Annotated in this window: 219 protein-coding genes and 1 tRNA gene; 116 read left to right on the forward strand and 104 right to left on the reverse strand. The window is 66.8% G+C overall.

Annotation, left to right across the window (positions count from 1 at the left end):
- The first annotated feature begins 35 nt into the window (after positions 1–35).
- Entirely contained in the window at positions 36–359 is a 324-nt protein-coding gene (locus AC3A3G_RS12125; RefSeq protein WP_368924732.1) for an ArsR/SmtB family transcription factor, read from the forward strand.
- 67 nt (positions 360–426) lie between these two features.
- Here AC3A3G_RS12125 and AC3A3G_RS12130 read toward each other — a convergent pair whose 3' ends face one another.
- A complete protein-coding gene (locus AC3A3G_RS12130) occupies positions 427–2,220 on the reverse strand; it encodes an ABC transporter ATP-binding protein (protein WP_487488290.1) in 1,794 nt (597 codons plus the stop codon).
- Positions 2,221–2,533: 313 nt separating this feature from the next.
- On the opposite strand from AC3A3G_RS12130, the gene AC3A3G_RS12135 reads away from it, so the two are divergent.
- From AC3A3G_RS12135 to AC3A3G_RS12145, 3 genes are all read left to right on the forward strand, one after another.
- Positions 2,534–3,904 carry an FAD-containing oxidoreductase gene (locus AC3A3G_RS12135; protein WP_487488291.1) on the forward strand — a complete coding sequence of 457 codons (1,371 nt, stop codon included), beginning with the start codon at positions 2,534–2,536 and terminating at the stop codon, positions 3,902–3,904.
- A 257-nt stretch (positions 3,905–4,161) separates the two neighbouring features.
- Complete coding sequence (locus tag AC3A3G_RS12140; RefSeq protein ID WP_487488292.1) at positions 4,162–4,545, forward strand: pirin family protein; 384 nt, start codon at positions 4,162–4,164, stop codon at positions 4,543–4,545.
- Complete coding sequence (locus AC3A3G_RS12145; RefSeq protein WP_487488293.1) at positions 4,515–5,015, forward strand: pirin family protein; 501 nt, start codon at positions 4,515–4,517, stop codon at positions 5,013–5,015. Before AC3A3G_RS12140 ends, AC3A3G_RS12145 begins: the two co-directional genes overlap by 31 nt.
- 128 nt (positions 5,016–5,143) lie before the next feature.
- On the opposite strand, the gene AC3A3G_RS12150 is transcribed toward AC3A3G_RS12145, so the two are convergent.
- Together AC3A3G_RS12150 and AC3A3G_RS12155 are read right to left on the reverse strand one after the other, a co-directional pair.
- Positions 5,144–6,772 carry a class I adenylate-forming enzyme family protein gene (locus AC3A3G_RS12150; protein ID WP_487488294.1) on the reverse strand — a complete coding sequence of 543 codons (1,629 nt, stop codon included), beginning with the start codon at positions 6,770–6,772 and terminating at the stop codon, positions 5,144–5,146.
- Entirely contained in the window at positions 6,769–7,419 is a 651-nt protein-coding gene (locus AC3A3G_RS12155; RefSeq protein WP_487488295.1) for a TetR/AcrR family transcriptional regulator, read from the reverse strand. The genes AC3A3G_RS12150 and AC3A3G_RS12155 overlap by 4 nt, the downstream gene beginning before the upstream one ends.
- Positions 7,420–7,499: 80 nt before the next feature.
- Between AC3A3G_RS12155 and AC3A3G_RS12160 the strand changes: the two genes are divergently transcribed.
- Genes AC3A3G_RS12160 through AC3A3G_RS12180 form a run of 5 tightly spaced genes read left to right on the forward strand, consistent with a single transcriptional unit; the run spans position 7,500 to position 12,246 of the window.
- Positions 7,500–8,408, forward strand: coding sequence for a crotonase/enoyl-CoA hydratase family protein (locus AC3A3G_RS12160; RefSeq protein ID WP_200167831.1), 909 nt, complete (start codon positions 7,500–7,502; stop codon positions 8,406–8,408).
- Positions 8,409–8,421: 13 nt separating this feature from the next.
- Positions 8,422–9,672, forward strand: coding sequence for an acyl-CoA dehydrogenase family protein (locus tag AC3A3G_RS12165; RefSeq protein WP_487488296.1), 1,251 nt, complete (start codon positions 8,422–8,424; stop codon positions 9,670–9,672).
- A complete protein-coding gene (locus tag AC3A3G_RS12170) occupies positions 9,669–10,691 on the forward strand; it encodes a phosphotransferase family protein (RefSeq protein WP_487488297.1) in 1,023 nt (340 codons plus the stop codon). Before AC3A3G_RS12165 ends, AC3A3G_RS12170 begins: the two co-directional genes overlap by 4 nt.
- A gap of 14 nt (positions 10,692–10,705) precedes the next feature.
- Positions 10,706–11,482 (forward strand): SDR family oxidoreductase, encoded by a 777-nt coding sequence (locus AC3A3G_RS12175; RefSeq protein WP_487488298.1) that lies wholly within the window; start codon positions 10,706–10,708, stop codon positions 11,480–11,482.
- A gap of 29 nt (positions 11,483–11,511) precedes the next feature.
- A complete protein-coding gene (locus tag AC3A3G_RS12180; protein ID WP_368924739.1) occupies positions 11,512–12,246 on the forward strand; it encodes an SDR family NAD(P)-dependent oxidoreductase in 735 nt (244 codons plus the stop codon).
- 21 nt (positions 12,247–12,267) lie between these two features.
- Here the strand turns inward: AC3A3G_RS12180 and AC3A3G_RS12185 are convergent, their stop codons facing one another.
- Complete coding sequence (locus AC3A3G_RS12185) at positions 12,268–13,035, reverse strand: type IV toxin-antitoxin system AbiEi family antitoxin domain-containing protein (RefSeq protein WP_487488299.1); 768 nt, start codon at positions 13,033–13,035, stop codon at positions 12,268–12,270.
- 123 nt (positions 13,036–13,158) lie between these two features.
- Between AC3A3G_RS12185 and AC3A3G_RS12190 the strand changes: the two genes are divergently transcribed.
- From AC3A3G_RS12190 to AC3A3G_RS12230, 9 genes are all read left to right on the forward strand, one after another.
- On the forward strand, positions 13,159–13,959 hold the full coding sequence (locus AC3A3G_RS12190) for a crotonase/enoyl-CoA hydratase family protein (protein WP_487488300.1): 801 nt from the start codon (positions 13,159–13,161) through the stop codon (positions 13,957–13,959).
- Positions 13,956–15,497 (forward strand): class I adenylate-forming enzyme family protein, encoded by a 1,542-nt coding sequence (locus AC3A3G_RS12195; RefSeq protein ID WP_487488301.1) that lies wholly within the window; start codon positions 13,956–13,958, stop codon positions 15,495–15,497. The genes AC3A3G_RS12190 and AC3A3G_RS12195 overlap by 4 nt, the downstream gene beginning before the upstream one ends.
- Positions 15,498–15,698: 201 nt before the next feature.
- Positions 15,699–16,259 carry an RNA polymerase sigma factor gene (locus tag AC3A3G_RS12200; protein WP_200167823.1) on the forward strand — a complete coding sequence of 187 codons (561 nt, stop codon included), beginning with the start codon at positions 15,699–15,701 and terminating at the stop codon, positions 16,257–16,259.
- Complete coding sequence (locus tag AC3A3G_RS12205) at positions 16,256–17,257, forward strand: FecR family protein (protein WP_368924741.1); 1,002 nt, start codon at positions 16,256–16,258, stop codon at positions 17,255–17,257. Before AC3A3G_RS12200 ends, AC3A3G_RS12205 begins: the two co-directional genes overlap by 4 nt.
- Before the next feature lie 95 nt (positions 17,258–17,352).
- A complete protein-coding gene (locus tag AC3A3G_RS12210; protein WP_487488302.1) occupies positions 17,353–20,763 on the forward strand; it encodes a TonB-dependent receptor in 3,411 nt (1,136 codons plus the stop codon).
- A 133-nt stretch (positions 20,764–20,896) separates the two neighbouring features.
- A complete protein-coding gene (locus AC3A3G_RS12215; protein ID WP_200167821.1) occupies positions 20,897–21,370 on the forward strand; it encodes a hypothetical protein in 474 nt (157 codons plus the stop codon).
- Positions 21,371–21,444: 74 nt separating this feature from the next.
- Positions 21,445–21,783 (forward strand): hypothetical protein, encoded by a 339-nt coding sequence (locus AC3A3G_RS12220; protein ID WP_200167820.1) that lies wholly within the window; start codon positions 21,445–21,447, stop codon positions 21,781–21,783.
- A 171-nt stretch (positions 21,784–21,954) separates the two neighbouring features.
- Positions 21,955–23,166, forward strand: coding sequence for a patatin-like phospholipase family protein (locus tag AC3A3G_RS12225; RefSeq protein WP_200167819.1), 1,212 nt, complete (start codon positions 21,955–21,957; stop codon positions 23,164–23,166).
- 44 nt (positions 23,167–23,210) lie between these two features.
- Entirely contained in the window at positions 23,211–24,719 is a 1,509-nt protein-coding gene (locus tag AC3A3G_RS12230; protein ID WP_200167818.1) for an amidase family protein, read from the forward strand.
- Between the two features lie 87 nt (positions 24,720–24,806).
- On the opposite strand, the gene AC3A3G_RS12235 is transcribed toward AC3A3G_RS12230, so the two are convergent.
- Positions 24,807–25,421, reverse strand: a complete 615-nt coding sequence (locus AC3A3G_RS12235) for a glutathione S-transferase family protein (protein ID WP_487488303.1) — start codon at positions 25,419–25,421, stop codon at positions 24,807–24,809.
- Positions 25,422–25,693: 272 nt separating this feature from the next.
- Here AC3A3G_RS12235 and AC3A3G_RS12240 point away from each other — a divergent pair, with 272 nt between their 5' ends.
- From AC3A3G_RS12240 to AC3A3G_RS12260, 5 genes are all read left to right on the forward strand, one after another.
- Positions 25,694–26,488 (forward strand): hypothetical protein, encoded by a 795-nt coding sequence (locus AC3A3G_RS12240; protein ID WP_200167816.1) that lies wholly within the window; start codon positions 25,694–25,696, stop codon positions 26,486–26,488.
- Positions 26,489–26,565: 77 nt separating this feature from the next.
- A complete protein-coding gene (locus tag AC3A3G_RS12245) occupies positions 26,566–27,054 on the forward strand; it encodes a hypothetical protein (protein WP_200216395.1) in 489 nt (162 codons plus the stop codon).
- A gap of 34 nt (positions 27,055–27,088) precedes the next feature.
- A complete protein-coding gene (locus AC3A3G_RS12250) occupies positions 27,089–27,673 on the forward strand; it encodes a hypothetical protein (RefSeq protein WP_200167814.1) in 585 nt (194 codons plus the stop codon).
- A 154-nt stretch (positions 27,674–27,827) separates the two neighbouring features.
- The gene (locus tag AC3A3G_RS12255; protein ID WP_200167884.1) at positions 27,828–28,376 is read left to right on the forward strand and encodes a TetR/AcrR family transcriptional regulator; all 549 of its coding nucleotides are present in this window, start codon (positions 27,828–27,830) and stop codon (positions 28,374–28,376) included.
- Positions 28,339–28,953, forward strand: a complete 615-nt coding sequence (locus tag AC3A3G_RS12260) for a hypothetical protein (protein WP_200167813.1) — start codon at positions 28,339–28,341, stop codon at positions 28,951–28,953. The genes AC3A3G_RS12255 and AC3A3G_RS12260 overlap by 38 nt, the downstream gene beginning before the upstream one ends.
- Before the next feature lie 7 nt (positions 28,954–28,960).
- Here the strand turns inward: AC3A3G_RS12260 and AC3A3G_RS12265 are convergent, their stop codons facing one another.
- The 8 genes from AC3A3G_RS12265 to AC3A3G_RS12300 form a co-directional block, all read right to left on the reverse strand.
- Positions 28,961–29,797, reverse strand: coding sequence for an ankyrin repeat domain-containing protein (locus tag AC3A3G_RS12265; protein WP_368924750.1), 837 nt, complete (start codon positions 29,795–29,797; stop codon positions 28,961–28,963).
- An 81-nt stretch (positions 29,798–29,878) separates the two neighbouring features.
- Positions 29,879–30,784 (reverse strand): Tle-like phospholipase domain-containing protein, encoded by a 906-nt coding sequence (locus AC3A3G_RS12270; protein ID WP_487488304.1) that lies wholly within the window; start codon positions 30,782–30,784, stop codon positions 29,879–29,881.
- Between the two features lie 93 nt (positions 30,785–30,877).
- Positions 30,878–32,101, reverse strand: a complete 1,224-nt coding sequence (locus AC3A3G_RS12275) for an ABC transporter permease (RefSeq protein ID WP_200167810.1) — start codon at positions 32,099–32,101, stop codon at positions 30,878–30,880.
- A complete protein-coding gene (locus AC3A3G_RS12280) occupies positions 32,098–32,787 on the reverse strand; it encodes an ABC transporter ATP-binding protein (RefSeq protein ID WP_487488305.1) in 690 nt (229 codons plus the stop codon). Before AC3A3G_RS12280 ends, AC3A3G_RS12275 begins: the two co-directional genes overlap by 4 nt.
- Positions 32,784–34,004: an efflux RND transporter periplasmic adaptor subunit gene (locus AC3A3G_RS12285; RefSeq protein ID WP_487488306.1), complete on the reverse strand. Its 1,221-nt coding sequence runs from the start codon at positions 34,002–34,004 to the stop codon at positions 32,784–32,786. The genes AC3A3G_RS12280 and AC3A3G_RS12285 overlap by 4 nt, the downstream gene beginning before the upstream one ends.
- Positions 34,005–34,008: 4 nt before the next feature.
- Positions 34,009–34,737 carry a hypothetical protein gene (locus tag AC3A3G_RS12290; protein WP_368924756.1) on the reverse strand — a complete coding sequence of 243 codons (729 nt, stop codon included), beginning with the start codon at positions 34,735–34,737 and terminating at the stop codon, positions 34,009–34,011.
- Positions 34,738–35,225: 488 nt separating this feature from the next.
- A complete protein-coding gene (locus AC3A3G_RS12295) occupies positions 35,226–35,795 on the reverse strand; it encodes a hypothetical protein (protein ID WP_368924757.1) in 570 nt (189 codons plus the stop codon).
- A 41-nt stretch (positions 35,796–35,836) separates the two neighbouring features.
- Positions 35,837–37,288, reverse strand: a complete 1,452-nt coding sequence (locus AC3A3G_RS12300; RefSeq protein WP_200167805.1) for a hypothetical protein — start codon at positions 37,286–37,288, stop codon at positions 35,837–35,839.
- Positions 37,289–37,494: 206 nt separating this feature from the next.
- Between AC3A3G_RS12300 and AC3A3G_RS12305 the strand changes: the two genes are divergently transcribed.
- Both AC3A3G_RS12305 and AC3A3G_RS12310 read left to right on the forward strand, forming a co-directional pair.
- Positions 37,495–38,589, forward strand: a complete 1,095-nt coding sequence (locus AC3A3G_RS12305; RefSeq protein WP_487488307.1) for a LysM peptidoglycan-binding domain-containing protein — start codon at positions 37,495–37,497, stop codon at positions 38,587–38,589.
- Between the two features lie 4 nt (positions 38,590–38,593).
- Positions 38,594–39,112: a hypothetical protein gene (locus AC3A3G_RS12310; RefSeq protein WP_487488308.1), complete on the forward strand. Its 519-nt coding sequence runs from the start codon at positions 38,594–38,596 to the stop codon at positions 39,110–39,112.
- Between the two features lie 78 nt (positions 39,113–39,190).
- Here the strand turns inward: AC3A3G_RS12310 and AC3A3G_RS12315 are convergent, their stop codons facing one another.
- From AC3A3G_RS12315 to AC3A3G_RS12345, 7 genes are all read right to left on the reverse strand, one after another.
- Complete coding sequence (locus AC3A3G_RS12315) at positions 39,191–40,009, reverse strand: DUF1521 domain-containing protein (protein ID WP_200167802.1); 819 nt, start codon at positions 40,007–40,009, stop codon at positions 39,191–39,193.
- A 98-nt stretch (positions 40,010–40,107) separates the two neighbouring features.
- Positions 40,108–40,905, reverse strand: a complete 798-nt coding sequence (sctT, locus tag AC3A3G_RS12320) for a type III secretion system export apparatus subunit SctT (protein ID WP_487488309.1) — start codon at positions 40,903–40,905, stop codon at positions 40,108–40,110.
- Positions 40,906–41,178 carry a type III secretion system export apparatus subunit SctS gene (gene sctS, locus AC3A3G_RS12325; RefSeq protein WP_003164547.1) on the reverse strand — a complete coding sequence of 91 codons (273 nt, stop codon included), beginning with the start codon at positions 41,176–41,178 and terminating at the stop codon, positions 40,906–40,908.
- An 11-nt stretch (positions 41,179–41,189) separates the two neighbouring features.
- Entirely contained in the window at positions 41,190–41,849 is a 660-nt protein-coding gene (sctR, locus tag AC3A3G_RS12330; protein WP_003164548.1) for a type III secretion system export apparatus subunit SctR, read from the reverse strand.
- 1 nt (position 41,850) lies between these two features.
- Complete coding sequence (locus AC3A3G_RS12335; protein WP_487488310.1) at positions 41,851–42,828, reverse strand: FliM/FliN family flagellar motor switch protein; 978 nt, start codon at positions 42,826–42,828, stop codon at positions 41,851–41,853.
- Positions 42,825–43,484 carry a response regulator transcription factor gene (locus AC3A3G_RS12340; protein ID WP_200167799.1) on the reverse strand — a complete coding sequence of 220 codons (660 nt, stop codon included), beginning with the start codon at positions 43,482–43,484 and terminating at the stop codon, positions 42,825–42,827. The genes AC3A3G_RS12335 and AC3A3G_RS12340 overlap by 4 nt, the downstream gene beginning before the upstream one ends.
- Entirely contained in the window at positions 43,481–44,581 is a 1,101-nt protein-coding gene (locus AC3A3G_RS12345; RefSeq protein ID WP_487488311.1) for a sensor histidine kinase, read from the reverse strand. Before AC3A3G_RS12345 ends, AC3A3G_RS12340 begins: the two co-directional genes overlap by 4 nt.
- Before the next feature lie 110 nt (positions 44,582–44,691).
- Between AC3A3G_RS12345 and AC3A3G_RS12350 the strand changes: the two genes are divergently transcribed.
- Together AC3A3G_RS12350 and AC3A3G_RS12355 are read left to right on the forward strand one after the other, a co-directional pair.
- On the forward strand, positions 44,692–44,934 hold the full coding sequence (locus AC3A3G_RS12350) for a hypothetical protein (protein WP_125901643.1): 243 nt from the start codon (positions 44,692–44,694) through the stop codon (positions 44,932–44,934).
- An 18-nt stretch (positions 44,935–44,952) separates the two neighbouring features.
- On the forward strand, positions 44,953–45,615 hold the full coding sequence (locus tag AC3A3G_RS12355) for a hypothetical protein (protein WP_487488312.1): 663 nt from the start codon (positions 44,953–44,955) through the stop codon (positions 45,613–45,615).
- A 9-nt stretch (positions 45,616–45,624) separates the two neighbouring features.
- Here the strand turns inward: AC3A3G_RS12355 and AC3A3G_RS12360 are convergent, their stop codons facing one another.
- Genes AC3A3G_RS12360 through AC3A3G_RS12415 form a run of 12 tightly spaced genes read right to left on the reverse strand, consistent with a single transcriptional unit; the run spans position 45,625 to position 56,386 of the window.
- On the reverse strand, positions 45,625–46,272 hold the full coding sequence (locus tag AC3A3G_RS12360) for a hypothetical protein (protein ID WP_487488313.1): 648 nt from the start codon (positions 46,270–46,272) through the stop codon (positions 45,625–45,627).
- Positions 46,272–46,769, reverse strand: coding sequence for a hypothetical protein (locus AC3A3G_RS12365; protein WP_487488314.1), 498 nt, complete (start codon positions 46,767–46,769; stop codon positions 46,272–46,274). The genes AC3A3G_RS12360 and AC3A3G_RS12365 overlap by 1 nt, the downstream gene beginning before the upstream one ends.
- Positions 46,766–48,085, reverse strand: a complete 1,320-nt coding sequence (locus AC3A3G_RS12370; protein ID WP_487488315.1) for a FliI/YscN family ATPase — start codon at positions 48,083–48,085, stop codon at positions 46,766–46,768. Before AC3A3G_RS12370 ends, AC3A3G_RS12365 begins: the two co-directional genes overlap by 4 nt.
- Positions 48,082–48,693, reverse strand: a complete 612-nt coding sequence (locus tag AC3A3G_RS12375) for a FliH/SctL family protein (RefSeq protein ID WP_487488316.1) — start codon at positions 48,691–48,693, stop codon at positions 48,082–48,084. The genes AC3A3G_RS12370 and AC3A3G_RS12375 overlap by 4 nt, the downstream gene beginning before the upstream one ends.
- Positions 48,690–49,226: a hypothetical protein gene (locus AC3A3G_RS12380; protein WP_200167792.1), complete on the reverse strand. Its 537-nt coding sequence runs from the start codon at positions 49,224–49,226 to the stop codon at positions 48,690–48,692. Before AC3A3G_RS12380 ends, AC3A3G_RS12375 begins: the two co-directional genes overlap by 4 nt.
- Entirely contained in the window at positions 49,223–49,945 is a 723-nt protein-coding gene (sctJ, locus tag AC3A3G_RS12385; protein WP_003164555.1) for a type III secretion system inner membrane ring lipoprotein SctJ, read from the reverse strand. The genes AC3A3G_RS12380 and sctJ overlap by 4 nt, the downstream gene beginning before the upstream one ends.
- Positions 49,946–49,956: 11 nt before the next feature.
- Positions 49,957–50,355 carry a hypothetical protein gene (locus tag AC3A3G_RS12390; protein ID WP_200167791.1) on the reverse strand — a complete coding sequence of 133 codons (399 nt, stop codon included), beginning with the start codon at positions 50,353–50,355 and terminating at the stop codon, positions 49,957–49,959.
- 26 nt (positions 50,356–50,381) lie between these two features.
- Complete coding sequence (locus AC3A3G_RS12395) at positions 50,382–50,690, reverse strand: hypothetical protein (RefSeq protein ID WP_112999251.1); 309 nt, start codon at positions 50,688–50,690, stop codon at positions 50,382–50,384.
- 24 nt (positions 50,691–50,714) lie between these two features.
- Positions 50,715–51,872, reverse strand: a complete 1,158-nt coding sequence (locus AC3A3G_RS12400; RefSeq protein WP_487488317.1) for a SctD/MshK family protein — start codon at positions 51,870–51,872, stop codon at positions 50,715–50,717.
- Between the two features lie 6 nt (positions 51,873–51,878).
- Positions 51,879–53,798, reverse strand: a complete 1,920-nt coding sequence (sctC, locus tag AC3A3G_RS12405) for a type III secretion system outer membrane ring subunit SctC (protein ID WP_487488318.1) — start codon at positions 53,796–53,798, stop codon at positions 51,879–51,881.
- A gap of 15 nt (positions 53,799–53,813) precedes the next feature.
- Positions 53,814–55,838, reverse strand: coding sequence for an FHIPEP family type III secretion protein (locus AC3A3G_RS12410; RefSeq protein WP_487488319.1), 2,025 nt, complete (start codon positions 55,836–55,838; stop codon positions 53,814–53,816).
- A 53-nt stretch (positions 55,839–55,891) separates the two neighbouring features.
- Entirely contained in the window at positions 55,892–56,386 is a 495-nt protein-coding gene (locus AC3A3G_RS12415; RefSeq protein WP_487488320.1) for a lytic transglycosylase domain-containing protein, read from the reverse strand.
- 491 nt (positions 56,387–56,877) lie between these two features.
- Between AC3A3G_RS12415 and AC3A3G_RS12420 the strand changes: the two genes are divergently transcribed.
- The 6 genes from AC3A3G_RS12420 to AC3A3G_RS12445 all read left to right on the forward strand — a co-directional run bounded on the left by AC3A3G_RS12420 (position 56,878) and on the right by AC3A3G_RS12445 (position 62,258).
- Positions 56,878–58,089, forward strand: a complete 1,212-nt coding sequence (locus AC3A3G_RS12420) for an EscU/YscU/HrcU family type III secretion system export apparatus switch protein (protein WP_487488321.1) — start codon at positions 56,878–56,880, stop codon at positions 58,087–58,089.
- Positions 58,086–58,484, forward strand: a complete 399-nt coding sequence (locus AC3A3G_RS12425) for a flagellar biosynthetic protein FliO (protein WP_200216105.1) — start codon at positions 58,086–58,088, stop codon at positions 58,482–58,484. The genes AC3A3G_RS12420 and AC3A3G_RS12425 overlap by 4 nt, the downstream gene beginning before the upstream one ends.
- A gap of 89 nt (positions 58,485–58,573) precedes the next feature.
- Positions 58,574–59,236: a hypothetical protein gene (locus AC3A3G_RS12430; protein WP_200166505.1), complete on the forward strand. Its 663-nt coding sequence runs from the start codon at positions 58,574–58,576 to the stop codon at positions 59,234–59,236.
- Between the two features lie 93 nt (positions 59,237–59,329).
- A complete protein-coding gene (locus AC3A3G_RS12435) occupies positions 59,330–60,088 on the forward strand; it encodes a DUF6683 family protein (RefSeq protein ID WP_200216103.1) in 759 nt (252 codons plus the stop codon).
- Between the two features lie 169 nt (positions 60,089–60,257).
- The gene (locus AC3A3G_RS12440; RefSeq protein ID WP_325135752.1) at positions 60,258–61,007 is read left to right on the forward strand and encodes a DUF6683 family protein; all 750 of its coding nucleotides are present in this window, start codon (positions 60,258–60,260) and stop codon (positions 61,005–61,007) included.
- Between the two features lie 318 nt (positions 61,008–61,325).
- Positions 61,326–62,258 carry a DUF7847 domain-containing protein gene (locus tag AC3A3G_RS12445; protein WP_200166511.1) on the forward strand — a complete coding sequence of 311 codons (933 nt, stop codon included), beginning with the start codon at positions 61,326–61,328 and terminating at the stop codon, positions 62,256–62,258.
- A gap of 20 nt (positions 62,259–62,278) precedes the next feature.
- Here the strand turns inward: AC3A3G_RS12445 and AC3A3G_RS12450 are convergent, their stop codons facing one another.
- The 6 genes from AC3A3G_RS12450 to AC3A3G_RS12475 are packed head-to-tail and all read right to left on the reverse strand — an operon-like array spanning position 62,279 to position 68,256.
- Positions 62,279–63,160, reverse strand: a complete 882-nt coding sequence (locus AC3A3G_RS12450) for an RDD family protein (protein WP_243637672.1) — start codon at positions 63,158–63,160, stop codon at positions 62,279–62,281.
- Positions 63,150–64,154: a stage II sporulation protein M gene (locus tag AC3A3G_RS12455; RefSeq protein WP_289648039.1), complete on the reverse strand. Its 1,005-nt coding sequence runs from the start codon at positions 64,152–64,154 to the stop codon at positions 63,150–63,152. Before AC3A3G_RS12455 ends, AC3A3G_RS12450 begins: the two co-directional genes overlap by 11 nt.
- On the reverse strand, positions 64,151–65,467 hold the full coding sequence (locus AC3A3G_RS12460) for a DUF58 domain-containing protein (RefSeq protein WP_368924773.1): 1,317 nt from the start codon (positions 65,465–65,467) through the stop codon (positions 64,151–64,153). Before AC3A3G_RS12460 ends, AC3A3G_RS12455 begins: the two co-directional genes overlap by 4 nt.
- Entirely contained in the window at positions 65,464–66,420 is a 957-nt protein-coding gene (locus AC3A3G_RS12465; protein WP_487488322.1) for an AAA family ATPase, read from the reverse strand. Before AC3A3G_RS12465 ends, AC3A3G_RS12460 begins: the two co-directional genes overlap by 4 nt.
- On the reverse strand, positions 66,407–67,633 hold the full coding sequence (locus AC3A3G_RS12470) for a DUF4350 domain-containing protein (RefSeq protein ID WP_368924774.1): 1,227 nt from the start codon (positions 67,631–67,633) through the stop codon (positions 66,407–66,409). The genes AC3A3G_RS12465 and AC3A3G_RS12470 overlap by 14 nt, the downstream gene beginning before the upstream one ends.
- Positions 67,630–68,256: a DUF4129 domain-containing protein gene (locus AC3A3G_RS12475; protein ID WP_200166517.1), complete on the reverse strand. Its 627-nt coding sequence runs from the start codon at positions 68,254–68,256 to the stop codon at positions 67,630–67,632. Before AC3A3G_RS12475 ends, AC3A3G_RS12470 begins: the two co-directional genes overlap by 4 nt.
- Positions 68,257–68,653: 397 nt before the next feature.
- Between AC3A3G_RS12475 and AC3A3G_RS12480 the strand changes: the two genes are divergently transcribed.
- The 11 genes from AC3A3G_RS12480 to AC3A3G_RS12530 all read left to right on the forward strand — a co-directional run bounded on the left by AC3A3G_RS12480 (position 68,654) and on the right by AC3A3G_RS12530 (position 83,436).
- Complete coding sequence (locus AC3A3G_RS12480) at positions 68,654–68,746, forward strand: potassium-transporting ATPase subunit F (RefSeq protein ID WP_157677928.1); 93 nt, start codon at positions 68,654–68,656, stop codon at positions 68,744–68,746.
- Between the two features lie 16 nt (positions 68,747–68,762).
- Entirely contained in the window at positions 68,763–70,475 is a 1,713-nt protein-coding gene (gene kdpA / locus AC3A3G_RS12485) for a potassium-transporting ATPase subunit KdpA (RefSeq protein ID WP_487488323.1), read from the forward strand.
- A gap of 100 nt (positions 70,476–70,575) precedes the next feature.
- Positions 70,576–72,570 carry a potassium-transporting ATPase subunit KdpB gene (gene kdpB / locus AC3A3G_RS12490; protein ID WP_487488392.1) on the forward strand — a complete coding sequence of 665 codons (1,995 nt, stop codon included), beginning with the start codon at positions 70,576–70,578 and terminating at the stop codon, positions 72,568–72,570.
- Positions 72,571–72,600: 30 nt separating this feature from the next.
- Positions 72,601–73,335, forward strand: coding sequence for a TorF family putative porin (locus AC3A3G_RS12495; protein WP_487488324.1), 735 nt, complete (start codon positions 72,601–72,603; stop codon positions 73,333–73,335).
- On the forward strand, positions 73,335–73,925 hold the full coding sequence (gene kdpC / locus AC3A3G_RS12500) for a potassium-transporting ATPase subunit KdpC (RefSeq protein ID WP_200166525.1): 591 nt from the start codon (positions 73,335–73,337) through the stop codon (positions 73,923–73,925). The genes AC3A3G_RS12495 and kdpC overlap by 1 nt, the downstream gene beginning before the upstream one ends.
- Entirely contained in the window at positions 73,922–76,591 is a 2,670-nt protein-coding gene (locus AC3A3G_RS12505; RefSeq protein WP_487488325.1) for a DUF4118 domain-containing protein, read from the forward strand. Before kdpC ends, AC3A3G_RS12505 begins: the two co-directional genes overlap by 4 nt.
- A gap of 10 nt (positions 76,592–76,601) precedes the next feature.
- Positions 76,602–77,291 carry a winged helix-turn-helix domain-containing protein gene (locus AC3A3G_RS12510; RefSeq protein WP_125901616.1) on the forward strand — a complete coding sequence of 230 codons (690 nt, stop codon included), beginning with the start codon at positions 76,602–76,604 and terminating at the stop codon, positions 77,289–77,291.
- A gap of 73 nt (positions 77,292–77,364) precedes the next feature.
- Entirely contained in the window at positions 77,365–77,874 is a 510-nt protein-coding gene (locus tag AC3A3G_RS12515) for an RNA polymerase sigma factor (RefSeq protein WP_200166529.1), read from the forward strand.
- Positions 77,864–78,835 carry a FecR family protein gene (locus AC3A3G_RS12520; protein WP_487488326.1) on the forward strand — a complete coding sequence of 324 codons (972 nt, stop codon included), beginning with the start codon at positions 77,864–77,866 and terminating at the stop codon, positions 78,833–78,835. Before AC3A3G_RS12515 ends, AC3A3G_RS12520 begins: the two co-directional genes overlap by 11 nt.
- 97 nt (positions 78,836–78,932) lie before the next feature.
- Entirely contained in the window at positions 78,933–82,085 is a 3,153-nt protein-coding gene (locus AC3A3G_RS12525; RefSeq protein ID WP_487488327.1) for a TonB-dependent receptor, read from the forward strand.
- Positions 82,086–82,098: 13 nt separating this feature from the next.
- Complete coding sequence (locus tag AC3A3G_RS12530) at positions 82,099–83,436, forward strand: purple acid phosphatase family protein (RefSeq protein ID WP_368924780.1); 1,338 nt, start codon at positions 82,099–82,101, stop codon at positions 83,434–83,436.
- A gap of 73 nt (positions 83,437–83,509) precedes the next feature.
- Here the strand turns inward: AC3A3G_RS12530 and AC3A3G_RS12535 are convergent, their stop codons facing one another.
- The 3 genes from AC3A3G_RS12535 to AC3A3G_RS12545 all read right to left on the reverse strand — a co-directional run bounded on the left by AC3A3G_RS12535 (position 83,510) and on the right by AC3A3G_RS12545 (position 88,651).
- Positions 83,510–86,557, reverse strand: coding sequence for a TonB-dependent receptor plug domain-containing protein (locus AC3A3G_RS12535; RefSeq protein WP_289648040.1), 3,048 nt, complete (start codon positions 86,555–86,557; stop codon positions 83,510–83,512).
- Positions 86,558–86,753: 196 nt separating this feature from the next.
- Positions 86,754–87,548 (reverse strand): LytR/AlgR family response regulator transcription factor, encoded by a 795-nt coding sequence (locus AC3A3G_RS12540; RefSeq protein ID WP_487488328.1) that lies wholly within the window; start codon positions 87,546–87,548, stop codon positions 86,754–86,756.
- Entirely contained in the window at positions 87,545–88,651 is a 1,107-nt protein-coding gene (locus AC3A3G_RS12545) for a sensor histidine kinase (RefSeq protein WP_487488329.1), read from the reverse strand. The genes AC3A3G_RS12540 and AC3A3G_RS12545 overlap by 4 nt, the downstream gene beginning before the upstream one ends.
- A gap of 197 nt (positions 88,652–88,848) precedes the next feature.
- Between AC3A3G_RS12545 and AC3A3G_RS12550 the strand changes: the two genes are divergently transcribed.
- Positions 88,849–89,265, forward strand: coding sequence for a hypothetical protein (locus AC3A3G_RS12550; RefSeq protein WP_487488330.1), 417 nt, complete (start codon positions 88,849–88,851; stop codon positions 89,263–89,265).
- On the opposite strand, the gene AC3A3G_RS12555 is transcribed toward AC3A3G_RS12550, so the two are convergent.
- From AC3A3G_RS12555 to AC3A3G_RS12570, 4 genes are all read right to left on the reverse strand, one after another.
- Entirely contained in the window at positions 89,262–89,516 is a 255-nt protein-coding gene (locus tag AC3A3G_RS12555; protein WP_200166542.1) for a hypothetical protein, read from the reverse strand. The genes AC3A3G_RS12550 and AC3A3G_RS12555 overlap by 4 nt on opposite strands.
- Positions 89,513–90,256, reverse strand: coding sequence for a response regulator transcription factor family protein (locus AC3A3G_RS12560; RefSeq protein ID WP_487488331.1), 744 nt, complete (start codon positions 90,254–90,256; stop codon positions 89,513–89,515). The genes AC3A3G_RS12555 and AC3A3G_RS12560 overlap by 4 nt, the downstream gene beginning before the upstream one ends.
- A 276-nt stretch (positions 90,257–90,532) precedes the next feature.
- The gene (locus AC3A3G_RS12565) at positions 90,533–91,963 is read right to left on the reverse strand and encodes a YncE family protein (RefSeq protein WP_487488332.1); all 1,431 of its coding nucleotides are present in this window, start codon (positions 91,961–91,963) and stop codon (positions 90,533–90,535) included.
- An 18-nt stretch (positions 91,964–91,981) separates the two neighbouring features.
- Positions 91,982–94,090, reverse strand: a complete 2,109-nt coding sequence (locus AC3A3G_RS12570) for a TonB-dependent receptor domain-containing protein (protein ID WP_487488333.1) — start codon at positions 94,088–94,090, stop codon at positions 91,982–91,984.
- A 269-nt stretch (positions 94,091–94,359) separates the two neighbouring features.
- On the opposite strand from AC3A3G_RS12570, the gene AC3A3G_RS12575 reads away from it, so the two are divergent.
- Complete coding sequence (locus AC3A3G_RS12575) at positions 94,360–95,277, forward strand: LysR family transcriptional regulator (RefSeq protein ID WP_487488334.1); 918 nt, start codon at positions 94,360–94,362, stop codon at positions 95,275–95,277.
- On the opposite strand, the gene AC3A3G_RS12580 is transcribed toward AC3A3G_RS12575, so the two are convergent.
- Genes AC3A3G_RS12580 through AC3A3G_RS12590 form a run of 3 tightly spaced genes read right to left on the reverse strand, consistent with a single transcriptional unit; the run spans position 95,274 to position 98,595 of the window.
- Complete coding sequence (locus tag AC3A3G_RS12580; protein WP_487488335.1) at positions 95,274–96,476, reverse strand: MFS transporter; 1,203 nt, start codon at positions 96,474–96,476, stop codon at positions 95,274–95,276. The genes AC3A3G_RS12575 and AC3A3G_RS12580 overlap by 4 nt on opposite strands.
- A gap of 57 nt (positions 96,477–96,533) precedes the next feature.
- A complete protein-coding gene (locus AC3A3G_RS12585) occupies positions 96,534–97,940 on the reverse strand; it encodes a HAMP domain-containing sensor histidine kinase (RefSeq protein ID WP_200166554.1) in 1,407 nt (468 codons plus the stop codon).
- A complete protein-coding gene (locus AC3A3G_RS12590) occupies positions 97,918–98,595 on the reverse strand; it encodes a response regulator (protein ID WP_487488336.1) in 678 nt (225 codons plus the stop codon). Before AC3A3G_RS12590 ends, AC3A3G_RS12585 begins: the two co-directional genes overlap by 23 nt.
- Positions 98,596–98,735: 140 nt before the next feature.
- Between AC3A3G_RS12590 and AC3A3G_RS12595 the strand changes: the two genes are divergently transcribed.
- Genes AC3A3G_RS12595 through AC3A3G_RS12620 form a run of 6 tightly spaced genes read left to right on the forward strand, consistent with a single transcriptional unit; the run spans position 98,736 to position 107,197 of the window.
- Complete coding sequence (locus AC3A3G_RS12595; protein ID WP_487488337.1) at positions 98,736–99,986, forward strand: isochorismate synthase; 1,251 nt, start codon at positions 98,736–98,738, stop codon at positions 99,984–99,986.
- Complete coding sequence (locus tag AC3A3G_RS12600) at positions 99,983–101,611, forward strand: (2,3-dihydroxybenzoyl)adenylate synthase (RefSeq protein ID WP_487488338.1); 1,629 nt, start codon at positions 99,983–99,985, stop codon at positions 101,609–101,611. The genes AC3A3G_RS12595 and AC3A3G_RS12600 overlap by 4 nt, the downstream gene beginning before the upstream one ends.
- Positions 101,608–102,255 carry an isochorismatase family protein gene (locus tag AC3A3G_RS12605; protein WP_487488339.1) on the forward strand — a complete coding sequence of 216 codons (648 nt, stop codon included), beginning with the start codon at positions 101,608–101,610 and terminating at the stop codon, positions 102,253–102,255. The genes AC3A3G_RS12600 and AC3A3G_RS12605 overlap by 4 nt, the downstream gene beginning before the upstream one ends.
- Positions 102,252–102,515 carry a phosphopantetheine-binding protein gene (locus AC3A3G_RS12610; RefSeq protein WP_024353927.1) on the forward strand — a complete coding sequence of 88 codons (264 nt, stop codon included), beginning with the start codon at positions 102,252–102,254 and terminating at the stop codon, positions 102,513–102,515. The genes AC3A3G_RS12605 and AC3A3G_RS12610 overlap by 4 nt, the downstream gene beginning before the upstream one ends.
- A gap of 9 nt (positions 102,516–102,524) precedes the next feature.
- The gene (locus AC3A3G_RS12615; RefSeq protein ID WP_487488340.1) at positions 102,525–106,430 is read left to right on the forward strand and encodes an amino acid adenylation domain-containing protein; all 3,906 of its coding nucleotides are present in this window, start codon (positions 102,525–102,527) and stop codon (positions 106,428–106,430) included.
- The gene (locus AC3A3G_RS12620) at positions 106,427–107,197 is read left to right on the forward strand and encodes a 2,3-dihydro-2,3-dihydroxybenzoate dehydrogenase (RefSeq protein WP_487488341.1); all 771 of its coding nucleotides are present in this window, start codon (positions 106,427–106,429) and stop codon (positions 107,195–107,197) included. Before AC3A3G_RS12615 ends, AC3A3G_RS12620 begins: the two co-directional genes overlap by 4 nt.
- Before the next feature lie 10 nt (positions 107,198–107,207).
- On the opposite strand, the gene AC3A3G_RS12625 is transcribed toward AC3A3G_RS12620, so the two are convergent.
- Complete coding sequence (locus AC3A3G_RS12625; protein WP_487488342.1) at positions 107,208–109,814, reverse strand: M14 family zinc carboxypeptidase; 2,607 nt, start codon at positions 109,812–109,814, stop codon at positions 107,208–107,210.
- A gap of 24 nt (positions 109,815–109,838) precedes the next feature.
- Positions 109,839–112,418, reverse strand: coding sequence for a TonB-dependent receptor (locus AC3A3G_RS12630; protein WP_487488343.1), 2,580 nt, complete (start codon positions 112,416–112,418; stop codon positions 109,839–109,841).
- A 280-nt stretch (positions 112,419–112,698) separates the two neighbouring features.
- Here AC3A3G_RS12630 and AC3A3G_RS12635 point away from each other — a divergent pair, with 280 nt between their 5' ends.
- Entirely contained in the window at positions 112,699–114,714 is a 2,016-nt protein-coding gene (locus tag AC3A3G_RS12635) for a TonB-dependent receptor (RefSeq protein ID WP_487488344.1), read from the forward strand.
- A 28-nt stretch (positions 114,715–114,742) separates the two neighbouring features.
- Here the strand turns inward: AC3A3G_RS12635 and AC3A3G_RS12640 are convergent, their stop codons facing one another.
- The 8 genes from AC3A3G_RS12640 to AC3A3G_RS12675 all read right to left on the reverse strand — a co-directional run bounded on the left by AC3A3G_RS12640 (position 114,743) and on the right by AC3A3G_RS12675 (position 119,933).
- The gene (locus tag AC3A3G_RS12640; protein ID WP_200166571.1) at positions 114,743–115,138 is read right to left on the reverse strand and encodes an OsmC family protein; all 396 of its coding nucleotides are present in this window, start codon (positions 115,136–115,138) and stop codon (positions 114,743–114,745) included.
- Between the two features lie 14 nt (positions 115,139–115,152).
- Entirely contained in the window at positions 115,153–116,049 is an 897-nt protein-coding gene (locus tag AC3A3G_RS12645; RefSeq protein ID WP_125901597.1) for a pirin family protein, read from the reverse strand.
- Positions 116,050–116,097: 48 nt separating this feature from the next.
- Complete coding sequence (locus AC3A3G_RS12650; RefSeq protein ID WP_125901596.1) at positions 116,098–116,478, reverse strand: DoxX family protein; 381 nt, start codon at positions 116,476–116,478, stop codon at positions 116,098–116,100.
- Complete coding sequence (locus AC3A3G_RS12655) at positions 116,475–117,146, reverse strand: YceI family protein (RefSeq protein WP_125901595.1); 672 nt, start codon at positions 117,144–117,146, stop codon at positions 116,475–116,477. Before AC3A3G_RS12655 ends, AC3A3G_RS12650 begins: the two co-directional genes overlap by 4 nt.
- Before the next feature lie 16 nt (positions 117,147–117,162).
- The gene (locus AC3A3G_RS12660) at positions 117,163–117,459 is read right to left on the reverse strand and encodes a putative quinol monooxygenase (RefSeq protein ID WP_125901594.1); all 297 of its coding nucleotides are present in this window, start codon (positions 117,457–117,459) and stop codon (positions 117,163–117,165) included.
- 68 nt (positions 117,460–117,527) lie between these two features.
- Entirely contained in the window at positions 117,528–118,166 is a 639-nt protein-coding gene (locus AC3A3G_RS12665; RefSeq protein ID WP_487488345.1) for a hydrolase, read from the reverse strand.
- Positions 118,167–118,266: 100 nt separating this feature from the next.
- Positions 118,267–118,956, reverse strand: a complete 690-nt coding sequence (locus tag AC3A3G_RS12670) for a hydrolase (protein WP_487488346.1) — start codon at positions 118,954–118,956, stop codon at positions 118,267–118,269.
- Between the two features lie 107 nt (positions 118,957–119,063).
- Positions 119,064–119,933 carry a pirin family protein gene (locus tag AC3A3G_RS12675; RefSeq protein ID WP_368924800.1) on the reverse strand — a complete coding sequence of 290 codons (870 nt, stop codon included), beginning with the start codon at positions 119,931–119,933 and terminating at the stop codon, positions 119,064–119,066.
- Between the two features lie 115 nt (positions 119,934–120,048).
- Between AC3A3G_RS12675 and AC3A3G_RS12680 the strand changes: the two genes are divergently transcribed.
- Genes AC3A3G_RS12680 through AC3A3G_RS12690 form a run of 3 tightly spaced genes read left to right on the forward strand, consistent with a single transcriptional unit; the run spans position 120,049 to position 122,044 of the window.
- A complete protein-coding gene (locus AC3A3G_RS12680) occupies positions 120,049–121,005 on the forward strand; it encodes a LysR substrate-binding domain-containing protein (protein WP_487488347.1) in 957 nt (318 codons plus the stop codon).
- Positions 121,005–121,562 carry an NADPH-dependent FMN reductase gene (locus AC3A3G_RS12685; protein WP_200166573.1) on the forward strand — a complete coding sequence of 186 codons (558 nt, stop codon included), beginning with the start codon at positions 121,005–121,007 and terminating at the stop codon, positions 121,560–121,562. The genes AC3A3G_RS12680 and AC3A3G_RS12685 overlap by 1 nt, the downstream gene beginning before the upstream one ends.
- Positions 121,559–122,044, forward strand: coding sequence for a GNAT family N-acetyltransferase (locus AC3A3G_RS12690; RefSeq protein WP_487488348.1), 486 nt, complete (start codon positions 121,559–121,561; stop codon positions 122,042–122,044). Before AC3A3G_RS12685 ends, AC3A3G_RS12690 begins: the two co-directional genes overlap by 4 nt.
- Before the next feature lie 117 nt (positions 122,045–122,161).
- Here AC3A3G_RS12690 and AC3A3G_RS12695 read toward each other — a convergent pair whose 3' ends face one another.
- Positions 122,162–123,025 carry a hypothetical protein gene (locus AC3A3G_RS12695; protein WP_200166577.1) on the reverse strand — a complete coding sequence of 288 codons (864 nt, stop codon included), beginning with the start codon at positions 123,023–123,025 and terminating at the stop codon, positions 122,162–122,164.
- Positions 123,022–123,921: an ABC transporter ATP-binding protein gene (locus AC3A3G_RS12700; RefSeq protein WP_487488349.1), complete on the reverse strand. Its 900-nt coding sequence runs from the start codon at positions 123,919–123,921 to the stop codon at positions 123,022–123,024. Before AC3A3G_RS12700 ends, AC3A3G_RS12695 begins: the two co-directional genes overlap by 4 nt.
- 103 nt (positions 123,922–124,024) lie before the next feature.
- On the opposite strand from AC3A3G_RS12700, the gene AC3A3G_RS12705 reads away from it, so the two are divergent.
- The 3 genes from AC3A3G_RS12705 (at position 124,025) to AC3A3G_RS12715 (ending at position 128,143) form a co-directional block, all read left to right on the forward strand.
- The gene (locus AC3A3G_RS12705; RefSeq protein WP_412877225.1) at positions 124,025–125,260 is read left to right on the forward strand and encodes an alkaline phosphatase family protein; all 1,236 of its coding nucleotides are present in this window, start codon (positions 124,025–124,027) and stop codon (positions 125,258–125,260) included.
- Positions 125,261–125,354: 94 nt separating this feature from the next.
- Complete coding sequence (locus AC3A3G_RS12710) at positions 125,355–126,659, forward strand: TCR/Tet family MFS transporter (RefSeq protein WP_487488350.1); 1,305 nt, start codon at positions 125,355–125,357, stop codon at positions 126,657–126,659.
- A gap of 95 nt (positions 126,660–126,754) precedes the next feature.
- Positions 126,755–128,143: a Do family serine endopeptidase gene (locus AC3A3G_RS12715; protein WP_487488351.1), complete on the forward strand. Its 1,389-nt coding sequence runs from the start codon at positions 126,755–126,757 to the stop codon at positions 128,141–128,143.
- 81 nt (positions 128,144–128,224) lie between these two features.
- Here the strand turns inward: AC3A3G_RS12715 and AC3A3G_RS12720 are convergent, their stop codons facing one another.
- Positions 128,225–128,644: a VOC family protein gene (locus AC3A3G_RS12720; RefSeq protein WP_487488352.1), complete on the reverse strand. Its 420-nt coding sequence runs from the start codon at positions 128,642–128,644 to the stop codon at positions 128,225–128,227.
- A 67-nt stretch (positions 128,645–128,711) separates the two neighbouring features.
- Between AC3A3G_RS12720 and AC3A3G_RS12725 the strand changes: the two genes are divergently transcribed.
- The 5 genes from AC3A3G_RS12725 (at position 128,712) to AC3A3G_RS12745 (ending at position 132,458) form a co-directional block, all read left to right on the forward strand.
- Positions 128,712–130,016: a replication-associated recombination protein A gene (locus tag AC3A3G_RS12725; RefSeq protein WP_487488353.1), complete on the forward strand. Its 1,305-nt coding sequence runs from the start codon at positions 128,712–128,714 to the stop codon at positions 130,014–130,016.
- Between the two features lie 128 nt (positions 130,017–130,144).
- Positions 130,145–130,585 carry a hypothetical protein gene (locus tag AC3A3G_RS12730; RefSeq protein ID WP_487488354.1) on the forward strand — a complete coding sequence of 147 codons (441 nt, stop codon included), beginning with the start codon at positions 130,145–130,147 and terminating at the stop codon, positions 130,583–130,585.
- 74 nt (positions 130,586–130,659) lie between these two features.
- Positions 130,660–131,103: a hypothetical protein gene (locus AC3A3G_RS12735; protein ID WP_046653742.1), complete on the forward strand. Its 444-nt coding sequence runs from the start codon at positions 130,660–130,662 to the stop codon at positions 131,101–131,103.
- A 57-nt stretch (positions 131,104–131,160) separates the two neighbouring features.
- Positions 131,161–131,886, forward strand: a complete 726-nt coding sequence (locus AC3A3G_RS12740) for an RluA family pseudouridine synthase (protein WP_487488355.1) — start codon at positions 131,161–131,163, stop codon at positions 131,884–131,886.
- A 77-nt stretch (positions 131,887–131,963) separates the two neighbouring features.
- Complete coding sequence (locus AC3A3G_RS12745) at positions 131,964–132,458, forward strand: CC0125/CC1285 family lipoprotein (protein WP_487488356.1); 495 nt, start codon at positions 131,964–131,966, stop codon at positions 132,456–132,458.
- 3 nt (positions 132,459–132,461) lie between these two features.
- Here AC3A3G_RS12745 and AC3A3G_RS12750 read toward each other — a convergent pair whose 3' ends face one another.
- A complete protein-coding gene (locus tag AC3A3G_RS12750) occupies positions 132,462–132,899 on the reverse strand; it encodes a DUF2214 family protein (RefSeq protein WP_487488357.1) in 438 nt (145 codons plus the stop codon).
- A 43-nt stretch (positions 132,900–132,942) separates the two neighbouring features.
- On the opposite strand from AC3A3G_RS12750, the gene crcB reads away from it, so the two are divergent.
- The 7 genes from crcB (at position 132,943) to AC3A3G_RS12785 (ending at position 138,092) form a co-directional block, all read left to right on the forward strand.
- Entirely contained in the window at positions 132,943–133,341 is a 399-nt protein-coding gene (gene crcB / locus AC3A3G_RS12755; protein WP_003164407.1) for a fluoride efflux transporter CrcB, read from the forward strand.
- Positions 133,338–134,333 (forward strand): RluA family pseudouridine synthase, encoded by a 996-nt coding sequence (locus AC3A3G_RS12760; protein WP_368925031.1) that lies wholly within the window; start codon positions 133,338–133,340, stop codon positions 134,331–134,333. The genes crcB and AC3A3G_RS12760 overlap by 4 nt, the downstream gene beginning before the upstream one ends.
- Before the next feature lie 8 nt (positions 134,334–134,341).
- Positions 134,342–135,805 (forward strand): 2OG-Fe(II) oxygenase family protein, encoded by a 1,464-nt coding sequence (locus AC3A3G_RS12765; RefSeq protein WP_487488358.1) that lies wholly within the window; start codon positions 134,342–134,344, stop codon positions 135,803–135,805.
- A gap of 1 nt (position 135,806) precedes the next feature.
- A complete protein-coding gene (locus tag AC3A3G_RS12770) occupies positions 135,807–136,493 on the forward strand; it encodes an HAD-IA family hydrolase (RefSeq protein ID WP_200166601.1) in 687 nt (228 codons plus the stop codon).
- A 9-nt stretch (positions 136,494–136,502) separates the two neighbouring features.
- Positions 136,503–137,264 (forward strand): ATP12 family chaperone protein, encoded by a 762-nt coding sequence (locus AC3A3G_RS12775; protein ID WP_487488359.1) that lies wholly within the window; start codon positions 136,503–136,505, stop codon positions 137,262–137,264.
- Between the two features lie 79 nt (positions 137,265–137,343).
- Positions 137,344–137,793, forward strand: a complete 450-nt coding sequence (locus AC3A3G_RS12780; RefSeq protein ID WP_200166605.1) for a hypothetical protein — start codon at positions 137,344–137,346, stop codon at positions 137,791–137,793.
- A complete protein-coding gene (locus AC3A3G_RS12785; protein WP_125901574.1) occupies positions 137,790–138,092 on the forward strand; it encodes a winged helix-turn-helix domain-containing protein in 303 nt (100 codons plus the stop codon). The genes AC3A3G_RS12780 and AC3A3G_RS12785 overlap by 4 nt, the downstream gene beginning before the upstream one ends.
- Here the strand turns inward: AC3A3G_RS12785 and AC3A3G_RS12790 are convergent.
- Entirely contained in the window at positions 138,082–138,840 is a 759-nt protein-coding gene (locus tag AC3A3G_RS12790) for a pseudouridine synthase (RefSeq protein WP_125901573.1), read from the reverse strand. The two genes, AC3A3G_RS12785 and AC3A3G_RS12790, sit on opposite strands and share 11 nt — an antisense overlap.
- Before the next feature lie 307 nt (positions 138,841–139,147).
- Between AC3A3G_RS12790 and AC3A3G_RS12795 the strand changes: the two genes are divergently transcribed.
- Positions 139,148–139,639: a hypothetical protein gene (locus AC3A3G_RS12795; RefSeq protein ID WP_368925026.1), complete on the forward strand. Its 492-nt coding sequence runs from the start codon at positions 139,148–139,150 to the stop codon at positions 139,637–139,639.
- On the opposite strand, the gene AC3A3G_RS12800 is transcribed toward AC3A3G_RS12795, so the two are convergent.
- Positions 139,636–140,271 carry a DUF938 domain-containing protein gene (locus AC3A3G_RS12800; protein WP_368925024.1) on the reverse strand — a complete coding sequence of 212 codons (636 nt, stop codon included), beginning with the start codon at positions 140,269–140,271 and terminating at the stop codon, positions 139,636–139,638. The genes AC3A3G_RS12795 and AC3A3G_RS12800 overlap by 4 nt on opposite strands.
- Before the next feature lie 210 nt (positions 140,272–140,481).
- Between AC3A3G_RS12800 and AC3A3G_RS12805 the strand changes: the two genes are divergently transcribed.
- Together AC3A3G_RS12805 and AC3A3G_RS12810 are read left to right on the forward strand one after the other, a co-directional pair.
- Positions 140,482–142,326, forward strand: a complete 1,845-nt coding sequence (locus AC3A3G_RS12805) for a phosphoenolpyruvate carboxykinase (GTP) (protein ID WP_200166609.1) — start codon at positions 140,482–140,484, stop codon at positions 142,324–142,326.
- Between the two features lie 52 nt (positions 142,327–142,378).
- On the forward strand, positions 142,379–143,401 hold the full coding sequence (locus tag AC3A3G_RS12810) for an NAD(P)/FAD-dependent oxidoreductase (protein WP_487488360.1): 1,023 nt from the start codon (positions 142,379–142,381) through the stop codon (positions 143,399–143,401).
- Here AC3A3G_RS12810 and AC3A3G_RS12815 read toward each other — a convergent pair.
- Complete coding sequence (locus AC3A3G_RS12815) at positions 143,398–144,138, reverse strand: energy transducer TonB family protein (protein ID WP_200166611.1); 741 nt, start codon at positions 144,136–144,138, stop codon at positions 143,398–143,400. The two genes, AC3A3G_RS12810 and AC3A3G_RS12815, sit on opposite strands and share 4 nt — an antisense overlap.
- A 149-nt stretch (positions 144,139–144,287) precedes the next feature.
- On the opposite strand from AC3A3G_RS12815, the gene AC3A3G_RS12820 reads away from it, so the two are divergent.
- A complete protein-coding gene (locus AC3A3G_RS12820) occupies positions 144,288–145,085 on the forward strand; it encodes a transglycosylase SLT domain-containing protein (RefSeq protein WP_200166613.1) in 798 nt (265 codons plus the stop codon).
- An 89-nt stretch (positions 145,086–145,174) separates the two neighbouring features.
- The gene (spbR, locus tag AC3A3G_RS12825) at positions 145,175–146,314 is read left to right on the forward strand and encodes a SpbR family protein (protein ID WP_200166615.1); all 1,140 of its coding nucleotides are present in this window, start codon (positions 145,175–145,177) and stop codon (positions 146,312–146,314) included.
- Positions 146,315–146,367: 53 nt separating this feature from the next.
- Here the strand turns inward: spbR and AC3A3G_RS12830 are convergent, their stop codons facing one another.
- The 4 genes from AC3A3G_RS12830 to AC3A3G_RS12845 form a co-directional block, all read right to left on the reverse strand.
- The gene (locus AC3A3G_RS12830) at positions 146,368–146,844 is read right to left on the reverse strand and encodes an Hpt domain-containing protein (protein ID WP_125901962.1); all 477 of its coding nucleotides are present in this window, start codon (positions 146,842–146,844) and stop codon (positions 146,368–146,370) included.
- 62 nt (positions 146,845–146,906) lie between these two features.
- The gene (locus tag AC3A3G_RS12835; RefSeq protein WP_125901963.1) at positions 146,907–147,686 is read right to left on the reverse strand and encodes an NAD kinase; all 780 of its coding nucleotides are present in this window, start codon (positions 147,684–147,686) and stop codon (positions 146,907–146,909) included.
- Between the two features lie 31 nt (positions 147,687–147,717).
- Positions 147,718–148,812, reverse strand: a complete 1,095-nt coding sequence (locus tag AC3A3G_RS12840; RefSeq protein WP_368925016.1) for a DUF2336 domain-containing protein — start codon at positions 148,810–148,812, stop codon at positions 147,718–147,720.
- Positions 148,813–148,830: 18 nt separating this feature from the next.
- A complete protein-coding gene (locus tag AC3A3G_RS12845; protein ID WP_200166619.1) occupies positions 148,831–148,974 on the reverse strand; it encodes a PIN domain-containing protein in 144 nt (47 codons plus the stop codon).
- Between AC3A3G_RS12845 and AC3A3G_RS12850 the strand changes: the two genes are divergently transcribed.
- From AC3A3G_RS12850 to AC3A3G_RS12865, 4 genes are all read left to right on the forward strand, one after another.
- Positions 148,973–149,743, forward strand: coding sequence for a class II aldolase/adducin family protein (locus AC3A3G_RS12850; RefSeq protein ID WP_200166621.1), 771 nt, complete (start codon positions 148,973–148,975; stop codon positions 149,741–149,743). The two genes, AC3A3G_RS12845 and AC3A3G_RS12850, sit on opposite strands and share 2 nt — an antisense overlap.
- Positions 149,740–150,528, forward strand: coding sequence for a hypothetical protein (locus AC3A3G_RS12855; RefSeq protein ID WP_412877240.1), 789 nt, complete (start codon positions 149,740–149,742; stop codon positions 150,526–150,528). Before AC3A3G_RS12850 ends, AC3A3G_RS12855 begins: the two co-directional genes overlap by 4 nt.
- A 109-nt stretch (positions 150,529–150,637) precedes the next feature.
- Positions 150,638–151,783 (forward strand): efflux RND transporter periplasmic adaptor subunit, encoded by a 1,146-nt coding sequence (locus tag AC3A3G_RS12860; protein ID WP_487488361.1) that lies wholly within the window; start codon positions 150,638–150,640, stop codon positions 151,781–151,783.
- Positions 151,783–155,019, forward strand: a complete 3,237-nt coding sequence (locus AC3A3G_RS12865) for an efflux RND transporter permease subunit (RefSeq protein WP_207896393.1) — start codon at positions 151,783–151,785, stop codon at positions 155,017–155,019. The genes AC3A3G_RS12860 and AC3A3G_RS12865 overlap by 1 nt, the downstream gene beginning before the upstream one ends.
- 79 nt (positions 155,020–155,098) lie before the next feature.
- On the opposite strand, the gene AC3A3G_RS12870 is transcribed toward AC3A3G_RS12865, so the two are convergent.
- From AC3A3G_RS12870 to AC3A3G_RS12890, 5 genes are all read right to left on the reverse strand, one after another.
- Positions 155,099–155,638, reverse strand: coding sequence for a c-type cytochrome (locus AC3A3G_RS12870; RefSeq protein ID WP_487488362.1), 540 nt, complete (start codon positions 155,636–155,638; stop codon positions 155,099–155,101).
- 78 nt (positions 155,639–155,716) lie between these two features.
- Positions 155,717–156,343, reverse strand: coding sequence for a TetR/AcrR family transcriptional regulator (locus AC3A3G_RS12875; RefSeq protein ID WP_200166626.1), 627 nt, complete (start codon positions 156,341–156,343; stop codon positions 155,717–155,719).
- Positions 156,344–156,450: 107 nt separating this feature from the next.
- Positions 156,451–156,903 carry a GNAT family N-acetyltransferase gene (locus AC3A3G_RS12880; protein ID WP_487488363.1) on the reverse strand — a complete coding sequence of 151 codons (453 nt, stop codon included), beginning with the start codon at positions 156,901–156,903 and terminating at the stop codon, positions 156,451–156,453.
- Positions 156,904–157,024: 121 nt separating this feature from the next.
- Positions 157,025–157,348, reverse strand: coding sequence for a hypothetical protein (locus tag AC3A3G_RS12885; protein WP_412877245.1), 324 nt, complete (start codon positions 157,346–157,348; stop codon positions 157,025–157,027).
- Between the two features lie 160 nt (positions 157,349–157,508).
- A tRNA-Thr gene (locus AC3A3G_RS12890) sits at positions 157,509–157,584 on the reverse strand.
- 51 nt (positions 157,585–157,635) lie between these two features.
- Between AC3A3G_RS12890 and AC3A3G_RS12895 the strand changes: the two genes are divergently transcribed.
- On the forward strand, positions 157,636–157,986 hold the full coding sequence (locus AC3A3G_RS12895) for a DMT family protein (RefSeq protein WP_487488364.1): 351 nt from the start codon (positions 157,636–157,638) through the stop codon (positions 157,984–157,986).
- A 7-nt stretch (positions 157,987–157,993) separates the two neighbouring features.
- Here the strand turns inward: AC3A3G_RS12895 and AC3A3G_RS12900 are convergent, their stop codons facing one another.
- Positions 157,994–158,431 carry an HIT family protein gene (locus tag AC3A3G_RS12900; protein WP_200166630.1) on the reverse strand — a complete coding sequence of 146 codons (438 nt, stop codon included), beginning with the start codon at positions 158,429–158,431 and terminating at the stop codon, positions 157,994–157,996.
- Positions 158,432–158,543: 112 nt separating this feature from the next.
- Between AC3A3G_RS12900 and AC3A3G_RS12905 the strand changes: the two genes are divergently transcribed.
- Positions 158,544–158,903, forward strand: coding sequence for a phage holin family protein (locus AC3A3G_RS12905; protein WP_125901974.1), 360 nt, complete (start codon positions 158,544–158,546; stop codon positions 158,901–158,903).
- A gap of 70 nt (positions 158,904–158,973) precedes the next feature.
- Entirely contained in the window at positions 158,974–159,546 is a 573-nt protein-coding gene (locus tag AC3A3G_RS12910) for a DUF2239 family protein (RefSeq protein WP_487488365.1), read from the forward strand.
- Positions 159,547–159,564: 18 nt separating this feature from the next.
- Here AC3A3G_RS12910 and AC3A3G_RS12915 read toward each other — a convergent pair whose 3' ends face one another.
- Positions 159,565–160,974, reverse strand: a complete 1,410-nt coding sequence (locus AC3A3G_RS12915; RefSeq protein ID WP_487488366.1) for a serine hydrolase — start codon at positions 160,972–160,974, stop codon at positions 159,565–159,567.
- Positions 160,975–161,242: 268 nt separating this feature from the next.
- Here AC3A3G_RS12915 and AC3A3G_RS12920 point away from each other — a divergent pair, with 268 nt between their 5' ends.
- From AC3A3G_RS12920 to clpA, 3 genes are all read left to right on the forward strand, one after another.
- A complete protein-coding gene (locus tag AC3A3G_RS12920; protein WP_200166636.1) occupies positions 161,243–161,713 on the forward strand; it encodes a phasin family protein in 471 nt (156 codons plus the stop codon).
- Between the two features lie 173 nt (positions 161,714–161,886).
- Positions 161,887–162,216, forward strand: a complete 330-nt coding sequence (gene clpS, locus AC3A3G_RS12925; protein ID WP_003164443.1) for an ATP-dependent Clp protease adapter ClpS — start codon at positions 161,887–161,889, stop codon at positions 162,214–162,216.
- A 12-nt stretch (positions 162,217–162,228) separates the two neighbouring features.
- A complete protein-coding gene (gene clpA / locus AC3A3G_RS12930) occupies positions 162,229–164,535 on the forward strand; it encodes an ATP-dependent Clp protease ATP-binding subunit ClpA (RefSeq protein ID WP_200166638.1) in 2,307 nt (768 codons plus the stop codon).
- Positions 164,536–164,689: 154 nt separating this feature from the next.
- On the opposite strand, the gene AC3A3G_RS12935 is transcribed toward clpA, so the two are convergent.
- The 4 genes from AC3A3G_RS12935 to AC3A3G_RS12950 form a co-directional block, all read right to left on the reverse strand.
- Positions 164,690–164,995, reverse strand: coding sequence for a CsbD family protein (locus tag AC3A3G_RS12935; protein ID WP_200166640.1), 306 nt, complete (start codon positions 164,993–164,995; stop codon positions 164,690–164,692).
- A gap of 102 nt (positions 164,996–165,097) precedes the next feature.
- Positions 165,098–166,243, reverse strand: a complete 1,146-nt coding sequence (locus tag AC3A3G_RS12940; protein WP_200166641.1) for a GNAT family N-acetyltransferase — start codon at positions 166,241–166,243, stop codon at positions 165,098–165,100.
- Positions 166,240–166,698, reverse strand: a complete 459-nt coding sequence (locus tag AC3A3G_RS12945; protein ID WP_200166643.1) for a RidA family protein — start codon at positions 166,696–166,698, stop codon at positions 166,240–166,242. Before AC3A3G_RS12945 ends, AC3A3G_RS12940 begins: the two co-directional genes overlap by 4 nt.
- Positions 166,699–166,752: 54 nt before the next feature.
- Positions 166,753–168,021, reverse strand: coding sequence for a DNA polymerase IV (locus AC3A3G_RS12950; RefSeq protein ID WP_487488393.1), 1,269 nt, complete (start codon positions 168,019–168,021; stop codon positions 166,753–166,755).
- A 126-nt stretch (positions 168,022–168,147) separates the two neighbouring features.
- Here AC3A3G_RS12950 and AC3A3G_RS12955 point away from each other — a divergent pair, with 126 nt between their 5' ends.
- Positions 168,148–168,513, forward strand: a complete 366-nt coding sequence (locus AC3A3G_RS12955) for a response regulator (RefSeq protein ID WP_125901983.1) — start codon at positions 168,148–168,150, stop codon at positions 168,511–168,513.
- 3 nt (positions 168,514–168,516) lie between these two features.
- The gene (locus AC3A3G_RS12960) at positions 168,517–169,878 is read left to right on the forward strand and encodes a PleD family two-component system response regulator (protein WP_412877252.1); all 1,362 of its coding nucleotides are present in this window, start codon (positions 168,517–168,519) and stop codon (positions 169,876–169,878) included.
- Positions 169,879–169,985: 107 nt separating this feature from the next.
- Here AC3A3G_RS12960 and rpmG read toward each other — a convergent pair whose 3' ends face one another.
- Positions 169,986–170,153: a 50S ribosomal protein L33 gene (gene rpmG, locus AC3A3G_RS12965; RefSeq protein ID WP_003164451.1), complete on the reverse strand. Its 168-nt coding sequence runs from the start codon at positions 170,151–170,153 to the stop codon at positions 169,986–169,988.
- 126 nt (positions 170,154–170,279) lie between these two features.
- Between rpmG and AC3A3G_RS12970 the strand changes: the two genes are divergently transcribed.
- Positions 170,280–170,894 carry a hypothetical protein gene (locus AC3A3G_RS12970; RefSeq protein WP_487488367.1) on the forward strand — a complete coding sequence of 205 codons (615 nt, stop codon included), beginning with the start codon at positions 170,280–170,282 and terminating at the stop codon, positions 170,892–170,894.
- Positions 170,895–170,911: 17 nt separating this feature from the next.
- Here the strand turns inward: AC3A3G_RS12970 and AC3A3G_RS12975 are convergent, their stop codons facing one another.
- The gene (locus tag AC3A3G_RS12975; protein WP_487488368.1) at positions 170,912–171,619 is read right to left on the reverse strand and encodes an NUDIX hydrolase; all 708 of its coding nucleotides are present in this window, start codon (positions 171,617–171,619) and stop codon (positions 170,912–170,914) included.
- Positions 171,616–173,931, reverse strand: coding sequence for a ribonuclease R (gene rnr, locus AC3A3G_RS12980; protein WP_487488369.1), 2,316 nt, complete (start codon positions 173,929–173,931; stop codon positions 171,616–171,618). Before rnr ends, AC3A3G_RS12975 begins: the two co-directional genes overlap by 4 nt.
- A 112-nt stretch (positions 173,932–174,043) precedes the next feature.
- Here rnr and AC3A3G_RS12985 point away from each other — a divergent pair, with 112 nt between their 5' ends.
- The 3 genes from AC3A3G_RS12985 to AC3A3G_RS12995 are packed head-to-tail and all read left to right on the forward strand — an operon-like array spanning position 174,044 to position 177,909.
- Complete coding sequence (locus tag AC3A3G_RS12985) at positions 174,044–175,447, forward strand: pyridoxal-phosphate dependent enzyme (RefSeq protein ID WP_487488370.1); 1,404 nt, start codon at positions 174,044–174,046, stop codon at positions 175,445–175,447.
- A gap of 4 nt (positions 175,448–175,451) precedes the next feature.
- Positions 175,452–176,615, forward strand: a complete 1,164-nt coding sequence (locus AC3A3G_RS12990; protein ID WP_487488371.1) for a cystathionine gamma-synthase — start codon at positions 175,452–175,454, stop codon at positions 176,613–176,615.
- A 55-nt stretch (positions 176,616–176,670) separates the two neighbouring features.
- Complete coding sequence (locus AC3A3G_RS12995) at positions 176,671–177,909, forward strand: mechanosensitive ion channel family protein (RefSeq protein ID WP_200216077.1); 1,239 nt, start codon at positions 176,671–176,673, stop codon at positions 177,907–177,909.
- Between the two features lie 96 nt (positions 177,910–178,005).
- Here the strand turns inward: AC3A3G_RS12995 and AC3A3G_RS13000 are convergent, their stop codons facing one another.
- The 5 genes from AC3A3G_RS13000 to AC3A3G_RS13020 all read right to left on the reverse strand — a co-directional run bounded on the left by AC3A3G_RS13000 (position 178,006) and on the right by AC3A3G_RS13020 (position 181,222).
- A complete protein-coding gene (locus tag AC3A3G_RS13000) occupies positions 178,006–178,218 on the reverse strand; it encodes a cold-shock protein (protein WP_003164457.1) in 213 nt (70 codons plus the stop codon).
- A gap of 169 nt (positions 178,219–178,387) precedes the next feature.
- Positions 178,388–178,528 carry a hypothetical protein gene (locus AC3A3G_RS13005; RefSeq protein ID WP_234287830.1) on the reverse strand — a complete coding sequence of 47 codons (141 nt, stop codon included), beginning with the start codon at positions 178,526–178,528 and terminating at the stop codon, positions 178,388–178,390.
- Between the two features lie 130 nt (positions 178,529–178,658).
- The gene (locus AC3A3G_RS13010) at positions 178,659–179,366 is read right to left on the reverse strand and encodes a TorF family putative porin (protein ID WP_125901993.1); all 708 of its coding nucleotides are present in this window, start codon (positions 179,364–179,366) and stop codon (positions 178,659–178,661) included.
- Between the two features lie 36 nt (positions 179,367–179,402).
- The gene (locus tag AC3A3G_RS13015) at positions 179,403–180,329 is read right to left on the reverse strand and encodes an NAD(P)H-dependent flavin oxidoreductase (protein ID WP_125901994.1); all 927 of its coding nucleotides are present in this window, start codon (positions 180,327–180,329) and stop codon (positions 179,403–179,405) included.
- Positions 180,330–180,514: 185 nt separating this feature from the next.
- A complete protein-coding gene (locus tag AC3A3G_RS13020) occupies positions 180,515–181,222 on the reverse strand; it encodes a TonB family protein (protein WP_125901995.1) in 708 nt (235 codons plus the stop codon).
- A gap of 214 nt (positions 181,223–181,436) precedes the next feature.
- Here AC3A3G_RS13020 and queF point away from each other — a divergent pair, with 214 nt between their 5' ends.
- Positions 181,437–181,898: a preQ(1) synthase gene (queF, locus tag AC3A3G_RS13025; RefSeq protein WP_125901996.1), complete on the forward strand. Its 462-nt coding sequence runs from the start codon at positions 181,437–181,439 to the stop codon at positions 181,896–181,898.
- 65 nt (positions 181,899–181,963) lie between these two features.
- Here queF and AC3A3G_RS13030 read toward each other — a convergent pair whose 3' ends face one another.
- A complete protein-coding gene (locus AC3A3G_RS13030; protein ID WP_125901997.1) occupies positions 181,964–182,434 on the reverse strand; it encodes a hypothetical protein in 471 nt (156 codons plus the stop codon).
- 204 nt (positions 182,435–182,638) lie between these two features.
- Here AC3A3G_RS13030 and AC3A3G_RS13035 point away from each other — a divergent pair, with 204 nt between their 5' ends.
- Together AC3A3G_RS13035 and AC3A3G_RS13040 are read left to right on the forward strand one after the other, a co-directional pair.
- Entirely contained in the window at positions 182,639–183,253 is a 615-nt protein-coding gene (locus AC3A3G_RS13035; RefSeq protein ID WP_165906618.1) for a hypothetical protein, read from the forward strand.
- Between the two features lie 74 nt (positions 183,254–183,327).
- Positions 183,328–184,137, forward strand: coding sequence for a DUF817 domain-containing protein (locus AC3A3G_RS13040; RefSeq protein ID WP_125902023.1), 810 nt, complete (start codon positions 183,328–183,330; stop codon positions 184,135–184,137).
- A 197-nt stretch (positions 184,138–184,334) separates the two neighbouring features.
- Here AC3A3G_RS13040 and AC3A3G_RS13045 read toward each other — a convergent pair whose 3' ends face one another.
- Positions 184,335–184,937, reverse strand: a complete 603-nt coding sequence (locus tag AC3A3G_RS13045; RefSeq protein WP_487488372.1) for a nitroreductase family protein — start codon at positions 184,935–184,937, stop codon at positions 184,335–184,337.
- Between the two features lie 45 nt (positions 184,938–184,982).
- On the opposite strand from AC3A3G_RS13045, the gene AC3A3G_RS13050 reads away from it, so the two are divergent.
- From AC3A3G_RS13050 to AC3A3G_RS13065, 4 genes are all read left to right on the forward strand, one after another.
- Complete coding sequence (locus AC3A3G_RS13050) at positions 184,983–185,612, forward strand: NUDIX domain-containing protein (RefSeq protein ID WP_368924992.1); 630 nt, start codon at positions 184,983–184,985, stop codon at positions 185,610–185,612.
- 29 nt (positions 185,613–185,641) lie between these two features.
- Entirely contained in the window at positions 185,642–186,463 is an 822-nt protein-coding gene (cysE, locus tag AC3A3G_RS13055) for a serine O-acetyltransferase (protein ID WP_487488373.1), read from the forward strand.
- Between the two features lie 49 nt (positions 186,464–186,512).
- On the forward strand, positions 186,513–187,022 hold the full coding sequence (locus AC3A3G_RS13060) for a hypothetical protein (RefSeq protein WP_487488374.1): 510 nt from the start codon (positions 186,513–186,515) through the stop codon (positions 187,020–187,022).
- 114 nt (positions 187,023–187,136) lie between these two features.
- Positions 187,137–187,343: a DUF3126 family protein gene (locus tag AC3A3G_RS13065; RefSeq protein ID WP_003164469.1), complete on the forward strand. Its 207-nt coding sequence runs from the start codon at positions 187,137–187,139 to the stop codon at positions 187,341–187,343.
- Between the two features lie 80 nt (positions 187,344–187,423).
- Here AC3A3G_RS13065 and AC3A3G_RS13070 read toward each other — a convergent pair whose 3' ends face one another.
- Positions 187,424–188,023 (reverse strand): hypothetical protein, encoded by a 600-nt coding sequence (locus AC3A3G_RS13070; RefSeq protein ID WP_487488375.1) that lies wholly within the window; start codon positions 188,021–188,023, stop codon positions 187,424–187,426.
- Positions 188,024–188,104: 81 nt separating this feature from the next.
- Between AC3A3G_RS13070 and AC3A3G_RS13075 the strand changes: the two genes are divergently transcribed.
- The 5 genes from AC3A3G_RS13075 to AC3A3G_RS13095 all read left to right on the forward strand — a co-directional run bounded on the left by AC3A3G_RS13075 (position 188,105) and on the right by AC3A3G_RS13095 (position 193,232).
- Positions 188,105–188,971: a 50S ribosomal protein L11 methyltransferase gene (locus AC3A3G_RS13075; RefSeq protein ID WP_200166722.1), complete on the forward strand. Its 867-nt coding sequence runs from the start codon at positions 188,105–188,107 to the stop codon at positions 188,969–188,971.
- Positions 188,972–189,137: 166 nt separating this feature from the next.
- Complete coding sequence (locus AC3A3G_RS13080) at positions 189,138–190,961, forward strand: aminopeptidase P family protein (RefSeq protein WP_487488376.1); 1,824 nt, start codon at positions 189,138–189,140, stop codon at positions 190,959–190,961.
- Positions 190,962–190,977: 16 nt separating this feature from the next.
- Entirely contained in the window at positions 190,978–191,343 is a 366-nt protein-coding gene (locus AC3A3G_RS13085; protein ID WP_200166726.1) for a CidA/LrgA family protein, read from the forward strand.
- Positions 191,340–192,032, forward strand: a complete 693-nt coding sequence (locus AC3A3G_RS13090; RefSeq protein ID WP_487488377.1) for an LrgB family protein — start codon at positions 191,340–191,342, stop codon at positions 192,030–192,032. The genes AC3A3G_RS13085 and AC3A3G_RS13090 overlap by 4 nt, the downstream gene beginning before the upstream one ends.
- Before the next feature lie 216 nt (positions 192,033–192,248).
- Positions 192,249–193,232 carry an aldo/keto reductase gene (locus tag AC3A3G_RS13095; protein WP_487488378.1) on the forward strand — a complete coding sequence of 328 codons (984 nt, stop codon included), beginning with the start codon at positions 192,249–192,251 and terminating at the stop codon, positions 193,230–193,232.
- 228 nt (positions 193,233–193,460) lie between these two features.
- Here AC3A3G_RS13095 and AC3A3G_RS13100 read toward each other — a convergent pair whose 3' ends face one another.
- From AC3A3G_RS13100 to ligA, 3 genes are all read right to left on the reverse strand, one after another.
- A complete protein-coding gene (locus AC3A3G_RS13100; RefSeq protein WP_003164483.1) occupies positions 193,461–193,883 on the reverse strand; it encodes a DUF2147 domain-containing protein in 423 nt (140 codons plus the stop codon).
- A gap of 182 nt (positions 193,884–194,065) precedes the next feature.
- A complete protein-coding gene (locus AC3A3G_RS13105; RefSeq protein WP_308446940.1) occupies positions 194,066–194,716 on the reverse strand; it encodes a 3'-5' exonuclease in 651 nt (216 codons plus the stop codon).
- Entirely contained in the window at positions 194,695–197,019 is a 2,325-nt protein-coding gene (gene ligA, locus AC3A3G_RS13110; RefSeq protein WP_487488379.1) for an NAD-dependent DNA ligase LigA, read from the reverse strand. Before ligA ends, AC3A3G_RS13105 begins: the two co-directional genes overlap by 22 nt.
- Positions 197,020–197,165: 146 nt before the next feature.
- Between ligA and AC3A3G_RS13115 the strand changes: the two genes are divergently transcribed.
- Positions 197,166–198,131, forward strand: coding sequence for a M20/M25/M40 family metallo-hydrolase (locus tag AC3A3G_RS13115; RefSeq protein ID WP_200216055.1), 966 nt, complete (start codon positions 197,166–197,168; stop codon positions 198,129–198,131).
- Positions 198,116–198,646, forward strand: coding sequence for a hypothetical protein (locus AC3A3G_RS13120; RefSeq protein WP_325135663.1), 531 nt, complete (start codon positions 198,116–198,118; stop codon positions 198,644–198,646). Before AC3A3G_RS13115 ends, AC3A3G_RS13120 begins: the two co-directional genes overlap by 16 nt.
- A 24-nt stretch (positions 198,647–198,670) precedes the next feature.
- Here AC3A3G_RS13120 and AC3A3G_RS13125 read toward each other — a convergent pair whose 3' ends face one another.
- Complete coding sequence (locus AC3A3G_RS13125; protein WP_087140057.1) at positions 198,671–199,135, reverse strand: peptidylprolyl isomerase; 465 nt, start codon at positions 199,133–199,135, stop codon at positions 198,671–198,673.
- A gap of 80 nt (positions 199,136–199,215) precedes the next feature.
- On the opposite strand from AC3A3G_RS13125, the gene AC3A3G_RS13130 reads away from it, so the two are divergent.
- Positions 199,216–199,938: an RlmE family RNA methyltransferase gene (locus AC3A3G_RS13130; RefSeq protein ID WP_125902015.1), complete on the forward strand. Its 723-nt coding sequence runs from the start codon at positions 199,216–199,218 to the stop codon at positions 199,936–199,938.
- Positions 199,939–200,107: 169 nt separating this feature from the next.
- Here AC3A3G_RS13130 and AC3A3G_RS13135 read toward each other — a convergent pair whose 3' ends face one another.
- The gene (locus AC3A3G_RS13135) at positions 200,108–200,686 is read right to left on the reverse strand and encodes a DUF2061 domain-containing protein (RefSeq protein ID WP_200216053.1); all 579 of its coding nucleotides are present in this window, start codon (positions 200,684–200,686) and stop codon (positions 200,108–200,110) included.
- A 128-nt stretch (positions 200,687–200,814) separates the two neighbouring features.
- On the opposite strand from AC3A3G_RS13135, the gene guaB reads away from it, so the two are divergent.
- From guaB to AC3A3G_RS13165, 6 genes are all read left to right on the forward strand, one after another.
- A complete protein-coding gene (guaB, locus tag AC3A3G_RS13140) occupies positions 200,815–202,275 on the forward strand; it encodes an IMP dehydrogenase (protein WP_003164492.1) in 1,461 nt (486 codons plus the stop codon).
- Between the two features lie 65 nt (positions 202,276–202,340).
- Positions 202,341–202,739 (forward strand): MAPEG family protein, encoded by a 399-nt coding sequence (locus tag AC3A3G_RS13145; protein ID WP_487488380.1) that lies wholly within the window; start codon positions 202,341–202,343, stop codon positions 202,737–202,739.
- Position 202,740: 1 nt separating this feature from the next.
- On the forward strand, positions 202,741–204,036 hold the full coding sequence (locus AC3A3G_RS13150) for an RsmB/NOP family class I SAM-dependent RNA methyltransferase (RefSeq protein ID WP_487488381.1): 1,296 nt from the start codon (positions 202,741–202,743) through the stop codon (positions 204,034–204,036).
- Positions 204,033–204,728, forward strand: a complete 696-nt coding sequence (locus tag AC3A3G_RS13155) for a 5'-methylthioadenosine/S-adenosylhomocysteine nucleosidase (RefSeq protein ID WP_338575945.1) — start codon at positions 204,033–204,035, stop codon at positions 204,726–204,728. Before AC3A3G_RS13150 ends, AC3A3G_RS13155 begins: the two co-directional genes overlap by 4 nt.
- Positions 204,725–206,287 carry a glutamine-hydrolyzing GMP synthase gene (guaA, locus tag AC3A3G_RS13160; RefSeq protein ID WP_487488382.1) on the forward strand — a complete coding sequence of 521 codons (1,563 nt, stop codon included), beginning with the start codon at positions 204,725–204,727 and terminating at the stop codon, positions 206,285–206,287. Before AC3A3G_RS13155 ends, guaA begins: the two co-directional genes overlap by 4 nt.
- 318 nt (positions 206,288–206,605) lie before the next feature.
- Positions 206,606–207,862 carry a tyrosine-type recombinase/integrase gene (locus AC3A3G_RS13165; RefSeq protein ID WP_487488383.1) on the forward strand — a complete coding sequence of 419 codons (1,257 nt, stop codon included), beginning with the start codon at positions 206,606–206,608 and terminating at the stop codon, positions 207,860–207,862.
- Here AC3A3G_RS13165 and AC3A3G_RS13170 read toward each other — a convergent pair.
- On the reverse strand, positions 207,840–208,124 hold the full coding sequence (locus AC3A3G_RS13170) for a helix-turn-helix transcriptional regulator (protein WP_145752293.1): 285 nt from the start codon (positions 208,122–208,124) through the stop codon (positions 207,840–207,842). The two genes, AC3A3G_RS13165 and AC3A3G_RS13170, sit on opposite strands and share 23 nt — an antisense overlap.
- A 156-nt stretch (positions 208,125–208,280) precedes the next feature.
- Entirely contained in the window at positions 208,281–208,910 is a 630-nt protein-coding gene (locus AC3A3G_RS13175; protein WP_265544982.1) for a hypothetical protein, read from the reverse strand.
- 116 nt (positions 208,911–209,026) lie between these two features.
- Between AC3A3G_RS13175 and AC3A3G_RS13180 the strand changes: the two genes are divergently transcribed.
- The 3 genes from AC3A3G_RS13180 to AC3A3G_RS13190 are packed head-to-tail and all read left to right on the forward strand — an operon-like array spanning position 209,027 to position 212,428.
- The gene (locus AC3A3G_RS13180; protein ID WP_487488384.1) at positions 209,027–210,595 is read left to right on the forward strand and encodes a recombinase family protein; all 1,569 of its coding nucleotides are present in this window, start codon (positions 209,027–209,029) and stop codon (positions 210,593–210,595) included.
- Positions 210,595–211,500, forward strand: a complete 906-nt coding sequence (locus AC3A3G_RS13185) for a plasmid partitioning protein RepB C-terminal domain-containing protein (RefSeq protein WP_288804243.1) — start codon at positions 210,595–210,597, stop codon at positions 211,498–211,500. Before AC3A3G_RS13180 ends, AC3A3G_RS13185 begins: the two co-directional genes overlap by 1 nt.
- Positions 211,493–212,428, forward strand: coding sequence for a plasmid partitioning protein RepB C-terminal domain-containing protein (locus tag AC3A3G_RS13190; RefSeq protein WP_487488385.1), 936 nt, complete (start codon positions 211,493–211,495; stop codon positions 212,426–212,428). Before AC3A3G_RS13185 ends, AC3A3G_RS13190 begins: the two co-directional genes overlap by 8 nt.
- 237 nt (positions 212,429–212,665) lie before the next feature.
- Here AC3A3G_RS13190 and drmC read toward each other — a convergent pair whose 3' ends face one another.
- From drmC to AC3A3G_RS13220, 6 genes are all read right to left on the reverse strand, one after another.
- Positions 212,666–213,427: a DISARM system phospholipase D-like protein DrmC gene (gene drmC, locus AC3A3G_RS13195; protein WP_487488386.1), complete on the reverse strand. Its 762-nt coding sequence runs from the start codon at positions 213,425–213,427 to the stop codon at positions 212,666–212,668.
- Positions 213,427–215,268 carry a DrmB family protein gene (drmB, locus tag AC3A3G_RS13200; RefSeq protein ID WP_487488387.1) on the reverse strand — a complete coding sequence of 614 codons (1,842 nt, stop codon included), beginning with the start codon at positions 215,266–215,268 and terminating at the stop codon, positions 213,427–213,429. Before drmB ends, drmC begins: the two co-directional genes overlap by 1 nt.
- On the reverse strand, positions 215,265–219,245 hold the full coding sequence (gene drmA, locus AC3A3G_RS13205) for a DISARM system helicase DrmA (protein ID WP_487488388.1): 3,981 nt from the start codon (positions 219,243–219,245) through the stop codon (positions 215,265–215,267). Before drmA ends, drmB begins: the two co-directional genes overlap by 4 nt.
- Before the next feature lie 21 nt (positions 219,246–219,266).
- Entirely contained in the window at positions 219,267–220,262 is a 996-nt protein-coding gene (locus tag AC3A3G_RS13210) for an O-methyltransferase (RefSeq protein ID WP_487488389.1), read from the reverse strand.
- A gap of 3 nt (positions 220,263–220,265) precedes the next feature.
- The gene (locus AC3A3G_RS13215) at positions 220,266–220,697 is read right to left on the reverse strand and encodes a hypothetical protein (RefSeq protein WP_487488390.1); all 432 of its coding nucleotides are present in this window, start codon (positions 220,695–220,697) and stop codon (positions 220,266–220,268) included.
- A 110-nt stretch (positions 220,698–220,807) separates the two neighbouring features.
- Positions 220,808–221,541 (reverse strand): transposase (locus AC3A3G_RS13220; RefSeq protein ID WP_487488391.1); only part of this gene is annotated, 734 nt, incomplete at its 5' end.

Raw genomic sequence — 221,541 nt, forward strand, 5'->3', positions numbered from 1 at the left:
TTGCAGGAGGCCAGTTTATGTTATAAAAAAATAACATGTCAAACGAGATAGAAGATGATCGTGTTTTCAAGGCGTTGGCTCACTCTCGTCGTCGACAGATGCTGGACTGCCTGAAAGATGGTCCTGTCACCACCGGCGGATTGTGCGAGCGTTTCGACGATATGGACCGCTGCACGGTGATGCAGCATCTGAAGGTGCTGGAAGGCGCCGGTCTGGTGGTGGCGCGAAGGGAAGGGCGCGAGCGGTGGAACCATCTCGACGCCCTGCCGATCAAACGCATCCATGACCGCTGGATCAGCGAATACGCCGGACACGCCCTGTCTCTGATTGACCGACTGAAAGGCGATCTGGAAAGCTAGGCTGGTCTCGTCATCTGACGGTTGTTGACGAGGGCGCCTGTCGGCGCGGCGCCCTCGTCGCCTTGTCTTACTCCATTATCTCTGGAGTCTTTCCTGACTGGCGTTCGAACAGGCGGCGATAGTGGCCGTCGCCGGTCTGGAGCAGGGCGTCATGGGTTCCGTCTTCGACAATCTCGCCGCCTGAGAAGACCAGGATGCGGTCCAGCGCCCGGACGGTCGACAGCCGGTGGGCGATGACGATGGCGGTGCGGCCGATCAGCAGCCGTTCCATCGCCTCCTGGATCGCCGCCTCGCTCTCGGAATCGAGGCTGGACGTCGCCTCGTCCAGGATCAGGATCGGCGCATCCGCCAGGAAGGCCCGCGCGATGGCCACGCGCTGGCGTTCGCCGCCGGACAGCTTGACCCCTCGCTCGCCCACCAGGGTCTGATACCCCTTCGGCAGGCGGGCGATGAAGTCGTGCGCATTGGCGAGGCGCGCGGCCTGCTCGATGTCTTCGGGCGTGGCGCCGGGACGGCCATAGCCGATGTTGTCCGCGATCGACCGATGGAAGAGGATCGGTTCCTGCGGCACGATCGCGACCTGGCGGCGCAGGGACGCCTGGGTCGCGTGGGCCACGTCCTGCCCGTCGATCATCACCCGGCCGTCATCGACGTCATAGAGGCGCTGGACCAGCTTGACGAAGCTGGTCTTGCCCGAGCCTGAGCGTCCCACCAGTCCGACGCGCTGGCCCGCCGGAATGGCGACGTCGAGGTTTCGGAACAACGGTCTTTCCTGGCCGGCGTAGTGGAAGGTGACGGCGTCGAAGCGGATGGCGCCGTGCCTGACCTGGATCGGCTGCGCATCGGTCTGGTCGGGGACGCCCAGCGGCTCCTGGTGAAGCTGAACCAACTCCTCCATCTCATTCACCGAACGCTGAAGCTGGTGAATATGCATGCCGATGTCGCGCAGATAGCCGTTCAGGACCAGATAGCTGGTGATGACATAGGCCATGTCGCCGGCGCTGGCCTGGCCGCGCATCCACAGCCACAGCGCCACGCCCGTGACCGCCAGCCGGATCAGCCACAGAAGCGCGATCTGCCCGGAGCCGGCCCAGGTGAAGGCCATCCAGGTGCGGTGCGTCCGCTTGCGCCACTTGGCGACGGTTTTCGCCAACAGGGCTTCCTCGCGCGCCTCGCCGCCGAAAGCCTTGACCACGGCGTTGGCGCCGATGGCGTCGGCCAATACGCCGCCGATCCGGGTGTCCCACTGGTTCGACAGCCGCGCGGTCGGCGCCAGCACCTGCGTCGCCAGGCCGACGGTCAGGGCGATGTAGGCGATCGCGCCGACGCCCATCACGAGGCCCAGGATCGGCCAGTGCAGCGCCAGCAGGATGACCGTCCCCGCCAGCACCGTCAGCGACGGCAGAAGCGAGAGCAGCAGCACGTCGTTCAGGGTGTCGAGCGCCCACATGCCCCGCGTGATCCGTCGGACGGTCGAACCCGAGAAGGCGTTGGCGTGCCAGTCGGTCGACAGTCGCTGGACGCGCGCGAAGCCCTCCTGCGTCACGTCCTGCATCATCTTCAGCGTCAGGGGCGTGATCGCCCACCAGCCGAGGTGGCGCAGCACGACCATCGCGGCGCCCAGGGCGGTGATGACGGCGAAGGCCGCCCAGGCGGCGCCGACGTCGCCGCGGCCCGCCGCGTCGATGATGCGCCCGGCGTAGAGCGGGGTGAAGACTTCCGTGAGGGTCGCCAGCAGCATCGTCCCGGCGCAGGCGACGGCCAGCAAGGGGGTTCGGCGCCACAGGCGGAAGGTGAAGGCGAGCACCTTGCGCAGCACGGACGCGCGCAGGCGCGCGTCGGCGTCGTCATGGTCTGTCATGGGAGAAATAACCGCGCAGATTTACGCGGTCCTTGTGTCAGCAATGATCAGGGACGCGGCTCTTCATGGAGCCGCAATGTGCGTCAGCGGTCGTGGCGGCCGCTGACCATCGGGAACCTGCGGACGGGCGTGGTCTTGTCGATCATCATGCCCTCCTTCCCTTGAATAGCTGGACGCTCCCCAGATAGCAGGTCCGGTTTTCGACAGCAATGCTCCCGTCTGAGGGAGCTTGAATCTCGCGTCAATGAAGACCTGGGGACGATCACGGCATTCAGGCGTTGTCGAAACATCCTGGATCTAGCGGGGAGCTCCAATGTCCGAGACGTTTGACGCCATCATCATCGGCGCCGGCCAGGCCGGCCCGCCCCTTGTGGAGCGCCTGACTCAGGGCGGCATGAAGGCGGCTCTCATTGAGAGGCATCTCATTGGAGGGACATGCGTCAACAGCGGTTGCATGCCGACCAAGGCCCTGGTCGCCAGCGCCCGCGCAGCCAGGGTGGTGCGCGGCGCCGGGGCATGGGGCGTCGATATCCTGGGCGAGATCGCGATCGACATGAAGACGATCAAGGCGCGCGCCGACGCTGTGACCGCCAACGCCCGCAATGGTCTTGAGGCCTGGCTCGGGGGACTTGAGGGCTGCACCTTGGTGCGTGGTCCCGCCTGTTTCGTGTCGGCGGATACCGTGGCGGTCGGCGAGCGCCGCCTGAGCGCGCCGAAGATATTCATCAATGTCGGCGGGCGAGCGGCTCGGCCCGACTTTCCGGGGGCGAATGACGTCGTCCTGCTCAATAACACCAGCATCCTTCAGCTGGACGCGGTCCCCCGGCATCTCGTCGTGGTCGGCGGCAGCTACATCGGTCTGGAGTTCGCCCAGATGTATCGCCGCTTCGGCGCCGAGGTGACGATCATCGAAAAAGGTGCGCGCTTGATCGCTCGCGAAGACCCGGACGTGTCCGAGGCTATCCATGACCTTCTGGCGGCCGAAGGCGTTCAGATACGCACGAATGCCGAGTGTATCCGTTTCTCTAACGTGCAGGGCGGCGTGGAAGTAGGCGTCGACTGCGCTTCAGGTAGCCCGGCCGTGGTCGGTTCGCATGTGTTGCTGGCGGTCGGCCGACGTCCCAACACGGATGATCTGGGTCTGGATCAGGCTGGCGTTGCGACCGATGAGCGCGGATATGTCATCGTCGACGACCAGTTGGCGACCAGCGCGCCGGGCGTCTGGGCGTTGGGTGATTGCAATGGTCGCGGCGCCTTTACCCATACCGCCTACAATGACTTCGAGATCGTCGCCGCCAACCTGTTGGACGGCGAGGCGCGCGGGGTAAGCGATCGGATTGATTGTTACGCCCTTTATATCGACCCGCCTCTCGGTCGTGTTGGATTGACCGAGGCTCAGGCGCGCAAGGCGGGACGGACGGTCAAGGTCGGAAAGCGGCCCATGAGTCGGGTCGGGCGCGCAGTAGAGCGAGGCGAGATTCAGGGCTTCATGAAGGTGGTGGTGGAGGTTGGTACCGGCGCAATCCTTGGCGGCGCCATTCTGGGCGTGGAGGGCGACGAAGCGGTTCATGTGCTGGTCGACGCCATGGCGAGAGGCGCGACCGCTGACGACGTGCGCCGCATCATGCATATCCACCCCACCGTGTCCGAACTTCTTCCGACGGTTCTGGGCGGGCTTGAGTAGGCGAGAGCCGTATGGGCGCTGTCAGGAATGTCAATTTTCAAGACTATCGGTCTGGGCGAGATTGTGTGCCTATGCATTTGCTTGATTTGATCAATGCTCGGAGAGCATGTAGGCGCAAAAATTTTCTTTTTGTTCCATTATAAAGAATGAAATTCAGTTATTCTGCTGTTTCAATATTATATTGATCGGGACGGGGCGCGCCCCTCCCACATCGCCATGCGACGTCGCACATAGCGGCCGCCGCCAAGGAGACGGGCATGTCGAACAAGCAGCTTCCTGAACGCGGGATCGTCCGCGCCACGCTATCGCAACCGATGCACCAGGACGCCATTCGCGACGGCCGCGCCGCCGTCATGCCGGGCGATTGGCGGGCGCACGATCCTTTCCTGTCGATGATGAACGATCGCTTCAAGCGCGGGGCGTTCGGACCGCACCCGCACCGGGGCTTCGAGACCGTCACCTATGTCGTGTCGGGCCGCCTTCGTCATGAAGACAACAAGGGCGGCGGGGGCGAACTGGGGCCAGGCGATACTCAGTGGATGACGGCTGGACGAGGCGTGATCCACAATGAAATTCCGGCCGATGATGATTTCGTCCATGTGCTCCAGTTGTGGCTCACCTGCCGGCGAAGGACAAGCTGACCGCCTCGCGTTATCAGGATTTGCGCGGCACGGACATGCCGGTCCGGCGAGAGCCTGGCGTTGAGATGCGTGTCATCGCAGGTCGCTCGGGAGACACGGTCGGCCCGGCGCAGAGTCATTCCCCGGTGATGATGCTGGACATACGCATGGAGGCGGGCGCCCGGTTCGTCCAGGATTTGCCGGCCGGCTACAACGGCTTCCTGTATGTCATCCACGGCAAGGGCCGCTTCGGCGCCGCAGCGACGCAAGGCGGACCTGACGCCACCTTATGGATGGAGCATTTGACCGAGGAGAGCTCTGTGTCCATCACGGCCGACAGCGCCTTGCATGTCGTCCTGCTGGCTGGTGCGCCGCTGGATGAACCGGTGGCCGCTCGCGGACCCTTTGTCATGAACACCGAGGCTGAGCTTGACCAGGCGATGCAGGACTATCGCGCCGGGGGGTTCGGCGCGCCCTTCAGCGCGTCTTGATGTCCGCCGCTGTGGCGGCTGTTCCCCTGTCGCGACGGTTGGGTCTCGGGTCTGTGTTCGGTTATTTCACCGCCGGCGTCCAATCCGCCGCCTCAGCTGTCTTGATATGTCGAGCCGACGGCCTGGGTTCAGCTGATCTTTCGCAGGCGCCTCGCCGAGGCATCGTCCCTGAGCGTGAACTTCTGAATCTTGCCGGAAGGCGTCAGAGGCATGACCTCGACGACGAACCAGTCCGAGGGGGTCTTCTGCGGCGAGAGCAGGTTGCGGCAATGTGATTTCAGATCGGTGGCCTCGATCTGGGTTGCGTCGGGGTGGAGGCGGATGGCGGCGGCGGCGATCTCGCCCCAATGGTCGTCCGGCAGGCCGAAGACCGCCGCTTCGGCCACGGCCGGATGGCGCGTCAGGGCGGCCTCGATTTCGGCAGGATAGAGGTTCTCGCCGCCACGGATGATCATGTCGCTGAGACGGCCGGTGATGCGGAGGTAGCCACGCGAATCCAGGTGGCCGATGTCGCCGGTTCGCAACCAGCCGTCAGGCAGGATGGTGCGGGCCGTGGCGTCGTCCTGGCCCACGTAGCCCAGCATCAGTTGATAGCCGCGCGCCTGAACCTCTCCGTCATGGCCGATGGGCGCCAGCTCGCCGGTCTGAGGATCGACGATCCGCACCTCGACCTGGGGCAGGGGACGGCCCGAGGTTTCGGCGCGATCCGCCGCGCTGTCATCGGGGCTGCTGGCGGTCAGGCTGGGACTCAGCTCCGTTTGGCCGAACAGGCTGGTCAGGGGGCAGCCGAAGGCGGCTTCCACCCGTTCGTGAAGCTTGGGAGGAACAGGCGAGCCGCCCGAGACCATGACCCGCAGGGATGAGAGGTCGCTGCGGCCTTCGGGCAGAGCTTCGAGCAGGGCCACCAGCATGGTCGGAACACCGCCGACGACCGTGGCGCGTTCGCGCTCTATCGCGGACAGCATCAGCCTGGGTTCGAACAGGCAGGGCAGGACCAGGGTCGACAGGCGGGTGGCGCATCCCAGGACGCAAAGGCCCGACCCGGCGGTGTGAAAGAGCGGAAGCGGCGAGACCCATATCTCGTTGAGGTGCCCCGATCGGTCGACCAGGAAGGCGGCGTTGGTCACCATGCCGCGATGATGCAGCAAGGCCCCTTTGGGCAGGCCGGTGGTGCCGGAGGTGAACTGGATCTGGACCGGCGCGTCCGGCCCGACGGGAGGGAGGTCGCGCACGGGTTCGACGATCTTCAACCGATCCATGAAGCCGGTGAGGGAGATGCGTTCGCGCACCACGTCGTCCATGCGGCGGGCCGTCTGGGCCATGTCATAGCCGCGGAACTGATCGACGTAGATCAAACCCGAAGCGCGGGACTGTTTCAGCACATGACGCAGTTCGGCTTCCTGTAACGCGGGGTTGGCGGTGACGACGACCAGCCCAGCCAAGGCGGCGCCGTACTGGACCACGATCCATTCAGGCACGTTCGGCGCCCAGATACAGACGTGTTCGCCGGGCGCGAAACGCGCCAACAGCCAGTGGGCGCAGGCCTCTGCCTCATCGAGAAGCTGGCGGTAGGTCCAGCGGCGGTCCGTTGATGCGGCGGCGGTGAGGGAAGGGGCGCCGTCCGGTGCGACTTCGACCAGCGCCTCGCGCTCGCCCGCCAGGGCGGCGCCCCGCCGCAGGACATCGCCGACTGTCATGTCCCAGATCGGGCTGCTCTGATCCGCCGGCCAGTATGAGGTCTGAAGGCCTTTCGTCATGGTGTTCCTCCCAGCGGGTCTCGCGCCCGTTCAATGATCAGTCTGGCGGCGTCGACCCAGGCTGCGACCAGTTCGTCGCTGCGACGACTGTCGTTCCGGAGCAGATTGGACAGGGCCAGGCCGCGCACGAATTCGATGCTGAGCTCGACCAGACGGCGATAGCCGGGCTCGTGGCGCAGGGGGGCGAACAACTCGTCCAGCACCCGCTCGCGCGCCTTCAGGGCGTCCTGTTCCGCCGCGCGCAGGGTGTCGCGCAACGCAGGGTCCGTTCGGGAGACGGCCCACAGTTCCATTTCCGCAACGTAGGAGGAGGTGGAGGCGGCGGCGACCAGGCTGCGGATCGCCTCGGTCAGGGGATCGCCTTCTGACGCAGTGTGGGCCTGCTCGCGCCATACGGCTTCTTCGTTGCGGCGGATCAGCTCGGTGACCGTCGCTGACAGCAGGTGAGCCCGTGTCGGGAAGTGATGCAGCAGGGCGCCCCGGCTGACATCGGCGCGCTGCTGGACCTCCAGGGTCGTGACGCCCGCCGCGCCTCGTTCGATCAGAAGCATGACCGCCACCTGCAGCAGGGCGGCGTGCGTGGCCTCCCTCTGCGCCTTGCGCGTCAGCTTCGGAGCGGCGTCGGAAGGGGCGGGCGTCTGGGTCATAAGCGGATGTTATTCACCGTCAATGTTGACTGTCAACTTGATGCGACCCATTGTCCGCCTCGTCAACCGAGGAGCCTCGCATGCCTGTCTTCACCAGTTTGCAGATCGAACAGGATCCCCAGCAGCCGCGCATCGCCAGGCTGCTGCTGAACCGGCCCGAGCGCTTCAACGCCATCACGGACAAGATGCCCGGCGAGATCCGCGCAGCGGTGGAGTGGGCCGAGCGGAATGACGAAGTGCACGTCATCATCGTCGAGGGGGCCGGTCCTGGTTTCTGCGGGGGGTATGATCTGGCGGCCTCGGCGGAGAGCCAGATCGACCATCCGTGCCAGCAGGAGCGTCATCCATGGGATCCCATGGACGATTATGCGCGGATGAAGCGGAACACCGAGGACTTCATGGCGCTGTGGCGCTGCGCCAAGCCGACGATCGCCAAGGTGCACGGCGCGGCTGTCGCGGGCGGCAGCGATATCGCCCTGTGCTGCGATTTGCTGGTCATGGCTGAGGACGCCCGCATCGGCTACATGCCGACGCGCGTTTGGGGGTGCCCGACGACGGCCATGTGGACCTATCGCCTGGGGCCGGCGCGCGCCAAGCAGTTGATGTTCACCGGCGATCTCATCACGGGCAAGACGGCGGGTGACTGGGGCCTGGCCAATATCGTGGCCGCGCCGGAAGACCTGGACGCCGCCGCGCTGCGCCTGGCCGAGCGGATCGCCGGGGTGCCGCGCTCGCACCTGGCCATGCACAAGATGGTGGTTAACCAGGTCATGCTGACCATGGGACTGGAGCAGTCTCAGATGATGGCGACGGTGTTCGACGGCATCACCCGCCATAATCCGGAAGGTCTCTGGTTCCGCCGCCATGCCCAGACCGAAGGCTTCAAGTCGGCCATCGCCTGGCGCGACAGCGGGCGCCCGATCCCCGAGGGCGATGAGGCGCGGGAGTTAATTCGTCAGATGGACGAGACGCTGGGCCGTCGGTCCTAATCAGGAGCAAACGATGGATTTCACCCTGACGGAACGCGAACGGTCGTTCCAGGCGCGCGTCCGGGCCTTCATGGCTGAGAAGGTGCGACCGCGCATCGCCGCCGTCCAAGCCGAGGTGGCCGAAGGCGACCGCTGGGCCGCGCCCCTGCCCTCGATCGAGGCGCTGAAGGGCGAGGCGCGCGCCGCCGGGTTGTGGAACCTGTTCATGCCGCCCGCGCCCGACGGCATGGATGAGCCGGACGATTTCAAGTTCACCGGCGAGCGTCTGACCAACCTCGAATACGCCCTGTGCGCCGAAGAGATGGGCCGCATCGAATGGGCCAGCGAGGTGTTCAACTGCTCGGCGCCCGACACCGGCAACATGGAGGTGCTGCACCGCTACGGCGCGCCCGCGCAGAAGGCGAAATGGCTGACGCCGCTGATGAACGGCGAGATCCGCTCGGCCTTCCTGATGACCGAACCGGCCGTCGCCTCGTCCGACGCCACCAACATCCAGACGCAGATCCGTCGCGACGGCGACCACTATGTCATCAACGGCCGCAAATGGTGGTCGTCCGGGGCGGGCGATCCGCGCTGCCGCATCGCCATTGTCATGGGCAAGACCGACCCGGACGCGAAGACCTATCGCCAGCAGTCGATGATCCTGGTCCCGATGGATGCGCCGGGCGTGAAAATCGAGCGGCCGTTGAGCGTCTATGGCTATGACCACGCCCCGCACGGCCACATGGAGGTCAGCCTGACCGACGTGCGCGTGCCGGTCGAGAACATCCTGCTGGGCGAGGGGCGCGGCTTCGAGATCGCGCAGGGCCGTCTGGGCCCGGGCCGCATCCACCACTGCATGCGCACCATCGGCGCCGCCGAAGAGGCGCTGGAGGCGATGGCCCGCCGCCTGATGACGCGCGTCGCCTTCGGCAAGCGGATCGGCGAGCATTCGGTCTGGGAAGAGCGCATCGCCCGCGCCCGCATCGACATCGAGATGACGCGCCTGCTGTGCCTGAAGGCCGCCGACATGATGGACCGTGCGGGCAATAAGGCGGCCAAGGACGAGATCGCCATGATCAAGGTCCAGGCGCCGATGATGGCTCTGCGCATCATCGACGACGCCATTCAGGCCCACGGCGGCGGCGGCGTGTCCCAGGACTTTGAACTGGCGGCGGCCTGGGCGGGCATCCGCACCCTGCGCTTCGCCGACGGCCCGGACGAGGTCCACGCCCGCGCCATCGCCCGGTCCGAGTTCGCCCGCCACGCGGAGGCGGCGCGATGAGCGATCTGGACGTCGCGCGTCTGGGACAGTGGCTGGCGGGCGTCCTGCCCGCCGCGCCCGCCGACATCCGTCTGGAGAAGTTCCCCGGCGGCCAGTCGAACCCGACCTATCGGATGACCGTCGACGGCCGGGACTATGTCCTGCGCCGTCGCCCGTTCGGACCGCTGCTGCCCTCGGCCCATGCGGTCGATCGCGAATATCGGCTGATCAGCGCCCTGCATCCGACCGGCTTTCCCGTGCCTGCGCCGCTGGCCCTGTGTCAGGACGAGGACGTCATCGGTTCGGCCTTCTATGTGATGGAGCTGGTCGAGGGACGCACCTTCTGGAACGGCGCCCTGCCGGACCTGTCGCCGCTTGAGCGTCGCGGCGCCTATGAGGTCATGGTCGATACCCTGGCCCAGTTGCACAGCGTCGATCCGGTCGCCGTGGGGCTGGAGGACTTCGGCCGCCCCGGCAACTATTTCGAGCGTCAGGTCGCCCGCTGGACCAAGCAGTATCGCGCCGCCCAGACCGACGACCTGCCCGAGGTCGAGCGCCTGATCGACTTCCTGCCGCGCACCGCGCCGGAACAGACACGCACCGCCATCATCCACGGCGACTATCGCATCGACAATCTGATCTATACGCCGGACTCCATGACGGTCCGCGCCGTGCTGGACTGGGAGCTGGCGACGCTAGGCGACCCGCTGGCCGACTTCGCCTATCTGGCCATGAACTGGATCCTGCCCGCCGACGGCCGCGCCGGTCTGAACGGTCTGGACCTTGAGGCTGCGGGCATTCCGTCGCTGGACGACATGGCCCGGCGATATTGCGCCGCCACCGGCCGCGATGACCTGCCGGACCTGCACTGGCACTTCGCCTTCAACCTGTTACGCCTGATCGGCATCATCCAGGGCGTGAAGAAGCGGATGCTGTCGGGCAACGCCTCCAGCGCCAAGGCCGCCGACGCCGTGGCCATGCTGAAACCCCTGACCAAGGCCGCCTGGCGTGAAGCCCGCCTGGCCGGCGCCGAAGAATAAGGATCCCTTCGCCCATGCGTATGTTTGATCTGAGCGGCAAGACCGCCATCGTCACCGGCTCGTCGCGCGGCATCGGCCGGGCCATCGCCGAGGCCCTGGCCGAGGCGGGCGCCAATGTCGTCATCTCCAGCCGCAAACAGGACGCCTGCGATGCCGTCGCCGCCGCCATCAACGAAAGCCGCGGCCGCGAACAAGCCGTGGCCATCGCCGCCAGCATCTCGGACAAGGCGGCGCTGGAAAATCTGGTCGCCCAGACGCGCGAGCGTTTCGGCGGCGTCGACATCCTGGTCTGCAACGCCGCGACCAACAGCGCCTATGGCCCGATGCTGGGGCTCGAAGACTCTCACTTCCGCAAGATTTTCGAAAACAACGTCCTGTCCAACCACTGGCTGATCAACATGGTCGCCCCCGGCATGATCGAGAAGAAGGACGGCGCCATCATCATCGTTTCGTCCATTGGCGCCTTGATCGGCTCGGACGTGATCGGCGCCTACAACATCTCCAAGGCCGCCGACCTTCAGCTGGTGCGCAATCTGTCGGTCGAGCTGGGCCGTCACAATGTGCGGGTCAACGCCATCGCGCCCGGCGTGGTCCGCACCGACTTCGCCCGCGCCCTGTGGGAAGACCCCAAGGCCGAAAAGCGCCTGCAGGACGCCACGCCGCTGGGCCGGATCGGCGAGCCGGAAGACATCGCCGGGGCCGCCGTCTTTCTGGCCTCTCAGGCGGGCGCCTATGTCAGCGGCCATACGCTGGTGATCGACGGCGGCGCGACCATCGGCGGCGCCCTGTGACGCCGCGCTTTGAAGGCAAGAGCGTCGTCGTGACCGGCGCCGCCTCGGGCATCGGCCGCGCCGCCGCCAGGCTGTTCGCGGCGGAAGGCGCGCGCGTTCTGGCCGCTGATCTGAGCGAAGACATCGAACGGATCGCCGATGACGCCGCCGGCATTGTCTCCTTCAAGGGCGACGCAGGCAGCGAGGCCGATGTGATCGCCTTGCTTGAAACGGCGATGGCGCGCCACGGCGGCGTCGATATCGTCTGCGCCAACGCTGGGATCAGCGGCGGCTTCGCCGGCTTGTTCGAGCAGGATGAGAACGACTGGGCCGCCTTGTTGCGGGTCAATCTGATCGGTCCGTTCCTGGCCATCAAGCATGGCGCGCGGCTTATGAAGGACGCCGGACGCCAGGGCGCCATCGTCTGCACCGCGTCGGTGGCGGGCTTGCGCGCGGGGGCGGGCGGTCCGGCCTATTCCGCCTCGAAGGCGGGCGTGATCAACCTTGTTCAGACCGCCGCGCAGCAACTGGCGGGCACAGGGATTCGCGTCAACGCCGTCTGCCCCGGGCTGATCGAGACGGGCATGACCCAGGTCATCTATGACCACGCCCGCGCCAAGGGGCGGGAGGGTCAGATCGGCCGGATCAACCCGCTGCGCCGAGGCGGGGCGGCCGAAGAGATCGCCGACGCCATCGCCTTCCTGGCCTCGCCCGAGGCCGCCTATGTCAACGGTCACGCCCTGGTCGTGGACGGAGGCCTGTCGTCCAGCCATCCGGTCAACTGATCGGGGAGATCGTTTGAGCCGTCAGCCTTGCTGATCCGAGGGCGTGATCAGGGCTTCCCAGACGCTGCGGCTGGCCTGCTGATAGGCGTCCATGGCCTGAACGAGGCGATGACGCGCGTCGCCCTTCATCAGTGCGTCGGGCAACAGAGGATCGCGCGCCAGGCGGGCGATGACGGTCCGGCCCAGCAGCAGGGATTCGCGCGCGGCGGCGCCCAGTTCCAGCGTCGGCTGTCGGCGAAGGCTGCCCTCGACCTGCGCCAGCAGTTCGCCATAGGCGTGGTGCAGGGCGGCTACGTCCCACAGGGAGGCGACGTCCTGGGTCTGGTCGTGGCGCAAGGGTTTCAGCGCGACGACTTCCGCACCCTCGGCCAGGCCCAGACGCGCAAGCTGTTCGCTCAAGGCCTCGGCGCCCCCGATCAGATTGTCGGGGCGGACATGGAAGCCCGGACGCCAGGCGCGAAAACCACGCAGATCCAGAGCCCGGTCGTGGCGTCGCTGCGCCGTGCGCTGGGCGGCGGGCATGGAGGGGCTGGCCACCGCGATCCAGCCGCCGTCCCACGGTCCCATCCAGTCCAGTCGCGAGCGCCAATGGGCGACATCGTTGATCAGCGGCAATTGCGACGGATGCACGGCATAGGCCCCGCGGCCGACCTTCTCGATCTTTCCCTGTCGCACCAGACGGGTGAGGGCGACGCGTACCGCGTTTTCGGGAAAGCCCAGATGCTCACCGGCGCTGCAAAGCGCGCGGACGCTGAGCGGGCGACCGGCCGGAACGCTCAACAGGTCCATGAGCAGATCTGTCGCAGGCGGGAGCGGTGTTTCCATGGTCGAGGCCTAACCCTGAACTTGCCAGCCGCAAAATATTTCTGACATAGTCCAAATCAGACAGTTTTTGTAATGTTTGGAGGCCTCATGTCGCGCGGAGTCAGGAGTGAGATCAACGGTCCAGTGACGACCATCATCATGGATCGGCCCGAACGACGGAACGCCGTCGACGGCCCCATGGCCCAGGCTCTGCGCGAGGCTTTTTTAGCCTTTGAGGCGGACCCCGAGCAGCGCGTGGCGGTCCTGTGGGGCGATCACGGCGTCTTCTGTTCGGGGGCGGACCTATCTGCGGTGACGGATGCCGAGCGCGCGCTGGAACTGGACGCCGAGGGCGGCGGTGCGGGGCCGATGGGGCCCAGCCGCCTGATGCTGGAAAAGCCTCTGATCGCGGCGGTGTCGGGCTATGCGGTTGCGGGCGGGCTGGAGCTCGCCTTGCTGGCCGATTTGCGGGTGGCGGAAGAGGGGGCGACCTTCGGCGTCTTCTGTCGTCGCTGGGGGGTGCCGCTGATCGACGGCGGGACGGTGCGCCTGCCGAGGTTGATCGGAATGTCCTATGCGCTCGACATGATCCTGACCGGCCGGCCGGTGGATGCGGCCGAGGCGGCGACCATGGGACTGGCGAACCGGGTGGTTCCCAACGGGCAGGCCAGGCAAGCGGCTGAGGCTCTGGCGCATGAGATCGCCGCCTTCCCGCAGGCCTGCATGAAGGCGGATCGCATGAGCGCGCATCGCCAGTGGGACTACCCTCTGGCGGAGGCGCTGCGCCAGGAAGGGCGGCACGGCGTTCCCATCGTCAAGGCGGAGGGCGTGAATGGCGCGGGACGCTTCGTCGCCGGAGAGGGGCGCCATGGCGTCTTCAAGAGTGCGAAAGAGGAGAAGGCTCAATGACCGCCCCTCTGTACGTTGAACTGGTCGAGCGCGGCGCCGCCCAGCACGCCGATCGCATCGCCATGGTCGTGGGCGAGGTCGAACAAACCTTTGCTCAGGTGAACGCCCGAGCGAACCGTTATGGGCGCGCCATGCAGACTCAGGGCGTCACGCCGGGCGCGCGGGTGGCCCTGCTGATCAACAACTCCATCGCCAGCATGCCGTTCGACTTCGCCTGTGCGAAGGCGGGGGTGAACCGGGTGCCGCTGAACGCGCGGTTGTCGCTCGACGAGCATGTCCGCATGGTCCGTGAGGCCGAGTGCCGGTTTGTCGTTTGTGATCTGGCCCTGCTGGAGCGCGCGCAGGGTCTCAAGGCGGTCCTGCCGGAGTTGATCGTCTTGACCTTGGGCGAGGCCGCGAGCGGGGTCGACCTGGAGGCCGCAGCCGCATGGGAAGAGGACACGCCGCCTTCCTATCGACCGCAGCCGACGGACGTCATCCTGACCCTCTATACCTCGGGCACGACGGGCGTGTTGAAGGCGGTCGAGCACACCCAGGCCTCATGCGCTGCGATCTGTCGCAACATCCTGCTGAACCTGTTCAACGCAGGGCCGGACGACGTGATGCTGCACGCGGCTTCGCTGATCCACGCCAGCGGCACCTTCATTTTGCCCCTGTGGGTGAGGGGCGGGCGCAGCGTCGTCCTGCCCGGTTTCGCGCCAGACGCTTTCCTCGCCGCAATCGAGCGGTACGGCGCGACGGCGATCAATCTTGTGCCGACCATGCTGCAGATGCTGCTGGAGCGCCCAGAGTTGGACAGCCGTGATCTGTCTTCCCTGCAACGGATCATCTACGGCGCCTCGCCCATGCCGCGCCCGGTGATCGAGCGCGCCATGGCCCGCTTCGGTCAGGACAAGTTCTGGCAGTATTACGGTCAGACCGAAGCGCCCCTGGCCCTGGCCGTGCTGCGGCCCGAGGATCACGAAGGCGACCGCCTGGGCGCCTGTGGTCGGCCGGTCCTGGAGATGGAAATCCGCATCCTGCGCGAAGACGGCGCTGACGCCGAGCCCGGCGAGGCCGGAGAAATCCTGGTGCGCGGCGATTGCGCCGCCAGGGGATATTTCAAAGCAGATGAGTTGACCCGCGAAACCTTCGACGCCGAAGGCTGGGTGCATACGCGCGATGTCGGCCTGATCGACGCCGAGGGCGTCCTTCACCTGAAGGACCGAACATCCGACATGATCATCTCGGGCGGCTATAACGTCTATCCGCGTGAGGTCGAAGACGCCCTGATGAGCCACCCCGCCGTCCAGGCGGCGGCGGTGGTCGGCGCGCCCAATGACAAATGGGTGGAGGCGGTGGTGGCGTTCGTTGTCCTGCGAGACGATGCGGAGCCTGCCGAACTGATCGCCCATGTCGGACGCCAGATTGCTTCCTACAAGAAGCCGCACTGGATCGAACCGTGCGCGGACATCCCCAGGACGGCTGTCGGAAAGACCGACCGGCGCGCGCTCAGGAAAAAAGCGAAGGAACTGGATCTGGGGCGGCGCTCGCTCTGACAGAAAGCGATCGCTCGCCGTCATTAAAGGCCTGCTCCGATGGCGCAGGTCTCGAAAAGCTGCGGATCGAGCGCCCAGTCTGGGGCAGTCCGTCTCTGCCTGATCCCAGAGTGAGGGGTTTCGCGAGTCTCTTTCGTTTCACTATGTGCGGACCTTCACAAACCATCCGCAACGACCGCGTAGGAATGAGGGTGTGGCTCCATGGCGGCATGGCGGACGGGCGTGGCCGAAAAGCTGAGCGATGAGGACGAAGACGGCGGCGATCGCGCTCTGGCGGCCCTGTCTGAGCGCGCGCGTCCGGCCCTTTTGCGCTATTTTCAGCGGCGCGGCTTGTCGGCGCCGGACGCCGAGGATGCGGTCCAGGACGTGTTCGTGCGGCTGTCGCGACGGCCCGAAGTGGCTGTGGCGTCTCACGGAGAGGCCTATCTGTTCGAGACGGCGGCTTCGGTCGCCGTGGATCGGCATCGGCGGGCTCGCGCCCGGCATGAGGAGCGGCACACGCCGTATGAGGAGGCCTTGCATGCTGTCGCCGACCACGCGGTTGATCGTGTCGTGGAGGGGCGTCAGGAGTTGCAGAGATTTGTCGACGGGCTTCGTTCGCTGCCGGAGCGCACGCGTCATGTTGTGCTCCTGGCGCGACTGGAGCGCCTGACCCATGTGGAGATCGCGCGCAGGCTCGGGATATCCGTCAGCACGGTGGAGCGGCGTCTGGTCAAGGGCATGGCCCATCTTGCAGCGCGTCTGCAGGAGGTCTCGCAATGAGCGGGCTGAAATCCACGGCCTCTGATCTGAACGAAAGCGCCGTTCTATGGGTCTTGCGCGTCGAGAACGGACTGTCGCCGGTCGAGGCCGTCGAACTGGCGGACTGGTTGGCCGCCGATGCTGGGCGTCAGGCGGCTTTTGACGCCGTGCGCGACGCAGGCCTGCTGCTGGATCGTTTCGCCGGCGAAGACGTGTTGATAGCGATGCGTGGTTCTGCGCTGAAGGCGCGTAGCGAGAAGCGATCCTTCCCGACGGCCGTGGCGGCGACGCTTGCTGCGGTCGCAATCCTGGGCGGAGCCGGATGGTGGGCGGCGGGGGGAGGGTTGGATTTTCCAACGACGCTCGGCGCGGGTGTCTCGACGCAGCGCTACGTTACAGCGGCAGGCGAGCGGGCGACCGTCACCCTGTCTGACGGCTCGCTACTGACGCTGAACGCCGACAGCGCGGTCGAGACGGCCTATGACGCTCATACGCGCAGGATAACCTTGGTGAAGGGGCAGGCTTTCTTTGATGTCGCGCATGATCCTTCTCGCCCGTTTGATGTGATCGCGGCCGGGCATAGAGTGACGGCAGTGGGCACGGCGTTTGATGTCCTGGTTCTGCCCGACGCGCTGCGTGTGGCGATGCTGGATGGCGTGGTGCGGGTTTCCGTGGGAGCTGAGGGGGCGCCGCAAACTCTGTCGGCCGGTGAGGTCATGCGTGCGGGGCGCGACGGCTCCGTCACGGTCAGGACAGCGGATATCCAGCGTCTGGCCGGCTGGCGTGACGGTGTGATCTTCTTTGAGGAAACGCCGCTTCTCGAAGCGGTCGCCGAGATGAATCGCTATGCCCGTCAGCGTATGGTGGTGGCGGATGCCGAAGCCGGAGAACTGCGTGTCAGCGGCGCCTTCCGTTCGTCGGAGGCTGATGCTTTCGCCGAGGCCATGGCCGATGTTTTCGACCTGTCCGTACGCCGATCCGCGGACGGACGAACTGTGATCTCCAGCAAGAAAACGTAGCAAAAACTTCACGGCCAAGGCTGAGGGGATTCGCAGATCGATGTCGTTCCTGAAGATAGGCCGCCTCGTGGTGAGGGCGGTCGGGGGACGATTTCATGACGATCAAGACCGGCCGATCCTTCAAGGCCATTCTGCTGTTGGGCGCTGCTTCGCTGTTTGCGGCGCCGTGGCCGGCTGCGGCGCAGTCGGCCACGCGCGCCGCCGCCTTCGATGTCGCCGCGCAGGACATGGGCGCAGCCCTGACGCAACTCGGACGCGACAGCGGCCGTAGCATCGTCTTCTCTGCTGACGCTGTGCGCGGCAAGCGCACTGCAGGCTATCGCGGTCGGGGCAGCGTGGAGCGGGCGCTCGCCGCCACGCTCGATGGAAGCGGCCTGACCTATCGCGCCGGCGCCTCGGGCGCCTATGTCGTCACGCGCGCCTCGGCGCCGGCCCAGGACGCGCCGGTGCGCCGCAGGCGTCCGGCGACGCCGCCGCCCGCCGCCGAAACGGCCGCGCCGCAAGTCACGGCGGTCGAGGACATCATCGTCACCGCCCGTCGTATGGAGGAGCGGATCATCGACGTGCCGGTGGCGGTTTCGGCCTTCTCGGGCGAACAACTCGATGATCGCAAGGTTGAGGGCGGTTCCGAGCTTCTGCGGGTGGTGCCGAACGTCAACTTCTCGAAGGACAACTTCACCGGCTACAACTTCTCGATACGCGGGATCGGCACCAAGGCCATCTCGGTGACGACCGACCCGGGCGTGGCGGTCAGCTTCAACAATACGGCTCTTTTACGTAACCGTCTGTTCGAGCAGGAATACTTCGACATGGAGCGGCTGGAGGTTTTGCGCGGGCCTCAAGGGACGCTGTACGGCCGCAACGCCACGGCGGGCGTGGTCAACATGCTGCCCAAGCTGCCGGAGCTGGAAGAGTTCTCCATGTCGGCGCAGGCCGAGCTGGGCAACTTCGACGCCCGCCGGGCGCGGGGGCACATCAATATTCCGCTGGGCGAGCAGTTCGCCTTCCGCGCCGCCGCCGCCTTCACTCAGCGCGATGGCTACGACTACAATCTGGTCACACAGCGCCGGGTGAACGGCCGTGACCTGTGGTCCTCGCGCATGGGCTTGCTGTGGAAGCCGAACGAGCGGTTCAGCGCCAATCTGCTGTGGGAGCATTTCGAGGAAGACGACAACCGGTCCCGCACCGGCAAGCAACTCTGCACGCGCGGGGAGTCGCCCGCCGGCCTGAACTGGACCGACCCCTCGGGCGCTGCGCGGACGACCAGGATTGACGCGGCCTCATGGGCCGGAACCAGCCTGACGCCAGGGTGCCAGGCCGAGACGCTATACTCGGAGGAGGCTTTCGGGGCGCCCAACGGCATTGGCTTTCCGATCGTGACAGGCATGATCCTGGTCACGCCGTTCAATGACTCGCGGACTCTGCCTGGAACCAGCCGAACGGGGCCGCGCGGCGCTTGGGGCAACTATCTGTTCCAGACCAACATCGACCCCTTCTCGCCAGTATCAGGAAAGCAGTCGGCTGACCTGCGCGAGATCGAGACCTATTTCGATCCGGTGTTCCGAGCGAAGAACGATGTGGTTCAGCTTAACCTCGAATTCGTCCTGACGGACAGTCTAACGCTCCATTCCCAGACGCTGTACATGGAGGACAGCTACTATGGGATGCAGGACTATTTCCGCATCAACCCGCAGTCGGGGTTGATTGCCTGCGGGCAAGATCGCGTGCTTTCGCGCAACCCTTGGCAATCGGTTTCGCCGTACGCGCAGTATCTCGGGAACTGCGGCGCTCGACCGACGAATGATCGGAGCGAGATCGCCTACTACGGCAACGGTACCTTCAATGATCCGCAACTGGGTGCGCTTGACCGTCTGGTCGCCGTCGATCTGAGCCGGTCGGCCAGCAAGCAGTGGTCTCAGGAGTTCCGATTGTCTTCGGCTTTCGATGGGCCGGTGAATTTCAATCTCGGCGCCAACTATCTGAAGTTTGAGACCGAGGAAGATTACTACGTCTTTTCCAACGCTTTCACGATCGCAGCCATGGGCCAGAACGGCATGGACTGGAGCGGAACCTGCCAGTGGATCGGCAATCCGGCCCAAGCCGCGACCGCTAACCCTGACGCCTGCACCTATATCGATCCGAACCCGATCGGCAAGCTCGACGGCCAAGGGCACAACTACTATCGGAACATGAACATCGCCTCGACAGAGTCGTGGGCGGTGTTCGGTGAGGGCTACTTCAATCTGCGCGAAGACCTGCGCCTGACGGCCGGGGTGCGCTACACGGAAGACAAGAAGACCACCACGCCTATCCCGACGCAGTTGTTGGGTTCCTCGAATATTTGGCTGGGGACAGGTACGGTCGGGAAGGGCTATCCGCGCTATCCCGATGAGGTTCATCGTTGGGGCGAGTGGACCGGGCGACTGGCGTTGGATTGGAAACCCGTTCTGTCGTTTACCGACGACACGCTTGTCTATGCTTCCTATTCGCGGGGCTACAAGGGCGGAGGCGCCAATCCGCGCGGGCCCGAAGACACCAGCGCGACCAACTATCCGCGTCTGCCGACCGATTTCGCGGCTGAATACGTCAACGCCTATGAAGTCGGCATGAAGAACGCCCTGATGGGCGGCAAGATGATGCTTAGCGCATCGGCCTTCTACTACGACTACAAGGACTACCAGGTCACTCAGGTCATCGACCGCACGCTCCACAACGAGAACTTCGATGCGGAGATCTACGGGATGGAGTTCGAAGCCGCCTGGGCGCCGACGCGAAATTTCCGGCTCGACGCCACCTTGGGGCTGCTGAGGACGCGGATCGCCGATGGCGAGAAATCCATCGATATCATGAACCGGACCCAGGGGAACGACGACTGGATCACCTTGCGCCCTTGGCCCACCAGTCCCGCGACCTGCATCGTGCCGAAAGACATACTCGCCCGCGCGATGGGCAGCGGCGTCGGGAACTCCGTCTTTCTCAAGGCGATGTGTCCGGGGCCTGAACTCAGCGCCGGCCTGTTCCGCGATGATCCCCGCAACTGGGTTGTCGATCAGTGGGGGCCGGTCATCTACGACCCGGCGACGTATGTGAATCCCAAGTCCGGGATGCACGACACGAATGGCGGTCGCGGTTTCTCGGCGGATCTGAGCGGCAACAGCCTGCCGAACGCGCCGGAGATGACCTTCAACATCGGCGCCCAGTACCGCATCGCATTGCCGGCGGGATGGGATCTGATGCTGCGTGGCGACTATTATCGCCAGTCCGAAAGCTACATGCGGGTATATAATACCGAGTTCGATAAATTGAAGAGTTGGGAAAACGCCAATCTCTCGATGACTCTGTCTCATCCCATCGAACATCTGACCGTTCAGGTTTATGTGAAAAATATTTTCGATGAGACTCCTTTGACGGACGGTTTCACGGGACCTGATGAGATCGGTAATTCTACAAACGTATTCACTCTTGATCCTCGTCTTGTAGGAGTTTCTGTCCGGAAGGAATTTTAGAAATATTTACCAAGTAAAATAGATCTAGCGAATCAATAATGTCATCTTTTGTGTATATATATTGATTGCTGCATATTTAAGCGGCGAGCGTACCTGCTTCTAGCCAATACCTCATCAACTAGGAATAAAGACTATGAAGTATATGTCCAAGATCTCTGTAATCGCCCTTGCCGCCGCCAGCATGGTCGCCGCCGCTTCGGCTGCTTCGGCCCAGACTGTTTCGCCGACCGGCGCCGTTACCGTCTCGGGTCAACTGACCCAGGGCCTGAACGGCGTCAGCTGGTTCGACACGGTCTGCAATGCGACCTTCACCGGCACGGCGGACGCCACGGGCTTCACCCTGACCGGCCTGTCCAGCGTCAACGTGTCCGGCCCGCTGTCTTGCGATGACGGCATCCAACTGCCGGTACGCATCAACGCGGTATCGTCCAGCGAACTGTCGATCGAAGAGCTGGTCGTGGACACGCGCCTGGGCTCCTGCTCGGGCACGGACATCCGCGTGCCGTGGAACAACGCCAACAGCAGCGTCACCGTCCCGACCACGGCGATCGGCTTCTGCCGTCTGGCCGGTACGCTGACGGTCTCGCCGGCGACCACGATCAACTAAGGCCGTCTTCTCACAGCCTGGGGGCGGCGAGCGTTCACGCGCCGCCCTCGTTTTCCTCCTGGAGGCAAGGTTTCATGCGTCATCTGGTTTCACTGGTGCTTCTCGTTGTGGTTCCGTCTTCGGCGGTCTGTGCATCCCCACAGACGTCTGCCGAACAGACGGCGCCTGCCCCGGTTGCTGAGTTGCGGGCGGCCTTCACCCTGGATACGCCGATCCAGCAACTGGTCGCGGATGCGGGCGCCAAGGCTGTTCTGGACCGCGAACTGCCGGGCCTGACCACCCATGCGCGCTATGAACAATTCAAGGGCATGAGCCTGAAGGCGCTGAAGCCCTTTTCGGGCGGCTTGATCTCGGATGAGCGGCTGCAGGCGGTCGAGACGGGGTTGAAGGCGTTGAACGCGCCTGTCGCCTGACGCTGTCCTGGACGCGGTCCCGTGGCCTTGAGGCTTCTTTCCCTGATCATTGCCAGCGTGCTCGTGCTGGCTGGCTGTGCGAGCGGGGCTGACATGGCGCCGATCAACGGACCGCTCCGATCCGGCCGGAGCGCGCCCAATGAACAGGGAGGGGAACTGCGGGATCTGGGCTTGTCGGAAGAAGCCGTGGCCCTGGCCTTTTCAGGCGGAGGCGCGCGTGCGGCCGCCTTCTCCTACGGCGCGCTGCTTGAACTCAAGGATCGGCGTCGATCCGATGGGCGACGCTGGATCGATCAGGTGGCTTTCGTCACGGGCGTGTCCGGGGGCTCGCTGACCGCCGCCTGGTTCGGCCTGCATGGACCGGAAGGCCTGGAAGGCTTCCGCGCCGCCATGCTTGACAAGGATTGGCAGGGGGCGGTGCATGACGATCTGTTGTGGCCCGCCAACTGGTCACGGCTGCGGCGGGGCGGATTGAACGGACGCGCGCGGATCGCCGGTTGGTTGGAGAGCGAAGTCTATGGCCAAGCGCGTATGGGGGATCTGTCGGGTCCGCCTGTGGTGCTGAATGCGGTCGAGCTGTCGACCAGCGTCCCTTTCGCCTTTGCCGCTCCCTGGTTCGACGCCCTGTGCAGCGACCTTGATGACGTTCTTCTCGCCGACGCCGTGGCGGCATCGGCGGCCTATCCTTTCGCTGTCCGGCCGGTAGTGCTGGAAACGTTCAACCGCGATTGTCCCGCGCCCTTGCCGGATTGGGTCGGGCGGATGGCTGAGGCGCGCGACCAGGCCATGACGGTTCGGGACGCGGCGCGCGCTTTCCAGACGTTCCGCGACTCCGAACGTCTGCGCTACATTCACCTTCTGGACGGCGGCGTGGTCGACAACTTCGGCTTGTCCGGCCTGCCAGTCATCCAGGCGGCGTCGAGCCGGCCCTATGGCCCGATGCTGTCGCCAGCCGACGCCGTGCGTTTGCGTCGCCTGCGCGTGATCGTGATCAATGGCGAACGAGCTACCCGCCGTCCCTGGGGGCTGACGCCTCAGGGGCCGGATGGTCGGCAGATCGTCGAGGCCGTCGCCGATCATTCGACCGACGCAGCCAAGCGCAACGCCTATGACGCATTTCGAGGGCATCTTGAACAGTGGGAGCGGCGGACGATCGCCTGGCGCTGCGCCCTGACGGCCGAGCAGGCGCGGGCTCTGGGCGCTCAGCCGGGTTGGGACTGCGCCGCCTTGAGCTATTCCGCCGAGATGGTCGCCTTCGCCGATCTGCCGCCCGAGCGCGCCAGGGTGCTGTTGCATATTCCCACTCGTCTTTCCTTGCCGTCGTCTCAGGTCGATCTGGCGATCCAGGCGGGACGCGACGCTATGGCGAGCGCTCTGCCATGAGCGACATGGCCGGTCGTCGTCGTTTTGAAACAGAGGGCTGACGGATGAAGGGACAAGGACATGGTTCGCGTATTCCGAACCGCCGCGCGGTGCTGAAGGGAGCGTCCGTCCTGGGTCTGGCCGGGGTCGCTTCGGCGGCCTTTGCGCAAGATGTGCTGGCTGATCTGGACGCCACTGGTCTGGCGCAGAAGGTGCGGGCCCGCGAGGTGACGCCGCTGGAGTTGCTGGAGGCGGCGATCAATCGGGCGGAGGCGGTGAATGGACGCCTCAACTGCCTCAGCGAGACGCTGTACGATCGAGCGCGGGCGCGTGCAGACCGGATCGCGCCCGAGGGCGCTTTTGCAGGCGTTCCCTATCTGCTGAAGGACGAGACCGAATTGGCGGGCGTGCGTCGCCATCTGGGCTCCCGCATCGACGGCTCCCTGGCTATGTCGACGAAGACGAACCCCACGATTTCACGAATGGAGGCGGCAGGCGTCAACGTCTTCGGTCGTACGACGATGAGCGAGTTCGGGGCTTTGCCCACCACCGAGACTGAGGCCTACGGGATCACGCGCAATCCGTGGAGCCTGCAGCATACGCCAGGCGGGTCATCAGGCGGAGCGGCCGCCGCCGTCGCCGCTGGGATCATTCCTATGGCCGACGCATGGGACGGCGCGGGTTCGATCCGCATTCCGGCGAGCAATTGCGGCCTGGTCGGTCTCAAGCTCTCGCGGGGCCGCACGCCCAGTCCGGACAGGTGGTTTCCGGAACTGAACCTGTCCAGCCACTTCTGCGTCAGCCGCACGGTCCGCGACAGCGCCAATCTTCTGGCCGTCGTAGAGACGAGCGGCGTGGATGGTTTGCCGCCCGTCGGCCAGGTCAAGGGCGCGGCGGCGCGGCGTCTCAGGGTCGGCGTGATCGCGACCAGCCTGGGCGGGCGGGCGCCTTCGCCGGAAGTGATTGAAGCGTTGACGGCGGCTGTTCGCCTGCTTGAAGGGCTTGGTCATGATGTGCGCGAGGACGCCTGGCCGCTGGACGCTCAAGCCTTTCAGGCCGACTTCGCTCAGATCTATCTCGCGTACGGCGACCGCATGGCGGATCGGCTGGCGGCGGACAACGGGCTGGAGCGCCAGGCGATGATCGATCAGGTCGAGTCGGCGTCGCAGGCTGTAGCGCTAATGGGGACGATGGTGTCCGAGGCGGCGCTTCAGATCGTGCTGTCGCGCGTGCCTGCGCATGCCGCCGCCTATTACGCCCAGTTCGCGAGCCGGGATGTCGTGCTGACGCCCGTTCTTCTGAAGCCGCCGGTCAAGGTAGGCGAGATCAACGCCTCCATGCCTCTGGGCGATCTGGCCCAGAGGCTGGTCGAGTACGCCGACTACACGATGCTTCAGAACGCAGTCGGCGGCCCGGCGATCAGCCTCCCGCTGCACTGGACCGAAGAAGGCCTGCCTGTCGGGCTTCAGTTCGCGGCGGGTCACGGCGACGAGCGCACCCTGCTGGAACTGGCTTTTGAGTTGGAGCAGGCCCGGCCGTGGGCGCAGCGCCGACCGCCTGTCTGGGCAGGTTGAGACAGGCGGCCGGAATCTGAGCGGGAGAGGGCTATGATCCCGATCCTGGGGCGCCGCAGCCCGGCTGTATCCGCTTCGGTATGTAGGCTATGCCGCCGCTTCGTGCGCCAGTACTTTCTGGACGGCGGGATCCGCGGCCATGCGGTCGTGAAGGGCCTGGACATGAGGGAAGTCGGCGAGGCCGCCTGGAACGCGGGCGATGGCCCAGCGGATTATAGGGAAGGCGTAGGCGTCGATCGTCGAACGACGGCCCAGAACCCAGTCCTTGCCGTCCAGGTGGCTGTTCAGGATCGTCAACTGCTTGCGGACGAGGGCGTAGCCCGCGTCCACCACCTGCTCGTGCGCGGCGGAGCCGCCGGTAGTACAGCGATAAGGCATGAAGACAGGGAAGAATGCGGGGTGCAGGTCGCCGGTGAAGAATGACGACCAGCGATGCGCCTCGGCGACTTCTCGCAAGCTGTCGCCGCCCGCCAGGTCGGCCTCGGGGTGCTTTGCGGCCAGATAGTCCAGGATTGCTCCGGCTTGGGTCAACAGCCAACCGTCGCCTTCGATCAGGGTCGGCACCGCCCCGGCCGGGTTCACGGCCAGAAGCTCTGGGGAGCCATAGCCGACCTTGGTCGCCACATACGGCGCGCCGATCCACTCCAGAACGATATGCGGCGCCAACGAACAGGCTCCGGGCGCGAAGTAGAGAGTCGGCATGAGCAGGGATTTCCTTGTGTTTGACGACGAGCCTAGCGGTGAAGGCGCGCGCGCGGAACTGACTTCGACGTCACGCGCACCGACTTCCTGGTGATGGAGTCGGGGCGGCGTTTCGGTTCATTTTATTGATGTTGAAGCGAGCGGGGGAGCGCAAGAAGGACTGCGGACGACAGAGGCGCGGCGCGGCCGTGGCGGGCATAAGTTAAATGATCAGTGTATAATTTAGGGAGAATCCCTATTGCGCATGGATATGAGCGGTGTTTAATTTGTGGATGAGCGCCGTCTTTGATGGCGAAGCGATTGAGGCGGAAAAGCTGATGAAGCGTTACGGGATCACCCTTGTTTGCGGGCTTGCAACGGTTGTTGCGGCTCCGGTCACCGTCCAGGCGGAACCTGGCGCGTCGCTGATTGAAATCGCTGATGTTGATCGAGACGCAGTCCCGACGGGCACGCCTGCAGCCTTCTACGTGGCCTTCCCCAATGCGGATCGGAACGAGGCTCGGCGTCAGGTGGGAGGTGAGGACGTCTACGCCTTCGTACCGCTGGCGTTCATCCCGCTGACCGACACCCGGGTCGCATTGGTGAGCACCGGGGCCAACGATTGCACAGGCCAGGCCTGTTCGGGTCTCAATGCCGTGCACTATCTGGATCATCCGACAGGGGCGCCTCGCTATCCCTATACGCTGCAGGGCGAATGGCTCGATGTCGGCGCCACAGGCGTGGTCGGCAATCCTGCAGCGCGATGGGGTTGGACCAAGGCGATCGCGGACAATCCCGTTCTTTTCACCGAGGGCGGCGGCGTGTGGCAGGGGCGGGCTTGCGGATATGCCGTCCTGACCGAGTTGACGCCTTCCGGCCCCGTAGATATCGCGCGCTTCCAGACGTCCTTTTCGGACGCCAGCGCCGATGATGGCGACGCGGGCGTCGACGGCGTGATCACGTCTGCTGAGCAGGGCCGTAGCTTCACGGTGTCCTACAGCGGGTCCGTTCGTTTCAGCGAGACCTACAGGCGTGGCGCCGACGGCCAATTCAAGCTGGACGGGCCGAGCCGGGTTCCCGCCTGCTAGGGGCCGCTCTTATCTTGAGGATCCCGCCGTCATGAACGGCGATGCAGAGACATATGGATATCTGAATGCGCATACTCATGATTGGATTGTCCGTCGCCGTATCACTGGCGGCGACAGGAGCACTGGCGCAGGACGCTTGTGCGTCGCTGGACAAGGGAAACCTGTACATCGGTCAGGTGCTGACGCAGGCGCAACAGCAGCAGCTTATGGCGGCGGCGCCCCTTGGAACGCTGCACTGCGGTCGCACGGGGTGCTGGGCTCAGGCGCAGGACGGGGTGAACTATAGATGGGGCCGTGACGGACGGATCGTCGGCAAGAAGGTCGAAATGTCCGCCCCGGTGAGCCTCCCGGGCTGGCGCGGCGAGATCGACCGGGCCTTCGCCGATCGCCTGGGCCAAGCGACTTGCTCCAGCTTTACGGTCTTTGAAGACGAGCTTGACGGCGGTCGTTCGATGAAGAGCGCGCCGCAGTCCACGGCGCAGGGACAGACGATCGTCGCCAGCCTCTTCGGGCGCGGGACCGAAGACGATCCTCTGACGATCGAGATGCTCGCGGTCGAGCAATAGGCGTCTCACGAACTTGTACATTGCAGGAATTTTCATGACCCACAGGACTGCCTGCGCCGCCCTCGGCGCATTCACCTTGGCCGCAATGCTCGCCGCCTGTTCTCAAGCCGAAGATGATGCCCGCGCCGAGGCGCCGGCCACAACGGCTCAGGCCGAAACGAGCGCGCCGGCCGTGGCTGTTGCGTCGGCGCGGGACGGCGAGGCGCCGCCGCTTTCGGCCTATGTCGGCAAACATCCGACGGAGCCTGTTCAGGGCGTTACCTTCTTCCAGCACCCAGACGTGCGCGCCGCCATCGACGCTTCCGGCGTGGATCGCGATATCCAGAAGGCCGTCTTCTTTGACGGCAATGTCGTCGGCGTCGTGACCGAGACGCGCGGGCGGTTGTTGCTTCATGGCTATGATCCGGTAGGGGCGGGCTCCACCAACTGGGCCATTCTGATGATTCCGGACGGTAGCAAGGCCGCAGTCTGCTACTCCACCGGCATCGTGAAATACGAACAGGGCGCGGACTGGTATTTCGAAGGCGACCAGGCCTTCACCCTCTATGCGCCGTGCCCGGCCGAGGAAGGGGATATGGAGACGCTCAGCAATTGGCCGATTGGTCCCATCCCAGGCTGAGGCGGCGCCAACGGGCAGGTCGGGCGAGGCGGGCGTGGTTAATCTTTGACCTTCGATCCGCGTTGTTCGCCTGCTATGTCGAGCTATGGGCAGGCGATCGGATCATACACGGCAGGAACTCGAGCATCTGTTCGTAGTTGAGGGCCACAAGCATATGGCCGAGGTCGGCTTTGCGCGTTTTTCAGCGCGCGAGGTGGCCAAGCGCGTCGGCTATTCGATCGGCACCCTGTACAACGTCTTCGGTACGCTGGATCAGCTGCTGATCGCGATCAACACCCGCACATTCCAGCTCTGGGCCGACCATGTGCGCGAACGGCTGGTTACGGCGCCGGATGACCGCATCGGCTGTCTGGTTCAGGCCTATTTCGACTTCGCCACAGCCAATGAGCACAGCTGGAACGCCATCTACGACCATCATTTGCCGCCGGACGTGACCTTGTCCGATGCGCAGAACGCGCTGCGCGGCGAGCTGACGCAGATCATCGTCGAAGAGGTGGCGGCTGTCCTGCCGTCCGACGCCCATGCGGGCGCGCCGCGACTAGCCCGGTCTCTTATCGCCGTCGTCCATGGACATTGCGTGTTCGATTTGAACGGCAGCTTCGCTCTCATGGGGCTGGATCGGCCCGTCGCCCTGGCTCTGGAGCGGGTGTGGGAAACCCTGGTCCATGCGGGAGCGACGCCGCGTAAAATTATTGAGCGATGATCAGAATTATTGGATAATCCGCTCCGGTGCGACGATCCATGTCGCATGGCGGGAGTTCTTGATGATCGGACGACGGATGACCGGCGTGTTGGCCTTGGTCGTGGTTCTGACAATGGCGGGACCGGCGCCGGCTCAGATTGTGTCGAGCGCCGATGAGGAGTCAGCGCGGGAAGTCCTGCAGCATCTGATGCGGACGGATCCCGAATTCGCCGAGGTTCAGTTCAGGCTGGTGAAGTCGCAGGCCGCCCTGTCTGTACGGATCGAGAGACTCGTAGCGACAGGCGTCCTGTGCAAACTGCTGTCCGAAGACGATGCGCGCCTGATCGTCGCCAATGGACGTCAGGACATGAACGCCGGGCGCGTCTTTCTGCTCGAAGAACAGAAGTACGCTTTCGAGATCTATTGGGAAGGGTTGCGCGATGGCGCGCAGGCGGCGTCTGACCATGCTCCGCCGGAGCCGGCTGTGTGCGAGGCGTTCTCCAGACCGGGAGGAACGCTGGTCAAGCTGCTGACCTGGACTGATCGTCCGCAGTTCCTTGACTCCGGCATCCGCGCCAGTCCGCGGACGCTTCCTTGATAGCTGATTATCGTGAGCTTTCGCTCGGCCAAAGTTCTCGCATCCGTCGCACCAGTTCGGGCGAGGGAGGGCGACCGCCTTCTGCGTCGGCGGGCGGCCAGCGGCCGGCCAGGACGTCGGCGCGCACGGCCTGGGCCGAGGGCGGGGGGAAGCGCCAGCCGGCGGCGGTCATGCGGGCTTTGACGCGCGCTTCGGCCTGGATCTCGACGGGTTCGGCAGGGCGAACGGCGGCGTTCAGGGCGGCGGCGATGGTGTCGCCGTTGACGCCGACCGCCCAGGGATCGGCGCCGCGTTCCAGCAGAAGTTCGGCGATCCGGTAGTTGCGCATGGCGACGGCGGCTTCCAACGGCGTGCCCCCGGTGCGGTCGGCCCGGTTCACGTCGGCCCCGTGATCCAGCAGCAGACGCACCGCGCCGAGCGAGTTCAGGGCGATAGCCTCGTCCAGCGGCCAGAAGGCGTCGGGCGCGACCGGATCAGGCGAGGCGCCTGCCTGAAGCAGAGCCTGGGCGTGCCAGGGCTCGCGGGCGCGCAGGGCCAGGCTGAGCGAGGTCTCGCCGTTCGGGCCGTCGGGCGGGGCGCCCTTTTCCAGCAGCAGGCTGACCATGGCCCGGTCATCGCGCGCGACGGCCAGGGTCAGAAGATCCAGATTCCGGCCGTCGCCGATGCGGGCCAGGGCGGGATCGGCGTCCAGCAGGCGGCGGGCCTTCGCCAGGTCGCCGTCGCGGACCGCCTCGACCATGTCGCGGGTGGAATGGCCGTCCCGGCCCAGCGCGGCCACGTTGGCCGGGGAGGGCAGGACGGTGCCGACGACAAAACCGTCGGCGCGGGCGTCGCAACCGCTCATCAGAACTCCAGCGAGAAGGATCGGCGTGAAGAGGCGCATCTTGGCGTTGAACTGTCGGCGGGTCGAGGCCGTTCCGCCGCCTTATCGCATGGCGTCCAGGCTGGACTGGAACCATTCGACGCCGTGCAGGGCGCCGGGCGTCCAATTCCACCAGGACTGGTCCTCGGGCGGGGTGGGGGACACGGGGATGCGGTCGCCGACAGCCTCGGGCGCGTCGCCCGCCCATCCGGCGGCCACGCCGCCGAGCGGGCCGAACAGAACCGCTCCAAGGCCTCCGAGGATGATGCGGTCGCCGCCGTCCTGCAGCAGGCTGAGCGGATCGCCCTTGAGGTAGAAGGCGTCGATATCGGGCGTCGGGCGCCCGCCCGCCTGGGCGGCTTCGATCGTCGAGGCGTGCAGGCCGGAGGCGTTGAAGGTGTCCGCGTCGTGGCCCGACGCCAGGGACGCGGCCGAGGCCATGCCGCCGCCCAGCGAATGGCCGGTCAGGGTGACGTCCGCCTCGACGGCGGCCAGTCTCTGGCCGATGCGCAGGGCCTTGTCATAATGCTCGGAGGACAGGCCCAGCGCCTGCTGGCCGTTGTTGAGCCAGTCCTCGCCCGCCTGGGAGCCGCGGAAGGCGACGACGTAGCGGGTCTGGCCGCCCTCGTTGCTGACATAGACGCGGGCGCGGAACTCGGAATCGGCGCGCTCCAGCAGGTCGGGCGTCAGCCGCAACCTATCCAGGTCGTCCGGTCCGGCCACGCGCCAGCCGTCGGGCGGCGAGGGGGTATCGTTGTAGACGTCGGCTGACAGCGCCAGATGCGTGCGTGCGGCGTCCAGGTCGACGACATTGTCCGAACGGGCGGGGGCGGCCACGGTTTGAGCCGGAACCGGCGCGGCGGGCGGCGGCGCCCAGTCCAGGGCGACGCGCGGATCGTCGTCGAAGCGCGCCGCCGCGGGCGTCGTCTGAGGTTGAAACGATGTCGCGCCGATCCGGTCGATCTGCATGGTCGCCTCCCGATCCTATGCAGTGACCCTATCGCTGCCCGCCGAACCGCGCTGCTAGGGTCTTCCCTAGACTTATGATTATGAAGTCGGAGCCTAACCTTTGGCCGCTATCGAAGGCGGAGTGTTGGCGGCGCGCCATGCAGCGATGATCCCAATCGCAATTCCAAGGCTCCAACCTGCGCTCACAGCGAGCAGCCCTGCCGATAGATCAAGCTTGACCGGCCAGTCCCATAGTCGAGAGGCCATCGCCGCTGCGCCGATGCCGGCGGAAAGTCCGATCGCTGAGGCGACGGCTCCGACCAAGGCGTGCTCGACCGTGATTTGGGCCAAGATGCCGCGCATATCCGCGCCCATTGCAAGACGCAGCGCAATCTCGCGGCGCCTTTGAACGGTGGCCGCCAGCGCGATGCCGCCATATCCGATCAGGCTGGCGACGAGCGCCGCCCCGGTAATCGTCCACAACAGACGAGAGAGGGCGCGCCGCTGCCTGACCTGCTCCAGGATATCAGCCCCTGGGTCGTCGTAACTGTAAGGACTGGCGCGCGACATCGGCACGCCGGCCATGCGTCGCATCAGTCGGTCCGCCTGGAATCGGACGTCCTGCATGTCGACCTCGGGCGCCATGAAGAAGCTGAGCCAACTGGCTTCTCGCGGACCGATCGACGGGTTGTCAGACTCCGGTCGTGCGTCGAAGAAACGACGCGCTGAAAGGAAGGGGGCGATGATGGCGTCGTTGAAACGTCCAGCTGGTCGCGTGTTGGCATAGTCCAGAACCCCGACCACTTCACAGCGTGGTCCTCCTAGGGAGAGCTCATCCCCTACAAGGCGAGCGGCTTGTCCGCGCTCTTCACTGAGAAAATCGGCGAGAGTCGCGCCGACCAGGCACACCCGCGTCAGTCCTCCCAGTTCTTCGGTCGTCAACCAACGGCCAGCGACCAGATCGGCGTCCAACTCCCGCCGATAGTCCCCATAGGCGCCAAATACGCGCAAAGCACGGGTCTCGTTTCGTCCCTGCAACGGCGCCGAGGTCTCGACCCATGCTGCCGAGCTCTCGACATTGTCCAATTCCTGCAGAAGGCGCGCCTGGTCATCGAGTGAGGGCGGACCTCGGCGGGAAGGAACCAGACCATTGGCTCGGATCACCAGGGTCGTGGCGTAATCTCCAAAAGCCAAACGTTCTAGTCGTTCCGAAAAGCCGCCCAATACTGAAGCGGAAAAGACAACGCAGGCCACAGCCGACGCTAGCGACAGGATCAGGGACAGAGTGCGCAATGGGTGAGCGGTTGCGCCCCATACGGCGAAGCGCAGCACGTTCATGACGCCCCGCCCGTGATGGCCGTCATTCGTCCGTGGAACAGCTCAATCCGCCTGTGGGCCGACTCGATGACAATAGGGTCATGGCTGGCGCAGACCACCAGCGCGCCTTCAGCCGCCAGTTGCATCAAGCGGCCGACAACAAGGCGGCTATTGACCTCGTCCAGTGAAGCTGTGGGTTCGTCACAAATGATCAGACGCGGACGTTGCGCCAGAATTCGCGCCAATCCGACCCTTTGGCGTTCACCGCCCGACAAGGTGGCTGTCAGCGCCTTCAGCCGATGCGATAGACCAAGCTCTCTAAGAGCGGCCTCTGCTCTGGCGCGCCTTTGGCTTCGCGGGACGCCGCGATAGGCCAGCGGTATCTCCACATTATCGACGGCCCGCATTCGCTCAATCAGGCCCGCATCCTGAAACAGATAACCAATTTCGGATCGACGTAATCCAGCGCGGCCGCGTTCGCTTAACTCATGTACCGGGACGCCGGCGATACTCAGGCAGCCGACCGATGGCGTATCAAGTAGACCCAACAGGTTCAGCAACGTCGACTTGCCGCACCCCGACGGCCCCTGCACGACCACGAATTGTCTCCATGTCAGGCTCAGGTCCACGTCCGCTAACGCCGCTACATCTCCTTCGCGAGAAGAATAGTTTCGACCCAGTCCCCAAGCCTGGACGCCATCGTTCATACGGCGCCGCGTGAATCTGTACGGTTCTTGAGAATGACCTGTTCGCCTTCCTTCAGACCTTCCGTGATCTCTATGAAGTCATCCGTCTCGCCGCCGATAAGCACCTCTCGGCGCTGTGGCGCTCCATTGACCAGCACGAAGACCACGCGCTTGCCCGTGCGCAGCATTCGACCGATTTCCAGGCCGTCGGCGGACGCCCGAACCATGCCCATGTCGCCCTTATGTTGAGCCAGTAACTCTTCGAGCTTGCCCGGAGGCAGCGGCGGCACGTAACCGTTTGGCTTGTAGAAGGTCGCCTGGGCTGGAATCCGCAGAACCTTTCTGGCGTTGGCCCGAACAAGCTGAACCGAGGCGGACAAGCCAGGACGCAGGACGCCAAACGAATTGTCGTATTCTGCAAGCGCGCGATAGGACACGAACCGACCCTCCCGTATCGGCGCGCGACCAAGACTGACAAGGCGCGCCTGCTCCAATACGCCCGGCGATGAGTCGACGGTGAACAGCACCTGACTGTCCAGGCTGACACGGTTCAGATCGGCTTCGGACACCATGATTTCCAGCGTCATGGCTTTTTCATCCTGTACAGTCTGGAACAGGGGGCGCGCATCCTCTGGCGTGACACGCTGTCCGACGCGGGCGTCGACCAAGGTCACAACCCCGTCCAGCGGCGCGAGAATATCCGAACCAACGCCCTCGGCCTGGGCCAGCCTGGCCCGCGCAAGAGCCGCTGTCCGTTCCGCCATCAGACGATCTACCGTGGCGCGGGCGCGGTCCACCTGGGCCTGAACCTGAGCCGTAGCAGCCGCGCTCACGAACCCCCGATCTTGCAGCGTGCGGCTGCGCGACAACTGCTCCTCGGCTTGCCGGATGGCGATCTGGGCTTCGCGAATAGCGGCTTCCGATGCGGCTGCGCCCGCATCGGCCATATCTCCCGCGGGCGCCCGCGTCGGCGCCGACAGTGTGGCCAGAACCTGGCCGGCGCGCACCGTGTCGCCTTCCTTGACATAGACCGCAGCCACAACGCCCGCGCGTGGCGCCCTGACTTCGGCCATGCCGGCAGCGAGCAGCGTGCCGGTCGCCGGTACGATGTCGCGCACATCACCGATCTCGACCGCCGACGTTTCATAAGCGCCGTCGCCGGCCGACTCGGAACAGGCGGCCGCGAACAGAACAGCCACCGCCAGCAGAAAACGTCGCCACCCGCCTTCCGTCGGCATGGCGCTAGTTCGACACGGAGGTCAGCACCATCGTGCCGCCCGACACGCTTTCGACGACCGGCCAGCCATAGCGTTGAGACAGCAGTATCTCCAACTCCGTGACCTCAGTCATTTGTCCGGGGGCCTGAGGCGCGGCGTGCGGCATTTTCAGGCGATAAAGCCGCACAGGTTCACCGGGCGCGCCCGTGACCGTCGGGTGCGTTACGCCGCAACCGACGAACGTCACGACGGCTTCGCCTTGGGCAGGCGTCGCATCGGAATCGGACAGCGTTTCAGTCATCGGAATTTTAACGAAGTGGCCTGATTGCAAGCCCTTTATGGCGTCCTCGGCGCCGTCATATCGGATTGATCGGCCGGTCGAGGCGGTCAGAAGAAGACCGAGACGCGCCTGCCGCGATTCCGGCGGGGACGACATTTCGCCCATACCCAGAACCTCGTCATAATTTACCATGTCTCCAGAGACGCTGCGAATGGTCTGGGCGCGCGTCATGAGCGGCTGATTTTCGCCGCTGCTGGACATCGTATAATGAAAGACGCGCCCCGCTCTAGGGGGATCACTGGCAATGGCGGTATCGCAATGCTGAGCGCGATAGAATGCCGACGCGGAGGTGAGTCGTTCACTTGTCGTGACCGCAGACACCTCCGCGCCAGCGCCTTCAGGCTCCGATTGACTACACCCTGTCAAAGTGAAAAACGCCATGAAGATGGCCGGGTGCATAAAATTAGATTTCATCGGAACCATCTCCTACCTAGCAACCGCAGCAGGCTGACACACACTGGAAACGCTTCGCAAAGTCACTGGGGTGCGCGGCCGAGCATGGAATCTAGCAGTCTGCGAGAGAATTCTCATACTTACTGCGCGGAAGCAGCAGCGCTGACTAGCGAAAAAAATTAGAATGCAGGACTGACAATAATCCTATGCATTACAACCTCTTCTTTTCTTGAAGTCTAGCCTGCAATTCAAATTGACCAAACGTTGGTTGTCGAGTCAAGTTATTTGAGATCGGCGCGGTAGCTCGTGTGTGCGAGAAGAGAGGGAGGGAGATGAGCGAGCCAGCCTTCGCCAGGCTTGACGCATTGGTCCGCGGCGCCGTTACGGGCGTCGAGAGCTTTCAGCGGCTTCGTATGAAGAACTCGACTGATGCGGATCGGCTAAAGCAGATGCTTGGTTTTTAGGAACGGGATGCTCGGCTCGAACACCTGACGCCTTGGAGGCGTCGCCTAGCTCGCGGCGCTCGCGTGCAATGCCTGGTCGAAGGCGGCGCGGGCGGGGCGAGGCAAGGCGTCGACGCGCGCTGACAGCCATTCGGCGACGTCCTGGCCGGGAGCGGGCGGGGCGACGCCTGCGCCTTGAGCGAAGTCGGGCAGGGCCTTGGGGTTTTGCGACAGCGCGGCGGCGACCCCGCCAGTGAAGAAGCCGGCGTCCTCGGCGCGGGGATGCCAGACGCCACCGTCCTTCTGTTCGGAGGCGGACAGGGCGGGGACATCGGCCGTCAGCGCCGCCCATTGCCGCCCCAGATGCGCCGCCTCGCCGTTCTCCAGCATGGCGGCGGCGTAGGCCTGCAAGGCGCGGCGGCCGCCCAGGCTGCTCTGAAGCTGGTTCGCCACGCCTGCAGGGTCGGCGTCCACGGCGGCGGACAGGGCGGGCAGGGACGTCGCATCGATCCGGGCTGCGGCCGCGATGAAGCTCTCGGTCGTGACGGCGACGGAAGGGGGCGTCTCGGGGGAGGAGTCGCAGGCGGTCAGCATGGTCAGGGTCGCCAGGATTGGAAGCCAACGGGGGGCAGGCAAGGCCGCGTCCTTTCCGTCCGGGCGCGGCCAGACTCTGAGGATCAGTTCAGCGGGATCCGCGTCACGGACTCCCAACCCTCGTTGTAGCTGACTTCGGCCGGGCCGTCATAGGGGCGGCGGCCGTCCGCGCCGGTCGGGGTGGTCAGGGCCACGATGCTCTCGAACAGGTCCGCCTGGCCGCTCTGATACTGGCTCAGGGCCGTGTCGAAGACCTGGTCGCTCAGCCAGCCGGTCGCATCGCTGACGCCCGGTCCGGGCAGCTTGCCGGTGGCGAAGCCGAAGATGGTCTTCAGCGTCTCGACGTTCTCGGCCGCGCCCTTGTTCACGCCCTCGAAGGCTTCATGCAGGGCGCCGGAGAAATAGCCCATGCGCTCGGCGGCCGGATAGAAGACGCCGCCGTCCTGCTGCGTCGGGGCGGTGAAGCGTTGCAGCATGTCGCCCTTCAGATCATTGCCGCGCGCCAGCTGGTCGACCAGGCCGCGGATGGTGTCGGCGCCGCCGTCCTGACCCAGGGTCTCCTGCAGGAAGGCGGTCATGCCCTTGCCGGCCTGATAGTCCTGCTCTAGCGCATCGACCACGCCGTTGACGTCGGATTTCAGCAGACCCTCCATGCTGGCGCGGATTTTGTCGGCGGCGTCGCCGGTCCCGAGCGAGGGCGTCAGCACGCCGTTGGCGCCCGAGACGCTGGCCATCTGACGCCCCGCCAGTTCGAACACCCGCGCCTTCAGCTCGGCGTCGGGGCTGGTGGCGGCGGCGTCGACGGCGGCGGCCAACGGTCCGGCGTCATAGCTGTAGGTCGGCACGCCGCCTTGCATGTTCGCGTACATGGTCTGCTGGGTTCCGGCCTCGAAAACGGCCGACAGCTGGGTGTCGTTCAAAGATGCATAGGCGGTGCTGAGCGCGGAGGCGTTGCCGCCCAGGCTGCCCAGCACATGGGCCACGGCCAGGCCCTCGGTGTCGCCCATGTCGGAGATCATCACGCCGCCCATGCCGTCGGCCTCGGTCGTCTGGGGAGCCAGGGCGGCGATGAAGTCGGTCTTTACGTCGGACGTTGCGTGGGCGGCGACGCCCTGCGCCAGCTCGATCTTCTGCTCGCGGTTGTCATAGGCGTTATAGACGCGCTCCAGCTGGGTCGCGTCCAGCGAGCCGCCCAGCGTCGTGTGCAGGTCGCGGCGCTCGTCCACGTTCAGCCCGCCGCCCATGCCGAGGAAGCCGGAGTTGTCGAGCTCGTCCGTCCACTTGTTCAGTTCGTCGTCGGACAGTTCGGAGACGACGGCGTTGCGCTCCTGCGCCGTCAGGCCGTTCAGCGTGGCGTTGATGTCCCGAAGGTCGCCCTGGGAGACGTCGTTGAAGAAGCCTTCGTCCAGGCGGTCGCGGATCGTGTCCAGCGCTTGATCGACCCGGCTGGTCGAGGGCGATCCAGCGACGGGGCCGCTGACGGGCGAGGCCAGGACGCGGGTGTCGACGGACGGCGAAAGAGGCGTGACGGTCATGACCGGCTCCTGCACGATACGGACGGATGTTGGAGCGAGCCTATGATTGGGGCGTCGGCGACATAAGCTGGGGGCGTCCTTAGCTAGGGACATCCCCTATGTCGGGGCGCCAGCGAACAGCACCGCTAGGGAAAGCCCCAGATTTCAGACGCGCGAAGAGGGGCCAAAGTGGCCTGACGGATCACCGCGTCTTCTGGAGCCGACCCATGTCTCTCGCCGCTTCCTCCGCCACCAGCCTGTCCGCCGCCGCCGGAGCGCGCGACGCCGCGCCCGCCCACACGGTTCGGGCGGGCGAGACCCTGTCCGGGATAGCCGAACGCTATGGCGTCAGTGTCGGCGATCTGCTGGCGGCGAACCGGCAGATCACCAATCCGAACCTGATCCATCCCGGCCAGACCGTGACGCTGCCGGTCGGCGCGGGAGAGGGGCGAGGCGCTGCGCAGGTCGAGACGGCGGCCGTTCATACGGTGCGCGAGGGCGACACCCTGTCGGGCATCGCCCAGCAATACGGGGTGAGCTGGCGCGAGCTGGCGGCGGACAACGGCATCGCCAATCCGTCGCTGATTCAGGTCGGTCAGCAGATCCGTCTGAACGGCGCGGCGCCCGAGACGGCGACGCCGGTGTCCGAACCCGCCGCTGAAGCGACGCCCGCGACGGCGCAGGAAGGCGTCAATCCGGACCTGGGCGCCCTGTCGGCGCGCTATGAGACCGGCGGGCGCGGGCCCGGCACGGTGTCGTCCGGCTCGGGCGATCCCGGCGGGGTGTCCTATGGCTCCTATCAGCTGGCGGTGAACCGCAACCGGCCGCAGGAGTTCCTGGCCGCCGACGGCGCGCGCTGGGCCGATGAGTTCGGCGGGGCGGCGGCGGGTACGCGCGCCTTCTCCGACACCTGGCGCGCCATCGCCGCGCGCGAGCCGGAAGCCTTCCAGGCCGCGCAGCACGCCTTCATCGAGCGCACCCACTACGACGTGCAGTCCGCCCGGATCGAGAATGCGGGCCTGGACGTTTCCAGCCGCTCGCATGCGCTTCAGGACGTGGTGTGGTCGACCTCGGTCCATCACGGCCCGAACACGGCGGTCGTCACCCGCGCCATGGCGGCGGTCGAGCGCCAGGGGATCGACGCCTCTAGCCCGGATTATGATCGGGCGCTGATCAACGCCGTCTATGACGAGCGCGGCCGTCGCGACGGCAACGGCGAACTGGCCTATTTCTCCAGCTCGCGCGCCGATGTTCAGGCGGGCGTGGCCCAGCGGTTCGAGGACGAGCGCCGCGACGCCCTGAACATGCTGGACGGCCGCTGATCGCATGACTGAACCCAGCGCCATCTCCGGCGCGAACGGCGCCTCGGCGGTTTCCGCCGGGGCGTCTTCTGCCGACAGCCGCGCATTGGCCGTCGGCGCCGCCGTTCAGGCGATGGCCGAGCTGGCCGGCGCGGTCCTGCCCGATCCGGCGGACAGTCTGGATCGCGGCGTGGCGCTTTCCCAGGTCTGGGCCGAGCAGGGCCAGCAGGGCGGGGCGGTGGTCGGCGGCGACATGCGCGTGCTGGCCGCCCAGACCGGCCAGGCGGTCGCCGCGCGGCTGAGCGCCGTCTCTCCGATCGAGACGGGCCGGATCGACCGAGCCCTGACCGACTTCGTGCGCGCAGTTCAGGATCACGCCCGCGCGACGCCGCACCTGACCGCGCCCGCCGTGGTCGAGCCGATGCTGCGCGCCCTGGCGGCGGGGCTGGGGCGCGAGGAAGGCCCCGCCGCCGCCCGCGACAGCGCCGTCGAACAGTTCGCCCGCATGGTGGACGCCACGACCGCTTCATTGGACAGACGCTGAGCGCGATCCCTTGCTGTGACACAAAACAAACCCCGCGGACCGAAGTCCGCGGGGTTCCGCGCTGAACCGCAGTTAAGTTCAGCGCGTCGGCGTTGGGCCGAGGGCGATGCGCGGGCTGCCGGGCTCGCTGGTTTCAGAGGCGCCGCCCAGGGCTTCAGCCAATCCGCTCAACACGCCGGTCAGCAGCCAGGCGCCCAGGACGCCGCGCAGGGCGTCGCTGAAGGCCTGAAGCGCCTCGGGCAGGCCGGCGTTGCCGATCTTGGTCAGGTTGAAGTCTTCCTGGCTGACGGCGTCGCCGGTGATGCCGCTGGTCCAGCCCGATCCGGCGGCGTCGTCCTCGCGGATGGTCAGGCCGTCGCGATAGGCGGCGTCGACAGCGTAGCCGTTGTTGCTCATGCTGATGTTCAGGTCGCCCAGCCGGTTCTGGCTGACGCCGTCGATGATCATGGCCTGGTCGCCGCGCGTGATGACCAGCTGGCTGGTGACGGTGGCGTTGGGATTGTTGCCGAAGGGCTCGGTGTTGACGGTGATCTTGGTCCCGTTCTCGAGCTCCAGGGTCATGGTGTCCCAGAAGTCGCCGACGTGCCGGCCGTTGTAGTTGAAGTGCGGATCGCCCCAGATCTGGGTGACGTTGCCGTCAGCGTCACGCACCACGAACTCGGAGTTGGCCTCGTTGATCTCCAGCGTATAGCCGTCGCCCAGGTCCACCGTGGCCTTGCCGTCCTGCGGCATGGAAGCCGAAAAGGCGGGGGCGGCGGGCTGGAAGGCGCCGTTGAGCATGACGCCCAACTGGAAGCCCATCTGGGCGAAGTTGGCCGCCGTGGCCATGCGGTCGGCGACCGCGCCGAGCACGAGAGTCCCGACAGCGTTGGAAAAGGCGGTGTTGATGCTGGTCATCGTGCAGCCCCGAGGTTGATCTTGCTGACCGGCATCGGACCATGCGCGGGCGGGGCTTCACAGTCGGGACGGTCCCCATCAGGGACGACCCTAGTTTCCTAACCCGAGCGCCGACCCATCGCCTTCAACACCTCCAGAACCGTGTCGTGGCGGCCCATGATCTCGTTCAGCAGGGTCTGCACCAGGCCGGTCATCATGATCAGGATGATCAGGGTCGCCAGCCACGCCTTGATCGACAACGACAGGGAGAAGACGTTCAACTGCGGCGCATAGCGGTTGACCAGGCCCAGGGCGCCGTCGGTGACGAACAGCACCACTAGAACCGGCGAGGCGAACAGCACGGCCAGCGTCATCAGCCGCGTGAACTCGCCCTCGAACAGGCTGAGGCTGCTCATGGTCAGCGCCGGCGTCAGGCTGCCGATGGGCCAGATGACGAAGCTGTCCAGGATGGTGCCGACCAGCAGCAGCAGGCCGCCCGAGAACATGAAGACGAAGTTGGCCAGCCGCCCCAGGAACTCGCCGTTCAGCGAGGTCTGATGCCCGCTGAGCGGGTCCACCACCTGGGCCATGGTGGCGCCGACCTTGGTGTCGATGATCTGGCCGGCGGCCTCGAACGCCCACAGCATGGTGGCGAAGAAGAAGCCGATGACCACTCCGACCAGGGCCTCCTTGCCGAACAGCAGGATCCACTGGACCGTCGGCAGGGTCATCTGGGCCACTTGCGGCTGCATGGTCAGTACGGCCAGGCCGAAGACCAGGAAGATGGAGTTGCGGACCATCGCCGGCACCGTCTGCGGCGACAGCAACGGCATCAGCAGGAAGGTCGTCGCCACCCGCGTGGTCGACACCGCCACCAGGATGGCGTTGTCGAACAGACTGTCCAGGCCCTCGAACACCTAGCGGCGCACCAAGGCCGGAAACTCGGTGAAGATGCGGTCGCTGAACTGATACAGCGAGCCGCCGATCAGCGCCGCCGTGGCGAACAGGGTCAGCACGATGGCGAAGAATTTGGCCGTATATTGCAGGGTCTGTTCCTGAAGCTGTGTCGCCGACTGGATCACCGCCACGATCAGGCCGACGATGGAGGCGGCGATGATCGGCGGGGCCGACAGGAACAGGACGAGCCAGAGCGCCTGATTGACGAGCTCGATGGCCTGGGCGTTCATCATGGGGCGTTCTCCTAGACGTAGCTGAGCACAAGGCCGTGGGACAGCTTCACCCACCCGTCGATCAGCACGAACAGCAACAGTTTGAACGGCAGGGAGACGGTGGTCGGCGACAGCATCATCATCCCCATCGCCAGCAATATGTTGGACACCACCAGGTCTATGATCAGGAAGGGCAGGAAGATCAGGAAGCCGATCTGAAACGCCGTCGCCAGCTCCGACACGGTGAAGGCGGGCACGACGACCAGGAAGTCGCGCGCGGTGATTTCGGCGCGCTTTTCAGGCGTCGAGATGCGCTGGGCGGTGCGCAGGAAGAAGGCGCGCTCGCGTTCGGACGAGTGCTTGATCAGGAAGTCGCGCAAGGGCTCCTTGGCGCTGTCGGCATAGGCGAACAACTGCTGGGTGTCGCTGAGGGCGGCGGTGGGCGGCATGTGGTTGGTGGCCTCGGCCATGCGCTGGCCGACCGGGAACATGACGTAGAGCGTCAGGATCAGCGCCATGCCGTTCAGCACGATGTTCGGCGGCACCTGCTGCAGGCCCAGGGCGTTGCGCAGCAGGGACAGCACCACCACGATCTTGGTGAAGGACGTCACCATCACCGCCACGAAGGGCGCGAGCGCCAGCAGGATGACGGTGACGAGCGCCGAACCCGGCGAGAACTGGGACAGGTCCATGTCAGACGGCCTCCTTCGGATCGGCGACGGCGTCGATCAGCACGGCGTAGGCCTCGCCCAGGGACACCAGGCGGCCGCGCGCGAAGGCCTGGCCGGCGCTGCGCAGGGTGACGCGCATTTCGGCGTCCAGTCCGGTCAGAGGCAGGACGGCGCCGGGGCGCAGTTCGGTCAGCGTCTTCAGCGGCGCAGCGGTCTCGCCCAGATCGACCGTCACGGCGATCGGCGTATCGGCCCCCGGCGTCAGTCCGTGCGCGTTCTCGGCAGGCGGGGCGGCGGCCTCGGTCATGCGGCTTTCCTTGCGTTGATGGGTGAAGTTTCGGGATGCGGGGGCGAACAGGCCGACGGCCGTCCCGCCGGGAACCGACAGACGCGCGGACCAGGCCCCGGCCAGAGCGGGGATCAGCAGCAGGTCGCCCGCGCGCAGGCTCGACAGATCGTCGGGCGACAGGCACGGCCCCTCGATGAGCAGGCGGATCGGCAGGGGCAGGTTCAACCCCGACGCCTGATCGCCGACACGGCGCAGGCGCAGGGCCAATGCGGGCGGCAGGGACAGGCGAGCCTCATGCAGCGTGCGTTCGCCGTCGCTGAGGCGGACCTCGACGTGCGCCGCATCGAACGTGTCGGAACGCACGCCGACAGGCGTCAGCGCCTCGGCGCCTGCGTCTTCCAGCGCCGCTAGCAGCGGCTCCAGCGTTGAGACGGCGGCCAGCAGGGCGGCGTGGTCGCCGTTCTCGAAGGCAGCGCCATCGATCATAAGGGGCGCGACGCGGACGGGGCCGTTCGGTGTGGCGAAGGCGACCTGTTCGCCGACGAAGGCCTCGTCGTGATCGGGGATCAGAACGCTGACGCGCAGTCCGTCCAGCGTCAGGCCGTCCAGGGCGGCGACGACGGCGGCGCGGGCGCGCACGGTCGGCTCGTCCAGCCGGGGCGGGCGCGCGGGCGCGAGCGAGGGGGGCAGGGCGTCCAGGGCCACGCTCACGCCTCCTCGACCTGGCCGGACACCGCCATGCGGACCAGATGGGTCAGGGTCGGCGCCTCCATCTTGGTCATGATGCGAGCGCGGTGCAGTTCGACCGTCTTGGGGCTGATGCCCAGGTCATAGGCGATGACCTTGTTGTAGGAACCGGCGACGACCAGATCCATGACCTCGCGTTCGCGCGCGGTCAGGCGAGCCAACCTTTCCTGATAGGCGAGGGACAGCGGAGAAGCGGTTGTTTCATCTTCTGTTTCTGATGGCGTCGTGCGGAAGGCCAGGGCGATGGCCTCTTCCAGCGCCTTCTCCTGAAAGGGCTTCTCCAGGAAGGTGACGGCGCCGCGCCGCATGGCCTCGACCGCCAGGGGCACGTCGCCGTGGCCGGTCATGAAGATCACCGGCTGATCCAGCCCGCGCTCACGCGCCGCCTCCATCAGCTCCAGCCCCGACATCCCCGGCATCCGCACGTCCAGCAGGAAGCAGGCGGGTTCGGCCGGGCGCTCGACCATGGCCTCCAGGAAGGCGGCGGGCTCTTCCCAGCACTCGACCTCATAGCCCAGGCTTTCCAGCCACCAGGCGGCGGACTGGCGGAACTCGGCGTGGTCGTCGACCAGGCAGATGCGGCCGGACGGTCCTTCTGCCGGCGTTGCGACGGCGCTCATGGGCGGGCCTCCTCGGTCGGGGTTTCGGCCGCGGCCAGCGGCAGGGCGATGTGAAAGACGCTGCCGCCCGTCTCGCCGGGCGTGAACCACAGGCGGCCGCGATGCAGTTCGATGATCGAGCGGCAGATGCCCAGGCCGACGCCCATGCCGCCGCTGCGGGTGCTGAAGAAGGGCGAGAAGACGCGGGCGGACGCCTCTTCCGGCACGCCCGGCCCGGTGTCGGTCAGGGTCAGCTCGATCTGGCGCGCGTCCAGGCTGTGGCGCGCCTCTATGGTCAGTTCGCGCCGGGGCAGGTCGACGCCGCGCATGGCGTCCAGGGCGTTGCGCGCCAGATTGACCAGCACCTGCTGGATCATGACCGGATCGCCCAGAACGGCGGGCAGGTCCGGCGGCGTGGCGGCGCGCGCCGTCACCCGGTCGCGGGTGATCTCCCAGTCCAGCAGGTCCAGGGTGTTGCGAGCCAGGCGGGCCAGGTCCAGCCGCTGCACCTGGGGCTGGCGTTGATCGACGAAGGTGCGGACGCGCTGGATCACGCCCGAGGCGTAGAGGGCCTGTTCGGTCGCGCGGTCCAGGGCCTCGGCGCCGGTTTCGACCGTCAGGGCGCCGCGCTGCAGCCGCGCCTTCAGCCCGCGCAGGATGTTGGCGATGGAGCCGATCGGCTGGTTCAGCTCATGGGCGATCATGGTGGCCATCTCGCCTACCGACAGCACGCGCGAGGTGGTCAGCAGCTCCTCGCGGTCGGCCAGGTGGCGCTGCTGGGCCTCCTGACGCTCGGCGGCGTCGGACAGATCCAGGAAGACCAGGCCATCGGACAGGGCCAGGCGCGCGTCATGCACCCGGCGGCCGCCCGGCTGGACGATCAGGGCGTCCGAGGCGCCCTCGCGCCGCGCCGCCGCGATCGCCTCGGTCAGGCCGGGCAGGCGGGCCTCGACGACCGGCAGGATCTCGCCCTCGCGCCATTCGGGGAAGGCGACGGCGAAAGCGGGGGAACGCCATGTCAGGCCGCGCGCGTCGAAGGCGGCGGCGCAGATGTTCAGCGCCGACAGGGCGGCGTCGGTCCATTGCGGCGCGTCGAGCGGGCGAAGGGCGGCGGTCATCGGCGCGCCTCCGGGCCGCAGGCGGCTAGGGAAGTCCCGCATGGCGGAGGCGCGCCGATGCGCCTAGATTGGCGGCCTAGCGTGGAGCGTTCCACGTCGAGGAGACCGCCATGACCACGATCCGCACCGACAACGCGCCCCTGTCCGGCGTCTGGTCGCGCGATCTGTCGGCCTCGACGCCGCTGGGCGCCGAGGCGCGGGCTCACGGTCGAGGCGGCCAGGCCTTCGGCGACTTCACCGCCTTTGCGGGCGATGACGTGCGCGTGCGGGTGTCGGATCGGCTGGATATGGACGCGGCCGCCCGCGCCATCGCCGATCATCTGACCGAAACCCGCGACAACGGCTTCGGCTGAGGCTATGCCTCGGTCATCGTGACCGATCTCGTTCTCAAGGCTGAACCCGACTGGGCCGGTGCGGCCCAGGCCCTGATCGACGGGCTGAATGGCCAGTCGACGCCCGATGCGCGCGTCACCGTGTTGCAGCGCGTCTGCGACGGACTGGGCGAGGCGCTCTATCCCGGCTTCGTCAAGCTGCTGGCGGCCGTGGCGCGCTTCGGCGACGAGGAGGCGCGGAGGCTGGCCGCCGACGCCTTGGCGCGCGCCCTGACGACAGATCGTCTGCCCGCCACGCGCCTGCCGGCCTGGGGCGCGGCCGCCTTTTCGGGCCTTTCCGGTCCCGGCGGGGGGTTGATGACCAACGCCCGCAGCGTGGGGCCGCTGGAATTCCTGTGCGTCTGGTTGACCCGCGACGTGGTGGGTCAGCCGCTGGAGGACGAGGCGTTCGAGCGCGCGGCCGCCCTGGTCCTGACCCTGATCCAGACTTCGCCCGAGGCGGCGCGCCTCTATGCCGGAAAGCTGGCGGCGGACGCCGACAGCCCGACCGAGGGGTTGCACAATCGCCAGAGCCGCCGCCTGGTGCGGCTGACCGCCGAGGGGCTGGCGGCGGGTCGCGCACCGGCCGAGACGGCACGCGTCGTGCTGGACGCCGCCCGCGCCGATCGCGACCAAGGCCGCTGGGATTTCACGCCGCGCTGAGATCATGGCTCACCGCACCCCGTCCGGCGGGCGATGCTCGCTGTCGGGATCGGCGGGGGCGACGCGCACCTCGGACACGGCCACGCCGCGCGCCTCCAGCCGACGGCGCATCAGCTCCAGCGCGCGCTCCAGCTCGGGCGTCGGCCGCTGGTGGGCGGCCAGTTGCAGCGTCAGGCCGCCGTCGGCCAGCCGCATCACCCCGAAGCCAGCCAGGGCCAGGGTCCGGTCGGTGAACTGCACCTGCATGCCCTTGGCGGCGTCGGCCTGGGCCGCCAGCCAGGCCTTCTCCATCATCGACGCCATGGCCTCGACGTCGCCGGTGAAGCCCGCCGCTGCGGCGGGACCGCCCTGGACGGCGTTCAGGCTGGTCGTCCCCGCGATGTTGTTCAATTGGCCCTCGGCCTTGTCCGCCTTGTCGTCGGCCTTGGCCTCTTCGCGCCGCGCGTCGTCGGGGCGGTCGCGGACGGGTTCGGCGTCTTCGTCGCGGCGGGCGAAGCGGGGCTGGCGCTCGCCGGCTTCGAGCGCATGGCGGCGCGCAGCGGCCTGGTCCAGGGCGGCCTCGAAGGCGCCGCCGCTCCAGGCCGAGGGGGCGGGGCCGGCGGACCGCGCGGCGGGCGCGGACCGGGCGGGGGCGGAGTTGTTCACGGCGTCGGCCATCAGGCGCGGCCTCCCATAAGCAGTTGCAGGCGCGGGCGGCCCCGTTCCTCGAAATCGAGCTGTTCCTGGTCCTCCCGGCGTCCGGCGCGCTGGGCCACGGCGCGGCGCAGTTGGCCGTCGACGGCGTCGTGGCGGGCCGTGGCGCGCATCAGGGCGCGCAGAGCCTGGTCCCGTTCAGACTGGGCGGCATCGACCGCCCGCTGATCCTCAAGGCGCGCCTCTGTTTCTGCCTCGCGACGGTCGGCGATCAGGCCGCGTCGCGACAGGGCGCCTTCGATCAGGCGCGCGTCGCCGCCCGCGCCCGAGGCGAACCATTCGTCCAGGGTCTCGATGTGGCGGCCCAGGGCGGCGATGGACTCCTCGCGCGCCATGAGCACCGCCTGCGCTCGGGCCAGGGCGTCCTGGGCGACGGCGACCAGGCGGCGCGCGGCCTCGACCCTCTGCGCCCGCAGCCGGGCCAGGCGCCGCAGCAGGGTGATGCGGTTGCGCCCGCTCATGACGCGGCCTCGGCCAGCTGGGCCAGGGCCGCCTCGGCCGCCACGCCTTCATGGGCGCCCTGCTGCAACAGGGCGCGAAGGGCGGCCATCCGCTGCACGGCCTCATCGGCCAGGGGATCGCCGCCGGGCTTGTACTCGCCGATCTGCAGCAGGAACTCGATCTCGGCGTATTTGGCCAGCCAGGCGCGGACCTTGCCCGCCGCCGCCTGATGCTCGGGCGAGGTCACGCGCGGGAAGACGCGGCTCAGGCTCGTCAGCGGGTCGATGGCCGGATAGTGGTTCGCCTGCGCCAGCTTGCGCGACAGATAGACGTGGCCGTCGAGGATGGAGCGGACCTCCTCGCCGATCGGGTCGCCGCCTTCCTCGTCCTCGATCAGTACGGTGTAGAAGGCGGTGATGGAGCCGCCCTCGATTGCGCCCGCTCGTTCGAACAGCCGGGGCAGTTCGGCGAAGACGGACGGCGGAAAGCCGCGCCGCACGGCCGGTTCGCCGACCGACAGGCCGATCTCGCGCAGCGCGCGGGCGAAGCGGGTGACGGAGTCCATCTGCAGCATGACGCGCAGGCCCTGGGCGCGGAACCCTTCGGCGATGGCGGTGGCGGCGTGGGCGGCGCGAACGCGCTCCATCGCCGGACGGTCTGAGGTGGCTACGACCACGACCGAGCGGGCCAGGCCCTCCGGCCCCAGGCTGTCGTCCAGGAACTCGCGCACCTCGCGCCCGCGCTCGCCGATCAGGGCGATGATGTTGACGTCGGCGGCGCAGTGGCGGGCGAACATTCCCATCAGGGTCGACTTGCCGCCGCCCGCCATGGCGAAGACGCCGACCCTTTGGCCCACGCCGACGCTCAGCAGCGTATCGACCGCGCGCACGCCGGTCGGGAACAGGGCGCTGATCGGCGGTCGGGCCAGCGGATTGGGCGCGTCGGCATAGACGTCGCGCAGGGCGACCGGTCCCGCGATGGGGCCCAGGCCGTCCAGCGGGCGGCCGAAGGCGTCGATGACCCGGCCCAGCAGGCCGGGGCCGCTGGGAACTTCGGTCCGGTCGTCGGCGGCGATGACCTCGGCTTCGGGGCCGAGTCCGTTCAGGCTGGTCAGGGGCGTCAGTATGGCCGCGCCGTCGCTCAGGCCCACGACCTCGGCCTTGACCACAGGGCCGCCAGCAGGGTCGCGGATCTCGACCTGCTGGCCGATGCGGGCGTTCAGCCCGGTGGCGCGCACCGTGGTGCCGAAGGCCTGAACGACCCGCCCGCGCCGATCCAGGGTGCGGGTGCGGCGCAGGGCGTCGTGCAGGCGCAGTTCGACGGCGTCGTGGCTCATGCGGCGCGCTCCCGCTCAAAGGCGCGCTCTAGGGCGGCGAGCTGGACTTCAAGTCCGGCGTGGCTGCGTCCGGCGGCGGTCTCGATGACGCAGTCGCCGGGGGCCAGGGCGTCGTCGGGCCGCACCTCGATCGCCGCGCCGATGGGCCACAGCCGGGTCGAGACGGCGCCGACGCCGTCGGATGCGACGTGAACCACGACCGGCGCCTCGGGCAGGACATCCTTCACCGCCCGCTCGGCCAGGGCCGCCAGCACGGCCTCGGGCGCCAGTTCGGCGGCGATGCGGCGCACCACGTCCAGCGCCAGACGGCCGGCGGTCTCGCGCAGGCGCTCGCGTTCGGCCTCCATCTCGCGGTGCAGACGGGCGGCGCGTTCGGCGACGTCGCGCGCGGCGGCGGTCAGCCCGGCCTCATAGCCGGCGGCGTAGCCGTCGGCGCGGCCCGCCTCGCCCTCGGCGGCGCGATGGGCCTCGACTTCGGCCAGCCGCGCCTGGGCCTGGGCCAGAAGGTCGACGGCAGTTTCGACGACGGCGCGCTCCTCGCGGCGAATGACGGGGCGGTCGGTCATCAGGGCTGCGTCGGGCGCGGCGGCGATCAGGTGAAAACTCATGCGGCGATCCCGCAAAGGGTCAGGGCCAGGCGGCGCGCGGCCTGGGCCTGCTCGGCGTCGAGGCGCAGCAGGGGCGGGGCCAGGCCGTCGGCCAGGCGCCGGGCCGTCTCGCCTGACAGACCGGCCAGCAGGGCGGCGGCGCCCAGGCCTTCCAGCGCTTCGGCGTCCAGCGCGCCGACCGGCGGCGTCTCGGGCCGTTGGGCGGGCGGTAGGGCCAGGACGGCGTCCAGCGCGCCCTCGCCGATGCGGCGTCCGACGACGCCGAGCATCCGTCCGTCGATGCTGGCCGCCAGCCGCTCGGCCAGCAGCACGGCGCCGCAGGTGGCGGCCAGCCGGCGGCGCGCGTTCAGCGGCAGGGCCGACCAGGCGGGCGCCTTCAGGATGGCGGCGTAGTCCACCGGCGCGCGCGGCGGCGTCAGTCGGCGGGCCAGGACGCGGGCGCGCGGCGAGCGCGCGGCGTCATCCGCGCCGTCGAGGGCGCGGGCCCGGCGCCACAGGGCGGCGCGTTCGGTCCTGGCGGCGTCCGGCGTCAAGCCTCGCCTCGCTTGGCGTCTGCCTTGGCGCGCGGCTTGGGTCGCCGATAGAGGCCGTAGATGCCCAGTCCCGCCGCGCCCAGGATCAGAACGCCCAGCGGCAGGCTGAGCTGGGTGACGGCCGGCGCCTGCGGCTGGGTCAGGACTTCGGACGCCGGGAAGGCGACGACCGTGACCTTGTCGTAAGGCAGGCCCTCGATCGAGTTGACCACCAGGGCCTTGATCGAACCGGTCTGGGCCGAGATGTCGTAGTCGGGCCGATGCTTGATGAAGACCGAGGCGGAGGAGGGCGGCTTCTCCTGCGCCAGGGGATCGCTTTCCGGCACGGCGATGTGAACGCGCGCCTGCACCACCCCGTCGATGGAGGAGATGGTCTGACCCAGCTCCTGCTGCAGCGCGTACATCATGCGCATGCGCTGCTCCATCGGCGAGGAGACGAAGCCCTCTTTCTGGAAGACCTCGCCCATGCTGGCGAAGTTCTGGCGCGGATAGCCCCGGTCGTGCAGCAGGGCGACCGCGCGGGAGAAGTCGCCGCGATCCGCCTTCAGCACCCAGTTGTCGCCGTCGCGGGTCTTGGAGGCGTCCAGCCCCTGAGCCTTGAGTACGGCGACCATCTCATTGGCGTCGCGTTCCGTCAGGCCGCCGTAAAGCTCCTGCTGGCCGCAGGCGGCGAGCAGAAGGGCGGCGCCCGCGAGGGCGGCGAGCGATCGGATTCGCATGACCGCCTCCCTCAGGACTGTTGCCGGAACAGCTGCTGCAGGCCGTCCGAGGTGCGGTTGGCCATGTTGGAGGTGAGCTGGCAGTTGAACATGAACTCGTGCGCGCGGACGGTCATCATGACCATCTCGCCCGGCGTCATGCCGCCGGCCTTGCCTTCGGCGGCCTGGGCCAAGGCGGCGAGGTCCGAGGCCTGACCGTTCACCTGCTCCAGGGCGCCCATCATGGTCTTCATGACGCCGTTGGGCTCGGCCGGGGCGGCCGGAGCCGACAGGGGCGTGACGTGCAGCAGGTTCTGGAACTGCACAGCCTGACTGAGGGTGGCGTTGTAGGCGACGTCGATCTGCTGCGTCTGGGGTTGCAGCATTTCGGGCGGCATGGCCGCTGCGGCGGCCGAGGCTTCGAAGGACATGGGCCCCTCCTGTTGGAATGAAGGGCTCAGTTCTTGCGAGCCATGGTCTCCAGCGCCTTGCCGACGGAGTCGGTCGAGGTGGAGGAGGAGTTGGCCATGAAGTTCATGCGCATCGACTCGGCGGTCAGCATGGCCATGGTCGAGGGCTTGTCCTCGCCGCCCGGTCCGATCTGCTCGGACAGTTCGACGATGCGGCCGGCCTGGGCGTCCAGGGTCTGGCCCCAGGAATGGGCCATCGCCTCGAACCAGGAGCCGGGGCGAGCCTTGTCGCGCTCGCTGTTCAGGCCGGGCGAGACGGCCAGCATGCCGAGGCCGTTCAGACTTTGGGATGACATGGGTATTCTCCTTTTGGGCTGGGGTCAGAAGTTGAGTTCGGAACGGGAGCCGTTGCGCTCGACCAGGACGCGGGTGTCCTCGATCGAGACGATGCGGTGGCCGGTCGGCAGGACGGCGCCGGGGAAGTAGCGGGCGCCGTCGGCGGTGGTGACGTGGCCGCGCTCGCCGCCGATCACCGACACCACGCGCTTGCCGCCGCCCTGCTGAATGTCTTCGAAGCGGCCGCCCTCGTCGGCGCCGGGCAGCATGCTGACGTCGATGCGGCGCAGGCCCTTGATCTCTCCCATGGCCAGACGCTCCAGGCGGGCGGCCTCGTCCGGGTCGCTGCCGGTGACGTCCAGGCGCACCATGCCCGCGCCGACCGAGCGCGCGGCCGCCTTCACCCCGTTGGCGAGGTAGAGCTCCTCCACCTGACGGGCGATGCCGTCGTGGGTCTGAAGCTCCAGGCGGGGGCGCCATTCGCGGGCGGCCAGGATGCGTTGCAGGCGCACGCGCTCGGCGTCCGAAGCCAGCATTCCCTCGATGCGCAGATCGCCCGCCTCGGTCTTGGTGACGACCAGCTTGTCGAAGCCTTCTTCCGACAGGACGGCCTGGACCTTGGCGGGCTTGGGCTGCGACTTGGGCCAGGCTGGGACGCCCGTGCTGATGGCGAACAGGGCCGAGACGGTGATGACGGCGATCAGCAGAACCGGAACGAACTTGGCCGAGCGCGACACCAGGGCGTTGGTGTTGTTCAGCAGATATTGCCAGTTGCGGCCGTCGCCAGCCGGGGCGTCGTCCTCTTCGCCGTCGTCGTCCGGCAAGGGGCGGGCGGCGGCCAGGATGCGTTCGGCCTCGCTCCAGCGCGGGCTTTCGGCCTCGCCGATGGCGACGGCGTTGTCGCCGATCAGCAGCGGCAGATAGAGGGGCAGGATGGCCTGGGCCGGGGCGGTCAGTTCATGCCCCAGCAAGGTCACGGCGCCGGACGTCAGCTCCAGATCGGCGGCGTCCGCCCGCGCCTTCAGCGTCAGCCGCACCCCCTCGGCGCTGGCGTCGCGCAGGACGATGTCGGCGTCGAGGTCATGGCCCACGGCGATGACGCGGCCCCGCTCCAACGGCGCCGAGGCGCCGCGCACGCGTCCAGCCAGGACGCGAAGGACCAGGCTTTCGATCTCGGGTGCGGCGACGGCGTCGGCAGGCATGGCGGATCAGTCCTTGGCCGGTTCATAGGGGGTGAAGCCGGGCGGCGGCGCCTCGCGCACGGCGACGACCGGCGTGGCGGCCGGGGCGGGCAGGGGGTCGTTCGGCGCCGACCCCTGATTGAAGCCCATGCGCGATCCGCCTTTGGGCAGGGCCGGGGCGGCGGGCAGGGGCTGGGTCTCGGGCGAGCCGGGAACGGCGCCGAAGTCCAGGCGCGGCGCGGGCGCCTCCTCGCCGATGGAGGCCAGGCGCGGCGTGATCAGGAACAGGCGCTCGATCCGGCCCGTCGAACGCTCCGAGCGACGGAACAGCAGGCCCACCGCCGGGATGTCGCCCAGCACCGGCACCTTGGTCACGGCGTTGACGTCCTGCTGCACCACCATGCCGCCCAGCAGCAGGCTCTGGCCTTCCAGGATCATGGCCTGGGTGTTCAGGGCCGCGCGCTGCACGACCGGAATGTCGTCGACGTCGGCGTCGGTCAGGGAGCCGTCCTCGATCTGGATCTGCATCCGGATGCGGGTCTGGTTCTGGTCGCGCAGGACGTGCGGCGTGACCTTCAGCGTGGTCCCGGCGGTGACGTTGTAGAGGTCGACGTCCCGCTCGCCTTCCAGGCCGACGTAGAAGCTGCGGGTGTTCTCGAACAGGGCCTGGACGTTCGACAGGGTGACGATCTGCGGCCGCGAGACGATGCGGGCGACGCCTTCATCCTCCATCGCCGTGATGCGCGAGACGAAGTAGTCGCCGTTGCCGATGATGGTCGAGATGGCCAGGCCGTTGTTGCGCGGGGTGATGTCCTGGCCCCGGCGTAGGCGGTCGTCGTTGCGCGTGCCGTCGCCGAACAGGATGCCGCCGCGTCCGTCGTCGAAGCGCCAGCTGATGCCCAGCTGACGCGCACGGGTGGTGTCGATGTCGATGATGGTGGCCTGAATTTCGAGAAGCTGCGGCTCCTTGTCCAGGGCGGCGATCAGCGCCTCATAGGCCCCCATGCGGTCGGCCGTGTCGCGCACGATGACGGCGTTCAGGCGCGTGTCGGCCTGGATGCGCGCGTGCTGGACCGGCGCGCCGCCCGCCATCTGTTCGTCGGCCAGCGCCAGGCCCAGCGTGTCCGGCGTCGGGGTGAAGCCCCCGTCGACATAGCTGGCGTCCATCAGGCCGTTCTGCGCCGCGCCTTGCGAGGCCAGACCCTGACCGCGCAGGCCCCCGACGCGCGGCGAGCGGCGGGTCTCGATGCGCCGGGCGACGGCGCCGTTCGGGTCGTTGCTGACCATGGCGCGCAGGATGGAGGCGACGCCCGGAATGGTGACTTCGCTCTGGGCCGTCTCGAAGGTCACGTCCTCGGCCCAGGCGTAGCGCAGGGTGAAGACGCGGTACTCATAGGTCGGCTGGGCGGCTTCGGCCCGAGCGCCGGGCCCGGCGCGGGCGATCTCGTCGATCTGCTGGATGAAGCGGCGGGTGCCGTTGGCGACCAGCATCTGCCCGGCGGGCTGCAGGGTGTTGCGGCTGTCCAGCAGGCCCATTTCCTGCGCCGTGGCGCGCACGCGGCGCAGCATCTGCGGCGAGGCGGGGATCGATTGGCTGGTCAGTTCGGAGGTCTGATAGATGTAGACCGCCCCGCCGTCGTAATAGGCCACCAGGTCGAAGGCGTCGGCCACCTGGCTGAAGATGGTCGAAGCCGGGCCGCTGAAGGCGCCGTTCACCGTGCCGCGCAGGTTGGGGCTGATGATGACCGGCACGCCTAGTTGGCCGAAGAAGCTTTGCAGGAATTGACCCACCGGCTGCTCGCGCGGGGCGATCTGCAGGGTCTGGTTGCCGATCGGAGGGTCGCCCGCCGCAGCGGGCGCGGACAGGCCGAGCAGCGTGGCCAGGGAGGCCATGGCCAGGAGGGCGGTCTTGAAGCTCTTGCGGGCGGTCGGCGTCTTGATCGTCATGCAGGGTCCGTCGTTTCAGGCCGCAGCGGCCGTGGAGGCGGGGGGAGCGGAGGGGGCGGGAACAGCCGCCGGCGTCGCCGCGTCGATGTCGGGCAGGGCGACCCGGCCGACGATCTCGAGCTTCAGGCTGGGCAGCAGCTCGTGGAACGACAGGGAGGGGGTGTCGAACAGTTCAGGCTCGACCAGCTTGCGGATGTGACGGCGCAGGTCGATGGCGGCCAGCACGGCGTCGGCGTCGGTGTCGCGCACCGTCTTCTGCACGGCCTCGATGATCTGGCGGGCCATGTCCGGCTCCAGCGCCAGCTGCTGACCGGCGCCGCCGACGCGGATGGATTCGCGCAGATGCTTCTCCAGCGCGGGCTCCAGCACGGCGGCCTTCAGCACCCCGTCGGGGGCGTAGCGGTGGCTGATCTGGCGACGCAGGGCCACGCGGGCGAACTCGGTCAGGGCCAGCGGATCCTTCTCGCGCTGACCGGCGTCGGCCAGGGATTCCAGGATGTCGCGCAGGTTGCGCAGCGGCACCTCTTCCTCGGCCAGGCGACGCATGATCTCGGCGATGCGGGCCAGGGGCAGGGCGCGCGCGACCTCCTTGACCACCTCGGGATAGCTCTCGCCGGCGCGGTTCAGCAGGGTCGAGGCCTCCTGGATGCCGATGAACATCCCTGCGTTGCGGCGCAGCAGCCCGCGCACGCCGGCCAGAGTCGCCTCCAGCGCATCCTCGGCCGGGCCGGGATCGCCCGCGCCCAAAGGCGCCTCGAACGCCATCAGCCGCCAGCGGTCCGCCGCCTCGGCCGGGCCGTAGCGCACCGTCACGCGCGGCAGGGCCACGCCCAGCGAGGCCTCGAACTCGTCCAGCAGGGTCTCCAGGGCGGCGGTCAGACGCTCGGGATCGGTCGCGCGCAGGGTGCGGCCGTCGATCTCCAGCAGCAGAGGCGTCATGGCGGCGCCTTCGGTCGGCCGTGTCTGGGTCGAGGCGATCGGCCCTTCGGTCTCTGCGGACGAGCGGCCGGTCAGAGCCCTCATCTTGCGCCCGGCCGACTTGCGCCAGCGCGGCTCGATCATGACCGAGGCGGTCATGGCGACCGCGCCCAACAGCAGGAAGACCACGGTCGGAAAACCGGGCACCAGGGCCAGCAGCCAGCACATGCCGCCCGCGACCAGGAAGACCTTCGGCTGGGCCGATAACTGGCGGTGCATCGAGGCGCCCAGGTGGGCGTCGGTCTCGGAATCGCCACCGCGCGTCACCAGCAGGCCCGCGGACATGGCCGCCAGCAGGGCCGGGATCTGCATCACCATGCCGTCGCCGATGGTCAGGATAGAGTATTTCTGGACCGCCGCGCCGAAATCCATGCCGTTCTGCAACATGCCCACGGCCAGGCCGCCCAGCAGGTTGATCACCACGATGATGATCCCGGCGATGGCGTCGCCCTTCACGAACTTCATCGCGCCGTCGAGATTGCCGTTCAGCTTGCTCTCCATTTCGAGCAGGCGGCGGCGGCGCTTGGCCTCATCCTTGTCGATCAGACCCGAGCGCAGATCGGAATCGATCGACAGTTGCTTGCCCGGCATGGCGTCCAGGCTGAAGCGGGCGGCGACCTCGGCCACCCGTTCGGCGCCCTTGGCGATGACGATGAACTGCACGACGGTGATGATCAGGAAGACCACCAGGCCGACGACCAGATTGCCGCCCGCCACCATGTTGCCGAAGGTGTTGATGATCGCCCCGGCGTGGCCTTCCAGCAGGATCATCCGCGTCGTCGCGATCGACAGCGCCAGCCGGAACAGGGTCGTGATCAGCAGCAGGCTGGGGAAGACCGAGATGTCGACGATCGAGACGATGTAGATCGACACCAGCAGCATCACCACGCCCGCGCTGATGTTGATCGCCACCAGGGCGTCGATCGCCAGCGACGGCAGGGGCATGATCATCATGGCGATGATCGCCGCCACCCCCGCCACCAGGAACAGGTCCGAATAGCGGCCGACGCCTCCGCCGTTGTGGCGCAGGCCCAGCAGTTTCAGCGGGCTGGCGAAGGACATGGACGCGCCTTGTGGCTGCCGGCGGATCAGGCCGAACGGGAGATCGGTGAGAACTATCGGAAGGAGGAACGGCGGGCGGTGAGGAGCTGGTCGTAGCGAGCCATGACCTTGCGGACGTAGTCCTGGGTCTCGCGGTAGGGCGGGATGTTGCGGCCGTAACGCTGCACGGCGCCTTCGCCCGCGTTGTAGGCGGCCAGCACCAGGCGCAGGTCGTTGCCGAACAGGCCCTGAAGCGTCTTCAGGTAGCGCGAGGCGGCGCGAATGTTGGTTTCCGGCTCGTGCAGCCGCATCTCGTCGGCGACGCCGAAGCGGCGGCCGGTAGCGGGCATCACCTGCATCAGGCCGCGCGCGCCGACGGGCGAGCGAGCGTTGGGATTGTCGGCGGATTCCACACTGATGATCGCCTGTAGCAGGGCGGGATCGATGTCGTGCTCGCGCGCCGCTGCTGCGATCAGATCGCCGTGCGGCGGCCTGCTGCGGTCTGGCCCCGAGCCGGTCGTGGAACTTCGCGGTTTGTAAAAAACAACGGTTTCCGAGGAACCGATCACCTCGGTTGGCGACTCATTGTCGTAGATCAGCAGTTGCTGCGCCGCTCGCGTCTCTCGCTGGGCGTGTGCCGAGCAAGGCCCTGATCCGAGCGCTCCGCTTCCCAGCGCCAGGGAAAACTGGCTGACGGAAGCGGCTGAAGCGACCAGCTGCGACGAGGTAGCGCTACAGTCTTCCGCAATTGCGGAGTGATTCCATGCAGTAATTATAAGTATTACTGTGCCTGTTGCCGAGCAAAATTGTCTCACTTCGTATTTCGCCCGAAGCTATGTGAATTTCGATCTTGTGTGACAGCGATATTATTGCTCATGAATGTCGTCAACGAGATCGGGAATGAAAATTTCTGCCAGTAGGATTAACCTTAGCTTGTTTTTATTCTGAAGTTGTCAGGGTGCGGAGAAGGAATAAGCTTGACCATAAGCTGTGCTGTTTCTGTATTCGGCAAAGCTTGTTCCTGATGTTTTTCATACCTGTTCGATGAGGCGGAGCGCGCGTGGCGGAGAAGAACGACGGCGGCGACAAGACAGAGCGGCCGACACCGAAACGGCTTCAGGACGCGCGCAAGAAAGGCGACGTCGCCAAGAGCAAGGACGTCGGCTCCACCGCCGTGCTGCTGGCCTGGCTGCTGGTCGGCCTGATGCTGGCGGGGGCGGTGTTCGAGAATTTCGCCGCCCTGTTCGACGACGTGTTCCGCGTGATGGATCAGCCGTTCGGCGACGCCTTCGAACAGGTCGCGTGGTCGGCGGCGCGGCGGTTCGTCTATCTGACGGCGCTGCTGCTGTTGCCGGTGGCCCTGTTCGCGTCGCTGATGGAGTTCCTGCAGACCGGGCCGGTCTTCACGCTGGAGAAGATGACGCCCAAGCTGGACCACCTGAACCCCGGCGAGGGTCTGAAGCGGATGTTCAACACCGACAACCTGTTCGAGGTGGCGAAGTCGCTGGTGAAGACAGTTCTGCTGCTGGGACTGGCGGGTCTGATCCTGTTCGGCCAGTTCGACCGCATCCTGCGCCTGCCGGCCGCCCAGCCGGGCGAGGTGCTGGGCGCGTTCGGCGCGGCGGGCTTTCACCTGCTGGGCTGGACCCTGGTGGTCTTCGTCTTCGTCGCCATCCTGGATTCGGCCTATCAGCGCTTCAGCTTCATGAAGCGGCTGCGGATGAGTCGTCGCGACATCCGTCAAGAAGCCAAGGACATGGAGGGCGATCCCACGGTCAAGGCGCGGCGCCGCGAGCTGGCCCAGGAGTGGGCGCAGTCCAGCGCCGTCGGGTCCGTGCGCGGGGCCGCCGCCCTGGTGGTCAATCCGACCCACATCGCCGTGTCCCTGGCCTATGATCCCGGCGAACATGTCGTGCCGGTGGTGGCGGGCAAGGGCGACGGCCTGATCGCCCGCGCCATGCGCGGCATGGCCGAGCGCGAAGGGGTGCCGATCATCCGCAACGTCCCCCTGGCCCGCGCCCTGCACGAACAGGTGCCGGTCGAAGCCGTGGTGCCCGAGGACATGTTCGCCGCCGTCGCCGAAGTGATCCTGACCGCGCGCCGCCTGCGCGACGAGGTTGCGCGAGGCGAGACGCTTGAACCGGTTGATCTGACAGCGGAGGGCGAAGGCCGAGGCGACGCCGCCGTGCCCGAAGCCGCACCCGCCCGCCGCGCCCCGCTCTTTCCCGCCATGCCGGACGACGGCGTGGCTTCCCCCTCGGAGACGCAATGACGCCCTTCGCCCTGCTGATGGACTTCCTGACCGTTCTGGTCGCCTTGGCCCTGGTGCTGGGCCTGGCCTTCTTCTCGATCCGCATGTTGAAGAAGGTCCAGAGCGGCGCGCCCAGCGGCGACGAGATCCGCTTCATCCGTTCGCTGCCGCTGGGAACACGCGAGCGGGCGACGGTGGTGGTCTGGCGCGACGAAATGCTGCTGCTGGGCGTCACGGCGGGGGGGATCACCGTTCTGGACCGGCGCGCTCGCACGGCGGAAGAAATCGCCGAGGACGCGGTCCGCGCCGAGGCTGCGCGGGCTCAGGCGGCGGCCGTCTCCGCCCGCGTTCCGCCGCGCCTGCGCCGTTGGCTAGGGAAGTCCCTAGCTGGGGAACGGCCTGACTACCGAGGATAGGGGACGGGTGGTTTCGTGAGGTCGTCGGGGTTTCCGGGCGAGGCGCCTGGCCGGCGAACCGGAAACGCACACTTATTCGGAGAAAGATCATGTTCGGCATCGGCGGCGGCGGCTTCAACATCGGCAGCCTCATCAGCCAGGCGGCCCTGGCGGTCGCGACGGGCGGCACATCGGCGCTGGTTCAGGCGGCTCTGACCCAGGTTGTGTCGTCCATCGGCCAGCAGGTTCTGCAGCAGGTCGGTCAGGCTCTGGGCCTTCCGCAGTCGGTGATCGATCTGTCGATCGGCGCTTTCGCGGCGGCGACCGGCAATACGGGCGGAGCCTTCCAGAGCATCGGTGAATCCGCCGCGGGTCTGGCTCAGGCTACGGGCGGCGGCGCCTTCGAAGCCGGCGGCATAGAGCGTCAAATGAACGACATCGTTCAGGATCTGGTCGACAAGACGCTGGAGAAGGCCCGCACCGGCGGCCGCGATGAAGAAGGCAACGCCATCCCTGGCGGCCTGAACGGCAAGAGCTTCATGCTGCGTCTGGCCTTGGCGCTGGGCAGCGTCCTGGACGCCAAGATGGAGCGCATGGCCGAGATCGGCGAGAAGATCGATGCCGAAAGCCAGAAGAAGAAGCCCAAGATGGGCAGCCTGTCCGCCGAAATGACGGCTGTCGGCAAGGAGTTGGACTTCGTGTCCCAGGCGCTGAACAACGCGCTGAAGTCGATCGGCGAATCCGCTTCGACCCTGGCTCGCAAGCAAGGCTAGGACTGAACGGGCTGATTTGTGGAACGGCGGGCGAAACCATCGCCCGCCGTTGTGCTTTTGAGGAATGAGCGTTTTTGCAGTGGAGAGGCGGAGATGAGCGGCAAGCAGGTGTTTCTGGCGGGAGCGGTCGCAGCGGCGCTGCTCTGCGCGTCTCAGACACAGGCCCAGGACTACGCCTTCCAGGGCTTCGCGACGGCGGATGCCATGAACCAGATGCACGCCGCCATGCGCGACAACATGATGGAGTCGTCGTCTGATGCTCGCTCTCCGTCGCGAGGCGGGGTCGCTGCGGGCGCGGCGGCATCGGAACGTCGCGCCGCCGCGACGGGCCGCACAACCTATCAGTCGTCGCCGGCGGTCACGCAGCGCGTCAAGCGCCAGTTCGCGGACTTCGTGCGTTCGACGGGCGGGGACGGCCCGGGGATTGCGGCGGCGATGGACCAGCAGGATTTCTTCGCCCGTTGGGGGCGACACGTCGCACAATACGGCCTGCGGCGCGGCGACGTCGCGGACGCTATGACCGCCTACTGGATGCTGAACTGGCAGATCGCCAACGACGTGCGAACTGTGAGCAGGTCTCAGGTTCAGGGCGTACAGGCTCAGGTTCGAAACATCATGGGCAGCAATCCTGCGTTCAGCGGACTCAACAACGCCCAGAAGCAGGAAATGGCTGAGGTATTGATCCTGAATTTCATCGCCCAGAGCGTCGCTTATGAGGACGCTATGCGGGACAATGATGTGGCGATGCAGCGTCGTCTGCAGAATGCGGCGACGACGCGGTTCCGTAATGAGATGAACGTGGATCTGCGCCAATTGCGGTTGGGCGGCAGCGGGTTTACGGCCGCCTCTTGAAAGGGGCAGGGCGAAAGCCCGGAGGCCAATCCCCCGTCTGAAGTTTCGCATGATTCGTCATCTTCGGGCTTTCTTGCCTATGGGGCGGCTGGATTGGCGACAGGAGCTTTGTTCGTTGCGGCGATCTGGGCCGTGATGCGTCGGCGACGTCAGGGTTAGGGGTCTTGCTGTGAAGTATTTGGTGATCATGGCCGCAATGGCTTATGCGGCGACAAGCGCGCCGATGGCTCGCGCCCAGGACTATGTTTTTCAGGGCTTCGCGACGGCTGACGCGATGAACCAGATGCACGCCGCCATACGTGACAACATGATGGAGCCGCCTTCCCAGGCGCGCGCGCCGTCGCGAGGCGCGGCCGCCGCAAGCGCGACGGCGCCGGAGCGTCGGGCGACGGTTCAGACTACCTATCGTTCCTCGTCGACCGTTTCGACGCGCGTGCGTGCTCAGTTCGCGGAATTCATCGAGCGGACTTCCGGTCGCGAAGCCGCTGAACGGGCGCGTTCGGCATTTCAGGGCGGTGATCCGATCGCCAGCTGGGCGAGCATAGTGCGCCAAGACGGTCTGCGCACTGGTGATCTGGCCGACGCCATGGCGGCCTATTGGATTCTCAACTGGATCATGGCCAATCAGGGCGACAACAACCGAACGCAGGCGCTGGCCGTGCGCGATCAGGTGCGTGGCGTCATTGGCGGATCGCCCGCCGTGGCGCGACTGGGCGATGCCGGGCGCCAGGAGATGGCCGAGGTGCTGATGCTGAACTTCCTAGTGCAACAGGCGACCTATGTGGATGCGATGCAGCGGGGCGATCAGGCGATGATGCGGCGTCTGGGCGATGCGGCTGTTGCGCGGTTCCGTAACGAAATGGGTGTTGATCTGCGTCGACTGCAGTTGACTGACGCGGGCCTGGTGTCCGCCTCTTGAAAGGGGCAGGGCGAAAGCCCGGAGGCCAATCCCCGGTCTGAAATTATGCACGTCTCGTCGTCACCAAGCCTTCCTGCTTATGGGGCGATTGGATTGGTGTTGGTAGGGGTGGCCGCCGCGGCCCTGTGGACGGGATTGCGTTTCAGGCGCCGAAACCGCTGATGAGAACCTCATGGTCTGATCGGCGCTGACCGTGAACGCTTGAAGTTCCGTCAAAAGGGACTGGTCAATCTGGCGTTGCAACGTTAGGCCGGAGGTGAAGCAAGAGGGGGCGTGATCGTGCGTGGTGAAGTTCTGACATTCGATCAGGCGACTGGGATGGGGGCCATCCTGGGCGACGATACGACGCGTTACCTGTTCAACGTCACTCAGGTTCGGACGCCCTTGCCGCTGACGCGCGGCCAGAAGGTCGATTTCGTTCCCATGCCGGATTCGCAGGCGGCCGAGATTTTCGCCTTGCAGTCCTCCACGCCGGCGGCCTGGACATCGCAGGTTGTCAATCGGGGCGGTCAGTTCGACCTGGGGCGCGTGATCCAGCGCACCTTCTCGACCATCCGTGATAACGCCGCGATCTTCTTCGGCGCGGCGGCGATTATGGTGGGTATTCCCAGCACTCTCATGGGAATTGGCCAGACGTCGTTCGTGACCGGCTATTCTCCGACCGGCCTATTGGCCATGGGCGCGGGCTGGGTGTTCTATCTGGTGGGCATGTTCATGCTTCAGGGCATGGTGGTGAAGGCGGCGGTCAACAGTTTCAACGGCAAGGCGACATCCTTCGGCCAGGCGTTCGACGTGGGCGTGAAGATGTTCCTGCCCCTGCTAGGCGTGGCCATCATCGCCGCTCTGGGCGCTGGGTTGGGCTATCTGGCCCTGATCGTGCCGGGCGTGATCATTTCCGTGATGTGGTCGGTCGCATCGTCCGCAGTGGTGGTCGAGAAGAGAGGCGTGTTCGAAAGCTTGCAGCGCAGCCGGGATCTGACGCGCGGCTATCGCTGGAACGTGTTCGGTCTGATGGTCATCTATGTAATTCTTTCGTGGATCATCGGGGCGGCGATCGGCGCGCTCGGACTGGCCACCGGAGGCAGCTTCCTGGACGGCAGCCCGAACCTTTGGGTCAACGTGGTCTCGGGCGTGCTGGTCAATATCCTGTCGTCCGTGGTCGCTTCGGCCGGCGTGGCGGCGCTCTATTACGAACTGCGGACCGTCAAGGAAGGAGCCGGGCCTGAGGCTCTGGCCGCCGTCTTCGACTGACCAGGACGGATCAGGCGGGGTCAGACGTCGTGCTTGTCCCGGCGTCGCACGCCCATCAGCAGCTTCTGTTCCAGTCGGCCTCGCAGGGCGGCGTAGTAGGCGCTGAGGAAGTCGCGATCCGTCTGATGCTGATCGCGAGCCCATCCGATCTTGGTCATGATGCGGTCGGCTACGGCGCGCATGGTCTTGCGCTCTCCGGTGCGAAGGACGGACTCCAGGACGTGCAACTCCTTGGCTCCATATGCATCCAGTTGAGCCAGGGTGAAGTCGTGGCCCGCCATCCGCTCGGACCTGTCGTCAGCCATGTCGCGGGTCAGTTTACGGCGCGGTGTACGCACCACCCAGGTGCCGCCGACCAGGTCGCCCAGGCGCAGCCGATCCCGGTTGAACAGGGGGAAGAAGACGAAGATCGCCGCCCAGACGAAGGCCAGAAGATACATCCAGCTATCGACCCCGCCCTGGCCCGCCTGGGTCACCAGCAAGGACAGCGGCAGGAAGACCTCCAGCTCGCGCATGGCGTTGCGCGCGAACACCGATTCCGCCCGCAGACGTCCGCCGTCGCGTGAGGCGACGCGCAGCCCCATCACCCGCTTGCCGGGCGTGGCGGCTGCGGCCGACAGTTCGAAGGCGGTGAAGTAGAAGTTTCTGAGCAGGAAGAAGACCACCAGCCATAGCACGGCGATCAGTTCTGCGCCCGCTCGTCCGGCGGCGCCGATGGCGCCGACGCCGGTGAAGATCAGGGCCAGGGTGAAGGCGATCAGCACCCCCATGATGATCCCGGCGTCCAGCAGGAAGGCCGCCGCTCGCTGTCCGGCGTCGCCGATGTTCAGCCTCAGGTCCACGCCCTCGGGCGTGACGAAGGGGCGTTCGGTCTTGTCGACTTTTACGACCTCAGCGGACACGGGGGATCTCCCGTCTTGGGCCATAGAAGTAGAGCCCCCAGATCAATGCTGTTAGGCTCGCCACGGCGTAGCGCAGACCGGTGTCGGCGATCAGCTGCCGCCCGAAACCCTCCAGAAGCCCAGCCAGCAGCAGCATGACGACGACCCCGCCCATGACGACGCCGGCGGTCCGCCCGGCCTGGACGGCGGCGTCCAGGCGATGGGCCCGGCCGGGGAAGGCGACGGCCCAGCCGATCCTCAGACCCGCGGCGCCGGCCAGGATGACGGCGAACAACTCCGTCACCCCGTGAATCAACAGCCAGCCGCCCAGTTCGAAGCCCAGGCCTCGGCTGGCGAACAGGGCGAAGAAGGCGCCCAGTGTCGCTCCGTTGTAGAGGATCAGCAATCCGGTCGGAAGGCACAGGGCGAATCCCAGAGCGAAGGCCAGCAAGGCGACCTGGGCGTTGTGGGTGAACAGGAAGGCCGCAAACACCGACAGGCCGTCGGCGTTATCCGTCCCGTCCAGGGTGGCGCGCAGGGTGGCGGTCGATGCGCCCGGATCGCGCCCGCCGGCCAGATCGCCCGGCACGAAGGCGTAGAACCATTCGGGATCGTGCATGACCAACCAGCCGCCGACGACGGCGCCCAGCAGCATCAGGGCGGCGGACACCAGGGTCTCGCGCCACAAGCCCTTCACCGAGGCGGGCCAATCATGGCGGAAGAAGGCGGTCATGCGGTCTCGCAACGTCGCTCGCGACCCATAGACGAAGAAGTAGGCCCGCGCCGACAGCGTCTCCAGATAGTCGATCAGCCCCTGATCCAGCGAGGTCTCGCGCGCCACCGACAGGGCCGACAGGGTCGAGCGGTACAGCACCGGCACGGCCAGGATCTCTTCATCAGTCAGTTTGGATGCCGAACCCTTTTCGGCCTTGTCCATCAACCGCTCCAGGCGGCGCCAGTCCTCTTCACGGGCCTGGCGGAAGCGTTGGCTTTTCAGCAGGGGGGCGTCAGTCACAGCAGATCCCTCCGCTTCAGGTCCAGATAGGCGTTGACCGCCTCGGGCCCGACCTGATCGGCGGGGGCGTCGACGATGTGGGCGCCCATGCGGCGCAGGCGGCTGATGACCGTTTCGCGCTCGCGCAGCAGGCTGGCGGCGACGACAGCGCGCGACACCTCCTCGGCCGTTTCCGGCGCGGCGGCGGCCAGGGCCTCCAACTCCTCGTCGCGCAGGACGACGAACAGCACCAGATGGCGTTTCAGCAACCGGCCCAGAGACTCGATCATCAGCTCGGCGGCGGTGGAATCGGTGAAGTCCGTGAAAACCACGATCAGGGATCGGCGCTGGAGCTGTCCTGACAGGGTGGCCAGGGCCAGGGTGTAGTTGGTCTCGTGCGTCGAATAATCGACGCGGCCGGCGACCGTCTGCAGGGTTCGGAAGGCGTTCATGCCGCCGACGGCGCCGGTCGATAGGCGCGGGCGGGAATCGAAGGCGAACAGGCCCGCTCGATCGCCCGAACGTAGGCAGGCGTAGGACAGCAGCAGGGCCGCGTGAATGAAACGGTCGACACGCGGCATGCCGCCGACCGGCTCGCAGGCGGCGCGTCCGCAGTCCAGGGCCATGATGACGTTGTGGTTGCGCTCGGTGCGGAACTCCTTGGCCAGCAGGGCGGCGTGGCGGGCCGACTGTTTCCAGTCGATGGCGCGCCGATCCATGCCGGGTTGATAGTCGCGCAGGGCTTGGAATTCGGCGCCTTCGCCGATGTCCAGCTGGGCCTTGGCCCCGAACAGGGCGTCGCGAGCGAACAGGCGCACCGCCTGATCACGCACCCACTGCAGGTCGGTCAGCACCGGCGCCGACAGATCCAGGCGGAACGTCTTCTGCTTCCAGGCCAGACCCATCGGTCCGCGCCAGCGCACCCAAAGCTCATGCAGCGCCGCGTCGCCGCGTCGTTCGGGCGTGAAGGGGAAGGCGAGGGAGGCGACATGGCCACGCACCGCGGCCTGACGCGGGGTGTCGTCCACGCCCAGTTTGGCCTCGCCCGACAGGGCGGCTTCGACCTGATGCGGCGCGCGGCTCGAGGCGGCGAAGCGCACCGTCAACCCGGCCAGACCCGGCCGCCCGACGGCGGCGCGCACCGGCTCGGGCGAGTCAAGCGTCAGGCTAGAACGCGAGCCGCTCAGCAGGGCGTCCAGCGCGAACAGCAGCAGCACGCCGGCGATCCAGACCGGACCGGTCAGCCAGCCGACGGGCGTCAGCACGCCCGCCAGCAGGGCGACGGGCGCCCCCGCCGCCAGGACCGTCACCGCACGTCGGGTCGGATAGATCACCGGGGCGCCGCCACCTGATCCACCAGGCCGGCCAGCACCTGCTCGACGCGACGGCCTTCGATCTCGGCTGCAGGCGACAGCACCAGACGGTGACGCAGGGCCGGGATCGCCAGTTCCTTCACGTCATCGGGAATGACGTAGTCGCGACCGTCCAGGGCGGCGCGGGCGCGGGCGGCGACGGCCAGCATGGCCCCGGCGCGCGGCGAGGCGCCCGTCTCCACATCGGCGGAATCGCGCGTGGCCCGCACCAGGGCGGCGATATAGCCGACGACCTCGTCCGTCAGCCGCACCTGAGCCACGGCGTCCACGGCGGCGGCGATGGCGGCGCTTTCGGCCACGGTTTCGACGCCCAGGGCGACGGGGTCCATCTGGCCTGTGCGCGACCCGTGGGCGGCGATGATGGCGCGCTCCTGCTCCAGATCGGGATAGTCGAGGACGTGCTTGAACAGGAAGCGATCCAACTGCGCCTCGGGCAGCGGATAGGTGCCCTGCTGCTCGATCGGGTTCTGGGTGGCGACCACGGTGAAACGCGGGCTCAGCGCATGGGTCTGGCCGTCGATGGTGATGCGGCGTTCCTGCATGGCTTCCAGCAGGGCGGCCTGGGTCTTGGGCGGGGTGCGGTTGATCTCGTCCGCCAGCAGCAGCTCGCAGAAGATCGGCCCGCGCGTCAGGGTGAAGCTGGACGTCTGGAAGTTGAACAAGTTCGACCCCAAGATGTCGCCCGGCATCAGGTCGGGCGTGAACTGGATGCGGCCGTAGTCCAGCCCGACCGAGCGGGCGTAGCTTTGCGCCAGCAGGGTCTTGGCGGTGCCGGGCGGTCCTTCCAGCAGGACGTGGCCGCCTGCAAACAGGGCGGTCAGCAGCAGATCAACGGCGCCGTCCTGGCCTACCACGGCCTTGGCGATCTCGGCGCGGATGCGCTCGGCGATCGTCTTCACCTCATTGACGTGCACGGGTCAGCTCCTGGTTCCAGCGATAGAGGGCGACGGCGACCCGCATCAGGTCGCCTGGGGTCTTGGCCGCCCGAGCCTGATCAGCCAGGGCGGAATAGGTCGAGTGCGCGCCAGTGGTCCGGCTGACACGGTCGAGGAAGGCGTCCAGTTCGGACTCGCTCAGGCGACGCGGGGCGCCGATGGCGCGGGCGACGGCGGCGCGGGTCAACAGGGCGTAGGGCGCGGCCATGTGGTGCTCGCGCCGGGCCAGCCGCACCAGCCCCGCCGTATTGTCGGCCAGTCCGCGTTTGCCCAGGGCGATGGCGCGGCCGCTCTCGCGCGCCGGGCCGAAACGCACCACGGCCTGGTAGCCCGCAAAGGCCGCCAGCGCCGCCAGCACCAGCGTCATACCCAGCAGCGGCGGCTCCAGCATCAACCGCAACAGGCTGCGCGTGCGCTGCATCCCATGCAATGTCAGGTCGAATACGACCGGCGCGTCCTCCGCCCGTACGACGTCCAGCAGGGCGACGGCCGTGCGTGCGCCATTCAGCGTCTTCAGCCCGTGGGTGCTGAGCAGGTCGGCGTCGGCCAGCACATAGACTCGCGTGGTCGCGTGTCTGGCCAGAACGGGGCGATCCTGATCGTCCGTCACGACAGGAACCCAGTCAGGGCCGGACAGGGTCTTCAGCGCATCGACATCCACTGGCGCGCCGAGGGGCGTGCCGTCAGGGCGTTTCAAGGCAACGGTCACGCGGCCGTCGCGCGATTGCAAACGGGCGCCCTGACGCAAGTGTTCGCTCAGCGGCGCAAGTGAGGTCTGGGCAGGCAGCAAGCCCATTGTGCGAACCCATCCAGGGTGCTTGGGGTCGGGCGTCGCGTTCCACTTGGGCAGGACGATCAGAGTCGCGCCGGCATGGTTGATGTCGTCGATCTGCTCGGGTTGGGTGCTCGGTGTTGGCGTCAGGACCAGCAAGCTTTCGTCCGAGGACGGCGTCAGGCGGCCTCGGCTCATCGTCACCGGCACGCCGAGGTTTCGCAGCAGGACCGGCATGGCGCCGAAGCCGGTCGAGCTGCGAGACAGGGCGTGGCCGCCGCCGTCATCGCCGGATTTCAGTTCGGGCGCATAGGCCGATAGTACGCCTAGCCCGGCCAGGGCGACGACGCTGACCAGCAGCACGCTGATGATGACGACGGGTGAAAAGGCGTTTCCGGCCGCCTTGGCGGAACGGCTCATGCGCGCCAGCCTTCGGGCAGGGCGAAGGCCTCATAAGCCTGACGACAGTCGGCGAAGTCCTGGGCGCCCACGGCGGCCCCGCCGAACAGGCTGCGCTCCACCACCTTGCCGATTCGCTCGAAAGCAGGCCGCGCCGCATCGGGCAGGGCCTTCAGCCGAGCGATCTCGCGCGAGGTCAGCGACACGCGCAGGGCGCGCGGCTGGCGCTTCTCGATGTCCTGAACGCTGCGCAGTAGCAGCAGGTGCGCGGCGTCGGCGTATTGACCGCGTGCAGCCAGGGCGTCGGCCTCGGCCAACAGGTCGCGCGCCGCCTGAGCGTCGGGCCGCCAGTCAGTCTCAATCGGGACAACCGGCTTGACGGGCTTGGCGGCGGGTCTCCGCAGCCGCAGGATTTCGCGTACGATGGCGTAAAGGATCAGCCCCGCCAGCAGAGCCAGCCCGATCCAGAACACCCACTTCAGAACAGGCGCCAGGAACTCTAGGGCTTCACCGATCCAGCGTAGCCAGCCGGGCGTAGGCGGGGGGTCGAAATTGGCGCGATCGAACTGAAGCGATGAATCCTTCAGCAACGCGGCATGGGCCTGGGCGACCTTTTCGCCAGAAGCCGAAGCCTCCCCCTGCATCCCAACGTTCCTCGAACCCATGGCTCATGCCATAGAGGCGGAAAAGCTCAAGTCAACTGCGGATGGCTGCCCAGGGCTGAGGTTTCAACCTGTACGCATGACCCAGGCTCGCAGTCGGTCGACCTGCTTCTGTAGACGGCGGGCGATGTGTTCGGCCTGACTGAGAGGCGTGAAGGGCGTGGCCTGTGCGTCCTCCTGCCTAATCCCGACCTAAGCGCGGCCTTATGCGCGCCTTATGCGGCGACCGGCTTTCCGCATGGCCCCTTTACGCCCGTCAGAGGTCTTCTCCGGTTTTCAGTTGAGCTGGAGGTGTCGGCATGGCCGATGTGATTTTCGTGGTGATCGGCGTTGGAGCCTTCGTGGCCTTCGCCGCCCTCGCCATTGTGTTGAGGAGGTTGTGACCGTGTGGCTGAACGTCCTTTGGGGCGTCGGCGCCCTGGTCATCGCCGGCTATATGGTCGCGGCCTTGCTGCGGCCCGAGCGGTTCTGAGCGGAGCCGCCTCAAGATGAATATTCAAGGATGGGCGGAAATCGCCCTGACCCTCGGTTTGGCCGTCATGCTCGGCTGGCCGATCGGGGTCTATATGTCGCGTGTCTGGAACGGCGAACGCACTTGGCTGGACCCGGTGATGAAGCCGGTCGAAGGCCTGTTCTATCGCGCCGCCGGGGTGGATCCGACGCGCAGCCAGGGCTGGCTGGGCTATGTCGGCGCTCTGCTGGCCTTCAACCTGGCGGGCTTCCTGCTGCTCTACGGCCTGCTGCGACTGCAGGGCGCCCTGCCGATGAACCCGCAGGGGTTTGACGGTCTCAGCCCGCACCTGGCCTTCAACACCGCCGTCAGCTTCGTCACCAACACCAACTGGCAGAGCTATGGCGGCGAAACGACCGTCTCGACCTTCACCCAGATGGTCGGCCTGACGGTGCAGAACTTCGTCTCGGCGGCCACGGGCGCGACGATCGCGGCGGCGCTGGCCCGCGCCTTCATCGCCAATCGCGGCGAGGGGTTGGGCAATTTCTGGGCCGACCTGACGCGCACCAGCCTCTATGTCCTGCTGCCCATCGCCTTCATCGTGGCCGTGGTGCTGGCTGGGCTGGGCGTGGTGCAGTCGCTGGCGTCTTCGGCCCAGGCGACGACGCTGGAGGGCGGTCAGCAGACCATCAGCCTGTTCCCGACCGCCAGCCAACTGGCGATCAAGCAGTTGGGCATCAACGGCGGCGGCGTGTTCAACGTCAACTCGGCCCACCCGCTGGAGAACCCCACGCCGCTGACCACCTTGATCACGGCGGTCTGCATCAATGTGATGGGCTGGGCGGCCTTCTTCGCCTTCGGCCGCAGCGTCCTAGCCAAGAAGGACGTGCGCGCCCTGGTGGTCGCTGCGGTCCTGTTGCTGGGCGCGGCGGGTTCGGCCCTTTACGTTATCGAAAGCCAACCTGCGCCCGCTCTGGTCGCGGCCGGTGTCGATGCATCCGCCGGAAACATGGAGGGCAAGGAGGTCCGCTTCGGCGTGCCGTCGTCCGTCGCCTGGGCGGCCCAGACGACGGGCGCCTCGAACGGCTCGGTCAACTCCATGCACGCCAGCTACATGCCGCTGGGCGGGGCGGTGACGATGTTCCTGATGCAACTGGGCGAGATCCTGCCCGGCGGGATCGGGTCGGGGATCGCGGTCATGGTTCTGATGGCCATGCTGGCGGTCTTCGTGGCGGGCCTGATGGTCGGTCGCACGCCGGAATATCTGGGCAAGAAGATCGAGGCGCGAGAGATCCAGTTCGCCATGCTGGCGGTCCTGGTCGTGCCCCTGTCGGTGCTGGGCTTCTCAGCCGTCGCCGCCGTCGTGCCCGAAGCCCTGACCGGTCTGCTGAACAAGGGGCCGCACGGTCTGTCCGAGATTCTCTATGCCTATACCTCGGCGACGGGGAACAACGGCTCGGCCTTTGCGGGTCTGACCGCCAACGCTCCCTGGTGGAACACCACCCTGGGTCTGGCCATGCTGCTAGGCCGGTTCGTGCCCGCCGTCGCGGTTCTGGCCGTAGCCGGGGCGCTGGTCGCCAAGCCCCGCCTGGCGCCCTCGGTCGGCACCCTTCCCACGCACGGTCCGCTGTTCATCGGCCTGTTGATCGGGGTGATCCTGATCCTCGGCGGCCTGCAGTTCTTCCCCGCACTCTCCCTGGGACCGATCGTGGAGCATTTCGACATGCTCCAGGTCACGGCCCGGTTCTGATCGGATATCCGTCATGACCCAAGTCACGCTCGATCCGTCGAGCTCCCCATCCAACCAAAGAGTGTATGCTGCGCCCATCGCGGGCGGGCTGACCGGGGCCATGCTCGGCCGGGCGCTCGGCGACGCCGTCGTCAAGCTGAACCCGACCAAGCTTCTCAACAACCCGGTGATCTTCGCCACCTGGATCGTCGCGGCCCTGGCCACCGTTTCGGCGGTCGCCGCCGTGGCGACGGGACAGGCGGCGGGCTTCGCCGTTCAACTGGCCCTGTGGCTGTGGGCCACGGTGCTGTTCGCCAACGTGGCGGAAAGCATTGCCGAGGGGCGCGGCAAGGCGGCGGCCGACAGCCTTCGCGCCTCTCGCGTCACCACCAAGGCCAAGCTGATCGTCGATCCCAAGACCGGCATGGTCGTTCCGACCCCGGCGCATGAGCTGGAGATCGGCGCCGTCGTTCTGGTCGAGGCCGGGGACGTCATCCCCTCGGACGGCGAGATCGTCGAAGGCGTCGCCTCGGTCAACGAAGCCGCCATCACCGGCGAAAGCGCGCCCGTCATCCGCGAAAGCGGCGGCGACCGCTCGGCCGTCACGGGCGGCACCACGGTCGTCTCCGACTGGATCAAGGTGCGCATCACCTCGGCCCCCGGCGCGACCTTCCTCGACCGCATGATCGCCATGGTCGAGGGCGCGGACCGTCGCAAGACGCCGAATGAACTGGCCCTGTCGGTCCTGCTGGCCGGCCTGAGCCTGATCTTCCTGATCGCGGTCGCGGCCCTGCTGGGTCTGGGCGCCTATTCGGGCATCAAGCTGGACCCCATCGTCCTGGGCGCGCTCTTCATCACTCTGATCCCCACGACCATCGGGGGGCTGCTGTCCGCCGTCGGCATCGCCGGCATGGACCGGTTGCTGAAGGTGAACGTTCTGGCCACTTCAGGCCGCGCGGTGGAGGCGGCAGGCGACGTCGACACCCTGTTGCTCGACAAGACCGGCACCATCACCTTCGGCAACCGCATGGCGACCGAGGTCATCCCCGCGCCCGGCGTTCGCCCCGAGGCGGCGATGCGTGCGGCGGTCATGGCTTCCCTGGCCGATGAGACGCCGGAAGGCCGCTCCATCGTTGAGCTGGGGCGCAACGCCGGCGTGACGGGCGACATGCCCGCCGGAGCCAAGACCATTCCGTTCACCGCCGTGACCCGCCAGTCGGGCCTCGAAGCTGACGGCCAGTCGTGGCGCAAGGGGGCGGTCGACGCCGTGCTGAAATCCCTGGGCGTCGCCGAAAGCGCCGCGCCCGCCGAGTTCCGCGCCGCCGTGGACCGCATCGCCCGCTCGGGCGGCACGCCCCTGGCGGTGGTCGAGAACGACGTCCTGGTCGGCGTCATCCACCTGAAGGACGTGGTCAAGCCGGGGGTGAAGGCGCGCTTCGCCGATCTGCGCCGCATGGGCCTGCGCACTGTCATGATCACCGGCGACAACCCGGTGACGGCGGCGGCCATCGCCTCTGAAGCCGGGGTCGACGACTTCCTGTCCGAGGCTACGCCCGAGGACAAGATGCGCCTGATCAAGGCGGAACAGGCCAAGGGGCGTCTGGTCGCCATGTGCGGCGACGGGGCCAACGATGCGCCCGCTCTGGCTCAAGCCGACGTCGGCGTGGCCATGCAGACCGGCGCCCAGGCCGCGCGCGAGGCGGGCAATATGGTCGATCTGGACTCAGACCCGACCAAGGTCATCGAGATCGTCGAGGTCGGCAAGCAACTGCTGATCACGCGCGGCGCCCTGACCACCTTCTCGATCGCCAACGACGTGGCCAAGTATTTCGCCATCATCCCGGCGATGTTCGTGGTCGGCCTGCCGTCGCTGGCGGCGCTGAACGTGATGAAGCTGTCCAGCCCGGAAAGCGCCATCCTGTCGGCGGTCATCTTCAACGCCTTGGTCATCGTCGCCCTGATCCCGCTGGCGCTGCGCGGGGTGAAATACCGCGCCGTGGGGGCGGGCAAGCTGCTGGGCCGCAACCTGCTGATCTACGGACTGGGCGGCCTGATCGCGCCCTTCGCCGGCATCAAGCTCATCGACATCGTCATCTCCGCCCTCGGCCTGGCCTGAAGCCGACCCTGAGGCGCAAGGAAAACCATCATGCGTAATCGCAAGAAACTCGACGGTTCGGACCTCAACAACGCCCTGGTGGGCGGAGCCTGTCTGGTCGCCGTCATCACCCTGGGTCTGTGCACGGCGCCCACGGACGCCAAGGCTCAGAACGTGGCCCTCAACGCCGCCGTCGCCACCGACTACGTCTTCCGGGGCGTCAGCCAGAATGAAGGCGATCCGGCGATCTCGGCCGGGGTGGATGCGACGCAAGGCGTCTTCTACGCTGGAGCCTGGGCCGGGAATGTCTCCTTCGCCGGAGACGCCGACACCGACGCCGAGATCGACCTCTATGCGGGCGTTCGCCCTGCGTTCGGCGGTTTTGACTGGGACTTCGGCGTGGTCAGCTACTTCTACGCCGGCCAGCCGAACGGCGCAGACTATGACTATGTCGAGCTGAAGGCCGCCGCTTCGCGCGCGGTCGGCCCGGCGACGCTGGGCGCGGCGATCTACTATTCGCCGGACTTCTTCGGCGCGTCCGAGGACGAGGCGACCTATGCCGAGATCAATGCGGCGATCAGCCCGGCCGACAAATGGACGCTCTCGGCGGCGTTGGGGCGTCAGTGGGTGTCGTCGGACTTCGACTACACGACCTGGAACCTGGGCGCGGCCTATCAGCTGACGGAGCGGCTGGGCCTGGACGTCCGCTATTTCGACACTGACGAGCACGGCTTCGGCTCCGCCTATGACAGCCGCGTCGTCGCCAGCCTGAAGGCGAACTTCTGATGTTGAATCATATTCGCCCGGCGATCGTCATGATCGCCCTGTTCACCGGCGTTCTGGGCGTCGGCTATCCGTTGGCCGTGACGGGCGTAGCCCAGGCGGCCTTTTCGGATCAGGCGAACGGCAGCCTGGTTCGCGACAAGGAAGGGCAGGTGGTCGGCTCAGCCCTGGTCGGCCAGGCGTTCGCTGCGCCCGGCTATCTGCACTCCCGGCCGTCGGCGGCGGGCGATGGCTATGACGCCGCCGCCTCGTCCGGCTCCAACCTCGGCCCGTTGAACCCCGATCTGATCGCGCGGGTGAAGACGGACGCCGATGCCTTGCAAAGCGAGACGGGTGCAAGGGCCATCCCCGCTGACGCCGTGACGGCCTCTGCGTCGGGTCTCGACCCGCATATCTCTCCGGCCTACGCTGAGCTTCAGGCCGCCCGCATCGCCAAGGCGCGCGGCGTAGGGGAGGCGCAGGTGCGTGAAGTGATCCGACAGCATGTCGAGGACCGCACGTTCGGCGTACTGGGTCAGCCGCGGGTCAATGTGCTGCTGACCAATCAGGCGCTGGACGCTCGCCTCGGCCTTCTGACGACCGAGGGCGGATGACGTCGCCGATTCTCTCTACGGATCAGGCCCCGGCCGCCCCGCGCAAGCGTGGGCGGCTGAAGGTCTTTCTGGGCATGTCGCCAGGCGTCGGCAAGACCTATGAGATGCTGCGCGCCGCCCGGAGACGAAAGGCCGAGGGCGAGGACGTCGTCGTCGGCGTGGTCGAGACCCACGGCCGCAAGGAGACGATGAGCCTGCTGCGCGGGCTGGAAGTCATGGCCCGCAGGCCCATCGCCTATCGCGAACGGACTCTGCTGGAGTTCGACATCGACGCGGCCATCGCGCGCCGTCCGGACCTGCTGCTGGTCGACGAATACGCCCACTCCAACGCGCCCGGTTCGCGCCATCCGAAGCGGTGGCAGGACGTGGAGGAGATCCTGGAGGCCGGGATCGACGTCTGGACCACATTGAACGTCCAGCATCTGGAAAGCCTGTCGGACGTGGTGCTGCGCATCACGGGCGTCCGCCAACGCGAGAGCGTGCCCGACAGCGCCCTGTCGCGCGCCGACGACATCGAACTGGTGGACATCACCCCCGAGGAGCTGCGCAAGCGTCTGGCTGAGGGCAAGGTCTATGTGCCCGAGACGGCGCGGCTGGCCTCGGACAACTTCTTCAAGGTCGAGAACCTGACGGCCCTGCGCGAACTGGCGCTGCGCCGCGCAGCCCAGACGGTGGACGATCAGCTGACCGCCCGTCTGCGCGAACAGGGGGCGGCCGGGCCGTGGGCGGCGGGCGAGCGCATCCTGGTCCTGGTGGCCGGCGACGCCATGGCCGGCCCTCTGGTACGGACAGGGCGGCGCATGTCCGACATGATGATGGACGCGCCCTGGACCGTGGCTCATGTCGACCGGCCGTCTGGCGCGCGCCACGGCGTCGGCTCGGCGGGCAAGTTGTCTGATGCGCTGAAACTGGCCGAGCAGTTGGGCGGTCGTACAGTGGTTCTCAGCGGCGACGACGTAGTGCGTGCGGTGATGGATCACGCGCACAACAATCACGTCACCCAGATCGTTCTGGCCAAGGGCCGAGACAGCCGCCTGTCGGAGTGGTTGGGCCGTTCGCTGGCCGGAGAACTGTTGCGCCAGGCGCGCGGCGTCGCCATCCATGTCGTCACCGACGAGATCGAGCCGCCGCCCAAATCGCCGAAAGAGGCTCGCCTGAACCTGGCTGGAGGGTGGCGTGGCTACGCCGTCGGCGCGGCTTGCGTGGTCGCCGCCACGGGACTGGCCCTCTTGCTGGACCGGACGTTTGAACGGGTGGACCTGGGCGTCATCTATCTGACGGCGGTTCTGGCGGCGGGCGCGCTCTATGGGCTGCGGCCCGCCCTGGCGGCGGCGACCGTCGCCTTCCTGACCTACAACTTCCTGTTCCTGCAACCGAAGTTCAGTTTCGCCATCGGGTCGCCGACGGACGTGCTGACCCTGATCGTCTTCTGGGGCGTGGCCCTGACGACTGGCGCCTTGGCGGGGCGGGTGCGAGAGCAGGCCAGGGCGGCTCAACGTCGCGCCTCGGCGGTGTCCGCCCTTCTGGCCGCCAGTCAGCGTCTGACCGGGATCGGTGATCGGAACGAGGCGGCGCGCATCTTGGCCGAACAGACGGCGGCCGCCGCAGGGACCGGGGCGGTCGTCCTGCTGCCCGTTGACGGCGAACTGATCCTGACCGCCGGAGCGCCCGGCAAGCCCGAACTGGACGCCGAAGCCATGGCCGCCGCGCGCTGGGCCTGGGAAAAAGGCGAACCCGCCGGCCACGGCACCGGTACCCTGCCTCAGGCGCGCTGGACCTTCCGGCTTCTGCAAGGCGTGCGCGACCGGGCGGGCGTGGCGGGAATCGAGGCCGCCGCCCTGTCGCCGGGTTCTGACGAAGAGAAGCTGGCCCTGGCCCTGCTGGATCAGGGCGCGGTGGCGGTCGAGCGCGCCGACCTGGCCGGCCAGGCGGTCGAGACCGAGACCCTGCGCCGTACCGACCGTTTCCGGGGCGCGCTGATGAACTCGGTCAGCCATGACTTGCGGACGCCGCTATCGACCGTACTGGGCGCCTCGACCACCCTGATCGACCTAGGCGACAAGCTGACGCCCGCCGTACGCGCCGATCTGTTGTTGTCGATCCGCGAGGAGGCCGAGCGTCTCAGCCGCTATGTCGGCGACCTCTTGGACATGACCCGTCTGGAGGGCGGCGGCCTGAACATCCGCGCCGACTGGGTTGATGTGCGCGACGTGCTGAACGCGGCGGGCAAGCGGGTGGCGCGGCGTCTGGGGCAGCGCAGGATGACCCGCGACTTCCCGGCCCAGCTCAGTCTGGTCATGGTCGATCAGGGGTTGCTGGAACAGGCGCTCGTGAACATCCTGGAAAACGCCATCGCCTACAGCCCCGACGGCTCGACGGTCGAACTGGCCGCCTATGAGGACCGGGGCGCAGTCGTGATCTCCATCGAGGACGAGGGCAAGGGCATCCCGACCGCCGAGCTGGAACGGGTCTTCGACAAGTTCCGCCGCATGGAGGAGCCGTCAGACCGAACCAAGGGCGCTGGTCTGGGTCTGGCCATCGCCAAGGGTTTCGTCGAGGCCATGAACGGCCGCATCGCCGCCGCCAGCCCCATTCAGGACGGAAAAGGCACTCGTATCCTGATCAGCCTGCCCAAGGCCGTCGTCACTCACCCGAGCCTGCTCTAGAGTCCGTCGCATGGCCGCCGTTCGTCCTCAGATTCTCGTCATCGACGACGAGCCCCAGATCCACCGCTTCCTTTCCCCGGCGCTGGACGCCGCCGGCTATGAGCCGCGTCGCGCCGACAGCGGGCAGGAGGGCTTGCGCGGCATCGCCCTGTGGAACCCTGACGCCGTGGTGCTGGATCTCGGCCTGCCCGACATGGACGGCAAGGACGTGTTGGCTCGCGCCCGCGAGTTCTACGCCGGGCCGATCATCGTCCTGTCGGCGCGGGACAGGGAGGCCGAGAAGATCGCGGCTCTTGACCTGGGCGCCCATGACTATGTTGAAAAGCCCTTCGGCGTTGGTGAACTGTTGGCTCGGCTCCGCGCCAATCTTCGTCAGACCGTGTCTCGCCCCGAAGCAACCGGACCTCTAACGGCAGGCGAAGTGATCATTGACCTGGAGCGCCGTCTGATCACCCGCGCGGCTGCGGCCGTGCGGTTGACGCCCAAGGAGTACGACGTCCTGGCGCATCTGGCGCGTAATGCGGGAAAGGTAGTCGGTCATCGAGATTTGCTGACCGCCGTCTGGGGAAAGGCCCATGCTGAGGACACCCAGTATCTGCGCGTCGTGGTCGGCCAGTTGCGTCAGAAGCTGGAGGCGGACCCGGCCCAGCCGCGCCTGATCGCGACCGAACCGGGCGTGGGGTATCGGCTGAGCGTCTGAAGTACGCCAGCCGCGCCTTGTGATCTTTTCGTCGCGTCCATCGACTATAGACCCGCGCCTTGGGGGACGGCGTGTGACGAGTCACGAACAGGAAGTCGGACGGGCGCTGGTGACGCACAACCGGGCGCTGCTGGCCTATGTGCGACGACGGCTGGCGGTCGCAGGCGACGCCGAGGATGTGGCCCAGGAGGCGATGGTGCGCGTCCTGGCGCGGGCGCGCGAGACTCTGATCACCGATCCTTTGGCCTATGCGGTCCGTTCCGCTCGCAACATTCTGGTGGATCGAGCGCGACGGGCGCGCGCTGTGCCGATCGACGACCTGGACGCGGTTGAGCATCCCATCGACAGCGCGGCGACGCCGTTGGAAGCGCTGGACATGAGCGAGCGGCTGAAGCTATGCCAGAAGGCGTTGGAGGCCATGCCCCCTCTGCGGCGCGAGGTCTTCATCCGTCGTCGCGCGGGTGAGGAATCCTATGAAGCCATCGCTCGCGATCTTAAGCTTTCGGTCGAGGCGGTCCAGAAACACTATAGTCGCGCGGCCCAGATGCTGCGCCGGACGGCGGAGGGCCGCCATGTCGACTAAGAAGGTCCGTTCAAAGGATGATCGGGCGGCCGCCCTGTGGGCCGACGCGCGACGGGATCGGTCCTGGTCGTCAGAGCGCCAGGTGGAGCTTGATCGCTGGCTGGAGGGGGGAACGGATCGCGCCGCCCTGCTGCGCCTTCATGAGGAACTGCTGGACGACGCCGCCGTAATCTGGGCGACGCAGCGAGCTGCTGTCGGGCGCGGCGCGACGAAACGCTCCAATTTCGTGTGGAATTCGCGGCCCATGGCGCTTGCGGGCGTGACGGCGGCGCTGGCTTGTGTCGTGGCGGCAGGGGTTGTCTTGACCCCGCGCGGCGAGACGATCGTCGGCGTACATGGCGCGCCGCAGCCCGTCATTCTGGCGGACGGATCGGCCGTGCGTCTGAACGGCGAGAGTCGACTGCGAGTGGATCTGAGCGATCACGAGCGCCGTCTGCGTCTCAAGGGCGAGGGCTTCTTTGAGGTGTCGCCTGACAAGGACCGGCCCTTCTCGGTCGAGGTGGACGGCGTGCGTGTCACTGCTGTCGGCACCCGTTTCAATGTCGATCAGCGCCCAGACGCGGACGGGATTGCAGTTGAGGTGGTGGTGTTCGAAGGGCTCGTCGAGGTCCGCTCAAACCGAGGCATGTCCACGCTCGTTCATGCGGGCGAGCGGGCGACCGTGTCCGGGGGCGTGGTTCAGCGAGCGGCGTTGATGCGGCCTGAGGCAGAGACCGACATCCCTTCCTGGGCTAAGGGGTGGTTGGAATTCAACGAGGCCAGCCTGGCCAGCGTGCTTCAGGATCTGGAGCGCGCCAGCGGCGTCAAGGTGGAACTGGCCGACCCCGCCGCAGGGCGTGTCCTGGTCAGCGGTCGCTTCGCCTATGATCAGCCCGAGAACGCCCTAGCCGCCATTGTGCGGCTGCATGGTCTGACGCTGACCCGGAAAGGGTCGGACCGCTTCGTCATTTCGAAAGCTTAGGCGACCGTCAGAGCAAGTTTTCATGACAGGTGTCAGGACTGCCGGGGCCGCCGTCTAACCCCGTATCGATCACGTTCGATCGCTGGGGATTCATTGAATGCGCATCCACAAGACAAGCCTTCTGACGGCGGCCGCCATCGCCGTTCTGGCCTCCGCCGCCGCGCCCGCCTACGCTTGGCAGTCGTCGCCCGCCATCGAGGCGCGGACCGCCATTTCCATTCCGGCCCAGGATCTTGGCCGCGCGCTTCAGACGCTGTCGCGTGAGACGGGGCTGCAGATCGTTTTCGACCCGGCCCTGACACGCGGCCGCATATCCAACGCCGTGTCCGGCTCCATGACCCCGCGCGAGGCCCTGCGTCGCATGATCGCCGGGGCGGGCGTCGAGGCGCGCGAAGTGCGTGGCGTGTTGACCCTGACGCGTCAGACAGCCCAGGCGGAGGGGGTGTCCGAGGACGTTTTCGAGGTCGAACAGGTCGAGGTGATCGGCTATGCGGCGGGTCTGCGTCGTTCGCTGGACGCCAAGCGCCGGGCCGATTTCATCTCGGACGTCATCAGCGCCGACGACATGGGCGATCTGCCCGCCAACAACGTGGCCGAGTCCCTGTCGCGCCTGCCGGGCGTCAACGCCGTGCGCAATCATACGACGGGCGAGGGCGATCGCATCACCATCCGCGGCCTGTCGACCGAGTTGAACAACTACACCATGAATGGCGTCCGCATGGGCGGGGCGGGTTCGCGTGACGACAACTTCTATCGCGGCGTCCGCCTCAGCTTTCTGCCGCCGGAAGGCATCGACTCGATCACCGTCATCAAGAGCCTGACGCCGGACCGGGACGGCGACGCCCTGGGCGGGACGATCGATATCCGTACGCCGACGGCTTTCGATCATGACCCGGTCTATGGCGTCCTGTCGGCCTCGGCCGGGATGCTGGACAAGTTCGACGACGAGAAGTCGGGCGAGATTTCAGGCTCGTTCGGTCGCCAGTTCAACGACAACTGGGGCCTGTTCGTCACCGGCAGCTGGTCGCGCCGCAAGTCGCAGTTCGAACAGAACGGCGTGGACGGCGATAACCAGCCCCCCGTCTGGTACGCTGACAGCGAGACCATGGGGTGGGACACCGACAGCTTCGTCATGCGGGGCATGAACCTGGGCTTCGGCGAGACCGAGGTGGAGCGGCGCGGCCTGAACGCCAGCCTGGATTATCGCGGCGCGGATCATGAATTTCATCTGCGCGGCCAGTTCAACGAGTACACTCAGGACGAATTCGGCAACCGCTTGAACTTCCGCAACGATACGGGGCGTAACTCGACCCGCCTGAGCCAGGTCGACAAGGCGATGACCGGCTTGGCCCGTCCCGAGGACATGATCGTCGGCACGGACGCCGCGCTGGGGAACATCTACGACTATACGACAGCCCAGATCGTCGATCAGGACGGCGACGGCCGGATCACCGACAAGGATCGCAAGACGCGCTCCTATTATACGCTGGACGGCGCCTCGGGGGCCTGGGATCCGCAGGGCTTCCGCCTGCGCCGATTCTGGGAAGGCTCGCGCGAGACCGGGTCGCTGATGTCGGTCAACTTGGGCGGCGTCAGCCGACTGGGCGACTTCACCGTCGATTACGACCTGTCCTACGCCAAGTCCGAGGACAATATCGACGACAGCTATGAGATGGAGTTCCGCAGCGACAAGTACGGCTGGCTGGGCAACAAGGGCGTCGATGTCGTCAACTTCGGCGATAGCCGCTTCCCCAAATGGGTGCTGAACGACGCCGGGATGGCGGCGATTCACGACAACAGCCAATATGACTTCGCTGGTTTGTCGGGCGAGGTCGGCGGGGCTCAGGAAGAGCTGTGGCAGGGCCAGTTCAACGTCGAATGGCGCCCGGTCTCGACCTGGCTGGAAGCGATCAAGACGGGCGGCAAATACTACAGCTCCAAGCGCTCGACCTATAACGGCGAGTTCATGGATCTGGACGCCAGCGGCGCCCTGGCCGACTTCTCGCGCTTCTACGGCAAGGAGGTCGCCAGCCTGTTCGACGGCGAGTACTCCGGTCTTTATCGCCTGGGCACGGTGATCGACAACGAGGCCATGCTGGCCGAACTGCAGCGCGCCATGGCGGGTGACAGCGACTTCTTCGACGGCTTCGCCACCGACCCCGGCAACGCTGAGCTGAGCGGCGAGGACAGCTTCACCTTCAAGGAGGATATCTTCGCCGGCTACCTGATGGCGACGGCCCGTTTCGGCCAGGCGCAGATCATCGGCGGGGTCCGCGTCGAGAGCACCAACAACGAGATCGACGCCTATATCCTCGACGAGGTTCAGGGCGCGCACTTCGCTACGGACAAGAGCGACTTCGTCAATGTTCTGCCGTCTATCCATCTGAACTATGACCTGGACGACCGGACCCGCGTCCGCGCCGCCATCTGGACCAGCTTCGCCCGGCCCGACATCGCCCGCATGTCCTCGGCGCGCGAGTACGGCTACGACAGCGACCCGGATGGCGACGGCAAGCTGAACCCCAAGAACGAATGGGTGCTGGTCGCCGTCGAGCAGGGCAACCCGGACCTGAAGCCGATGAAGGCGATCAACTACGACCTGTCGGTCGAGCGTTACAACGGCGACACCGGCGCCTATTCGCTGGGCCTGTTCTACAAGGACATCGAGAACTTCCTGTACCGTTCCTCGTCCTCGAACATCCGTGACGGGACGGCGGGCGTGAACGTCGGCCCCGATGGCGTGACCGTCTCCATGCCCAACAACGGCAAGTGGGCGCGGGTCTATGGCGTCGAGGTGAGCGCCCAGCAAATCTTCCACTGGCTGCCGGGGCCGCTGTCGGCGCTTGGCGCCAGCGTCAACCTGACGCTTCAGAATTCGGAAGCCGAGACCGGCATTTCCTGGCACCCGCAGGGCTACACCCTGCCGCTGATGGAGACGCCCGAGGCGGTCGCTAACATCCAGGTCTTCTGGGAACGCAACGGCTGGGAAGCCTACGCCGCCTACAGCTACCAGTCGGAATTCCTGGAAGGCATCCAGGACTTCGGCAACAATCCGTATGAGCAAGACTATGAGTTCGTGGACCTGAATGTCCGGCGCAAGCTGTGGAAGGGGGCGACCGCCTCGCTGCAGGTTCAGAACCTCTTCGACAACCACACCTACTGGTACACGGCCGGGGCGAGCACGGGCGCCAGCCGGGCCTACATCAAGAACGGCCGGTCGATCTCGCTCGGCCTGACCTACGTCTTTTGATCGGGGCAGGAACATGAAAGCGACTTTTGCCCTGATGCTCGGGGCCGCGCTTGCGGCCGTGGGCGGACAGACGATGGCGCAGACGGCCGAGCGTCCGCTGCGGCCTGAGCCCTTGCCGGCCCAGGCTTCGGATCGGCCGGTGGTCCCGCCGACGGCCCAGCCGGAGCGGATCATCCTGAACCTGACCGCTGACCCGGCGCATGAGATGGCCGTAACCTGGCGCACTGCGCCCGGCGCTATCGGCTATGTCGAATACGCCGAGGCTCAGGACGGCCCGGACTTCGTCAAGGAAGCGGTGCGCGTGACTGCCGTCACCGACGATGCGACTATCACCGTGCGCGAGGCGTCCCAGTTCCACGCAGCCTATCACTCGACGGTGCTGAAGGGGCTGAAGCCGGACGCGGTTTACGCCTATCGGGTCGGCGACGGCATGCTGTGGTCGGAATGGCTGCAGTTCCGCACGGCGGCGGCGACGGCTGAGCCCTTCACCTTTCTCTATATGGGGGACATGCAGAACAACATCCTCAGCGAGGCGTCTCGCACCCTGAGGATGGCCTTCCGCAAGGCCGGGGACGCCGCCTTCGTCATCCATGCCGGCGACCTGATCAACCGGCACGACAGCGACAACGAGTGGGGCGAGTGGTTCGCCGCCGGCGGCTTCCTCTACGCCCAAACGCCGCAGATGCCGACGCCTGGCAATCATGAGTATGGCCGCGGCCCGGTGCTGAACCCTCAGTGGCGGCGACAATACACCCTGCCGGAAACCGGCCCGGCGGGCGTCGAGAAGCTGAAAGAGACGGCCTGGACCGTTGACTATCAGGGCCTGCGCCTGATCTCGGTCGACGCCCCCCTGTTCCACGGCGACGAGGCCATGCGCGCCGAGATGGTGCGCTGGCTGGACGGGCTTCTGGCCGACAATCCGAACCGCTGGACGGCGCTGTTCCTGCATTTCCCCCTGTTCTCGATTGACCCCGATCGGGACAACGCCAGGGTGCGCGACGCCCTGAAGCCGCTGATCGACAAATACGGCGTCGATCTGGTGCTGCAGGCCCACGACCACGGCTATGCGCGCGGCGCCATCGGGACGGGCCGCATGGGCAATCCGGGGCCTGACCATCCGTCCGACCAGGGTTCGACCTACGTCGTCTCGGTCGCCGGGCCGAAGATGTACCCGGTCGCCGATCTCGGCTGGGCCACGCACTCGGCCTCGCGCACCCAGACCTTTCAGACGCTGGATGTTTCGCCCGAAGCCATTGTCTATCGGGCGTTCACCGCAACGGGCCGCGAAGTTGACGCCTTCCGCCTGACCAAAGGCGCAGACGGCGTGGCGCGCGTCGAAACCCTCAGATAGGGCGCAGGGCGGTCCGTGATTGAAGAAGGGCCGAGCTTGCGCTCGGCCCTTCCTGTCTTTGGTAGTTCAGCGATCAGAAGCTGAAGCGGAATCCGCCGTAGAAGCGACGTCCCAGACCGTCATAGACCTCCGGGAAGGTGGTCCAGCCGGTGGACTGGCCGATGTCGCCGTTGGTGCCCGCGACGAACATGTATTCGTCGAACAGGTTATCGACGCCGGCATAGACGCTGATGCGCTCCGACACGTCATAGCGCACCTGGGCGTTGACGAAGGTCATCGACGGCAGCAGCGATTCCAGAGCCGGGTTGAAGAAGCCCACATCCGCCTCGCCGACATACTGCACGCCCATGGAGACCTGCAGCGGGCCACGCGAGTACAGAAGGTTCAGCATCGCTTCATGATCGGGCGAGCCGACCGTTCCGGCGAAGGTCTGCGGCGCGGCGCCCGGGAAGGCGGTCGAGCTGAAGTCCAGCAGGTGGCTGTAGGACAGCGATGCGGCGAACTGCCCAAGATCGCCCGAGCGACCGGCGAAGACGTCATTCAGGTCGAAGCCGTAGCTGGCCTTGACGTCCACGCCTTCGATGTTGATCTCGGCCAGGTTCAGGTTGCGGATGTTGACGAACTGCAGGGCGCCGACCGAGGCGCCGCCGCTGAACCGCTGGATGCCGCCGCAGAACGGCGAGCTCGGATCATACGACGCCGTGTTCTCGTAGCAGCGGTTCACCGAGACCTGACGGCCGTAGGTGCCGACGCCGTCTTCGATCGAGATGTCATAGTAGTCCGCCGACACCGACAGGCGCGACCACCAGTCGTTCCAGCGTGGATTGAACAGGAAACCGACCGTGAAGGTCTTGGAGGTTTCCGGCGTCAGATCCGGGTTGCCGGTGTTGAAGCCCGACACGCCCTGGAACTCGGGCTGGGTCAGGGCGAAGCCGCCGTCACGGGCGACACGCGCGGCCACCGCCGGGTCGAGCATGCAGGCCTGCGCCACCGCGTCGCCGATGGTCGAGGCGTCGACGCCGCTGCCCAGGACGACCGTGGGGTCAGCGATGTTGGAGCGGGTGTTGAGGAAGGCTGCCTGACCGCCGCTCAGGGTGACGCCTTCGCAGGGGTCGCCGACTTGCGGGAAGGTCTGCGAGCCGGGATTGAACAGCTCATTGATGTTCGGGGCGCGCACGGCGACCGCGTACTGCGAGCGCAGCTTCAGCCACTCGGTCGGCAGATACTCGACCGAAGCAGCCCAGGCCGTGGTCGAACCGACGGTGCTGTAGTCGGACACGCGACCGGCCAGGTTCAGGTCCAGGGATTTCGCGAACGGCAGGTCCGCCAGCAGCGGGATGCGCAGTTCGGCGAAGGCTTCGACGACATCGAACGCGCCGCGGGTCTCGGGCGTGATGTTGCCGGTGGCCAGGCCCAGCTGGGTCAGCGGGTCGGGAGTCGAGCGGGCCGATTCCTCGCGGTATTCGGCGCCGACGACGAAGCCGATGTCGCCGGCCGGCAGAACGCTGGGGACATTGCCGCTGACGAAGCCGTTGACGATGTACTGCTCCTGATAGGCGTCCAGGCTGGTGGCGGCGGTGAAATATTCTGCCGCTTCTTTCGAGATGCCGCCTTCTTTGAAGATGAAGACGGGCAGGCAGCCCTGAGCCCGGGCGGCGGTGTCGCGGCAGACGGTCTCGCCGCCGACGACCACGGCGTCCAGCGCCTGGCGGAAGCGGGAGGTCATGATGTCGCCGTTCGAACGTTGGTCGTAATCCGAACGACCGTAGTTCATGCTCAGCTCATAGTTCAGATTGGGCGTCAGTTCGCCCTCGAAACCGAGCACCAGGCGGGCCATCGCCCGTTCCGATTCATTGCCGCGGTTACCCACGTCGTTGATCCGGCGACGGAAACCGACCACCAGGTCGTCGTCGGCGATACCCGGATGCTGGGCGCGCACGGCGTTGGCCAAGGCCGTCGGCACGATGGCGCTGGTGATCGGCACGCCGTAGCGGCACTCGTTGTCGCCGTCGCCGTCGAAGTCGCGGCAGTCAGGCAGTTGGTCGATGCCGAACTGGTCCTGATAGATGGCCTCCGAGCCGACCGGGTTGCCCTCGATTTCGCTCGAGGTGCGGCCGTGGAAGATCGACATCTCCGAGAAGAAGCGGTGATTGTCGTTGATGTCGTAGGTCAGTTGGCCGTTGAAGCGGATCTGCTCTTCCGGCACGAAGAGCTGACGCTCGCCCGAGCGGTTATAGCCGAACCCGGCGTTGGTGTAGGGGACGACCGCGCCGGAGTCGTCGACCACGCGGGTCAGGTTGCCGGCGCCCACGCGCGGGACCAGGGCCGTGCCGCGCGGGATGAAGGACGAGAAGACGCCCACATTGTGCTGGCGCGCCGTGGTCGCGGCGGCGTCGATGCACATCTCGCGGTCACAGCGGTCGCGGCCATAGACCGAGCCCGTCCGCCGCCACCCCAGGGCGCCGACGAAGTTGCCGCGATCATCGGCGAAGTTGGAGCCGAACTTCAGGCCGATCTTGAAGTTCTCGTTGTCGCCGCGCTCGGTGATGCCGCCCTGCGCCGACAGCTCTAGGCCTTCGAAGTCCTTCTGGGTGATGATGTTGATGACCCCAGCCAGGGCGTCCGAGCCGTAAACGGCCGAGGCGGCGCCGGTCACCACGTCGATGCGGTCGATGAAGTCGGTCGGGATGGTGTTGAAGTCGACGATCTGGCTGCCGACGATGCCGGCCACATGCCGGCGGCCGTTGACCAGAACCAGGGTGCGGTTTTCGCCCAGGCTCCGCAGATCGACGGTGGTGACGCCGTTGTTGGCGGTCGAGAAGGTGGTGGTCGTCGGGGTGAAGGTCGACACCCCGGCCTCCGGCAGGGTGCGCAGGATGTCGCCGGTGTTCATCTGGCCCGTGGCCTCGATGTGCTGGGCGGTGATGACCGAAACCGGAACCGGGGAATCCTGGTTCGGACGGGCGATACGCGAACCGGTGACGACGATCTCGCCGACCGTGGTGGGCTCGGCGTTGTCAGGCGTCTGCGACGCTTGGGCCATGACCGGCGCGGCCGCGACCAGCGCCCCTCCGACGATGGTGGTGGCCAGCAGTCGCCGGCGGAAAAGGTGAGTTCGCAAGATCAATGCCCTCCCGACGCATCCTTGGGATGCGGAGTGTTCGTAAGAATGCTCATTGTCGAACTGGCGACTCTGGAGCAGTCAAACAGTACTCAAGGGGTATGCCTGGGCAACGATGGAATGTGTCTAATCTATGTTATGTCGATGTCTGGCGTCAATTTCGACACAACAATACAAATTGCAGATATGCAAATACTTATACTGAATTGACCTGTCGCCATGGCTTGATGTTCATGGCTTGAGATAACTGGTCGACGTAGCTGGGTCCGACCGTGATTTCTCTTCCATCGGCAAGAGACAAGGTCAGCTTGCGTCCGCCGCGCCGACGCATTCCCCGGACGAAGGCCAGGTTGACGATGATCGAGCGGTGGCAGCGCATGAAGCGGGCGGGGTCGATTCTCTGCTCCAGGGCGCTGATGGTGTCGCGCACCAGATAGGCGGCGCCGCGGGTGTGCAACTCGACGTAATCGCCCTGGGCTAGGATGTGATCCACCTCGTCCAGCGGTTGACGATACAGGCCGTCGGCGCGCCGAATCCAGATTTCGGTTTCATGCAGGGACGGTTCGGCCGTCTGCTGGAGCGAGGCGACCAGTGTCTGAAGTTCGGTGAAGCGCTGGTCCGAGTTGCGGGCGTCCAGCCGCGCCCGCGCGCGGCGGATCGCGGCGCGCAACCGTTCGAAGTCGAAAGGCTTGGTCAGATAGTCGGCTGCATTCAGTTCAAACGCCCGTACGGCATGCTGTGTGAAGGCCGTCACGAAGACGACTTCGGGAACGGGATCGTCGGCCCGCAGCCGCATCACCACGCCCAGGCCGTCCAGCCCGGGCATCTGAATGTCCAGGATGGCGACGTCCGGCTTCAGCTCGCGAATAAACTGCAGCGCCTCCTCGCCCGAGCGGGCGGCGGCGATCAGCTCGACCTCGGGAATGCAGGCCAGGGCCTGTCTCAGGCGCGCCAGGGCCAGGGACTCGTCATCGGCGATCAGCACCCTCATGCGGCGACCTCGAACGGGAGTTCGACATCCACGCGCCAGCCGCCCTCGGCGCCGGGGCCGTATCGCAGCGAGGCCTCGGGGCCGTACAGCAGGTGCAGGCGGCGCCCTGCATTCGCCAGGCTGCGACCCAGGCCGCTGGTGCAGGCGGCGGCGGGGCCGGGCCCGTCGTCGGCGACCCACAGTTTCAGCCGCTCTCCGTCGCGGCGGGCGCCGACCTCCAGCATCACGGGGGACAGGGATTGGGCCAGGCCGTGCTTGACGGCGTTCTCGACGAAGGGCTGCAGGATCAGACTGGGCACCATCGCCTTCATGGCCTCCGGCTCCAGCCTCAGCCGTCGGCGCAGACGATCTGGAAAGCGGATCTCCTCAATGTCGAGATAGCGCCCCTGGCTGTCGATCTCGTTCTCCAGCCGCACCAGTTCGCGCGGCGCGGCGGCCAGGGTGTGCTTCAGGAAGTCGGCCAGTCGCACCAGGGTCCGGTCGGCTTCCTCGGCACGGCCCTGGCCGATCAGGCTGGAGACGGAGTTCAGGGTGTTGAACAGGAAGTGCGGCTGGATCTGCAGCCGCAGGGCGGCCAGTTGCGCCTGCTGCGCGGCGGCTTGGGCTTCTGCCGTGCGCGCCTGCTGGCGACGCAAATTGTCGCCCGCCACCATGACGGCGCACAGGGCGGACCAGGTCATGATCGGCCACAGGAAGGAAATGTAGGTGGAGATCACATTGCGCGGGTGCAGGAAAAACTCGTCGCTGGAGACGTGATAGTCCGTCAGTAATCGGAAATAGGTCGCGTTCAGCACGGTGTGGATCAGGCAGACCGCCAGGCCCAGCGCCGCAGCGCGCCAGAACCAGGCGAAGGCGCGGGTCTCCGTCAGGCGGCGCAGGATGATCCACATTCCCAGGGTCAGCACTATACCCGTGCCGAGGCTGGCCAGCCGGGCCAGGACGACTCCATCCAGTTGATTGAAGTCGGACGGAGAAATCAGCGAGCGGGCGCTCAACTGCAGGGCGTTGATGGTCCAGAAGACGACGGTTAGCACGACGACTGTGCCGTCCAGCCGCGTGAAGAGCCAGGGCCGCGCCTCGAAGTCGTCGTCGTGTTCGGTCATCGTTTCTCCTGTCGGGTGACAGAAGCATCAACTTCGGGCCAAGCGCAAAGGCGAGGCGGCGAAGCGGTCGCTTAGCGCGACGAAATGCGCTCTCTGTCGCGACGGAGCGACGATGAAATCGACCAACAGGCCGTTTGGAGCGGTCGGAGGCGTATTTTCAGCATCACAATGGCTCTCGAACGAGGAGAAGCCGCTGCATGACCGACGCCGCCGATCACATGACGCAGACTCTGTTGACGGCCCTGGCCGAAGTCGAGCGCGCGGCGCCCGGTCTGAGCCTCAGCCAACTGGTCATGTTTCTGCACGTCCGGCGTCAGGAAGGCGTCCGCATGACCGAACTTTCGTCCCTGTGCAGTCGAAACGACGCCGCCGTTTCACGCGGGGTGCGCGCCATGGCGGTCGAGGGCGAGCCGGGCTCCTTGGCGCCCGCTTATGGCTTGGTGGAGTTGTTGCGCGGAACGGACGGCCGCAGCCGGCATCTGGCCTTGACGGCGGAGGGCAATACGCTGGCGGACCGGCTCAGCGCCATTCTCGCAGCGGAGCCAGGGGCCGATGGAGCGGCGAGCACGTCCGGCGCGCCGTCGACGATTGCGGAATGCTCAACCGCCGCTTAGTCGCGCGGCCAGCTCCGCTCGGGCGCGGGCGCGCGCGGCGTGTTGCGCGGCCGCCGATCGGCGAAACGGATGTCGATGCGGCCGAAGTCCGGGCTGAGATCGGCCAGCGCGCGACGGATGCGGCTCTCCTGAGCCTTGGCGCCCAGATAGTCCTCGACTTCGTACTCGACGGTGATCACGGCCTTGCGTTTCATCAGCCGGGCGTTGTCGTCGCCGCCATCTGAACGCGCATCGGAGCGCAGGGCGCTCATGCCTGCACCAGATTGGCGTCGAAGCGATAGCCCTGACCCCAGACGTTCTGGATCGGCAAGACGACGCCGGCGTCGGCCATCACCTTGCGCTTCAGGCGGCTGATCGCAGTGCGGATATGGCCGCGCGGATAGTCCCGCTCCAGCAGCAGGCCGTCGGCGTTGTCTGTGAAGGCGTTCAGCAGCGCCTGGTCGCGCCCCGTCAGCTTGATCGCACAGCCCGAAGGCGTGATCAGCGCCCGCTGAGAGGGCTTGAGCGCCCAGTCATGCGCCGCCGTCGGGCGGGGCGCCGAATCCAGTTCCGGCCGCCGGCGGATCAGGCGATGCAGCCGCGCCAGCACTTCACGCGGTTCAGCCTCTCGCCCCACCAGATCGTCGGCTCCCATCTCAAGCACCAGCACCCGCTCCATCGTTTCGCCTTCGAGCGCGACCACCAGCAAGGGCGGCGCGTCTGCGCCGTTCAACTGGCGAATGGCGGCCAGCGCCTCTGCGTCCGGCAGGCGTGCGATCAGCACGACCGCCTCGAATGTCTCGGCCAGCGGTTCTTCATCGTCATGCAGGCGGGCGGTCGAGCCGACCTCCATCACCTGGAAGCCTCGGCGTTCCAGATAGCCGCCCAGTTCGTGCGGTTCGTCGCCGTTCAGATCGATCAGCAGCAACGCGCGTGCGCGTCCTGTCCCGGCGGGCATGCTTGCGGTCGCGACATCAAGCAGTTCGTCTCGTCTTCCGGCGTTGATGTCCATGATTTCCCGCTCCCCAGGCGATGATGCTGATGGAGACAGGCTAGTCGCACTTGATGCGGCTTGGTCGCCGTTAGGGCGGATGTGGCCGAAAGCATGCGCTTTCGACGCGCTAAATCAACGATTGGTCGGTGGGGCCTGCGTTCCTGGGCCTCCATGTGCGACGTGGTACGGATTCTGATGACTTCACAGGCCGCTCGCTTACAGATGATGAAAGGGCCCTTGCAGCGATTGCAAGGGCCCTTCTTTCAACGCCGACTTCGGGTCAGCGCGCCTGCATCACCGTGCGGGACGGATGCGCAGCACGGAGTCGTTTCCGTCCGTGGTCCAGCCGGACTTGACCGCGACATAGACGTTGCCGCGCCCATCGGTCGAGACGTGGTTCGCCACCGGCGGGGCGGGCAGGTTGGCGACGATGCGGCCGTCGACGTCCGTCACCGTCACCGTGCCTGCGCCGAAGGTGCTGACGAAGGCGCGACGCGACTTCGGCTCGAACACCACGTTCAGGGCGCCCGCGCCGACCGGGGTGTCGGCCATGACCGAACCGTCCGAACCGTTCAGCACCACCAGGTTGTCGGTGCCCTGGGCCGCGACGAAGATGCGGTCGGTCTGCGGATCGTGCGAGACGCCGATCACGCTGCGCGCGCCGGGCACGCGGAAGACGTTCAGCACGGTGTCGGCGGCGGCGTCGATGACCGCGACCTCATTGGTCGAGTTGGAGGCGACGTACAGGCGGCGCGCTTCGCGGTCATAGGAGACGCTAGCGGCCGAGAAGGTCTCGCCGCGCACGGTCGAGTCGATCTTGATGCGCTTGGCGACCGTCAGGGCGGCGGTGTCGAACACCACGACCTCGGGCTCGAAGGTGGCGCTGGCGTAGGCCTTGCCGTGCTCTTCGTCGATGACGACGTCGCGGGCGTGGTTGACCGTGCCGGGCTCGAACTGGCGCACCAGCGACAGGTCCGACTGGCGATAGACGGCCACCGTGTTCTGACGGCTGTTCGAGACCCAGACGGTGTCGTTGGCGTCATCGACCCCGACGCCGTAGACGGCGAAGACGCCGCCGTCCTGGGGCTGGCCGTCGCGGCCGGTGCGGCCGGTGCGGCCCGGCGCGGCTGCCGGGGTGACGCGGGCCTCGACCGCCAGGGTGTCGGCGTTCAGGCGCAGCAGCTCCGACTGACGTACCGGCGGGCGGCCGACCGCCGAGGTGGCGAAGACGGCGTTGCGCTTGGCGCTATAGGCGGTCTGGTACAGGCCGCGCGTCGGCTGGATGCTGGTGATCCGATAGGCCGCTTCATTCGACAGCGGCACGTTCGGCGAGATCTTCAGATCGGCCAGGACGGCGTTGTAGGGCGACTGCGACACCGCCACGATCGGGTGGTTGCCGGGCTGGGCGTTCGCGGGCAGCGTCAGGCGCGCCTCGAAGCCGCCCTCGGCGTTGGCCGTGATCGGGCCGGTCGACAGCGGCGTCTGGCCGTACATCAGGACGATGCTTTGGCCCGGATGGAAGCCGCGGCCACTGGCCACGACCGGGCCGCCCGGCAGGACGGGCTTGCCGCGCTCGCCGGACGAGAAGCCGACCTGGCCGCCGTCCAGGCGCTCGGGCGCCGAGAACAGGGCCTGGGCCGAAGCCAGGGTCGGAACGGCGACGGCCGAAGCCGCCAGAAGCGCGCCGAGGGCGGCGCCGAGAAGGGATTTGCGTAGGGTGGTCATGATCGCAGTTTCTCCGGATCAGAAGCGGGTGGTCAGGCCAACGAAGAAGCGGCGGCCGGGCGAGTAGTAGCCGTCGCCGGCGGTGCCGCTGACCTTCTCGTTGAAGAGGTTGGAGACGCCGGCGCGCAGCGTTACCGTGTCGGACGCCTCATAAGCGGTGGTCAGGTCGAACTCGGTGCGGGCGTTGGTCAGGGTCGAGCCGCCGCTCAGCTGTTCGCCGGTGTACTGAGCCGACAGCATGACCCCCAGACGGTCGGTCGCTCGCCAGTCCAGCGAGGCGTAACCCGACCATTCCGGCGTGGTGATCAGGCTGGCCCCGGTGTCCAGGTTCTTGGCCTCGATCATCCAGGTGGCGTTGCCGCGCAGGGTCAGATCATAGGGCAGGGCCGCAGAGCCGCTGAGCTCCAGGCCCTTGGTGCGGGCGCGCTGGACGTTCTCGTTCCGGGTCCACCACTGGCCCTGGTAATAGCCCAACGGCGCGTACTGGATCTTGTTCTCGAAATCCGTGTGGAAGTAGGTGGCGCCGAACTGATAGCTCCCGCTGTCATAGGCGAAGCCGAACTCGTAGCTGGTGCTTTCCTCGGGCTGGAGTTTGGGGTTGCCCGCCATCCAGCAACCGCCGCTCGTGTAGACGAGCGGATTGCCGGCGCCGTCCAGGATCGGATTGCCGTTCTTGTCCTTGGCGGCCATGCCGACCAGGCCGCGGCAGCCGTTGCCGCCGGAATAGGTCGCAGCGCCGGCGCTGTTTTCCTTCAAGGATGGCGCGCGGAAGCCCTGGGAAACACCGCCTCGCAGTGTCCAGGTCTCCGTTGGATGCCAGACCAGATAGGCGCGCGGGCTGAAGTGCTCGCCATACTTGTCGTGGCTGTCCAGGCGTCCGCCCAGGGTCAGCAGCAGGTTTTCTTTAATGGTGATCTGGTCTTCGGCGAAGATCGCCGCCGTATCGCCTTTCAGCGTGGCGCCGGTGATGACGTTGCCGTCAAAGTCGATCGGGCTTTTGCCGATGGTGTCGGTGTTGGTCAGCTCTTCTTGGCGATATTGAGCGCCGATGGCGAACTTGTGCTGCCAGATGAAGTTCTTCTCGAAGTTCCACAGACCGTCGACGATCCATTCGGAGAACTCGCCGTTGCCGCCTTCTTCCCCCATCGCCTTGTTCTCGAAGGCGTTGTGATAGAGGTCGAGACGGGTCTCGCCGAACGACCACTCGCCATCGTGACTCAGGCGGAAATTGGTACGCTCGATCTTGGAGCCGAAGCCCCACTGTGGGACGAGGGTGACGCCATCTCGACCCGGCACCATCAGCTTAGGATCGAGCGGTTCCTCGACGCCATAGTTGGCTTCGAAGGAGAAGTTCTGGTTCTCGATGGGCGTCCAGCTAAGCACGCCGTTCAGCGTCTTGTTCAGAACGCCGCCGGCGCCATTGGCGCCTGAGATGTTGACCTCGTCAGGATTTGTCCGGGCATAGGTCGCGCCCAGGCGCAGGCCCAGGGTTTCAGTGATGGGCCCTGTCACGTTGACACCCAACTGGTAGGCGTCGCCACGGTTGGAATCCTCGGACCAAGTGTAGCTGGTGTTGGCCGAGCCGCGCCACGTCGGCGCGATCTTGCGGGTGATGATGTTGATGACCCCGCCCATGGCGTCGGAGCCGTAGAGCGACGACATCGGGCCGCGCACCACCTCGATGCGCTCGATCATGTCGGGCGAGATCCAGTTCAGATCCTGGCGGCCCAGGTTGGGGCGGTAGGTGACGTCGCGGGCGTTGCCGACGCGACGGCCGTCCACCAGGATCAGGGTGTAGTTGTCCGGCAGGCCGCGGATGGTGATCTTGGACATTTCGCCTTCGGAGCCGATGCCGCCGTTCACGCCGGGTAGACGACCGAGCAGTTCGCCCAGGTTCTGGACCGGCTGACGTTCGATTTCCTCGCGGGTGATGACGCTGACCGAGGCCGGGGCGTTGCGGATGTCGACCGCCGAGCCCGACGCGGTCACGACCACGTCGCTGACGGAGGTCGCCTGCGGGTCGACGCTCGAGAGGTCGGACGGAATCGTTTCGGCCAGGACCGGCGATGTGGCGAGCAGGGTGGTGGTCATCAGGCCCAGCCCGATGCGGCGTTTCGATAGGTGCATCTGCGCCCCCAAAGGCGTGCGTTGGCGGGCGACAGGCGCCCAGGGAGGGGAGGAAAGCTCGACCGTGCGAGCGGCTCGCTCCTAATAATCATTCGCAATATTGTCTCAATGTCGGATTCGGCATGGGCGCCATTCGCTGGGGCGCATGAAGGCGCGGGCGCTGAGACGTCGTGCGCGTATGACGAAACGACCTTGCGAACGTGTTGCAATTAAGAGGCGTTCTTAATACAGCCGGGGGCGGCGCGTCGGGCGTCACGCAGCGAGGCCTTATGTCGGGGCGACTTCCCCACCGCGTCGATTTCACCCTGCTTCAGCACCTTCAGGTGCTGATCGAGCAGCGCAGCGTCTCGCGCGCGGCCGAACGCCTCGGCATCGGCCAGCCGGCGATGAGTCGCATCCTGGCCCGGCTGCGCGATCAGTTCGACGACCCCCTGCTGGTGCGCGGTCCGCGCGGCATGATGCCGACGCCGCGCGCCGAGGCCCTGTCCGGTCCCTTGCGCGCCTGGCTGGACGCGGGCGAGAGCCTGCTGCGCGACCCCGGCCTGGATGTCGGTCGGATGAAGCGGGTGTTCCGTCTGGCCTCCACCGACTTCGGCCTGCTCAGCGTTCTGACGCCGGCCCTGGCCCGCATCCAGCATGAGGCGTCGGGGGTAGAGCTGGCGGTCGAACCTCTGTCGGACGCCAGCCTGCGACGGCTGGAGGACGGGCGGCTGGATCTGGTGCTGACGGGCTGGAATCCCGAGGGCGCGGGGCTGAAGTCGCGCTGGCTGTTCCGCGAGACTCATCTGGGCCTGGCGCGGCCGGACCACCCGGTGCATCAGGCGACGCCGACGCATGCCGAACTTTTGCGCTGGCCCCATGTCGCACCGTCGGCCGGGGACGGTTTCGGCGACTGGGTGGCGGACGACCTGCCGGACATGGCCGAGCGCCGCGTCCTGGTGCGGGCCGAGAGCTTCGCCCTGGTCCCCTATCTGTTGCAGGCGGGGGAGGCGGTGGCCCTGTTGCCGCGCCGCGCGGCCGAACACTTCGCGGCGGCGCACGGCCTTCGCGCCTTCCCGGCGCCGCAGGAGATGCGGCCGTTCGACTATCACCTGGTCTGGCACGAACGCTCGGACGGCGACGCCGGAACCCAGTGGCTGGTCGACGCCCTGTCCGCCGGTTTCGAAGCCGAAAGCGCGCGCGCCTAACCGGCCTTCAGGCGCGTGGCGGGCCACAGCGCGGCGATCAGGATCATCACCGCCGACACGGCGTAGGGTGCGCCGTGCGCCGCCTGATAGGCCACGGTTCCAGCCAGCGGCCCCAGCACGGCGCCCAGGCCCTGGGCGGCGCCCACAGCCCCGGCGGCGGCGCCTTGTTCGTGGGCCTCGACCGCATTGGCGGCGAGGGCTGATTGCGAGGGATAGACCCAGCCCATGCCCGCCGCGATGACGCCATAGGCGGCCCACAGTTGCAGCGGCGTCGCAGCGAAGGCGGCGCCGACGAAGCCGACGGCGGCGATGCTCCCGCCGATGCGGATGAAGCGCGACGGCGTCCAGTTCAATCGACGCAGCACCATCTGGGCCGAGAACAGCACCACGCCGACCACGGCCAGGGCGACGCCCGCCGTCCGCGCCGCCTCATTGGGCGACAGGCCGAAGCGGTCCAGGGCCAGAAAGCCGACGACCACCTGGCAGACGACGACGCCGCACATGGCGGCGAAGGCGGTGACGACGGCGCGGCGGATGCGCAGGTCGGCCAGCTTCAGCGCCGCCTTCTTGCGCGCCTCGTGCGGCGCATCGGCGGGCAGGAAGCGCCACACGGCGATGAAGGCCAGGACGGGCAGGGCGGAGATGATGATGAGGGAGGCGCTCAGGCTCCAACCGGCCAGCAGGCCCGCCGCGCCCGGTCCGAAAACGATGCCCAGCGAACTGGCCGCGCCGACGGCGCCCATGGCGCGGGCGCGCTCGTGCGGCGCCGTGTGGTCGGCGACCACGGCGGCGCAGATCGGCGGCACGGCGGCGTAGAAGGCCCCGGCGGCGGTGCGCGCCGCCGTCATGCCCAGGAAGCTGACGATGGCCGCCGGAACCAGGGCCAGGGCCGCGCTCATGAACAGGCCCAGCGCCGCATAGCTGACGGCGAACCCGGCCAGGGCGATCAGCAGCACCTTGCGCCGCCCCACCTCGTCGCTGCGCGCGCCCCAGAAGCGGGCCATCAGCATCCAGGCCAGGCCCGCCGCCGTCACCGCCGCCCCGACGTGCCAGGGCTGCAGGCCCAGCAGCCGCGCCATCGGCCCGACCACGGCGACGAAGGCCATCATCGACATGCTGCCGACGCCCGCCGTGAACAGCAGGGGCTTCAGGCTGAAGGCGCCGCCGGGCGCCGCGACGGTCGAGGTGGCGGATGTCATGAGGCGCTCCTGAACGGCATGGAGCGGCTTGATCGACTAATTGAGAATTAATTGCAACTAAGTCTTGGCTGGCGTGGTGGGCAGCGCCAGCTCAACAACCAGTCCCGGCTGATTGTCGTCCAGCCGCAGTTCGCCGTCATGCGCCCGCGCCACGGCGGCCACCATGGCCAGTCCGAGGCCCGCGCCGCTCGTATGGCCGCTCGCGCCCTGATCCAGACGATAGAAGCGCCGCAGCACCTTTTCACGCTCGGCTTCCGGCACGCCGCGACCGTGGTCGGCGACGCGGATGACCGCCCGGCCGTTCTCGCGGGAGGTCGAGACCTCGACCTGGCCGCCGCCGTGGAAGACGGCGTTCTCGATCAGATTGGCCAGGGCCTGCTGGATCAGGGCGGGATCGGCCTCGACCGTTCCCGTGGGGGCCAGGGCGACGGCCAGACGCCCGCCCGCCTCTTCGACGAAGGGGCTGTAGATGTCGGCCACCGTGGCGGCCAGGTCGGCGAGGTCCAGCCGCTCGGTCTGCAAGGCGGCGTCGCCGCTTTCGATCCGCGCCAGGGTCAGCAGGGCCTCGAACAGGGCGCTGACCTGGTCCGTCTCCTCCAGCGCGCGCTCGACGGCGGCCTCGCGTGCGCTGGCGTCGTCCAGATTGGCGGCCAGATCCTCCAGCCGGTTGCGGATCCGGTTCAGCGGCGCGCGCAGTTCGTGGGCCACGCCCTCGGACAGGGTCTTCAGCGTGGTCAGCGCCGCCTCCTGCCGGTCCAGCATCCGGTTCAGATTGGCCGACAGCTCATTGAACTCCCGCCCCAGGCCGACGGCGGGCAGGCGGGTCGAATCCTGACCGGCGATGATGCGGCCCACCGCCTGATTGACCCCCTCGAGCCGCCGCAGGAAAAGCCGGCCGGCGAACCAGCCGCCGGCCAGGGCCAGCAGGATCAGGACGATCCCGCTCATCAGGGCATAGCGGCGGATGCCGCCGCGCAGTTCGTCCAGATGCTGGATGTCGCGCCCGACCGCCAGCAGCCCGCCGTCGGACGCCTGGGCGCTGAGCACCAGCATATTGGGCGTCTGGTCGGGCCAGCGGGCGGGGCGCGCCTTGTTGGGCAGGTTGCGGCGGAAACCGCTCTGGTTGACCGCCAGCCGCGTCAGGCCGTTGGAGAAGGTGCTGCCGTCCGGCGCCTCGACCAGCAACAGATAGCGCCGGGCGTCGCGGTTGCGGGCCTCGGCGTTCAGCTCCTGCACCAACTGGGCCGTGCCGTGCCGGTTGGCGTCGGCGCGCATGACGTCCATCTGATGGTTCAGCCCGTCCCGGACCTCGGCCTCGGCGAAGCGCATCAGTCCATAGTCCACGCCCGCGATCATCACCGCCGCGCCCAGCCCGAACAGGGCCGAGAAGGCGGCGGCGTAGCGCAGGCTGGCCGTGGTCCAGACGGACGGGCGTTTCGGTTCAGTCCGGGGCCTTGAGGACATAGCCCACCCCCCGGATGGTGTGGATCAGCTCCTGATCGAAGCCGCGATCCACCTTGGCCCGCAGGCGGCTGATGTGGGCGTCGATCAGATTAGCGCGCGGATCGAAGTGGAAGCCCCACAGGCTTTCCAGCAGCATGGTGCGCGTCACCGCGTGACCGGCGTTGCGCGCCAGCCGCTCCAGCAGTTTGAACTCATGCGGCGTCAGGTCCAGCGTCCGGCCCGCGCGGGTCGCCCGGTGTGCGGCCACATCGACCTCCAGATCGGCCACGCGATGCCGCATCGTCGCCTCGGCCAGCGGCGGGCGCCGCACCAGCGCCTGCAGCCGCGCGCTCAATTCGCTGAAGGCGAAGGGCTTGACCAGATAGTCGTCGGCGCCCGCGTTCAACCCCGCCACCCGGTCGTCGACCGAGCCCAGCGCCGTCAGCATCAGCACCGGCGTCTTCAGCCCGCCCGCGCGCATGGCCTGGACCGCTTCCAGACCGGGCAGGCCCGGCATCATGCGGTCGGCGACGATGGCGTCGTATTCGCCCTCCATCGCCATGTGCAGCCCGCCCTCGCCGTCGCCCGCCTCATCGACCGTATGCCCCTGCTGGCGCAGGCCTTCGGCCACGAAGGCGCGGGTTCGGGCATCATCGTCAATGACAAGCATTCGCATGAACGCCCTTCTAAACCTCTGCGGCGAAACGACCAGACCGGCTTGGAATTAATCTCGCCGCAAGACAATGCGAAGGTTGCTCGGCTATAGGCCGGTTGTTGCGAATGATATGCAACAGCTTGAGTGCGGCAGGGATCGTCATGGAGTCGAGAGTAGCGGAATTCTGGGGCGCGCCCGATCTGTCGGTTCAGATCGGCGGCAAAAGCGTATCCGAACGCCATGAGGCCGCTGCGCCGAAGAATGAGATGGATTGGGCCTTCGGCCTCAGCACGCCGGAACTGCGGCTGTTCACCACGGGCCAGAAGCAGCGCCTGACGCCGGGACCGGCGGCGACGCTGGGCGCGCGGGTGCGCCGCTTCTTCGCCGATCTGCCGGTCGCGCCGGAAACCGATGAACCGTCGCCGCGTCTGCTGGTCGGCGCCCTGCCGTTCGACCGCCGCGCCGACGACTGCCTGTTCCTGCCCGAGCGGGCGGCCAACCGCATCTGGGACATGCCTTCGGGCGCGCGCCGCCCCGCGATCCGCGCCCTGACGCCCGAGCCGTCGCGCGCGGCCTATGAGGCGGCGGTGACGCAGGCGCTTGAGGCCATGCGCGCCTCTCAGGGCGGCGCCGAGCCGGTCGACAAGGTGGTGCTGTCGCGCAGCCTGAAGGTTCAGGGCGACGGTGCGATCGACCCCTTCGCCCTGTGGCGCGACCTGAAGGCCGATCCGACCGCCGCGCGCTTCCTGACGCCGCTCGGTGAAGGGCAGGGCGGGGCCATGCGCCGTCTGGTCGGCGCCACGCCCGAACTGCTGGCGTCCAAGCGCGGCCCGGCCGTCTTCTCTCATCCTCTGGCCGGATCGGCCCGCCGCAGCACCGACGTGGTGCAGGACGAGGCGGCGGCGCAAGGTCTGCTGGCTTCGGACAAGGACCGCCGCGAACACGCCCTGGTAGTCGAGGCCATCATGGACCTGCTGGCGCCCTATTGCAGCGATCTGCGCGCGCCGCCCGGCCCGGCGCTCGTCTCGACCCGGACCATGTGGCACCTGGGCACCCGCATCGAAGGGCGGCTGCATCGCCCCGATGAAACCTCCGCCGCCGAACTGGCCGCCCTGCTGCATCCGACGCCCGCCGTCTGCGGTTCGCCGCGCGACCGGGCGGCCGAGATGATCCACGCGCTTGAAGGCTATGACCGGGGCTTCTATGCGGGGGCCGTGGGCTGGACCAACGCCTTCGGCGACGGGGCGTGGTACGTCTCCCTGCGCTGCGCCGAGACGTGCGGCGATCAGACGCGTCTCTATGCCGGGGCGGGCATTGTCGAGGGCTCCGACCCCGCCGCCGAGGCGGACGAGACGTCGGGTAAGTTCCAGGCCGTCCTGCGCGCCCTGGGCGTGGATGAGGCGAGCGTATGATTCCCCTGCAACAGATCTGGCCGGACGACATGGCGGCGCGTTATCGGGCCAAGGGCTATTGGCGCGGCGAGACCTTCTCTCAACTGCTGCGCAGCCGCGCCGAGGCGCAGGGCGACGCCGTCGCCGTGGTCGGCATGGGCCAGCGCTGGACCTATGGCGAACTGCTGCAAAAGGCCGAGACGGCCGCCGCCGGTTTCCTGGCGCTGGGGCTGAAGCCCGGCGACCGGGTGGTGGTGCAACTGCCGAACCTGCCCGAATTCCTCAGCGTGATCTTCGGCCTGTTTCGGGCCAAGCTGATCCCCGTCTATGCGCTGCCCGCGCACCGCTCGACCGAGATCGTCCACTTCGTGACGCGGGCCGAGGCGTCGGCCTATGTCGTGGCCGACCGGCATGAAGGCTTCGACTATCGCGCCCTGGCCCGCGCCGTTCAGACCGAGGTTCCCGCTCTGCGCCATGTGGTCGTGGTCGGCGAGGCCGAAGAGTTCGCATCCTTCGACGGTTTCCGCGCCGATCCGGCCTCCCTGCCGACGGACGACGCCGATCCGTCCGACGTGGCCTTCCTGCAGATTTCGGGCGGCTCGACCGGCCTGTCCAAGCTGATCCCGCGCACACACGACGACTATCTCTACAGCGTGCGCGAAAGCGCCGACATCTCGGGGCTGGAGCCGGAGAGCGTCTATCTGACGGCCCTGCCGGCGGCGCATAACTTCCCCATGAGTTCGCCGGGCTATCTGGGCGCCCTCTATGTCGGGGCGACGGTGGTGATGGCGCCGTCGCCGTCGCCGGACGTCTGCTTTCCCCTGATCGCGCGCGAGGGCGTGACGATCACCGGACTGGTGCCGCCTCTGGCTCTGTTGTGGATGCAGGCGGCGGCCAAGAAGACCCACGACCTGTCCAGCCTTCAGGTGCTGCTGGTCGGCGGCGCGAAATTCCTGCCCGAGGCCGCGCGGCGCGTGCGCCCGGAGCTGGGCTGCACCCTGCAGCAGGTGTTCGGCATGGCCGAGGGGCTGGTCAACTACACCCGGCTGGACGACCCCGAGAGCCTGATCGTCGAGACGCAAGGACGCCCCATCAGCCCCGACGATGAAATCCTGATCGTTGACGACGCGGGCGCGCCGGTGGCCGAGGGCGAGTCGGGCAATCTGCTGACGCGCGGCCCCTATACGATCCGCGCCTATCACAATGAACCGGCGGCCAATGCGCGGTCCTTCACCGACGACGGCTTCTATCGCACCGGCGATGTGGTGCGCCGCACGCCCGAGGGCTATCTGGTCGTCATGGGCCGGGCCACCGACCACATCAACCGCGCGGGCGAGAAGATCTCGGCCGAGGAGGTCGAGGATCATCTGCTGGCCCACCCGGCCGTGTTCGACGCCGCCGTGGTGTCGGTGCCGGACGACTATCTGGGCGAGCGGATATGCGCCTTCATCATCGCCAACGGCGCCCCGCCGCGCGGCGTCGAGCTGAAGGCCTGGATGCGCAAGCGCGACATCGCCGACTTCAAGGTGCCGGACCAGATCGTCTTCGTCGACGACTTCGCCGTGACCGCCGTGGGCAAGGTCAGCCGCCGCGAACTGCGCGCCGCCTTGCGCCAGCGCATTCTGGAAGAAGAGGGCAAGGCGTGACCGCATCCAAAGGTCTGCCGACCGTCCCGGCCTACGCCCTGCCGACCGAGGCGGAGATCCCCGCCTCGCGCGCCCAGTGGACGTTGCAGCGCGATCGCGCCGCCCTGCTGGTCCACGACATGCAGCGCTATTTCATGCGCCCCTATGCGCCGGGCGCCGAGCCGCTGCCCGGCCTGATCGCCAACATCGCCCGGCTGATCGCGGCGGCGCGGGCGGCGGGCGTTCCGGTCTTCTACACCGCCCAGCATGGCGATCAGGATCGCCGCGACCGGGGCCTGCAGGCCGACCTGTGGGGACCGGGCATGAGCCGCACGCCCGAGCATGAAGAGATACTGCCCGAACTGGCCCCGGCGCCGGGCGACTTTCCTCTGGTCAAGCACCGCTACAGCGCCTTCCAGCGCAGCAACCTCGAGACGCTGATGCGCGTGCGGGGGCGGGACCAGCTGATCGTCTGCGGCGTCTACGCCCACATCGGCTGCCAGCTGACGGCGGCCGAGGCGTTTCAGCGCGATATCGAACCCTTCTTCGTCGCCGATGCGCTTGGCGACTTCTCGCGCGACAAGCATATGGGCGCGGTGGCCTGGGCCGCCGACACCTGCGCCGTGGCCCTTTCGACGGCGCGCGTTCTGGAACGACTGACATGACCAAGCTGACCCCGCAGGATCTGACACTGGAGCGCATGCGCGCCGATGTCGCCGCCGTGCTGCACGAGACGCCGGACTCCATTCTGGACGACGACAATCTGATGGACCTGGGCGTCGATTCCTTGCGCGCCCTCAACCTGTCGCTGGCGTGGAGCGAGGCCGTGCCGCTGGAGTTCAGCGAACTGGCCGAGCACACTACGCTCGCAGGCTGGTGGAGCGTGGTTCAGGCGCGCCTGCGCGCCGCCGGTCACGACGCCTGACCTGAAATCATGGACGACGGACGCATGGCGGCGGTGCTGGAACACCCGCTGACGGAAGCTCAATCCGGCCTGTGGTTCGCCCAGAGGCTGGACCCGGCCAACCCGATCTTCAACACGGCTCACTATCTCGACATCCGGGGCGATCTGGACGTCGAGGCCTTCCGCGCCGCCGTCGATCAGACCGCCGCCGAGGCCGAGGCCCTGTCGCTGCGCTTCGTTGAAAAGCACGGCGAAGTTTTCCAAACTCTCGACCCGACGCATCGCCCCCTGTTGCAGATCGTCGACGTGTCCGCCGCCGTCGATCCGGTCGCCGAGGCCATGGCCGCCATGCGCCGCGACCACGAGACGCCGCTGGACCCGACGCGCGACCCGCTGGCCGCCAACATCCTGTTCCTGATGGGGCCGCAGCGTTTTCTGTGGAGCCTGCGCGTCCACCATCTGGCCACCGACGGCTTCGGCATGGCCCTGCTGACCAACCGCACAGCTGAGCTCTACAACGCCGCGCGCGGCGGCCCGGCGCCCGGCCCGGTCTTCAACCCCATCGCCAGGGTGTGGGACGAAGACGCCGCCTATCGCGTCTCTGACAAGCGCACGGCCGACGCGGTCTATTGGCGCGAGATCATGGGCGACGCGCCCGAGGTCGCCTCCCTGGCGCCCGGCAAGGCGACGACCGCTCACCGCTTCCACCGCATCGAGCGCACCCTGCCGCCTGAGGTCACGGCCCGGCTGCGCGCCCGCGCCGACGCCGGGCGCCTGTCCTGGCCCGACGTGCTGACCGCCGTCGGCGCCGCCTATGTCCGCCGCTTCTCGGGCGCGGAAGAGGCGGTGATCGGCGTGCCGTGGATGGGCCGCATGGGCAGCGCCTCGGCGCGCACGCCCGCCATGATCATGAACGTCCCGCCGCTGCGCCTGACGCTGGACGAGGACGCGCCGCTGGACGAGCAGCTGATCCTGGCCTCCAAGGCCCTGATCAAGACCCGCCGCCACGGTCGCTACCGCAGCGAGCAGTTGCGACGCGACCTGGGCCTGATCGGCGGGGCGCGACGCCTGTATGGGCCGCTGGTCAACGTCCTGCCGTTCGACCTGCCGCCGCGCTTTGCGGGACTGGACACGACGCTGAAGGTGCTGGGCGCGGGGCCGGTCGACGACATCAGCTTCACCTTCCGCGGCGACGCCGCCCCGGCCCTGACGCTGGAGGTCGACGCCAACCCCGACCTCTACACGCTGGAGGAAGCCGCCGCCCACGCAGAGCGTTTGGCCGCCTTCCTGACGAACGCGCTGGACGCCGAAACGCTGGGCGAGGTTCCCATCGCCACGCCGGGCGAGGCCGTGCGCGAACTGGAAGCCTTCAACGACACGGCCCACCCGGTGCCCGACACGACGCTGACCGCCCTGCTGGAGGCGGCGATGCAGACGACGCCGGACGCCCCGGCCCTGACCTTCGGCGAGCAGACCCTGACCTACGCCGAACTGGACCGCCGTACCGCGGCGCTGGCCTCGGCGCTGGCGGCGCGCGGCGTGGGGCGCGAGAGCCTCGTCGCCGTGGCCCTGCCGCGCTCGCTGGAGCTGGTGATCGCCCTCGTCGCCACCTTACGCGCAGGCGGCGCCTATCTGCCGCTGGATCTGGAGCATCCGGCCGAGCGCATCGCCGCCATCGTCCGCGCCGCCGGGCCGAGCGTCGTGCTGGCCCATGAAGATATCGGCGGCGCGTTCGGCGAAGCCCTGCTGGCGCCCGCCGACTGGCCGCTGGACGGGGCTGCGCCTGCCGTCGCGCAGGCGGGCGAGGACGCCGCCTATGTCATCTACACCTCGGGGTCGACCGGCGATCCCAAGGGGGTGCTGGTCGAGCATCGCGCCATCGTCAACCGCCTGCTGTGGATGCAGGCCGAATACGGCGTCGGCGCCCAGACCCGCATCCTGCAGAAGACGCCCGCCAGCTTCGACGTCTCGGTGTGGGAGTTCTTCCTCGCCCTGATTTCCGGCGGCGAACTGGTCGTGGCCCCGCCCGGCGCGCACCGCGATCCGGCCGCCATCGCTGGGCTGATCCGCCGCCATGCGATCACCGACCTGCACTTCGTCCCCTCCATGCTGTCGGCCTTTCTGGCCGATCCGGCGGCGAAGGGGATCGCGGTCGCCCACGTTTTCTGCAGCGGCGAGGAACTGCCCGCCGAACTGCGCGACCGCTTCCACCAGACGGTGAGCGCCGAGTTGCACAACCTCTACGGCCCGACCGAGGCGGCGGTGGACGTCAGCTATTGGGCCGCCGGGCCGGAGGATACGTCCCGCCCCATGCCCATCGGCTGGCCGGTGTGGAACACGCGGCTGGTCATTCTGGACGAGCGGCTGCGCCCCGTGGCGCCCGGCATGGGCGGCCATCTGCATCTGGGCGGCGTGCAGCTGGCGCGCGGTTATCTGAACCGACCCGACCTGACCGAGGACCGCTTCATCCCCGACCCGCATCATCCCGGCCAGCGCCTGTATCGCACCGGCGACGTGGCGCGCAGGCGGGCTGATGGCGCGGTGGTCTATCTGGGCCGCAGCGACCATCAGGTGAAGATCCGCGGCCTGCGCATCGAACTGGGCGAGATCGAAGCCGCCGTCATCGCCAGCGGTCTGGCGCGTGAGACGGTGGTGCTGGCCCGTGAAGACCGGCCGGGAGAGCGCCGTCTGGTCGCCTATCTGGTCCCGGCCGAGGGCTATGACCCCGCCGCCCTGAAGGCGAAGTTGGCCGCGCGCCTGCCCGATTACATGGTCCCGGCCGCCATCGTGGCGCTGGACGCCCTGCCGACGACCTCCAACGGCAAGCTGGACCGCAAGGCGCTGCCCGCCCCGGTGTTCGAGGCCGCAGCGGGCCGGGCGGCCGAGACGCCGACCGAGAAGATCATCGCCGAACTGTTCGCCGAGACGCTGGGCCGGGCCGAACCGGCGGGCGCCGACGACGACTTCTTTACGCTGGGCGGCGACTCCCTGCTGGCGGTGCATCTGATGATGCTGATCCGCGAGCGGCTGGGGCGCGATCCGGGGCTGGGCGCCCTGTTCGACCGGCCGCGCGTGGCCGAACTGGCGGCCCTGATCGACGCCGAGGCTCTGGACTTCGACAACGGGCTGGGCGTGCTGATCCGTCTGGCCGAGGGCGATCCAGCCCTGCCGCCGCTGTTCCTGATCCACCCGGCGGGGGGGCTGTCGTGGGGCTATCGGACGCTGGCGCGCGCACTGTCGCCGCGCCGCACGGTGTGGGGCGTGCAGTCGCCTGCGCTGGACCCGCAGAACGCCCTGCCGGACGGGATCGAGGCGCTGGCGTCGGTCTATGTCGATCATATTCTGGCGCTGGGAGCATCCGGCCCCGTCCACATCGCCGGCTGGTCCGTCGGCGGCATCATCGCCCAGGCGGCGGCGGTCGAACTGGAGCGGCGCGGCGTCAAGGTCGGGCTGATGGCCATGCTGGATTCCTATCCGGCCGAGTGCTGGCGCGCCGAGCCGGACCCGGACCCCGTCGACGCCATGCGCGCCCTTCTGGCCATCGCCGGCTACGACCCGACCCAGTATCCCGAGCTGCGCAGCCGTGCGGCCATTGTCGCCTTCCTGAAGGCGGGCGACAGCGCTCTGGGCGGCCTGCCCGAGGCGGCGCTGGACGGGGTGATCCGCGTGGTGCTGGACACCAACCGCCTGGTGCGCGAGCACCACCACAGGCCCTTCGGCGGCCGCACCACCCACGTCCGCGCGGCGCTGGATCACAAGGAGCGCGACCTGACGCCGGGCCTGTGGCGCCCTTACGCCGCCGAACTGGACGTGGTCGAGGTTCCCTTCCTGCACCCGCAACTGACCGGCCCGGCGGCGACGGCGCTAATCGCCCCGGCGCTGGACGCCCGCATGACCGCCGCAGAGGATTCATTAATGAGGAATCTTGGACGATGAGAGACAGCGGACTGTCCGGCCGTCTGGCCCTGGTCACGGGCGCGGGCGGCGGCATCGGCGCCGCCGTGGTGCGCTTGCTGGTCGAGGAGGGGGCGCGCGTGGTCGCCACCGACCTGCCGTCGACCGCCCTGTCGGGTCTGGCCTTCCTGAACGGCGTGCGGGTCGAACCGCTGGACGTGTCCGACGGCGCGGCGGTCGAGGCCCTGTTCGACCGCATCGAGGCCGAGGACGGCCCGATCGACTTCGTGGCCAGCGTCGCGGGCGTCCTGTCCAATGTGACGGTGGATCAGACCTCCGACGCTGAATGGCGCCGCGTCTTCGCGGTCAATGCGGACGGGGTCTTCCATCTGGGTCGCGCGGCGTCGCGGCGAATGGGCGAAAGAGGCAAGGGGGCCTTCGTCACCGTCAGCTCGAACGCGGCGGGCGTGCCGCGTCATGCGATGGCGGCCTATGCCGCGTCCAAGGCGGCGGCGACCATGTTCACCCGCTGTCTGGGGCTGGAGCTGGGGCCGAAAGGCGTCCGCTGCAACATCGTCGCCCCCGGCTCGACCCTGACGCCGATGCAGACCGGCATGTGGGCTGACGAGAACGGCGCCGCCCGCGTCATCGCCGGCTCGCCCGAGACGTTCAAGGCGGGCATCCCGTTGCAGAAGCTGGCGACGCCCGAAGACATCGCCGAGGCGGTGGTCTTTCTGCTGTCCGACCGTGCCGCCCACATCACTATGACGGACCTCTACGTCGACGGCGGGGCCACGCTACGCGCCTGATCTCTCTGGCTCAACGTCGTCCAGATGAGAGATGATTCGACAGGAACAGGGCGTTGATCAGCAGACGCTCCGTCCCCAGCCAGTATTTGCGGTGGGCCGGGTCGTCGGCGAACAGGACGACGTTGCCCGCCCCGATCGGGTTCACCTGAGCCCAGACCGAGCCCGCCGAGCGGGCGCGCAGGGCTTCGGGCAGGTAGCCGTTGACCTGCGGGCTGGTCTCGATCCGTACGACGTTGGCGAAGGGATCGGCCACGGGCGCCAGGACCACGTCCGTCTCCTTGTTCACGAACAGGTCGCGGCGCGACAGGCCGAAGGCCAGCGGGTGACTGATGTCGACGTCGGCCGAAAGGGCGTTGCCCGCCGTGCGCTGCTCGCCCTGGATCGCGCTGCGGTCGGCGTAGTCGCGGCGCTCGACCTCGGCCTTCTTCTCGTCTTCGGAGGCGGTCTGCGGGGCCAGGCCGTTGGCGGCGGCCCAGCGTGCAGCGCTGCCGAACACCACCAGTGAGCCGCCCGCCCGCACCCAGGTTGTCAAGGCGTCCACCGTCGGCTGGCTCAGGTTGTCGTAGCGACCGCCCGACAGGACGATGCTGTCATAGTCGCCCAGCAGCACGCGGCCCAGTTGCGACGGGTCCAGCCGCGTCGCCGGATAGTTCAGCCGCTCACTGAGGGCGAACCAGGTCGCGCCGATCTCGGTGGCGTTGACGCCCTCGCCCATGACCAGGGCGATGCGAGGGGCGCGCACGACTTTCACATTGTCGCTGCCCAGATCGACGCCCGCGACGCTCCGGCCGGTCGAGACGGCGTGGGCGACCACGCCCGCCTCGCGCGCGGCCGTGTCGACGGCGGCGCGCAGGGCGGCGGCGTCCAGAGGCTGTCCCGCCGTGGTCACGACCAGGGAGCCGCGTCCGAAGGCGCTGTCGCCGGCCGCCGTCCTTGCGGTCAGCGGCTCGAACGCGGCGCGGACGCGCACGTCCTGACGCAGCAGCGCCGCCAGAACGCGCGGGGCGTTCAGGTCGCGCCAGTCGACGACATAGGCGTAGGCGTCCTGCGGCCCGTTGACGCCGCCGTTCGCGACGGGGGTCTCGGTCACAACGGACCCGTGAGCGGGGACGCGGCGCAGGCCGTCGCTCTTCAACCCATAGGCCAGGGCGACCGAATAGGAGGTGCTGCCGTAGACGCTGCCCTTGGTCGGGGGCGTCCGGTCGAAGATGGAGTGGACCAGGCGGAACTGCGGCTGGGCCGAGGGCACGACATAGGCGCTGCCCGGCTCATAGGCGCGGCCGTTCTGCGTCACCCGCTCGGTCAGCGGATGGACCTGAATGTGGTGGGCCAGAAGCAGGTCCAGCGTCTGGCGCGTCAGGCCCGGATCGGCCGCATCGCCGAAGACGAAGGCCTGGCTGGAGTGGCGCCGCCCCTGCTCGACGGCCGAGCGGAAGAAGTCGCGCTGGAAGGCCTGCAGCCCCGCGCGCTCGGCCACAGCCCCGCGGATGGTGGCCAGGCCGACGTTGGCCTGATTGCGGATGGTGAAAGGGAAGGTCAGCGGGCCGTTGGCCGTGTCCTGCACCAGGCCGCGCGAACTGGCCTGTTCGACCGTCACCCCGACCCCGCCGTGGAAGTCGGGATAGGTCGAGCCATAGACCGGCGAGAAGTTGTCGAAGACTTCGCGCGTGTAATAGAGCGAACCGAGGCTATCCAACGCCTGGACGTGATACTTGGCCAGCGTCACGTTCCATTCGTAGCTGGCGCGCGGCAGCAGCGGGCTTTCCATGCTGGCGGGCGAGGGCTCGAAATAATAGGTGCTGCCCGCGCCCATTTCGTGGAAGTCGATCTGAATGTGGGGCCGCCAGCGGTGGAAGGTCTCCAGCTTGGCGCGGGTCTCGCGTTGCGTCACCGCCAGCCAGTCGCGGTTCAGGTCGGTGAAATAGTGGTTGGTGCGCCCGGCGGGCCAGGCCTCGACGTGTTCCTTGTCCAGCGGGTCCGAGACGGCGGGCTGGTTCTTCCAGGCGTTGTGCCAGTTGGCGGCGCGGTCGCGGCCGTCCGGGTTCTGGGCCGGGTCGATGACGACCACGGCCTTGTCCAGCCAGTCCAGCACCTCGGGCGAGCGCCCGGCGGCCAGGTAGTAGGCGGTCAGCAGGGCCGCCTCGCCGCTGGAGGTCTCATTGCCGTGGACGCTGTAGAACAGGCCGACGACGACCGGTGCGTCGGCCGTGGCGGCCGGACCGCCGGGATCGGCTGACGCAATGTGGGCGCGCTGGATCTGGTCGATCCGGCCCTGATTGGCGCCCGAGGTGATCACTACGGACAGCAGGGGCCGCTCTTCATAGCTGCGGCCGATCTCCTCGACCGTGACCCGATCCGACAGGCGGGCTAGTTCGCGCAGATAGTCCACGATGCGGTCGTGGCGGGTGTAGTGTGATCCGATCGGATAGCCGAGGAAGGCTTCCGGCGTCGGGATGGCGGGATCGAAGTCCCCTGCGGCCGCCTGTGGGAAGAAATAGCCGCTCTGGGCCAGGGCCGGAGCGGGCGCCGTCAGGGCGACGCCGCCCAGCAGGATCGCCGCCGCCGCGCCGTTGGCGAGGATGCGCCGGATGGATGAACGGGCGTGTTGAACGCTCATGATGTCAGGTCTCGATGCAAGGGATCAGAAGCGGACGTCGAAGCCGACGCGGAAGTAGCGCCCGCGCAGATCGTACTGGCCGAAGTCGTAGGGGGCGCGCACGCCGGGGAAGGAGGCGTCGTGCGGCGGCGCTTCGTCCAGCAGGTTCTCGACCTTGGCGTAGAGCGTCACGCGCTCCAGCCCGGACCACGCCGCATACAGATCGAATTGGTGATAGGCGTCCACGCGCGATTGTCCCCCGACAACCGGCACCTGATCATAGCCTGAGGTGTAATACCAGGTCAGGTTGGCGTCGAAGACGTCGCGGTTCCAGGCCAGGCGCGTCGTCGCCTTGTGCGCCGGCAGGGTCGCGCCCCGGTTCGATCCGGCGTAGTCTAGCAACGGACCGCCCGCAGCGTTCGGCCGCTTGTATTCCAGCAGGTGCGTATAGGCGCTGGAGGCGGTGAACGTCCCCCAATCGTCGATGCGCCAGCGCTGGCTGAAGTCCACGTCGATGCCCGACGTCTCCAGCGCCGTCAGATTGCGATAGCGGTTGTAGACGGCCTGCAGCTTGCCGCGTTCGTCGCGGATGACGTCGGCGGGATCGTTCTGCTGGATGATGGCGGTGGCGTTGCCCGTGCCGATCAGGTTGTCGAGCTTGATCTGATACCAGTCGATGCTCAGCGCCGTGTCGCGCGTCGGGGTGAAGACGACGCCCAGATTGTAGGATCGGGTCTTTTCCGGTTCCAGATTGGTATTGCCGACGGTGAAGAAGGTCGGGCTCTGGCGCGAGTTGGGCAGGTCGGGATCATAGGGGTCGATGACCGAGCCGTAGGAGATCATGGTCGAGGCCGAGTTCTCTGACAGCGACGGCGCCCGGAACCCGCGCGAGGCCGAGGCCCGCAGCGCCAGCCAGTCCAGCGGCTTCCACCGCACGCCCGCCTTGGGCGAGAAGGCGCTGCCGAAGTCGCTGTATTCGTCCGCCCGCGCGGCGATCTGAACGTCCAGATTGCTCAGGACCGGAATGTTGAACTCGGCATAGGCGGCCCAGACGTCGCGCTCGCCGTTCACGGCGGCGATGGCCGGGCGAATCTGCAGTCCGGCGTCGATCTGCCACGGATTGCTTGAGACCAGGCTCTCGTGCCGGAACTCGATCCCGGCGGCGTAGCCGATCTGACCGGCGGGCAGGTTGAACAGTTCGCCCGAGATCTTGAAGTCGGCCCCATAGAGGCGCGACTCCGCGGGACGCAGGGTCGACAGGCGGATGCCGTCCAGCACGGCCTGCGGCGTGGCGCCGGGCTCCTGCAGGTTCAGCGTGCCGTTGGCCAGGGCGTCGGCCAGGTTCCAGCGATGGGCGAAGCCGCCCGACACCGTCTCGCGCTCGTCGCTGCCCGAGGCGAAGACGGCGGCTTCCCAGTCGAAGCGGTCATGGCGGCCGCGCACGCCGGCGAGGGCGCGATAGGACTTGGACTCATTGGTCTTCAGCGTCCGGCCCAGGTCAAAGAAGGTGTATTCGATCGGCGTGGCGACGCCGTAGGGATTGTAGGGGTTATTGGCGGGCAGCAGGTTCGACACCGGCTCGGCCAGCCCGGTCTGGGCGTTCAGCGCGAACCGCCCGCCCTCCAGCGTGAAGAAGGGGCTGGAGCCGAACAGGGACGCCCCCTCGACATAGGAATAGAGCACCTCGCCGAAGGCCTCGATCTGCGGCGTCAGGCGTTTGGTGCCGAACAGATAGGCCTGATAGCGGTTGGTCGAGGGGATCAGCGTCGTGTGCGGCGCCAGGTTGATGGCGCAGGTGTCGCCGGCCAGGCCGTCGATCGGGGCGCTGGCGGTCAGCACCATGCCTTCAGGGCACTGGCCCTGGGCGTCGAGGAAGGGCACGGACTTGCCGTCGACCAGGAAGCGCGCCCCCTTGGCCGACCAGCCGTTCCAGCGGCCGCCGGGCAGGTCGGTGTAGATGCCCGACCTGGTCAGGTCGCGCTGGTCCTGATCCAGCCGATTGCGGGTATAGGCCTCCAGCGACAGCAGGATGTTGTAGCCGTCCGTCTCCAGGTCGCCATGCCCGGCGACCAATTTGGCGGTCGAGGTCTCCAGTCCGCCCTGATCGGCGAGGCCGTAGCTGGCGCCGAACTCAAGACCCTGGAAATTCTGGCGGGTGATGATGTTGGTGACGCCCGCCACGGCGTCCGAGCCGTAGACGGCCGAGGCCCCGTCCTTCAGCACCTCCAGACGCTGGGTCGCGACCATCGGCAGGGCGTTCAGATTGACGAAGGTGTCCGACAGGCCGCCGCCGGGGAAGCCGTAGTTGGCCACGCGCCGCCCGTTCAGCAGCACCAGGGTGTTCTTCTGCGACAGACCGCGCAGGCCGATGCCCGCCGCGCCGGACGACCAGCCGCTGTTCTGCGTCTCGTTCGAGCCGTTGCCGGTATTGGCCGAGATCGAGCGCACCAGGTCCGCCGTGGTCGACTTGCCCGAGCTCTCCAACTCCTCGCGGCCGATCACCTGGACCGGGTTGAAGCCTTCGGTGTTGGCGCGCCGGATGTTGGAGCCGGTCACGATCACGTCCGCCACGGCGTGCGAAGTTTGAGTTTCCGTGGCGTTTTCCGCCGTTTGGGCGTGCGCCATGGTGCAGAGGCTCGTGCTCGAAAGAAGCGCCAGGACGGTCAAGGGGGGGTTAATCATGTTGTTGCGCTGCAAAAAGAGGCTAAAAGCGGCGCGCAATAAGGCATGTTGATCACGCGGCCGTAATTTAGAAATCCTCAAGTTATTGATAGGGCGGCTATTTGGGCGACGCGAGGTCTCCTCGCGCCTGCGTCGATCCGGCTTGCAACCAAGCGAGCGGCGCCCTGTTCTTGTGCGGCGGCGAACAGATGTATGGGCGCGGCCGGTCCAAGGGGGATGAGCTTTGTTCGAGACACAGCCGACGGTTATCGATGAAGTGGTGGTCACAGCGGCGCGTTTGCCGCCCGCAGCGGGCGAGGCGGCCTTTTCCGTGATCCGGCTGGACGGTGCTGCGTTGGATCGTGCGGCGCGGCTGGACGAGGCTCTGGCTGGGGTTCCGGCGGTTTCCCTATTCCGGCGTACGAGCAGTCTGGCGGCCAATCCGACGACACAGGGCGTTTCGTTGCGAGCCATCGCCCCTTCGGGCGCCGGGCGCACGTTGGTTACGCTGGACGGCGTGCCGTTGAACGACCCCTTCGGCGGCTGGGTGTTGTGGTCGCAACTGCCGACAGAGGCGCTGGAAAGTCTCGACATCGTGCGCGGGGCGGGGGCCGGACCTTACGGCGCGGGCGCCCTGACCGGAGTGATCCAGCTGCGCGAGCGGGAACGAGGCGGCGTGTTGGACGCCTCAATCGCAGAGCGGGGCGGCGCGCGCCTGGCTGGCGCAGTCGGTGTTGACGCCGGGTCGCTGCGTCTGACCGGCTCAGCCCTTTATGAGACCAGCGACGGCTATGTTCCCGTACGCGGCGCGGCCGCTGGAAAGGCGGACACGCCTTTGGATATCGAGACCCGTGCAGCGGCGCTGCGACTTGATGCGCCGCTTGGCGCGGCCAGGCTGTCCCTGCGCGCTTCGGCCTATGACGAGGAGCGCGGCTCGGGTCTTCAGGGCGCGCGGTCCAGCGCCAGCGGCCACCTGCTGTCAGCCACGGCGGCGAAACGGCCGCAGGAGGGCGCCTACGGATGGCGGCTGCAGGCCTGGCGGCGCGAAAGCGACTTCGCCAACAGTTCGGTCGCGGTGGCGGCGGACCGCAACTCGACCACGCCCGCCAATGATCAGTATGAAACGCCCGCGACCGGCTGGGGCGTCAACGCCGCCCTGCGTCGCGCCTCGCGCGACGTGGCGGGCGGGCGACTGGAATGGGAGCTGGGCGCCGACGCCCGTTTCAACGAGGGCGAGACCCGCGAACGCTTCCGCTACATGAACGGCGCCTTCACGCGCGACCGGATCGCGGGGGGCGAGACTTCGGTCGCCGGACTCTATGGCGAGGCGTCATGGCGCGACGATCTGTGGCTGATTGCGGGCGGCCTGCGTCTGGACGGCTGGCGCAATGAGAACGGCCGCCGTCTGGAGCGTGATCGCGCGACCGGCGCGGCGACCCTCGACGAGGCCGACCCTGACCGCTCGGGCGAGGTGGTCAGCGTCCGCCTCGCGGCGCGGCGCATGATCGGCGGCGGTTGGGCGGCCCGGGCGGCGGCCTATTCGGGCTTCCGGCCCGCCACCCTGAACGAACTGCACCGCCCGTTCCGCGTCGGCAATGACCTGACGGAGGCGAACGCCGCCCTGGTCCCCGAGACGCTGCAGGGCGTGGAGGCGGGCCTGGCCTATGAGGGGCTCGTGGCGACTTTCGGCGCGACCTTGTTCTGGAACCGGATTGAGGACGCCATCGTCAATGTGACGATAGGCGAGGGGCCGGGAACTTTCCCGCGCGCGGGCTTTGTCCCCGCTGGCGGCGTGTTGCGTCAACGCCAGAACGCCGGGGCCATCGGGGCGACAGGTATTGAACTGACGGCGCGTCGCAGCCTAGGCGGCCGACTGACCCTGGACGGCGCTGTTTCCATCACCGACGCACGCATGGATGGCGGTTCGGCGGCGCCGCAATTGACCGGTCTGCGTCCGGCCCAGGCGCCGATCTGGAGCGCGACGGCGGGTCTGGACTGGCGCGCCAGCGACCGCCTGAACCTGGCCGTTCAGGCGCGCTATGAAAGCAAGCGGTTCGAGGACGATCTGAACAGTCGCGTCCTGGGCGCCGCCGTCGCCGTGGACGCCCGTGCGGAATGGCGGATGACGCCCGCCGCCGTTGTTTGGGCCGCCGCCGATAACCTGTTCGACGAGGTTGTCGAGGTGTCCGAGACGGGAACCGGGGTCGAAGGCTACGGCCCGCCGCGCACCCTGCGCCTGGGTGTCCGCTGGACCTACTGAGCCTGCAGGTCCAGCGGCGGGATTGGCGTCAGCCCAGGCTGGTGTGAATCGGCACGCCGTTCTTGATCGCCAGTGTCACGGGCGTGCGTTCGGCCACGTCGGCCAAACGCGTGCGCTGGGCGTCATCCAGCGGGCCGACAGGCGTCAGGACACGTTTGATCCGCGGCGGGCTTTCGCTTCCCAGGTACTCCAGACGGATGTCCAGTTCCTCCAACGGCCAGCCCTTCTTTTCAGCATACATCTTCAGCGTGATGGCGGTGCAGGCCCCCAGCGCCGAAATCAGCAGATCGAAGGGGGCAGGCCCCAGGTCGCCGCCGTTCAGCCGTTCCGGCTCATCGGCGGTCAGTTCATGCTTCAGATCGCCGCCCGTCCGGATCGTGGTCCGGTAGCGGGCGGTTCCTATGCGGACTTGTGCGACGGCCATGCTGCGCGCTCCGCTCAGGACATGGCCGGCGCGGGCGGCGTCGGATCGGGCGGCAGGGGAATGAATTCCTGATCGTCCATGTCGGGCAGCTTCATGCGCCCGGCGCGCCAGTCGGCCTTGGCCTGTTCGATGCGGTCCTGCGACGACGAGACGAAGTTCCAGTCGATGAAGCGTTCGCCCACCGGCTCGCCGCCCAGCACCATGACGGTCGACGGCTCCAGCGCGCAGATGACCGAGGCGACGCCCTTCTCCAGCACCGCCATCTGGCCGTGACCCAGGGGGCGGCCGTCATCGATCTCGACCAGGCCCTGCACGACATAGATCGCGCTTTCCGAATGATCGGTCGGGGTCTGGAAGCGGGCGCCGGGCTCCAGCTCCAGGTGCAGGTAGTGCAGGGGCGAGAAGGTGCTGACGCCGGCCTTCATGCCCATGGTCTCGCCGGCGGCCAGGCGGCCCTTGACCCCGCCTTCGATCCAGGTCGGCAGGTCGGCGGTGGTGACGTGCTGGAATGAAGGGTCGATCTCTTCCTGACCGTTCGGCAGGGCGACCCACGCCTGAATGCCTTCCAGAAGGGCGCCCTCGCGGCGCGCGCGCTCAAAGCGTTCGGAGTGGGTGACGCCGCTGCCGGCCGTCATCCAGTTGACCTCGGCCGGGCGGATGTCCTGCTGGACGCCCAGGCTGTCGCGGTGGGTGATCTCGCCCGAGAACAGATAGGTCAGGGTCGAGATGCCGATGTGCGGGTGCGGACGCACGTCGACGGTCTTGGGAATGCCCGCAGGCATGTCGACCGGACCCATGTGGTCGAAGAAGACGAACGGACCGACCGTGCGGCGCTTGGCGTAGGGCAGGACGCGGCCGACTTCGAACCCTCCTAGGTCACGGCGGCGCTGTTCGATGATGAGTTCGATCATTGGGCTTTCTCCTGCTCCCAGATGGCGTTGAGTGTAACCTGCACTGTGTCAGAGCACAAAGCGTCCCGGCCCGGCGGCCATCAGGATCAGGAAGCCGCCGATGATGCTGATGTGCTCGAAGAAACCGTTCAGAGCGGCGGCGCGGGCCTCGCCCTTCACGCTCCAGAAGTCATAGAAGATCACAGCCGTGGCGAGGGTGAACAAGGCCATCAGGGCGGCGACGGGCGTGGTGAACCAGCCCGCGATCAGCAGGGCGCTGCCTGCGAGTTGCAGGACGATGGTGCCCAGCAGCGCCAGATGCGCGAAGGGGATTTTCTTGGCGCGCACCTCGCCCAACCCTTCCTGGAAGCGGATGGACTTGGTGATTCCGCTCTGAAGAAAAAGCAGGACCAGAAGGATGCGGCCGATCAGCAGATATTGGTCAGTCATGAGGCTTCGGCTTGATCCGCGACGGCTTCGAGGGTGATCTCGACCTTGATCTCATCGCTCACCATGGGCAGGGCGACGGTCAGGCCGAAGTCCGAACGCTTCAGGACGGCGGTGGCTGCAAAGCCGACCGCCGGCGTGCCGGTCATGGGGTGGGCGCCCGCGCCGTTGAGCACGGCGTCCAGGGTCACGGGACGGGTGACGCCGCGCACCGTCAGGTCGCCATGCACCTTGAACGCCCGTCCCAGGCCCACGCGCTCGACCGAACGGCTCTGGAATGTGATGTCGGGGTGGCGGGCCGCGTCGAAGAATTTGTCGGTCAGGAAGTCGGCGTCCAGTTGCGGCACGCCGGTGTCCACGCCGCTGACGGGAATGCGCACCGCGACGCTTGAGCGTTCGGGGGTCGCTTCATCGATGCGGACGACGCCCTCGACCGTCTCGAACACCGCGCCGGGGTTCGACAGGCCCAGGTGGTTCCAGCTCATGCGGACCTGGGCGTGGGTCGGGTCGATCTTGTAGGCGCCGGAGGCAGGCAGGGCGGTCGCGGAGACGGCGGCCTGGGGCGGCTGCATCGGCGCGGCGACGGCAGGCGCGGCGGCGCCCAGCAGTTGCAGAGCCAGGGCGGCGACGGCGACGTTTCGAGAAATCATGGCGGCCTCGGCGTGGGTCATGAAAAGAGGCGAAGAGTCAGGCGACGCGGGTCAGGCGGTGGAGGAACTCCATCTTCTCGACATCGACCGCGCCGTTGGCCTGGAAATGCTGGATGTGCGGCCCGTGGTTGTGGTGCTGCGATTGGGCTTCCTCGGACGCCCAGTGCTCGAAGAAGACGAACAGGCCCGGCTGGTCGCTGTCCTCGAACAGTTCGTAGCGCAGGGCGCCGTCTTCGGTCTGGGAGGTCTGGGTGACGGCGACGAGATCCTGCCTCAGGGCGTCTTCCTTGCCGGTCTTGGCCCGCAGACCGACGGTGATGAACAGCTCGGCCATGGCCGGTCTCCTTGGGGGAAAGAAAAAAGGGCGGCCCGCGTCGGGGGAGGCGGGCCGCCCCAGAGGGATCAGTCTCGGTCGTAGGAGAACTGAATCCCGGCCGTGCCGCCGGTTTCGATGAACAGGTTCATGAAGGCGGGGACGGTTTCCGAACGCTTCCAGTCGCGCTGCAGTTCGCAGAACAGCTGAGGAACAGAAATAAGCTTGCCGCCGGCCTGTTCGATGCGGCGCAGGGCCATCTCGTGGGCGGCGACCGAGGTACCGCCGACGGCGTCGGCCACGACATAGACCTCATAGCCGTCGCGCAGGGCGTCCAGGGCCGGGAAGGTCAGGCAGGCCTCGGTCCACAGAGCCGTCATGATCAGCTTCTTGCGGCCGGTCGCTTCGACCGCCTTGCGGAATTCCACGTCTTCCCAGGAGTTGATCGTGGTGCGGTCATAGGTCGGATAGTCTTTCAGCACCTTGCGGAGCTGGCCGATCGGCGGCTGGTTCAAACCGGTCTCGACGTTGACGGTCGAGTGGATGATCGGCAGGCCGTAGGCGACGGCGGCCTTGGCCGTGCCGACGATGTTGTTCACCAGCAGCTGGCGGTCCATCGAGGCGATGGAGTTCACCTGCACCGGCTGGTAGTCGATGATGACGAAGGCCGAGTTTTCGGGGGTCAGAAGGTGATCCGACTTCGGATCGCGGATCGGTTCGCTGGCCATTGAATGGCTCCTTTCCGGGGGGATTGCGCCTTGGCGAGGCGCGCGCATGACGCCGGCTCCGCCCCGTCTGAAGGGGCGAGGCGAAGCCGACGCGCATTGGTCAGTCGCGTTGCGAGTCGAGGATCTCGTGGTCGGTCGCGACCTGCTGAGCCTTGCCGTAGCTTTCGATCAGCAGTTGGTAGGGGGGGAAGATCGGGGTGTAGACCTCAGCCCACTGGGCGGCGTCTTCACGGTGCCAGGTCTTCTGCAGTTCCGAGGCGACGGCGGCCATGTCCATCGGCACGACGCCGGCCTGGACCACGCGGGCTAGGGTGATCTCCTGGGCCATCTTGGAATAGGTGCCCGAGGCGTCGACCACCACGAAGACCTTGTAGCCTTCATAGGCGGCGCTGATGGCGGGGAAGGCCATGCAGACGCTGGTGATGGTGCCGGCGATGATCAGGGTCTTGCGGCCCGTCGCCTTCACGGCGGCGACGAAGTCGGGGTTGTCCCAGGCGTTGATCTCGCCCTTGCGCGCCACATACTGGGCGTGGGGGGCGTTGGCGTGGATTTCGGGGATCAGCGGGCCGTTCGGACCCTGGGGCACCGAGGCGGTAGTGATGACCGGCAGCTTGGCCAGGGTGGCCATTGAGGCCAGGGCGGCGGCGTGACGGCGCAGCGTCGTCATCGGCATGTCGGCCACGGTCTGGAAGAGGCCGCTCTGGTGGTCGATCAGCAGCATGACGGCGTCATCGGGGTCGATGACCGGACGCTGGCCGTTGAAGTTGGCGGGCAGGGTGGAAGCGGACATGGAAGTCTTTCCTTTCAGGCAGGGGGCCGCGCTCGGACGAATGTCCGGCTAAGGCTGGGGGTCGCGGCCCGGTCCGAAGACCGGGCCTTACGTTTTCGTGAGAGGGATCAGGCCGCCGGGATGTCGCCGAAGCGGCCGCTGTTGAAGTCCGTGATGGCGGTGCGGATCTCGTCCTCGCTGTTCATCACGAACGGGCCGTAGCCGACGATGGGCTCGTCGATCGGCTCGCCGGTCAGGATCAGCAACGTCGCATCCGCATCGGCATGCAGGGTCACGCTGTCGCCCTTGCGGTCCAGCAGCAGGGCCTCGGCGGCGCCGGCCGGCTGGTCGCCGTTGACGGTGACGCGGCCCGACAGAACCACCACGATGGCCGTGTGGCCTTCCGGCAGGTTCAGCGTCGTCTCGGCGTCCCGGTTCAGCCGCACGTCCCAGACATTGATGGGGGTGAAGGTGCTGGCCGGGCCTTTCGAGCCCTCCATCACGCCGGCGATGATCCGCGCGGTCCCCGCATTATCGGGCAGGGCGACGGACGGAATGTCGGCGTTCAGGATCGACTGGTAGCCGGGGCGGGTCATCTTGTCCTTGGCGGGCAGGTTGACCCACAGCTGCACCATGCGGAAGGGGCCGCCGGTCCGCGCAAAGGCGGGCGAGTGGAACTCTTCGTGCAGGATGCCGCCGCCGGCCGTCATCCACTGGACGTCGCCGGGGCCGATAACGCCGCCCTGGCCGGTCGAGTCGCGGTGCTCGACCTCGCCGTCATAGACGATGGTCACGGTCTCGAAGCCGCGGTGCGGATGCTGGCCGACGCCGCGACGTTTGTCGGTCGGCTCGAAGTTGTGCGGACCGGCGTAGTCGAGCAGCAGGAAGGGGCTGACCTGCTTGCCGACGCTGTCATAGGAAAACAGCGAGCGAACCGGGAAGCCGTCGCCGACCCAGTGGCCGCGATCATTGCCGTAGCGTCCGAGAACCTTCTTCATGGTGTTGTCTCCTGTGGCGACCGGGCCTCGCCGATCGCGTTGGAGGCTTTATGACGGTGAAACGCAGCCCTGGGCAGATTGCGAAATCGCCTCGCTGCGTCCTATCAATAGAACGATGAGAGACCTCAACGACCTCTATTACTTCGTCCAGGTGGTGGACCACGGCGGGTTCGCGCCCGCCGCGCGGGCCCTGGGCATGCAGAAGTCCAAGCTCAGCCGACGTATCGCCTTTCTGGAGGACCAGCTGGGCACGCGCCTGATCCAGCGGTCGTCGCGCAAGTTCTCGGTCACGGAGGTCGGGCAGGAATACTACCGCCACTGCCTGGCCATGCTGGTCGAGGCTGAAGCCGCTCAGGCGGTGATCGACAATGTCGCCGCCCAGCCGCGCGGGGTGATCCGCGTCGCCTGCGTGCCGGGGCTGCTGACCTATCAGATGGGCGGGCTGATCGCGCGCTTCATGACTGTTTATCCCGAGGTCGAGGTGCATCTGCACAGCACCAGCCGCAGGGTCGACGTCATCGGCGAGGGCTTCGACCTGGCCATCCGCGTGCGCGAGCCGCCGCTGGAGGTGACCGACCTGGTCATGCGCAAGCTGGACGAGAGCGTGCACCGCCTGGTGGCCTCGCCCGATCTGATCGCGCGGTTCGCGCCGCCTTCCGGCCCGGCCGACCTGGCGGGCTGGCCTAGTCTGGATTTCGGTCCGGCGCACCGTGACCACGTCTGGGCCCTGCACCACAAGGACGGGATGACGGCCTCAGTCCGCCATGCGCCCCGTCTGGTCACGGACGACCTGCATATGCTGCACGAGGGCGCGGTGCGGGGGCTGGGCGTCGCCCTGCTGCCGACGGTGGCGGTCGTGCGCGACCTGGACGCCGGACGGCTGGCGGACATCCTGCCCGACTGGCGCCCGAAACGCTGGATCGTCCATGCGGTCTTCCCCTCGCGTCGCGGGCTGTTGCCGTCGGTGCGACTGTTGCTGGATTTTCTGGTTCAGGGTTGCGCCGAACAGCAGATTCACGGCGAAACGCCGACGCCGTTCGTTGCGGCGGAACTAGCGGAGACGAAGGACTGATGCGTCTGGTCGGACTGTCGGGCAGCCTGCGGGCGGCCTCCTACAACAGCGCCCTGCTGCGCGCGGCCCAGGAGACGGCGCCGCCTGACGTGGAACTGATCGCCGCGACCATCCACGGCATCCCTCTTTATGACGGCGACCTGGAGGCCGAGCAGGGTCTGCCCGAAGCCGTGGTCGCGCTGAAGGATCTGATCGCCGGTTGCGACGGCCTGCTGCTGTTCACGCCGGAATACAACAACTCGATCCCCGGCCCGTTCAAGAACGCCATCGACTGGCTGAGTCGTCCGGCTTCGGACATCGGGCGCGTCTTCGGCGGGCGCCCGGTAGCGGTGCTGGGCGCCTCGCCCGGTCCCTTCGGCACGGTGATGAGCCAGGCCGCCTGGCTGCCGGTGCTGCGTGCGCTCGGCGCGGCCCCCTGGTTCGGGGCCCGGATGCTCGTCACGCGAGCGGGCGACGCTTTTGACGCCGAAGGGCGTTTGATCGACGAGGACGCGCGTCGTCGTCTGGCCGCCTTCGTCGCCGGTTTCGCCGACCACTGCCGCCCGGACGCGCCGTGACCGAGGGCGTCTTCGTCATACTTGCCTACGGGCCGGAGCATCGCGAGGCTTGGCGGGCTCTGAACGAGGCTTGGCTGGCCGAGGGCGGCTTCGCCGTCGAGGCCAAGGATCGAAAGGTGCTGAACGATCCGGAGGGGCAGGTTTTGGCGCCCGGTGGACGCATCTTCTTTGTCGAACAGGCGAGGCAGGTCGTCGGCTGCTGCGCCCTGATGGCGATGGATGACGGCGGCTATGAGGTCGCCAAGATGACGATCTCGCCCTCCGCGCGCGGCCAGGGTCTGTCGCGGCGCCTGCTTGAGGTCTGCGAAGCGGCGGCCCGTGATGCGGGCGCGCGCCGCCTCTATCTGGAGACCAGTTCGACGCTTGGCCCGGCGCTGGCCCTCTATGACAGCTTCGGCTTCGTACGCCTGCCGCCGCGCGAGACGCCTTATGTCCGCGCCGATGTCTTCATGGAGAAGACGCTGGGTTTCTCCTCCCTATGACATGGGGAGGTGGGTCGGCGGCGTAGCCGTTGAGACGGAGGGGCCGCTTGGTTCCGCAGCCCTAAACCCCTCCACCGCTACGCGGTCCCCCTCCCCACATAGTGGGGAGGAGAGGGTCTACTCCTTCGACAAGTCTTGCCGCTGGAACCACCACAGGGCCAGGAAGAAGGGTGCGAAGCTCCACAGCGCCAGCCCCGCGACGGCGCGCCAGGCGGCGCCCGCCGGGACCAACGCAGCCTCCATCCCGCCGCGAACCACGACCTTCAGCACCTCAAAAGCGTCGCCGGGCAGCAGCAGCATGGTCGCCCAATCGCCCATCTGCCAGCCGAACAGGGGGCTCAACTTGGCCAGGAAGAACTGGCCGACGCCGATGACCAAGGGCACGAACAGCGCTGCTAGCAGGGATCGCGTTACCGTCGCCGCCAGCAGGCCGAGCAACAGGAACTGCACCACCCGTACATAGGACAGAAGCGCCAGCAGGCCGAACGCCTGCGCCTCGTCGCCGCCGAATCCGAAGGTGAAGCCGCGTCCGAAGATCAGGCCCTTGGCGACATCGGCCCCCATGCTGGCGATCAACAGAAGGGCCAGCCCGGTCAAGGTCATCAGCTTGACCGCGCCGACCTTGCCCATGATCAGGTTCGGCCGGGTGTTTCGCGCTGTGATCAACCGCCAGGTCTCCCAGCGGTAGTCGCCGGCGAAGACGGTGGCGGCGCCGATCAGCAGGAAGGCCAGCACGCCAGGATGGGCCAAGCCGGCCGCCGCATCGACCAGCGACTGACCCAGATCGACGCCGCCGGCGGTCAGTTTCAGCTCGGGCGGCAGGGACCGTGTCACTCCGTCCATCTTGGACTGGATGAACAGGAAAGCCGCGATCGCCAGCACCAGCGAGATCACGGGAACGAAGACGACGCTCCAGAACATCGCCGTGCGGTTCTGCAGCAGGCGCCAGGTTTCGGAGCGGATGGCGTCGGCCAGCATCATGCGCGGCCTCCTGCAGGCGAAGAGGTTTCGGTCATGAAGACGCTTTCCAGATCGGCGCCGACCCAGCGGGCCTCGTCGATGTCGACGCCCTGTTCGATCAGGGCGCGCAGCAGGGCAGGGGCCTCGGCGCGCGGCACGTCGGCCATGACGGCGTCGTCCTGAACGCCGCCGCGTTCGCCCAGCACGGCCATGACCTTGGCCAGGGGCGTGGCCGACAGACGCAGGCGTTCGCCCGAGGCGGTCAGGTCGCTGACCTTGCCCTCGGCCGCCAGCTTGCCGCGGTTCAGGATGGCCACGCGGTCGCAGACGCGCTGGACCTCCAGAAGCTGGTGGCTGGCCAGGATGATGGTCACGCCGTCGTCGTCGGCCAGACTGCGGATCAGGGCGCGCATTTCCTGGATGCCGGGCGGGTCCATGCCGCTGGTCGGTTCATCCAGGATGACCAGATCGGGCCGGGTCATCAGGGCGGCGGCGACGCCCAGTCGCTGCATCATGCCGACCGAGAAGCCGCGCACCTTGCGATCCGCCGCCTCGGTCAGGCCGACGCGCGCCAGCCATCGGTCCGTTTCGGCCTCGGCGCCCATCCCATGCGCCAGCGCCAGCCAGCGCAGAGCCTGACGCGCGGTCAGATAGGGCGGATAGCGCGGCGTCTCGATCATGGAGCCCATGCGTCGGGTGACGGCTGGATCGCCGGTGTGCTGGCCCATCACCCGCACCTCGCCCGCCGTGGGCCGGATCAGGCCCAGCAGGATGCGGAACAGGGTCGACTTGCCCGCGCCGTTCGGCCCCAGCACGCCATAGACCCCGCCGCGCGGTATGCTGAGACTGAGGCCGTCCAGGGCGCGCACCGCGCCATAGGTCTTGCTCAGGCCGTTCGTTTCGATAACGCTGGTCATGAATCGCAGCGTGGCCCGGTGGTGGAAAACCGGCAAGCCGTCTTCTGTCTGTCGCGGATTAAGCTTAGGCAATGTTCCCGAAAGTCGATTTCGGGAGTCCCACATGTTTGATCGTCTGTTCGGGCTGGCGCGCGCCGCCGCCCTGACGCTGGTCGTCGCCGCCTGCGCCACCACGCCGCCTGCGCCGCCGGTCGAGACGGTTCAGGCGCCGAACGTCATTCTGATCTCCATCGACGGCTTCCGTGCGGACTATCTGGCGCGCGGGGCGACGCCAGTGCTGGCGCAACTGGCGGCCGAGGGCGCGTCGGGGCCGATGAAGCCGTCCTTCCCCAGCGTGACCTTCCCCAACCACTACACCCTGGTCACGGGCCTGCACCCCGATCATCATGGCATCGTCGGCAACAACATGGTCGATGCCGAACTGGGCCGCTTCTCCCTGGGCAACAAGCAGGCCGTCACCGATCGCCGCTGGTGGGATCAGGGCGAGCCGATCTGGGTCTCGGCCGAGCGGCAGGGCGTGAAGACGGCCACCATGTTCTGGCCGGGGTCAGAGGCCGACATCCGCGGCGTGCGGCCCAGCTACTGGACGCCCTTCGACCAGTCGATGCCGGGCGACGCCCGTGTGGATCAGGTGCTGACCTGGCTGGATCTGCCCGTCGCCCAGCGCCCGGCGCTGACCACCCTCTATTTCGACATCGTCGACACCATGGGCCACCACCACGGGCCGGACGCGCCTCAGACGCTGGAGGCCATGGCTTCCGTCGACGCCTCCGTCGGCCGCCTGGTCGAGGGGCTGAAGGCGCGGGGTCTGTATGAGAACACCGTCCTGGTCGTGGTGTCCGATCACGGCATGGCGGCGACCTCGCCCGACCGGGTGACGGTGCTGGACGATATCGTGGACCCCGAGGCGGTGCAGATCGTCTACGGCGGCCCCGTCACCTTCCTGAACCCTGTCGCCGGTCGCGAGGCCGAGGTGGAGCAGGCGCTGCTGGGCTCGCGCCCGCACCTGGACTGCTGGCGCAAGAGCGAGATCCCGGCGCGTCTGGTTCTGGGCTCCAACCCGCGCGTCTCGGCCATTGTCTGCGCCTCCGAGCCGGGCTGGCTGCTGGCGACCCGCGCGCGACCGGTGACGAAGCCGGGCGGCGCCCACGGCTATGACAACGCCGCGCCTGAGATGCAGGCGATCTTCATCGCCCACGGCCCCGGCGTCATCGCCGGACGGCGGCTGCAGAACCTGGACAGCGTCGACGTGCAGCCCTTCCTGGCCCGCCTGCTGGGCGTGACGGCGCCACGCGGGGATGGCCGGCCGGAGGACACGCTGGCGGTGACGCAGCGCTGAGCAGGCTACCAAGACACGTCACCCTCGGGACAAGCCCGAGGGTGACGAATAGTAGAGCGCCGTCTAGAACGACGCTCCACCTCCGCGAGCCTTCATGTCCCTGCATATCCCCAAGGTCCGCCGCGCGGCGATCGCCTTCATCCTCGTGACTGCGGTGCTGGACATCGTGGCCATGGGGATCGTCATTCCGGTCCTGCCGCACCTGATCGAGGAGTTCGTCGGATCGAACGCGCGCGCGGGCCTGCTGAACGGGGTGTTCGTGGCTCTGTGGGCGGGGATGCAGTTCCTGGCCTCGCCGGTGATCGGCTCGCTGTCGGACCAGTATGGGCGACGCCCGGTCATCCTGCTGAGCTGCGCCGGGCTGGCGGCCGACTATGTGCTGATGGCGCTGGCGCCGAACCTGTGGTGGCTGGCGGTCGGGCGGCTGGTGGCGGGCGTCACCTCGTCCAGCTTCACCACCATCTACGCCTATATGGCCGACATCACCGAGCCTGAGAAACGCGCTCGCGCCTATGGCCTGATCGGCGCCGCCTTCTCGGGCGGTTTCGTGCTGGGGCCGGTTCTGGGCGGCTTCCTGGGCGAGTTCGGGCCGCGCGTGCCCTTCTGGGTGGCGGGCGCCCTGTCTGGCGTGGCCTTCCTGTACGGCCTGTTCATCCTGCCGGAGAGCCTGCCGCTGGAGAAGCGGATGCCCTTCAGCTGGCGCCGCGCCAACCCGGTCGGGGCCATGATCCTGCTGAAGCGTCACGCCGAGTTGGCGGGCCTCGCGGTCGTGAACTTCCTGCTCTACTTCGCCCACCACGTGTTTTCGGCGGTCTTCGTCCTCTACGCCGGGCTCCGCTACGGCTGGGGGCCGTGGCAGGTCGGGGCCTTGCTGGCCATGGTCGGGGTGCTGGACATGATCGTTCAGGGCGTGCTGGTCGGCCCCGCGTCCAAGCGGTTCGGGGATCGGGCGACCATGATCTTCGGCCTGTGCGGCGGGGCGGTGGGCATCGCCCTGATGGGCTGGGCGCCGACGGGCGTCGCCTTCATCGTCGCCATGTTCCCCAACGCCCTGTGGGGTCTGGCCATGCCGACGCTTCAGTCCCTGATGACCCGCCGCGTCGGCGAGAGCGAGCAGGGCCAACTTCAGGGCGCGAACATGAGCGTCGCCTCCATCGCCGGCGTGGCCTCGCCCCTGTTCTTCGGCTGGATCTATTCGGTGTCCGTGGGCGAGGGCGGCGGGCGAGCGGCGGCCTGGTTGTCGGATCGTGGGCTGCCCGCAGTGTCCGCTGCGGCCGACGCCCTGCTGTCCGAGCCGGGTCTGGCCTTCTATCTGGCCTCCGTCGTGCTGGCGCTGGGCGCCCTGATCGGCTTCCTGACCGCGCGCCGGGCGGAACGGGACGAGGTCACGTCCGTTTGATCGCCGCCGCGCCCCGGACTGAAAGACGGCCTTGATCCTGTCGAAAAGCCGAGGCGGAATGGATGCAACGCCCAAGCTTGTAGAACCGGGACGAGATGAAGACTTCCAGACTGGCCATCGCCGCCGCCCTGATCCTGTCCGCCTGCGGCCAGCCGCAGCCCTCCAAGGCGCAGGAAGGCGTCTTCGCCGAACAGCCCCGCGTCGCCCCGCGCGACGCCGGATCGCTGAAGACCAGCTTCGCCCCCGTGGTGCGCGAGGCCGCGCCCGCTGTGGTGAATATTTCCGCGCGCGGCGTCCAGCGCGTGCGCGATCCCTTCTTCGAACTGTTCGGCGGCGGGCCGCAGTCGCGCGTGACCGGCTCCATCGGTTCGGGCGTCATCGTGCGCCCGGACGGCATCGTGGTGACGAACAACCACGTCATCCAGAACATGCAGGAAATCCGCGTCACCCTGAACGACCGACGCGAGTATCCGGCCAAGGTGCTGCTGGCCGATGAGCGGTCCGACATCGCCGTGCTGCAGCTCGAAAACCTGGACGGCGACCTGCCGGTCCTGCGCATCGACGATCAGGAGCAGCAGCAGGTCGGCGATCTGGTTCTGGCCATCGGCAATCCGTTCGGCGTCGGCCAGACCGTGACCAACGGCATCATCTCGGCCCTGAACCGGACCGAGACGGGCATCAGCGATTCCGGCTCCTTCATCCAGACCGATGCGCCGATCAATCCCGGCAACTCGGGCGGCGCCCTGGTCGACATGGACGGCGACCTGATCGGCATCAATACGGCCATCTTCTCGCGCACCGGCTCTTCGACGGGCGTGGGCTTCGCCGTGCCGGCCACCATGGTCAAGCGGGTGGTGGATTCCGCCGTCGGCGGCGCTAAGTCGGTCGAGCGCGCCTGGCTGGGCGTCAAGGGCGACACGGTCAGCTCCGACATGGCCCGCAGCCTGGGGCTGGATCGGCCGCAGGGTCTGATGGTCACGGACGTCTACGCCGGAGGCCCCGCCGCCCGCGCGGGCATCGAGCAGGGCGACGTCATCACCGCCATCGACGGCGCCGAGGTCAACGATCAGGGCGGTCTGAACTTCCGCGTCGGCACGCGCTCGCCGAACGACACCGTGGCCGTGACCGTCCTGCGCGACGGCCGGACGCAGACGCTGAACGCGCGCGTCTCGACCCTGCCGGGCGACGCCGATCCGGGGCAGGGCTCGGTCGTGGGGCAGGGCGCCCTGGCCGGGCTTCAGGGCGTGGCGCTGAACCCCGCCCTGGCCGACCGACTGGGCGGAGATCCCTTCACCAGCGGCGTGGTGGTCACAGGCCTGCAACGCAACAGCATCCCGGCTCGCATCGGCCTGCGCCCCAACGACCTGGTGGTGCAGATTGACGACCGCGCCGTCACCACGGTCGCCGCCCTGGGCCGGGCGCAACGGGGTTCGGAGCTGACCATCGTCCGCAACGGGCGTCGGTTGACCGGCCGGTTGCCGTAGGAAAACAGGCGCCGCGTTTCTCCCTCCCCATGAAGGGGAGGGAGAGGGGTGGGCTTTTCTCTTGCTGACGGCGGCGAGGACTTACCCCTTAATCGGTCCGCCGATGCTCCACAGGTGGCCGAACGGGTCGCGGAGCTGGCCGTAGCGGTCGCCCCAGAACTGGTTCTCCAGCGGCATGACCGGAATGGCGCCGTTGACCAGGGCGCGGCCCCACCATTCATCGGCGTCGTCGACCTGAAGATGCAGGCTGACGCCGACGGGCTTGATGTCGGCCTCGCCGGTCCATTCGGGGAATTCGTCGGCCAGCATGACGCTGCCGCCGTTGATGCGCAGATGGGCGTGCAACAGGCGCTCGCCGTCCTCGGCCGGCATCCGCATGACTTCCTCGGCCCCGAAGGCGCGGGCGTAGAATTCGATCGCCGCGGCGGCCCCGCGCGAAGGAATGGTCAGGTGGGGCGTCACCCCGCCGCGCGGTCCCTGATCGGGCTTGGGTTCTGTCATGCGATTCCTCCTTGGAGGCGTTGTAGCGGGTGCAGTCGCCCGAACGAACGCCTATCTAGAGCGTTCCATGACTGATTTGTTCGAAGCCTCCGGCATCCATCCCCCCGACGCCCCTCTGGCCGACCGCCTGCGCCCGCAGGCGCTGGATCAGGTGGTGGGGCAGGACCATCTGTTGGGCGAAGGCGGGCCGATCCGCCGGATGATCGAGGCCGGGCGTCTGGGCTCCATGATCCTGTGGGGGCCGCCGGGCACGGGCAAGACGACGATCGCCCGCTTGTTGGCCAAGGCGGCGGGCTACGAATATCAGTCGATCAGCGCCGTCTTCTCGGGCGTCGCAGACCTGAAGAAGGCGTTCGAGGCCGCGCGGATGCGCCGGGCGGCGGGGCAGCAGACCCTGCTGTTCGTCGACGAGATCCACCGCTTCAACCGCGCCCAGCAGGACGGCTTCCTGCCCTTCGTGGAGGAGGGGATCGTCACCCTGGTCGGCGCCACGACCGAAAACCCCAGCTTCGAGCTGAACGGCGCCCTGCTGTCGCGGTCTCAGGTCTATGTGCTGAAGCGGCTGGACGACGCCTCGCTGGACCTGCTGTTGGATCGGGCCGAGGCCTTGATGGGCAAGCCCCTGCCGCTGACGCTTGAGGCGCGTCAGGCCATGCTGGCCCTGGCCGACGGCGACGGCCGTTATCTGCTGACCATGTCCGAGGTGCTGTTCGACCTGACGGACGTGGAGCCGCTCGATGTGCAGGCGCTGGCGGGCGTGCTTCAGAAACGCGCCCCCGCCTACGACAAGTCGCGGGAAGAGCACTACAACCTCATCTCAGCCCTGCATAAGTCGGTGCGCGGATCGGACCCGGACGCGGCGCTCTACTGGCTGGCGCGGATGCTGAACGGGGGCGAAGACCCGCTCTATCTGGCGCGCCGCATCGTGCGCATGGCGGTCGAGGACATCGGTCAGGCCGACCCCCTGTCCATCCTGGTCGCCAACGCGGCCAAGGACACCTACGACTTCCTCGGCTCGCCGGAAGGGGAGTTGGCGCTGGCTCAGGCTGTGGTCCATCTGGCCACTGCGCCCAAGTCGGTCGGCGTCTATGAAGCCTTTAAGGCGGCGAAGAAGGCGGCGCACGAGACCGGCTCCCTGATGCCGCCCGCCCATATCCGCAACGCTCCGACCAAGCTGATGAAGCAGCTCGGCTACGGCAAGGGCTATCAATACGACCCCGACACGCTCGAGGGTTTCTCCGGCGCGAACTTCTTCCCCGACGAGATGGAGCGCCGCACCTTCTACAAGCCCAAGGGCGAGGGGCATGAGGAGAAGGTCAAGGCGCGCCTGGAGCGCTGGGCGGCGATGCGGGCGCGGGTGAGCAAGGAATAAGGCGCTTACCGCCGTCATCCTCGGGCTTGACCCGAGGATGACGGAGAGAGTGGAAGATCGGTGAACGGCGTTCATTGTCGTGGCGGCCCGTCGGGCGTAGGCTGAGCCTGCAAACTGCGGAGGCGGCGATGGTCGATGTTCTGCGGCGTATGTCGACGCCCTGGCACCTGTGGCTGGTCGGCGTGTTGTCCTTTCTGTGGAACGCCCTTTTCGTCTGGCAGTGGACGCTGCAGGTGACGGGCGATCCGGCCTATTGGAGCAGTCTGACCCCCGCCGAGGCGGCCTATCTGCGCGCCGTGCCCTTATGGACCGATGTCGCGGTCGGCGTCGCCTTCTGGGGCGGGCTGCTGGCGGCGGTGCTGCTGCTGTTTCGGCGGCGTCAGGCGACGATGGTGTTCGCCGTCGCCCTGATCGCCATGTTGGCGGACACGGCTTACATCCACTTCATGAGCAAAGGGCGCGACATCATGGGGCCGGTCGGCGTGGCGTTCGGCCTGGTCATCATCGCCGTCCTGGTCATTCAGACCGCCTATTGCGCCTGGATGGGCCGACGCGGCGTGATCGTCTGAGAGGCAGGCGGAAGCCCTTGTTGCATCGGTCTATTTCGGCGTAGTTTTCGGTTCTCAAGGCCCTGGGGGGAAGAATGATGGTCGATATTTCGAAGCGTCCGGCGGCGCCGTGGCATCTGTGGGCCATCGCCGCGGCCTCGGTGGTCTGGAACGGCGTCGGCGTCTGGCAGTGGTATCAGAAGGTGACGGGAGCCGCCGCCTACTGGAGCGCGCTGACGATGGAGCAGGTGGCCTATCTGCGCGGCGCGCCGATGTGGACCGATGTGGCCTTCGGCGTGGCGGTGTGGTGCGGCCTGCTGGGCGCGCTGATGCTGCTGCTTCGTCGGAAGCTGGCGTTCAACGCCTTCGTCGCGGGTCTGATCGCCATGCTGGCGCACGCCGTCTATGTGCTGGCGCTCAGCAACGGGCGTGAAGTCATCGGCGCGGGCGGCGTGGCGTTCACCCTGGTCGTCACCCTGATCTTCGTTATCCAGATCGCCTATGCCCACTGGGCGCGCCGCAAGGGCCTGATCCGCTGATCGCCTAGGCCTGATGGGCATGGCGAAGCGGGGCGCGCTCGTCTAAAGGCTCGGCGGGTGAAAACCCGCCAGCCCGTATCCCTGACCGAAGATGAAATCGCCGCCGTCCGTTCCTGGGTGGTGCATGAAGACGCGCATCTGATCGCCTTCAACAAGCCGTCCGGCCTGTCCAGCCAGGGCGGCCGCATCCAGGCCAACACCCTGGACGACCTGCTGTGGGCCTTCGCCCGGTCGAACCGCAAGCGCCCGGAACTGGTGCACCGACTGGACCGCGACACGTCGGGCGTCATCCTGGCCGCCAAGACCAAGCCCGCCGCCGGTTTCTTCGGCAAGGCGATGCAGATGCGCAAGTTCCAGAAGACCTATCTGGCGCTGGTCGCGGCCGCGCCGGAGCCCAAGTCCGGCCGGATCACTTCGGCCCTGCGGCGCGAAGAGATCGGCCGCGAAAGCTATATGCGCGTCGTGGATTTCGATGCGCCGGGCGCGCAAGGCGCCGCCAGCGGCTATCGCACCCTGGCTTCTAGTGAAGACGGGGCGGTGGTCGAGCTGTCGCCCGAGACGGGGCGGATGCACCAGCTTCGGGTTCATATGGCCTCCATCGGTCGCCCGCTGGTCGGCGATGTCCGCTATGGCGGCGCCCTGACCTTCGCCGGGCGCGCCGCGCCGCGCCTGATGCTGCACGCGGCTAAGTTGAGCTTTCCTCATCCCGACGGCGGCCGCGTGACGGTCGAAGCGCCGGAGCCGGAGGATTTCGCGGCCCTGCGTGCGGCGGCGGGGCTGTAGGGCTTCATCCCCTGTTCAGCTTCACCGCGGAACAATCCGGTTCGCCCGTGCGCTGTTCGGGCGTGGGAGATACGCGCATGAAACGCCTCGCCATCATCACGATCACCGCCTCGGCCCTGGCGCTCACGGCCTGCGCCAGCCTGGCGCCCTACGGTCGTCAGATGGGGCCGAACGGGCAGGGTTACTCCGAACAGCAGATCGAGCGTGACCGTTTCCGCGTCAGCTACAACGGCGTCGGCGCGCCCGGCCCGGTGGCGGACATGGCTCTGTTCCGTGCGGCCCAACTGACGACCGAGCAGGGCTATGACTGGTTCGAAGTGACGCAGCGCTGGATCGACGGCCGCCCCGACAGCGCGGGCGGCGTGCGGCCCAGCGTCTCCATCGGCGCTGGCACGGGCCGTTACGGCGGCTGGTCGTCATCGGGCGTCGGCGTCGGCCTGGGCTTCGACCTCAGCGGGCCGCAGCCGACTTCGACCACGCTGGAGATCGTCATGGGGCGCGGCCAGCGCCCGGATCGCCCTGAGGCCTATGACGCACGCGGGGTTCAGGACGCCATCCGCCCGCGCCTGTAGGGCCTAGAACGGCCCGCGCGCCATCGCGGCGGCGAAGGCCAGCAGCGGAACCAGCAGCAGAATCTCAAGCCCCACCGCGCGCCGCGCCGCAGTCAGTTCGGCCTGAGGCGGGACATAGCCGGGCGCGACCCGCGCCGCCTTGCGCCATTTCAGGATCGCCAGCGTCGGCCGAATCGAGATCAGGCCGATCAGGGCGAAGGTCGCGATCTTGGCCCAGAAGAATGGGTTGGCTTCATAGAAGGCCCAGCCCTTGCCGCCCATCACCCGACCGACCCCGACCAGAATGATCAGCAAGGCCGTGATCCCATAGCCCGCGTCCAGTCCGGCCAGTCGCTTCACCGGCGGTTCCGGCGTGCGCAGCAGCGCCAGTTCCGACGCCAGCATGACGATCAGGCCCAGGAACAGCAGGTGATGCAGGATGGCGAGGACAAGGTCGTGCATGGCGGCCTTCGCAAATGAGGTCGGAACAGTATATGCCGCCAGCATGACACGTTTCTTGCTGGTTGCGATCGGCGGCGGCCTGGGGGCGATGGCGCGCTATGGGCTGGGGCTGGCCGTGGGCCGCCTGGCGCCGGGTGCGGCCTGGCCGTGGGCGACCCTGACCGCCAATGTCGCGGGCGGCCTGCTGATGGGCCTGCTGGTCGGCTGGCTAGCGTTGAGGGCGGGCGCGGGGCAGGAGAGCATCCGCCTGTTCGCCGCCGTCGGCGTGCTGGGCGGCTTCACGACCTTTTCGGCCTTTTCACTGGAAGCGGCCCTGATGATCGAACGCCGTGAAATCGTCTCGGCTTTCGTTTATGCGGCGGGTTCGGTGGTTCTCGCCATCGCCGCTCTGTTCGTCGGCCTGATGATCGCGCGCAAATTGTTTACCGGAGTGGGCGCATGAGCCGCGAAGTCCAGACCCTCTATGTCGCCGAGGATGAAGACGACATCCGCCTGGATCGCTGGTTCAAGCGCCGCTGGCCGCACCTGACCCACATCCAGGTCGAGAAAATGGCCCGCAGCGGCCAGATCCGCGTCGACGGCTCGCGCGTCAAGCCGCAGGACCGCCTGACTGCGGGCGCCGCCGTGCGCGTGCCGCCGCTGCCCGAGGCCAATCCGCGCAAGCCCGGCGATCTGCACGAATTGACCGAGCGCGACATCGCCTACGCCAAGTCGCTGGTGCTGTATGAAGACCACATGGTCATCGCCCTAAACAAGCCGCACGGCCTGGCCGTGCAGGGCGGGACCAAGACCACCAAGCACGTCGATCGCCTGCTGTCGGCCTGGGGCGAGGGGATGGACCGGCCGCGTCTGGTTCACCGTCTGGACCGCGACACCTCGGGCGTGCTGCTGCTGGGCAAGGGGCCGGAGGCGGCCAAGCGTCTGGCCGGCGCCTTCGCCCGTCGTCAGGCGAAAAAGACCTATTGGGCCATCGTCATCGGCAACCCCAAGCCTTCGGCCGGTCAGATCGACATGGCTCTGAAGAAGACGGGCATCAACGACTTCGAGATGATGCGCCCGGCCGAGCCCAAGGACCCCAAGGGCGAACCGGCCGAGACCGCCTTCGCCACCATCAGCCGCGCCGCCCACCGCGCGGCGTGGATGGCGCTGCGCCCCTTCACCGGCCGCACGCACCAGCTGCGCGCCCACATGGCGGCCATCGGCCACCCCATTCTGGGCGATCCCAAATACGGCGACGATAAATCGCGCGAACTGTCCGGCCCGCTGAAGCTGCAGCTTCACGCCCGCCGCATCGAACTCGACCATCCCGGCGGCGGCAAGCTGATCGTCGAGGCTCCGCTCAGCCCCGAGATGAAAGCCGGCTTCAACCATTTCGGCTTCTCCGAGGACGAGGCTGAGGAAGATCCCTTCGAGGGCGTGCGGCGGATGCGATGAACGCTGTGTTGGACGAGGAACTGGGTCGCCTGTTGGACGGGGGGCATGCCCAGGACGTTCTTGCTCTGGCGACGCGCGAGATCGAGGCTGGTCGCGCGAACTTTGCGGTTCACGCCTACCGAGCGCAGGCGCTGCAGGCGCTTGGTCGTCCGAAGGACGCCTTGCCTGACGCGCGACAGGCGGCGGCTATGACGCCGAAAAGCGTCTCGGCGCATCATAACCTGGCGGCGCTCTTGGGTGACCTGGGCATGGCGGGTGAGGCCGAAGCGGCGGCTCGGCGAGCTTTGGCTGTGGGCGGTGACGCGCCGGAAACCTGGCTGGTCCTGGCTCGCGCGCTGCAAGGCCAGAATTGTCTGGATGAGGCCGAGCAGGCTTATCGCACCGCTATTTCGCGTCGTCGTGACTATTCTGATGCGGTGCGGGATCTCGCCTATCTGCTGTGGATGCGGACCGAAGACGTAGAAGTCTCGGCCGCGCCTCTGCTGGACGCCCTGACCCGGCAGGGGCAAAGCGAAGTTCTTCGCATGGCCTTGGCTCAACTGCTCCAGTATGCGGATCGAAAGGCGGACGCCTATCGCGTCCTGGCGTCCATTGCTCTGTCGCCGCGCGGCCACTTCGCCGCAGCCCAGATCGTGATGAATGACGATCCTGAGCTGGCGCTTCGACATATCGGAGCGGCCAGAACGCAGGGCGTGGATGCGGCGCCTCTTCGGTCTGCCTCGGCAGAGGCCTTGCTCGCTCTCGGTCGTCCTCAGGACGCTATGCAGGACATAGCGCCTCTGCGTCAGGCGACGCCTGACAATCAGTACGCGATCGCGCTGGAAGCGGTCGCGCTACGCTTGGCGGGAGATGAAGCCTATCGACGGCTGTATGATTACAGCCGGTTGGTATCGTCTGATCGGATCGATTGCCCGCCGGGATGGACGGATCTGCACAGCTATCTGCGTGATCTGGCCGTGGCGCTACGGCGTAATCACGGTTTAAAGGCGCACCCCGTCGGACAGTCCCTGCGAGGCGGATCTCAGACATCTACGCCGTTGGTCCTGAATACTGACCCCGCGATCCGCGCTTTTTTTACGGCGATCGATGGTCCGATCCGACGCTATATTAACGGGCTGGAGGGCGATGGTCCGCTGCCGGCCAGACGCTCGGATAGCTACGATATCGCCGGCTGCTGGTCAGTGCGGCTACGTCCACACGGCTATCACGCCGATCACGTGCACCCGCAGGGATGGATATCTTCCGCTTGCTACATCGAGGTTCCGGATATAGCGCGAACCGAGGGTCGCCAGGGGTGGCTAAGGTTCGGTCAGCCGCCTTTCGCATCGTCTCCAGTCTTGGCTGCGGAGCATTTTGTCCAACCCGAGCTGGGGAGAGTGGTGCTGTTTCCTTCCTACATGTGGCATGGAACGGTTCCTTTCGGCGGTGATCAGGACCGTCTGACCGTGGCCTTTGACATCGTGCCGGCCTGATATGATCGCTTCCGACGCTCCGCTCGCCGTTTTCGATATCGACGGCACGCTGGTCGACAGCCGCGCCTCCATCCATCGCGCGGCCTGCGAGGCGGCCCACGTCCTGGGCTTGCCCGAGCCTGACTACGAGCGGGTGCGCCAGATCGTCGGCCTGAGCCTGCATCACGCCCTGCATGTGCTGGAGCCGTCGCTGACGGACGCTGAGCTGGCGGACTTCGTCGCCGCCTTTCAGGCTAGCTTCCGCGCCATGTATGAGGCGGGACATGAAGAGCCGCTCTATCCCGGCGTGATGCAGACGCTGCGGCGACTGAAGCGCGACGGCTGGCGGCTGTCGCTGGCGACCGGGCAGAACCGGCGCGGCGTCGCCCGCAACCTGGCGCGGCCTGAATGGAGCGATCTGTTCCTGTCCAGCCACTGCGCCGAGGACGGGCCGGGCAAGCCGGACCCGGCCATGCTGCGCGCCGCCATGGCCGCCTGCAGGGCCGACATCGCCTCGACCGTCATGATCGGCGACACCAGCCACGACATCGCCATGGCCGTGGCGGCGGGGGTGCATCCGCTGGGCGTCGGCTGGGGCTTCCATACGGTGGAGGAGCAGGCGGCTGCGGGCGCGTTGCACATCGCCGCCGATTTTCCTGATCTGGAGGCGGCGCTCGACCGTTTCGCCTCGACCAAGCTTTTCGCCTAGAAGTCTGCCATGTCTCACATTCCTTCGCTTGATCCCAACGTCGCCGCCCAGAAGGGCTTTCGTGAGTCCGAAGAGCGCATCAAGCGTTTCTGGAAGGCCGCCGAGGTCGAGGCCCGCGACTGCGGCTGGGTCGTCCTGCTGGACGGCCGCGCGCCCAAGACGCCGGCCGGCAACGCCATCGCCCTGCCGACCGAGGCGGCGGCTCGTCTCGTGGCCGACGAGTGGAACGCCCAGGGCGAGCATCTGATGCCGGGGACCATGCCCGCCACCCGTCTGGCCTCGACCGCCATCGACCGGGTCAGCCAGACGCGCGCTCCGGTGGCCGAAGAGATCGCCCGTTACGCTGGGTCGGACGTGCTCTGCTATCTGGCCGAGACGCCGTCGGGGCTGATCGAGCGTCAGCAGACGGAATGGGGCCCGTGGCGCGACTGGGCCGCGCGAGAACTCGGCGTCGAACTGCATGCGGTCGAGGGGATCATCCATCGCCCGCAGGCGCCGGAGGCGCTGGCGCGGGTCGAGGCGCTGGCGCTGGAGATGGACGACTTCGCCCTGACTGGGCTGGCGACGGCGGTTCCACTGTTCGGCTCGGCGGTGCTGGGGCTGGCGGTTCAGCGCGGGGCGCTGGCGGGCGAGGCGGCGTTGGACCTGTCGCGTCTGGACGAAGCCTTTACCGAGGAGCGTTGGGGCGTGGACGAGGAGGCGGCTGCCCGCACCGAGGCCCACCGCGCCGAAGCGGCATTGCTGCAGCGCTGGTTCGAGGCGCTCATGTAACTTTCCGATCTGGAAAGTCATTACTTGACGAAGTGGAAAGTCGTCGTCATTTTCCGTTCTGGAAAGTGAGGGATGTCCCATGTCAGATACGCACGACGCGAAGGCCGCTCTGGAGCAGATACGCCAGACGCGCGAACAGGCGCTCGGGAAGATGAACTATTGGCCCTGGTGGTATGACGCCGGCTACGCCCTGGCGTGCGGGCTTCTGGTGGCGGGGCAGGGCTTTTCCACCATGATCGGCATGGCCTGCGTTGTGGTGGCGATCGCGATTCTGGTGACGATCATGCGGGTCTGGCAGGATCGCACAGGGGTGTGGGTGAACGGGTATGCTCCGCGTCGCGCCCGCTGGGCCGCCTTTGGCCTGGCGGCGATCCTGATGGGGTTGATGGGCCTCAGCATCTGGTTCGGGCGGGTGCAGGGCGTCGTCTGGGTTCCCTTCGCCAACGGTTTGGCGGCGGCGGTTCTGGGCGTCGTCGGCATGAGGGTCTGGATGCGCCTGTACCGCATCGACGTGCGGAGCCTGTCGTGAAGCCGCCGGTTTTCGATCCTGTGATCCATGCGCCGGGCAGGCTGCAGATATGCGCCATCCTGTCCGCCGCCGAAGCCGAGTTCGCGGTGGTGCGCGACGCCATTCAGGTGTCTGACTCCGTCCTGTCGAAACACGTGAAGACGCTGGAGGAGGCCGGCTATCTTGCTGTCCGCAAGGCGGCGCAGGGCGGCCGCCAGCGCACCTGGCTCAGCCTGACCAATGCCGGAAAGGCGGCCTTCGCCTCTCATGTCGCCGAACTGAGCCGTCTGGCGGCCATGACGGCGCCGGTCAGCCCTTGATCAGCGCCGCGCGCTCGTCGGCCGTCAGCATCCGCCAGCGGCCTTCCGGCAGGTCGCCCAGCTTCACCGGGCCGATGCGGATGCGATAGAGATCGACGACCTCCAACCCGACCAGTTCGCACATGCGACGAATCTGGCGGTTGCGACCTTCGCGCAGGATGAAACGCAGACGCTGCGGCTCCATCTGGGTGACGCGGGCGGGCTTCAGCTGGCGACCGTCCAGCTCCAGCCCGTGGCGCAGTTTGGTCAGCTTGGCCTCGGTCACGGCGCCGGCGACGCGGACTAGGTATTCCTTGTCCAGATCGGACTGCGGCCCGATCACCGCCTTGGCCACCACGCCGTCTGACGACAGCATCAGCAGGCCGCGCGAATCCTCGTCCAGTCGCCCGACTGGGGGCAGGGAGGCGTCGCGCGCGGGCGTCTCGCCCTCGCCGATCTTGTTGGCCGTGGTCAGCAGGCGCACGGCCGGAACCTTGCCCGGCTCGGGCTGGCCCGAGACATAGCCGACCGGCTTGTGCAGCAGGATGGCGACGCCCGCCGCCAGCGCCGCCTCGCCCGTGTCGTTCAGGGTCAGGGTCTGGCCCGGCTCGATCTTGCGACCCGCGTCGCGCACCACTTCACCGTCGATGCTGACCAGCCCCTCGGCGATCAGGCCCTCGGCCTCGCGGCGCGAACAGACGCCGGTCTGGCCCAGCCACTTGTTGATGCGGACGGGTTCGTCGCCGTCGTAGGTGCGGGTGAAGGCCATGGCCGGACTGACTCTCTGCGATGCGATCGGCTGTGTAGGGCGGGGGCGCGCCCTCAGGCAAGGTCGTCGCTTGCGCGTCCGCGTTCAGATTTTCTGCGGTGGCGGGTCAGGTCACGTTTTCGTCGTCAAGTTGACCTTCAGCATCATAAGCCTATATCAGCAGTCACCCTGATGATTTTGATGCGTCCGCTTCCGATCGATTCGGATTGCGACGTTTGCCGTGTCTGATCGGATTTCGGCGTGCAGGGCGGGACGATAACTTTAAATCGTCTACGAATATTGATCGATAACCTTCGAAGGAGACGTTTTGTACGCTCAAAGCAAGTCTGCGACCGCCCCCCGTTCTCGCCAATACGGCAACCGCCCCACGTCGACCCGCCTGCGCTTCGGCCTGATCATGCGCAAGGGCATGGATTTCGGCGAATTGGGCGACATGGAAACCGCCCTGCGGTTTGAAGGCGTTTCCCTGGCCCCGATCTCGACGGGCGAGGGCAGTCTGATGTCCGGCGGGCTGACGGTTCTGGCGACGGCGACGGCTGACGACATCAGCGGCGGCCGTGTTCAGGGCGTGGTGGTTCCGGGCGGCATGGCGGACGAAGCCGGCCTGGTGCAGGTCAAGGCGCTGGTGAACCTGGCCAAGGCTCAGGGCCTGCCGGTTCTGGCCTTCGCCGACGGTGTGGCTGTGGCGGCTGAAATCTTTGGCCAACCGGCTGATGCGCCGGGAGCCGCCTTCCGCGACGGCAAGGCCGCCCTGTTGAACGATCGCGCCGCACTGACGGCGGTGGTCGCCGCCATCTAAACCCGGCGGAAGATCAGGCTCAGGTTGTTGGCGGGCATGGCCCGTCGCAGCGTCAGGGCTAGGCCATGCGACCGGGCGAGCGTTTCGACCTCGCCCCGGTCGCGCAGGCCCCATGCGGGATCGCGCGCCTTCAGGCTGTCGTCGAAGGCGGCGTTGGACGGGGCCAGCGCAACCTCTGCCTCGCGATAGGGGCCGTAGAGATACAGGAGGCCGCCGGGGCGCGTCAGCGACCGTTCCGCCAGCCGCATCAGGCCTTGGGCCGCCGACCACGGGCTGATGTGGATCATGTTGATGCAGACGATGGCGTCCAGCGGCTCTGACAGCCAACTGGCGTCATCCAGCATGTCGACCGCCTGTGCGGGGCGCAGGTTCGCCGCGCCCGCCTTCATCCGCCACGCCTCGATGCTGGCCCGCGCCTCCGCGCTGGGATCGCTGGGCGTCCAGTCCAGGCCGGGCAGGGCCGTTGCGAAGGCGACGGCGTGCTGACCCGATCCGGCGGCGATCTCCAGCACCCGGCCCTGAGCGGGCAGATGGGCGCGCAGTACCTCCAGTATGGCCGCGCTGTTGCGTTCAGCCGCAGGCGAGATCAGGGCGCTCGGGAAGCCGTCCGGCGTCGACTTTACAGAATCCATCGTCTTCACGCCGAAGGAGATACCCCTTGGGACGCGCTCTGACGATTTAAATGTGCGTGTGGATGGGGCGAGCCGGATAACGGGGGAATGAAACGTGCAGTGGTTGACCTAACGTCCCTTGGGGTTCATTGGCCCCCGTTACACAGCGTGATCAGCTTATTGCGTGACGGCGACGACAGATCGCTGCGCGCAGCTTCAGGAGAGCAAGACGTGACGCAATCGATTCCCGGACTCCATCCGGCGCCGACCGAACACAAGGGCCTCGTCGCCTGGGTGGAGCAGATCGCCGCCCTGACCAAGCCTGACCGTGTTCACTGGTGCGACGGCTCGGCCGCCGAGAAGTCCGCCATCGTCGCCGATCTGATCGGCAAGGGCACGCTGAAGGAGCTGGATCAGGCCAAGCGCCCCGGCTGCTACTACGCCGCCTCGGACCCCAAGGACGTGGCCCGCGTCGAGAGCCGCACCTTCATCTGCTCGCAGGACGAAGCCGACGCCGGCCCGACCAACAACTGGTCCGACCCGGTCGAGATGCGCGCCCGTCTGGACGGCCTGTTCGACGGCTGCATGAAGGGCCGGACGATGTATGTCGTTCCGTTCTGCATGGGGCCGTTGGGCTCCAAGATCTCCGCCCTGGGCGTCGAGATCACCGACAGCGGCTATGTCGCCGTGTCGATGGGCGTCATGACCCGCATGGGCAAGGGCGCGCTGGACATGCTGGGCGCCGACGGCGTCTTCGTCCCCGCCGTTCACACTCTGGGCGCGCCGCTGGCCGAAGGTCAGGCCGACGTGGCCTGGCCCTGCAACGACGACAAGTGGATCGTCCACTTCCCTGAGACCCGCGAGATCTGGTCCTACGGCTCGGGCTACGGCGGCAACGCCCTGCTGGGCAAGAAGTGCTACGCCCTGCGCATCGCCTCGATCATGGCCCGCGACGAGGGGTGGCTGGCCGAGCACATGCTGATCCTCAAGCTGACCAGCCCCGAAGGCGTGTCGAAATACGTGGCCGCCGCCTTCCCGAGCGCCTGCGGCAAGACCAACCTGGCCATGCTGCAACCGGCGCTGGACGGCTGGAAGGCCGAGACGGTCGGCGACGACATCGCCTGGATGCGCTTCGGCGATGACGGCCGTCTGTACGCCGTGAATCCGGAAGCGGGCTTCTTCGGCGTGGCGCCGGGCACCAGCCGCAACACCAACAAGAACGCGCTCGAGACCCTGACGCGCGACACCATCTTCACCAACGTGGCCCTGACCGCTGACGGCGACGTCTGGTGGGAAGGCCTGTCGAAGGAAGCGCCGGAAGGCCTGACCAACTGGAAGGGCCAGCCGCACGATCCGGCTTCGGGCGAGCCTGCGGCGCACCCGAACTCGCGTTTCGCCGTCTGGGCCGGTCAGTGCCCGTCCATCGCGCCGGAGTGGGAAGACCCCGCCGGCGTGCCGATCGACGCCATCCTGTTCGGCGGCCGCCGCGCCTCGGCCGTGCCGCTGGTGACGGAAGCCTATGACTGGGAGCACGGCGTCTTCATGGGCTCGACCGTGGCCTCGGAAGGCACCGCCGCCGCCGAGAACAAGGTCGGCGAGCTGCGCCGCGACCCCTTCGCCATGTTGCCCTTCTGCGGCTACAACATGGGCGACTATTTCGGCCACTGGCTGAAGATGGGCGAGAAGGCCGATGCGTCGAAGCTGCCGCGCCTGTTCTTCGTCAACTGGTTCCGCAAGAACGACGAAGGCAAGTTCGTCTGGCCGGGCTTCGGCGACAACGCCCGCGTGCTGAAGTGGATCGTGGAGCGTCTGGAAGGCCAGGCCGAGGCCGTGGACACTCCGGTCGGCCGCGTGCCGTCCAAGGCCGCGCTGGACCTGTCGGGTCTGACGCTGACCGACGCGGATCTGAAGATCCTGCTGGACGTGGACGCCGAGGTCTGGACCGAGGAAGCCGCCATGATCCCCGCCTTCTACGAGAAGTTCGGCGATCGCCTGCCCAAGGCCCTGTGGGGCCAGCACGCCGCCCTGACAAAGCGTCTGGAAGAGGCGCGCGCGGCCAAGCTGGCGGCTGAATAAAAGACCGTCCTCAACGGTTGAAATCGGGGTGCGGGAGGTCGAAGGACTTTCCGTGCCCCTTTTCAATTCTCCTGAATCTTCCTTCGACGCCGTGGTCATCGGCGCGGGCGCTTTGGGCCTGTGCGCGGCGGCGGAGCTGAGGCTGCGCGGACGCCGCGTGGCGGTGGTCGATCCGGGCGGCGTCAACGCCTCAGCCGTGGCGGCGGGCATGATCGCGCCCGCCATGGAATGCGCCATCGACGATCTGTCGCTGGGAGCGGCTCAGGTGTTGCGCCGCGCGCGCGACCTGTGGCCTGCCTTCGCCGAAGCGACGGGCGTGCGCCTGTATGGCGATCTCGCGGAATGGCGGGGCGGCGATGTCGCCGAACTGGCGGCGCGGATGAAGGCGCTGGGCTTTCAGCATCAATACGACGCCGCTTCGGCGCGCCTGACCACGCATGAGGACGCCAAGGTCGATCCGCCTCAGGCGCTGACGGCGCTGGCGCAGGGACTCACGGTGATCGAGGCGCGGGCGCTGCGTGCGTCGCCGGACGGGCAGGGCTGGCGGGTCGAGACGACGACGGGCGCCGTGCGCGCCGATCATCTGATCCTGGCCACGGGCGCTGACCCGTCGCTGGAGGGCCTCCCGCCCGAAGCGCAAGCGGCTGTCGCCTGCATCACCCCCATTCGCGGCCAGATCGGTCTGGCGAAGGAAAGGCTGGTCGACCACGTCGTGCGCGGGCCGGGCGCCTATGTCGCGCCGATGGGCGAAGGCAGCGTGATCGGGGCGACGATGGAGGCGGGCGAGCGCTCGGTGACGCCCGACGCCGCGCGCTGCGAAGCCATGCTGGCCGCCGCATGGAAAATTCTGGCCCAGACGCCGCGTCCTCTGACGATCGACTGGCGCGCGGGGGTGCGGGGGACGGCTCCGGACGGCCTGCCGATGGCGGGGCGGGTCGCACCGGGTCTTCATGTCGCGCTGGGGCCGCGCCGCAACGGCTGGCTGCTGGGGCCGCTGGTCGGCGCGGTTGTAGCCGACGCGACAGAGGGCCGGCCCGTCGCCGAGCCGACCCTCCATCCCTCGCGGTTCCTTTAGTCCTTGGGCAGGTCGAAGCGGATGGCCATGGTGACGCGCGCGCCGTCGACGGCCTGTCCGTCCACCGTGCGCGGGCTGAGGCGGAAGTAGCGGCTCAGGCTCACCGCCGCCCGCCCGAAGCCCTGATTGCCGGGTGTTTCCGAGGTGACGGAACAGCCGGTCAGGCTGCCGTCCACCCGCACCAGACAGGACAGTTCCGCCACGCCGCCGATCCCGCGCGCCTCAGCCGCCGAGGGGTAGGCGCGCATCAGTTGATCAGCCGTCGGTTTGCGCACCCAGTCGGGTTGGGTGATGACGGGAACGGGCTTCGGCGGTTCGGGCGTGACCGTAGTTCCCGTCGAAGGCTCGGCCGCCGGTTCCGTCAGGTTGATGGCCGGGCCGGCGTCATGGCTGACGACGGGGGCGACCGGAACCTCCAGCGGGGCGACGTTGCTGGGCATGACCTGCGCCGGTCGATGGATCGGCGGCGTCGGCGCGGGGGAAGCCTTGGGCGGCGTCTCTGGCTTGGGCGGCAGCGGCGGCCGGATCAGATCGATGATGGTAGGCGGCGTCTCGGCTGGCGCGGGCGGCATGTCGGCCAGTTCAAAGCGTTGCTGATACAGCCAGACGCCGGCGCCGACATGCACCAGAGCCGAGGCGGTGATCATCGCCCACACCCATCGGGGCAGGGGCTTCTTGCGTTGCTGGAAGTCGAGGGGGCTGACCACGCCGTGGCCCCCGGCGATACGCATCATCATGACTTACGCGCCTCCTGTCGCAGGCCCTCCCCAGCACCCACGGAACGAAGTTCGCGCTTCGCTTGCGGCCTTATTGTGGCGCTTGGAATTGTTAACGGCGGCGGCGTTGCGTTAAGGTTTCGTTTACCGAGGTTAGCGACCGTTCACACATGACCGTGAAAGCGATTCCATCATCCGGCGGCGTGGAGGCGGCCATTCGGCGCGCCTCGACCTCGACGGGCGTGGACTTCGATTTCCTGATGAAGACCGCGCGCCGCGAAAGCGCGATGAACCCCAATGCGCGGGCGCCGACGTCCTCGGCCTCGGGCCTGTTCCAGTTCATCGAGCAGACCTGGCTGGGCACGGTGAAGCGGCACGGCGCCAAGCACGGCTACGGCCAGTATTCGGATCTGATCTACCAAGGCGGCGACGGGCGCTGGCAGGTGCGTGGTTCGGCGCGCAACGTCGTGCTGGATCTGCGCTTCGATCCTCAGGCCGCTTCGACCATGGCGGGGGAACTGACAGCTTCGAACGCGGCCTATCTGCGCGGACGTACAGGACGTGAGCCGAACGGCGGCGACCTGTATGCGGCTCACTTTCTGGGTCCGGCGGGCGCAGCCAAGTTGATGGAGGCCATGCAGTCGCGGCCCCAGTCCAGCGCGGCGGCCCTGTTCCCCGAGGCGGCCTCGGCGAACCGCTCCATCTTCTATCGCAACGGCCGCCCGGCGTCGGTGGCCGAGGTGCATGCCAATCTGCAGCGCACAGCAGGCGAGGCCGCGCCCGCCGCCGGCGCCGGTAGCGTGAAACCCGTTCCCGAGTTGGGCGATAAGGAGCGCGCCTTGGCCGCGCGCCTGGACCGTCTGAAGCAGGATCAAAGCCTGTTGGCCCTGCTGCTGGGCCAGGACGGGCGGGGAGCGGGCGGCGGCTTTGGCGGCGCCTACGGCCCGCCGCCGAACAAGCCTGGCTGAAGACCTTCGTTCCGCCTTATTCCTAACCGGGCCTTAACTATGTAACGCTATGAGTGACGATTGATTCTTCGCCGCTCTGAGCTTCATCCATGACCGCCTACCGCGCCCGACTGACGGAAAGCGACATCAGGCGCCTGATCAAGTCCGACGTCGAGGACGATCGCGCGGCGGCGGCCCACAAGCTGTTCCGCAGCATCGATCGCATGGTGCTGGACGAGACGGAGCGCGCGGCGGCCAGGAAAATACTCAATGTCCTAGCCGCTGACACGGCTGAACTCGTGCGACGGGCCCTGGCCGTGACGCTGAAGGCGTCGGATTTGGTGCCACGTGAGGTGGCGCGTCGTTTGGCTGCGGACGTGGACAGCGTGGCTCTGCCTATCATCAACTGTTCGCCCGCCTTTTCCGATGACGACCTGATCGAGATCGTGCGCGCCGGATCGGCCGTCCGTCAGGCGGCTGTGGCGTCGCGTTCACGCGTGCCGCGCGACGTAGCGACGGTCCTGGCCGCCGAGGGGCGACAGGAAGCGGTTCTGGCCCTGGCGGCCAACGACAACGCAGACCTTTCCGAAGACGCCCTGGGTCTGGTGGTCGACCGCTTTGGTCACGCATCCGAGGTGGTGTCGGCCCTGGCCTATCGTCAGGTGCTGCCTTTGTCCGTGACCGAACGCCTGGTGGTCCTGGCTTCGGACGCAGCGCGCGAGCATCTGGTCACGCGCCACGCGCTGGCGCCGGAAACCGCCATCCAGTTCGCCGACTTCGCGCGTGAGCGGGTGACGGTGGATCTGATCGATCAGGCCCGGGTGGCTGTGGATCTGCCGGAATTCGTCGCCCGCTTGTACGGCCGCAAGGCGTTGACGCCGTCGCTACTGCTGCGCGCTCTGGCGCGGGGGCAGATGGCCTTGTTTGAACATGCTCTGGCGGAGCTGGCGGGCACGCCGCATCACCGCGCCTGGCTGATGGTGCACGATGCAGGTCCGCTGGGGCTGAAGGCGCTCTATGACCGTGCAGGAATGCCGCCACGTCTGTTCCAGGCCTTCCGCTCCGGCGTCGACACCTGGCGTGTGCTGCAGGCCGAGGGCGGCGACACCTCGGGCGAAGCCTTCCGCCAGCGTATGCTGGAGCGCTTCCTCAGTCAGCGCCCGGACGCCGCACGCGAAGATCTGGCCTATCTGATGGAGCGCCTGGATCGTCCGGCGCCTGAAGCTCTGGCCGCTATCGGCGCCGCATAGAAGAAAGGGCGCCCAGCGGACGCCCCTCTCATCGATGCTGCTTGAGGCAGATTTTAACCCAGGTGCTCGGCCACGCGCGCTTCCAGCGCTTCGGCGAGGTCGCGGCCGACCGGGTGTTCATCCGTCTGAATCTCGTCACGCACCACGGCCTTGATGGCGTCGATATGGGCGTCGATGACGGGCAGAGGCGCCTTCATCCGCTTGTCGGCGTCGTCCAGCATCCGACACAACGATCCGGCGATGCGCGTTACCAGCGGGTATTGATAGGTCGTCCCCAGGCCCTTCAGATCGTGCGCGCGGAAATACAGCGCCTCGGCGGTTTCGGTGGTGTAGCCCTTGGTGCGGATGTCGGCCTGGGTCTGATCCAGCTTGGCCACTTCATCCTGAAGCCACTGACCGAACTGGGCCGACATGGCTTTAAGGGCCTCTTCGGCCTTGGCGATGGCGTTGGCGTCGATACCGCCGAAGCCGCCGCCGACCTTGGCGCGCAGGGCGTTGGGCGGACGAAAGACGTTGGAAGAATTGCTCACGGGCCGGACTCCTGAACTGTAAAATCCAATGTGCCGCGAGAGTTCTAAAAAACCGTGACGTTTCAGGCGGCGAACTGTTCGGCCATGACGCGTTCTTCATAGGACCGCCCTGCGTCGAACAGCATGGTCAGGGCGATATCGCGTCGCTCGCGCACTTCGACCCGTGTGACGCGCCGCACCTCGAAGTTGTCCGCCGTGGCGCTGACGGGTCGTTTGTCGGCCTCCAGTACGTCGAACCGCACCCTCGCCGTGTGCGACAGCAGCGCCCCGCGCCAGCGCCTGGGGCGGAAGGCGCTGATCGGCGTCAGCGCCAGGCTGGGCGCGTCCAGCGGAATGATCGGCCCGTGAGCCGATAGATTATAGGCGGTCGATCCCGCCGGTGTCGCGACCAGGCAACCGTCGCAGGTCAATTCCTCCAACCGCACCTTGTCGTTGATGCTGATACGCAGCTTGGCGCTCTGGCGGGTCTGACGCAGCAGGGAGACTTCATTGACCGCCAGGCCGCTGTGGACCTGGCCGCTCTCGGTCCAGGCGTCCATCTGCAGGGGGTGAAGGACGGTTCGATCCGCCTGGATCACCCGCTCCAGCAGATCGTCTTCCTCATAGTCGTTCATCAGGAAGCCGACCGAGCCGCGATTCATCCCATAGACGGGTGTCTGAAGTTGCAGGTTGTTGTGAAGCGTTTCCAGCATGAAGCCGTCGCCGCCCAGGGCCACGATGACTTCGGCCTCCGTCACGGGAACTGAGCCGTAGCGTTCGCTCAGTCTCAGGCGCGCCTCCTCGGCTTCGGGCCGATCGCTGGCCAGGAAGGTGAGGGCGGTGGGGCGGAAAGGCTGGGTCACGCGCCTAGGCAAGCGGAGCCGAGGCCGCGTGTCAAACGGGACGACCGTCTTCGGGCGCCATCAGCAGCTGGAATTCATAGGCCGCCTGCGCTGCTGAACGCTCGGCCAGGCGCCAGGCGCCGCCATCAGGGTCATGAGGGAAGCCGTCATTCATTCGTCGTACCTCGCTGAGCACGGCGGGGAAGGCGGCGCGGTCCAGCCCGGCTGCGGTGCAAGCCAGAAATAACGGTCGAGCCGTGTCGGCCCGCAGCGCACGGCGCACCTGATCCAGGTCTAGCCTTCCCAGGCGGCTCAGGGCGTGGATGAAGACCTCCAGCCGATCATCGCGCAGGGCGCGGATCAGGGTGGCGGGGCGAAGCTGGTCGGCGGCCTGGAGCTTGGCGACCAGACGGGCGGCGGCGATATCTGGGGACGTGGCTTCCCGGGCGGCGGCCCGGGCCGCTTCAGCTAGGCGGGCGGGGTCCAGGGTGAAGCGTTCCATGATCGCCTGGCGCAGGGCCTCGCCCACCCACTGATACAGGCGTGCGCCCAGGTCAGGCGTCATGTGCGGATGGCGAGACAGCGGCGCGCGCAAAGCCGCCAGTTCACGCGCCCGGTCCACCAGGCGGCTCATATCCTCGGCGTCCAGCGCCGCCGTGCGGTTGGAGGCCAGAGCCGTCAACACGGTCGGATCGTCGGCCTTGAGGATGGCGCGGGCGACGGCGACGCTCAGGCCGGGGCGCAGGGCGATCTGCACTTGGTGATCCAGCGACGTCTGGGCCAGCAGTTTCAACAGGTCGTCGTCCTGCAAAAGCGGACTGGCGGCGATGACGGGACGGGCGATCTCTATGGCGTCGGCGGCCAGCATCCGCACCAGGCCGGGCGGCGCCCAGTCGGCGTCAGCCAGGCGCTCGGACAGGGCCCGGCGGATGTCGGCTTCGGCCGCTCGGACCAGGGCGATGAAGGCGTCGGCCAAGGCTGAGGGGGCGCGGTCGCTCCCGCCGACCGAGCGGTACAAGTCGGCCACCCCGATCAGCAGTCCGCGTTGGCGCTCGGGCGGCTGGCCCTTCGCCAGATCGACCAGTTGCTCAAGACTGCTCAAGGGCAGAGCGCCCGGCCCGTCGAACGTCACAGTCGTGGACTCCACGGCGCCCCTCGCGGAAATTCAGCCTGCCTCTGCGGCGAACGCATCATGGGGCGGCGCGATGAAAACAGGGTTAATGAAGTCTTGGGAAAAGCGCCGTTCCGCTTGACGACGCCGGCTGTCGGGGAGACGCTTCACCTGAACGCTGATCAGGGGAGTGGTCATGGCGGACGGCATGAGCGGGGCGCCCTCTTTGCAGGGACGAGTGTCAGAGGACGAATGGCGCACGCGCGTCGAGCTGGCGGCCCTTTATCGATTGGTGGCGCTGCATGGGTGGGACGACATGATCTTCACCCATATATCGGCCCGCGTGCCGGGACCGGAGCATCACTTTCTCATCAATCCCTACGGCTGGTATTTCGATGAGATTACAGCCTCTTCCCTGGTGAAGGTCGATCTGGAGGGCAATATCGTCCAAGACACGACCAGCTTTATCAACCCGGCCGGCTTCACCATTCACTCAGCGATTCATGCGGCGCGCGAAGAGGCGCATTTCGTCATCCACCTGCACACGGTGAACGGCGTCGGCGTCGCGGCGCAGAAGGACGGCCTGTTGCCGATCAGCCAGAACGCCTGCCTGTTGCAGCATCAGGTCGCCTACCACGGCTATGAAGGTCTGGCGCTGAACCACGACGAGCGTGAGCGGCTGGTGGCGGATCTGGGCGACAAGTCCCTGATGCTGCTGCGCAACCATGGCACCCTAGCGGTGGGGAACACTGCGGCCCAAGCCTGGGTGGGGATCTTCTTCCTGGAGCGCGCCTGCGCTCAGCAGGTGGCGGCTCTGTCGGCGGGGCGCGACAATGTCCTGATCGCGCCAGACGCGGCCCAGGCCGAAACGAAGGAGCAGGGACGCGGCATCGGCTTCGTCTCTTCGCTGGCCTGGCCCGGGGCCCTGCGCCAGCTTCAGCGAAAATCGCCCGGTTACGACGTGTGAGGCCGCTGGGGGGCGGACTTCGGGGAGGGGGGATCGGCCTGCTGGCGGGCCTGACCCTGCTTGCGACCGGACAGCCCGCATGCGCTGGCGCCTGGAACCTGCCGAAGGGCCAGGGCCAGGCCATTCTCAAGTATGAGAGCATCCGCGCGGATGAGGCCTTTTCGCCCGACGGCGATCGGGTCAACCTGCCAGGCGATCGTCGTGACAGCGCGGCCTCCCTTCTGGTCGAATACGGCCTGGATGAGCGTTTCACCCTGCAGATGAAGGGAGAGTGGCAGGACGGGCGCGACGCCTTCGTCGACTATCAGGGACGCGGCCCGCTTGAGATCGGCGTCCGCTGGCAGGCGTATCGCGACGCGCGCAACGTCGCCGCAGTCTATGTCGGCTATGCACATGGCGGCGAGGGCCGCAACGCCGGCTACGCTGCGCCCGGCGCAGGCGATCACGACTGGGAGGCGCGTCTGCTGGCGGCCCGCAATTTCGGCGTGGACGGGCAGGGCGGCTTCATCGAGGCTCAGGCGGCTCGGCGCTGGCGCTCCGGCTTGCCCGACGAGACGCGGCTGGACCTGACGGCGGGCGCGCCTCTGTCCCCTGACTGGATGCTGTTGGGTCAGGCCTATGCGGGGGCGGCGGACGACGGCGGGGCGCGTTGGCTGTCGCTGGAAACCTCGGTCGTGCGGCGACTCGGCGACTGGAGCCTGCAGGCGGGTTGGCGCACCGCCGTCGCAGGTCGCGAAACTCCTGCGGGACAAGGCCCCGTCATCGGAATCTGGCGACGTTTTTAGCGCGAAATTCCGCGACGGAATCCGAGCATAGCCTCGTTACAGATACGTTATTTGCGTAACGGCGATGACCCGCTAAGCGGGGCGCTTGTTGTCGGGGAGACTGCGTCGCGTGTTCAAACGCCATTTTTTCATAATCGCTGCGGCCTGCGTACTGGGGCTGATGATCGTGGCGGCGGTCGCCAAGATCGCGTTCAGCGACGGCGGCGCAGGTGATCGCAAGGGACCGGGAGGCCAGGGCGGTCGCGGCCAGGTGGTCGAGGAAGTCACCGCTCAGAGACGTGAGTTCGCTGACCAGATTCGCGTTCTGGGCGTGGCGCGCAGCCGTCGCTCGGTCAACATCACCTCAAACACCGCCGAATTGGTGACGCGCGTCATGTTCACCGATGGTCAGCGCGTGAACGCCGGAGCGCCCCTGGTCGAACTTCAGGCGCGCGAGGAAGACGCCGACCTGATCCGCGCCCGCGCCCAGCTGGAGAACGCCCAGCGCGAGTATGATCGTTACCGTATCCTGGCCGAACGCGGCGTCGCGCCGCGCGTCATGGCCGAAACGTCGGAAACAGCGCTGAAGACAGCCCAGGCGGCTCTAGCGGCGTCGGAAGCTCGTCGCGGCGACCGCATCCTGCGCGCGCCCTTTACGGGCGTTCTGGGTCTGACGACGGTCACGCCGGGCACGCTGATCTCGCCCGGTTCGGTCATCACCACCCTGGACGACGTCAGCGCCGTCCGCGTCGATTTCCCGCTGCCTGAGCGGTACCTCGGCATCCTGCCGGTCGGCGCGCCGATCACGGCCACCTCAGACGCCTTCCCCGGCGAAGCGTTCAACGGCCGGATCGCCTTGCTGGACACCCGCGTCAATGAGCAGACGCGTGCGGTCATCGCCCGCGCCGAGTTCCCCAACACCGGTAACCGCATTCGTCCCGGCATGATGATGCGCGTCGCCGTGCACCAGGGCCGCCGCCAGACCCTGGCCGTGCCTGAGGCGGCCGTTCAATATGAAGGTCAGGGCGCTTTCGTGTATCGCATCGCGCGTGGCGAGGCGGGCGCGACCGCCCAGCGCGTCGAGGTCCAGACCGGCGCCGTCGAGGGCGGTTTCGTCGAGATCGTTTCAGGCCTGACGAACAATGACCGCATCGTCGCATCGGGTCTGAACCGCATCCAGCCGGGCGCCCCCGTCACCGTTGAAGGCGCCGAAGGCCGGCAGCGCGGCGCTCCAGCCAATGGCGGCGCTCGCGCGCCGCAGGCGGCCCGCCCATGATGCTGTCTGATGTTTCGGTTCGGCGTCCCGTCTTTGCGGCGGTGGCGGCCATTGTCCTGTGCGTCATCGGCGCGGCGGCCTTCTTCTTCCTGCCGGTGCGGGAACTGCCGGACGTGGACCCGCCGGTCGTCTCGGTCAGCACCAACTACGCCGGCGCCTCGGCCGAGGTGATCGAGAGCCGGATCACTGAACCGATCGAGCAGCAGATCGCCGGCATCCAGGGCGTCGAGCGCATCAACTCGACCAGTCGCGACGGCCGTTCCAGCGTCAACATCGAGTTCTCGCTGGACCGCAACATCGATGACGCAGCCAATGACGTGCGCGACCGCATCTCGCGCGTGCTGGGTCGTCTGCCAGACCAGGCGGATCCGCCGGAAGTGGCCAAGGCCGATTCCGACAGCCAGCCGATCATGATCATGTTCCTGCGCTCCACCACCATGGATCGGATGGAGCTGACGGATTACGCCCGTCGCTATCTGGTGGACCGTTTCGCCACCGTGCCGGGCGTGGCCCAGGTGAATATCTTCGGTGAGCAACGCTACGCCATGCGCATCTGGCTGGATGCGGGGGCCATGGCGGCGCGCGGGCTGACCGTCACCGATGTCGAAACCGCCCTGAATAACCAGAACGTCGAACTGCCCGCTGGCGCGCTTGAATCGGCGCAGAAGGACTACACCGTCCGCGTGGCGCGCAACTACGCCGACCCCGCCGATTTCGCTCAACTGCCCATCGGCACGCGCGGCTCGGCCTCGACCGCCACGGGCGCTCAGGCGTCCGGCACCCTGGGGGCCGCTTCGGCGGCCATGACCAATGGCGTCACCGGCGCCCTGATCGGCAACGCCGCCTACGTCACTCGTCTGGGGGACATCGCCCGCATCGAGGAAGCGCCGGCGGAGGCTCGCCGTCTGTTCCGAGGCAACGGCATTGATCAGATCGGTCTGGCCGTGACTCGTCAGGCCCAGTCCAACGATCTGCAGATCTCCGAAGGCGCGCGCAAGCTGATGGAAGAAATCGCGCCCAGCCTACCGCCCGGCACGACGCTGGAGGTCGGGTCCGACAACTCGGTCTTCACCTCGCACGCCATTGACGAGGTCTGGATCACCATCGGCATCTCCATGGCGCTGGTGGCCCTGGTCAACTTCATCTTCCTGGGCAGCCTGCGGGCGGCGATCATCCCGTCGGTGGTGGCGCCTATCTGCCTTCTGGCGACCTTCATCGTCCTGGCGCCGCTGGGCTTCTCGTTGAACCTGCTGACGCTGCTGGCCCTGGTGCTGGCCATCGGCCTGGTCGTCGACGACGCCATCGTGGTGGTGGAGAACATTCAACGCCGCCTGGACCACGGCGAGCCTCCGCTGGTGGCCGCCGAGCGCGGGGCGCGTCAGGTCTTCTTCGCCGTTGTGGCGACGACGGTGGTCCTGCTGTCGGTGTTCGCGCCGCTGCTGTTCCTGCCGGGCTACGTCGGCCGTCTGTTCGTGGAGCTGGCCGCCGCCATCGCCGCGGCCGTGGCCTTCTCGGCCTTCCTGGCGCTCAGTCTGTCGCCCATGCTGGCGTCCAAGATCCTGAAGCCGGCGCACACCGGCGGCTGGGTGGCGCGGCGCGTGGATGCGGGCATGGATGCGTTGAAGCGGTCCTATGCGGCTTCGCTGGACGCCTTACTGGGCCGTCGGATCGCTGTTGGCGGCATGGCGGCCCTGATCGTCCTGGTCGCGGCGGGCGCCACCGGCATCTTCCTGCATCTGCCCAATGAACTGGTGCCGAACGAGGACCGGGGTCGCGTAACTCTGCGGATCGCCGGACCGGAAGGTACGGGCTTCGACTACACTCGACAGATCATGTTGGGTCTGGAGCCTATCCTGGCCGAATACCGCGACAGCGGAGAGGCGGCGAATTTCCTGATCTCGGCGCCGGGATTCGGCGGTTCCGGTTTCAGCTCGGGCAGCGCTGTCGTGAATCTGGCCGACTGGGCCGAGCGCGACCGCTCCGCCGATGAGATCGCCCAGGAGCTGAACGGCAAGCTGCGCAACCAGACCGGCGCCCAGGTCAACGCCTCGACACCGGGCGCCTTCCAGCGCGGCGGCGGCAACTCCAACTCGGTCGAGATGGTCGTCACGGGTTCGGAATACGCCGCCATCTACAACTGGCTGCAGCCCATCCTGGCGGCGGCGCAGGAAAACCCCGGCTTCTCGCGTCCGCGCTTGAACTATGAGCCGAACGCGCCGCGCCTGCTGGTCGACGTCGATCCGCAGAAGGCGGCGGCTCTGGGCGTCTCCTCGCAACAGATCGGCCGCACGCTGGAAACAATGTTCGGCTCGCGTCGCGCGACGACCTACATCAAGGGCGGTCAGGAGTACGACGTCATCCTGCAGACCGAGCGCGACAACCGCCGTGAGGTGACGGACCTGGAGTCGCTCTATGTCTCGACCGGCACGGCGCAACTGGTGCCGCTGTCGGCGGTGGTCACGACCAAGACTTCGGGCGATACGCCGGACCGTCGCCGTCTGGATCGTCAACGGGCCATCACCCTGGCGGCCGATCTCAACCCCGGCACGACCATCGACGACGCGGTGCAGTTCCTGAACGCCGAAGTCGCCAAGCAGCCGCAGGGCGTGACCAATATCCGCTGGGGCGGCGCCGCCCGCGACCAGCAGGAGGCGGGGAGCGCCGTGGGCTGGGCCTTCGCCCTGGCCCTGCTGCTGGTCTTCCTGGTGTTGGCGGCCCAGTTCGAGAGCTGGATCACCCCGGCGGTCATCATGCTGACGGTGCCGCTGGCGGCGGCGGGCGGGCTGTTCGGCCTGCTGATGGCGGGCTCCAGCCTGAACATCTACAGCCAGATCGGCCTGATCATCCTGATCGGCGTCGCGGCCAAGAACGGCATCCTGATCGTCGAGTTCGCCAACCAGCTGCGCGATCAGGGGCGGAGCATCCGCGAGGCCATCATCGAGTCTTCGTCGCTGCGCCTGCGTCCGATCATCATGACCTCGATCGCCACCGCCTTCGGCGCCCTGCCGCTGGTGCTGTGGCAAGGGGCGGGGGCGGGCAGCCGTCAGACCATAGGCGTGGTGATCTTCACCGGCGCCATGTTCGCGACGGTGCTGACCCTGTTCGTGGTGCCGGTGATCTACGGCGTGCTGGCGCGCTTCACCAAGTCGCCGGAATACACCGCCCGCAAGATCGAGGAGTGGGAGGCGCAGGAGAAGCGCGACGGCCTCGAGCCGGACATGAGCCCGGCGGAATAGACCGCCTGACAGGCCTGTGCCATGCGAAGGGCGGCGGACCACGGTCCGTCGCCCTTTTGCTTTCAGCCGTGCTCTGCCGCTATTCGCCGGTCGGCTTGAACCCCGTCTCGACCTTCAGGAAGGCGATCACGTCACGGCGGTCCGTGGCGTCGGGCAGGCCGGCGAAGCTCATCTTGTTGCCGGGCAGGAAGGTGCGCGGGTTTTGCAGCCAATGGTCCAGCGTCTCGGCGTCCCAGGTGAAGCCTGCCGTCCGCATGGCGTGAGAATAGCTGTATTTATCGCGCGCGCCCGCCTTGCTGCCGAAGACGCCATAGAGGTTAGGGCCCGTCATGTTCGGACCGCCCGGCGTGATGGTGTGGCACGAACGGCAGCGGGCGAAGGCGCGGCGGCCGTTCTCCAGGTCCGCTTGGTCGTAGGGGGCGGGTAGGGAGGCCAGCAGGGCGGCTTTCTCGGCCTCGGTCGGCGCGGGGGGCTTGGGGGCTTCGGCCGTGCTGGTCCCTGAACCTTCGGCGCCCTGGCCGCAGGCCGCGAGGCCCAGAGAGACTGTTAGCGCGACAGCCAACGCGGCGGCCGGGCCGGACGTGCGGCGGATCGTGGGGAAGGACGAAAGACGGAACATGACGCACTCCTTGGCCGAGGGTCATGCTTTAGCCCATGAGGGCGCCGTCGCAATGGACAGCTTGTCCAAGCCAGGGCGTCAGCGCCCGGTGGTCAGCTTCACCACGATGTGGGCGGTGGTGTCGATGATGGCTTCCGGCGTATCGGCGCGCCGCATCAGCTCGAAGCCCGCCGCGACGGATTCCACCAGGTTCGCCGTCTCATAGGAGGTCAGGCGGGGATTGAGGCCTTCCGGGTGCAGGCCGCTGGCGTGGGCCTGGGCGATGCGGCGCTCCAGCGCCAGGTGCAGGCGACGCAGGCGGCGGATGCGGCTCTCGGCGAAGGCGGGCTCGCCCATGTCGGCCAGCATGTGCTCGACCCGCAGAACCGGGCCGTGATCGCTCCAAAGGCCCAGAACTTCCAGCACATAGGCGCGCGCAGCCTCAAAGGCGCGCTCGCCCGACCAGTCGGCGTGGATGTGCGCGGCCAGTCGCTGAAAGTCCTCGCCCGCCTCTTCGCACAGCAGCAGCAGGCCTTCCTCGACCGAGGCGAAGTAGGTGTAGAAGGTCGGCGCTGATACGCCCGCCGCCGCCGCCACATCGGCCGGACGGATTTCGCCCAGGTGCTTGCTGTTCAGCAGATTGCGCAGGGCGTCCAGCAGGGCGCGCCGGGTGCGGGCGCCCCGTGTTCGGATCCTGTGACCCAGCTTGTTGGTCGTCTCGGACATGTGGGAGGCGGCCGAAGTTGCGATGAAAACGGGCCGGAAAGGGGAGAAGGCGAAGGCCTAGCGGCTTCCGCCCTCTGCGACAAGCGCGACCCAAGCAGGAGCGCGGCCTACAGGGTGGCGCAGACCTCGACCTCGTCGCCGAAGAAGCCGCCCGTGGGCACGAAGCCCAGGCGGCGATAGAAGCCCTCGGGGCTGCCTTCGCCCAGGCCGTAGCTGGTGTAGAGGGTGGCGTAGCCGCGACGACGCAGGCGCTGCTTCACCATCTCGACGACCCGGCGGCCGACGCCCGCGCCCTGGTGCGGGCCTGCGATCATCAGGCGCCACAGATAGGGGCCGTCGCAGTCGATGCCGTCGTTGACCATGACGAAGCCGACCAGGGTCTCGTCCAGATAGACCGCGCGAAACCAGGCGGCGTCCGAACAGAAGCCTTCGGCGATGGACACGCCGTTGTCGGCCACCACGGCGCGTTGCGTCGGGGACAAGGTTTCGCTGAGTTCGCAGACTTCGCTGACGTTTTCCGAGGTGATGCGACGGAAGGTGATTTCGTTTTCAGGGGGCATGGACGGCATATTGCAAAGCTTCTCCATGCTTCGCCCTGCGGCGGATGGACGCCGGACGTCTGAGGCAGCGAAAAGGGGAGGCGACCGTCCGCCTCCCCGCCGGGCGCAGCTCAGCGTTCCATTAGTTCAGGGCACGGCATCTGGTGGTGGTGTTGTTCATGACCGGATCGTCGATCATGCAGATGACGTATCGGTCGCCGTTCGTGAGAATGAAAGAGAACGACTCTATATTGGGATTGGAGTTGAACACCTCGGTCTGATAGTGGGCGTGCGAGATGATCTTCCAGCCTGCATTCAGCAATTCGGTCATCGATTGAGAAAGCGGAATCCAATCGGTCGCGCGGAGTTGGGGATCGGGATCCGGAACCCTCTGCCGCCGTCCCTGGGCCTCGACCACAGTCGGAACCATCACGAGCAGAGCGAGCAGCAGGGTGAATTTTCGCATTCTTCGTCCTCCAGGGCGGCAAGATCGGGGGCGGGAGACCGCAAGCCTCCCGCGCTGACGGAGGAGGGTAGCGTGAGGAATCGCGATCCGTCGATACGGAGAACGGCGTCGCATCTCGCGATGCGCGGGCCTGACCGCCCTCATCCTGATCGGGAGAGGGTGGTGCCGGTTGCAGGAATCGAACCCGCGACCTTCGGTTTACAAAACCGCTGCTCTACCAGCTGAGCTAAACCGGCGTGGCCCGCCTTATGCTGGCGGAATCTGTTTGACGCAAGCACAGTGATCGAATGCCCTCGCTGCCCTATCTCGCGCCCATCGTCATGCTGGCGCTGTCCAACGTCTTCATGACCTTCGCCTGGTATGGCCACCTGAAATTCGGGGCCAAGCCGCTGTGGATCGTGGTCCTGATCAGCTGGGGGATCGCCTTCTTCGAGTACTGGCTGGCCGTGCCCGCCAATCGCATCGGCCATCAGGTCTATTCGGCGGCCGAGCTCAAGACCATGCAGGAGATGATCACCCTGCTGGTCTTCGCGATCTTCTCGGTGATGTACCTGGGCGAGAAGCTGACGGTGAACCACCTGATCGGCTTTGTGCTGATCGCGGGCGGCGCCTTCTTCATCTTCAAGGGGCCGCTCTGACGGGCAGTCAGGCCAGTTCGGCCGCGATCTTTGCGGCCAGCGTTTTCAGATGCTCGGCGTCAGCCATGGGGGCGTGACCGTGGCCCTTCATCGGACGGTCCGCCCAGCGGGGCACGATGTGGAAGTGCAGGTGGAAGACCGTCTGGCCGCCGGCGTCGCCGTTGAATTGCATCAGGCTGAGGCCCTCGGGCTTCAGCGCCTTTTCGACCGCGCGAGCGGTGCGCTGGACGGCGGCGGTCAGCCGGGCCAGGGCTTGCGGCTCGATCTCCAGGATGTTGCGGGCGGTCGAGGTCTTGGACACGACCAGGACGTGGCCCTCGGACTGGGGAAACACGTCCATGAAGGCCAGGACGTCGTCGTCCTCCCACACCTTCACGCTGGGCATGTCGCCGCGCAGGATCTTGGCGAAGATGTTGTCCGGGTCGTAGGCGCCGTGAAGGCTCATGGGGGTCTCCTTCGGGGTAGGCGATCAGCCTAGCAGGCGAACTTGCCCGACGCACGGAGCCGAACGCCGCGATATGCGCTTATATGGTCAAGGTTCTACAGTTGGAGGCGTCATGCTGGGTTTCATCGTTCAGGCCGTGGTCACGGCGATCGGCCTGTGGGCCTCGGCCAAGCTGGTGCCGGGGGTGGAGTTCACCTCGACCGGCTCGCTGATCGCGGCGGCGGTCATCCTGGGCGTGGTCAACGCCTTCGTGCGTCCGCTGATGGTGATCCTGACCCTGCCTTTGACCATCGTCACCTTCGGCCTGTTTCTGCTGGTGGTGAACGCCGCCATGATCGGGCTGACGGCCATGTTCCTGGGCGGCTTCGTCGTCGATGGCCTGTGGGCCGGGATCGGCGCGGCCATCGTCACCGGCGTGGTCAGCTGGATCGCCGGGGCCCTGTTCGGCGGCATGGACGAGCGGCGCTCATAAATTGTCCGGGTAATATTGACGCGATAATATCATCCGGGTAATTTTGTCCTCAACAAAGCGAGGATGGATTATGCCCCTATGCACGGCCTTTAGCGGCCACACGATGATCGCGACCGGGCCGCTGGTCCAAATCGCAGAAGCGGTGAAGGGCGCGCGCGAGGCCGGGCGAACGGTTCTGGTCTTTCGAGACGAGGATGCCCGGCCGGTGGAGCTGGATCTGCGCGGCGACCTGGCGACGGTGCTGGCGCGCCTGCCGCTCGAGCCGCCGCAACCGGAGCCGGAGAAGCGCGGGCCGGGGCGGCCGAAGCTGGGCGTGACTGCGCGTGAAGTCACCTTGCTGCCGCGCCATTGGGACTGGCTGGCGTCACAGCCGGGTGGGGCGTCGGTGGCACTGCGCAAGCTGGTCGAAGCCGCTCTGCGCGAGGCGGAGGGGCCGGACCGGATGCGTCGCAGCCGCGAGGCGGCCTATCGCTTCATGACCGCTGTGGCGGGCGACCTGCCGGATTATGAGGAGGCCGTGCGGATGCTGTTCGCGGGCGACTGGACGGCGTTCGACGCCCGCACGGAGGCCTGGCCGACGGACGTGCGTGATTACGCCCGTCGTCTGGCCGAGCCTGGATGGCGTAACGGCCAAGGATGCTGAGAAATCAGGGACGCTGAATCAGCTGGGGCGGATCACCATGCAGGTGACGCGGCGCTCGGACAGGGCTTCGCACGCCGCCTCGGCCGACTGCTGGGTCATGCCGGTGAAGCGCGAGCGATACCAGCCGTTGGCCGTCTGCACGTCGCGCTGGGCGCTCGAGAACTGGGTGCGGAAGCGGCGGCTGACGTCGTTCAGCCAGTCGCGGGCCACGGCTTCCTCGCGGAAGGCGCCGACTTGGACGGTCCAGCGGCCTGCCGGAGTAGGGGCAGGGGCGGCGGCGCGCGCAGATGCGTTGCGGGTCGCGCGGGCGGGCGCCGCCGGTGCGGCGGCCGAACCGCCGTTCAGGGCGGCGGTCAGGTTTTCGGGCGGACGGTTCTCGGCGCGGCGCGCCGACGGCGGCGGCGTCACCTCGGTCGGCAGGTTGCGCGGCGGCGGACCGGCGACATAGGCCACCTCGGTCGAGGAACCGACGCCTTCGCCGTCCTCGTCGGACAGGGAGGCGTAGGCGACGGGCGGCGAAGGATCGGCGCTGATCCCATAGCCGCGCTGTTCGAAGAAGGCCTGAGCCAGTTGGATGCGCTCGCCCTGGCCGCGGCGACGCTGCACCTCGAAGCCGGTGTCCATCAGTTCGGCGACGTGGTCGTTGCGGCTCTTGGTCGAGCGGCCGCCCATGACGATGGTGATGATCCGCTTGCCGTCGCGCACCGACGACGCCGCGAGGTTGTAGCCCGAGGCGTTGGTGAAGCCGGTCTTGATGCCGTCATAACCGCGCCCCGTGGCCAGCAGGCCATTGGTGTTGCGGTAGTCGCGGCCCTTGTAGAACCAGTCGTGCAGGCCGAGGTAGCGATAGTATTGCGGATAGTCGCGCATGACCGCGCGGCTGAGGATCGACAGGTCGCGCGCCGTGGTCGCCTGGCGCGTGTCAGGCAGGCCGTTGGCGGTGGTGAAGCGGGTCTGCTCCATCCCCAGCTCGCGGGCCTTCTCCGTCATCATCTGGGTGAAGCGGCCTTCGGAGCCGCCGATATGCTCGGCGATGACCACGGCCATGTCGTTGGCGCTGCGGACGGCCGTGGCGCGCATGGCGTCGTCCAGGCTGATCGTCTGACCGGCGGCTAGGCCCAGTTTGGACGGCGGCTGCGACGCCGCGCGCGGCGAAACGGTCAGGGTGTCGTTCAGATTGACCTTGCCGGACTCCAACGCCTCGAACGCCAGATACAGGGTCATGACCTTGGTGATGGAGGCCGGATAGCGTCGTGCGTCGGCAAAGCGTGAGAACAGCACTTCGCCCGAGGCGGCGTCCACTACGATGGCCGCATACCGACTATCGGACGACTGCGCTTCCGGCGGCGCGACGCCGATTGTCGGCGTCAGGACGATGCCTCCCAGGACCAGGGCGGCCAGGAAACGACGGCGGAAGATGGCGTTCATGGGCAAGCTACTAGCCTCGTCACTGTGGCGCGAAGACGGCTGCGATCACGCGCGTTACAAAGGCTAACATCCGCTTCCCCGGTTTCGAGAGGGTTAACGGCCCGTCAACAGACTTGTGATCGCTCGCCGCATCCAGACGGCAGGTTATCAGCGATCATATTGTGCGTCGCACAAATTTCACTTGAAGTCTTTTCGCAGGTGCACCATATCGCCGTTGTCGCGATGGGCTCGCCTGTCGCAAGAACCCTTTTGCTTCAGGAGACTCCCCATGGCTGACGCCGCTGAGACCGTGAAGAAGACCGTCGAACAAACCACCGCTAAGGCCAAGGCCCAGGCTGAATCCATCCAGGCCGCCGGCGCCAAGGCGTTCCGCGAAGGCGTCGACAAGTCGGTCGCCTCGCTGAGCGAGATCAACGCGCACGGCAAGAAGAACCTGGAAGCCGTGGTCGAATCTGCCGCCGCCGCCCAGAAGGGCGCCGAGGCGCTGTCGCAACAGGCCGTGGCCTATGGCAAGAAGTCCTGGGAAGACGGCGTCGCCGCGGCTCAGTCCTTCTCGCAGGCTCGCTCGGTGCAGGAACTGTTCGAACTGCAGACCAACTGGGCCAAGTCGGCCGCCGAGGCCTATCTGGCCGAGTTCGGCAAGGCGACCGAGACCATGACCGCCTCGGTCAAGGACAGCTTCAAGCCGATCAACGAGCGCGTTTCGGCCGCTGTCGAGCAGTTCCAGGCCGCCCGCTAAGCGCGTCCTTCAGCTTCTCAAGCCTTCTGAAAGGCCCCGGCGGAAACGCCGGGGCCTTTTCATGTTCAGGCATCAACTGGGCGTGCGTGACGGCAGGTTGGACTGGACGCATCTACAAATCAGGCCATCATTCCCTATCTGATCTTTTGACACTCCCCGATTACGGACCACGAATGCCTAACAGACGGCCAGGTGAGCAAGGCGGAGGCGCAGGCGCCGCCGTCGTCACCGAGACAAAGCCGAAACTTCAGCGGCCCTCGCTCTATCGGGTGCTGATCCTGAATGACGACTACACCCCCATGGAGTTCGTCATCTACGTGCTGGAGCGGTTCTTCCAGAAGAGCCGCGAGGACGCGACCCGCATCATGCTGCACGTGCACCAGCATGGCGTCGGGGTCTGCGGCGTCTTCACCTACGAAGTGGCCGAAACCAAGGTCGCCCAGGTGGTCGAGACGGCGCGACGCCACCAGCACCCCCTGCAATGCACGATGGAAAAGGACTGAGAGGAACCTGCCATGCCTTCGTTTTCCCGTCCTCTCGAAGAGACCCTGCACCGCGCGGTCCACTACGCCAACGAGCGCCGGCATGAATACGCCACGCTCGAACACCTGCTGCTGGCCCTGATCGACGATCCGGACGCCTCGGCCGTGATGACGGCCTGCAACGTCGATCTGGGCGCGCTGAAGGCGGCGCTCGGCTCCTATGTCGACACCGACCTGGCCGCCCTGGCCACGGCCGACGGCGACGACGCCAAGCCGACGGCCGGTTTCCAGCGCGTGATCCAGCGCGCGGTGATCCATGTCCAGTCGTCCGGCCGCGAGGAAGTGACCGGCGCCAACGTCCTGGTCGCCATCTTCTCCGAGCGCGAAAGCCACGCCGCCTATTTCCTGCAGGAGCAGGACATGACGCGGTACGACGCGGTCAACTTCATCGCCCACGGCATAGCCAAGAAGGCCGGGGCCAATGAAGCCCGCTCTGTGCGCGGCGGCGCCAGCCCGGAAGAAGCCGAGGACGGCTCGGTCGTCAAGCAAGGCGGCGAGGCGCTGGAAGCCTATTGCATCGACCTGAACGAGAAGGCCAAGAACGGCAAGATTGATCCGCTGATCGGTCGTCAGGCCGAGGTCGATCGCTCGATCCAGATCCTGTGCCGCCGGACCAAGAACAACCCGCTTCTGGTCGGCGACCCCGGCGTCGGCAAGACCGCCATCGCCGAAGGCCTGGCGCGCAAGATCGTCAATGGCGAGGTGCCGGAGGTTCTCAAGGGCGCAACCATCTACAGCCTCGACATGGGGTCTCTGCTGGCGGGCACCCGCTATCGCGGCGACTTCGAGGAGCGGCTGAAGCAGGTCGTCAAGGAGCTGGAGAACCACGAGAACGCCGTCCTGTTCATCGACGAGATCCATACGGTAATCGGCGCCGGCGCGACGTCGGGCGGGGCCATGGACGCCTCCAACCTGCTGAAGCCGGCGCTGGCCTCGGGCAGCCTGCGCTGCATGGGGTCGACCACCTACAAGGAATACCGCCAGCACTTCGAGAAGGACCGCGCCCTGGTGCGCCGCTTCCAGAAGATCGACGTCAATGAGCCGACGATCGAGGATACGGTGAAGATCCTCAAGGGTCTGAAGACGACCTATGAGACGCATCACAAGCTGCGCTACACGGACTCGGCCATCCGCACGGCGGTTGATCTGTCGGCGCGCTACATCACCGACCGCAAGCTGCCGGACAAGGCCATCGACGTGATCGACGAGGCCGGGGCGTCGCAGATGCTGCTGCCGGAATCGAAGCGCAAGAAGGTCATCGGTCAGAAGGAGGTCGAGGCCGTCATCGCCAAGATGGCTCGCATCCCGCCCAAGTCGGTGTCCAAGTCGGACACGGAATCCCTGCGCGAGCTGGAGACCGATCTGAAGCGGACGGTCTATGGTCAGGAGCAGGCCATCGATCAGGTGTCGTCGGCGATGAAGCTGGCGCGGGCGGGTCTGCGCGACCCGAACAAGCCCATCGGCGCCTTCCTGTTCAGCGGCCCGACCGGCGTCGGCAAGACGGAAGTCGCCAAGCAACTGGCCGCCACGCTCGGCATCGAGATGCAGCGCTTCGACATGTCGGAATACATGGAGCGTCACACGGTCAGCCGCCTGATCGGCGCCCCTCCGGGCTATGTCGGTCATGACCAGGGCGGCCTGCTGACCGACGCCGTCGATCAGCATCCGCACTCGGTGGTGCTGCTGGACGAGATCGAGAAGGCGCACCCCGACGTCTACAACATCCTGCTGCAGGTGATGGACAACGGGACGCTGACCGACGCCATCGGCAAGAAGGTCGACTTCAGGAACGTCATCCTGATCATGACCACCAACGCCGGGGCCGCCGACAACGCTCGCGCCTCCATCGGCTTCGGCCGGGGCAAGGTCGAGGGCGAGGACGACAAGGCCATTCAGCGCCTGTTCGCACCGGAGTTCCGCAACCGTCTGGACGCCATCGTGGCCTTCAAGCCGCTGGGCGCCGAGACGATCCGCTCGGTGGTGACCAAGTTCGTGATGCAGCTGGAAGCCCAGCTGGCGGATCGCAACATCACCATCGAACTGACGGACGAGGCGACCGACTGGCTGGCCAAGAACGGCTTCGACGAACTGTATGGCGCGCGTCCCCTGGCCCGCGTCATTCAGGAACACATCAAGAAGCCGCTGGCCGACGACATCCTGTTCGGCCGCCTGACCCGCGGCGGCCATGTGAAGGTCGAGTTGAAGGACGGCAAAATCGCCTTCGACATCACCCCGGCCAAGGGCGCGGCGGTGAAGGAAGAGGAAGAAGCAACGGCCTGATCTTATCCTTCTCCCCTTGTGGGAGAAGGTGGCCCGTCAGGGCCGGATGAGGGGTCTTGCGACGTGAAAAAGGGGTTGCGGGATTTGTCGTCCCGCAACCCCTCATCCGTCTCGCTTCGCGAGCCACCTCTCCCACAGGGGGAGAAGGCCTTGATCAGCGTTTGCGACCCAGGGCGCCGAGCAGCACCGCCGCACCAGCGATGATGCCGGTGGTCAGCAGCGGTTTGCGGCGGGCGAAGTCCAAGCCCTTGCGAGCGGGATCGCGCAGGTCGGCGGGGGCCCTGTCCACCATGCCGTCCAGGCCGTCGATGACGCGGCCATAGGCGTCCAGCGCCTTGCCCTTCACTTCGTTCATCTTGCCTTCGACCTGAAGCTTGCTGTCGCCGGTCAGCCGACCCAAGCCGTTCTGGGCCTTGCCCTTCAGTTCAGTCGCGACGCCTTCGATACGTTGGTCAGTCATGTTGATCCCTGTGTTGAGGAGGAGACTCACACCCCAAGCGCATCCGGCCCCCGAGGGTTCCTGGCCGGACGCCCCCTCGCGACGAAATGTCAGCCCTGAAGATCAGCCCTGGCGATAGGGCGACAACTCCGCCGTCATCGCGTGCATCTCCATCTCGACCGCTGGGCGCTCCTGATCCAGGTAGCGGGCGACCGGATCGCGCAGCGCCGGATCGGTGATGAAGTGGGCCGAATAGACGGGGGAGGGCAGGTAGCCGCGCGCGATCTTGTGATCCCCCTGCGCGCCCGCCTCGACTCGCGACAGGCCGCGCGCGATGGCGAAGTCGATGGCCTGATAATAGCACAGCTCGAAATGCAGGAAGGGTCGATCGACCAGCGTCCCCCACTGTCGGCCATACAGGGCGTCGCGGCCGATGAAGTTGAGCGCTCCCGCCACCGGCGTCTCGCCCTCGAACGCCATGACCAGGGCGATGCGGTCGGCCATGCCGGCCCCGACGCGGGCGAAGAAGTCGCGCGTCAGATAGGGCCGCCCCCATTTGCGGTCGCCGGTGTCCATGTAGAAGGCGAAGAAGGCGTCCCAGTGCGCCTGCGTGATCTGCGCCCCGGTCAGGACGCGGATGTCGAGATCGGCCTGCGCCTCGCGCCGCTCGCGCCGGATGGTCTTGCGCCGGTTGGACGACAGGGCGGCCAGGAAGTCGTCGAAGCTCCGATAGCCGTCGTTGCGCCAGATGAACTGGATGTCCCGGCGCGGCAGCAAGCCTGCCTCGGTCATGGCGCGCCATTCGGCCTCAAGCGGGAAGTTGACGTGCAGGGACGAGACGCCCAGCCGCTGGGTCAGCGTCAGCGCGCCTTGCAGCAGGGCCTGCCGCACGGTCGCGGCGTCTGTACCCGGCGCGTTCAGGAAGCGCGGGCCGCTCGCGGGGGTGAAGGGTACGGCGCCCAGCAGCTTGGGATAGTAACGCCCGCCCGCGCGCTCATAGGCGTCGGCCCAACTGTGATCGAAGACGTATTCGCCCTGGCTGTGGCCCTTGAGATAGAGCGGCATGACGCCGATCACGGCGCCGTCTTCATCATGCAGGGACAGATGGCGCGCCGCCCAGCCTTCAGACGGGACGGCGCTGCCGGACGCCTCGCAGGCGTCGAGGAAGTCGTAGGAGACGAAAGGATCGCCGCTTGGGGCCGCACAGGCGTCCCATGCGTCCCGGCCGATAGCGGCGATGCTGTCGTTTACCTGAAGGGTGAAGCTCACTTCACCTCGATGATGGCGTCCACTTCGACGGCGAAGCCGAGCGGCAGCTTGTAGACGCCGACGGCCGAGCGCGAGTGCTTGCCCGCGTCGCCGAAGACCTGGACCATCAGGTCCGAGCAGCCGTTGATCACGCCGGGGATGGCCTCGAAGTCCGGCCCGGCCTGGACGAAGCCGCCCAGCTTGACGATGCGGACCACGCGATCCAGGTCGCCGTCGACGGCGGCGTTGATCTGGGCCAGCAGGTTGATCCCGCACAGGCGGGCGGCCTCAGCGGCCTGCTCCGGGGTCACGTCCACGCCGACGGTGCCCTTGATGCCGCCGCTGGCGTCGTTCGACAACTGGCCCGAGATGAAGATCTGCTCGCCCGAGCGGACGTAGGAGACATAGCTGGCGACCGGCTTGGCGGGCTCGGGCAGGGTGATGCCGAGTTCAGCGATGCGGGCGTGAATGCTCATGGGGCGACTCCGTATGAAAGGGTGGAGGGGGTTTAGCGCGGCGCGGCCGCCGCGTCATCCGGGGCGTTCATTTGGTCGCTTCAACGCGCGTCCGGCCACCACGGCGGCGGCCCCGAACTTGTCGCGCAGGGCGTCGATGGCGGTCTCGGTCTTCAGGGCGCGGGTCTCGGCCGTGGCGAACAGGCCGGCGGGGGCGTCATGGGCGTCGGCGATGTCGGCCATGCCGATGCCGATCAGCCGATAGGGCACGCCCAGTTCCGGTTTCAGCAAGTCGCGCCCGGCGGCGAACAGGGCGCGCGCCGTCTGCACCGGCTCGGCCAGGGTGATGCGGCGGGTGACGATCTTGAAGTCCGTCTTGCGCAGCTTCAGCACCACGACGCGGCTGGCCACGCCGTCGCGCCGGGCCTTGGAGGCCAGCTTCTCGCACAGGGACCACAGCTCGGCCTCCAGCGCCTCGGCGGTGGTCAGGTCGTCGTTGAAGGTGGTCTCGGCGCTCATGCCCCGCCGGTCATGGTCCGGGTTCACCGGGCGGCTGTCGCGGGCGTGGCTGAGGTCGTGCAGGCGCAGGCCTGTCTCGCCATAGCGCCGGACCAGATCCTTCACCTCAGCGGCGGCCAGGTCGCCGATGGTGGCGAAACCGTCAGAGCGCAGGGTGCGGCCGAACACCGGCCCGACGCCGGGCAGGGTGGTCACGGGCCGGGGCGCCAACAGGCCTTGGGCCTCGGCGACGCCGATGACGGAGAAGCCGCGCGGCTTGTCCAGCTCCGACGCGATCTTGGCCAGGAAGCGATTGGGCGCCAGGCCGATGGAGACGCTGAGGCCCGTCTCGTCCTCGATCCATTTCTGCAGGCGCGCCAACTGGAAGGCGGGCGGGCCGCCGTTCAGCCGCTCGGTGCCCTTCAGGTCGATCCAGGCCTCGTCCAGCGACAGGGTCTGCACCAGCGGCGTCAGGCGATGGACGGCGCCGAAGATGCGCTCGCTCTCGGCCACATATTTGCGGAAGTCCGGCTTGATGACCACGGCGTCGGGACAGGCCTTCAGCGCCTTGAACATCGGCATGGCCGAGCCGACGCCGTACAGCCGCGCCACATAGCAGGCGGTGGAGACCACCCCGCGCTTGCCGCCGCCGACGATCACCGGCTTGTCGCGCAGTTCCGGCCGGTCGCGCTTCTCGACCGAGGCGTAGAAGGCGTCGCAGTCCAGGTGGGCGATGTGCAGATCGCTCAGCTCGTCATGAGCGATCACCCGGCGCGACGCGCAGACGGGACACCGCGCGACCTTGCGGTCGCCCGTCCACAGGCAGTCGCGGCAGACGGCCTTCAGGTTCAAGGATGACTCCGGTTCTTCAGCTTCACCCCAACTTAAGACTGCGTGGGCGAGAGTGCACCCGAAGAAGGCGAAAAGCCCTGCGCACAGGCGCGATTTTTTGGCGAAACAGCCGGGTGACGGATGTCGAAGAAGGTCCTCATCGTCGAGGATAATGAGCTGAACATGAAGCTGTTTCATGATCTGCTCGATTCTCAGGGGTATCAGACCCTGCAGACCCGCGAGGGCTTGCAGGCGCTGGCCTTGGCGCGCGAGCATCGTCCCGACCTGATCCTGATGGATATTCAGCTCCCGGAGATCTCCGGCCTGGAAGTCACAAAGTGGCTCAAGGATGACGACGAGCTGAACCATATTCCTGTCATCGCCGTTACAGCCTTTGCTATGAAGGGTGATGAGGAACGTATTCGTCAGGGGGGCTGCGAGGCCTACATTTCCAAGCCGATCTCGGTCGTCTCCTTCCTTGAAACGGTGCGGAAACACCTGGGGTAGGCGATGAGCGCACGAATCCTGGTGGTGGATGATGTCGAGGCGAATGTCCGCCTGCTCGAAGCCAAGCTGACTCTTGAGTATTACGACGTCCTGACGTGCGGCGACGGAGCTTCGTGCCTGCGTCTGGCCCGGGATGAGCAACCGGATCTGATTCTGCTGGACGTCATGATGCCGGGCATGGACGGGTTCGAGACCTGCCGCCGGCTCAAGGCCGCCGAAGAGACGCGCCATATTCCTGTGGTGCTGGTGACAGCCCTCGACGGTCGTCATGATCGCATTCGTGGGCTAGAGGCCGGCGCTGACGACTTCCTGTCCAAGCCTCTGAACGACGTCATCCTGATGGCGCGGGTCAAGAGCCTGACGCGCCTCAAGATGGTCATGGACGAACTGCGCGAGCGCGAGGAGAGCAGTCGCCGCGTTGGCATGGACACGGGCCACGTGGCTCGCCTCAAGGGCTCAGGCGGCCGTGTGCTGGTCGTTGATGACAATGAACTTCAGGCCGAGATGATCGCGCGCGAGCTGTCGGTCGAGCACCGTCCGACAGTGGAGATCACTCTTGAGGGCGGGTTGGACGCTGCGCGGGGACCGGTCGATCTGGTCATCGTCAATGTCTCATCCGAAGGGTTCGATGGTTTGCGCCTCATCGCCCAGTTGCGATCCAAGGAGGCGACGCGGCGCATTCCGATCCTGGCCCTGATCGACACTCATGACCGACCGCGCTTGCTGAAGGCGCTGGACCTTGGGGCGCATGACATCCTGGCCCGTCCAGTCGATCCTGAAGAGATGTCCGCGAGGGTCCGCACCCAGGTGAAGCGCAAACGCTACGGCGATTTCCTGCGTGAAAAGCTGGACTATAATCTGGAGATGGCGATTACCGACCCGCTGACGGGTCTGCATAATCGTCGCTATATGAACAGTCAGATTCAGGCTCTGGTGGCGCGCGCCACGCGGGGCGGCGATCCTGTGGCCGTGCTGGTGCTGGACATCGATCACTTCAAGGCGGTGAACGACACCTTCGGCCATGATGTCGGAGACGAGGTTCTGCGCGAGTTCTCGGTCCGGCTGGCGACAAATGTGCGCGCTGTCGATCTGCCTTGCCGGTTCGGCGGCGAGGAATTCGTGGTCGTCATGCCTGGAACCACTCTGGAAGACGCTCATCGCATTGCGGAGCGTATTCGCCGTGACGTGGGCGCTGCGCCGTTCCGGATTGCCGGCGGCGATCTTCTAGGCGTTACTGTCTCGGTTGGCGTGGCCGCTACAGTGGGCGTCTACGACACGCCGGAAGCCTTGCTCAAACGCGCGGACGAGGGCGTCTATGAGGCCAAGGCCCAAGGGCGCAACCGCGTCGTCGCGCGCGCGGCCTGAACGGTTGCAGACGTCGTTTGAAACGAAGAAAAACGCCCGGTCGGCGGACCGGGCGTTTTTCATTTCCAGCAATCAAGCGGACCGAGAGGCCCGGGGCGCGTTGGCCCTTACTTGATCTTGCCTTCCTTGAACTCGACGTGCTTGCGGACGACCGGGTCGTACTTCTTGACGACCATTTTCTCGGTCATCGTACGGGCGTTCTTCTTGGTGACGTAGAAGAAGCCGGTGTCGGCGGTGGAGTTCAGGCGGATCTTGATGGAAGCCGGTTTGGCCATCGGAAGTACCTTTGCGACGGCGAAAGCCGCATGAAACGAGAGGCGCGGAACATACTCAGGACGGGCTCAAAGTCAACGGTTTCGATGTCGCGTTGAGCGGCGTCGCAGAAGCGCTAGTGTTTCGACATGAAAACGCCTTACTTCAAGCCTGCCCGCGCCCTGTCCGTCGCCGCCATTGCGGTTGGATTGACCCTGTCCGCCTGCTCGTCCGAGCCTGCGACGCCCGCCGCAACGGCCGATGCGGCTCCGGCCACGGCCCAGGACGCCTTCTTCGCCAATCTGACCGCCCTTTGCGGCCAGCGCTTTGAGGGCAAGGTCGTCACGAACGAGGCCGCCGACTCGGACTTCGTCGGCAAACGCCTGCTGATGCATGTGCGCGACTGCTCGAAGGATGAGATTCGCATTCCCTTCTGGGTCGGCGAAGACCGCTCGCGCACCTGGGTCGTGACCCGCACCGAATCGGGCCTGCGCCTGAAACACGATCACCGCCAGCCGGACGGCAAGACCGATCCGCTGCACTGGTACGGCGGCGATACGAAGAACGAAGGCACGGCCGAGCGTCAGGAATTCCCGGTGGATCAGGAATCCATCGACCTGTTCAACGCCCAGGACGCCTCGGTCTCGACGACCAACGTCTGGGCGATGGAGGTCCATCCCGGCAAGACGTTTACCTATGAACTGCGTCGGCCGAACCGCCATTTCCAGGTTGATTTCGACCTGACCGAACCGGTCGCCGAATAAGACGCGAGGCCGCTGCGTCAGTCCTGATGGTCGATGACGTGGCGGCCGCGCACCATGTGCACGAAGGGCAGGGGGCGCTGCGGCGTCTCCAGCCGCTCGGCGACCTCGCCCAGCACGAAGCGGGTGATGGCGGGCAGGTCCAGGCTTCGCGCCTCGTCCAGCGGAATCCAGGCGATCTCGTCCAGTTCGCCTGAGCCTTCGATCTGGTCGGGATCGCGCAGGGCCTCGACCGGGGCCATGAAGAAGCGGGCGTCGAAGCGGCGCGTGCGGCCCGGCGGGGTGATGGCGCGCGCCACATAGGACAGGACCGACAGGTCGGGCAGGGCGCCCGCCTGACGATACTCTCGCCACGGTCCGGCGACCGAGGCGGCCGGCGCGGCGCGGCCCAGGATCAGGCCGGTTTCCTCAAAGGTCTCACGCACGGCGGCCAGGGCCAGGGCGCGGGCGCGGCGGGCGGGCATTTCCGCCTGCAATCGTCGCGCGGCGTCATGCGACAGGGCGCCGTCGTCGGCGGCGTTGAAATCCGCCCGTTCGATGCGGCCGCCCGGAAACACCCACTTCGACGCCATGAAGACATGACCCGGCGCCCGGCGGCCCATCAGCACCTCGGGGCGCTTGGCGTCGCGGGTCAGGATCAGGGTCGCCGCGTCCTTGGGGCGTTGAGCGCCGCCGACACGCGGCGCGTCGGTCAGGTCTTGGGCTGCGTCGAAGGGGAGGGGGTTCACCGCCGCTTGCCCTTTCTGACGCCTTTCAGGCCGCCGGAGGGCTTGCTTCCGTTGCGGGGCTTGGGGCCGCCAGGGCGGCCTTTACCGCGCTTGGGCGGGCCGTCTCCACCGCGTCCGCGCATCCCATAGCGCGGGGCCGGGGCGTTGGGATCGCGCGGGTCCGGCTCGGACAGCATTTCCAGCACCAGACCGCCGGTGACGGGCGTGGCCTCCATCAGCCGCACCTCGACGCGGCGGCCCAGCGGGAACCGCTTGCCGGTGCGCTCCCCCACCAGGGCGTGGGCGCGGTCGTCGTGGGTGAAGTATTCGTCGCCCAGCGTCGAGACGGGGACCAGGCCGTCGGCGCCCGTCTCGTCCAGCCGGATAAACAGGCCGAAGCGGGTCACGCCGGTGATGCGGCCGGTGAAGGTCGCGCCGACGTGTTCTTCCAGGAAGGCGGCGATGTAGCGATCCATCGCGTCGCGCTCGGCGGCCATGGAGCGGCGCTCGGTCTCGGTGACATGATCGGCGATGCCGCCCAGTTCGGCGATCTCGCGGTCGGTCAGGCCGTCCGATCCCAGCTTCAGCCCCCGGATCAGCCCGCGATGGACGATCAGGTCGGAATAGCGCCGGATCGGCGAGGTGAAGTGGGCGTAGCGGTCCAGGCGCAGACCGAAGTGGCCGACGTTTTCCGGACTGTAGAAGGCCTGCATCTGGGTGCGCAGGACGACCTCATTGACCACCTCGGCGTGCGGGGTGTCGCGGGTCTCTTCCAGCAGTTTGTTGAAGCGTTTGGTGTTCGGCGTCTCGCCCTTGTTCCAGGGCTTGCCGATGGTGTGCAGGAAGTCGGCCAGGTTGAAGATCTTCTCCTGGCTGGGCGTGTCGTGGACGCGATAGATCAGCGGCGTGTGCGTCTTCTCCAGCGTCTCGGCGGCGCAGACGTTGGCCTGGATCATCATCTCTTCGATCAGGCGGTGAGCCTCGAGCGACTTGCGCGGCTCGATGCCGGCGATGCCGCCGTCGGGCGACATGATGATGCGGCGCTCGGGGCTTTCGATGGCCAGGGGGCTGCGGCGCTCGCGGCCCTTCAGCATGGTGCGATAGGCGTTCCACAGCGGATAGAGGATGGCCTCCATGATCGGCCCGGTGGCGTCGTCCAGCAGGCCGTCGATGGCGGACTGCGCCTGTTCGTAGGACAGCTTGGCGTGCGAACGCATCAGGCCGCGCGTGAACTTGTGCCCGGTCTTCCTGCCGTCCTTGTCGAAGACCATGCGCACGGCCATGCAGGCGCGGTTCTCGCCCTGCTTCAGGCTGCACAGGCCGTTGGACAGGACTTCGGGCAACATGGGCTCGACCCGGTCGGGGAAGTAGGTCGAGTTGCCCTTGGCCCGCGCCTCGCGGTCCAGCGCCGTATTGGGGCGCACATAGGCGGCGACGTCGGCGATGGCGACCCAGACGATCCAGCCGCCTGCATTGGCCGGGTCTTCGTCGCGCTCGGCATAGACGGCGTCGTCATGGTCGCGCGCGTCGGCCGGGTCGATGGTGATGAAGGGGACGTGGCGCAGGTCTTCGCGCCCCTTCAGCGTCGGGACGGCCTGATCCTCGGCCTCGCGCTCCACAGCCTCGGAGAAGCCGGTCGGCACCCCGTGGGCGTGGATGGCGATGATGGAGGCGGCGCGCGGGTCGTCTTCACGCCCGATGTTCTCCAGGATTTTGCCGCGCTTGGGGCCGTAGCGATGCTCGCCCTTCTCGACGGCGGCCAGCACAAGATCGCCGTCGCGCAGGTCCGTCGCCTGGGCGGCGGGCACCAGCAGCACGTCCTTGGAGCGTTTATCGACCGGCTCGACCCGCGTCTCGCGCGCTGACTTGCGGATGACGCCCAGCACGCGGTTGGTTCCGGCGTCCAGCCGCTTGACCAGACGCGCCTCCCAGCCTTCGACGCCCCGGCTGAACTTGACCAGCAGGCGGTCGCCCATGCCGGGCGCCGGGCCGCGCCCTTCGCGGTCGGGCATCAGGACGGCGCGCGGCGCGTCCTCGCTGCTCCTGACCAATTCGACATACAGCTCGCCGTCGGCGTCGCGATCTACGACATCGACCACCCCGACGGGGGGCAGGGCGCCGGCTTCGGAAAAGCCCTTGCGGCCGCGTTTGCCCAGGCGGCCCTCGGCCTCCAGTTCCTTCAGCATGTCGCGCAAGGCGCGGCGTTCGGCGCCCTTCAAGCCGAAGGCGCGCGCGATGTCGGCCTTTTCGGCTTCTCCGGCCTCGCGCAGGAAGGCGATGAGGGATTCTTTGTCGGGCAGGCCCGCGACGGGGCGTTTCGGTGTCTTGACCATTGCGCCCTTTCTAACGCGCTTCGCGGCGAAAAGGTGAAAACTTGCATGAGTTGACCGCGAGGGTCGCGACGCCCAGCTTCCCCCTGAAACCCGTGCAACGGAGCCTGCTTTCATGTCGATGACCGACAACCCCGTCCTGTCCCGCCCCGTGGGGTCGTTGCTGGACCTGATCGGCAAGACGCCGATGGTCGAGGTGACGCGGATCGACACCGGCCCCTGCCGTCTATTCCTGAAGCTGGAGAGCCAGAACCCCGGCGGCTCCATCAAGGATCGTATCGCCCTGTCGATGATCGAGGCGGCGGAGAAGGCCGGCTGGCTGAAACCCGGCGGCACCATCGTTGAGGCCACGGCGGGCAATACGGGCCTGGCCCTGACCCTGGTCGGCAAGCAGAAGGGCTACAACGTCCTGCTGGTCATCCCCGACAAGATGTCGAAGGAGAAGATCCAGCACCTGCGCGCCATGGGCGCCGACGTGCGCCTGACCCGCTCGGACGTGCCGCACGGCCACCCGGAATACTACACCGACATGGCCGAGCGTCTGGCCCAGCAGATTCCGGGCGGCTATTTCGTCAACCAGTTCGCCAACGACGCCAACTCCGAGGCCCACTTCAAGACGACCGGCCCGGAGATCTTCGAGCAGATGGACGGCGACATCGACGCCTTCGTCGCCGGCATCGGCTCGGGCGGGACGATCACGGGCAACGCCCAGTATTTCAAATCGCGGGGTTCGAACGCCAAGATCATCCTGGCCGACCCGGTCGGCTCGGCGCTGGCGGGCCTGATCAATGAGGGCGTGGCTGGACCTGACGGCAGCTATACGGTCGAAGGCATCGGCCAGAACTTCATGCCCGACACGGCCGATGCAGACCTGATCGACGTGGCCTATTCCATCCCCGACGCCGAGGCGATAGCCACGGTGCGCGAACTGCTGCTGAAGGAAGGCATTCTGGCAGGGTCGTCGTCCGGCACCCTGATCGCCACGGCCCTGCGCTGGTGCCGTGAGCAGACGGAGCCGAAGCGGGTCGTGACCTTCGTCTGCGACACCGGCGCCAAGTATCTGTCCAAGGTCTATAACGACGCCTGGCTGGCCGATCAGGGTCTGGCCGAGCGTGAACTGCACGGCGACCTGTCGGACCTGATCAATCGCAAATACGCCGCCGGCGACGTGGTGGTGATCGGGCCGAAAGACACCCTGGACACGGCGTTCAAGCGGATGCGCGGCGACGGCCTGTCGCAACTGCCGGTCATTCAGGACGGCCGTCTGGTCGGCATTCTGGATGAAAGCGACATCGTCCACATCATGAACACCGACGAGATCACCCGTCAGGAGCGCTTCGCCAAGCCGGTCGCCTCGGCCATGACTCGCGATCTGGACACGCTTCAGGTGACGGAGTCGCTGGACGCCCTGATCCCGGTCTTCGACCGCGACCGCGTCGCCATCGTGCTGGACGGCGAGACCTTCGTCGGCCTGATCACCCGCACCGACCTGATCAACCACCTCAGCCTGAACCGGTAAGCCTATGTCTGAACTGAAGAACCGCCAGGGCTTTTCGACCCGCGCCATCCATGCGGGCCAGCAGCCGGACCCGACGACGGGCGCGGTGATGACGCCGATCTACGCCACCTCGACCTACGCCCAGGAAAGCCCCGGCGTGAACAAGGGCTATGAATACGCGCGCGGCAAGAACCCGACGCGCGAGGCGTTCGAGGCCTGCATCGCCGATCTGGAGGGCGGGGTTCAGGCCTTCGGCTTCGGCTCGGGCATGGCGGCGACTTCGACGGCGCTGGAGCTGCTGGACGCCGGGTCGCACATCATCACCGGCGACGACCTGTACGGCGGCTCGTGGCGGCTGTTTGAGCGGGTGCGCCGTCGCTCGATGGGGCTGAACTTCAGCTATATCGACCTGACCGACCTGGCGTCGGTCGAGGCGGCGATCACCGACAAGACGCGGATGCTGTGGGTCGAGACGCCGACCAATCCGCTGATGAAGCTGGCCGACATCGAGGCCCTGTCGAAGATCGCCAAGGCGCACAAGCTGATCCTGGTGGTGGACAACACCTTCGCCACGCCGTGGAGCCAGCAGCCGCTGGCCTTGGGCGCCGACGTGGTCATGCACTCGGCGACCAAATATCTGAACGGACACTCCGACATCGTCGGCGGGGTTCTGGTGGCCAAGGACGCCGAGATGGCGGCCCAGCTGAAGTTCCTGCAGAACTCGATCGGCGGCGTCATGGGGCCGTTCGACGCCTTCCTGGCCAACCGGGGGCTGAAGACGCTGGGCCTGCGCATGAAGGCGCATAATGAGAACGCCCTGGCCGTCGCGCGCTGGCTGGAAGACCGAGCTGGCGTGGCCAAGGTCATCTATCCGGGCCTTATCAGCCACCCGCAGCACGAGCTGGCGGCGCGCCAGATGAACGGCCGCTTCGGCGGCATGGTCACGGTGCTGATCGACGGCGACCTGGAGCGCACCAAGCGGGTGCTCGAGCGGGTGCAGGTCTTCACCCTAGCGGAATCGCTGGGCGGCGTCGAAAGTCTGGTGAACCATCCGGCCATCATGACCCACGCATCCGTGCCTAAAGATGTGCGCGAGGCGGGGGGCGTCACCGACAACCTGATCCGCCTGTCGGTCGGGGTCGAAGACATCGACGACCTGATCGCCGATCTGGATCAGGCCATCGGCTGAGACTGATCGAGGCGCCGGGGTTCAAATCCCCGGCAGGCCTGCCTAGGCTGGCTTCATGTTTGATTTTATCGCCATGCGTGATCGCCTGGCGGAGTTCCCGATCGCGGAGATGCTGATCGGGCTCTGTCTTCTCGTCCTAGTCGCCTTTATCGCGGACTTTGTGGTCCGCCGCATTCTGACCCGGTTGATACTGCGGATCGTCGGTCGGGCGGTGCATGATCTCGATACCCTGTTGCAGCCCGTGGTGCGCAGCTTCACCCGCGTCGTTCCGGCCGTCATCATCCATCAGGGCATAGGCGGCGTGCCGCATCTGGCGCCCGGCTTCGTCACCCTGGTCCAGAACGTGGCCGGGGCCTTCATGATCGTGGCCGTGGCCATCGGCATCGGGGCTGGGCTGGATATGGCCAACGCCCTCTACGCCCGCTCGCCGCGCGCCCATCGCCGCAGCATCAAGGGCTATCTGCAAGTTCTGAAGATCGTCATCTACGCCATCGCCACCATCCTGGTGATCGCGGCCCTGATCGACCGGTCGCCGCTGCTGTTGCTATCGGGTCTCGGCGCGCTGGCGGCGGTGCTGATGCTGGTGTTCAAGGACACCATCCTGTCGCTGGTGGCGTCGGTTCAGCTGAACTCCAACGACATGCTGCGCGTCGGCGACTGGATCGAGATGCCCCAGGTCAACGCCGACGGCGACGTCATCGACATCGCGCTGCACACGGTGAAGGTCCAGAACTGGGACAAGACCATCACCACCATCCCGACCTGGCGGCTGATCAGCGAGTCCTACCGCAACTGGCGCGGCATGCAGGACAGCGGCGGGCGCCGCATCAAACGGTCCCTGCTGATCGACCAGACCAGCGCGCGTTTCCTGACCGAGGCCGAGCGCGAAAGGATGCGGCGCTTCCTGCTGATCGACGACTACCTGGCCGACAAGAGCGCCGAAATGGCGGACTGGAACGCCAAGCTGGTCGAGGCCGGACGCGATCCGGTCAATATGCGGCGCTCGACCAACATCGGCGCCTTCCGCGCCTATGTTCAGAACTATCTGGAGAACCATCCGCGCATCCGTCAGGACATGACGCTGCTGGTGCGCCAGATGCAGCCGACGGAGACAGGGCTGCCGCTGGAGATCTACGCCTTCACCGCCACCGTGGCCTGGGCCGAGTATGAGGCGATCCAGGCGGACATCTTCGATCACCTGCTGGCGATCCTGCCTGAGTTCGATCTGCGCCTGTTCCAGTCGCCCAGCGGGGCGGACTTCGTTCAGCTGCGGCGGCCCTCACTGGCGGCCTAGGGGCAAAAGAAAAGCGCGCAGAGGGCAACCCCTGCGCGCTTTAAATCCTGTCATCGTCGGCCCGTCATTGCTGACGCGGCTGGCGATGGAGCCGGATCAGCCTTCGGTCTTCAGTTGACCAGCCGATTCCTTGCCCGAGCGACGGTCGCGCTCGATTTCGTAGGAAACCTTTTGGTTTTCGTCCAGGCCGCGCAGGCCGGCTTGCTCAACAGCCGAGATGTGGACGAAGACGTCCTTGCCGCCGTCGTCCGGCTGGATGAAGCCGTAGCCCTTGGTGGAGTTGAACCATTTAACAGTGCCGGTAGCCATTTTCAGGACCTCCGCTAGAAGTTGGCCTCAGAGAACGTCCCTGAAGACCTGTCGGGTCTGTATGGATCGGCTTAGACCTCGGTGCGCGGGGCAGAAGGCAGAGCGTTACGCAGAGAGATCGACCCCTTTAGGGTGGACCCTCCGGTGCCCTAATGCAAGAGCCGGTGCGTCAGGGCTCGGCCGTTTCCGGCGGCGACACCCAGTGCTCCTGACACAGCTTACGCAGGGCCGAGGTGATGGTCGAGCCGTAGAGCGCATCCTGGATCCGCTCATAGCCCTCCAGCTTCAGGGCCTGTTTGACATCGCCCACCGTCCGGCAGGATCCGCTTTCGGCCAGTTGGTACGCACGTTCCAAAGTCGTCGGTCGAAAAGTCATGACCGCAACCTAGGCCCTTTCGGGCGAAAGATGAAACCGTGCGCCTGAAACGGCGGCGCGTCGGTCAGAAGTAGACGCTGATCCCGGCGACCAGGGCGTCGGCGTACTGCTCGCCCGGAACCTTGGCGTTGGTGCCGTGCCAGCGCAGTTCGGCCTCCAGCTTGGGCGTCAGGGCGTAGGTCGCGCCGATGTTGTAGCCGGTGTAGTCGACGCTGTTGTCCTGCTCGCGGCGGCCGACCTCGGCCGAGACGTTCAGTTTGTCGGTGAAGTCCCAGCCGCCGCGCAGGGCGACCCAGGTCCAGGCCTCGACCGATCCGGCGCCGTCGGGCGAGTGTTGCAGCCGCAGGCGCGCGCTGGCCGGACCGATTGACCGCTTCATGTCGGCCGTGAACTCCCAGGCGTTGGCGTCATAGCCGGGGTCAGCGTCCACCCGCCACTTGTGCGCGACGTTCAGGTCGAAATCGAAGCCGGCCCACTGCGGGCGCACGCCGCCGGTCAGCTCCAGCTCCAGCTCCGAGCCGCCGCTCTTGATCGTTTCGGCGGCGGGGCTGACGTAGAAGAGGCCGCTTTCGCTTTCCCATTCCGCCGCGCCCCAGACGAAGGCGTCGCCGTCCGACTTGGAGGCGTCCTTGGAGCGGTTGTCGCTGGCGGCGCCGGCGCTGAAGCTCCAGCGGCCGGGCATGTCCTGCGCCTGTGCGGCCGTCGAGGCCAGGATCAGGAGCGGGGCGGTCGCCAAGACGGTCGTCTTCAGGGCGGTCGTCAGGATGCGCATGAATCGGCCTCGATAGGGGAATGTCGAGGGCGCTTCCTAGAGGCGCTTCTTGTCGAATTTATCACAGGCTTGCGAAAACTCGTCCGTCAGCCGAGCGACAAGCTGAGCCGTGGTCGGCACGTCGTGGATGGCGCCCGAACCCTGGCCCGCCGACCAGATGGTCTTCCAGGCCTTGGCCTCCTCGCCCATGTCCAGCTTGTGCTCGGGCAGGGACTTCGGGTCGATCTTGTTCTCGACCAGGGAGGGGGTCAGGAAATTGGCCGGAATGCCGGAGACGGCGGGCGTATAGGTGATGTCCGCCGAGCCCGACTGGACGATCAGATCCTTGTAGTGGGGCTGGGCCGCGCTCTCGGTCGTGGCGATGAAGCGGGTGCCCATATAGGCGAAGTCGGCCCCCATCATCAGCGCCGCCGCCACGTCCTGACCGGTCGACAGGGCGCCCGCCAGGATGATGGTCCCGTCATAGAAGCCGCGCACTTCGTTGATCAGGGCGAAGGGGTTCACGACGCCGGCGTGCCCGCCCGCGCCGTTGGCGACCAGGATCAGGCCGTCGACGCCCGCCTCGGCCGCCTTCCGCGCATGACGCACATTGGCGATGTCGTGGAAGACCACGCCGCCATAGCCGTGCACCGCATCCACCACGTCGCGCACGGCGCCGAGCGAGGTGATGATCAGCGGCACCTTCTCCTCGACCGAGACCATCATGTCGGCCATCAGGCGCGAGTTGGTCGGGTGGATGATGTGGTTGACGCCGAAGGGGGCGGCGTCGGGCTTCAGCCGCGACTTGATCTCGTGCAGCCACTCCCGATAGCCCTCGGTCGTGCGCTGGTTCAGCGAGGGAAAGGTGCCGATCACGCCCGCATTGCAGGCCTCGACCACCAGGTCCGGCCCGGACACCAGGAACATGGGCGAGGCGATCACCGGCAGCTTCAGGCCGGACTGCAGGGAAGCGGGAATGGCCACGGGTCGTCTCTCCTGAAGGAACGCGTTGTTTTAAGCCACGCTAACCGGGTGTCGTCGGGGAAGGCAATGCGCTCCAGCGCCCTTCATCCTTTGTGGGGAGAAGGAAAAAACAGAGTCCAATTCGTCTGAATCGTCTGAAATCGCTCCGGCGTATTCACTCCTCTTTGTCGAGCGGAGCGGCTTGGTCAGTGGATGCTGAAAGGCACGGTGACGACGAAGGCGGACCCGACTTCTTCCGGCCGGATCGTCGCGGGGTTCAACCGTCCCCGACGGACGATTTTGACGGCCGCTTCTCCGAATCCGCTGCCGGGAGGAACTTCGGCGACAACGGCGCAGTTGGTCGGCTTGCCTGACAGCGCCACTTCACAACGAACGGCGGCGCCGCCCGAAAGGCCGCGATCGACCGCCCGTTGCGGATAGTCCGATGCTGTCGGACGGGGCGGCGTCAGCCATCGCGCCTCAACGTTGATCGGCGCTTGAGCCGATGCCTGCGTCGGCTCGGCGTCAAGATTGAACGGCACCCGAACGGCGAAACGGCGAGACGCAGCAGCAGCGCCGTCAACACCGGCTACGGAGGCGACGCGTCCGCGTTGCACGATGCCGAGGGCCGCCTGACCAAAACCCATGCCCTGAGGGTCTTCGGACAGGACTTCGCAGTCGACAGGCGCCCCGTCCGACGCGGCGTCGCAGGCGATGACGGCGGCTCCGCTGGCCCCCGCCTGCAGCGCCGCTTCAGGGAAGTCATCGGCATGAGGTTGCGGCGGGGCGCTCCAACGCGGCGGCGGCAAGGCGTCGTCGGCATCCTGAGCCGAGGCCGCAGACGGCAGGGCGGTGATGCCTGAAGCGATCAGGAGGACGAGCAGGGCGGGGCCAGGTCGGGCGGAAAAGATCACGGATGCTCCTGAAAAAAAGGCGGCGGGCAGGCGTGGGGTGGGCGCCGCCCAGAAAAACAGAGTCCAATTCGTCTGAATCGTCTGAAATCCCCCGGCGCCGGACGGCCGCTCTCCCCTCGGCCGCAGGGCAGTCTAGCACAGCTGCGACAGGGGGATGGCCGATTGCGGAGGGAGCGGCGTTTTCTTTGGCGGGGCGAACGCCTAAATGGCGGGCATGACCCACTATACCGACAGCCTCAGCCAGCTCGGCGTCCAGACCGCCGCCCCGACCAACCCGGAAGAGGCGGTGCTGGAGCGCGTGCCCAATCCGCACGCCGACACCCTCTATGTGGCGCGCTTCACCGCGCCGGAGTTCACCAGCCTGTGCCCGGTGACGGGCCAGCCCGACTTCGCCCACATCGTCATCGACTATGTGCCGGGCGACTGGCTGGTCGAGAGCAAGAGCCTGAAGCTGTACCTGACCAGCTTCCGCAACCACGGCGCCTTCCACGAGGACTGCACCGTCGCCATCGGCAAGCGCCTGGCCGACCTGCTGCAACCGAAATGGCTGCGCATCGGCGGCTATTGGTATCCGCGCGGCGGCATCCCCATCGACGTCTTCTGGCAGACGGGCGCGCCGCTGGAGGGCGTGTGGCTGCCGGATCAGGGCGTGGCGACCTATCGTGGTCGGGGGTGAGGGGGCATCTGGCTCGCCTATGGACTATCGTAGGCGGGCGTAGTTGCTAAGTAGGCTTCAAGCTATCAAGCGGTCAGAGTGAGGAAGGTGAGGTAGGAGAGTGGCGTTCCAACCCCGCAGATGAACATGACCGATGCTGCAATGGCTGACCAAGTGGCGATATTGTCCATCTTGTTTCCTAGTTTGTCAGAATTGCTAATGTCAGGCTCAAGCGCTTTGGCTTTCTCAACCTCTTTGAGGTCGTCCCATTGAGATTTCGCATGGGACAAGCGCCAATAAATTTCGGATTGCCTATGCGAAGCGCTTAAACATAGGAAAGCGAATGATGAGGCGATGAGGCCTACGAAAAAGAGCCAGCCTGCGCTCAAAGACACGGGAGGTGCGAGCAAGGCTCCATCCTTTATGGTCTCTGTGAAGAGCAGGAAGAGCGCGGCTCCATTTCCAACGGCCAGAGTAGAGATCCATTTTTGGCGAACGTCATCTGCAATAGCCTCGTCGCGGTTTGCGTAATTGGCCGTAGTCGAATGATCCGTCATAACAGTCTCATAGTCGGGCGTGACTTATAGGCTCATCCGGGATCGGACAGTGCCGATCTCAATGCGGCATCGAGCTGCTGCCGCTAAGCGTCGGAACTCGCAAGGGGAGAGAACGGAGCGACCCAAAATTGCTGCGCGCGTTTAGCTCTTGTTAAGCTTTTCGAATCGGTGCTTGATCAGCAGTTGCCGTTTCAGGAGCGACAAATGACACGCATGGGTCTGGTAGCTTTCTTATTGGGTGATTGCATTGATTCCGTCTCGAGAACAATGCGGCTTGCTAAATATGCCACCGATCCTGGCGGCCAAGACTATCATTGGGCCGCCAAGCTCGCTGCCGCGAGGATGTTCGGTGAGGATTTATCCTTCGACCAAGCCGTGTCCGAGGTGATGGCGTCTATCAAGCGCGACCATCAAAGACGAGACAATCAAGACGCGTTGAAAACGCTCTATGATTGGAAAATTGCCCATCCAGGTTTGTCTAAGCAGCCGCCTGCGGGAGAGCTTACCGGCCCCTGTGGGGAACTCACGATCACCCTAAAGCCAGTGTTTGCCTTGGAGCGAAAGGGCATAACTACCGCCTATGTGCCGTGGATGTTTAAAGATGTTCGACTTACGGCCCAAGTCGCTGGAATCGGAGTCCACCTTTTGGAGCTCGGGCTTCAAAAGGAGGAATACGCAGCGTGGCGCTTCGCGCTGATCGATACCGTAAGCGGCAAGTGCTTTAACCGCACGCACAAACACACCACTGAGGCGGCGTACTTTGCTGTGCGCACAACGGAAGAAATGCTCATTGCTGCGCAAACCAGCCGAGCTGCCTAACGTCGATTTGCATCGTTAGTTTGTCCAGCGTGTCTTCTTCCCGCCTCCCGCTCGAATCCTGGGGCCGTCGCCTGATGACGCGCGCCGAGGCGTGGGCCGACCGCTCGCGTCTTCGCCGTTACGCCTATGAGTTCCTGTGGTTCGGGCTGAAGCAGGGGTGGGCGTGTCTGTTCGGCGGGGCGATGCTGGCGCTGATTCTGGGGACGTTTCTGTTCTGGCCTGAGGAAGCGCCGCTGGCGCGTTATGACTTTCTGGTGCTGGGGGCGCTGGGGATACAGGCGGCGATGCTGGCCTTCCGGCTGGAGAGCTGGGAGGAGGCGCGGGTCATCTTCCTGTTCCATGTCGCCGGGACGATCATGGAGCTGTTCAAGACCTATCACGGGTCGTGGATCTATCCGGAAGAGTCGGTGCTGAGGATCGGCGCCGTGCCGCTGTTCTCGGGCTTCATGTATGCGGCGGTGGGCAGCTATATCGCGCGGGTGCAGCGCATCTTCCATATCCGGGTGAGGCACTATCCGCCGCTGTGGACGACGTGGGTGCTGGCGGCGGCGATCTACGTCAACTTCTTTGCGCATCACTGGCTGCCGGACATTCGGCTGGCGCTGTTCGCGGCGACGGGGCTGCTGTTTATGCGGGGCTGGTTCTACTTCACCGCCGACCGGACGCGGCGGTCGATGCCGCTGCTGCTGGGCTATGGGCTGGTGGCGCTGTTCATCTGGTTCGCGGAGAACCTGGGGACGTTCGCGCGGGCCTGGGTCTATCCGGGGCAGGAGGGCGGATGGGAGATGGTCAGCCTGAACAAGCTGGGGGCGTGGTTCTTGCTGATGATCATCTCGGTGGTGCTGGTGTCGATCGTGCACCGGCCGGAGGAGGAGCCGAGGTAGGAAGGCCTTCTCCCCTTGTGGGAGAAGGTGGGCGCCGGAAGCGCTCGGATGAGGGGTGGCGGCGGGGCGTTTGCCGCCTGTGCTCACCAGATGATGTAATCGGCCGTAATCGGATGCCGTAATCAGATGCCGGGGCGCTGACACCCCTCATCCGTCTCGCTGCGCGAGCCACCTTCTCCCACAGGGGGAGAAGGGTGTCAGGGCCGGGTCGTCACCTTGTGATCCAGGTTCGGGCGAGGGCGTTCCAGCGGGGGCTCGGACAGGGAGCCGACGTGGATGAAGCCGGCGATGCTCTCGCCGTCCTCGACGCCGAACAGGGCGACGGCGGCGGGGTCGTAGGAATACCAGTCGGTGATCCAGCTGGCCGAATAGCCCAGGGCGTTGGCCGCGTGTTCGAGGTTCATGCAGACGGCGCCGGCGGACAGCTGCTGCTCCCAGACCGGAACCTTGTGGCCCTGGATCGGGGTCGAGACGACCATGATGGTCAGCGGCGGGTTGGCCAGCTTGGCCAGGGCGGCGATCTCCTTGCCGGTGCGGGCCTGCGCCTCGCCCAGGACGGCCAGGGCCTCGGACAGTTCGGCGCGGCTGCGCGGACCCAGGATGACGAAGCGCCAGGGAAACAGCTTGCCGTGGTCGGGCGTGCGGGCGCCCAGCAGCAGCATCTGCTCGATCTCGGCGTCCGAGGGGCCGGGCAAGGCCAGCGACTGGGCCGGGGCCGAGCGGCGCACGGCCAGGCGCGACAGCAACTCGTCCGAACGGACGGGCAGGGGCAGGGCGGAAGCGAGGTCTGACTGGCTCATGGCCGATAGCTAGGCTTTCGGGACGCGCTGCGCCATAGCAGGGGCATGAGCAAGATCCGCGACATCAAGCCTCGCTGGGCCGAGAACCTGCCCGATACGCCGCCGTGGCGCAGCCTGGGCGACAGCGTCCTGGTCGACACGCCGTGGATGAGGGTGACGCGCCACCCGGCGATCGCGCCGACGGGGGCTGACGCCGACTATGTGGTCGTGCGGCCGAAGAATGTGGGGACGGGCGTGCTGCCGCTGCATGACGACGGGACGGTCAGTCTGGTCGGGCAGCACCGCTTCGCCCTGATGCGCTATTCGTGGGAGATGCCCGAGGGCGGGGCGCCGCAGGGCGAAGACCCGTTCGAGGCCGTGAAGCGCGAACTGGCCGAGGAGGCGGGGCTGACGGCGACGCACTGGCGCCCGGCGCTCGACCTGGACCTGTCCAACTCCATCACCGACGAGCGGGCGATGGCCTGGGTGGCCTGGGGTTTGAGCGAGACCGAGACGGCGCCGGACGAGACGGAGGTCTTTCTGACGGCGCGCGTTCCCTTCCGCGATCTGATGGCCGAGATCGCGCGAGGGGCGGTGCGCGACGGGCTGACGGTGGCGACGGCGTACCGCGCCTACCATATGGCGCTGGAGGGCGAACTGCCCGCTGCGCTGGCGCGCGCCATGCTGGGCGCGTAGGATCGCCGTCTGAATTCGAAGGAAGCCTGATGGCCAAGCTGGAAGTCGTGCCCAAGCAGCCGGACCTGTGGACGCAACTGCGCGCCGCCGCCGAAGACGCTGCGCGCGAGGAGCCGCGCCTGGCGTCGCAGCTGAACGCCGTCGTCCTGGCGCACGAGGATTTCGCCGGGGCGCTGAGCTTCCAGATCGCGCGCAAGCTGGGCGATGCGGAGCTGGGGGCCATGACGGTGCGCGAGGTGGCCCTGTCGGCCTTCGCCGCCGATCCGGGCATCGTGGCCGCCGCCGAGGCGGACCTGAAGGCAGTGCAAGAGCGCGATCCGGCGATCCGGTCGCTGTTGCAGCCCTTCATGTACTTCAAGGGGTTTCAGGCGCTGCAGGCCTGGCGCGTGGCGCACTGGCTGTGGACCCAGGACCGCGACACCCTGGCCTTCCATTTCCAGAGCCGGATTTCGGAGCTGTTCCAACTGGACATCCACCCGGCGGCGCGGATCGGCTCGGGCGTCTTTCTGGACCACGGCACGGGCATCGTCGTCGGCGAGACGGCGGTGATCGGGGACGAGGTGTCCATGCTGCACGCCGTGACCCTGGGCGGCACGGGGGCCGAGCGCGGCGACCGTCACCCGAAGATCGGGCGCGGCGTCCTGCTGGGCGCCGGGGCCAAGGTGCTGGGCAACATCACGGTCGGCGACTACGCCAAGGTGGCGTCGGGCTCGGTGGTGCTGAAGCCGGTGCCGGCGGGCTGCACCGTGGCGGGGGTGCCGGCGCGGCTGGTCAACTGCCCGACGGACGCCACGCCTGCGCGGACGATGGACCATACGCTGTCCGACATCGTCTATGACTTCGTGATCTGAGATGCGTCTCTTGTTGTCTGCGGCTCTGTTGATGGCGGCGAGCCCGGTCATGGCGCAGGACGATTATGAAGCTGTCGCGGCCCAAGCGCGTGAAGTCGATTTTGATCGTAGACGGCCTTTTGCAGGTCTCAACGAGATCGGCGCCTTGACCCAGGAGTGGTCGGTCAACGCCTTCTACGCCGTCTTTCAGGGCGAGCATCCCAAACAGACAACATTTTGGGTTGTGCGTCGGGTCATGGGCGATCGGAGCGGAGCAAAGGCCGTGCGCTGGGCGGATTCACGGACTTGTCCTGCAGTAGAGACGGTGCTGCTGGCCATGGAAGAGATACCCCCGGTTCGGCCTGACGCCATCGACCTGGGCGTTGAGGCTCCGAATTTGGGGATCGTCTTTGATGGAACGTGGCACACCTTCTGGAACAGCAGTGCGCGCGCAGGCGACAACAACGCAGCCGTCAGATTTGAAATGCAGGGAAATGTGAATACTCCCTTTGCCCAATGGTGGTCTGAGGCCGCGCCAATGCTGGCGCCTTGCTGGAGTGACGTCGCGCCCGCAGTCTGACGACGGGCGCGCCTGTGGACGCCTGACGCGCGGGCTTCCCAATCCGGGGAGGCTTCTCTAGGGTCCGCAGCCAACGACATGCGCCCCTCCCGGCGCCAAAGCGAGGCTGACCCCGTGACCGAGAACGATCTGAAGCGCGTCGAGACGCACCTGAAGCGCACCTTCAACCACGGCGGCATCAAGGTGAAGGCCCGCAAGGTCGCCGATTCCGCCGAAGTCTATGTCGATGACGAGTTCATCGGCGTGGTGTTCGAAGATGAGGACGAAGCCGGCTCCTTCATGTTCGAAATGGCCATCCTGGCGGAAGACCTGCCGGAATAAGCCGTCTCAGCCATGAGAATTGAAGAAGGCCGGAGAGGGCGCCCTCTCCGGCCTTCTCTGCATTTGGGATCAGCGTCCGATCACCAGCCGAACAGACGGGCGAAGAAGCCCTTCTTCTGCGGGGCGGGGGTCTCGACCGGCTTGATCGGCTCGGCGGCGGGCTTGGGCGCCGTGGCCTGAACGGGCGGCTCGACCGGAGCGGGGGCCGCAGCGACGACCGGCTCAGGCTTCGGCGCGGGCTTGGTCTCGGCGATGGGCGCGGGGGCGAGGGAGGCGGCGACCGGCGTCTCGACCGGGGCCGGAGCGGCGGCCTTGGGCGCGGCGGGCTTCTTGGGCGCAGCAGCCTTCTTCGGCGCGGCGGCCTTGGCCGTGGTCGCCTTTGCTGCAGCCGGAGCCTTCGGCGTTGCGGGCTTCTTGGCGGCCGGCGCCTTAGCGGCGGTCTTTGGCGCGGCTGCCTTCGGCGCAGCGGCGGTCTTGGCCGCAGCAGACTTGGCCGTCTTGGGCGCGGCCTTAGGCGCAGCCGCCTTGGCGGGGGCCTTTGTCGCGGCGGGCGCCTTTACGGCCTTGGGCTTGGCGTCAGCTTTTGTCGCTGTCGCGCTCGACTTTGCCGCCGGTTTCGGCTTGGAAGCGGCGGAGGCCGCTTTCGCGGCAGGTTTCGTTTCAGACGGTGCTTTGGCCATAAACTCCCCGACCCCTCGTTGGACACGGGCGTAAGAACCAAGCCCGCACTGGCGATTCGTCATTATAACGGTGTTTGAGAAATGTCCGAATCCGCAGTTCAGGTGATCGCGCGCGGCGATCGCGCCCCGGCCGAAGCCGCCGCCGCCGCCATCGACGCCAACCCCCTGTTGGAGAATGCGACCTATTCCATCCTTGAAGAGGACGAGGACAAGGAAATCTGGCGCATCGACGCCTTCCCCACGACCGAGGAAGAGGCCGAGGGCATCGCCGAAATCCTGCGCGCCACGCCGGGGCTGGAGGTCGTGGTCGAGAAGCTGGCCGACGCCGACTGGCTGGCCATGAGCCTGTCGGGCCTGCCGCCGGTCGAGGCGGGCCGCTTCTTCGTCTATGGCGCGCATGATCAGGGCAAGGTGCCCGAGGGCCGGGTCAATCTGAAGATCGATGCGGGCGCCGCCTTCGGCACCGGCCACCACGGCACGACGGTAGGCTGCCTGGAGGCGTTCGACAATCTGCTGAAGACCGAGACCTTTGAGAAGGTGCTGGATGTCGGCTGCGGCACGGGCGTGCTGGCCATTGCAGCGGCCAAGACAGGTTCGCCCATCGCCGTCGGCACCGACATCGACGAGCCCTCGGCCCGCATCGCCAATGAGAACGCCCAGATCAACGACGCCAAATGCGAGTTCTATTTCGCCGACGGCCTGAGCGATGCGCGCATCGCCCAGCACGCGCCCTATGATCTGGTGTTCGCCAACATCCTGGCGGCGCCGCTAGTGCATCTGGCGCCCGAGATCGGCGCGGCGCTGAAGACGGGCGGGGTCGCCATCCTGTCGGGTCTGCTGCGCACGCAGGAGGAGCGGGTGCTGGAGGCCTATCTGCCGCTGGGCTTCGTGGTGGAGCAGACGATCCATCATGATGCGTGGAGCGCGCTGCAACTGCGCAAGAAGTAGGGCGCAAACTCCCTTCTCCCCTTGTGGGAGAAGGTGGCTCGCGAAGCGAGACGGATGAGGGGTTGCTGGACATCGAAGTCTGGCAACCCCTTTTGCGTTGAGAAACCCCTCATCCGCCCCTCCGGGCCACCTTCTCCCACAAGGGGAGAAGGGTATAAGAGCCCTCATGCGCCAGACATTCAACGAAACCACCGATCCGTCCTTCGGGGCCAAGCACCTGCCTTTGCTCCGCGCCGAGATGGCCAAGCAGGGCCTCGACGGCCTGCTGGTCCCGCACGAGGACGAGCATCAGAACGAATACCTGCCCGACGCCAATGAGCGGCTGGCCTGGGTCAGCGGCTTCACCGGCTCGGCCGGGGCGGGCGTGGTGCTGAAGGACAAGGCGGCGGTCTTCGTCGACGGTCGCTATACGGTGCAGGCCAAGGCCCAGACGGACGAGGCCCTGTTCGAGCGCCAGCCGCTGAATGCGCTGGCCGATTGGCTGGCGGCCGTGCCGTCGGGTTCGGTGATCGGCTATGATCCGCGTCTGCACAGCCCCGATGCGCTGACCAGTCTGCGCGCCGCGGTCGAGAAGGCCGGGGCGACGCTGAAGGCGGTCGAGGCCAATCCGATCGATCTGGCCTGGGGCGACGCCCGCCCGGCCCAACCGCAGGCGCCGGTGGTCCCGCATGAGGACCGCTATTCCGGCGAGGGCGCCGCGTCGAAACGCGCCCGCATCGGCAAGGCCATCCTTGATGCCGGGGCCGAGGCCGCCGTGCTGACGGCGCCGTCTTCGCTGGCCTGGCTGTTCAACATTCGCGGCGGCGACGTGATCCGCACGCCTCTGCCGCTGGGTCAAGCGGTGGTGAAGGCGGACGGGACGGCGCGCGTCTTTCTCGACCCGGCCAAGGTGACGAACGAACTGCCCGGCTGGTTGGGCGACGCCGTGACGCTGGAGGCGCCCGAAGCGTTGCCCGGCGCGCTGGACGCCCTGTCGGGGCGCAAGGTGATGATCGACCCGGCCGTGTCCTCGGCCTGGTATTTCGACCGGCTGGAAGCGGCGGGCGCCGACATCGTGCGCGGCATGGACCCCTGCGCCCTGCCGCGCGCTCAGAAGAACGCCGTCGAGATCGTGGGCAGCCGTCAGGCGCACATCCACGATGGCGCGGCGCTGACGCGCTTCCTGCACTGGGTCGATACGGTCGCGCAGAAGGAGCTGCCGGACGAGCGGGCAGTGGTCGAGGCGCTGGAAGGTTTCCGCGAGGCGACCGGTATGCTGAAGGATCTGTCCTTCGACACCATCGCCGGGGTCGGGCCGAACGGCGCCCTGCCGCACTACAAGCCGGTCGGGGCCAAGATTCGTCCGATGGAGGCGGGCTCGCTGCTGCTGGTGGACGGCGGCGGTCAGTATCTGGACGGGACCACGGATGTGACCCGCACCATGGCCATCGGCGAGGGCACGGCCGATCAGCGCCGGATGTTCACCCTGGTCCTGAAGGGCCACATCGCCATGGCCGTGATCCGCTTCCCCGCCGGGACCAGCGGGCGCCAGCTGGACGCCATTGCGCGCCAGCCGCTGTGGAACGCGGGCTTTGACTTCGACCACGGCACTGGCCACGGCGTCGGGTCGTATCTGGGCGTCCACGAGGGGCCGCAGCGCATCGCGGGCTGGGGCACGGATCAGCCGCTGCTGACCGGCATGATCCTGTCGAACGAACCGGGCTATTACCGCGAAGGCGAGTGGGGCATCCGCATCGAGACGCTGCAGGTCGTCACGGCCCCGGCGCAGGTTCCGGGCGGCGAGCGGCCGATGCACGGCTTCGAGCAGTTGACGCTGGCGCCGCTGGATCGTCGTCTGATCGACGTCGCGCTGCTGACGGCGGACGAGCGGGCCTACGTGGACGCCTATCACGCCGAGGTTTTGGCCAAGGTCGGGCCTCTGCTGGCCGACGGCGTGCAGAAGGACGAGGCGGCGCTAGCGTGGCTGAAGGCCCAGACGGCGCCGCTCTAAAGGAGAAGCCCGGCCGATGATCGGCGCCATCGCCCTGCTGCTCGTCTGCCAGTTGGCGGGCGAGATCATCCACCGGCTGACGGGCCTGCCCCTGCCGGGGTCGGTGATCGGCATGGTGCTGTTGCTGGCTTGGCTGGCCCTTGTGCCGAGGGAGCGGCTGACGCTGACCCAGGTGACGGGCTGGCTGACGGCGCATCTGTCGATCATGTTCGTGCCCGCCGCCGTCGGGTTGATGGAGGAGGGGGCGATTCTGTCGCGCCATGGCCTCGGCATCGTCGTGGCGGTGGCGGTCTCGACCCTGCTGACGCTGGCGGTGACGGCGCTGGTGTTCCGCGCCGTTGCGGGGCGCGAGCCAGAGGCGGATAGCGAGGACGCGTCGTGAGCGGTCTGATCGCGACGCCCCTGCTGTGGCTGGCGGTGACGCTGGTGGTGTTCGAATCGGCGGACGTGCTGTCTCGGCGCAGCGGGCGCCATCCGCTGTGCCATCCGGTGCTGCTGGCGACGCCGGTGCTGATCGGGGTGCTGCTGGCGACCAGGACGCCCTATGCGACCTACGCCGAGGCGACGCAGGTGCTGGGCTTCCTGCTGGGGCCGGCGGTGGTGGGGCTGGCCGTGCCGATCTGGGCGCAGCGGGCGACGATCCGGCGGCTGGCCAAGCCGCTGGCCTACGCCCTGCTGGCGGGGGCCGCGACGGCCATCGTCAGCGCCGTGGGCATTGTCTGGCTGTTCGGGGCGCCGGCTGAGATCATGGCCTCCATCGCGCCGCGCGCCACGACGACGCCCGTGGGGATGGCTGTGGCCTCCCAGTTGGGGGGCATACCGGCGCTGGCGGCGGTGATCGTGCTGATGTCGGGGGTGTTCGGAGCGATGACGGCGACGCCGCTGCTGAACCTGCTGAAGATCAGGGATTATCGGGCGCGGGGCTTTGCGGTCGGGGTGTCGGCGCACGGTTTCGGGGCCGCGCGGGCGTTTCAAGTGGATCAGACGGCGGGCGCCTTCGCCAGTCTGGGCATGGCGCTGAACGCCGTGGCGACGGCGACCATCCTGTCCATCGTGGCCAGTTTGCTCTGAACCATCCGCTCATCCCGGCGGACGCCGGGATCCAGTGCTTTGGCTTAAAGTCCATCGGTCGGTTGTGGAGCGCGGGGCTCTTACTGGATCCCGGCCTCCGCCGGGATGAGCGGGTAAGGGTGAAGGCGAGCCCCTTGAAATAAGGCCATACGGCGCCCATCTGAAGAGCGTCGGCGGATGCGCCGCCGACCCCCTCACATCAGAAGGAATGCGCGGATGAAGATGCGCAAGCTGGGCCGTAACGGCCCTGAGGTCTCGTCCGTCGGTCTGGGCTGCATGGGCATGAGCGCCTTTTACGGCAGCGCCGACGAAGCCCAATCCATCGCGGTGATCCACCGCGCGCTCGACCTGGGCGTCAGCCTGTTCGATACGGCCGAGATGTACGGCCCCCACACTAATGAAGTCCTGGTCGGCAAGGCGCTGAAGGAGCGCCGCGACGAGGCCTTCATCGCCACCAAGTTCGGCATCAATCGCCAGCCGGACGGCTCGGCCGTCACCGACGGCTCGCCCGCCAACGTGCGCCGCGCGGTCGAGGGCAGCCTGAGCCGTCTGGGCGTCGACCACATCGACCTCTATTACCAGCACCGCATCGACCCCAATACGCCGATCGAGGAGACGGTCGGGGCGATGGCCGAACTGGTGAAGGAGGGCAAGGTGCGCTTCATCGGCCTGTCCGAGGCGGCGCCCGCCACCCTGCGCCGCGCCCATGCCGAGCATTCGATCACGGCGCTTCAGACCGAATATTCGCTGTGGAGCCGCGACCCGGAAGACGAGCTTCTGGGCGTGGTGCGCGAACTGGGCATCGGCTTCGTGCCCTACAGCCCGCTGGGCCGGGGCTTCCTGTCGGGAGACATCAAGTCGATCGACGACCTGGCGCCCGATGACTTCCGTCGGACGAACCCGCGCTTTGCGGGCGACAACTTCCAGAAGAACCTCGATCTGGTCGATGCGGTCGGCGCCATTGCGGCGGACAAGGGCGTGACGGCGGCGCAGTTGGCTCTCGCGTGGGTGCTGGCGCAGGGAGAGGATCTGGTTCCCATCCCCGGCACGCGCCGGATCGCGACGCTGGAGCAGAATGCGGCGGCGGCGGACATCGTGCTGACGCCGGATGATCTGGCGCGGATCGAGGCCGTCTTTCCGCGCGGAGCGGCGGCGGGCGAGCGGTATGCGCCCGGCGGCATGAGCTCGCTGAACCGCTGATGTGAAAACGCCTCCCTCGCGATCGCGGGGGAGGCGTCTTTCATGGCTGGATTGATGGTGAGCGTTGGTTGCGATCTAGCTCCGCTCGTCCCGGCGGACGCCGGGATCCAGTAAGAGCCCCGCGCTCCACAACTGACCAATGGGGTTGAAGCCAAAGCACTGGATCCCGGCGTCCGCCGGGATGAGCGGAAGTGAAGGGGCGCGAGCGCCACTCAACACCAATCAAGCTTACTGAACGCGGGTCCAGGTCTGGGTCTTGCACAGGGGGGCGACGATGCAGCCGCGCAGGCGCAGGGTGTTGTCGTTGGTCAGGGTGATCGTGCCGCGATAGGTGCCGCCGTCCTCGGGATTGTAGACCGAGCCGCCGCGCCATTCGGTCGGGCCGCCGGTGAAGCCCGACAGCATCCGCAGGCCGCGCAGGGGGCGGGTCCGCAAGGACTCGTCCTTGTTGCGGGCGTCGCGCACGTTCGGATCGGCGCGGATATGGCTGGAGGTGACGAGGACGCCGCACAGGGCCTGACCGCAACGCTCAATGCGGACCTGGCCGCCGTTGGTCGGCGTCTGCCACAGGCCGGTCGGGTCGCTGGCGAGGGCCGGAGAAGCGAGGGCGGCGGCTGCGACGGCGAGCGCCGTCAGGACGGAGGTCTTCATCGGCGTTTTCCTTCTGACGGATCGTTGAGGCGATCCCTTGGACGAAGGATGATCCGGGGTTCAGTCTGAAACAAGGCCGAAATTGTGAACTTCACTCAATGATTACATGACCTTAGGTCAAGTTGACCGCGCTGCGGGCGCCTAAGGCGATGGATTCGGGCGTCTTTTGCGGGAGGCATCGGTCAGCCGCCGCGCGGGCGGCGGGGGCGGGTTCCGGCGTTGGAGCAGGGGGTGTAGCCGTCGCGCCAGATGCGGCCGGGCGTCAGGCGGCTGGCGTCGGCCAGGGCGCGGCAGTCGGCGGCCTGATGCACCTGAGCCGCCGCCAGGGCCACGGAGGCGCAAGCGAAGGCGTCCTCGGCGGCGTCGTGGTGGCGGAAGGCGACGCCCAGTTCGGCGCAGACGTTGTTCAGCTTGTGCGAGGGGAACTCAGGCCAGCTGATCTGGGCCAGCTTGACCGTGCAGAGGTAGTCGAACTCGGGATAGGTCAGGCCGTAGTGGTCGCAGGTGTTGCGGATGACGCTGACGTCGAAGGCGGCGTTGTGGGCCAGCACGGTGCGGCCTTCGAGGCGGGGGGCGATGGCGGCCAGGACGGCGGGGAATTCCTCGGCGTCTTCGACCTGTTCGGGGCCGATGCCGTGGAAGGCGATGTTGAAGCTGGCGAAACGCATCCCCGGCGGGCGGATGTAGTGGTGCTCGACGGATTCGATGACGCCGTCGTTGATCCAGGCCAGGCCGATGGAGCAGGGGCTGGCCCGCTGCTCATTGGCGGTTTCGAAGTCGATGGCGACGGCGTGCATCAGGCGATCATATTTCAGGCGATGAGGGTCAGCCACTCGTCCTCGGTCAGGACGGCGACGCCGTGCTTTTCGGCGTCCTTCAGCTTGGAACCGGCGCTGGGACCGGCGATGACGTAGTCGGTCTTCTTGGAGACTGATCCGCTGACCTTGGCGCCGAGACTTTCGGCGCGGGCCTTGGCTTCGTCGCGGGTGAAGCGTTCCAGCGAGCCGGTGAAGACCACCGTCTTGCCCGCCACCGGGCTGTCGGTCGTGGGGGCGGCCACGTCCTCGACGCGCTCAAGTTCGGCCAGCAGGGCGTCGACGACCTGAAGGTTGTGCGGTTCGTGGAAGAAGTGAGCCAGCGCCTCGGCGGCGACCGGGCCGACGCCGGAGACGCCCGCGATCTGGTTCAGCATGTCGGACGGGCCTTCGTTGCGCGCGACGGCGGCCCAGCGGGTCAGGTCGCTCCAACCGTCCGAGATTTCCGCCAGCGAACGGCGGGCGGGCGCCGCCATGCCGGGGAAGGCGAGGGCGATCTTCTGATCCATCGGCGCCTCGGGCCAGGGATCGTCGGCGGGCGGGCGGGCTTCGGCCATCAGGCCCAAGACGCGGGTGGAGATGGCGTGGGTCGCGGCCAGCGTCTTCCAGTCGTCGCTGGCGAGGCCGTTCGCGGCGGCCATGCAGGCGTCGCGGAAGGCGGTCCAGCTGCCGAAGGCGCGCGACAGGACCAGAGAGGTCTGCTCGCCGATCTCGCGCACGCCCAGACCGAAGATCAGGCGGTCGAGGCTGATGACGCGCCGCGCGTCGATCCCGGCGATCAGGTTGCCGACGCTGGTTTCGCCATAGCCGTCCTCGGCGCGCAGCAGGGCCAGCTTTTCCTCGTCGCGGGCGAGGCGGAAAATGTCGGCGGGTTCCTTGATCCAGCCGCGCATGTGGAAGGCGATCAGCTGCTTTTCGCCAAGCCCTTCAATGTCGAAGGCGCGGCGGCTGACGAAGTGCTTTAACCGCTCGACGATCTGGGCGTCGCAGATCAGGCCGCCGGTGCAGCGGCGCTTGACCTCGTCCCCCTCGCGCACGGCTTCGGAGCCGCAGACGGGGCAGGTGGTGGGGAAGATGTAGGGCTGGGCGTCCTCGGGACGCAGGGTTTCGACCACGCCGACGATCTGGGGGATGACGTCGCCGGCGCGTTGCAGGACGACCGTGTCGCCGATCCGCACGTCCTTGCGGGCGATCTCGTCCTCGTTGTGCAGGGTGGCGTTGCGGACCACGACGCCGCCGACGGTGACGGGGTGCAGGCGGGCGACGGGGGTCAGGGAGCCGGTGCGGCCGACCTGAATGTCGATGCCTTCCAGAACGGTCGTCGCCTGTTGCGCCGGGAATTTGTGGGCGATGGCCCAGCGGGGGCTGCGGGCGATGAAGCCGAGGCGCTGCTGCCAGTCCAGCCGGTCGACCTTATAGACCACGCCGTCGATGTCGTAGCCGAGGCGGCTGCGGTCGGCCTCCAGCGTCTGATAGACGCCGATCAGGCCGTCGGCGCCCTCGACCCGGGCGGAGCGGTCGTTGACCTGAAAGCCCCAGCTGCGGAAGGCCTCCAGAGCGCCGTGTTGGGTGTCGGCGAAGGGGGCGGAGGTCTCGCCCCAGGCGTAGGCGAAGAAGGTCAGGGGGCGCAGGGCCGTGATCTTCGGGTCTTTCTGGCGCAGTGACCCGGCGGCGAAGTTGCGCGGGTTGGCGTAGGTCCGCCTGCCTTCGGCCTCGGCCGCCGCGTTGAAGGCGTCGAAGGCGGCGTTGGGGGCGTAGACCTCGCCCCGGATTTCGATGACGTCGGGCCAGCCCGAGCCGGTCAGGGTCTGGGGGATGCTGTCCAAAGTGCGCAGGTTGGCGGTCACGTCTTCGCCGGTCTTGCCGTCGCCGCGCGTGGCGCCCTGAACCAGCACGCCCTTTTCATACCGCAGGCTGGCGGACAGGCCGTCGATCTTGGGCTCGGCGACGAAGGCGATCGGCTCGTCGCCCGGCAGCTTCAGGAAGCGGGCGATGCGGGCCACGAAGTCGCGCACCTCGCCGTCGTCGAAGGCGTTGTCCAGCGACAGCATGGGCACGCCGTGGCGGACCTCTGCGAACTGGGTCGAGACGGGGGCGCCGACGCGCTGGGACGGGGAGACGGGGCTGGAGAGCGCCGGGAAGCGGGTCTCGATGTCGAGGGCGCGGCGCTTCAGGTCATCGTAGTCGGCGTCGGAAATCTCGGGCGCGGCGTCGGCGTGGTAGAGGGCGTCATGGCGCGCCAGTTCGGCCGACAGGCGCTCCAGCTCTTCGCGCGCCTGGGCTTCGGTCAGGGTTTCGACGGGCGTGAAAAGGTCGGACATGAGAATCGCAGGAAGTCGGCAAAGGCGGAACGGTTCCTTATCATCCCCCGACCTTGATGGCAGACGCGGCATGACAGAAAGGTAATCTGACGCGGCGGCCGGGGGCCGCTAGCGTCGCGCCTCAAAGATTCCTGCCGGAGCCCTCCATGCGTCCTGTCCTCGTCAGCCTGTCCGTGATCGCCGCCGCCGTGACGTTGGCCGCCTGTGAGACGACGACCGTCCCGGCCGCGTCGGAAACGCCCGCCGTCGCCGCCGCCTCGGCCGATTACGCCCAGTTGATGGATGATCTGCGCATCCTGTCGGCCGACGACATGCAGGGCCGCGACACCGGCTCGGAAGGCGGGGCCAAGGCGCGTGAATACATCGTGGCGCGGCTGGAGGCGCTGGGCGTCCAGCCCTCGTCGATGGGGCGTCTGCAGCCGTGGGAGATGCAGGGCCGCACGCGCGAAGGGACGAAGACCTACAGCGGGACCAACATCATCGGCGTGATTCCCGGCACGCGCGTGGCCGACAAATACATCGTGGTGACGGCCCACTATGACCATGTCGGCGTCAACGACGGCCAGATCTACAACGGCGCGGACGACAACGCCTCGGGCGTGGCGACCATGCTGGAGCTGGCCAAGCGGCTGAAGGCCAATCCGCCCGAGCACAGCGTGCTGATCGTGGCGCTGGACGGCGAGGAGCGGGGCCTGCTGGGCGCCAAGCATTTCGTCGAGGCGCCGCCGGTGCCGCTGCACGCGATCGCGATGAACCTGAACTTTGACATGACGGCGCGGGCCGACAGCGACGGCAAGCTGTGGGTGACGGGGACGTATCAGCACCCCTATTTCCGCCCGGTGCTGGATCAGGTTCCGGCGCGCCAGGCCGTGGCCCTGGCCTTCGGCAAGGATACGCCCGAGGACAAGGGCGCCGACAACTGGGTCGAGGCGTCGGACCACGCCGCCTTCCACCGCGCGGGTCTGCCGTTCCTCTATTTCGGGGTGAACTATCACACGGACTATCACCGCCCGAGCGACGACTTCGAGAAGGTCAATCCGGCGGTGTTCCAGGACGCGACCGAACTGGCCATCAGCGGCTTCCGGGCGCTGGACCGGTGGCTGGATCAGTGAAGCGCGGGCTGATCGCGGCCGTCCTGCTGGCGGGCGTTGTCGGGCTGGCCGCCTGCGACCGCGGCGCGACGCCCGACAAGACGGCGCAGGCCGTCGTCTTCAAGCACGACCTGCCGGAGGACGTGTCCGGCTACTATATCCCCACGACGGCGGTGCAGGTCGGCGACTGGCGGCTGCATCACCTGTTCATGGGCCAGGTTCCCGATTTCATGAGCTGGCGCGACGGTCAGCGGACGGCGGGCTTTGCGCCGATCATGATGGAGTTCGAAACGGGGGATAAGGCGCGGCGCACGCGACTGATTCCGACGGCCTATGACGTGACCGAGGACAACGTGCGCTTTGAGGCGCGGTCGCGCGATCTGGGCGCGGTGTCGTTCGAGGGAAGGCTCGACCAGGATGCGCTGGCGAAGGCGCGGCGCAATCTGGGCGATCAGGGCGTGGTCCTGAAAGGGACGCTGAAGGTCGGGGGCCGGACCTTCGACGGGGTGTCGATGCGGTGGTGGGCGGGGGACTGATCCCCCGCCGTTGAACCTTCGTTCTTAGGCGACGGTCGCCTTGACGATCTTGCCCGGCGCGCGCGGGGGCTCGCCCTTCGGCAGGGCGTCGACGTGATCCATGCCTTCGATCACTTCGCCCCAGACGGTGTACTGGCCGTCGAGGAAGCGGGCGTCGTCGAAGCAGATGAAGAACTGCGAGTTGGCGCTGTCCGGATTGGCGGTGCGAGCCATGGAGCAGACGCCGCGGACGTGCGGCTCCTTCGAGAATTCCTGCTTCAGGTTCGGCTTCTTCGAGCCCGAGGTGCCGGTGCCCGTCGGGTCGCCGCCCTGGGCCATGAAGCCCGGAATCACGCGGTGGAAGACCACGCCGTCGTAGAAGCCTTCCTTGGCCAGATCAGTGATCTGCTTGACGTGGTTCGGGGCCAGGTCGTCGCGCAGCTTGATGACGACGTTGCGGTCTTCGCCGTCGCCGGTGTCCAGGGTGAAGGTCAGGGTTTGGTCGGCCATCGGGCGCTCCTTGAGGTTATGCGAGCCGGAATTGTGCGCGGGTCATAGCGGCTGAACGCCGTCAGGGCTATGTGGGAAGCATGAGTGAAGACGAAAAGCCCGCCGACAAGCCGCAGGAACGCCGTCGCATGGTGCGTCTGCCCACGGGCGGCACGGCCTCGGGCCGCAAGGTCGGCCAGAAGATCAAGACCGCCGACAAGAAGTCGCTGTCCAGTCAGGCCTGGATCAAGCGCCAGCTGTCGGACGAGTGGTCCGATCGCGCCCGCGCCGAGGGTTGGCGCAGCCGCGCGGCCTTCAAGCTGATGGAGATCGACGACAAGTTCCGGCTGATCCGGCACGGGTCGCGGGTCATCGACCTGGGCGCGGCGCCGGGCGGCTGGGTGCAGGTGGCGCTGGATCGCGGGGCGGCGGCGGTGGCGGGCGTGGACCTGCTGATGATCGAGCCGATCCCGGGAGCGACGCTGATTCAGGCGGACTTCACCGATCCGGGCGTGGATCAGCAGATGCTGGACGCCATCGGCGGGCCGCCGGACCTGGTGCTGTCGGACATGGCGCACAATACGGTCGGTCATCGTCAGACGGACCACCTGAAGATCATCGCCCTGATCGAGATCGCGGCCGACTTCGCCATCCGCACCCTGCGGCCGGGCGGAAATTTCGTGTCGAAGAACTTCCAGGGCGGCGATGCGGGCGGGGTGCTGACGCGCCTGCGCGAAGAGTTCGAGACGGTGAAATACGTGAAGCCCGAATCGAGCCGCAAAGGCAGCGCCGAGGTGTTTCTGGTGGCGCTGAACAAGCGGTAGGGCGCCGGCCCGCTGTCTTCCCACCCGTGACTAACTGCCGTCATCCTCGGGCTTGACCCGAGGATCCAGCCATCCGTCTGCGTGACGTCGGCAAGGATGAGCGCGTCGCCGCACTGGATCCTCGGGTCAAGCCCGAGGATGACGGCGTGGGCGTGGCTGACGGCGTCGGTTACGCCGATGCGCCTTCGGCCTCAGCCGCCGCAGCGGCGCGGCGGGCGGCTTTCCTGGCCTCGATCCGCGTCCAGATGCGGTCGTGCAGGGTGAAGAAGACCGTCTGCACCAGAGGCTCGATCGTGCCGATGGCCAGGGCGATGCGGATGTCGCGCGTCAGGGCGAAGGCCACCAGAACCGCTACGGCGAAGTGCATAACGCCGTAGGTGACGGTCTTCAGCGCCACCTGCTTCAGGTTGCGGGGCAGGGCGTGGCTGTGCCCGTGTCCGTGGCCGTGGTGGTTGTGCGCGCGGTTCTGTTCGTGCGCGTTCATCACCTCCAGACGGGCGGTGAAGGCCTCGGCCGTCTCCTCGACGCGGGACAGCATCTTGCGGCGTTCGACCCGGTGCCAGACGCGGTCGTGGACGGAATAGGCGATGGTCTGAAAGATCGGCTCGACCACCCCGACCGCCAGGGCCAGCCGCCAGTCGCGGGTCAGGGCGAAGGCCACCAGGATCGCCACGATCAGGTGCATGGCGCCGTAGCTCGCAATCTTGAGAGCGAGCTGCCGCGCCGTGTTGATCAAGATGCGAACCATTATCGGGAAATGCGGCCTCTCGCCGTCCGTTTCAAGGCAATTCCTCTTATATGCACGATAGCGCGGCCTTGGGGTTGCGGTTCCCTGCCAACGGGGGCTATACGCGGCCCGCAAAATGGAGGCTCCAAATGGAGATACGCGAAGGCCTAACCTTCGATGACGTTTTGCTCGAACCCGGTCCGTCCGAGGTCATGCCCGCTGATGTCGATGTCTCGACCCAGCTGACACGCGAAATCAAACTGAACATCCCGCTGCTGTCGTCCGCCATGGACACGGTGACGGAAAGCCGCCTGGCCATTGCCATGGCGCAGGCGGGCGGCATGGGCGTGCTGCACCGGAACATGACCATCGACGAGCAGGCCGAAGAGGTCCGCGCCGTCAAACGCTATGAAAGCGGCATGGTGGTGAACCCGGTCACGGTCGCCCCCGACACGACGCTGGGCGAAGTGCTCCAGATCGTCGAGCGCAAGAAGATCACCGGCTTCCCCGTGGTCGACCCCAAGAGCGGCAAGCTGGTCGGCATGCTGACCAACCGCGACATGCGCTTCGAGACGGACCTGAACCTCAAGGCCGCCGATCTGATGACGACGGGCGAGCTGATCACCCTGCGTGAAGGTTCGGCCGGACGCGAGGCGGCGCGCGAGCTGCTGCGCACGCGCAAGATCGAGCGGGTCATCGTGGTGGACGACGCCTATCGCGCCGTCGGCCTGATCACCATGAAGGACATTCAGAAGGCCCAGGCCTTCCCCAACGCCTGCAAGGACGAGCAGGGCCGCCTGCGCGTCGGCGCCGCCTCGACCGTCGGCGACGCCGGGTTCGAGCGCGCCATGGCGCTGGCCGATGCGGGCGCGGACGTGGTGGTGATCGACACCGCCCACGGCCACTCGGCCTCGGTCGCCCAGGTGGTCGAGCGCATCAAGCGCGAGAACAACCGCGTCCAGATCATCGCCGGCAACGTCGCCACCTATGACGCCACGCGCGCCCTGATCGACGCGGGCGCCGATGCGGTGAAGGTCGGCATCGGGCCGGGCTCCATCTGCACCACCCGCATCGTCGCGGGCGTGGGCGTGCCGCAGCTGACGGCCATCGTCGACGCCGCCCGCGCGGCGGAAGGCACGGGCGCCTCGGTCATCGCCGACGGCGGCATCAAGTTCTCGGGCGATCTGGCCAAGGCCATCGCGGCGGGCGCCAATGTCGCCATGATGGGCTCGATGTTCGCAGGGACCGACGAAAGCCCCGGCGAAGTCTTCCTGTACCAGGGCCGGTCCTACAAGTCGTATCGCGGCATGGGCTCGGTGGGCGCCATGGCGCGCGGCTCGGCCGACCGCTACTTCCAGAAGGAAGTCTCGTCCGAGAAGCTGGTCCCCGAAGGCATCGAGGGCCAGACCGCCTACAAGGGGCCGATCGCCCCGGTGGTGCACCAGCTGGTCGGGGGCCTGCGCGCCTCGATGGGCTATGTCGGCGGCGCCACCATCCCGGACTTCCAGGAGCGCGCGCGCTTCGTCCGCATCACCAATGCGGGCCTTCGTGAGAGCCACGTCCACGACGTGATGATCACGCGCGAGGCGCCCAACTATCGTCAGGGCTGACCTGATCCGCTCCCGGCCCCGGTCGGGAGCGGTTTTGTTTTGGGCTAGTGGAACAGGAGACGGGCGTGACGATTGAACTCACCTATCTGGCGGCGACGCTGGTGCTGGCCCTGGTCCAGATTCTGCTGCCCGCCTTCGCCCGGACGCGTGAGTTCGGCCTGTCGTGGAACGCCGGGGCGCGGGACACGACGCCCGAGGCGCACAGCCCAGTCGTCGGCCGTCTGGAGCGGGCGCAGGCCAATCTGTTCGAGACCCTGCCGCTGTTCATCGGCGCCGTGCTGATCGCCCAGGTCGCCGACCGGACCGGCGCGCTGACGGCCTGGGGCGCGGCCCTCTACTTCTGGGCGCGCGTCGCCTATATCCCGCTGTACGCCCTGGGCGTTCCCTATATCCGGTCGCTGGTGTGGCTGGTCTCGCTCGCGGGACTGGCGCTGTGCCTTCTGGCCCTTTTCATCCGAGTCTGATTTGACCCCAGCCGCCCGCCTGGCCGCCGCCGCCGCCATCATCGACAGCATCTCGCAGGGCCGCCAGCCCGCCGACGCCGTGCTCAAGGCCTGGAGCCAGCAGAACCGCTACGCCGGTTCGGGCGACCGCCGCGCCATCGCCGAGCGCGTCTATCAGGTGCTGCGCGCGCGCGGCCGCCTGTCGGCCTTCATGGGCGGGCGTCAGGACGGACGCGCCCTCATCGTCGGCGCCCTGTCGGTGCTGGACGGCGCGACGCTGGAAGAGATCGAAGGTCTTTACAACGGCGAAGGCTATGGCCCGCGTCCCCTGTCCAAGCACGAGCGCGGCCGCGTCATGGCGGGCGAGGACGCGGTCGATCTGGCCGAGGTCGCCCTACCGGACTTCGTGACGGCGGACCTGAAGGCGGTCCACGGCGACCGTTGGCGCGAAGAGGTCGAAGCCCTGAGCGGTCGCGCGCCGGTCGACCTGCGGATCAATGCCTTGCGCGCCACGATGGAGGAGGTCGAGGCCGAGTTGCGCGACGCCGGTCTGTCGCCTCAGCGCACGGAGCTGTCGGGCTGGGGGCTGCGTCTGGACGCGGAGCCCGCGCCGAACGTGCAGCCGCTGGACGGCTTCCAGAACGGCCATTTCGAGATTCAGGACGAGGCCAGTCAGGTCGTCGGCTGGCTGTCCGGCGCCTTCCCCGGCGCGACGGTGGTGGACTATTGCGCGGGCGGCGGGGGCAAGACGCTGGGTCTGGTGCAGGCCATGCAGGGGCAGGGGGCGCTGATCGCCTGCGACGTCTCGGCCAAGCGTCTGGACAATGTGAAGCCGCGACTGGCCCGTGCGGGCGTCGAGGCCGACCTGCGCCTGCTGGGCACCAACGGGGGCGGGGTCGAGGATCTGAACGGTCAGGCCGATGTGGTGCTGGTCGACGCGCCGTGCTCGGGCTCGGGCGCCTGGCGGCGCCGGCCGGAGGACAGCTGGCGCCTGACGGCGGAGGAAGTGGCCCGTCTGCACGCGCTGCAACTGCGCATTCTGGGGCAGGCGGCCAAGCTGGTGCGGCCGGGCGGGCGTCTGGCCTATGTCACCTGCTCGGTGCTGGGCGCCGAGAATGAGGCCACCGCCGCCGCCTTCGAGGCCGCGCACGCGGACTTCAAGCCCGTCCCCATCGCCGATGCGGCGCATAGCGCGGATTTGACCGAGGCGGGGCGCGAACGCCTGACCGCGCTGGCGCAAGGCAACCGCCTGCGCCTGTCGCCCGCCGCCACCGGCACGGACGGCTTCTTCATCGCCCTGTTTGAGCGCGCTTCATGAGGCTGGAGCGCTACGGCGCCGTCACGGTCCTGCCGGTGATGGCGGCCCCGGCCGAATATGGCGAACACCTGCGCGCCCGCATCGACCCGCTGATGACCGGCATCGGGCCGGTCGAGGGGGCGGTGGCGCTGACGGCGGCTCTGGCGCGGCTGGAGGCGCGGGGAGAGGCGCCGGACCTGATCCTGTCGCTGGGCTCGTGCGGGTCGCGCGTGCTGGATCACGCGGCGGTCTATCAGGCGTCGTCCGTAGCCTATCGCGACATGGACGCCAGCGCCCTGGGGTTCGAGAAGGGGGTGACGCCGCTGCTGGACATGCCCGCCGTCCTGCCGCTGCCGTGCCCCATCCCTGATGTGCCGACCGCGCGCCTGTCGACGGGCGGAAACGTCGTCTCGGGCGCCGCCTATGACGCCATCGACGCCGAGATGGTGGACATGGAGACGTGGGCGCTGGTCCGCGCGGCCCAGACCTTCGGCCTGCCGCTCGTGGCGCTGCGCGGCGTGTCGGACGGCAAGGCCGAACTGACGGGCCTGCATGACTGGACCTCGACCCTGCATCTGGTGGACGAGAACCTGGCCCAGGCCGTGGACGGCTTGATTGCGGTGCTGACGGATCACGGCCTCTCCGCCCTTGAAATTCCGGCCCTCCAAGGCCAAACCCTCGCCCAATCGCTCGCCCCGGATTCGACCTCATGACCCAGCCGACCCAACACCAGAAGGTGCTCATCGTCGATTTCGGCAGTCAGGTGACGCAACTGATCGCGCGCCGCCTGCGCGAGGCCGGCGTCTATTGCGAAATCCATCCCTACAACAAGGCGGGCGAGGCTTTGGCGGCGATGCAGCCGCAGGCCATCATCCTGTCGGGCGGCCCCAACTCGACGACAGAGGCGGACAGCCCGCGCGTCGACCACGCCGTCTTCGACTACGGCGCGCCGATTCTGGGCATCTGCTACGGCGAACAACTGATCTGCGCCGAGTTGGGCGGCAAGGTCGAGAGCGGCCACCACGCCGAGTTCGGCCGCGCCGAGATCGTCATCACCAAGGACAGCCCCCTGTTCGCGGGCATCGGCGCCCTGGATCACCGCGAACCGGTGTGGATGAGCCACGGCGACCGCGTGACGGCCCTGCCGGAAGGCTTCCACGTCATCGCCACCTCGGAAGGGGCACCCTTCGCCGCTATCGCCGATGAGACGCGCAAGATCTACGGCGTCCAGTTCCACCCCGAGGTGGTTCACACGCCGCGCGGCGCCCAGCTGCTGAAGAACTTCACCCACGGCGTGGCGGGCCTGACCGGCGACTGGACCATGGCCGCCTATCGCGACGAGCAGATCGCCAAGATCCGCGAACAGGTCGGCGACGCCAAGGTCATCTGTGGCCTATCGGGCGGGGTCGACAGCTCGGTCGCCGCCGTGTTGATCCACGAGGCGATCGGCGACCAGTTGACCTGCGTCTTCGTCGACACCGGCCTGCTGCGCAAGGACGAGGCCAAGCAGGTCACGGAACTGTTCCGTGAGCACTACAACATCCCGCTGGTGCACGTTGATGCGTCTAAGGAATTCCTCGGCGAGCTGGCCGGGATTTCGGACCCGGAGACCAAGCGCAAGACCATCGGCCGGGTCTTCATCGAGGTGTTCGACCGCGAAGCCGCCAAGATCGAAGGCGCCGCCTTCCTGGCCCAGGGCACCCTCTATCCCGACGTGATCGAGAGCGTCTCCCCGACCGGCGGCCCCTCGCACGTCATCAAGAGCCACCACAACGTCGGCGGCCTGCCGGACTTCATGAAGCTGAAGCTGGTCGAACCCTTACGCGAACTGTTCAAGGACGAAGTCCGCGCCCTGGGCCGCGAACTGGGGTTGACCGAGGCCTTCGTCGGCCGGCATCCGTTCCCCGGACCGGGCCTGGCCATCCGCATCCCCGGCGAGATCACGCCGGAGGCGGTCGCCACGCTTCAGGACGCGGACGCCATCTACCTCGACGAGATCCGCAAGGCGGGCCTGTACGACGATATTTGGCAGGCCTTCGCCGTGCTGCTGCCGGTCAAGACGGTCGGCGTCCAGGGCGACGCCCGCACCTATGAAAAGGTGCTGGCCCTGCGCGCGGTCACCTCGACCGACGGCATGACGGCCGACTTCTACCAGTTCCCGTGGGATGTGCTGGCCAAGACCGCCACGCGCATCATCAACGAAGTCCGCGGCGTCAATCGGGTGGTTTACGACGTGACGTCCAAGCCGCCGGGGACGATCGAGTGGGAATAATTTTTGCCCCTCCGGGCGTATCCGAAGTCACGCTATAATACGACATAAGCCAATGAAAACTTTGAAAAAATCGCTCTGAGACTTTCAGCAGCTATCGCCGGGTTAGCTTCCCGTTTGACGGTATGGCTGGCGGTATGGCGCGTCTTGTCTCAACCGAAAAACGCATATACCGTCAGGAGCAAGAGAGCTTCTGACGGTATATTTTTTGGCCTAAACACTTGTAAGTGCTGAATAAAAATCCGGTCAGGCGGCGCAATTTTGGCCTGACGGTATAATTGGGTGCTCTCCTGCATTTTTTGACCGATCTGGAGGGTGCAGATGCTGACCGACACCGCCATCAAGGCACTGAAACCAAAAGACAAATTATATAAGATTGTGGATCGTGACGGTATGTACGTCGTGGTCCAACCTTCGGGTTCAATCGTGTTCCGCTTGGACTACCGGCTCAACGGCCGTCGGGAGACCTTGACGTTGGGTCGTTATGGCCCGGCGGGTCTGTCTCTGGCCAGGGCGCGCGAGAAGCTGATTGATGCCAAGCGCGCGATTTCCGAGGGTCGATCGCCGGCGCAGGAAAAGCAGCGCGAGAAGCGGAGGATCAAGGAAGCCAAAAGCTTCGGCCAGTTCGGCGAGCGCTGGCTTCAGGAAGCGAGGATGGCGGACAGTACACGCGCGATGCGGCGGTCGATCTTCGAGCGCGATATCCTCCCGGCGTTTCGCAATCGACTGCTAACCGAGATCCTGCCGGAGGATCTGCGCGGGTTGTGCGCAAAGGTAAAGGAACGCGGGGCGCCGGCAACAGCGGTCCACGTCAGAGACATTGTGAAGTTGATTTTCGCCTTCGCCATCCTGCACGGGGAGAAGGTCGCCAACCCGGCCGACGAGGTTGGCCCATCGTCGATCGCGACCTTCGTGCCGAAGGACAGGTCGCTATCTCCCGCGGAGATCCGCATCATGCTCGGACAGCTTGAGCATGTCCCGACGCTGCCGACGATCCGTCTCGGGATAAAGCTGATTCTGCTCTCGATGGTGCGAAAGAGCGAATTGCAGGATGCAGTCTGGGACGAGGTCGATTTTGAGAACGCCGTCTGGTCGATCCCCAAGGAGCGAATGAAGCGCTCGAAGGCGCACAACGTCTATCTATCGCAGCAAATGCTCGACATCTTCATCGCTCTCAAGACCTGCGCCGGTAACTCGAAATACGTCCTGCCATCGCGCTACGACGCTGACGCGCCGATGTCGCGGGCCACGTTCAATCGGGTCACGACGGCGGTGGTGGTGCGGGCCAAGAAGGAAGGAATGCCGCTGGAGTCCTTTACGGTTCACGATCTCCGACGCACCGGCTCGACTCTGCTCAACGAACTGGGCTTCAACAGCGACTGGATCGAGAAGTGCTTGGCGCACGAGGATGGCCGATCCTCACGGGGCATCTACAACAAAGCGGAATATGAGCATCAGCGCCGGCACATGATCCAGGAATGGTCCAACATCGTGGACGCTTGGGTCGTGGGGGAGAAATACACGCCGACCCTTTATCCGCCGACAATGGACCTGCTTACGCCCGAGCCGGATGTTTGATGGGGCGGGTCTTGCGAAGCTGGACATCGGGCATGGGTGCGCGTTTCACGGTTTTCGCGCGCGAGGCGCGGCGGCGCTCCTCGAGCCAGGCTTCGACTTCGGCGAGGTCCCAGACCACGCAGCGGGATGTGAGGTAAAAGCGCTGTGGAAACTCACCACGCTGCTCCATGTCGTAGATGGTCGTGTCGGCCAGCGGGACGATTTGCCGAAGCTCATGTCGCCGGATGGTCCGTGTCACGGCGGGAGGTTCTTGTGATTTCATCAGAGGACTCCGTCAGCCATTGGGTTCAACGGATAGAAGTCGATAGACGACGTTGAAGGAAAGCCCGGATTGAGGGGCGTAGAACGGTATCGCGCTCTGGCGTGCATATCGGATAAGGCGTGGCCATCGCCGCGCCCAGCCAGACCTCCAATCAGTTCATTTGGATGATCGTCGATACCGGCCCTTCCGGCGTGAGCCGACGTAGCATATGAGACCTGCCACCTTGAGCGCGGCGATGTCCCGACGCGCAGTTTTCAGGCTGACCGCCCACACCGCCGCAATATCCCGTGCGTCACTTCGGACCTCCCCGACTCGGTCGAGAAACCAGTGCTGCCGCTCGTTGAGTTCGGCTCGATCAGGGACATTTTTAGGGTCGCGTTCAGGGACACGTTCAGGGACATTTTTCCGCGCGCCCGTTGCCGATCGTCCCCCTGCGGCTTCCCCGGCAGCATAGGCTTCACGGGCTCTGGCCAGGGAAATGCGATCCACTGGGCCGGTCAACGGGATGGCTGCCGGCCCATCGACCAGGCCGAGAACGAAGGCCCTGATGACTGGGGACGAAACCACCAGCCTCAGGAAATGGACGCTGTCTGGCCCGTGCTGGCCTGAGAGCCAGTGCTTGACGGTTCGCTCGCTTGCGTCCGTCTGGCGCATGAGCTGCTTAATCGCGCGGCGACTGTCGCCATGCTCTTTGCGTAGCAGCTCAGCGATGGTCCGCGCATAGACTTCGCGTCCGCCAAGAACGCCTGTCCATAGGGGTAATTTCCTGCCCGTTTTCGGCAACATCTTCCGTTTTCTCCGCAGCTAAACTGTTCCAGTGCGGAGTGACGGCAGAGGCCCGTCATGCGCTGCGGCGGTAGGTCGCCCGGATCGCCGCAGGCAAGTTCGTGAGGCGTAATGTGATGAGCCGGAGAGACTACGATAATGATCGGTCAGAGCAGCCCGAACGTCCTCTTCGGGCTGCCGAATACGTCCGCATGTCGACGGATCATCAGAAGTATTCGACGGAAAACCAATCCGACGCGATCAAGCACTATGCCGAGGCGCGCGGAATCGAGATCGTCTGTACCTACGCCGACGAAGGAAAGAGCGGGCTCAGCGTCGATGGTCGTGATGCGTTCAAGCGGCTGATCGCGGACGTCGTGGAAGGCCGCGCCGACTTTGAGATGATCCTCGTCTACGACGTGAGCCGCTGGGGGCGCTTCCAGGACACCGACGAAAGCGCCTACTACGAATATATCTGCAAGCGCGCCGGCGTTCGTGTCCAATACTGTGCCGAACAGTTCGAGAATGACGGAAGCCCGATCGCGGCCATCATCAAGGGCGTGAAGAGCGCCATGGCCGGGGAATATAGCCGTGAGCTTTCCGTCAAGGTTTTCGCCGGCCAGGGGCGCCTGATCGAGAAAGGGTATCGTCAGGGAGGCCCGGCGGGTTTTGGACTACGGCGAACGCTCATCGATGAGCACGGCGCTATCAAGGGATGTCTTGAACGCGGCGAGCAGAAGAGTCTCCAGACTGACCGCGTGATCCTGACACTCGGCCCGGCCGAGGAAGTTGATCTGGTTCGCGAAATCTACCGGGCGTTCGTCCACCAAGCGTATAGCGAGAGCGAGATCGCGGCCGATCTCAACAGGCGGGGTATTTCCACCGACCTTGGGCGACCCTGGACCAGGGGAACCGTCCACCAGATTCTCATCAACGAGAAATATGTCGGCGACAACGTATGGAACCGTCGCTCTTTCAAGCTGAAGAAGAAGCGCGTCCGGAACGATCCCGGTATGTGGATCAGGGCGCAGGATGCGTTTGCGGCCGTCATCGAACGCGAACTGTTCGAGGCGGCCAGGACCATCATCGGTGTGCGCTCCTTCCGGCTGAGTGACGAAGAGATGCTGCAATCTCTGAGGGCGCTTTATCAGCAAAAAGGTTTGCTCTCCGGCATCGTCATCGACGAATCCGATGGGATGCCGTCCAGCAGCGCCTACAGCTCCCGCTTTGGCAGCCTGCTTCGCGCCTACGGTCTCGTGGGCTTCACCCCGGATCGCGATTACCGCTACGTTGAAATCAACCGCGAACTGCGAAAGCTCCATCCCGGTATTCTTCGTGAGGTGCTCGACGGATTGCGGGCAACGGGCAGCGATGCCTGGCAGGATCTCGAGGCCGACCGGATAGTCGTCAACGGTGAGTTCAGCGTCTCGTTGGTGATCGCGCGGTGCATCGAGACGCCGACCGGGCTCCTTCGGTGGAACCTGCACTTCGATACCTCGCTCGCGCCCGACATCACGATTGTCGCGCGGATGGATAGAGCCAATCGCGCGCCGTTCGACTTCTATCTATTCCCCCGCATTGACATGCTCTCCGAAAAGCTGCGGCTAGGAGAGGAGAATGCGCTCGCGCTCGATGCCTACCGCTTCGACGACCTTGAACTTCTCTATGACATCGCCGCGCCTGTTCCTCTTGGGGAGGCCGCCTGATGCCTGCTGTTCGACCGAACAAGATCGAAATGATCCCTATCTCCCGGATCACGGTTCTGAACCCTCGCGCACGCAACAAGCGCCAGCATCGGGAGATCGTGAACAACATCGAAGCCATCGGCTTGAAGAGGCCGATCACGGTGAGCCGCCGCGATGGCGCAGGCGGGCCGAGATATGATCTCGTCTGTGGTGAGGGCCGGTTGGAAGCCTTCCAGATGCTTGGTCAGACCGAGATTCCGGCCGTGGTGATCGAGGCCAGCGAAAGCGAGTGCCTCGTCATGAGCCTGGTCGAGAATATCGCCCGGCGCACGCCGCGGCCCATCGACCTCATGAAGGAGATCGGCGCGCTACGATCTCGTGGCTTCAACGATGCTGCCATCGCGGAGAAGATCGGTGTCGGGGCATCCTGGGTGAACATGATTGCGTCGCTACTCGAGCGTGGCGAGGAACGGCTGGTGTCCGCCGTCGAAACCGGACTCATTCCGATCACCTTGGCAATGGAGATTTCCAAAGCCGAAACGGAAGAGGCGCAGAACCTGCTCCTCGACGCCTATGAGACCGGCAAGCTGCGGGGCAAGAAGCTCGCCGCGGTTCGACGTCTGCTGGAAATGCGGATGCGCAGCCAGCGCAAGGGTGGATTGCCTGTCGGGCGGTTGGGCCGAAAGGGCACCGGCGTCCGTCGGATGACGGCCGCCGATCTCATGCAGGTCTATCAGCGGGAGGCGGAAAAGCAGCGTCTGCTGGTCAAGAAGTCGGACTTCACCCAGACCCGGCTGCTGTTCGTCGTCGAGGCGCTGAAGGATCTGCTCGGCAATGACGGTTTCATCAATCTTTTGAGGGCGGAGGGGCTGGCGACCATGCCACGCGCGCTCAAGGTCCGTGTGTCGGGAGACGATCATGACTGAAGAACCGAAGGATCGGGATGACGGCCGGATCCATTTTGGCTTCGACCGCGATTTTCTGACGATTCCCGTCGCGGCGATCGTGCCGCTGAAGACGTTGCCGCCCGGCGCCAGGGAGAGCCGATCCTATTCGCAGGTGCTGAGTTCGATCAAAGCGATCGGCCTGATCGAAGCGCCCGTCGTCATGGCAGACGATAAGAATGTCGGAACCTGGTTTCTCCTCGATGGTCATCTGCGGCTTGAGGCGCTGAAGGAACTCGGCATCTCCGAGGTCGAGTGCCTGCTTGCAGCTGACGACGACACCTACACCTACAACAAGCGCGTCAATCGCATCCCGCCGATCCAGGAGCATCGGATGATCGTGCGGGCAATGGACCGGGGCGTGGCATCGACCGACATCGCCGCAGCCTTGAACCTTCAGGTCGAGTCTGTGCTGCGGCGTTTCCGGCTCCTGGAAGGGATCAGCCCCGAGGCGGCCGAGATGCTGAAGGATACGCCCTGTTCGATGAAGGTGTTCGACATCCTGCGCCAGATGACGTCGGTCAGGCAGATCGAAGCCGCAGACCTCATGATCGGTCAGAACAACTTCACGGTCATGTTTGCGCGCGCGCTGCGTGCGGCGACGTCCGAGAACCAACTCGCCGCCGCCCGCAAAGGAAAAGGGGGAGGCAAGCCAACGCCGTCGGGCCAGCAGATCGCCCGCATGGAACGCGAGTTGGCAGCGCTCCAGACCCAGGTGAAGTCTGTCGAGGAAACCTACGGCATCGACAATCTGCATCTGACCGTCGCCCGCGGCTATGTCGCCAAGCTACTGGCGAACAACCGGGTGGTTCGCTGGCTGGCGACCCATCAACAGGACTATCTCAGCGAGTTTCAGAAGATCGCCGAGATCGACAGGCTCGGTCCGATCGCGGAAACGCCGGGCGCCTGAGTCAGATATGGGGACCCGGACCCGATAAGCGCGGGGACCATGGGAGAAGCCGCACCGTGGGGCGGATCAAGCATGGTAGTGGGAATGGCGGCGAACCCGCATGAAGCCCACCAGGCTGGCCGACATATAGCCAGCCGCATGAGGCCTGATTGGCTCTCATGAACAAGACGGGCGGGCGTGTCGGCGGGCAGGCCGACACGCCCGCCATTTGTGGCAAGCAGTCACGCCCGCGGCGATTCAGGCTGGGTGGATGATCTTCGTTTCGATCAAGGCATGCAGGTGGTCCCGCAAGCGAGACGGGATATGGCCGCCAACGACAAGGACGCCCGCTTCCATATTCTTTTCGAGCGCATGGCCGGTCAGATTCGCGCTCGTCACGAAGGCCGTTACGTCGTCGGCAACGGCGACCTTCGCGTGAACCCGGCCGTTCGTGAAGGGATCCGGGCGATCTGTCCAAGCATACAATTTTGCTGCTGGAGCGGCGCTTCTCATCGTCGCGACCGGATTGACGAGCAGGCTACCGCCCTGGGTCACGGCAGCCTCGACGAGAATCCTTACCTCCACCCCTCGAAGGGTCGCTGCGTTGACAGCGGCTATGACCGAGGGGATGTCATAGGCAACGAAGCTCACGATGAAGAGTTCTTTCGTGGCCTGCTGGATGACATCCAGAAGTACCTGTTCTGTACGGCGCGGCGCAACGAATGGTGTCGTCGGCCCGGTCCAGACCAATTCGACGGCGCAGTCTCGTTGCGTGCGTTCCCGCGCATAGGCCGCGCCCATCAGCATCCCGGCGACGAGTTCCCCTGATGACTTCGTTGTCCGCCAAGCGTCGGTAAGGGAGGCCATAGCTGCCCGTGCCGCCGGCGTGCCGACGACTTGCTGAAGGTCTTGCTCTCGCCCCGGTGGCAGACCGTCGCGTAGCCGCGACGCTATCGCTTCGATTTTCGACGGCGGCAGCAAAGTCACGAGTTCGGTCACGGCATCCAGGAGCGCTTCCATCAGCTCCCCCGGAAGAACGCAGCGTTTGAATTCTCGAGTGTCGGAACCACCAACGCACGGTCCAAATGCCGATTGCCCCGTTCGCATGAGGTTTCCGACACGAAGGAGCAAGCATGGCAAGCCGCTCCATGCAGCGATTGATCTTTACTGGGGTCGTGTTCGGAGCACAGGGGGTCGGAGGCGCAGACATGCGCTCGATCCAACGCCTGACGAAGCAGCCTTCCGCGATTTTCGGGCTTGCCCAATTCAACCAGTCCCCCGAGCGTTCCATCGGAATCGGCGGCTGCCGTGTAGATCAGGAAGCCAGCCTGGTCCTTCGCGCCATCCACCTCCGCGTATATGCGTTCCCGGATGCTGGCGGCATTGTATCCACATTCGAGGGCCAACTCCCTGACCAGCATGTGCGCCAGGGTATGGAGCATGACGTAGCGCGCTCCGGGATAACCCTCTCGCGGATCGAGATTCCGCTTTTGGCGCCATCCGTGATGGCCGACACGCAAACGTGCATCGACCTCTTTGACTGCATCCTCATCGGCCCAGGCTTTCAGAGCTTCGGTGTCGAAGCGGATGAAGATGCCTTCGCCGTGAACCTGCGTCGCCGGGACCCAATCGGAAGCCGAACGCCCCAACGGAGCGCGAGGCGCCGCATCGTCACCCGATCCCTCATCTGGGGACTCGACGCGGGTGAAACCGAGCAAGGCGTTTACCTCGCGCAGCCGCTCCAGCAGCAGGACGCGCGTGATCGCGGCTTCGAAGCCTTTCGGAATCCCGACCTTTTTGCTCATGAAGTGCGGGTAGTCGGTCGGCGGATCGTCGGCCGTCAGGACTTGCCATTCCGGCTCCTTGAGGTCGATCGGGCCGATGTCCGCGCCTCCGTGCCGGTGGGCTTCGACGGCGGCCCAAATTTGTTCGCTGGTGAACTCCTCGATGCCGGGGAGCTGAGCCGTTTTCTTCAGCGTCTTGACTACGAAGCCAACTTCATCGGCCGAGGAAACATCCTCGAAGAAGGTCCAACCATCGCCGACGAGCTGCACCAAGGGGCTGCCCGTTTGAGGTATGGCAAGGACCGACAACGTGACCGGGAACCAGCCGTTGGTCGCGCCGAGCAGGATCGCCCGCGGATCTTCGGAGCAGTCGTCATCAAAACGGTCGATATGGGGATGCCGTCCACGACATGCAGGCAGGTTGTCTCTGCCGGCCTGACCGAAGGCTTGGGCCATGTTCTTCGAGGCGCCGCAAGCATCGCATTTGACCCAGAGATTCTCGGTTTGCAGCGATGCGCCGCTCTCGAAGAATCGCAGCGTCCCACGGCAATCGGATGGGCCGCCATGGACGAACCAATGCCACGAGAAATCATCGAGGTGCCCAGCACGGCAGGCCATCAGGAAGCGAGCCGGCACGGCGTCGGCGTCTCGGGCTTTTTGATCGTTGTTCGATCCGCGACATCCCTCATGGACGAAGCGCGTCAATTCCGGTCGGTAGCGGTTTTCTTTCAGCTTGAACAAGCCGGCGTCGAATGGCGACAACAGCCCACATTTCACGCAACGCAGCCATCGGGGAAACGGCTTCACCGGAACGCCGATCAGCGCCGCGGGTGAGAACGGATCGACGACATCGCGGTCGCCGAGCGGTGGCATACGCAGCGATTCCACTTGGGGACCGAGAACGCTTCGGACGTTCGCCAGCAGCCGGGCCTCCTGGATGGGCTGGCATCTGTCCCTTTCCCAACGGTCGATCCCCATGGTGACTACCGAGAGATTGGGCAGGTCGATCAGAGCGCCGGGGCCGTAAGTCCACAGAAGCTGGCTCGGACGGATTTCACCAACGGGCGTCTTGCTCATGCGTCGCCCCCATCGGCCGGAGCGACGCGGGCTCGCCAGGTCGGATCACTCGTCGAGCGCGAGTCTTCCATCACCAGCCTCACGCCGGGCTCTACCTCTCGCATCGACATCGGGACGGTCCAATCCGTCCAGGGCTTCACGCCCGGAGTTTCCAGAAGAGGGTATGCCGTCGGGCCGGCCCCATATTTCTGATAGACGAGTGTGCGACCTCCGAGGCTCGCCTCCTTCGCCCACTCGTCGGCGCGATGCTTCAGTTCCTGTTCGGTCAGCGCCTTCTTTGCTGAGTCTTCCGTGACCTCCCAGGTTCGTTCCGACACGACGCGGATCGTCGCCGTCATCTCTGGTCGGCTCGGGCTGTTCATCGCACCCGCACCCATATTCGGTGCGAAAGGATCGTAGCTGTTCCGCATGATCGACAGCATCGCGCCCGTGAGGCCGCGGTCCAGCGCCCGCGGGGAGAACGGCGTCACGGATTGAGCCTCGACATGCTGATAGAAGGTCGCGTGGTAGTGCTCGAACGTCTCGTAGTGGGAAAGGTCGCGCGGCCGCGCCCAGGTGAGCACGGTGGCGACCAGGCCAGGCGGCGAGCGGCCGACGCGGCTGGTCGCCTGGATATACTCCGCCGTTCCTTTCGGCTGGCCATTGACGACCATCACACCGAGACGGTTCACGTCCACACCGACCGACAGCATGTTGGTGGCCAGAACGACGTCGATCGGACGCGGATCGCCCGGAGCCCGGTTCTCGGCCCATTCGCCCGTCTTGGGATCAAGCGCCCCATTGAACGGTATTTCGAGTTGATCGAGATAGCGCGGGATGTCCTGGCTGGAGACGCGGGAGGTAAGTTCCCGAACGTCATCGACGCGACGTTGCGACAGCCCCGGACGATCGACCAAGCTCATGTTCACACGGAAGGAACGCGTCTGCACGTCGTCCTCGGCGAGACGCTTCATCCCGCCCAACTCGCGCAGCGAATTGAAATAGCCGACGAGCGTCATGTAGGGATCGGCGACCGGGCCGAAGCGATCGAAGAGGGCTTGTGCGGCGGTGAGGAAGGCCGTGTAGGTTCGGATCAGAACAGCGGGCCGGGAACTGCCGGGCGCGCAGATGCCCATGTAGCGGCGTCCGGGCTTCTCGCCGATGGGGCGCTGAACCGAAAAGAAATTGTCCTCCACGTCGAGGCCGGTGGGTGGAAAGACCGAGATCCGCCGCATGAATACGTTGCGCACTTGATCTTCGGCACGCCGAACGGTAGCGGTCGAAGCCACGACTTTCGGCCGGACCTTCGTGTCGCCGAGAGGCCAGGAACTCAGCTCGTCGACTGCGCTTTCATAGAGACCGACCATCGTGCCGAGCGGCCCGCTGATGAGGTGAAACTCGTCCTGGATGATGAGATCGGGAGGCCGGACAGCGGCGCGCATAGGCTTCACTCTCGCGGCGGGATGAGCACCCCGCGCGCGATGCCCGGTGCCGCAGTCGTGCCCCGGCCATAGCAAGCCGTGACGCTCGCATTCTTCATCGACCCGGCCGAAAAGGGTTCGCACCTCCGGCCGCCAGGCCATCATGGCGAATTTGTCGACGGTGGCGATCATCATGGTCGGCGGACGATGATAGATTTCCTCGTCGACCACTTTTACGGGCAGGCCGCGATGCGGGCGGCCGCTGGAGCCGGCCCGAGAAAATTCGCAGGCGCCGAGTTTGTCGCTGCAATGGATGAGGGTTCGGCCGGCTATCCGGTCGACCTCGATGTCGCGGCCCGCAGCGATTTCGGAACCGCACCAGGGGCAGCTCGTCAATTGCGCCGGCGAAGCGATACCAGACTTGTTGCGGTCGCCGTTGCGCAGCGCTTCAATCGCCTGGTGGGCGTCATCGGTCCGCCCCGGCGTCACCCGATTACCGACCCATAGCCCTAGAGAGAACGGTTCCTTGCCCCACAGCTTCTCGTCGGCGAGGCGGATCACCTCCATTGCGCACAAGAGAGCTGTAGCGCGCTGGAACTGTTGCAGGGTCAGCAGGCGCAGCGTGTATCGCATGATGACGGCCAGGCCGCGAGACGCATCAAGGCCGCCAAGATCAACTTTCAAGCGGCGCATCGCCATGGCGAAGGCGGCCACGCCCAGATAGGCTTCGGTCTTGCCGCCGCCGGTCGGGAACCAGAGGAGATCGGCGAAGGCTTCCGCAGGCTTCGTCCGGTCGGGGTGCGCCGGATCGGCGAGGGACGGCACCGACAGCAGGAGGAAGGCCAACTGGAACGGACGCCAAGACCGATTCTTCGGGATGTCGAGTTGCACGAGGTCGGCCGTCTCACCGCGCCTGCGTTTGAGAGCATAGAGGCTCCGCACACGCTGGAGCGCCATCGACTTGTTGGCGAAGCGGAACGCCGATAGCGCCGCAGGGTCGGAAAAGAGCGTGTCCATACCCTCGCGCAGGCGGCGCAGGGTCTCTTCGCAGCGGGCGATCACGTCCCTCCCTGGTTCGTCGAAGCCCGTGATCTCGGCTGTCAGCCGCGTCCTCTGTTCTCCGATCCACACTGCATAGTCATCGACCAGACACGACAAGGCCTCACGCAGTTGATGCGGCTCCATCTCTGCGAGGCGGCCCATGTCGAGCCATCCCTCATTAACCATCCGGCGCATGGCCGGGCGGTCGTCCGAGTCGAGGCCCGGCGTTTCTGTGACGCCGACCTCATAGCTTGGGATGATTTCCGTGCGCAGGTGCGAAGCCTTCGCGGCGTCGCCCGGCGTCGTATCGGCATGGACGGAGACACCGTGGCCCACGGCAAACTCCAGCCGGTTACGATAGATCAGGGCGAGGCGATCGCGTTCCGGGTCATCGACGATGATTTCGTTGGAGGGCCGCCGCCTGAAGATCGATGGATCTGCGGCGCTTTCCGACGCGGCCACCGAGATTTCCGGCTGGAACAGCCACGCGCGGTCCTTGTTATCGTCGGGCTCCAGTTGGCCGTTCACGAGGAACAGGGTGACGAGGCGCTCCCCTTGGGCGTTCGTGCGGATCGTCCCTTGGAGCCGGACTTCGGGCTGGTCACGGTCCGGCGTCGCCGGCCGCATCGGCCCATCTTTCAACGGCAGGGGAACCACACCGCCGCAGGGGATCCGTCGCCACACCCTGACCTTCGTTTCCTCTTCCCGGCCGGTCGCCCGGTTTCGACGGGTCTTGACGACGTCGTGCTCGTCGCCCGGGACGCGCTCATAGCGGCCCCACCGGACCTCAGCGTCCAGCGCTTCCACGCCCGGCGCGACGCAGAAGGTGAGTCCCATGCTCGACGGCACGAGCGACTGATTGTTCGTGGTGTCGATTTCGTCGAGGGCGTCGTCCTCCGGCTCCACGCGACCGGAGACGCTGGCGAACTCGGCGCCGGGTTCGTGGATGGGCGCCGCCCGTTCGTCCTCGACGTCGCGGATTTCGTCGGCACCGGCCGCCGGCTCGACGGCGACGGTATCGGTGTCGTTCGGCCGTCGAGGCGCGAGCTTGCCGACCAGATAGCGGTCACGGACGCTCATGTCCTTGATGAGTTCGTGCGGCCCGCCGGCCGGGCCGAGAAGGTCGTCGCGGACGGCTATTTCGAGAAGATCGCGCACATAGGCGACGTTCTGGATCAGCGGAACATCGGCGATCGAAATGCCGTCGCTACCGAAAATGCTTATCAGGTCTTCCGGCCGGAGGCGTGCGATCGGGCCGGTAGGCAACGTCAACGCCAGGCCGGACACCGTTCCCGACGTGCGGAACCTATGCACATGGTCGAAATAGATCGTCGTGCTGTCTAGGTCGCCGCGGATGCGCAAAACCCGCCCGGCCCGTGTCAACGTGCCATCGGCTTCGGCCGCGACGATCCAATGCCCTTCATCGACCGCCGAATAAGCCGAACGCTCGCCGCTTAATCGAGCTATGCACGGGCCGAGCCAAATCGGTTCCTTGGCAAGCCAACTCTGCACGTCTGGATCAGTAGTCAAGGTCATGCGTCGCCCCCAAATAAATCTCTACAGCTCGACGCGCGAGAAGTGCGGATAGATGCGATAGAATTTCCTGAAGACCGTGACGGGATCTTCGCCCATGTCGGATTTTGGTAGTTTGAAGGCCATCTTCGCCGCAACTTCGTCAGTCGACTCCATCGTCAATCGCTCCAGCGTCGAAAGGGCGGGCATATCAAGGCGGTGGGGGGCATCCGGCGTGCAATTGAATTCCCACCCCTTCACGAGGTCTGCAACAGCGGCATCATCAGCAGCGCAAACTACGAGCGCCGCCGTCACCATTGCCTGACCGTCTTTATAGTGCGTGGCCAGTGCCCACACGATATGCCGATCGCGGAAGTTGAGCGCCTCTTTTTCGACCGCCAATTTGAGAACGCGGAGCACGCTAAAGCCGAAGTGCTTCTGCGTCATACCCTCAGCGGACAAACCGCTCGGGAAGAGCTGTCCAACCCGCTCCTTGAAACGAGCAAGTCGCCATTCCTGTACGGTTGGCTTTTCTTTGCGATCGCCCGAGGCCGCACCGTCGATCTCGACAGAGACTTCATTGGCATCCGGCTTCCCGAGGGACTCCGGGTTCGCGTTGAGCGTCACCCGAAGGACGCTCCCGATGGGAACACTGCCGATCGTCCGCGCGAAGCGTTCGATCTGCGTGGTGATACCCTTCGGCTCGGTATAGTCGAACCATATGATCGCCGGCGTCTCGAAATCGATTCCGTCCAAGTAATTTTCAAGTGTCTCATGGACGCATTCGATCGACGCGACTGGACGATTGAAGAGCTGACGCTTGTGGACTTCCTCCTCGGTCTCCACGCAGGTCATCCGCGCGAGGCCGAGCCGAGCATGGACCAGCCTGAAATCTTCGAGAAATGGGCCGCCAAGGCCGACATAATGGTATTTCTCCAGCACCAATGCGGGAGCCAACCGCATCAGCAGCGAGAGGAATAATTCCCGGTCGACGGCCTTGTTGGGCCTCAGCCGGTAGGGAAGCGAAGATCCGGCGCTCATATCTCAGCCGTCCTGCTTCTTGGCCCTGGCGAGCGTCAGCTCGAAGCATTTCTCGCCCACGATCCCCGGCTTCTCGTCGTCGGTGTCGTACAGCATCTTCGAGACGAGCCGGATTTCCTCGATCGGTCGCGAGAACACGATCTTCCGCGACGAGGGGGTCTTGCCCGGAGGTTCGGGCAGAACCTTTGCCTTTTGCGGATTGAACTCGATCTGGCTGTCGCTCTTTTTTATGTCACTTCGCAGAGCAACGGCCGCAATGGTCTTACTCAACGACAAGGGTTTTGCATCTTCCCAGTAGTCCGACTGGTCAGCGCGCGGATGGTTCTTCCACTGGTTGGTGTAGGAAATCCAGACCCGCATACCCTCCTTCATCTTCACCAAAGACTCGAGCCAGACGTTCGACGACGTGTCGAGCGCGCGTTTGGTCGTCGTCACCGGCAACTTGTCCGCGCGCTTGGAGCGGAACTCGATTGTCCGTCGTCGAAACATTTGGCGCAGGTTTGGCGTGGCGTTAACGGAGAGCGGGCCTCGTCAGGGGTTGGCTTTTAGGCGGCGAGCTTGCGGTGCTGCAAGCGGCGATGTTCGATGGTCTGTTTCTTGATGGCGGCGCGCTGGGCGTGGATCTGCCGATCGCGGCCAAAGTAGGCATCTGCGGGCGTCACATTGCCCAGGCTTTCGTGATAGCGCTGGTGGTTGTAGTGCTCGATGAAGGCTTCGATCTGGGCTTCGAGATCGCCGGGCAGGTAATAATTCTCCAGTAGGATGCGGTTTTTCAAGGTCTGGTGCCAGCGCTCGATCTTGCCCTGTGTCTGGGGGTGAAAGGGGGCGCCGCGCACGTGGCTCATGGACTGGGCCTCGATATAGGCGGCCAGTTCGCCCGCGACATAGCTCGGGCCATTGTCCGAGAGCAGGCGCGGCATGTGCAGCACGGTGGCGCTGTCACAACCTGATGCGGCCAGCGCCAAGTCCAGCGTGTCGGTGACATCGCCCGCCGTCATGGTGGTGCACAGCTTCCACGAGATGATGTAGCGGGAATAGTCGTCGAGCACGGTTGAGAGGTAAACCCAGCCCCAACCGATCAGCTTGAAATAGGTGAAGTCGGTCTGCCACATCTCGTTTGGTCGCATCGTCTTGGTGTGGAACTCGTCGCGGGCCTTGATGACGATATAGGCTGGGCTGGCGATCAGATCCTGTGCCTTGAGCAGGCGATAAACCGTGGCCTCGCAGACAAAGTACTGCTTCTCATCGGTAAATTTGGTGGCCAACTCGCGGGGCGAGA

The organism is Brevundimonas sp. Soil_N_31 (genome assembly GCF_057655995.1).

Excerpts from the sequence above, each read along its gene's own strand:
- AC3A3G_RS12125 (WP_368924732.1), top strand. The coding sequence starts at position 36 with ATGTCAAACGAGATAGAAGATGATCGTGTTTTCAAGGCGTTGGCTCAC.
- AC3A3G_RS12130 (WP_487488290.1), bottom strand. The coding sequence starts at position 2,220 with ATGACAGACCATGACGACGCCGACGCGCGCCTGCGCGCGTCCGTGCTG.
- AC3A3G_RS12135 (WP_487488291.1), top strand. The coding sequence starts at position 2,534 with ATGTCCGAGACGTTTGACGCCATCATCATCGGCGCCGGCCAGGCCGGC.
- AC3A3G_RS12140 (WP_487488292.1), top strand. The coding sequence starts at position 4,162 with ATGTCGAACAAGCAGCTTCCTGAACGCGGGATCGTCCGCGCCACGCTA.
- AC3A3G_RS12150 (WP_487488294.1), bottom strand. The coding sequence starts at position 6,772 with ATGACGAAAGGCCTTCAGACCTCATACTGGCCGGCGGATCAGAGCAGC.
- AC3A3G_RS12155 (WP_487488295.1), bottom strand. The coding sequence starts at position 7,419 with ATGACCCAGACGCCCGCCCCTTCCGACGCCGCTCCGAAGCTGACGCGC.
- AC3A3G_RS12160 (WP_200167831.1), top strand. The coding sequence starts at position 7,500 with ATGCCTGTCTTCACCAGTTTGCAGATCGAACAGGATCCCCAGCAGCCG.
- AC3A3G_RS12165 (WP_487488296.1), top strand. The coding sequence starts at position 8,422 with ATGGATTTCACCCTGACGGAACGCGAACGGTCGTTCCAGGCGCGCGTC.
- AC3A3G_RS12170 (WP_487488297.1), top strand. The coding sequence starts at position 9,669 with ATGAGCGATCTGGACGTCGCGCGTCTGGGACAGTGGCTGGCGGGCGTC.
- AC3A3G_RS12175 (WP_487488298.1), top strand. The coding sequence starts at position 10,706 with ATGCGTATGTTTGATCTGAGCGGCAAGACCGCCATCGTCACCGGCTCG.
- AC3A3G_RS12185 (WP_487488299.1), bottom strand. The coding sequence starts at position 13,035 with ATGGACCTGTTGAGCGTTCCGGCCGGTCGCCCGCTCAGCGTCCGCGCG.
- AC3A3G_RS12190 (WP_487488300.1), top strand. The coding sequence starts at position 13,159 with ATGTCGCGCGGAGTCAGGAGTGAGATCAACGGTCCAGTGACGACCATC.
- AC3A3G_RS12195 (WP_487488301.1), top strand. The coding sequence starts at position 13,956 with ATGACCGCCCCTCTGTACGTTGAACTGGTCGAGCGCGGCGCCGCCCAG.
- AC3A3G_RS12200 (WP_200167823.1), top strand. The coding sequence starts at position 15,699 with ATGGCGGCATGGCGGACGGGCGTGGCCGAAAAGCTGAGCGATGAGGAC.
- AC3A3G_RS12205 (WP_368924741.1), top strand. The coding sequence starts at position 16,256 with ATGAGCGGGCTGAAATCCACGGCCTCTGATCTGAACGAAAGCGCCGTT.
- AC3A3G_RS12210 (WP_487488302.1), top strand. The coding sequence starts at position 17,353 with ATGACGATCAAGACCGGCCGATCCTTCAAGGCCATTCTGCTGTTGGGC.
- AC3A3G_RS12215 (WP_200167821.1), top strand. The coding sequence starts at position 20,897 with ATGAAGTATATGTCCAAGATCTCTGTAATCGCCCTTGCCGCCGCCAGC.
- AC3A3G_RS12220 (WP_200167820.1), top strand. The coding sequence starts at position 21,445 with ATGCGTCATCTGGTTTCACTGGTGCTTCTCGTTGTGGTTCCGTCTTCG.
- AC3A3G_RS12230 (WP_200167818.1), top strand. The coding sequence starts at position 23,211 with ATGAAGGGACAAGGACATGGTTCGCGTATTCCGAACCGCCGCGCGGTG.
- AC3A3G_RS12235 (WP_487488303.1), bottom strand. The coding sequence starts at position 25,421 with ATGCCGACTCTCTACTTCGCGCCCGGAGCCTGTTCGTTGGCGCCGCAT.
- AC3A3G_RS12240 (WP_200167816.1), top strand. The coding sequence starts at position 25,694 with ATGAGCGCCGTCTTTGATGGCGAAGCGATTGAGGCGGAAAAGCTGATG.
- AC3A3G_RS12245 (WP_200216395.1), top strand. The coding sequence starts at position 26,566 with ATGATTGGATTGTCCGTCGCCGTATCACTGGCGGCGACAGGAGCACTG.
- AC3A3G_RS12250 (WP_200167814.1), top strand. The coding sequence starts at position 27,089 with ATGACCCACAGGACTGCCTGCGCCGCCCTCGGCGCATTCACCTTGGCC.
- AC3A3G_RS12255 (WP_200167884.1), top strand. The coding sequence starts at position 27,828 with ATGGCCGAGGTCGGCTTTGCGCGTTTTTCAGCGCGCGAGGTGGCCAAG.
- AC3A3G_RS12260 (WP_200167813.1), top strand. The coding sequence starts at position 28,339 with ATGCGGGAGCGACGCCGCGTAAAATTATTGAGCGATGATCAGAATTAT.
- AC3A3G_RS12265 (WP_368924750.1), bottom strand. The coding sequence starts at position 29,797 with ATGAGCGGTTGCGACGCCCGCGCCGACGGTTTTGTCGTCGGCACCGTC.
- AC3A3G_RS12270 (WP_487488304.1), bottom strand. The coding sequence starts at position 30,784 with ATGCAGATCGACCGGATCGGCGCGACATCGTTTCAACCTCAGACGACG.
- AC3A3G_RS12275 (WP_200167810.1), bottom strand. The coding sequence starts at position 32,101 with ATGAACGTGCTGCGCTTCGCCGTATGGGGCGCAACCGCTCACCCATTG.
- AC3A3G_RS12280 (WP_487488305.1), bottom strand. The coding sequence starts at position 32,787 with ATGAACGATGGCGTCCAGGCTTGGGGACTGGGTCGAAACTATTCTTCT.
- AC3A3G_RS12285 (WP_487488306.1), bottom strand. The coding sequence starts at position 34,004 with ATGCCGACGGAAGGCGGGTGGCGACGTTTTCTGCTGGCGGTGGCTGTT.
- AC3A3G_RS12290 (WP_368924756.1), bottom strand. The coding sequence starts at position 34,737 with ATGAAATCTAATTTTATGCACCCGGCCATCTTCATGGCGTTTTTCACT.
- AC3A3G_RS12300 (WP_200167805.1), bottom strand. The coding sequence starts at position 37,288 with ATGACCGTCACGCCTCTTTCGCCGTCCGTCGACACCCGCGTCCTGGCC.
- AC3A3G_RS12305 (WP_487488307.1), top strand. The coding sequence starts at position 37,495 with ATGTCTCTCGCCGCTTCCTCCGCCACCAGCCTGTCCGCCGCCGCCGGA.
- AC3A3G_RS12310 (WP_487488308.1), top strand. The coding sequence starts at position 38,594 with ATGACTGAACCCAGCGCCATCTCCGGCGCGAACGGCGCCTCGGCGGTT.
- AC3A3G_RS12315 (WP_200167802.1), bottom strand. The coding sequence starts at position 40,009 with ATGACCAGCATCAACACCGCCTTTTCCAACGCTGTCGGGACTCTCGTG.
- sctS (WP_003164547.1), bottom strand. The coding sequence starts at position 41,178 with ATGATGAACGCCCAGGCCATCGAGCTCGTCAATCAGGCGCTCTGGCTC.
- sctR (WP_003164548.1), bottom strand. The coding sequence starts at position 41,849 with ATGGACCTGTCCCAGTTCTCGCCGGGTTCGGCGCTCGTCACCGTCATC.
- AC3A3G_RS12340 (WP_200167799.1), bottom strand. The coding sequence starts at position 43,484 with ATGAGCGCCGTCGCAACGCCGGCAGAAGGACCGTCCGGCCGCATCTGC.
- AC3A3G_RS12345 (WP_487488311.1), bottom strand. The coding sequence starts at position 44,581 with ATGACCGCCGCCCTTCGCCCGCTCGACGCGCCGCAATGGACCGACGCC.
- AC3A3G_RS12350 (WP_125901643.1), top strand. The coding sequence starts at position 44,692 with ATGACCACGATCCGCACCGACAACGCGCCCCTGTCCGGCGTCTGGTCG.
- AC3A3G_RS12360 (WP_487488313.1), bottom strand. The coding sequence starts at position 46,272 with ATGGCCGACGCCGTGAACAACTCCGCCCCCGCCCGGTCCGCGCCCGCC.
- AC3A3G_RS12365 (WP_487488314.1), bottom strand. The coding sequence starts at position 46,769 with ATGAGCGGGCGCAACCGCATCACCCTGCTGCGGCGCCTGGCCCGGCTG.
- AC3A3G_RS12370 (WP_487488315.1), bottom strand. The coding sequence starts at position 48,085 with ATGAGCCACGACGCCGTCGAACTGCGCCTGCACGACGCCCTGCGCCGC.
- AC3A3G_RS12375 (WP_487488316.1), bottom strand. The coding sequence starts at position 48,693 with ATGAGTTTTCACCTGATCGCCGCCGCGCCCGACGCAGCCCTGATGACC.
- sctJ (WP_003164555.1), bottom strand. The coding sequence starts at position 49,945 with ATGCGAATCCGATCGCTCGCCGCCCTCGCGGGCGCCGCCCTTCTGCTC.
- AC3A3G_RS12390 (WP_200167791.1), bottom strand. The coding sequence starts at position 50,355 with ATGTCCTTCGAAGCCTCGGCCGCCGCAGCGGCCATGCCGCCCGAAATG.
- AC3A3G_RS12395 (WP_112999251.1), bottom strand. The coding sequence starts at position 50,690 with ATGTCATCCCAAAGTCTGAACGGCCTCGGCATGCTGGCCGTCTCGCCC.
- AC3A3G_RS12400 (WP_487488317.1), bottom strand. The coding sequence starts at position 51,872 with ATGCCTGCCGACGCCGTCGCCGCACCCGAGATCGAAAGCCTGGTCCTT.
- sctC (WP_487488318.1), bottom strand. The coding sequence starts at position 53,798 with ATGACGATCAAGACGCCGACCGCCCGCAAGAGCTTCAAGACCGCCCTC.
- AC3A3G_RS12410 (WP_487488319.1), bottom strand. The coding sequence starts at position 55,838 with ATGTCCTTCGCCAGCCCGCTGAAACTGCTGGGCCTGCGCCACAACGGC.
- AC3A3G_RS12425 (WP_200216105.1), top strand. The coding sequence starts at position 58,086 with ATGACGCCCTTCGCCCTGCTGATGGACTTCCTGACCGTTCTGGTCGCC.
- AC3A3G_RS12430 (WP_200166505.1), top strand. The coding sequence starts at position 58,574 with ATGTTCGGCATCGGCGGCGGCGGCTTCAACATCGGCAGCCTCATCAGC.
- AC3A3G_RS12435 (WP_200216103.1), top strand. The coding sequence starts at position 59,330 with ATGAGCGGCAAGCAGGTGTTTCTGGCGGGAGCGGTCGCAGCGGCGCTG.
- AC3A3G_RS12445 (WP_200166511.1), top strand. The coding sequence starts at position 61,326 with ATGGGGGCCATCCTGGGCGACGATACGACGCGTTACCTGTTCAACGTC.
- AC3A3G_RS12470 (WP_368924774.1), bottom strand. The coding sequence starts at position 67,633 with ATGAGCCGTTCCGCCAAGGCGGCCGGAAACGCCTTTTCACCCGTCGTC.
- AC3A3G_RS12475 (WP_200166517.1), bottom strand. The coding sequence starts at position 68,256 with ATGCAGGGGGAGGCTTCGGCTTCTGGCGAAAAGGTCGCCCAGGCCCAT.
- kdpA (WP_487488323.1), top strand. The coding sequence starts at position 68,763 with ATGAATATTCAAGGATGGGCGGAAATCGCCCTGACCCTCGGTTTGGCC.
- kdpB (WP_487488392.1), top strand. The coding sequence starts at position 70,576 with ATGCTCGGCCGGGCGCTCGGCGACGCCGTCGTCAAGCTGAACCCGACC.
- AC3A3G_RS12495 (WP_487488324.1), top strand. The coding sequence starts at position 72,601 with ATGCGTAATCGCAAGAAACTCGACGGTTCGGACCTCAACAACGCCCTG.
- kdpC (WP_200166525.1), top strand. The coding sequence starts at position 73,335 with ATGTTGAATCATATTCGCCCGGCGATCGTCATGATCGCCCTGTTCACC.
- AC3A3G_RS12505 (WP_487488325.1), top strand. The coding sequence starts at position 73,922 with ATGACGTCGCCGATTCTCTCTACGGATCAGGCCCCGGCCGCCCCGCGC.
- AC3A3G_RS12510 (WP_125901616.1), top strand. The coding sequence starts at position 76,602 with ATGGCCGCCGTTCGTCCTCAGATTCTCGTCATCGACGACGAGCCCCAG.
- AC3A3G_RS12520 (WP_487488326.1), top strand. The coding sequence starts at position 77,864 with ATGTCGACTAAGAAGGTCCGTTCAAAGGATGATCGGGCGGCCGCCCTG.
- AC3A3G_RS12525 (WP_487488327.1), top strand. The coding sequence starts at position 78,933 with ATGCGCATCCACAAGACAAGCCTTCTGACGGCGGCCGCCATCGCCGTT.
- AC3A3G_RS12530 (WP_368924780.1), top strand. The coding sequence starts at position 82,099 with ATGAAAGCGACTTTTGCCCTGATGCTCGGGGCCGCGCTTGCGGCCGTG.
- AC3A3G_RS12540 (WP_487488328.1), bottom strand. The coding sequence starts at position 87,548 with ATGAGGGTGCTGATCGCCGATGACGAGTCCCTGGCCCTGGCGCGCCTG.
- AC3A3G_RS12545 (WP_487488329.1), bottom strand. The coding sequence starts at position 88,651 with ATGACCGAACACGACGACGACTTCGAGGCGCGGCCCTGGCTCTTCACG.
- AC3A3G_RS12550 (WP_487488330.1), top strand. The coding sequence starts at position 88,849 with ATGACCGACGCCGCCGATCACATGACGCAGACTCTGTTGACGGCCCTG.
- AC3A3G_RS12555 (WP_200166542.1), bottom strand. The coding sequence starts at position 89,516 with ATGAGCGCCCTGCGCTCCGATGCGCGTTCAGATGGCGGCGACGACAAC.
- AC3A3G_RS12560 (WP_487488331.1), bottom strand. The coding sequence starts at position 90,256 with ATGGACATCAACGCCGGAAGACGAGACGAACTGCTTGATGTCGCGACC.
- AC3A3G_RS12565 (WP_487488332.1), bottom strand. The coding sequence starts at position 91,963 with ATGACCACCCTACGCAAATCCCTTCTCGGCGCCGCCCTCGGCGCGCTT.
- AC3A3G_RS12570 (WP_487488333.1), bottom strand. The coding sequence starts at position 94,090 with ATGCACCTATCGAAACGCCGCATCGGGCTGGGCCTGATGACCACCACC.
- AC3A3G_RS12575 (WP_487488334.1), top strand. The coding sequence starts at position 94,360 with ATGTCGGGGCGACTTCCCCACCGCGTCGATTTCACCCTGCTTCAGCAC.
- AC3A3G_RS12580 (WP_487488335.1), bottom strand. The coding sequence starts at position 96,476 with ATGACATCCGCCACCTCGACCGTCGCGGCGCCCGGCGGCGCCTTCAGC.
- AC3A3G_RS12585 (WP_200166554.1), bottom strand. The coding sequence starts at position 97,940 with ATGTCCTCAAGGCCCCGGACTGAACCGAAACGCCCGTCCGTCTGGACC.
- AC3A3G_RS12590 (WP_487488336.1), bottom strand. The coding sequence starts at position 98,595 with ATGCGAATGCTTGTCATTGACGATGATGCCCGAACCCGCGCCTTCGTG.
- AC3A3G_RS12595 (WP_487488337.1), top strand. The coding sequence starts at position 98,736 with ATGGAGTCGAGAGTAGCGGAATTCTGGGGCGCGCCCGATCTGTCGGTT.
- AC3A3G_RS12600 (WP_487488338.1), top strand. The coding sequence starts at position 99,983 with ATGATTCCCCTGCAACAGATCTGGCCGGACGACATGGCGGCGCGTTAT.
- AC3A3G_RS12610 (WP_024353927.1), top strand. The coding sequence starts at position 102,252 with ATGACCAAGCTGACCCCGCAGGATCTGACACTGGAGCGCATGCGCGCC.
- AC3A3G_RS12615 (WP_487488340.1), top strand. The coding sequence starts at position 102,525 with ATGGACGACGGACGCATGGCGGCGGTGCTGGAACACCCGCTGACGGAA.
- AC3A3G_RS12620 (WP_487488341.1), top strand. The coding sequence starts at position 106,427 with ATGAGAGACAGCGGACTGTCCGGCCGTCTGGCCCTGGTCACGGGCGCG.
- AC3A3G_RS12625 (WP_487488342.1), bottom strand. The coding sequence starts at position 109,814 with ATGAGCGTTCAACACGCCCGTTCATCCATCCGGCGCATCCTCGCCAAC.
- AC3A3G_RS12630 (WP_487488343.1), bottom strand. The coding sequence starts at position 112,418 with ATGGCGCACGCCCAAACGGCGGAAAACGCCACGGAAACTCAAACTTCG.
- AC3A3G_RS12640 (WP_200166571.1), bottom strand. The coding sequence starts at position 115,138 with ATGGCCGTCGCACAAGTCCGCATAGGAACCGCCCGCTACCGGACCACG.
- AC3A3G_RS12645 (WP_125901597.1), bottom strand. The coding sequence starts at position 116,049 with ATGATCGAACTCATCATCGAACAGCGCCGCCGTGACCTAGGAGGGTTC.
- AC3A3G_RS12650 (WP_125901596.1), bottom strand. The coding sequence starts at position 116,478 with ATGACTGACCAATATCTGCTGATCGGCCGCATCCTTCTGGTCCTGCTT.
- AC3A3G_RS12655 (WP_125901595.1), bottom strand. The coding sequence starts at position 117,146 with ATGACCCACGCCGAGGCCGCCATGATTTCTCGAAACGTCGCCGTCGCC.
- AC3A3G_RS12660 (WP_125901594.1), bottom strand. The coding sequence starts at position 117,459 with ATGGCCGAGCTGTTCATCACCGTCGGTCTGCGGGCCAAGACCGGCAAG.
- AC3A3G_RS12665 (WP_487488345.1), bottom strand. The coding sequence starts at position 118,166 with ATGGCCAGCGAACCGATCCGCGATCCGAAGTCGGATCACCTTCTGACC.
- AC3A3G_RS12670 (WP_487488346.1), bottom strand. The coding sequence starts at position 118,956 with ATGTCCGCTTCCACCCTGCCCGCCAACTTCAACGGCCAGCGTCCGGTC.
- AC3A3G_RS12675 (WP_368924800.1), bottom strand. The coding sequence starts at position 119,933 with ATGAAGAAGGTTCTCGGACGCTACGGCAATGATCGCGGCCACTGGGTC.
- AC3A3G_RS12680 (WP_487488347.1), top strand. The coding sequence starts at position 120,049 with ATGAGAGACCTCAACGACCTCTATTACTTCGTCCAGGTGGTGGACCAC.
- AC3A3G_RS12685 (WP_200166573.1), top strand. The coding sequence starts at position 121,005 with ATGCGTCTGGTCGGACTGTCGGGCAGCCTGCGGGCGGCCTCCTACAAC.
- AC3A3G_RS12695 (WP_200166577.1), bottom strand. The coding sequence starts at position 123,025 with ATGATGCTGGCCGACGCCATCCGCTCCGAAACCTGGCGCCTGCTGCAG.
- AC3A3G_RS12700 (WP_487488349.1), bottom strand. The coding sequence starts at position 123,921 with ATGACCAGCGTTATCGAAACGAACGGCCTGAGCAAGACCTATGGCGCG.
- AC3A3G_RS12705 (WP_412877225.1), top strand. The coding sequence starts at position 124,025 with ATGTTTGATCGTCTGTTCGGGCTGGCGCGCGCCGCCGCCCTGACGCTG.
- AC3A3G_RS12710 (WP_487488350.1), top strand. The coding sequence starts at position 125,355 with ATGTCCCTGCATATCCCCAAGGTCCGCCGCGCGGCGATCGCCTTCATC.
- AC3A3G_RS12715 (WP_487488351.1), top strand. The coding sequence starts at position 126,755 with ATGAAGACTTCCAGACTGGCCATCGCCGCCGCCCTGATCCTGTCCGCC.
- AC3A3G_RS12720 (WP_487488352.1), bottom strand. The coding sequence starts at position 128,644 with ATGACAGAACCCAAGCCCGATCAGGGACCGCGCGGCGGGGTGACGCCC.
- AC3A3G_RS12725 (WP_487488353.1), top strand. The coding sequence starts at position 128,712 with ATGACTGATTTGTTCGAAGCCTCCGGCATCCATCCCCCCGACGCCCCT.
- AC3A3G_RS12730 (WP_487488354.1), top strand. The coding sequence starts at position 130,145 with ATGGTCGATGTTCTGCGGCGTATGTCGACGCCCTGGCACCTGTGGCTG.
- AC3A3G_RS12735 (WP_046653742.1), top strand. The coding sequence starts at position 130,660 with ATGATGGTCGATATTTCGAAGCGTCCGGCGGCGCCGTGGCATCTGTGG.
- AC3A3G_RS12745 (WP_487488356.1), top strand. The coding sequence starts at position 131,964 with ATGAAACGCCTCGCCATCATCACGATCACCGCCTCGGCCCTGGCGCTC.
- AC3A3G_RS12750 (WP_487488357.1), bottom strand. The coding sequence starts at position 132,899 with ATGCACGACCTTGTCCTCGCCATCCTGCATCACCTGCTGTTCCTGGGC.
- crcB (WP_003164407.1), top strand. The coding sequence starts at position 132,943 with ATGACACGTTTCTTGCTGGTTGCGATCGGCGGCGGCCTGGGGGCGATG.
- AC3A3G_RS12760 (WP_368925031.1), top strand. The coding sequence starts at position 133,338 with ATGAGCCGCGAAGTCCAGACCCTCTATGTCGCCGAGGATGAAGACGAC.
- AC3A3G_RS12770 (WP_200166601.1), top strand. The coding sequence starts at position 135,807 with ATGATCGCTTCCGACGCTCCGCTCGCCGTTTTCGATATCGACGGCACG.
- AC3A3G_RS12775 (WP_487488359.1), top strand. The coding sequence starts at position 136,503 with ATGTCTCACATTCCTTCGCTTGATCCCAACGTCGCCGCCCAGAAGGGC.
- AC3A3G_RS12780 (WP_200166605.1), top strand. The coding sequence starts at position 137,344 with ATGTCAGATACGCACGACGCGAAGGCCGCTCTGGAGCAGATACGCCAG.
- AC3A3G_RS12790 (WP_125901573.1), bottom strand. The coding sequence starts at position 138,840 with ATGGCCTTCACCCGCACCTACGACGGCGACGAACCCGTCCGCATCAAC.
- AC3A3G_RS12800 (WP_368925024.1), bottom strand. The coding sequence starts at position 140,271 with ATGGATTCTGTAAAGTCGACGCCGGACGGCTTCCCGAGCGCCCTGATC.
- AC3A3G_RS12815 (WP_200166611.1), bottom strand. The coding sequence starts at position 144,138 with ATGATGATGCGTATCGCCGGGGGCCACGGCGTGGTCAGCCCCCTCGAC.
- AC3A3G_RS12820 (WP_200166613.1), top strand. The coding sequence starts at position 144,288 with ATGACCGTGAAAGCGATTCCATCATCCGGCGGCGTGGAGGCGGCCATT.
- spbR (WP_200166615.1), top strand. The coding sequence starts at position 145,175 with ATGACCGCCTACCGCGCCCGACTGACGGAAAGCGACATCAGGCGCCTG.
- AC3A3G_RS12850 (WP_200166621.1), top strand. The coding sequence starts at position 148,973 with ATGGCGGACGGCATGAGCGGGGCGCCCTCTTTGCAGGGACGAGTGTCA.
- AC3A3G_RS12845 (WP_200166619.1), bottom strand. The coding sequence starts at position 148,974 with ATGACCACTCCCCTGATCAGCGTTCAGGTGAAGCGTCTCCCCGACAGC.
- AC3A3G_RS12865 (WP_207896393.1), top strand. The coding sequence starts at position 151,783 with ATGCTGTCTGATGTTTCGGTTCGGCGTCCCGTCTTTGCGGCGGTGGCG.
- AC3A3G_RS12870 (WP_487488362.1), bottom strand. The coding sequence starts at position 155,638 with ATGTTCCGTCTTTCGTCCTTCCCCACGATCCGCCGCACGTCCGGCCCG.
- AC3A3G_RS12875 (WP_200166626.1), bottom strand. The coding sequence starts at position 156,343 with ATGTCCGAGACGACCAACAAGCTGGGTCACAGGATCCGAACACGGGGC.
- AC3A3G_RS12880 (WP_487488363.1), bottom strand. The coding sequence starts at position 156,903 with ATGCCCCCTGAAAACGAAATCACCTTCCGTCGCATCACCTCGGAAAAC.
- AC3A3G_RS12885 (WP_412877245.1), bottom strand. The coding sequence starts at position 157,348 with ATGCGAAAATTCACCCTGCTGCTCGCTCTGCTCGTGATGGTTCCGACT.
- AC3A3G_RS12895 (WP_487488364.1), top strand. The coding sequence starts at position 157,636 with ATGCCCTCGCTGCCCTATCTCGCGCCCATCGTCATGCTGGCGCTGTCC.
- AC3A3G_RS12900 (WP_200166630.1), bottom strand. The coding sequence starts at position 158,431 with ATGAGCCTTCACGGCGCCTACGACCCGGACAACATCTTCGCCAAGATC.
- AC3A3G_RS12905 (WP_125901974.1), top strand. The coding sequence starts at position 158,544 with ATGCTGGGTTTCATCGTTCAGGCCGTGGTCACGGCGATCGGCCTGTGG.
- AC3A3G_RS12910 (WP_487488365.1), top strand. The coding sequence starts at position 158,974 with ATGCCCCTATGCACGGCCTTTAGCGGCCACACGATGATCGCGACCGGG.
- AC3A3G_RS12915 (WP_487488366.1), bottom strand. The coding sequence starts at position 160,974 with ATGAACGCCATCTTCCGCCGTCGTTTCCTGGCCGCCCTGGTCCTGGGA.
- AC3A3G_RS12920 (WP_200166636.1), top strand. The coding sequence starts at position 161,243 with ATGGCTGACGCCGCTGAGACCGTGAAGAAGACCGTCGAACAAACCACC.
- clpS (WP_003164443.1), top strand. The coding sequence starts at position 161,887 with ATGCCTAACAGACGGCCAGGTGAGCAAGGCGGAGGCGCAGGCGCCGCC.
- clpA (WP_200166638.1), top strand. The coding sequence starts at position 162,229 with ATGCCTTCGTTTTCCCGTCCTCTCGAAGAGACCCTGCACCGCGCGGTC.
- AC3A3G_RS12935 (WP_200166640.1), bottom strand. The coding sequence starts at position 164,995 with ATGACTGACCAACGTATCGAAGGCGTCGCGACTGAACTGAAGGGCAAG.
- AC3A3G_RS12945 (WP_200166643.1), bottom strand. The coding sequence starts at position 166,698 with ATGAGCATTCACGCCCGCATCGCTGAACTCGGCATCACCCTGCCCGAG.
- AC3A3G_RS12955 (WP_125901983.1), top strand. The coding sequence starts at position 168,148 with ATGTCGAAGAAGGTCCTCATCGTCGAGGATAATGAGCTGAACATGAAG.
- AC3A3G_RS12960 (WP_412877252.1), top strand. The coding sequence starts at position 168,517 with ATGAGCGCACGAATCCTGGTGGTGGATGATGTCGAGGCGAATGTCCGC.
- rpmG (WP_003164451.1), bottom strand. The coding sequence starts at position 170,153 with ATGGCCAAACCGGCTTCCATCAAGATCCGCCTGAACTCCACCGCCGAC.
- AC3A3G_RS12970 (WP_487488367.1), top strand. The coding sequence starts at position 170,280 with ATGAAAACGCCTTACTTCAAGCCTGCCCGCGCCCTGTCCGTCGCCGCC.
- rnr (WP_487488369.1), bottom strand. The coding sequence starts at position 173,931 with ATGGTCAAGACACCGAAACGCCCCGTCGCGGGCCTGCCCGACAAAGAA.
- AC3A3G_RS12985 (WP_487488370.1), top strand. The coding sequence starts at position 174,044 with ATGTCGATGACCGACAACCCCGTCCTGTCCCGCCCCGTGGGGTCGTTG.
- AC3A3G_RS12990 (WP_487488371.1), top strand. The coding sequence starts at position 175,452 with ATGTCTGAACTGAAGAACCGCCAGGGCTTTTCGACCCGCGCCATCCAT.
- AC3A3G_RS12995 (WP_200216077.1), top strand. The coding sequence starts at position 176,671 with ATGTTTGATTTTATCGCCATGCGTGATCGCCTGGCGGAGTTCCCGATC.
- AC3A3G_RS13000 (WP_003164457.1), bottom strand. The coding sequence starts at position 178,218 with ATGGCTACCGGCACTGTTAAATGGTTCAACTCCACCAAGGGCTACGGC.
- AC3A3G_RS13010 (WP_125901993.1), bottom strand. The coding sequence starts at position 179,366 with ATGCGCATCCTGACGACCGCCCTGAAGACGACCGTCTTGGCGACCGCC.
- queF (WP_125901996.1), top strand. The coding sequence starts at position 181,437 with ATGACCCACTATACCGACAGCCTCAGCCAGCTCGGCGTCCAGACCGCC.
- AC3A3G_RS13030 (WP_125901997.1), bottom strand. The coding sequence starts at position 182,434 with ATGACGGATCATTCGACTACGGCCAATTACGCAAACCGCGACGAGGCT.
- AC3A3G_RS13035 (WP_165906618.1), top strand. The coding sequence starts at position 182,639 with ATGACACGCATGGGTCTGGTAGCTTTCTTATTGGGTGATTGCATTGAT.
- AC3A3G_RS13040 (WP_125902023.1), top strand. The coding sequence starts at position 183,328 with ATGACGCGCGCCGAGGCGTGGGCCGACCGCTCGCGTCTTCGCCGTTAC.
- AC3A3G_RS13045 (WP_487488372.1), bottom strand. The coding sequence starts at position 184,937 with ATGAGCCAGTCAGACCTCGCTTCCGCCCTGCCCCTGCCCGTCCGTTCG.
- AC3A3G_RS13050 (WP_368924992.1), top strand. The coding sequence starts at position 184,983 with ATGAGCAAGATCCGCGACATCAAGCCTCGCTGGGCCGAGAACCTGCCC.
- cysE (WP_487488373.1), top strand. The coding sequence starts at position 185,642 with ATGGCCAAGCTGGAAGTCGTGCCCAAGCAGCCGGACCTGTGGACGCAA.
- AC3A3G_RS13060 (WP_487488374.1), top strand. The coding sequence starts at position 186,513 with ATGGCGCAGGACGATTATGAAGCTGTCGCGGCCCAAGCGCGTGAAGTC.
- AC3A3G_RS13070 (WP_487488375.1), bottom strand. The coding sequence starts at position 188,023 with ATGGCCAAAGCACCGTCTGAAACGAAACCTGCCGCGAAAGCGGCCTCC.
- AC3A3G_RS13075 (WP_200166722.1), top strand. The coding sequence starts at position 188,105 with ATGTCCGAATCCGCAGTTCAGGTGATCGCGCGCGGCGATCGCGCCCCG.
- AC3A3G_RS13080 (WP_487488376.1), top strand. The coding sequence starts at position 189,138 with ATGCGCCAGACATTCAACGAAACCACCGATCCGTCCTTCGGGGCCAAG.
- AC3A3G_RS13085 (WP_200166726.1), top strand. The coding sequence starts at position 190,978 with ATGATCGGCGCCATCGCCCTGCTGCTCGTCTGCCAGTTGGCGGGCGAG.
- AC3A3G_RS13095 (WP_487488378.1), top strand. The coding sequence starts at position 192,249 with ATGAAGATGCGCAAGCTGGGCCGTAACGGCCCTGAGGTCTCGTCCGTC.
- AC3A3G_RS13100 (WP_003164483.1), bottom strand. The coding sequence starts at position 193,883 with ATGAAGACCTCCGTCCTGACGGCGCTCGCCGTCGCAGCCGCCGCCCTC.
- ligA (WP_487488379.1), bottom strand. The coding sequence starts at position 197,019 with ATGTCCGACCTTTTCACGCCCGTCGAAACCCTGACCGAAGCCCAGGCG.
- AC3A3G_RS13115 (WP_200216055.1), top strand. The coding sequence starts at position 197,166 with ATGCGTCCTGTCCTCGTCAGCCTGTCCGTGATCGCCGCCGCCGTGACG.
- AC3A3G_RS13125 (WP_087140057.1), bottom strand. The coding sequence starts at position 199,135 with ATGGCCGACCAAACCCTGACCTTCACCCTGGACACCGGCGACGGCGAA.
- AC3A3G_RS13130 (WP_125902015.1), top strand. The coding sequence starts at position 199,216 with ATGAGTGAAGACGAAAAGCCCGCCGACAAGCCGCAGGAACGCCGTCGC.
- AC3A3G_RS13135 (WP_200216053.1), bottom strand. The coding sequence starts at position 200,686 with ATGGTTCGCATCTTGATCAACACGGCGCGGCAGCTCGCTCTCAAGATT.
- guaB (WP_003164492.1), top strand. The coding sequence starts at position 200,815 with ATGGAGATACGCGAAGGCCTAACCTTCGATGACGTTTTGCTCGAACCC.
- AC3A3G_RS13155 (WP_338575945.1), top strand. The coding sequence starts at position 204,033 with ATGAGGCTGGAGCGCTACGGCGCCGTCACGGTCCTGCCGGTGATGGCG.
- guaA (WP_487488382.1), top strand. The coding sequence starts at position 204,725 with ATGACCCAGCCGACCCAACACCAGAAGGTGCTCATCGTCGATTTCGGC.
- AC3A3G_RS13165 (WP_487488383.1), top strand. The coding sequence starts at position 206,606 with ATGCTGACCGACACCGCCATCAAGGCACTGAAACCAAAAGACAAATTA.
- AC3A3G_RS13170 (WP_145752293.1), bottom strand. The coding sequence starts at position 208,124 with ATGAAATCACAAGAACCTCCCGCCGTGACACGGACCATCCGGCGACAT.
- AC3A3G_RS13175 (WP_265544982.1), bottom strand. The coding sequence starts at position 208,910 with ATGTTGCCGAAAACGGGCAGGAAATTACCCCTATGGACAGGCGTTCTT.
- AC3A3G_RS13180 (WP_487488384.1), top strand. The coding sequence starts at position 209,027 with ATGAGCCGGAGAGACTACGATAATGATCGGTCAGAGCAGCCCGAACGT.
- AC3A3G_RS13185 (WP_288804243.1), top strand. The coding sequence starts at position 210,595 with ATGCCTGCTGTTCGACCGAACAAGATCGAAATGATCCCTATCTCCCGG.
- AC3A3G_RS13190 (WP_487488385.1), top strand. The coding sequence starts at position 211,493 with ATGACTGAAGAACCGAAGGATCGGGATGACGGCCGGATCCATTTTGGC.
- drmC (WP_487488386.1), bottom strand. The coding sequence starts at position 213,427 with ATGGAAGCGCTCCTGGATGCCGTGACCGAACTCGTGACTTTGCTGCCG.
- drmB (WP_487488387.1), bottom strand. The coding sequence starts at position 215,268 with ATGAGCAAGACGCCCGTTGGTGAAATCCGTCCGAGCCAGCTTCTGTGG.
- drmA (WP_487488388.1), bottom strand. The coding sequence starts at position 219,245 with ATGACCTTGACTACTGATCCAGACGTGCAGAGTTGGCTTGCCAAGGAA.
- AC3A3G_RS13210 (WP_487488389.1), bottom strand. The coding sequence starts at position 220,262 with ATGAGCGCCGGATCTTCGCTTCCCTACCGGCTGAGGCCCAACAAGGCC.